The sequence below is a fragment of the Blastococcus carthaginiensis genome (genome assembly GCF_030731085.1).
GTDB classification, from domain to species: domain Bacteria; phylum Actinomycetota; class Actinomycetes; order Mycobacteriales; family Geodermatophilaceae; genus Blastococcus; species Blastococcus carthaginiensis.
Genome location: NZ_JASNFN010000013.1, coordinates 1 through 172,068, shown reverse-complemented (window position 1 = coordinate 172,068; position 172,068 = coordinate 1). Strand labels below are relative to the sequence as shown.

Below are 172,068 nucleotides of genomic sequence, written 5' to 3'. Positions count from 1 at the left end.
GATCACCACCACCGACCCCGGCGCCCCCTATCCCGACCACAGCATCGAGCACAGCTACCGGTCGGGCACCTACACCGCCTCCCTCACCGTCACCTGGGGCGCCACCTTCACCGTCGACGGCGGCGCCGCAGCCGACGTCCCCGGCACCACCACCACCGAGGGCCCCCCGGTCACCTTCGCAGTCCTGCAGGCCCGCACCGTCCTCACCAACCCCTACGACTGACCTGCAGAAACTGTCGGTGGCCGGTTCTACGGTGCAGGTGTGTTCATCGGCGAACCACCCCGCGCGCCAGAGGACGGCGTCCCGATCCCCTGGGTGCCCGACACCGACGCCCCCGGGCTGAGCGACCTCGAGCTGGTCGCCGACATCTGGGCCGCCGACGCCCGCGAAGCCCGGCACGCCGCCCAGCGCGCCGAGGCCATCGCCGCCCTCGCCCGCCGCCGCTCCATCGAACGCGACCGCGACTTCGGCCCGCTGGGTGGCCCCGGGCTGGACAGCCGGCTCCGCCGATCCGAGGTCCTGGCTCAGGTCAGCGAAACGTTCGTGTCCGAACTCGCGCTGATCCGCGGCTGCTCGGAGGTCGAGGCCGAAACCCTGGCCATCGAATCGATCCTGCTCACCACCCTGCTCACCGGCACCTGGGACGCCCTGTACGCCGGCCGCATCGACGTGCGGAAGATGCGCGCCCTGGTCGACCTGCTGTCCACCGCCAAGCCCGAGGTCATCGCCGAGGTGGAACGCCGCGTCCTGCCCCACGCCGGGCGGCTCACCGTCCCCCAGCTGCGGGCCCGGGTGCGCCGGGCCCTGGCCCGCCTGGACGCCGACGCCCTGGACAAACGCCGCAAAGAGGCAGCCAAACGGGCCGACGTCACCACCCGCCCCACCGGCGAGGGCATGAGCCAGCTCGTCGCCGACCTGCCCCTCCACGTCGCTGCGGCGTGCGCCGACGCCATCGACCAGTACGCCCAGCTGCTGCGCGCCGACGGCGACGCCCGTCCCATCGGCGTCATCCGGGCCGCCGTCGCCGCCGACCTGATCCTGCGCCCCTGGGACCAGACCCGGCCGGCGGTCACCGCCCAGCTCACCATCCACGCCCCGCTGCCCTCACTGCACGACCCCGACGGCGACGGCGGCACCCAGCCGGCCGCCGAGGTCGCCGGTGAGATCGTCACCGCCGCCCAGTGCCGGGAGAGCCTCGCCGAACTCGACCTGCTCGGCATTCGCGCCGCACCGCCCGGCGGATGCGTGCAGGTGGCCATCGGCAACCCGATCGACGGCCGGCTGATCGCCGTCGCCACCGGCAGCCAGCTCCGCCGCGCCGCCGGCCACCGCCGCCGAACTCGCAAACGAGGCAGACCAGGCACGGCAGGCACGGCAGGCACGGCAGCATCCAGCCGGGTCACCCCAGCCGACGACCGGCTCGACACCGGACCGGGCCTGGGTCCACCGGCACCCACGACCGCCTACGAACCCACCGCGACCCAACGCCGCTTCCTGCACGTGCGTGACCGGCACTGCCGGATGCCCGGCTGCCGACGACGCCCCGGCCGCTGCGACATCGACCACGCCATCGCCCACGCCGACGGCGGCCCCACCGACTGCTGGAACCTCTGCTGCCTGTGCCGCCGGCACCACCGCATCAAGACCTTCGCCCGCGGCTGGTCGTTCACCCTGCACCCCGACGGCCAGCTCATCGTCCGCACCCCCTCAGGCGTCTCCCGCACCACCCGACCACCCGGCTGGTGCCACGACCCCGAACCCGACCCACCCTGGCTCGACGAGGAAGCCCCACCCGACCCGCAGCGCCGCTGAACGCCGGAACCCACGCGTCCGGATCCGTTCCCAAGCAGCGCGACGGCGAGGACAGTGGGCGGCGCAGCCGCGTCGCCCGGGCCCCGCTCGCCAGAGGAGCCGTCGCATGTTCGCGCGTTCCACCACCATCGCCGGCAACCCCGAGCAGGTCGAGCGGGGCATCGTCTACATCCGCACCCGCGTCCTGCCGGCGGTCATGGGCATGGACGGCTTCATCGGCCTCTCCATGCTCGCCGACAGGCACTCCGGTCGCTGCATCATCACCAGCGCCTGGGAGGACACCGCCGCGCTCCGCCGCAGCGCCCCCCAGGTGAAGGCCTTGCGGGCCCGCGCCAGCGACATCCTCGGTGGGCCGGCGGTCGTCGAGGAGTGGTCGATCGCCGTCCTGCACCGCAGGCACCCAGCACCCGAGAACGCCTGCGCCCGCGTCACCTGGACCCGCGGCGACCCCGAACGGCTCGACCGGATGACCGACGTCTTCGGCATCAGCGTGGTTCCCCGGCTCGAGGAGCTCCCCGGCTTCTGCTCCGTCAGCGTGCTCGTCGACCCGGAGGGCGGCCGCGCCACCACCGCCGTCACCTACGACTCCCGCGACGAGATGCAGGCCGCGCTCGACCGGGCCACCGACTTGCGGGAGGAGTTCACCGCTCTGATGGGAGCCGAGGTGGTCGAGGTCGCCAGCTTCGACCTCGTGGTGGCCGAGCTGCGGGTACCCGAGACGGTCTGACCGGCGACGGTCAGCCCGGCCCCAGCGCCCGCACCGGCACCGTCACCGAGCGGGAGCCACCCGGCCACGTCGGCAGCAGCAGCATCTTCACCCCCGCCCCTCCGGTGACGACGACGTGCACGTCGGACGGGGACGCCGCCACCCGCAGGTCCTCCGTCGCGTACCGCGTCAGCCCCGCGTGGAAGGCGAGCACCGGCGCCGAGCCTTGCAGCAGCGCGCTCCCCTGCTCGAACAGGAACTCCGCCATCTGCTCGTGACCCCACCCGTGCATCGACAGCAGCTCCGCCGGCTCCGGCGGCAGCAGGAGGAACTGCTCCCCCAGGCCGGCACGCCGCGGATCACCTGACGCCAGCGCGACACCCGCCATCGCCGCCGCGGCCGGCCCCAGCACGGACGGCGGCTCCCGGTAGCCCTCCCCGGGCAGCGCCTCCACCACGCTGCCGACGCCGATGACCGTCACCGCGTCGACGTCCACCCCGAGCCCCCGGCGCTGCGCCAGCGACGGCAGCGGCCGCGCCGCCTCCGCCGTGCAGCAGGTGTACTTCGCCGGCTGCCCGATCGTCGACATGTCGGTCACCCCGGCCGCGGCACCCCCGATGCCCGCCAGCGCCATCGACACCGCCCGACCGATGCACGCGTTCGCCCGGTTCCCGGTGCCCAGCCCGCCCGCGGCCGACGTCATGCCCAGCCGCCGCGCCACCGGCCCGTGCACCAGCACCGCCACCGCCGGCGCCCCTGTCGTCGTCGACAGCCCCAGCAGGTTGAACGGTTCCTCGAGCGCCGCACGGCACGCGGCCACCACCACCGGCAGCTCTCCGGGCCGGCACCCCGCGAGCACCGCGTACCAGGCCACCGAGCCCACGGTCAACGAGCCGAACAGCGGCGGCACCAGCCCGAGCTCCTCGCCGGGCGCGGAGACGCCGTCCAGCATCGCGCCGAGCCGCGCCGCGGTCGGCGGCACCACCGGCAGCCCGTCCCCGTGCCCCGCCGACAGCAGGTCGACGAGCACCGCGGCGGCGTCGGCATCGGCCCCGACCAGCGGCAGCTCCGCCGGGCTCACGGCAGGTCTGGATTCGGGAGATCCGGGCTCACGGCCGCTCCGGCACTGCGCGCGTCACCGCCGCCGTCGCACCGAACGACGGGATCCACGCCGAGTGCTTGCCCGCCCCGCCCGCGACCAGGATGTGCAGCATGTCCGGGCCGGTGCTGACCGGGTAGAACTCCCCCTCGGGCTGCACGCCCCAGTCCTCGAACTGGCGCTGGTTCTCCTCCGACACCTTCGACACCGGCACCCGCGCCTGCTCCCACAACCGCTCGCGCAGCGACTCCGCGGTCCACCCATCGCGGTGCAGGGTCGCCGCGTGCTCCGGCCCCAGCACCAGGAAGTGCGGCCCCTTCACGTACAGGTTGTTCGACCCCGTCTGCGCCATCGTGCCGGCGATCGTCATCAGCAGACCCTCGCCGGTCGTGCTGCCGTGGTCGTTGATGTTGTGCGGCCCCTCGCACGCCGCCACCGTCACCGTCGACTCCCCCGGCGCGAACCCGCGGCGCACCGAGAACGGCTCGAACGGGCTCTCCTCCTCGTTCTCCCCGAAGCACCACGTGTACTTCGCCGGCCCGCCCTGAGTCGACCGGTCCATCGAACCGGGTCGCGCGCCGCCGACGTGCGTCGTCACCAGCTGCACCGCCCGGCCGATCACCGCATTGGCCCGGGTGCCCTGGCCGAAGCAGTTGGTGCCGCAGTTGATCCCCAGCGACGTCCGCACCGGGCCGTTCACGATCACCAGCGGCGCGCACGGGTGGGTCGTGGCCAGCACGCCGTGCAGGTTGTACTCCGGCGCCAGCAGCGCCCGCACCGCGGCGAGCACCACCGGCAGGTCGGCCGGCCGGCAGCCGGCCATCACCGCGTTCGCCGCAAAGCTCTCCCGCGTCGGCACCAGCCCGGACGGCGGCACCGGCCCGAGCTCCAGCTCGATGCCGTCGAGCGCCTCGAGCGCCGCCGCCACCCGCTCCGGGGTCGGCGGCACCGTCGGCAGCCCGTCACCCCAGCCGCGCTCCCACGCGACCTCGTGCCAGTTCTCCTCGGTCACACCGGGGAGCTCGATGACCTCCGTCTCGCTCACTGCCCCTCCCGCGCGGCGTCGGCCAGCGGCAGCAGCGCACCGGCCGCGGCCTCGATCCGCTCCGCCAGCTCCTGCTCGTTCAGCCCGCCGACCGGGTGCGGCACCACGATCACCCGCGGCGTCACCCGCCGGGCCTTCGCCTGCGCCTCGACCAGCGGCAGGAACGTCGAGGTCACCAGCAGCGGTGCCACGACGCCACGCTTCTCCAGTTCCACCGAGTCGTGGAGACTCCACGACGAGCACGAGCCCTAGTCGCCGACCGCGACCAGCACCATCTTGTAGCGCTGGGACAGCCAGTCGATGACGTCCTTGTCCGCCGCCGCCGAGGCATTGGGCTTGCTGGCGAACCCGAGCTCGGGCAGCGCCCAGTGCTCCTGCAGCCGGCCGCCCACCCCGCGCAGCAGCTCGGTGGCGTTCGGCTTCGAGTTGGAGAACAGCGCCACCTCGGTCCAGTCCGCGCCGCCGCCGACCGCCACCGCACCCTCGGCCTCGTCCGCCGGCACGCCGAAGGTCGGGTCGACGATCCGCAGCCCCGGCCCGGCCGCCGTCCGCAGCCCGGCCACCGGCGGCTCATCCGCCGGCGCCGAACCCGCCGCGGTCCGCAGCACGGCCACCGCCGCCCTCCCTGCCGCCGTCCCTTCGGCCACCGCAGCCGTCACCGACTGCACCGCACCCGACCGCGCGTCACCGGCCACCAGCACCGTGCCCGCGGCGGTGCGCACGCCGTCGGCCCGCAACCGCCCTGCGTCGTCGGCGGGCACCTCCTCCACCAATCCGCCCGGCCCCCGGCGTCCCACGTAGGGGAACAGGCCATCGACCGCCAGCTCCCGTGATCCACCAGGCGTGGCGACGACGACGCCCGCGAGCAGGCCCTCGCCGCGCAGGGTGGTCACGCTCGCCCCTGTCAGCACCTCGACCCGCTCCGCGGCGGCCAGCCGGCGGGCGCGGTCGGCGTTCCACCGCGGCTCCCCCGGCACCAGCACGGTGACCGCGGACGCGACCTCGGCCAGCTCCAGCGCCTCCTCGGCCGTCCACTCGTCGTCACCCACCACCGCCACCGGGCGGCCGCGGAACAGCGGCCCGTCGCACCCGGCGCAGGTGGAGATCCCGCGGCCGACGAGCTGCTCCTCCCCGGGCAGGCCCAGCCGCCCCGCACCCAGCCCGGTCGCCACGACGACGGCACCCGCGGTCACCGCGCCCTCGCCGGTCTCCAGCCGCGCCGGGGTACCGGACCGCACCCGGGTGACCTCGTCGAACGCCATCACCACCCCGGCCGCCTCGGCGTCGGCGACCAGCCGCGACACCAGCCCGGCCGACTCCGCGACCTCCCCCGGCCGCGGGTGGTCGTGCACCGAGGTCAGGTTGACCAGCTGCCCGCCCGGGGCCATCCGGTCGAAGGCCACCACCCGCAGCCCCGCCTCGGCGGCCACCCGCGCCGCGGCCAGCCCGGCGACGCCGGCGCCGACGACGGCGATGTCCCAGTCGGTGCTCATGCGTTCACCAGCCCTGTCGAGATCCGCGGCCAGAGCTCGCCGGCGCCGGCGCCGGCCAGCCGCCGCCCGAGTTCCCGGCCCCACGCCCGCTCGCTGCCGAACTCGTCGCGCCACGACCACAGCCGCCGGCTGAGCTGGCCGAGCTCGTACTCCTTCGTCATGCCGATCGCACCGTGCGCCTGGTGCGCGGCGCGGGCCGCCACGGTCGCCGCCTCGCCGGTCACGGAGGCGGCCGCCGCCACGTCGAAGAAGCCGGGGTCCGGCCGCGCGTTGCGCGCCGCCACCTCGACGGCCAGCCGGGCCAGCTCCGCCTCCTCGGTGATCGTCACCAGGTGCGCCTGCACCGCCTGGAACCGGGCGACCGGCCGGCCGAACTGCTGCCGCTCGCCGGTGTACCGGACGGTCAGCTCGGCCACCCGCTGCAGCGCTCCCGAGATCAGCGCCGCCCGGCCGAGCGCCCCGCGCAGCCGCAGCGCGTCGGGGTCCACGCCGGCCGGCGCCGCGGCGACCGCCTCGTCGGTCAGCGGGACGTCGTCCCAGGTGAGCGTGTCGCGGGGCTCCGCGGCGAGGTTGCGGCCCGGCTCGACCTGCGCCGCCGCCGTCGGCGCCGAGACGACGTGCCGCTCCCCGCCGACGGACGCCAGCAGCACCACCCGGGTGCTCCGGCCGCCCCAGGGCACCCGCTGCACCCGCGCCGTCAGCCGCCACCGCCCCGGCCCGCCGGAGAGCTCGACGACGTCCCCGGGTCGGCCCGCCGCCACCGACACCGGCCCCTCCGGCAGCTCCAGGCCGGCAGCCGCCAGCGCCCAGCCGGCCAGCAACCCGTTCTCGGCCAGCGGCACCGGCGCGGCGAACCGCCCGGCCACGGCCAGCAGCGCGCAGGCGTCGGCGACGTCCCCGCCCGAACCGCCCGCCTCCTCCGGCACCGACACGTACGGGAAGCCCGCCTCGGCCAGCGCGGACCACAGCCGGTCGCTCCAGCCGGTGGCCTCGGCCGCGACCACGTCCTCCGGGGTGCACAGGTCGCGCATCAGCCCCGCGGCCACCTCGGTCAGCATCGTGCTGTGCTCGCTCATGCCAGCCCCTTCGCGGCCACGGACCGCAGGATCTCGGTGGTGCCGCCGCGCAACGTGTAGGACGGCGAGGTCAGCACGGCCTCGGCCAGCAGCTGCTGGAGCAGCGTGCCCGTGCCCTGGTCGACCTCGGTCTCGGCCGCTCCCCGCAACGCCTCGACCAGGTCCTGCTCGAACCGGGTGCCGACCTCCTTGACGAGCGCCGCCTCGATCGCCGGCACCTCCCCGGCGTCCAGGGCGCGGGCCACCGACAGCGACAGCGCCCGGATCGCCCAGGCCCGCGCGGCGAGCCGCCCGATGACCGTCGCCTCGTCGTCGGCGACCGCTTTGCCGGCGCCCTCGCGCACGAACTCCCGCAGCACCGGGAACGTCGACAGCCACCGGTCGGGCCCGCTGCGCTCGTAGGCCAGCTCGCTGGTGACCTGCTGCCAGCCCGAGCCGATCTCGCCGAGGACCATGTCGTCGGGCACGAAGACGTCCTCGAGGGCGACCTCGTTGAAGTGGTGCGACCCGTCGAGGTACGGGATCGGCGAGATCGTCACGCCGTCGGCGTGCAGGTCGACGATCAGCTGCGACAGCCCGGCGTGCTTGCGGCCCTCCTCCATCGGGGAGGTCCGGCACAGCACGGCGAAGAAGTGGTTGCGGTGCGCCTCGCTGGTCCACACCTTGGTGCCGGTCACCGTCCAACCGCCGTCCACCCGGGTCGCCCGGGTGCGCACCGAGGCGAGGTCGGAGCCGGAGTCGGGCTCGCTCATCCCGAGCGAGAAGTAGATCTCCCCCGCCGCGATGCCCGGCAGGAAGCGGCGTCGCTGCTCCTCCGTGCCGAAGTGCAGCAGCGTCGGGCCGGTCTGGCGGTCGGCCACGAAGTGCGCCCCGATCGGGGCGCCGGCGGCGAGCAGCTCCTCGGCGACGACGAAGCGCTCCACCGCGCTGCGTCCGTGCCCGCCGTACTCCGGCGGGATCGCCATGCCCACCCACCCGCGGGCGGCGAGCCTCCGGGAGAAGTCCGGGTCGTAGCGACCGGCGAAGCCGAGCGCCGGCCGGTGGTCGGCGGGCAGTTCCGCGGCCAGGAAGTCGCGCACCTCGGCGCGCAGCGACTCCTCGGCGGGGGTGAGGGGGGTGGCGCCGAACTGCATGGCCGGTCTCCTCCGGTCGGGGATGCCCGCCGGGCCGCCGAGTGCGGCGGCCCGGCGGGGAGTGCTCAGGCGGTCTCGCGCCGCCGCTGGGACCACATCTGCGTGGCCCGCTCGAAGTGCAGGGCGGCCTCCCAGCCGATCCCGGGCGGGCCGGCCTCGGTGCGGAACGACCGGGCGGCCTCGCGGGCGAGCTCCGGGTCCTGGGCGGCACGACCGGCGAGCTCCATCGCCAGGTCCTCGACCTGCTCGTCGGGCACCGCCTTCCACGCCAGCCCGATCTCGGCGGCGCGGACGCCGTCGATCTGCTCGCTGAACAGCCCCATCGCGGCGGTGGCCTCGCGGCCCGCCGTCCGGGAGCTGATGGTGAAGTAGCCACCGCCCGGGTGCAGCCCGATGCGCAGGAAGCCGGCGAGCAGCCGCGCGCTCTCGGAGACGACGCGCAGGTCCGTGGCCAGGGCCAGGTTGAGCCCGGCGCCCACGGCCGCGCCGCGGACGGCGGCGATCGTCGGCACCTGCAGCACGCCCACCCGGCGGAACGCCTCGTAGACGGCGCCCAGCTCCTTGTAGGTCTTGTCCTCGGCCTGGTCGGAGCCGGCCGTCCAGCGGCGGCGGTCGGCACCCGAGCAGAACATGCCGTCCTTGCCGCGCACGACCGCGGCGCCGATGGCGGGGTCGCGGTCCACCTCGTCGCACAGCTCTGACAGCTGCATGCCCATCTCGGGCGTCAGGCCGTTCTTCACCTCGACGTTGTCGACGGTGAGGACGGCGACGCCGCCCTGCTTCTCCAGGTGTACCTGTCCCACGCGGGGGTCCTGCCTCTCTGTTGAGTGGTGCTACTCGCCGAGCGGGGCGCGGTGGCCGGTGGTGCGCACCAGCACGTCGACGGCGGTCGCCCCGCCGCCCTGCGCCCCGACGATCAGGGGGTTGACCTCGAACTCGGCCAGCTTGTCACCCCCGGCGACGGCGGCCTGCGACAACCGCACCACCGCGTCGACGGCGGCGGCGACGTCGGCCGGCGGCGCACCGCGGAAGCCGGCGAGCAGCGGCCAGGCGCGCAGGCCGCGCAGCATCGACCAGGCGCGTTCCGGGGTCACCGGCGCGAGGCCGCTGACGATGTCGCGGTAGAGCTCGGTGGTGATCCCGCCCAGGCCGACGGTGACGACCGGGGGGAAGCCGTCGCGGCCGGCGGTCGCGGCGAGGATCAGCTCGGTGCCGGGCGGGATGAGCTCCTGCACCTGCACGCCCTCGACGCCGGGTACGTGGTGCCGGCGGGCCGCCTCGACCAGCTCGGTGAAGACGGCGGCGGCCTCCTGGGCGGGCACGCCGACCCGCACGCCGCCGACCTCGCTCTTGTGCGCCAGGTCGCCGGCGGCCAGCTTGAGCACCCCCGGCCCGGGCAGCGCGGCGACGGCCTCGCGGGCCGCCTCCGGCGTGGTGACCAGCGTGGCGGAAGGCTGCGCGATGCCGATGGCGCGGAGCAGCTCGGGCCCGTCGACGACGTCGGCGTCCAGCAGTTCCCGGATCCGGGCGGCCGGCACCTCGGGGGCGGGCGGCAGCGCGGGCGCCGCCCCCCGGTGCGCCGGTGGCGCCATGCGGGCCGCGGCGCGAGCGACGTCCCCGACCGAGCCGAAGACCGGGATGCCCGCGTCGCGGAACACCCGCCGCCCCTCGGTGGTCAGCTCCTGGCCGGCGATCCAGCCGACCAGCAGCGGCACCGGCAGCTTGGCGGCCGTGAGCACCAGGTCCTCGGCCAGCCGGGCGCCGGCGTCGCCGACCACCATCGTCACGAAGACCGCGATCGCGTCCACCGACGGATCGTCGGCGACGATCCGGCAGACGTCGCCGAAGGCGTGCGCCCCCCGGTTGAACAGCTGGGCGGTGACGTCGACCGGGTTGGCCAGCGCGCCGAACGCCGGGATCAGCGGGCGCAGCCGGTCCTGGGTGCCGGCGGAGAGCTCGGGCATCTCCAGGCCGAGGTCCTCGCACTGGTCGGCCGCGAGGCTGCCGGCGCCGCCCGAGGTGGTGACGACGGCGACCCGCCGCCCCTCCGACCGCTTGCCGGTGGAGAGCAGCGCCGCCACCGACAGCAGCTCGTCGATGTCGTGGACGAGCACCACGCCGTGCTCCTCGGAGGTGAGCACGAAGGCGACGTCGTCCCCGAGCATGGAACCGGTGTGGCTGGCCACCGCGCGGCGCCCGGCGCTGGAGCGGCCCGACCGCAGCACCACCAGGTGCCGGCCCGTCTCGCGCGCCCGGCGGGCGAGCGCGGCGTAGGCCTGCCCGTCGTCGGTGGCCTCCACGTAGAGCATCAGGACCCGGATCGCCGGATCCTCCAGGAGCTCCCGGGAGACCTCCAGCAGGTCGAGGTCGGCCTGGTTGCCGGTGCTCGCCCAGAACGACAGGCCCAGCCCCATGTCGGTGGCGAGGTCGAGCACCGAGCCGCCGACCGCCCCGCTCTGCCCGACGTAGGCGACGCCGCTGTCGGAGGTGAGCGGCCGATCGGCCGCCGCGGTGAAGGTGGCCACCACGCCGGTCGGCGCGTAGAGGAAGCCCTGGCAGTTGGGTCCCAGCACCCGGACGCCGGTCTCCCGCGCCACCTCCGCCAGCCGCTGCTGCAGCGCCAGCCCCTCCGGACCCACCTCGGCGAAGCCGGAGGCGTAGACGACGGCGGCCGAGGCGCCGACCGCGGCCGCCTGCCGGATCGCGTCCTCCACCCGGTCGGCGGCGACGAGCACGAGCACCAGGTCGACCGGCCCCGGGACGTCGGCCAGCGTCGGGTAGCACTTCTGCCCGACCAGCTCCTCGTAGTTCGGGTTCACCGGGTACAGCGCGCCGGTGTACCCGTGCTCGACCAGGTAGCGCAGCGGCCGGGACATGAGGTTCTCGGTACGCCCGGAGATGCCCAGCAGCGCGATCCCGCGCGGCCGCAGCAGGGCGCCGAACCCACCGGGGCGGGCGTCGGTCGGCGATCCGGTCAACGGGATCCGCCTTTCGGGCGGGCGACGGGGTGGGCGCGACCAGCTAAGTTGACACCGACGTCAGTGTCAACCGTGCCCTGAGCGTTCCGGGAAGGAGGCCCCTGGTGCAGCTCCCCGATCCCGCCGACGGGCCGAGCGCGGCCCCGGCCGGCCGCGCCGCAGCCGTCCCCGCCCTCACCGCCACCGCGGCCGCGGACACCCCCGCCGCAGCCGCGGACGCCCCTGCCGCCGCCCCGGCGGCACCGGCCACCGAGCGCGGCCGCGCCATGCGCGTCCGGCTGCTCGCCGCCGCCCGGCAGGTCTTCGAGCGGGACGGTTTCCTCGACGCGCGCGTCACCGACATCTCCGCCGCGGCCGGTGTCGCGCACGGCAGCTTCTACACCTACTTCCGGTCCAAGACCGACGTGTTCCGGGCCCTGGTCGCGGCCACCATGGACGACCTCTACGCCTCCCTCGGCAGCGGCGCGGAGGCCGACCGCGGCGCCCGCGACCGCCCGGCGGACCCCATCGCCGCCATCGAGCGGGCCAACCGCCGGTTCGTCGCGATGTACCGGGAGAACACCGCCCTCATGGCGCTGTTCGAGCAGGTCACCACCTTCGACCCCGAGGTGCGCGCGGTGCGGCAGGCGGCCCGCGAGCGGATGGTCGGCCGGGTCCGGCACAGCATCGAGCGGTACCAGGCCGACGGCGTCGTCGCCGCCGACCTGGACGCGGAGTACAGCGCCCACGCGCTCGTCGCGATGGTGAACGGCCTGGTGCACTACTGGCTGGTGCTCGGCGGCGACTTCGAGCAGGAGCGCCTGGTGGAGACGCTGACCCGGCTGTGGGCGCAGTCCCTGGGGCTCCCCGCCCACCGGTGAGCGCCCGGCTCAGCCGGCGGCGGGTTCGGCAGCCCGGGTGAGCTCGGGTGGGGAACCACATCAAGCCCCGGACCCCGGGCGACCCCGAGTCCTGCGGTGTTCTCCACGCTCGCGCGGTCCCTGCGCGCAGGAAGGGCACGTTCAGCCGCTCCATCGGACGTTGCGCCGCGTGCAGACGCGGCTCGACGTCCGGCGGCCCGGCTCAACCCCGGGCGGGGACTTCTCCACCCGGCTCAACCCCGGGCGGGGACTCGCCCCCCGGCAGTCGGCCTGCTGCCGACCTCAGCCGGCGATGCGGGTGGCCAGCGTGCCGATGCCCTCGATGGTCACCGCGATGTCGTCCCCGCGTTGCAGCGACCCGACCCCGGCCGGCGTGCCGGTCAGCACCACGTCGCCGGGCAGCAGCGTCATCGCCTGGCTCACCCAGGAGATGCACTCGGCGACGTCGCGCAGCATGTCCGCGGTCGTCCCGTCCTGGCGGAGCTCCCCGTTGACGGTGGACCGCAGCGCGAGCGCGGAGGGGTCGACGTCGGTCTCCACCCACGGGCCCAGCGGGCAGGCACCGTCGAAGCCCTTGCCGCGGGTCCACTGGCCCTCGCGCTTCTGGACGTCGCGCATCGTGAGGTCGTTGGCCACGGTGTAGCCGAACACCACGGCGGCGACGTCCCCGGCCGCGACCGCCTTGCAGGGCCGGCCGATGACGACCGCGAGCTCGCCCTCGTAGTGCAGGTCGGAGGTGAGCGCCGGGTACTCGACCTCGGCATCCGGGCCGACGACCGAGGTGGACGGCTTGAGGAAGACGATCGGGATCTCGGGCACCTCGTTGCCGAGCTCCTTGGCGTGCTCGGCGTAGTTCCGCCCGAACGCGACGACCTTGCTCGGCTCCACCGGCGCGAGCAGTTGCGCCTCCGCCAGCCGCAGCTGCTCCCCGGTGCGGCGGAGGCCGTCGTAGGGCAGCCCCTCGAGGGCGTGGAGCACGGCGTCGTCGCCGTCGCCCTCGACGACGGCGTAGGCGGGCGCACCGCCGCTGGTGGCCTGGTAGCGGGCGATGCGCATCAGATGGCCTTGACCAGGCCGCCGTCGACGAGCAGGTTCTGCCCGGTCAGGTAGGTGTTCGCGCCGGAGACGAGGAACGCCGCTACCCGGCCGAACTCGTCGGCCTCCCCGTAGCGGCCCAGCGGGATGGCCTTCTCCGACTGCGCCCGCACCTCCTCGACCGACAGGCCGGTCTTCTCCGCCCGGTTGGCGTCCAGGGAGGCCACCCGGTCGGTCGCGATGCGGCCGGGGCCGACGGTGTTGACCAGCACGCCCTCGCCCGCGAATTCGATGGCCAGCGACTTGGCCAGGCCGACGACGGCGACCCGGTAGGTGTTGGACAGCAGCAGGTTCTCGATCGGCTGCTTGATCGACGACGACGTGACGACGGCGATGCGGCCCCAGCTCTGCTCGCGCATGTGCGGCAGCACGCCGCGGATCAGCCGCACCGTGCTCATGAGGTTCAGGTCGTGCGCCAGGTACCACTTCGCGTCGTCGACCGCGTCGAACCCGCCGGGCGGGGGGCCGCCGGCATTGGCGACGAGCACGTCCACGCCCCCGAGGCGGCTCCGCGTCTCCCCCAGCAGCCGCTCGACGTCGGCGGGGTCGGCGACGTCGGCCGGGCAGTGCTCGACCTGCGCCCCGGTGGCCTCGGCGATCTCGGCCGCCGTCTTCGCGAGCTGCTCCGCGCCGCGGCTGGAGATCATCACCTTCGCGCCCTCGGCGGCCAGCTGGGTGGCGGTCGCCCGCCCCAGCCCCTTGCTGGCCGCGGTCACGAGCGCGGTCCTACCGGTCAGCTGCAGGTCCATCGGTCACTCCACGGGGTTCGAGAGGTCACGGAAGCCGGCGATCGAGCAACCGGCGGTGTCGCCGGGCCGGATGTGCACGGCACCGGGGGTGCCGGTCGAGATGACGTCGCCGGGCAGCAGGGTCATGACCCGCGAGTGGAAGGCCACCAGCCACCACGGCCGGAACGTCATGTTGGAGACGACGTTGCGCCGGTGCACCTCGCCGTTGTGGATCGTCGCGACCTCGAGTGCGTCGACGTCGGGCACCTCGTCGACGGTGACCAGCTCCGGACCGAAGCTGAAGAACGTGTCGAAGCTCTTCGACCGGGTCAGGTACCGCGGGTTCTTCTCGAGGATGTCCTCGGCGGTCATGTCCACGATCGTGGTGAACCCGGCGACGACGCCCGGCGCGTCGGCCTCGTCGACGTCCTTGCACGCCCGGCCGATGACGACGCCGAGCTCGCCCTCGGCCGTGGTCCGCTGCGACTGCGGCGGGATCCGGATCGCGTCGCCCGGGCCGATGATCGCGGTGTCGGGCTTGAGGAAGCTCGCCGGCTCGGTCGACGGCGCCAACTCCTTCAGGTCGGCCGCGTGCTCGACGTAGTTCAGCCCGATCCCCCAGATCTTGCGGGGCCGCCGGTAGAGCGGCGCGTAGGCGAGCCGGTCCTGCGGGATGGCCAGCTCGTCGAGCACCCCGGCCGGGGCGCCGCCGACCCACTCCCGCAGCGGCTCGACCTGCCCCTGCTCCAGCAGCTCCTGCACCGTGCCCGGCCAGGTGGTGCCCAGGGCCTCGTTCACGGCGGTCAGCAGCACGGCGCCGGAGGGCCGGACCAGCGCCGCCGGTTCGGCGCCGTCGATCCGCAGGGAGGTCAGTCGCACAGGGGGATCCCGTCTCTCGGGGGCCGCCGGTCAGAGACCGACGGCCGCGATCAGGTCGTCGAGCTCGGCGAGGGTGACGTCGTCGACCGGCGGGGCCGGGAAGCGGGCGTGCGGCGAGCTGATCGCCCCGCGCCGGGCGAACACCTGCTTGCGGATGGTCACCCCGCCGACGCCCAGCTGGGCCTCGTAGCGGATGAGCGGCAGGTGCCGGAAGAAGTACTGCTGGGCCCCCATGCGGTCGCCGGCCACGAACTTCTCGTAGGTGCCCACCAGCACCTGCGGGAAGCCGAACCCGGTCATGATCCCGTCGGCGCCGCGCAGCAGCTCCTCGTACAGGTACACCCCGCCGAGGCCGCCGAAGATGCCCACCGGCGAGGTGACCGCCTTCCGCACCGCGGTGATCTTCGGCAGCGTCGGCGTCTCCTCGAGCTTGAGGTACCGGCACCCCTCGATCTCCTCGAGCAGCCGCACGAGGAAGGGCGCCGGCATGGTGACCCCGGTGTTCACCGGCTCGTCCTGCACGACCACCGGCACCGAGACCGCCTCGGCCACCCGGCGGAAGTGCTCGAAGACCAGGTCGAGGTTCTTCGTGTTCTCCGGCGGCGCGAGCATGACCGCCGCGGCGCCGGCGTCCTCGGCCCGGCGCGCGTAGTCCAGCGCCATGTGCGTCGCGCGCGCCGACACCCCGGCCACGACCGGCACCCGCCCGGCGGTCGTCCCGACGTAGCGCCGGAGCACCCGCTCCCGCTCCTCGTCGAGCAGCTTGGCGGCCTCGCCCATGATGCCGAGGATCGTCAGGCCGTGGGCCCCGGCGCCGAGGTAGTCCTCGACCAGGGTGTCGATGCTCCCCTCGTCGACCGCACCGTCCTCGGTGAACGGGGTGAGGGTGATGGGCAGGACCCCCCGCAGCGAGGTCACCGCCGAGCACCCTGTGCGAATGTGTCCTGCGACGGGCTGCGACACTCGGTGATCGACATCACAAGGTCACCGTAACGGTTCCTCGGGCGATGCTCAGGGCGGGTCCCACGGGTGGGCCCAGATCGGAGGATCCATGTCTTCGGCTCGCGTCGCCGTCGTCGGCGGCGGCATCATCGGGACGGCGGTGGCGCGGCGGCTGCTCCAGCTGCGGCCCGACGCGCAGGTGACCCTCCTGGAGAAGGAGGACCGCCTCGCGGCCCACCAGACCGGGCGCAACAGCGGCGTCGTGCACGCGGGCCTCTACTACGAGCCCGGCTCCCTCAAGGCGGTCCTCTGCCGCCGCGGCGTGGCACTGCTCAAGGAGTTCTGCGCCGAGCACGACCTGGGCTACGACGAGATCGGCAAGGTGCTCGTCGCCCTCGACGACGCCGAGGAGCACCGGCTCGGGGCCATCGCCGAGCGGGCCCGCGCCAACGGGGTCCCCGGCATCCGCATCATCGGCCGGGGCGAGCTGGCCGAGCTCGAGCCCCACGTCACCGGCGTCGGCGCCCTGCACTCCCCCAGCACGGCGATCGTCGACTACGCGGGCATCACGCGGCAGCTCGCCGCCGACGCTGAGGCCCGCGGGGCCACCATCCGCACCGGCTTCCCCGTCACCGACCTGCGGCACACCACGGGTGGGCCCGGCGAGGAGGTCGTCGTCCGCGGAGGCAGCGGCGAAGAGGTCGTGGTCGACCAGGTCGTCCTCTGCGCCGGGCTGCAGGTCGACCGGCTCGCGCAGCTGGCCGGCGACGTGGGGGCCCCGCGCATCGTCCCCTTCCGCGGGGAGTACTTCGCGCTCGTCCCCGGCAAGCGGGAGCTGGTCAACGGCCTCGTGTACCCGGTGCCCGACCCGCGGTACCCGTTCCTCGGGGTGCACCTGACCCCGCGGTTCGACGGCGAGGTGCTGGTCGGCCCGAACGCCGTCCTGGCGCTGGCGCGTGAGGGCTACCGCCGTCGCGACGTCGACCTCCGGGAGCTGGCCGAGACCGCCCGCTACGCCGGGTTCCGCCGGTTCGCCCGGCAGCACTGGCGCACCGGCGTCGCGGAGATGTACGGCTCGCTGAGCAAGCGCGCCTTCACCCGGGCCGCCCAGCGCTACGTGCCCGACCTGACCGTCGCCGACCTGCTGCCGGCCGACGCGGGGATCCGCGCCCAGGCCCTCGAGACCGACGGCAGCCTCGTCGACGACTTCCGCATCACCCGCACCGGCGCGGTCGTCGCCGTGCGCAACGCGCCCTCCCCGGCCGCCACGTCGTCCCTGGCCATCGCCGAGCACATCGTCGACGACCTGCTCGACCGCCGCCCCGACGCGTGAGCGCGGCACGGTGGGCCTGACCGCCGTGCGCGGGCGGCGGAGGGACCGCGGCCCGGCGAGCTCGCGCGCGGCCGCGGTCGCCGCGGTGACCGTCACGACGGTCGGGGTGCTGCCGATCTACATGGTCGGCGTGCTGTGGGTGCAGATCCGCGAGGAGCTCGACTTCGGGCCCTCGCTCCTGGGCGTCCTGGTCGCCTGCTTCTTCCTCGTCTCGGCGGTCTCCGCCCTCACCGCCGGCGCCGTGGTGCGCCGCTTCGGCACCTCGCCGGTGGTCCGGCTCTCCGCCCTCGTGGGCGGCCTGTCGATGCTCGCCGTCGCCCTGGCCGCGCAGCACACCGCCGTGCTGGTCGGCGCGCTGCTGGTCGCAGGCTGGGGCAACGGCATCGGCCAGCCGGCGAGCAACGACCTGATCGCCCGGGCGGTGACCCCGGGCCGCCACGGCCTCGCCTACGGCACCAAGCAGGCGGCGATCCCGCTGTCGACCATGCTCGCCGGCGTCGCCGTCCCGCTCGTCGCCATCCCGCTGGGCTGGCGCACCGCCTTCGTGATCGGCAGCGTGCTCGCCCTGCTCGTCCTGCTCGGCGTCCCCGGGGGCGCCCGGCTGCCGGCCCGCGACGCCGCCCAGACCTCGGAGGCGGCGGGCCCGTTCCACCGGGCGGCGCTGGTCGTGCTCGCCGCCGGGCTCATGCTCGGCGCGGCCACCGGCAACGCCCTCGGGTCCTTCTTCGTCGCCACCGCCGTCGACTCGGGCATCGCGCCCGCGACCGCCGGGGTGCTCGCCGCGGTGGCCAGCGGCGTGGGTGCGGCCGCGCGGGTGGCGTTCGGCTGGCTGGCCGACCGGGTGCGCACCCGGTGGCTGCTGGTCGTCGCCGCGCAGATGTCGATCGGCGGCCTCGCCTACGCCCTGCTGGGCACCGGCGTCGAGGTCCTGGTGGCCGCCGGCGCGGTGATCGGCTACTGCACCGGCTGGGCCTGGGCGGGGCTCTCCACCTACTCGGTGGCCCGCATGCACCCGGGCATGGCCGCCCGGGCCACCTCGATCACGCAGGGCGGGATGGGGGCCGGGGCGGCGCTCGGGCCCTTGGCGTTCGGCGTCGTCGTCGCCTCGAGCTCCTACGCGGTCGCCTGGTACGCCACCGCCGCCCTGTCGGCGGTGGCGGGCGCGGTGGTCGTGCAGGGCCGGCGGATGCTGATGCACGACCGGCCGGAGCTGGTGGCGGCCCAGCGGCTGCGCCGGCAGGCCCGTCACGGCTGACCGGGATCAGCCCGGCGGTTCGGCGGGCAGCCGCGCCAGGACGTCGAGGGCCTCGGCCAGCGACGCCGGTACCGACCCGGGTTCGTGCCCGGCCGCCGCCAGCCCCCGCGCGGTCAGCTCGTGGCGCGCCAGCAGCCCGCCGGACAGCAACGGCGGCACCCCGGTCCCGGCGACGGTGTCGCGGGCCATCCGCACCTCGACCTGCCGCCGCCCGGCGTGCCCGACGTGCGTGGTCACCAGCATCGTGGCGAAGTCGCGGGTCGGGTAGCGGTCCAGCGTCTCCTCGACCATGGCGATCAGCGGCTCGACGACGCCCAGCTCCCGCGCGGCCAGCAGCGCCTCCACCCAGAGCCCCTCCATGCCCTTGACGACGACGCTGCGCAGCATCTTCAGCGCCGCGGCGGCCCCGACCTCGCTGCCGACGACGGCGGCCTGCAGCCCCACCCCGCGCAGCAGCTCCGCCGCCCGGGCCGCCTCCGCGCCGGCGAGCGAGATGGGGATGGCCGCGCCGTCGAGCCGGATGCCCCCGCCGGTCATCACGCCGTCGACCACGCGGTGGCCGCCGAGGGCGTCGGCCACGGCGCGCTTGTCACCCGGCGCGGTGGAGTTGAGGTCGACGTAGAGGACGTCGTCCCGGGCGCGGACGGCGCACTCCACCGCCACCGCGACCGCGGTTCCCGGCGTGACCAGGGAGAGCACGACGTCCCGGTCGGCCAGGGCCGCCAGGTCCTCGGCCGCTCCGGCACCCGTGGCCTCGATCGCCGCGCGCACCGCCGGGCCCCGGGCGGGGTCCAGCAGGACGCGGTCGTGCACCAGCAGGTCCGCACCCGCGGCGGCGACGGCCCCGCCGATGACCCGGCCGGCCTCGCCGAACCCGATCAGCCCCCAGCGCGGGCTCACCGCGCGCTCCCCTCGCCGGCGGGGGTCTCGGCCAGCGCCGCGGTGACCCAGGAGCGGTCCAGGGTGCCGGCGGCGATCTGCCGGAACATCTCCTCCTCGGCGGCCAGCCGCTCCTCCCCGGCCGCCACCACCTCCGCGGCCCGCTCGTGCGGCACCACCACGACGCCGTCGGCGTCCCCCACGATCAGGTCGCCGTCGTGCACCACCGCGCCACCGGCCTGCACCGTGCCGCGCAGCTCCCCCGGGCCGTCCTTGTACGGCCCGAGGTGGTTGATGCCCCGGGCGAAGACCGGCACCGGCCCCTCGCCCAGGCCTTCGCGGTCGCGGACGGCGCCGTCCACGACCAGCGCGGCCAGACCCCGGGCGGCGGCGTAGCGCGCCATGATCTCGCCCAGCACGGCCCGGTCCAGGGCGCCGCCGCCGTCGACGACGAGCACGTCGCCCGGCCCGGCGAGGTCCAGGGCGCGGTGGACCACCAGGTTGTCCCCGGGCCGGGTGCGCACGGTGAACGCCGGCCCGGCGACGCGCGGCCAGGCGGCACCCGGCACCCAGTGCAGGCCCGTCGCACCCTGGGCGCGCTCCATGCTGTCGGACAGGATGCTGGTCGGCAGCGCGCGGGCCCGGGCGAGCAGCGCGGGATCGGGCCGGGGGCCCGGCGGGTGCAGCCGGCAGGTGCTCATCGGGGTGCTCCTCTCGTGGTGCGCCGCGGCGCCGGACGGGGTCCGGGCCGGGTGCGCCGATCAGGTCGGGGAGTGCAGGTCGGGCACGGCTCCCGGCCGCCACGGGTGCCGCAGCGACGTCACCGGCAGGCCGCGGGAGCGGCGGACGGTGCGGCGGGCCGAGCGCACCGTCAGCGCCGCAGCCAGGCTCAGCACCGCCGCGGTGGACCACGCCGCGCGGTAGGAGAAGGCCTGCGCCACCACGCCGAACAGCAGCGGCCCGCCGGCCGCACCGAGGGAGAGGCCGGTCTGCACGAAGCCGGTCACCGACGCCGCCGCCGTCCGGTTGTCGCGGATCACCGCGAAGTGGAACAGCCCCGTCCAGGCCCAGCCGAGCAGGTAGGCCCCGAACGACCCGGCCACGAACAGCGGCGCGGCACCGGTGGCCAGCAGCAGGTAGGCGACCGCCCCGCCGGCCAGGAGGTTGGCGATGAAGAGGTAGCGGCTGCGGTCGGGGTACCGGTCGGCGAGCCACCCGAACCACACCCGGGCACCGAGGCCGACCACGGAGCAGGCCGCGAACAGCAGGCCCGCGGCGCCCGGGCGCAGACCGGCGGCGACGGCGGAGTCGACCAGGAACACCCCGGTGGAGGTCGCCGCCGCCGCCCCGAGGAACCCGCCGACGGTGAGCACGACCAGCCCCCGGCGCGGGATCCCCTTGTCCGGCCCCCGGTCCGCGGCCGCGGGGGCCCGGGACCGGGCGTCCCGGCCGGTGAGGACGGCCCACAGCAGCAGCCCCAGCGCCAGGCCGATCGCGGCGAGCACCGCCCACCGCCAGCCCAGCACCAGGGCGATCCCCGGCACGGCCAGCCCCCCGAGCAGCGTCGCCGCGGGGATCGAGGACTGCTTGATGCCGAAGGCCAGCCCCAGCCGCGCCTCGGTGACCAGCTCGGAGATGCCGAGGTTGGCCGAGGGCTGGGCGACGGCGTTGCCGAGGCCGCCGACCGCCAGCCCGACCATCAGCCAGGCCGCCGACTGGGCGAGCGCGATCACGCTCAGCGAGGCGATGGACAGCAGCGCCGCCAGCGCGGTGCCCCGCCGGGAGCCCAGCCGCTGCACCAGCCGGCCACCCGGCCGGGCGAGGGACCCGGAGACGGCGAAGAGCGTGGCGGCGGCGAGGCCGAAGACGCCGAGGCCCACCCCCAGGTCCGCCCGGATCTGCACCGCGAGCGCGCCGACGAGGAAGGCCGGCAGCACGCCGAGCACCGAGACCGAGACGCCCTGCACCACGGCGCGGCCGGAGGCGACCGGGCCGGCGGCGGGGGCGGCAGTCCCCTCAGCCACGGGCGGCGGCCCCCAGCGGCCGGCCGAGCCGGTCGCCGAGGGCGACCAGCGCCGCGTGCGTCTCCCGGTCCAGCGGCACCCCGTCGGCCCGCCGGCGCGCGCGCTCGGCGGCGGCGCGCTGGCCGGGGGTGCGCACCGGCAGCTCCTCGTCGACGGGCAGGAGCCCCCGGAGCTCGGCGAGCATCCGCTGCATCTCGCCGCGCATGCGGGCGGCGTCCCCCAGCCGGGCCGGGTCGAGGACGACGACGAGGTGGCTGGTGCCCGGTGGCCGGGGCTCGGACCGGAACGTCAGGTTGCCGACCTGCGGGCCGAGGGGGCCGCCGGCGAGCACCCCGGTGAGCACCTCGACCAGGAGGCCCAGGCCGTACCCCTTGTGGCTGGAACGCTCGCGGTCGCTGCCCAGCGGGAGCAGCGCGCCCTTGCCCGGGAAGACCGCCGCGGGGTCGGTCGTCGGCTCGCCCTCGGCGGTCAGGCCCCAGCCGAGGGGCACGGGCAGCCCCTGCCGGAGCGCGATCTCGAACTTGCCGCCGGCCACCGCGGAGGTGGCCATGTCGAACACCATCGGCTCCTCGCCGGCCACCGGCACGCCCAGCGCCAGCGGGTTGGTGCCGAAGTACGGCCGCCCGGTCCCCGTCGGGGCGACGATGGGACCGGTGTTCGTGGCCACCAGCCCGACCAGGCCCTGCGTCGCGACGTCGTGCACGTAGGAGCCGCTCGCGCCGTGGTGGCTGCTGCGGCGCACGTTGACCCAGCCGACGCCGTACCGCCGCGCCCGCTCGACCGCCTCCTCCAGCGCCACGGTCGTGACCGGGTGGCCGAGCAGCCCCTGCCCGTCGACGAGGGCGACCGCCCCGCCGTCGGAGTGCACCACCGGGTCGCCGTCCGCGGCGATGGCCCCGTTGCCGATCATGGTCACGTACGCCGGCAGCCGGGCGATTCCGTGCGAGTCGATGCCCGAGAGGTCGGCGTAGCCCAGCACGTGCGCCACGTCCCGGGCGTGCGCCGGGCGCACGCCGACGGACTCCAGCACGTCGACCGTCCAGGACGCCAGTACCTCGGCCGGCACCCGCACGTCCGGCTCGGGCCGCACCTCCACCGGCCCGCGCGCGCCGCCGGGGGCCGTCGTGCCGAACGCGGCGAGCACGGCGTCGGCGACCTCGCCGGTGGAGGCCGGCGCGACGCCGGCCGGGGCGAGGTCGTAGGTCCAGGGGCCCTGCCGCAGCACGGTGTGCGTCGCCGCGCGCAGCCGGTCGCCCAGCGCCCGGGTCGCGTCGAAGTGCTGCAGCAGCGCGACCAGGGCGAGGAAGCCGCCGAGCGGGTCGACCTGGCGCAGGCCCGCCCGCCGCGGCGCCGAGCCGTGCGCCGGCTCGAACAGCCCCTGGCAGCGTCCCTGCGCCGGCGGGCCCGGGTGGATCGAGGCCGACCCGCAGAGCGCCGGCGAGCCGGCCCGCCCGGCGGCGAGATCGCTGAGGATGTCGCCGAGCAGCCCCTCGGTGACGATCACCGCGGGCACCTCGGCGCCCGACCCCAGCTCGAAGGCGGCGCGGTCGACGTAGCGGTGCTCGACGGGGACGCCGCGGCGGCCGGCGACGTCGGTGGCGACCTGCCGCCACAGGCGGCCGGTGGCGTAGAGGTTCGCCTTGTCCACCGACACCAGGCGGCCGGCCGCCGTGCCGCCACCCCGCTGCAGCAGCCGGTCGATGCCGAGCTCGACCACCTCGGTGATGCGCTCCGGGGTCAGCCGCAGCACGTCCGCGGCCTCGCCGCCGCCCGCCGAGTAGGTGCGGTCGGCCGGCCCGGTGCCGTAGGAGCCGCCGATGAGGTTGCGCACGACGGTGAGGTCGCCGTCCTCGCCGAGCGGGATGTCGCGCACCGAGAGGCGCAGGTCGTAGCGGGCCCGCAGCCGGTGCAGGGCGACCTCGGGCCGCGGGCAGACCTCGGGCGGGACGCCGGGGTCCTCCCCCACGGCGCCGAGCAGGATCGCGTCCGCGTCGTCGCAGGCGGCGAGCGTCTCCTCGGGGAGCACCTCGCCGGTGACGGCGGCGGCCCGCGCCCCGACCGGCCACGGCCCGGTGACCTCCACCAGGCCCTGCTCGGCCAGCCGCCGCAGCAGCCGGGTCGGCCCCTCCAGCACCTCCGCGCCGACACCGTCCCCCGGCAGCAGCGCGACCCGGATCACCGCCGCACCAGCCGTCGCCCGACCGTGGTCAGGATCAGCTCGGCGTCCGCCTCCCCCACCGACCGCTCGAGGCCGGCCAACCAGCCCGGCAGCGCCTGCTCCATGGTCGGGTGGTGCGCGTGCCCGAGGTCGCCGCCGAAGGCGAGCATGTCGTGGGGGTACACCTCGCCGAGCGTCGTCGACGGCGGGCCGTCGGTGGTCAGGATGTCGGGCAGGATGCCGAGCTCCAGCACCACGCCGAGCCGGGCGAGCTCCGGCGCCGCGTCGTCGTCCCACTCCAGGAACGGCATCCGCGGGTGGTTGAACAGCATCCGGGTCACCCCCGCCGCCTTCGCCGCCCGGAACAGCGCCAGGGTCTGCGCGCAGGTGAGGTGGCCCGAGGCCAGCACGAGGTCGTAGGCGGCGACGACGTCGAGCACGTCCTGCCACGCGGGCAGCAGCGCCCCCGCGTCGTCCACGACGTCGACCTGGCGGAACACCATGCCCCGGTGCACCGACCTGGCCGGGCTGGACGGCGAGTCGATGTGCGCCGGCGCCGACACCGTCGGCATCCACACCACCCGGCCCCCCAGCCGCGCCGCCACCTCGACCGCGTCCGGGTTGGCGCCCCCGACCGGCGAGTTGAGCACGATCCCGCCGTACACCTCGACGCCGGCCGCCTCGCCGCGCTGGGCGGCGAAGACCGCCCGCTCGACGGTCGAGCCCTCGTGCGCCTTGAGCACCGCCAGGTCGACGCCGACCGACCCGTGCGCGCCGACGACCTCGTGGTCGAAGCCGTGCCGCTCCACGAGGCTCGGCGCGCCGTGGACGTGCAGGTCGGCGACCCCGGAGATCACGACGCCCCCCGCAGGGTGCAACCGCCCACGTCAGCGCTCCCCGGGACGGTCGGTGCCCGGGCCGGTGGCGCCCGCCGTCGTCCCGGTCGGGGCCGCGGCGTCGTCGCCTGCTCCCCCACCGCGCCCGGGGACCATGCCCTTCACCGTGCCGGCGACGTCGTCCCCGGCTCTCCTGCGCATGACGAGGTGCACCACGGTGCCGAGCGCGCCGAACCCCAGGCCGATGGCGATCCACAGCGGCTCCATGACCAGCAGCGCCACGGCCGCACCCAGGAAGAGCAGCCGCTCGGGCCAGGCGGCCGGCCCGATGAGCCACTTGCCGGTGACCACCGCGAGCGCGCCGACCGCGAGCGACGCGGCGACGAAGGCGATGGCGACGGTCCCGGCACCGCCCTCGAACAGCAGCCCGATGCCGTTCTCCGAGAGCACGAAGATGAACGGCACGAGGAAGGCCGGCAACGTGTACTTCCAGGTGAGCCACATCGTGGGCACCGGTTTGCCGCCGGTGATCGCCGCGGCCGCGAAGGGCGACAGCGCCGTCGGCGGGGACACCTCGCTCAGCACGGCGTAGTAGAAGATGAACATCGCCGCGGCGAACGGCTCGACGCCGACCTGCTGCAGCGCCGGCGAGATGATCACGAACGAGATGATGAAGCTCGCCGTGACCGGCACGGCCAGGCCGAGCAGGATCACCACGACCGCCGAGAAGAGCGCGGTGAGCACGAGGCTGCCGCCGGCGAAGTCGACGATGATGCCGGCGAGCCGCAGCGCCAGACCGGTGAGGGTCATGACGCCGACGATGATGCCGGCGACGGCCATGACCGGGATGACCGAGAGGGCTCCGACCGCGCCCTGGCCGAGCGCGTGCCAGGTGCGCTTCGGCGTCATCCAGTGCTCGCGGTCCAGCCAGCTGAGCAGGAAGGCCAGCGCCGTGGCGTACACGACGGCGCGGAAGGGCGTGTAGCCCAGGGCCAGGAAGAAGACGATCGCGGCCAGCGAGCTGAAGTGGTACCCGAAGCGGAGGAGCAGCCGCCACGCCGACTTCTCCTCCACCTCGACCTGGTGCGTGCCGTGCCGGCGGGCGTCGAACTCGATCGCCAGCACGATGCCGAGGTAGTACAGGATCGTCGGGATCGTCGCCCAGATCAGCACCTCGAGGTAGGAGACGTTGAGCAGCTCGGCGATGATGAACGCCGCGGCGCCGAGGGTGGGCGGCGACATGATCGCACCGATGCCGGCGGCGGCGAGCACACCGCCACCCGCCTCCGACGCGTAGCCGGCCTTGCGCAGCAGCGGCCAGCCGAAGCCACCGAGGGTCACCGTCGTCGCCACGCCGGAGCCCGACACCGTGCCCAGCAGGAAGCCCGACAGCGTCACGGTGCGACCGGGCCCGGCCTTCGACTGGCCGAAGGCGGCGAACGACAGGTCGATGAAGAACTTCGTCGCGCCGGAGGCCGCGAGCACGGCCCCGTAGATGGTGAACAGGATGATGTAGGTCGCGGCGACGTCGAGCGGTACGCCGAAGATGCCCTGGGTGCCCATGACGTTGTGCCCGATGAGCCGCGTCCACTGGAAGTCCGCGGTGGTGAACGGGCTCGGCATGGAAGAACCGAAGTACGCCATGGCCAGGAACCCGAGCACCACGAGCGGGACGAGCAGCCCGACGGTGCGCCGGGCTGCTTCCAGGACCAGCAGGACGAGCAGGGTGCCGACGATGAGGTCGGTGTCGGTCGGGACGATCGCCCGGCGGAAGAAGCCCTGCCAGTCGTAGACCATGTAGAGGCCCGGCACCAGCGAGACCACGGCGAGGGCCCAGTCGAGGACGTTGGGGTGGTCGGCCTTGCCCTGCAGCTTGTCCTCGTCCGACCGGCCCCAGCCGCGGTAGGTCAGGAACGTCAGGAACAACCCGACGCTGAGGAACAGCGGGAGGTACACCTGCCGCGGCATGGGGTTGAACACCCAGTAGAGGGCGAAGAGGGCCAGCCCGACACCCACGACCGCGACGACGTGGCCGGGGATCCCGGTGAGGTGCCGGGCCGGCTTCTCGGCCTCGTACTCGGCGAGCAGCGCCTCCTCGTCGATCTCGTCGGGGTCCACCTCCCGCTCCCGGTCGAGGCTCTTGTCGATGGTGGAGGCGTCCTCGGTTCCGTCCCGCGCGCCCGGGCTGGCCGGTGGCGCCCCCGGGACGTCGCCCGCCCGGTCGTCGGCGACCCGGGTGGCGCCGCCGGTCGTCTCCGGCCCGGCCCGCCGGTGCGTGAGGCGTCGGAGATTCATCGGTTCTCCTCGATGTCGAGAATCACGGTCGGGTCGTCGGTGACGACGAGCTGCCAGATCGGTACCGGCTCGGCGCCGGGCACGTGGAGCGTCCGCTCGCCCAGGTCGGTGGCGGCGATGTTGAGCTCGTCGAACACCGCGGGCCGGGCCGGATCGGGTGGCACCACGTACGCCATCCGGTCGCCGGGCGGGGCCGGGCGGGGCGGGTCGGGCACGGCGTAGTACTCCTCGAGGACCGCGACCTGCTCCGCGGCGAGTTCGACGAGCTCGAACCTGCCGTCGGGGAGCACGCGGTAGCGCTCCTCGGCGAGGGTCCGGTAGATGCTGTTGCGGTAGCCGACGGCGAACGTGCTGCCGTCGAGCGGGACGCGGGCGACCACCGCGCCGTCCGGGGCGCGCACGGTGACCGCCCGCGCTCCCTCGCCCACCGCGACGGGCCCGCCCTCCGCCGTGGCGACCGCGACCGCGACCCCGGCCGCCGTTCCGGTGGCGAGCACCGCGACGACGGCGAGGAGGAGGTGACGTGCCACGAGCGGGCGTCGGGAGGGCCCGGGGCCGCCGGGGCCGGAGGTCGCTCCGGCACCCGGCAGCGCACGGGTCGGGCTGCCGGTCAGCCGACCGAGTCGAAGTAGGTCTGCGCGCCGGGGCAGGTCTCGATGAACCCGACCTCGTCGGCGGTCTCGGCGTTCAGCTCCTCGGCCGCCGGGTGCACGGTGAGCAGCTGCTCCTGGTTCTCGAAGATGGTGCGGGTGATGGCCTCCTGCAGGGCCTCGTCCATGTCGGTGCGCACCACGAGGATGTTCGGCGACACGACGTTCGACACCGCCTCCTCCTGGCCCTCGTAGGTCCCGGCCGGGATCTCCTCGGCGAAGTAGTAGTCGCCGTACTCCTCGGACAGCGGCTCGGCGTACTCACCGGTCGGGATCAGCACCAGGTCGTCGGTGCTCGCCAGGTCGACGATGGCACCCGTCGGCAGGCCGCCGGACCAGGCGCCGGCGTCCACCGTGCCGTCCTGGATCGCCGCCACCGTCTCGGCGACGCCCAGCTGGACGCGCTCGATGTCGGTCTGCGGGTCCAGGCCGGCGGCCTCCATGATCCGGTCCGCGGTGACCTCCGAGGCGGAGCCTACGGCGCCGGGCGAGACGCGCTTGCCCTGCAGGTCCTCGATGGAGGTGATGCCGGTGTCCGCCGTCGTGAAGAAGTGGACGAAGTTGTTGTACATGTTGCCCAGCGAGCAGATCTCCAGCGCCTCGCTGAAGGTGTTCTCACCGTTGGCGGCGTCGGAGACGACGTCGCCGAGCGCCAGCGCCAGCTGCGCCTGCTCGGTGTCGAGCAGCTGCATGTTGTCGACCGACGCGTTGGTCTCCTGGACCGTCACCGTGAGCCCCGGGATCTCGGAGCTCAGCACGTTGGCGATGCCACCGCCGTAGGGGAAGTACACGCCGCCGGTGCCGCCGGTGGCGAACGTCAGCTGTTCGTTGAACGACTGCGCGTCACCGTCGCCGCCGCTGGCCGTGTCGTCGGCCGAGTCGCCGCCGCAGGCCGTGAGCGCGAGCGTGGTGGCCACCCCCAGGGAGAGGAGGAGGCGCGACCGCGTGCCGGGGTGGGAGCCGGGAGTCGAGATCATCGTGGGCCTTCCTGTCGGTGCCGGCCCGGCGGCGGCCGGGGCACCGGATGCGGGCCCGCCCGCATGCCGGCCCACCCGCAGCCGGAGGGGGCGTCAGCAACATGCCGTTCATCAGATCACAGGAGTGAAGCAGCTCACATTCGGGACTGTCTACTGTTTACAGTGTCTCGGAACGATGACTTTTCCGAGCGTCGCGTGGAGGCCGGCCGATGTCCGACGCACTGCCCATCGCCGCCCTGCCCCTGCGCGAGCACGTGTACGAGCGCCTCCAGGAGCTGCTGATCAGCCGGTCCCTGGCGCCCGGCGACCACCTCGTCGAGGAGCGGCTGGCCGCGCAGCTCGGGGTCAGCCGCGGGCCGGTGCGCGAGGCGCTGCAGCGCCTGCACCGGGACGGCTGGATCACGCTGCGGCCCCGGTACGGCGCGTTCGTCAACAAGCCCACCCGGCAGCAGGTGCACGAGTTCTTCGAGGCCCGCCAGCTGGTCGAGCGCGAGGCGGCGCACCTGGCCGCCGTGCGTCGCACCCCCGAGGACGCCGCGGAGCTGCTGGAGATCTGCGACCGTGCGGACGCCGACTGGCGGCGCGGGGTGCCCTCCCAGGAGATGGCCGCGCACACGGCGCGCTTCCACCGCGCCGTCCTGGTGCACGCCCGCAACCACCTCCTGCTCCAGTTCGGCGAGCAGCTCTCCCTCCGCAGCCGCTGGTTCTTCGCCCCGCTGGTGTCCTCCATCGCGCCGCGCGCCTGGCACGAGCACCGCCAGGTGGCCGAGCTGATCGCCGCCGGCGAGGCCGCCCGCGCGGCCGAGGCGATGCACCGGCACGTCGCGCTGTCGCGGAACTCCTACCTGGAGATCCACCCCGACGGCGACGTGCACGAGACCGACCTGGTCCCGGTGCGGGGCACCGGGGCGCAGGCGACCGACCCCGGTCGGTGACGGTCGAGCCCTCCCACGGCAGTCCCCTCCCACGGAAGTAGGCCCCCATGGCAACCACCCCCGTCGTCCTCGTGACCGGCGCCTCCAGCGGCATCGGCCGCGCCTGCGTCGACGCCTTCCTCGCCCAGGGGGCCCGGGTGATCGCGGCGGCCCGGCGCACCGACCGGCTGGAGGACCTCCGGGCCGAGCACGGGGACGCCGTCCTGCCGGTGGCCCTCGACGTGCGCGACCGGGCGCAGGTCGACGAGGTGCTCGGCTCGCTGCCCGACGGCTGGCCGCCGATCGACGTCCTGGTGAACAACGCCGGGCTGGCCCGGGGGAAGACGCCGCTGCACGAGGACGACCCGGACGACTGGGACCAGATGCTCGACACCAACGTGCGCGGGCTGCTGAACGTCTCGGGCGCCGTGCTGCCCGGCATGGTCGAGCGCGGCTCGGGGCACGTGATCAACATCGGGTCGAACGCCGGGCGCGAGGTCTACCCGGGCGGCACCGTCTACTGCGCCACCAAGGCCGCGGTCGAGCGGATCACCCGGGGCATGCGCATGGACGTGCTCGGCAGCGGCGTCAAGATCAGCGAGGTCGACCCGGGCATGGTCGAGACCGAGTTCTCCGAGGTCCGCTTCCACGGCGACAAGGAGGCCGCCGCCGCGGTGTACGACGGCGTCACGCCGCTGGTGGCCGCCGACATCGCCAATGTGGTCACCTGGGTCGCCAACCAGCCGCCGCACGTGGTGATCGCCGACGTCCTGGTCTACCCGCTGGACCAGGCCGGCTCGGGCAAGATCGCCCGCCGCAAGTGAGCCCGCGCTGAGCCGGGGCGGGCGCACCCCACTGGTCACCCGCCGCCGGGACTTCCCCGGCTGGCGCATGGTGTGGGCGCTCGCCGTCACCGAGACGGTCTCCTACGGCGTCCTCTACTACTCCTTCGCCGTCTTCCTCGTGCCGATGCGCGAGGAGCTGGACGCCTCGACCGCCCAGCTCTCCGGGGCCCTGACGCTGTCGCTGGCGCTGAGCGGGCTGGGTGCCGTCGTGGTCGGGCGGTGGCTGGACCGGTGGGGTGCGCGGTGGGTGATGACCACCGGCAGCCTGCTGGGCGGTGCCTCGGTGCTCGCCTGGTCGCAGGCGGAGGACCTCGGGCAGCTGTACCTGGCGTTCGCCGGCATCGGCCTGGCGAGCGCGGCGGTGCTCTACGAACCGGCCTACGCGGTCATCAACACCTGGTTCCGCCGCGACCGCCCGCGCGCGTTGCTGACCCTGACGGTGGTCGCCGGGTTCGCCTCGACGATCTTCCTGCCCACGTCCCAGTTCCTCATCGACGGCGTGGGCTGGCGGCCGGCCCTGGTCGTCCTCGCCGCGGTCGTCGCGGCGTGCGCGCTGCCGCACGCGCTGGTGCTGCGTCGGTCCCCGGCCGACCTGGATCTGCTGCCCGACGGTCGTGCGGACGCCGACCCACCGCCCTCCGCCGCCGCGTCGGCCGCGCCCGACGTCGACCTGCAGCCGTACCGGGGCCCGGGCGGTGCCTACCGGCGGCCCGCGGTGCGCTGGCTGACGCTGGCCGCGGCGCTGCAGATGGTGGCCAACGCCGCCGTGGCGGTGTTCCTCGTCGCCTACCTGCTCGAGGCGGGCGCGCCGGCCGGGCTGGCCGCGGTGGCGGCCGGGGGGCTGGGGGCGCTGTCGGTGACCGGGCGTGTCGTCCTGACGGTCCTCGCCGCGCGGGTGGGGATCGGGCACGTGACGGCGGCGATGGTCCTCGGTCAGGCCGTCGGCGTCGCGGCGCTCTTCCTGCTCCCCCAGCCGGTGGCCACCGTGGCGTTCGTGCTGCTGTTCGGCGTCGGCTTCGGCGTCCTCAACATCGCCCGGCCCGCCCTGCTCGGGCACTTCGTCCCCGGGCCGGTGTTCGCGGCGGTGTCGGGCCAGCAGGCGCTGGCGGTCCAGTTCGGCCGCGTGGTGGCGCCCGTCGCCGTGGGGGCGCTGATCACGGCCGTGGGCTACGGCGCCGGGTTCACCGCGATCGCCGGCTGCGTGCTGGCCGCCGCCGTCCTGCTCGTGCTGTCCGACCGCGCGGCCGGCTCGTCGTAGGGATCGTGCGCCCGGCAGTCAGGCGGGTGGGCCGGCGTGCGGCTCGCCGGCGGGGTGGTGCGGACGGCCGCTCGCCGCCCGGATCGCGTCGTCGTCCAGCCCGACCGCGCGCAGCACCGGGCCGGAGTGCTCCCCGAGCGCGGGGGCGCCGGACAGGTGCGGCGCACCGCTGCGGGAGAAGGTCCACGGCAGACGGGCGTGCACGAGCGGCCCCTCGGTGGGGTGCTCGACGTCCTCGAACAGGCCCACCGCCGCGAGGTGCTCATCGGCGAAGAGGTCCTCGATGGAGTGCACCGGCATCGCGGGGACGGCGTGCGCGCGCAGCAGCTCGATCCACTCGCCGGTCGTCCGCTGCGCGAGCGCCTCCTCGACCACGGCGTACAGCTCGTCGATCCGCTTCGTCCGCCCCCGGATGCTGTGCAGCTCGGGGTCGTCGGCGAGGTCCGGGCGGTCGACGAGGCGGAAGAAGGTGCGCCACTGGCCGTCGGTGTAGAGCAGCACCGAGATCGTGCCGTCGGCGGTGCGGTAGGGCTTGCGGTACGGCGAGGCGGTGCGCGCGTACCCGGTGCCGCCGGTGCGGCCGGCGTAGACCCGCTGCCCCTGCTGCTCCATCAGCAGGAAGGTCGCCATCGACTCGAACATCGGCACCTCGACGGCCTGGCCCTCGCCCGAGACGTCGCGCTCGTGCAGGGCGGCGAGGATCGCGGCCAGCGCCATGACCCCGACGGTCTTGTCCACCACCTGCGTCCGCACGTACTGCGGCTCGGCGGTGCCGCCCTGCACCGCCGCGACTCCCGAGACGCCCTGCACGACGTCGTCGTAGGCGGGCTCGTCGCGGTACGGCCCGGCCGAGCCGTAGCCGACGGCGTGGCAGTAGACCAGCCGTGGGTTGCGCGCCCGCACCGCGCCCGGGTCGATGCGCAGCTTCCGCATCGCCCCCGGGCGCATGTTGTGCAGGAAGACGTCAGCGGTGTCGATCAGCCGGTCGAGGGCGTCCCGGCCGGCCGCCGTCGCGAGGTCGAGGACGACGGACTCCTTGCCCCGGTTGAAGGTGAGGAAGGCGGGGCCCAGGCCGGAGTGCCGGTCGTCGGCCACGTACCGGATGATGTCGCCCTCGGGCGGCTCCACCTTGATCACCCGGGCGCCCATCTGCGCCATCAGCTCGGCGCAGTAGGGGCCCAGGAAGGTCGAGGTCAGGTCCAGGACGGTGACGTCGGCCAGCGGCCCCCGCCCGGACGGCACCGGTCAGACCGCGCGGGTCAGCGCCGGCCAGAGCTCGTCCGGCCCACCGGCCAGCAACCCCGAGGCCAGCACCCGCGACCACACCAGCTCGCTGCCGGCCTCGTCCCGCCACGACCACAGCCGCCGCGTCAGGTGGTGCAGCTTGTGCTCCTGGGTGAACCCGATCGCGCCGTGCACCTGGTGCGCCAGCCGTGCCACCACCTCGACGGCGGCCCCGGCCCGCACCTTCGCCGCCGCGGCGGCCAGCACCACGTTCTCGCCCCGGTCCAGCGACTGGACGGCGGCGTCGGTCAGCGCCGTCACCGCGGTCACCTCGCCGGCCATCTCCGCGAGCTCCATCTGGATCGCCTGGAACTTGCCCAGCGGCCGGCCGAACTGGTGCCGCTCCCCCGCGTACTGCACCGTCCACGCCAGCACCTGCTCGAGCGCGGCGGCGAGCTGCACCGACCGCGCCAGCGCGTAGCGGGCCCGCACCTCGCTCGCCCCGGCCTCGGTCAGCAGCGCGCCGGAGGCACCGACCCGGTCGAGCACCAGCGACCCGCGCGGCTCACCGGCCAGGTTGAACGCGTCGCCCGCCGGCAGCGACGACGCGTCGACCAGCGCCAGCACCGACCTCTCCATCCCCGCCGGGGCGGGCGCGAGGACGACGACGTGCCGCGCCGCACCCGCCCACGCCACGTCGGCGACCGTCCCGGAGAGCGTGAACCGCCCCGGCCCGTCACCGTTGTCGACCGGGTGCACGGTCACCGCGTCGGCGACGGCGAACGTCGTCGGCTCCTCCGGCGAGGGCAGCGCCAGGTCCGCGGCCACCAGCGCCGGGCCCGCCACGAGCAGCTGCTCGGCCACCGGCACCGCCCCGGCACCGGCGGCGAGCGTCCGCACGATCGCCACCGCGTCGGCCAGCTCGCCACCCGAGCCGCCGGCCTCCTCGGGCAGGCCCACCCCGGTCAGCCCGGCGTCGGCCAGCGCCGACCACAGCCCGGCGTCCCAGCGGCGCTCGGCGGTGAGCACGAACGGCTCGAAGCCGCTCAGGATGTCCTTGACGGTCTCGACCACCAGGTCCTGGTCCGATGCCATCAGCGGAGGCCCAATCCACGAGCCACGATCCCGCGCAGGATCTCGTTGGTCCCGCCGCGCAGCGTGAAGCCCGGCTGGTGCAGCTGCGCCTCGGCCAGCGCCCGCGCCAGCGGGTCCGGCGAGTCCAGCGACGGCGTCACGTCGACCACCTTGCGGACCTCCTCGACGACGTCCGCCTCGAACGTCGTCCCCACGTCCTTGACCAGCGCCGCCGGGATGTTGGGCAGCTCCCCGCGGTCCAGCGCCGCGGCGATCCGCAGCGACATCTGCCGCAGCGCGAGCAGCCGCGCCGAGAGCCGGCCGAGCGCGGCCAGCTGCCCGGGATCGCCCGTCTCGGCCACCCGGCGCCCGAACTCGGCGACGAGCGGGTAGGTCGACAGGAACCGCTCCGGGCCGGAGCGCTCGAACGCGAGCTCGGCGGTCACCTGGTGCCAGCCGTTGCCCTCCTCGCCCAGCAGCATGTCGCCGGGGACGACGACGTCCTCGAACACCACCTCGTTGAAGTGGTGGCCGCCGTCGAGGATGCGGATCGGGTTGATCGAGATGCCGGGCAGCGAGAGGTCGACCAGCAGCTGCGACATGCCGGCGTGCCGGCTCGACGGGTCGGCCGGCGAGGTGCGCACCAGCACGATCCCGTAGTGGGAGTGGTGCGCGTTCGACGTCCACACCTTCGCGCCGTTGACCACCCAGTCGCCGTCGCCGTTCCGCGTGGCCCTCGTGCGGATCGAGGCGAGGTCGGAGCCCGAGTCCGGCTCGCTCATGCCGATGACGAAGAAGCACTCGCCCGCGACGATGCGCGGCAGGATCTCCTCCCGCTGCTTCTCCGTGCCGTAGGTGAGCAGGTTCGGCCCGGACTGCCGGTCGGCGATCCAGTGCGCGGCCACCGGGGCGCCGGCGGCGAGCAGCTCCTCCGTGACGGCGTAGCGCTCCATCGCCGAGCGCTCGTGGCCGCCGTACTTCTTCGGCCAGGTCATGCCGAGCCAGCCGCGCTCGCCCAGCTTCTTCGAGAACCCCGGGTCGACGCCGGACAGCCAGGTGTCGACGTGCGTCCGGAAGCTCCCGGCGGCGAGTTCGGCGGCGAGGAACTCGCGCACCTCCGCCCGCACCTGCTCGGCTGCCTCGGACCGCGGTGCGGGCGCCAGTGTCAACGAGTTGCTCATGCGACTCCCTCGGGGGTGGCCGTGCTCACGCCCGTTCTACAGGTCGCCCGCACCGCCCCGCCCGGCAGCCCCCCCGTTGCCCCCGTTCAGCCCGGCTGGACGTCGGTGGGTGCCTCCTCGTCCGGATCGCCGCGGGTCAGCTGGCGCAGCTCGGTGACGACGTCGGAGGCGACCGCGCCCAGCGAGACCAGCGCGCCCGAGACCAGCCGCCGCACGCCCTGCACGTCCAGGCCCAGCGCGGCGCCGACGCCCGCAGCGGTCTCCAGCCCGCCGAGCTCGCCGGTGGCCGGCGTCCGTTCAGCCAGCTCGGGCGACCAGCGCATCGCGTCCCCCGACAGCGTCCAGTCGCCGGTCGCGCCGTCGATGGCGTCGGTGACCGGGTTCCCACGAGCCGACGAGTCCATCACCGCCTCCTCCCGGGGTCGCGCTTCCCATGGTGACCCGAAACCACGGCGTCCGGAAGGTGGTCGGCGCCCCTCAGCTGCGGGTCAGCGCCAGCAGCGCGATGTCGTCGGCCCGGTGCTCACCGGTCAGCTCGGACAGCAGCCGGTCGCACAGCTGCTCGGGGTCCCCCGTCCACGCCCGCGCCGCCACCTCGACCAGCCGGGCGAGCCCTGCGTCGAGATCGGCCCCCGGGCTCTCCACCAGCCCGTCGGTGAACAGCAGCAGCGCCGCGCCCTCCGGCAGGGCACCGCTCCACTCCACCGCCGGCGCCGGCGGCGCTCCGAGCATGCGGGTCGGGCGCACCGGCAGCAGCTCCGCCCGGCCCTGGGTGCACAGCAGCGGCGGCAGGTGCCCGGCCGAGGCGAGCCGCAGCTCCCCCGACGCCGGGTCCAGTGTCGCGAACAGCGCGGTCGCCATCCGCTGCAGCTCGAACAGCTCCCAGTTGTGCTGCAGCCGGTCGACGAGCACGGCCGGCGAGGGCCGGTCGGCCGACATCGCGCGCGTCACGCTGCGCAGCTGCCCCATCGTCGCCGCCGCCGTGATGTCGTGGCCGACGACGTCCCCCACCGTGAGCCCCACCTGGTCCCCGGGCAGCCGGACGACGTCGTAGAAGTCGCCGCCGACGTCGACCCCCCGCGTCGCCGCCAGGTACCGCACCGCGGTCGTGAGCCCGGGGATGACCGGGGGCGACGGCGGCAGCAGGCTGGCCTGCAACGTGTGCGAGGTGCGCTCCTCGAACTCCAGCCGCAGCGCCTTGTCCACCACCTGCGACAGCTGCAGGGCCAGCTGCTCGGCCACCTCGACGTCGGCGGCGGTGAACGGCGCGCGGTGCCGGTCGGCCCCGAACGTGACGACGCCGAGCCGCCGGCCGTCCACGATCATCGGCACGCCCACCACGCCGACCAGCTCCAGGTGGCCGACGGCCTCGCGGAAGGCGTCGTCAGGGGCGACGGCGTCGAGCACCGCCCGCGCCTCCTCCAGGTCGCGGATCCACTGCGTCCGGCCCTCGCGCAGCGCGCGCACCGAGGGGTGCATCGGGGACCTCGCCGGCGGGTGGCTGCCGCGCAGCCGGTCGAGCACCGCCTGGCGGTCCGGGTCCCGGTGCCGCGCCACGGGCTGGTGCAGGCCGTGCTCGGTGACCATGTCGATCACGCAGACGTCGGCCAGCCGCGACACCACCAGCCCGGCCAGCCGGTGCACCGTCTCGGTCACGTCGCGGGCCTCGCTCATCAGCCGCGCCGCCTCGAGCAGGAACGCCGCCCGCTCGCCCTGCTGGCGGGTCTGCTCGTGCAGCCGCACGCGCTCCAGGGCCTGCCCCGCCTGCCGGCCGAGCGTCCACAGCAGGTCCACCTCGGCCGGGGTGAGCGGCCGGTGCTCCCCCGGCTCCTGCAGGCTGATCAGGTCGCCACGCGCCGGCGCGCCGCGCGCCAGCACCAGCACGCCCAGCCGCTTGGAGTCCGCCGACACGGGGACGACGACCAGGTCGGTCAGCCCGTCGGCGGCCATCGTCGCCGCCAGCTCCGGCTGGTCGGCCCGCAGCCGGGCGTCGAGCAGGATCGACCGCAGCCCCTGGGCGAGCTCCAGGGCCAGCCGGCTGCCGGCGGCATCCCGCAGCCGCCGCAGCAGTTCGCGCGACACCCCCTCCGACCGCACCGGCCGCAGCGCCGGCAGCTCCTGCGCGTCCGGCTCGCCCTCCACCAGCACCAGCGCGGCACCGGTGGCCCGCAGCGCCGCGCGCCCGCGCTGCACGATCACCGTCGCGACGTCCTCTGGAGTCGCCGCGGCGGCCAGGTCGAAGACGACCTTCTGCACCACCCGCGAGCGGGCCTCGGACTCCTCCGCCAGCCGCTGCGCCGCCAGCAGCTCCCGCTCGTACCGGCGTCGCGCCGTCGCCTCGAACAGGGTCGCCCGCACCAGCAGCGGGGCGCCGTCCTCGTCGCGCACCTCGACGGCGTTGAGCAGGCACGGCAGCAGCGAGCCGTCGATGCGGGTGATGTCGATGGCGATCTCGCGCACCATGCCCTGCAGGCGCAGCAGCGGCAGCAGGTGGGTGTTGTAGAAGACCCGGCCCCCGACGCTGAGCAGGTCCTGGAACCGGTGGTCGAGCAGGTCCTCCGGCGCCCGCCCGGTCCACGCGCAGAAGGTGCGGTTGGCCTTCACGACCCGCCCGTCGGGAAGCGTGGAGAGGTACCCCATCGGCGCGTTCTCGTAGAGGTCGGCGGGGTCCTCGTCGAGCAGGCGCTCCAGCCGGTTGCCCCCGTCCCCGGAACCGGTCACCGGACGCCGTCCGGGGCGGTCACGGCGTCAGGAACGCGCGGATGGCGGCCGTGGTCTCCTCCGGCGCGGACAGCTGGGGGACGTGGCCCGTGGCCCGCATGCGCACGAGCGCGCTGCCGGGGATCTGCCGGTGCACGTACTCGCCGACCGCGTCCGGCGCGATCGCGTCGGCGCTGCACTGCAGCACCAGCGTGGGCACCTCGATGCCCTGGAGGTCGGCGCGGTTGTCCGACAGGAAGGTGACCCGCGCGAACTGCCGGGCGATGTGCGGCGCGGTCCGGCAGAAGCTGTTGGTCAACTCCTCGGCCAGCTCCGGCCGGTCCGGGTTGCCCATGATCACCGGCGCCATCTGGGCCGACCAGCCCAGGTGGTTGCTGTCGAGGGCGTCGAGCAGCTCCACGATGTCGGCGCGGCTGAACCCGCCGACGTACCCCTCGTCGTCGACGTAGCGCGGGCTCGGCCCGACCATCACCATGGCGCCGAACAGCTCGGGCGCCCGGTGGTGGGCGAGCACGCCGATCATCGCGCTCACCGAGTGGCCGACGAAGACGACGTCGGTGAGCGCCAGCTCGCGGCAGATCTCGACGACGTCGCACGCGTACCCGTCGAGCGAGTCGTACTTCTCGGGGTCGTAGGCCGACAGGTCCGACTGCCCCGACCCGACGTGGTCGAACAGCACGACCCGGTGGTCGACGGCGAAGTCCGGGGCCACCAGCCGCCACAGCGTCTGGTCACAGCCGAAGCCGTGCGCGAACACCATCGGCCGTCCCTGGGGCAGGCCGCTGACGTTCACCCGGTTGCGAGTGACGACGCTGCCCACGGACCCGACCGTAGTGGAACGGACGCCGCGTGTGGTCGATCCGCGCGGTCGCAGCGGAACGGTTCCGGATCGTCGCAGGTCACGCTCGGTGAACCCGGGACGACGCACGGCTCCGCGCCGCCGGACGCCCTCCGCACCGCCCGGGCCGGTCCCGAAAACCGCTGCCCCCGGTGGGCGGCCGGCCCTACCCTCCCGGCATCCCGCGCTCCGGCCGATCCCGGAGCCCCGGCCCGAACCGCTGAACGAGGTGCGCGCCATGACCGCTACCGCGGTCCTTCCCCCCGCCGTCCCGCTCCCCCGGCGCCCGGCCGACCCGGCGCCGCCCGTCGCGACCCCCCGGGCCCCGGGCCGGGCGGCGACCTACCAGCGGGTGCTGCACCAGCTCGTGCGCCGGGAGCTGCGCACGCTGGCCGACGTCGCCACCTGGGCGCCCGACGGCGAGTGCGCCCGCACCGGGACGCTCACCCGCCACGCCGGGCTGGTGGCCCGGCTGCTGCTGCACCACCACGCCGTCGAGCGGGACGCGGTGTGGCCCGCGCTCCTGCACAGCGCACCGGAGGGCGCCCGCCCGGCCGTGGCCGCCGCCGTCGCCGGCTGGACCTCCTCCTGCGCCCGGATCGACGCCGCGCTGCGCGACCTGGACACCGCGGCCCGCCAGTGGGCCTGCTCCGGCAGCGGAAGGGCACGGGAGGCCTTCGCCCGCGCCTGCCGGCGGCTGGCCGACGACGTCGACGCCCAGACCGCCGAGGAGGAGGCCATCCTGCTCCCCCTGCTCGACGCCCACCTGACCGACGCCGGGTGGGCACCGGTCGTGCGCACCGCGCGCTGCGGGCTCTCCGGGCGCGAGCAGCTGCTCGTGCTGGGGCTGGCCCTGGAGGACTGCAGCGCCGCCGACCGCGCCCGCCTGCTCGGTGGCCTGCCGCGCGGCAGGCGGCTGGCCTGGCGGCTCTGGGGTGGCGGTCGCTACCGCGCCGCCGTCGTCCGGCTGCGCGGCGCCCCGCCCGCCGCCTGAGCCGTCCCGGCCCGGTACCGGGTCAGCAGCGGGACGTCCCGCAGTCGCGGCAGCGCTTGCGGGCGCTCATCTCGCGCCCGTGGCAGTTGTCGCAGACCCAGGTGGTCCGCTCCTTCGTCGCGGTGCTCATGGCCGGTCCTCCTCCTCGTCGTCGTGCCGACGACGCTAGGGAGCCGGTGTGTCGGGAAGGTGTCCGCAGAGTGGCGATGGAACGCGAATTGCTTCTCCGCCCGCGCCGGCCGGCTACCGGCGCGCCCCTGCGGCGAACGGGCCCTGCAGCGCCGCCCACTGCAGCAGCATGATCGTCTTCGCGTCGGCGATCCGGCCGTCGGCCACCATCCGCAGCGCCTCGTCGAACGGCAGCTCCACCACCTCGATGTCCTCGCCCTCCTCGGCCAGCCCGCCGCCGTCGGCCGTGCGGTCGGCCGCCGTGTAGGGGGCGGCGTAGAAGTGCAGCCGCTCGGTGACCGAGCCGGGGCTCATCCAGACGTCGAAGACGTGCTGGAGCTCGCCCACCGTCACCCCGAGCTCCTCCTCGGCCTCCCGGCGGATGGCGGTCTCGGCATCGTCCTCGTCGAGCAGCCCGGCGGCGGCCTCGAGGAGCATGCCGTCGGGGTGGCCGTTCACGTACACCGGGAAGCGGAACTGCCGGGAGAGCAGGACGGTCCCGCGGGCGACGTCGTGCAGCAGGATGGTCGCCCCGTTGCCGCGGTCGTAGGTCTCCCGCGCCTCGGTCACCCAGGTGCCGTCCGCGCGGCGGTACTCGAAGGTGGTCCGGCGCAGCACGTGCCAGGCGCTCGCCACGAGCTCCACGTCGGTGATGTGCACCCGCGGGTTGCCGCTGAGGTCCCGCCCCACCCGATCCAGGCCGGTGCGGCCGCGGGCGTCCGGGACGTCGATGCCGGGAATCTGCGTCACACGCAGGACGCTAGTGCGCGAGGCACGGCGCCCGGGCAGGGTCCGCGTGCGCAGAATGAGCAGCTGCCCGGAACGGCACGCAGCGTGCCGTCCGCACTCCCCTCACCACCAGAGAGCGAAGAGGTTGTGACGACAGTTCGTGCGACCGGGTCCCCCGACGACGGGATCGCGGCCGAGCAGGCCTACGTCAGCGTGTTGCACCGCCGGCTCGACGAGGTCCGCGCCCGCACCGTCGCCCGGCTCGACGAGGCCCTGACCACCGTGCCGCACAACCCGCAGGCCGTCGGGGAGCGCGAGGCCGCGGTCGAGCTGCACACCCAGCGGATCGTCGCGCTCGACGCCGCCGACAGCGGGCTGTGCTTCGGCCGGCTCGACCGGCACGACGTCGACGTCCCCCGGTACATCGGCCGCATCGGGCTCTTCGCGGAGGACGGCGGCGAGGAGCCGCTGCTCGTCGACTGGCGCGCCCCCGCGGCCCAGCCCTTCTACACCGCCACGCCCCTGCACGACCTCGGCGTGCGGCACCGCCGGCACATCCGCACCCGCGGCCGCACCGTCGTCGGCGTCACCGACGAGACCCTCGACCTCTCCGACCCCGACCTCGTGCAGCGGTCCGGGCTGGCCGGCGAGTCGGTGCTGCTGGCCGCGCTCAACGCGAACCGCACCGGCCGGATGAACGACATCGTCCGCACCATCCAGGCCGAGCAGGACCGGATCATCCGGGCCGACCACCGCGGCGTCCTGGTCGTCCAGGGCGGTCCCGGCACGGGCAAGACCGCCGTCGCCCTGCACCGCGCGGCCTACCTCCTCTACACCCACCGCGAGCGGCTGGCCCGCAGCGGGCTGCTCATCGTCGGGCCCTCCCCCACCTTCCTCGGCTACATCGCCGACGTGCTGCCCTCCCTCGGTGAGACCGGGGTGGTGCTCACCGACATGGGCGGCCTGCGGCCGGGGCTGCAGGCGCACGCGGCCGAGGCGCCGGAAGTCGCCGAGGTCAAGGGGCGGCTGGCGATGGTCGACGTCGTCGCCACCGCCGTCCGCAACCGGCAGGCCGTCCTCGACGCGCCGGCGAACCTCACCGTCGACGGGACGCCGCTGCGCTTCACCAAGGCCGACGCCGCCCGCGCGCGCAGCCGCGCCCGGGCGGTCTCCCGGCTGCACAACGAGGCCCGGCCGGCGTTCGTCCGCGCGGTCATCGACCTGCTCGCCGGCAAGTACGCCGACAAGCTCGGCGCGAACGTGCTCGACGGCGGCAACCTGCTCGGCCGGGGCGACCTCGCCGCGCTGCGGCAGGAGGTCGCCACCGAGCCCGCCGTGCACGCCCTGGTCGAGCGGCTGTGGCCCCGGCTGAGCGCCGAGCGCCTGCTGCGCGACCTCTTCGCCGACCCCCGCCGCCTGGCGGCCGCGACCCGCGGGTGGCCCGAGGCCGACCGCGAGCTGCTGCTGCGGCCGGCGTCCGCGCCGTGGACGCCGGCCGACGTGCCCCTCCTCGAGGAGGCCGACGAGCTGCTCGGCATCGACGACAGCGCCGAGCGGGCCGCCGCCCGCCGGGAGCGGCAGCGCCGGCTGCGCCACGCCCAGGAAACCCTCGACCTGCTGCACGGCTCCCGCTCGACCGACTGGGAGACCGAAGAGGAGTCCGAGGAGCTCTCCGCCGGCGACCTCCTCGACGCCGAGGGCCTGGCCGAGCGACAGGAGGTCGGCGACTCGCGGTCGACGGCGCAGCGCGCCGCCGCCGACCGCACCTGGACCTACGGGCACGTCATCGTCGACGAGGCGCAGGAGCTCTCGGCCATGGCCTGGCGGGTGCTGCTGCGCCGCTGCCCCACCCGGTCGATGACCCTGGTCGGCGACGTCGCGCAGACCGGCTCGGCCGCCGGTGCCAGCAGCTGGGCCGAGGTGCTCGAGCCGGCGCTGGGGCCCCGGGACATGCGCGGCTGGCGCCTGGAGGAGCTGACCGTCAACTACCGCACGCCCGCGGAGATCATGGACGTCGCCGCCGACGTGCTGGCCGCGGGCGGGGCCGTCACCTCGGCGGCCCGGTCGGTGCGCTCCACCGGTGAGCAGCCGTGGGCCCGCGCGGTCGCCGAGGAGCATCTGGTCACGGCCGTCGCCGAGGCCGCGGCCGAGCTGGACCGCGAGGAGGGCACCCTCGGCGTGATCGTGCCGCGCAGCCGGCTGGCCGCCGTCACCGACGCCGTCCGCGCCCGGGTGCCGGCCGCCTCGGCCGACGGCGACCTGACCGCCGGGCCCGTGGTGCTCACCCCGGAGGGCAGCAAGGGGCTGGAGTTCGACTCGGTGCTGGTCGCCGACCCGGTCGGGATCCTCACGGAAGGCGTGCGCGGGCACAACGACCTCTACGTGGCGCTCACCCGGGCCACCCAGCGGCTGGGCGTGGTGCACGCCGGCGAACTCCCGTCGGAGCTGAAGCGGCTCGACCCCCGCTGACCGCGCTGCTGCTCCGGCGTCGGGTGGGCGATCGACGACCGGCCAGCGTGTGCGCCGACGCCCCACTTTCGAGGGCTCGGAGGTGGACGTCAGCGCCCACGCTGACCGGTGAGAGCACACGCTGACCGGTGAGATCCGTGAGGGGGCCGGTGCGTCAGGGCCTCGACTTCCGTGGCGATGTCCCACAGGACCGTCCACGTGTGCCGTACCAGAGGGCACGTGGCGGGGCGCCCGCCTCAGGCCCCGCCGCGCACCCGCAGCCGCACGCCGCTCCTCGGCCTGGCCGGGATCCGGTGCAGCGCGATGGTGAGATCCTGCTCGGGCGCCTCCCACTCCAGCCGGGACAGCCGCACCGCGAGGGCCGAGATGAGCGCGACGGTGATCTGCTCCCCCGGGCAGCGGTGGTTGGTGCGCGGGTCGCCACCGCCCTGCGGCACCAGCTCCCACTCGCCGATCTTGCGGTCGAGGAACCGATCGGGGCGGAAGGCGTACGGGGTGTCCCAGAGCGCCGGGTCGTGGTTCTGGCCGTACAGGTCCAGCAGCACCATGGCGTTCTCGGGGATCTCCTCGCCGGCGAACTCGTTGCGTTGCGGGGAGCGGCCGCCGATGAACGGGGCGAACGGGTAGAACCGCCGCACCTCGTGCGCCCACGCCTCGGCGAATGCCGGGTCACCGCTCGCCAGCCGCTCCCGGTTGCCCGGCCAGCGGATCAGCGCGTGGCCCGAGAAGGCCATGAACCAGGCGACCGCCGTCGTCGGCCGGATGATGTTGACCAGCTCCACCCCGGCCACGTCCGCCGGTAGCTGGGCGCCGTCGGCGTCCCGGTGCTGCGACACCACCTCGACCGCCGAGCCCTCCTCCACCCGGGTCCGCCCGCTGCGCACGTCCCGGACCAGCTGCTGCAGCCACCGCTCCCGGCGGCCCCGGGCCCGGCGCGCCCGGAAGTGGCGGGGCCCACCGGTCGCGAAGCCGTCGACCATGGCCACCATGTCGCGGGCCAGGTCGGGCACCTCCTCGTCGCGCACCGGCACGCCCGTCCACCGGGCCACGGAACCGGCCAGCACCCGGCTCGCCTCGTCGAACAGCACGATCTCCGACCGGCGGGACCACTCGGGCACCGCGGCGTCCCAGGCCGCGGTCGTGCGCTCCACCAGCGAGGCGATGCCGTCCTCGCGCATCAGCAGCGCGACGAACATCGCCTTGCGCACCCGGTGCATCTCGCCGTCCAGCGTGTGCACCGCACCCTTGCCGAAGAGCGTGCCCTGCACCGGCTCCGGGATGGCGTGCGAGCGGCGCACGTGGTCCTCGTCGTAGAGGAAGCGGGCAGCCTCGGGGCCCTCGATGCCGACGGCCGGCTTCCCGCCCAGCCGGACCCCGACCGCGTCCCGGCCGGTCCGCCGGCGCTCGTCGGGCAGCCAGGCGTAGCCCTTGGACAGCAGTTTCAGGCTGTTCTCCAGACGTGGCATGAGCCGTGCCGTGCCCATCCGCGCAGGTGGGCAACCCCTCAGCCCGGCCGCTGCTCCTGCGTCCGGTCGTCGCGCGGCCGGGTGGCGACGCCGGCGGGCGGGTCTTCCCCGTCGGCCGCGCAGCTGCCGTGGCCCAGCCGGCGCAGCAGGCCGGCGACCTCCTGCCCGACCGTGGACGAGGCGTCCCCGGGCAGCGCCGCGGCCACCCCGGCCAGCGCCTCGGCGAGCACCCGCTCCTCCTCGTCGAGCAGCCCGCGGTAGGCGGGGTCCAGCAGGTAGCCGGTGGGCGGCGTGGACAGGCAGCCGATGAGGTCGAGCAGCACCTCCAGCCGGCGCGCGGCCTCGGCCGGCGAGGCGTCCGCGGGGCTCATCGCCACCGTCTCGACGTCCTGCTCCCACAGGCGGGCGCGGGCCGGGTCCTCCTGCAGCGCCAGCACGGTCCCGGTGCGCCGTGCCGTCCCCGCCCCCTGGGTCTGCAGCGCGATGCGCACCTGGTGGGCGATCCGGATCAGGTCGTCGTCCAGCATCGAGGTGCCCACGAACAGCACGTGCCGGGTGAGCAGCAGCGAGTGCAGCACCCCCGCCAGCGCCGCGCCGGTGTTGCCGAACTGCAGGTACTCCTCGCGGGTCAGCACCACGCTCTCCGGGTGCGCGGCGTCCCCGTGCAGCTTGAGCAGCCACGGCACCCCCGGCCGGGCCTCGTCGTGGGGTAGCACGGCCACCTGCCGGCCGATGTCACCGGCGGCGAGCTCCACCAGCGGGTCGTAGTTCGTGGTCACGAACTCCTGCACCGGCAGGTCGGCGATCAGCGCGTGCGCGAGGGCGTAGGGGCCGGGGCCGAACCGCTCCTCGACGAACGCCGCCAGCTCGTCGGCGCCCAGCTCGCGCGCCAGCAGCGCCGCCGCGTCCTGCGCCGGCAGCCGGGCGAGGCCGGCGCGCAGGGCATCGTCCAGGCCGGACCGGGTCGCCAGCTCGTGCACCAGCTGCTCCCACGTCGGCAACCCCGCGGCGGCGCTGACCCCTGCGCCGATGAAGACCGCCAGCTGACCCCGGCGGGCGCGCTCACCCAGGTCCCCGGCCAGGTCCCGCAGGTGCCCGGGCAGGTCCCAGCCGCCCTCCTCGCCGCGCCGCACCCGCTGGGCGGCGGCGAGGTCGCTGGGCCGGCGCAGCACCAGGGCGACGTCGAAGCCGTGCTCCTCGGCGGCCTCGCGCAGCACCGGCAGCAGCTGCTGCAGCAGGGCCCCGCGCTCGCCCGCGGCTCCGCCCCAGCCGGTGCCCAGCGCGGGCAGCCCGACCAGCCGCCGCGCGCGCCCGAGCACCGGTTCGCGCACCTCGCGCCGGGCGACGGCGGCCAGCGCCTCCCGGGCCCCGTCGAGCAGCCAGGACCGCCCCCGGCTCCCCGTCCCGTCGGCGCCCCCGTCGACGGTGTCGACCAGCCACGCGCGCCGCGCGCCGTCCCCGGGCACCTCGAGCACCCGCTCGTCCCCGGTCCACGACATCGCGACGCAGTCGCCCTCCGCCCGCCGGTCGGTGATCAGCTCGTCGGGCAGCAGGGCGCACCAGCCGCGGGCCACCCGCAGCGAGCGGTCGGTGGGCACCAGGACGTCGTCGCAGGACAGCCGCGTCAGGTCCGCCCCGACGACGAAGACGTGTCCGCTCACGGGCTGGGCCATACCCAGGGCCCGCTGGCCATGCGCGCCGGTCAGGCCCCGCAGCCGCCCGCGCCGCAGGCGCAGCCACCGCAGCCGGAGCCCACTGGCGCCGGGGCGGGCGCCGCCGCCACCGTGCGCAGGTTCGCCGCGCCGATCAGCAGCGGGACGCCGAGCACCGCGAGGACCAGCGCGGCCACCACGGTGGCGACGTCGGCGGCCCGGTCGGCGCCCTGCAGCACGCCGGTGACCACCAGCAGAGCGGTGACCAGCACCGACCAGACCAGCAGCGCCTGCCCCCCGCGCCTCGCCGCGCCGCCCCGGCCCAGCAGGCCGAGCGACGTGCCGAGGAGCAGCAGGGGGACGCCGACGAGGAGGACCGCCGCCGCGAGGGACGCCGAGGTGACTGCGACGACGAGGGCCGCGGCCCCGGCCACCACGGCCACCGTGCCCAGCGACCGCGCCCGCCCGGCCACCTCGCCGGGGACGACGCCGGCGCGGGCACCCCGGAGCAGGACCGTCCCCCGCGCGGCCAGGAACAGCCCCACGCCGCCGAGCAGCAGGCGGGCACCGGCGTCCCAGACGACGGCGACGACCGCGACCGCGATCATCGCCACACCCAGCGCCAGCCACCGCGGCCAGGTGCGCCGGGCGACCTCGGGGGTCGCCGCGCTGACCGTGCCGGCCGAGAGGATTCCGGTTCCGTTCGCCACGGACCCAGTGTCCCCCACGCCGCACGCCGGACGGGGAGGCACCGGGACGTGGGCCGTGCCACGCTGATCACCGCATGGCGCTCCGCCATCGCAGCCGGAGCAGGAGGCACCGCGATGAGCGTGCAGGACAGGGCCGGGTCGGCCGCGGGCCGGGCCGGGAACAGCGACGGCCTGGAGCACCTGGCCCGCGTGGGGCTGGTCGCCTACGGGCTGGTCCACGTGCTCATCGCCTGGCTGGCGCTGCAGCTCGCCTGGGGCCGGGCCGGCGAGCAGGCCGACCAGTCCCGGGCGCTGGCCACCCTGGCCGAGCAGCCGCTGGGCGAGCCGCTGCTGTGGGTGCTCGGCATCGGGCTCGTCGCGCTGGCGCTCTGGCAGGCCGCCGAGATCCTCCGCTGGCGGCACGGCTGGTCCGCGTCGGGCAAGGCCCGCACCACGGCGGTGGAGAAGACCGTGAAGGCGGCAGCCAAGGCGGTGGTCTACACCGCCCTGGCCGTGCTCGCGATCCGGTTCGCCACCGGGGGCGGGCAGTCCGGCGGCGGGTCCCAGCAGCAGGCCGCCGCCGGCGTCTTCGGCTGGCCCGCCGGCCGCTGGCTGGTTGGCGCCGCCGGGCTGGTCGTCGTGGGCGTCGCGGTCTACCTCGTCCACAAGGGCCTCACGAAGCGCTTCCTGGAGGAGATCGACCTCAGCGACTGCTCCGCCTCGGCCCGGCGGCTGGTCACCCGGCTCGGCCAGGTCGGCTTCCCCGCCAAGGGGGTCGCACTGGGGCTCGTCGGCGGGTTGCTCGTGTGGGCGGCGGTCACGTTCGACCCCGCCAAGGCGTCCGGCCTGGACGGCGCGCTGCAGGCGGTGCTGACCGCGCCCGCCGGGCCGGTGCTGCTGACGCTCATCGCCGTCGGGATCGCCGCCTTCGGCGCCTACTGCTTCGTCCGCGCGCGCTACCCCGAGCGCACGTGAGCCCGCCGGCGCCCTCGGTCCGGGCGCTGGCCCACCGCCTCCACGACGTCGTCGTCCGGATCCGCCGGGTCACCGACCACCCGGTGCTGGTCCACCTCGCCCGCGCCGGCCTCATCGCCTACGGGGCGATGCACCTGCTCATCGCCGCGCTCGCGGTGCGCATGGCAATGGGGCTGCGCGGCGCCGACCCCGACCAGACCGGCGCGCTGCTCACGGTCGCCGGTGGGCCCGGCGGGCGGCTGCTGCTGGTCGCGATCGGCCTGGGCATGCTGTCGCTGGCCGTCTGGCAGGCCGCAGAGGTGCTGCTCTGGTGGCACGGGCTGCTGGACGGCGAGCACCGGGTGCGCACCGCCGTCGTCTGCGCCAAGTGCCTGGCCAAGGGTGCGGTGTACGGCATCCTCGGGCTGACCGCGCTGTTGTTCGCCCTCGGGTTCGAGTACGAGGCCGACGAACGGCTGCGCGAGCTGACCGAGGAGACGCTGCTGATCCCCGGTGGGGCGGTCCTCATCAGCGCGGTCGCCGCCGGGGTGGTCGCCGTCGGGATCTACACGTTCGTGCGCGGCTGCACCGGCGGCTTCATGCGCGACATCGACCTTCCCGCGGCCCCCGACCGCTGGGAGCCGGCGATCGAGGTGCTGGGGCGGATCGGGTACCTGGCGAAGGGCGTCGCCTTCGCACTGGTCGGCGTCCTGCTGTGGCAGGCGGCCGCCTCGCACGACGTCTCGACCGCGACCGGCCTGGACGGCGCGATGACCGCGATCGCGGGAGTGGGCGCCGGGCCGTGGCTGCTCGGCGGTGTCGCGGCCGGGTTCGCGGCGTTCGGGGTCTACGCCCTCGCCCGCGCGCGGTACCCCGACCGCGATCCCTCGTCCTAGTACTGCGGCCGTCAACGTTCGCCTGCCTGGCGGCTGCCTTCCCGAGACCGCCGCTGATGGCGACGGAGTGCGCAGATGGTCAGTTTTCGGCACGGGAATGGCGCGTCTGCGCACACTGTCCTGACGCGAAGCGCTAGCCGGCCCAGCTTGACCCAGTCGAAGGTTGCGTGACGCGGTCCTAGGTGCGCGGACCGCCGGCGACGTAGACGACCTGCCCGGAGACGAACCCCGCGCCCTCGCTGACGAAGAAGGACACGGTGTGCGCGATGTCCTCCGGCACGCCGGCGCGCGCGACCGGGATCGCCGCCGCGCGCTTCTGCACGTAGGACTCCCAGTCCTCGCCGATGCGCTCCGCGGTGGCCTTGGTCATCTCGGTCTGGATGAAGCCCGGCGCGATCGCGTTGGCGGTGACGCCGAACTTGCCCAGCTCGATGGCGAGGGTCTTGGTGAAGCCCTGCAGGCCGGCCTTCGCCGTCGCGTAGTTGGCCTGGCCGCGGTTGCCCAGCGCGGAGGTGCTCGACAGGTTGACGATGCGCCCCCACTTCTGGTCGATCATGTGCTTCTGGGCGGCGCGGGTCATGAGGAACGAGCCGCGCAGGTGCACGTGCATGACCACGTCCCAGTCGGCATCGCTCATCTTGAACAGCATGTTGTCCCGGGTGACCCCGGCGTTGTTCACCAGCACCACCGGCGGGCCGAGCTCCGCGGCGATCCGGTCGACGGCCGCCTGCACCTGCTCGGCGTCACCGACGTCGGCCCCCACGGCCAGCGCCCGGCCGCCGGCGGCCTCGATCGCCTCGACGGTGCCGCGGGCGTCGTCCTCCTTCAGGTCGATCACCGCGATGGCGAAGCCGTCCTGGGCCAGCCGCAGCGCGGTGGCCGCACCGATGCCGCGGGCGGCTCCGGTGACGATCGCGACGCGGGCGGAACCGGTGGGGGACGTGGTCATGCGGCAGCGCTCCTCGGTTCGGTGGGACGGTCGGACGGAGTCTCGCTCAGACGCGCTCGAACAGCGCGGCGAGGCCCTGCCCGCCGCCGATGCACATCGTCTCGAGGCCGTAGCGGGCGCCGCGGCGGTCCATCTCGCGCAGCAGCGTGGCCAGGATCCGGCCCCCGGTCGCGCCCACCGGGTGGCCCAGCGAGATGCCCGAGCCGTTGACGTTGGTGCGCTCCCAGTCGGAGTCGGTGAAGCCCCACTCCTTGGCGACGGCGAGCACCTGGCTGGCGAACGCCTCGTTGAGCTCGATGAGGTCGACGTCGGAGAGCTTGAGGTCGGCCTGGGCGAGCGCCTTGGCGGTGGCCGGCACCGGGCCGATGCCCATGGTCTTCGGCGGCACCCCGCCCACCCCGAAGGACACCAGGCGGGCCAGCGGCCGCAGGCCGAGCTCGGCGGCCTTCTCCGGGTGGGTGACGATGGCGACGGCGGCGCCATCGTTCTGCCCGGAGGCGTTGCCCGCGGTGACGGTGGCGTCGGGGTCGTTCTTGCCGAGGATCGGGCGGAGCTTGGCGAGGGTCTCCACCGTGGAGTCAGGGCGGATGTGCTCGTCGCGGTCGACGACGGTCTCGCCCTTCCGGTGCTTGACGGTCACCGGCACGATCTCATCGGCGAACCGCCCCTCGGCGGTGGCGGCCGCGGCCCGCTGGTGGCTGCGGACGGCGTACTCGTCCTGCTCCTGGCGGCCGATGCCGTAGTCGCGCCGGACGTTCTCCGCGGTCTCCAGCATCCCGCCGGGCACGGGGTGGTTCTGCCCGCCGGCGGTGACCCGGCCGCGGGCCAGCCCGTCCTCCAGCAGCACGCCGGGCCCGGGCTTGACGCCCCAGCGCATGGCGGTCGAGTAGAACGGCGCGTTGCTCATCGACTCGGCGCCACCGGCGAGGACGACGTCGGAGGCGCCGGACCGCACCTGCAGCGCCGCGTAGACGACCGCCTGCAGCCCCGAGCCGCATCGGCGGTCGACCTGGAGGCCCGAGGCCGTCACCGGCAGGCCCGCGTCGAGGGCGGCGACCCGGCCGAGGGCCGGCGCGTCCATCGTCGGGTAGCAGTGGCCGAGCAGGACGTCGTCCACCGACTCGGGCGGCAGCCCGGTGCGCTCCAGGAGTGCACGGATCACCGTCGCCGCCAGCTCCTGGACGGGGACGTCGCGCAGCGAGCCCCCGAACCCGCCGACCGGCGTCCGCAGGGGCTCGCAGATGACCGCATCGCGCACGGTGGTCCTCCTCGTTCGTCCGCTCCCGGCACCCGGTCCGGCTCCGGGCGTCGCGCCCCGAGTCTGCCCCGCGGGCGGTCGCCGCGCCCCCCCGGCCCCCGGAAAGGGGTCCGGGCGGCGATCAGGTAGCGGCGCCGCCGACCCGTTCGCCGCCGAGGAGGTCCCAGAGCCCGGTGATCTGCAGCGGCCTGATGACCGCACGGGTGGCGGCCAGGACCCGCAGCCGCCCACCGCCGGCCAGCGCCTTGCGGTGCCCGGCGGCCAGGGTGCACAGACCGGCAGAGTCGAGGAACGTGACGGCGGTCAGGTCGACGAGGACCTCCTGCGGCGCGGCCGCGACCAGCTCGTCGAGGACGGCGGCGACCTGCGGGGCGGAGGTGCAGTCGACCTCGCCGGCGACGGTGAGGCGCGGCAGGGCAGCGGTACCGGCCACCTCCAGGGCGAGGGGCGCGACGGGCGGGAGGTCCAGCCCGGCCGGCGACTGGACGGATCCGGCGAGCGAACGGTCGAGCGAGGAAGCGGTCACGGGTTTGCCTCTCGGGGCCAGAACCGGACCAGTGAGCCTGCGGACGCGAACGACACGACGACCAGCACTGGGTTCGCGGCTGCTGCTTGAACCGCGCTGCCGACCGTAGGCATCGCCGGGGCGGGGCGCAAGGGTCGCCGCCGCACGTGGCCTACCCGGCACCGCCGACTGCAGGGACGCTCCGTCACCGGCCCCGCCCGGCGACGGATACTGGCCTCGTGACCGAGCCCCGCCCCTCGTCCCGCCGCCCGTCCCCGCTGCTGGTCGTGGGCGGCCTCGTCGCGCTGGCCGTCGCGGTGGGCGCGTTCACCGTGCTCGACCCGATCCTCGCCGCTGCGGTCGCCATCGCGGCGCTCACCCTGCTCGCCCTGGCCGCAGCCGCGCAGGGCTGGGAGTCGCACGCGACCTTCGAGGAGCGGGAGCTGGCCCGCGCCCGCCGCCGCAAGGAGAAGTGGGAGCGCAACGCCGACGCCCGGGCGCGCGACCGCGCCCGCTGGGAGGCCCACCAGGCGCGCAAGGCGGCGCGGGACACCTCTCGTTAATCCGGTCGACGCCGGGGCGGGCACGGCCTAGCGTCCCTCCCCATGCGGTACTCCGTGCGACTGCGCACCCCCTGAGCTGACGCGCCGCGGGCCGGTTCCCCCGCCCGCCGTCCGCGCCCGGTCCTCCCGGGCGCCCGCTCCCCTGCGCCCCCGCCCGGTCCCTGCCGTGCCCGCGGGGCGCCCCCCACCGCACCTCCCCGGAGGCACCCCGTGTCACGAAGCACCCCTGAACCGGTCGGCCCGGCCGCCGACGCCCGCACCGCGCTCCCCGAGAGCGAGACCGCCGCGTTCGACCGGCTCGCCCACGCCGTCCTCGCCTCGCCGTCGGCCCCGCTGGGCGCGCTCCTGAGAGCCCAGCTGCCGGGGACGGCCGGCGTCCGCTGGCTGCGGCAGGAGGGCCTCCCGCCCACCACCCGGCCGGCGGAGCTGACCGCCGAGCGGTGGCTGTCGCTGTTCCGCTGCTGGCAGTCGGTGTCCCCGGCGCCGGGAGCCGCCGGGGCGAGCACCCGGCGCAACGGCGGCCGACCGTCCACGCACGGCCATGCGCCCGGCGCGGCCGCCATCCCGCGCTGGGGCAGCTGACCTCCGGTCCCGTTCCCGCTCCGGACGCCCGCCCGGCCGGCGGGCAGCGGTCCCTGTCCCGGGAGCTCGCGCTCTGCCCACGCCGGCCGGGCAGAGCGGGAGCTCCCCGGGCGCCTGTGCCGTGCCCGCCCGCGGGGCACGGACGTGCCGCCGGACGGCGGCCCCCCACCGTTCCCGGCGGGCGCACGGGCGGGTGGTGACGATGCGCCCGGACGCCGGGCCCGGCCGTCCAGCTCCGGCCCCCTCTTCGGGGTGAGGTGAGGATTCGCGCCGCACCGGAACGGGCAGGGGGGCGCCACGACCGGTGAGCAGAGCCGGCGGGGAGAGGCGGTGACCGGTGGGGCTCTGGCAGGCCGCGCGACCACCGCGACCGTTCCCCGAGGTGTGGTGCCAGGAGCTGTCCTCCCTGGGCGAGCTGGCCGCGCTGCGCGCCCGGCTCCGGCTGTCCACGACCGGCAGCCGCACCGTCGCCCACCCCGAGCGCGACCACTGGTCGGAGCGGCTGGTGCTGATCGCCGACGAGCTCACCTCCAACGCGCTGCGCCACGGCGGGGCCCCGGTCGCGGCGGTCCTCGGCCGCGACGGCGACCGGTGGCTGATCGCGGTCCGCGACTCCGCCGTCGACGTCCCGCCCGCGCCGGCCCAGGGCCGCGACCCCGGGCTCGGCGGCTTCGGGCTGTACCTGGTGGCCGACCTGTCGGCGGCGCACGGCTGGTTCCCCGAAGCCGCCGCCAAGACCGCCTGGGCCGTGGTCGACGGCGGCGCCTGAGCGCGCCGACCCCGACCGGGCGAACCCCCGCCCCGGTGTCTGTGACCCGCGGGTAACGTGCGCCACATGTCGCTCGCCGAGCAGTTGGACACGGTCACCGGCGCCGCCGCGGGAACGGTCGACCGGCACGCCACCACCGAGACCTTCGAGTCGACCGCGCCGGCCAGCGGCGCCGTCGTCGGCGTCTTCCCCGTGCACGACGAGGCCGCGGTCGGCGAGACCGTCACCCGCGCCCGTGCCGCCGCGGAGCGCTGGGCGGCGCTGGGCTTCGACGGCCGCAAGCAGCGGCTCTCGGCCTACCGCGGCTACCTGGCCCGGCGCATGCACGAGCTCGCCGACCTGGTGCACCGCGAGAACGGCAAGCCGCACGCCGACGCGATCCTCGAGATCACCCTGGCCGTCGACCACCTCGCCTGGGCCGCCGGCCACGCGCGCAAGACCCTCGGGCCGCGCCGGGTCTCCCCCGGCCTGCTGGCGGCCAACCACGCCGCCTACCTGGAGTACCAGCCGCTGGGCGTCGTCGGCGTCATCGGCCCGTGGAACTACCCGGTGTTCACGCCGATGGGCTCGATCGCCTACGCGCTGGCCGCCGGCAACGCCGTCGTCTTCAAGCCCTCCGAGCACACCCCCGCCGTCGGCGCGTGGCTGGCCGCCGCGTGGCGGGCCGCCGTCCCCGACAGCGCGGACGCCTTCCAGGTCGTCACCGGCTACGGCGCCACCGGTGCGGCGTTGTGCCGCGTACCGGTCGACAAGCTGGCGTTCACCGGGTCGGCCGCCACCGGGAAGAAGGTCATGGCCGCCTGCGCCGAGACCCTCACCCCGGTGCTGATGGAGCTCGGCGGCAAGGACGCGATGATCGTCGACGACGACGCCGACGTGGCCGCCGCCGCCGACGCCGCCGTCTGGGGCGCGATGAGCAACGGCGGCCAGACCTGCATCGGGATCGAGCGGGTGTACGCCACCGAGGCGGTCTACGACCGCTTCGTCGACGCCGTCACCACCCAGGTGCGCAGCCTGCGGCCCGGTGCCGACGGCGAGGCGACCTACGGCCCGATGACCATGTCCTCGCAGATCGAGGTGGTCCGCCGGCACGTCGCCGACGCCGAGGCCGCGGGCGCCCGGGTGGTCACCGGCGGCACCGACGCCGACGCCTTCCCCGCCGAGGGGTACGTCGCGCCCACCGTGCTGCTCGACGTCCCCGAGACCTCGGCGGCGGTGCAGGAGGAGACCTTCGGCCCCACGCTCACCATCACGAGGGTGCGCGACGCCGAGGAGGCGCTGCAGCGGGCCAACGCCACGAGCTACGGCCTGGCCGGTGCGGTCTTCTCGGCGTCCAAGGACAAGGCGATGGACCTCGCCCGCCGGATGCACAGCGGCATGACGTCGATCAACTCGGTGCTGACCTTCGCTTCGGTACCCGCGCTGCCCTTCGGCGGCGTGGGCGACTCCGGCTTCGGCCGCATCCACGGCGAGGACGGGCTCAAGGAGTTCACCCGCGCCAAGGCCATCACCCGCCAGCGCGTGCCGCTGCCGGTGAACCTTATGAGCTTCGGCCGTCCGGCCAACGCCGCCGATGCGCTGGCCCGGGTCATGGGCATGGTCCACGGGCGGCACCGCTGATGGGCGCGCACGAGGAGTACGACATCGTCGTCGTCGGAGCCGGCTCGGCCGGCAGCGCGCTGGCCGGGCGCCTCACCGAGGACCCGACCGTGCGGGTGCTCGTGCTGGAGGCCGGTGGCCCCGACTCGGTGCTCGAGGTCAAGATCCCCGCGGGGCTCTACAAGGTGTGGCGCACCCGGCACGACTGGAACTACACGACCGACGCGCAGCCGGGCCTCGGCGGCCGGAAGCTGTTCTGGCCGCGGGGGAAGCTGCTCGGCGGGTCCTCGTCGATCAACGCGATGATCTACGTCCGCGGGGCACGCGCCGACTACGACGAGTGGGCGCAGCTGACCGGTGACCCGGCCTGGTCCTACGAGCAGGTGCTGCCGCTGTTCAAGCGCATGGAGGACAACGCCCGCGGCGCCGACGCGTGGCACGGGGTCGGCGGCCCGCTGCGCGTGGAGGACCTGCGCTCGCCCCACCCGTGGACGACGGCGGTGATCGAGTCGGCGGTGGCCGCCGGCCACCCGCGCAACCCCGACTTCAACGGCGCCGCGCAGGAGGGCGCCGGCCCGTACCAGGTGACCCAGAAGCGCGGCCGCCGCTGGTCGGCCGCCGACGCCTACCTGCACCCCGCCGCGGGCCGGCCCGACCTCACCGTGCGGACCGGGGCGCTGACCACCCGGGTGCTGGTCGAGAACGGCCGCGCCACCGGCGTCGAGTACCGCTGCGGTGGGGAGCTGCGCACGGTGCGCGCCACCCGCGAGGTGGTGCTCTCCGGCGGTGCGGTGAACTCCCCGCAGCTGCTCATGCTCTCGGGGATCGGCCCGGCCGACCACCTGCGCGAGGTCGGCGTCGACGTCGTGCACGACCTCCCGGGGGTGGGCGCCGGCCTGCAGGACCACCCGCTCGTGCCGGTGATCTGGAACGTGCGCTCCGGGAAGTCGCTGCGGCTGGCCGAGACGCCGCTCAACCTGGCGCGGTGGAAGGTGACCGGTCGCGGCCCGCTGACCTCCAACCTCGCCGAGGCCGGCCTGTTCACCCGCTCGAACCCCGACCTGGCCGAGCCGGACCTGCAGATGCACTTCCTGCCGGTGAAGTTCTGGAAGCAGGCGGAGATCGACCCCGACGCCGAGGCGTTCACCTCGGCCGTCGTGCTGGTGCACGTGCAGTCGCGGGGCTCGGTGCGGCTGCGCTCGGCCGACCCGACGTGGGCGCCCGCCATCGACGCCGGCTACCTCAGCGACGAGCGGGACCTCGACGCGCTGGTCTCCGGGGTGGAGCAGGCCCGGGAGATCGCCGCGACCGGCCCGCTCGCCCCGGTGCTCGCCGAGGAGTGGTCGCCGGGGCGCGGCGTGCACGGCCGCGAGGCCCTGCGGCAGGCGGTGCGCGACACCCTCGAGTCGCTGTATCACCCGGTCTCCTCCTGCCGGATGGGCACCGACGAGCAGGCCGTCGTCGACCCGCAGCTGCGGGTGCACGGCATCGAGGGCCTGCGGGTGGTCGACGCCTCGGTGATGCCGACGCTGGTGCGCGGCAACACCAACGCCCCGACGATCATGATCGCCGAGCGGGCGGCCGACCTGGTCCTGGGCCGTGCACCGGCCGCGCAGCTGACCGCCGGCTGACGACCGTCTGCGCTGGGATCAGGGAACCTGATCGTGGCGCGTCCTCCCTCACGGTCTGCGCTGAGGGAGGACGCAGCGCGGTGAGGGAGGAGCCCTCCGTCAGCCGTGGGCCTGCGCGGTCGCGGCCTCCCCGCGATCGGTCGGCAGCGCGGTCGCCCGCCGCGCCACGAGGTCGCCGTCCTGGCGATGCCCAAGACCATGGCCTACGAGGTCGGCCTCCCCCACCAGTTCTTCGGCAGTGCCGTGGACCGGGCGGCAACAGGCTCTACCGGGTGCGGGTGGCCAGCCTCGACGGCGGACCGGTGCGCACCTCGGCCGGCTACTCGCTGCTCCCCGAGCACGACGCCTCGATCCTGGAGACGGCGCACACCGTGGTCGTCCCGTCTACGGCACCTCGGCCATGGGCGAGGGCACCGTGCCGGACGAGCTGGCCCGGCTCCTCCGCCGGGCGGCCGGGCGCTCGCGCCTGGTCTCCATCTGCACCGGGGCCTTCGTGCTCGCCGCCGCCGGGCTGCTCGAGGAGCGGCGGGCGACCACCCACTGGGTGCACGCCCCGGCCTTCGCCCGGCTCTTCCCCCAGGTGCACCTCGACCCGGACGTGCTCTTCGTCGACGACGGCGACGTCCTCACCTCCGCAGGCAACGCCGTCGGGATCGACCTCCTCATCCACGTGATCCGCCGGGACCACGGCAGCGAGGTGGCCGGCCGGGTCGCCCGGCGCAGGATCTATCGCGGACCGGCACCTCACCCGATGTGACCTGTCACTCCCCCCGGGTGGGACCACGCGGGCGCCGGGTCTGGTTGAGTGGGGTGTACCGGCGCCGCCCTCGCTCATCCGGAGCGGCAGGAATCGACGTCGGGCCCAGGCTGCGCCACCGAGGTGCGCCAGGCTGACCGACGTCTCGCCGACGATGTGAGCCCGCCCTGCCTGCGTGCAGGGAGCGCCGCGCTCGTCCGTGCCGAGGTGCTCGTGCGGCCACTCGAGCGTCGAGGAACCGATGACTTCGCAGAACACCACCCCGTCCACCCCCGCCGCCGACGGGCGACCGCGCCGTCGCCGGGGCGGCCGCGGCCGCGGTGCGGGCACCCGCCCCGCCGGCGAGCAGCAGATCACCGCGCAGACCCCCGCCGCCGTCCCGGCGCCGCCCGTCGTCCCCGTCGGGGCCGACGCCACCGTCCTCCCCACCGACAGCACCTTCGAGGGGCTCGGCGTCCCCGCGCCGCTCGTCGAGGTGCTCACCGGCAGCGGAATCACCGCACCGTTCCCCATCCAGGTCGCCACGCTGCCCGACAGCCTCGGGGGCCGCGACGTCCTCGGCCGCGGGCGCACCGGGTCGGGCAAGACCCTGGCCTTCTCCATCCCGCTGGTGGCGCGGCTCGCCACCTCCGGCACCCGCCGGCAGGCCAAGCGGCCCCGCGCCCTGGTGCTGGTGCCGACCCGCGAGCTGGCCAACCAGGTGTTCGCCGTCGTCGACCCGCTGGCGCGCGCTCTCGGCATGAACGCCACCACCATCTTCGGTGGCGTCGGCCAGAACCCGCAGGTGCAGGCGCTCTCCCGCGGCGTCGACATCGTCATCGCCTGCCCCGGACGGCTCGAGGACCTCATCGGCCAGGGGCACTGCGACCTCGGCGCCATCGAGGTGACGATCCTCGACGAGGCCGACCACATGGCCGACCTGGGCTTCCTGCCCGGCGTCAAGCGGATCATGGACCGGACGCCGAAGGTCGGGCAGCGGATGCTGTTCTCGGCCACCCTCGACAACGGCGTCGACGTGCTGGTCAAGCGCTACCTGAGCAACCCGACCACCCACTCGGTCGACCCGGCCGTGGCGCCGGTCAGCACCATGACCCACCACGTCTTCCACGTGCCCAGCGCCGACAAGGGCGAGGTCGTGCGGCAGCTCGCTTCCGGCCTGGGCCGCAGCGTGCTGTTCACCCGCACCAAGCACCAGGCGAAGAAGCTCGCCAAGCAGCTCACCGCCCAGGGCATCCCCGCGGTGGACCTGCACGGCAACCTGAGTCAGAACGCCCGCGAGCGCAACCTCGAGGCGTTCAGCAACGGCTCGACCCGGGTGCTGTGCGCGACCGACATCGCCGCCCGCGGCATCCACGTCGACGACGTCGCGCTGGTCGTGCACGTCGACCCGCCGACCGAGCACAAGGCCTACCTGCACCGCTCGGGCCGCACCGCCCGCGCCGGTGCCGGCGGCATCGTCGTCACCGTCACCACGCCCGACATGGTCGGCGAGGTGCGCACCCTGACTCGTCAGGCCGGGATCAACCCGGTCGTCAGCCAGGTGCGTCCGGGCTCCGCGGAGATCGCGGAGCTCGCCGGTCCGGCGGCCCCCTACGTGGAGCCCGCGCCCGCGCCCGAGCCGCAGGCGCAGGGCTCCGGTGGTGGACGCCGCCGTCGCGGTGGCTCGGGTGCCGGCTCGGCCTCGGCCAAGCCCGCCGGCTCGTCCGGACGCAGCGGTGGCTCCGGCTCCGGCCGGCCCAGCGGCCCGGCCCGCACGCGCGCCGAGCTCGCCGCCCGGGCCGGCACGCACTCGGCCGCGTCGTTCTCGGGTCGGTCCCGCCGGGGCGGCTGACCCGACCCTGACGCCGGGCTGGTCGAAACCGTCGTCGCGCTCGGCCCGCATGACGTTCTCGTCACAGACGGTTGCGAACCGTCCGGCGGGGCACGGCCGAACCTCGGGCACAGCCACGTATCGCGGCGCGCATGCAGGTCGCGAGGCACATGACGACCGAGGAGATTCGCGTGACCAACAGCAGAACTCAGCACCGCCGGGCCGCGGCCGCACTCGCCTGCGCCGCCGCGCTGACGTTGAGCGCCTGCGGCGGCTCGGACGATGACGCCGGCACCGCGACCGGCGGCACCACCCCCACGGTGGAGGAGGATGCGCCGCCGACATCGGCCGAGACCACGGAGACCGAGACCACGGAGACCGAGACCGACGAGGCCGGCGCACAGGAGGTCACGATCGCCGCGGTCGACTTCGACTACGAACTGCCGACCACCGAGTTCAGCGCCGGGGAACTCACCATCGAGCTGGTCAACGAGGGCGAGGCCAGCCACAACATCGTCGTCGAGCAGGACGGCGAGGACATCGCCTCCACCGATGTCATCAACTCCGGTGAGACGGCCACGCTGACCGTCGACCTCGAACCCGGTGAGTACGTGTTCTACTGCTCCGTGGCCAACCATCGCGCCCTGGGCATGGAGGTCCAGGTCACGGTCATCTGATGGTCGCCGGCCCGACCGCCCGGCGGTCCTCCCCTACCGTGCTCGTGCTGCGCATCCTCGGCGTCGCGCTGCTGCTCGGGGTGGCGGTGATCCACGGCTACCTGTGGCAGCAGGGCTACCGCGACATCGACGTCATCGGCCCGGCGTTCGCTCTCGACACAGTGCTCGCTCTCGGCGGCGCACTGGCCGTGGCCGTCGCCCCCCGGCGGCTGCTGCCCTGGGCCGCCGCCGCCGGGGGCCTGCTGTGCCTCGGCACCCTGGCCGCGCTGCTGCTGTCGACCACGGTGGGGCTCTTCGGCTTCCAGGAGACGACCGCCGCCCAGCTGTGGTGGGAGTCGCTCTGGGTGGAGGCCGCGGGCACCGTCGTGCTCGGTGCGCTCGCCGTGCTGACTGCACACCGCCGCTGAGGAGGACCGCCGCGGGAGACGGTGGGCGTCGCCGGTGTCGCCACGCTCTCCCGGCTGGGCACCGGGGGCGACGCCGGGCGCACATCGTCTTCGGCGCGTTGACCGCCGGCTACCTGTTCTGGATCGACGTCGCCGGATCCGCACATGACGAACGGATGACGCCGGTGCCTCGCTCGCATCGGTGCCCCTCGTTGCTGGGCAGTCCCGGGCCGGGTGCCCGATGCTGGTGACGTCCTGCCTCCGGCACCTGGACCGCCACCGACCGAGAGGAAGCGCCCGTGCGCACCGTCGACGCCGTCGTCATCGGCTCCGGCCACAACGCCCTGATCACCGCCGTCTCGCTCGCCCGCGCCGGCTGGGACGTGCTCGTGGCCGAACGCAACGACGAGATCGGCGGCGCGACCCGCAGCGGCGAGGTCACGCAGCCGGGGCTGGTGCACGACCTCTACGCGACGAACATCAACCTCTTCCTCGCCAGCCCGGCGTTCCAGGAGTTCGGTGACGACCTCGCCCGGCACGGCTTCCGGCCGGCGGTGAGCGAGCGCTCCTACAGCAACGTCTTCCCCGACGGGCGCAGCCTGCGGGTCTACTCGGACGTCGAGCGCACCGAACGGCTGCTCGGCGAGCACAGCGCCCGCGACCTCGCCGGCTGGCGGGGGCTGCACGAGCGCTACGGCATGTTCATGAAAGCCCTGATGCCGCTGTACTCCACGTCGCTGCCGAGCCTGCGCGCGCTCGCCGGCCTCGCCAAGGGAGCACGGGCGGCCGGGGTGTTCGACACGCTGGAGCTGCTGCGGACCCTGTCGGCCTCGACCCGCGAGCTGGGCGACACCTGGTTCGAGACCCCGGAGGCCAAGGCGCTCATCGCCACGTGGGGCATGCACCTGGACTACGGCCCCGACGTTTCCGGCGGGGCCATGTTCCCCTTCCTCGAGACCTTCACCGACATGGAGCAGGGCATCGCCGTGGCCGAGGGCGGCATCTCCCGCCTGCCCGAGGCGCTGGCCGCCCTGGTGCGCGAGGCCGGTGGCGAGGTGCGCACCGGCAGCCCGGTCACCCGCGTGCTCACCGACGGCGACCGCGTCACCGGGGTGCGCCTCGGCGATGGCGAGGAGATCCGGGTGCGCCGCACCGTGGTCGCCGGCACCACGCCGACCCAGCTCTTCGGGGACCTGCTGCGCGACGATCCCGCGGTCAGCGACACCACCCGCACGCGGGCCGAGCGCTACCGGTACGGGCCGGGCACGATGGTCGTGCACCTCGCGCTGGACCGGCCGCTGCAGTGGCAGGCCGAGGAGGAGCTGTCCCGGTTCGCCTACGTGCACGTCGCGCCCTACGTCGACGACCTGGCACGCACCTACCAGCAGGCCCTGGCGGGGCAGCTGCCCGACAGCCCGCTGCTCATCGTCGGGCAGACCTCGCAGGTCGACCCGACCCGCTCCCCCGACGACCGGCAGGTGGTGTGGGTCCAGGTGCGGATGCTCCCGTCGGAGATCCGTGGCGACGCGGCCGGGGAGATCACCGCCACCCACTGGGACGAGGCCAGGGAGCCGGTGGCCGATCGGGTGCTGGCGAAGCTGGAGGAGTACGCGCCGGGTGCGCGGGACAGCGTGCTGGCGCGGACGGTGCTCTCTCCGCTGGACCTCGAACGGTCCAACCCGAACCTGGTGGGCGGCGACAGCGTCTCGGGCAGCCACCACCTGTGGCAGAACTTCTTCTTCCGCCCGTGGCCCGGCGCCTCCACCTACGAGATGCCGATCGAGGGCCTCTACCTCGTCGGTGCCGCCACCTGGCCCGGCGGCGGCACCAACGGCGTCTCCGGGTCGCTGTGCGCCCGCCGCATCCTGGAGCCCCACCCCTACCGCCGCTGGGTCGCCGGCGGCGCGGCGGCCGTCGCCGCCGGCGGGGCCGCGCTCGCACGCCGGAGTCGCTCACCCCCCGCCCCCCCCGGGGAGCGTCCTCCCCGACCGTCCGCGGTGAGGGAGGACGCTCCACGATCAGGTCACCTGATCGTGGAGCGGGCGGCCCGGCGGGATGTCGACTCGTCGCCATGTCAGCCGGACGACATGACGACGAGTCGGCACCGTGCCACCGGGGGCGCGGCCGGACGTCTCGGGCCGCCCCGGTGCGCTAGCTGCCGCTGGAGAAGGCGGCGTCGAACGCCGCGGACGGCGGGTCGAAGGCCAGCCGGCGCACGAACTCCAGGGCCTCGGGCGCGCCGAGCAGGCGGTCCATGCCGGCGTCCTCCCACTCGATCGAGATCGGCCCGTCGTAGCCGATCGTGTTGAGCATCCGGAAGCAGGCCTCCCACGGGACGTCCCCGTGCCCGGTGGAGACGAAGTCCCAGCCCCGCCGCGGGTCGGCCCAGGGCAGGTGCGAGCCCATCCGCCCGTTGCGGCCGTTGCCCACCTGCTTCTTCGCGTCCTTGCAGTCGACGTGGTAGATCCGGTCCTTGAAGTCCCAGATGAAGCTGACCGGGTCCAGGTCCTGCCACACGAAGTGCGACGGGTCCCAGTTCAGCCCGAAGGCCTCCCGGTGGCCGATGGCCTCCATCGCGCGGACCGTCGTCCAGTAGTCGTAGGCGATCTCCGACGGGTGCACCTCGTGGGCGAACCGCACGCCCACTTCGTCGAAGACGTCGAGGATCGGGTTCCAGCGGTCGGCGAAGTCCTGGTAGCCCTCCTCGATCATCGACTCGGGCACCGGCGGGAACATCGCCACGGTCTTCCAGATCTTGGAGCCGGTGAACCCGACGACGGTCTTCACGCCCAGCTTCGCCGCCGCGCGGGCGGTCAGCTTCATCTCCTCGGCGGCCCGCTGCCGCACGCCCTCAGGGTCACCGTCGCCCCAGACTCGCGGGTGCACCATGCCGCGGTGCCGCTCGTCGATCGGGTCGTCGCAGACGGCCTGGCCGTTGAGGTGGTTGGAGATGGCGAACACCTTCAGGCCGTGCTTCTCCAGCAGCCCGAGCCGGTCGGCCACGTAGGAGTCGTCCTCCGCCGCGCGCTCGACGTCGAGGTGGTCGCCCCAGCAGGCGATCTCCAGGCCGTCGTAGCCCCAGCCGGAGGCCAGCCGGCACATCTCCTCGAAGGGCAGGTCGGCCCACTGGCCGGTGAAGAGGGTGACGGGGCGCGGCATCAGTTCTCTCCTCGGATCGGGGTCCAGCGCGAGCTGTCGGCGGCGCTGCGTTCGACGGCGTCGAGCACCCGCTGCACCTGCAGGCCGTCGGCGAACGACGGCGTCGGGTCCTCGCCGGCGGCGATGGCGGTGACCAGGTCGACGACCTGGTGGGTGAACCCGTGCTCGTAGCCCAGGCCGTGACCGGCCGGCCACCAGGCACCGACGTAGGGGTGCTCGGGTTCGGTGACGATGATGCGGCGGAAGCCGGCGGTCTCCGCGGGCTCGCTGCCGTCGAAGAACTGCAGGACGTTCATGTCCTCGAAGTCGAAGGCCAGGCTGCCGGCCGAGCCGTTGATCTCGATCCGGATGCCGTTCTTGCGGCCGAGGGCGAAGCGGGTCGCCTCGAAGACGCCCAGCGCCCCGCCGGTGAACCGGCCGAGGAACACCGCGGCGTCATCGACGGTGACCTGCCCGGTCTCGGCGCCGCCGACCCCGCCGAGCTTCCCGGTCTCGGTCGGCAGCGGCCGCTCGGTCACGAAGGTCTCCAGGGTGGCGCTCACCCCGGTCAGCGTCTGCCCGGTGATGTGCTGGGTCAGGTCCACCACGTGCGCCCCGATGTCGCCCAGCGCCCCGGAGCCGGCCTTGTCCTTCTCCAGCCGCCACGACATCGGCGCGGCCGGGTCGGCGATCCAGTCCTGCAGGTACTGCGCCCGCACGTGCCGGATCTGGCCGAGCCGGCCGTCGGCGACCAGCTTGCGGGCCAGCCCGATGGCCGGCACCCGCCGGTAGGTGAACCCGACCATCGACCGCACGCCGCGGGTTGCCGCCTTCGCCGCGGCCTCGGCCATGGCCTCGGCCTCGGCCACGGTGTTGGCCAGCGGCTTCTCGCAGAGCACGTGCTTGCCGGCCTCCAGCGCGGCGATCGCGATCTCGGCGTGGGTGTTCCCGGGCGTGCAGACGTCGACCAGGTCGACATCCTCGCGCTCGATCACCCGGCGCCAGTCGGTCGCAGTCCCGCGCCAGCCGAGCTTGCCGGCGGCCTCGGTGACCTTGGCGGAGTCCCGCCCGGCCAGCACGGTCAGCTCCGGCCGCAGGGGGAGGTCGAAGAAGTGGGGGGCGGTGCGCCAGGCGTGCGAGTGCGCGGCACCCATGAAGGCGTAGCCGATCAGCCCGATGCCTAGGGTGGGGGTCATGTGCAACTCCGGAGCGGGGGTGGTTCGGCAGGGGAGCGCGAGCGCTCCCCTGCCGAACCGTGGACGGATCAGGACTCGAACGCGCGGTCGATGTAGTCCTCGACGTTCTCCGAGGTGACGACGGGGGCGTTGAGCACGATCTCCCGCGGGACCTCGGGCGAGACCAGGTCCGAGAGCGACTTCCCCTGCGCGATCAGGCGCGCCAGCGCGATGCCGTCGGCGGCCTGGGTGTGCGGGTAGATGACGGTCGCCTGGAGGACGGAGTTACCTTCCTGGATCTCGCGCATGGCGTTCGCCGACCCGGCGCCACCGACCATCACGAACTCGTCGCGGCCGGCGTTCTCGATGGCAGCCAGGACGCCGACGCCCTGGTCGTCGTCGTGGTTCCACAGGGCGTCGATCTGCGGCGCGGCCTGCAGCAGGTTGGCCGCGGCCTCCTCGCCGCCCTCGACCGTGAAGTTCGCCGCGACGCGGTTGTCGACGTCGAGACCGCAGTCGGCCAGCGCGTCGGCGAAGCCCTGGCTGCGGTCCTGGGTCAGGGGCAGCGAGTCGATGCCGGCGATCTCGGCGACGACGGCGTCGGGGTTGTCGCCGACCTGCTCGCAGATGTAGGTGCCGGCGGAGACGCCCATGCCGTAGTTGTCACCCAGGATGGTGGCGCGGGCGGCGAAGGGGCTGTTGAACTCGCGGTCGACGTTGATGACCGGGATGCCGGCCTCCATCGCCTGCAGCGCGACCGGGGTCATCGCGGCGCCGTCGAAGGGCAGCAGCACGATCGCGTCGACGCCCTCGTTGATGAAGGTCTCGACCTGGCTGATCTGCGTGCTGACGTCGTTGGTGCCCTCCGCCACGATCAGGTCGACGTCCTCGTAGTTCTCCGCCTCGGCCCGGGCGGCCTCGGTGATGCCCGCCATCCAGCCGTGGTCGGCGGCCGGGGCCGAGAAGCCGATCCGGACGGTCTCGCCGGTCTCGTCGTTCGAGCTGGCGACCGCGTCCCCGCCGCCGCCCTCCGACGCGGAGGTCTCCGGCTCGTTGCTGGTGCAGCCGGCGACGAGCACGCCGGCGCCGGCCAGGGCGACCGCGGTGGACATCAGGCGACGGTAGGGACGCTGCCTCGCTGCAGACATGGAATCTCTCCTCGGTGTGCCTTCTCCGGCGGGTCGCCGGCAGGTGTGGGTGGTGGGCGGGTGGACGGGTGGGTCGGATCAGGGGGTGGAGCCGCTGCCGGGGCGGTCGCCGGCGGGCCCGCCCCGGCCCGAGCGCAGGCGGGACAGCCGGCCCGAGCCGCCGCCGCGCCCCTCGGCCAGCCGCATCTGCAGCAGGACGGCGAGCACGATGATCACGCCCTGCGCGACGGCCTGGATGGAGCTGGACAGGTTGTTGAGCGTGAAGACGTTCTCCAGCGTGGTGAAGATCAGCACGCCCAGGACGGTGCCGACGATCGTGCCGCGGCCGCCGGTGAGCAGGGTGCCCCCGATGACGACGGCGGCGATCACCTCCAGCTCCAGCAGGGTGCCGTGGGTCGAGGTGCCGGTCGTCGTCCGCGCCATCAGCATCACCGCGGCGATGCCGCAGGTGATGCCGGACAGCACGTAGAGCTTCAGGGTGTGCCACTGCACGCGGATGCCGGCCAGCCGGGCGGCCTCGGCGTTGCCGCCGACGGCGAAGGTGTGCCGGCCGAAGGTGGTGCGGTTGAGCAGGACCCAGCCGCCGGCCGACACCAGGGCCCAGATGATCACGAGGGACGGCACGCCCAGGACATCGCCCCCGAAGAAGTCGAGGAAGCCCTCGTTCTGCACGATCTGGGTCCGGCGGTTGGCGATGATCTCGGCCAGACCCCGCGCCGCGGCGAGCATGGCGAGGGTCGCGATGAAGGCGACCAGGCGTCCGTAGGCGATGACGATCCCGTTGACCAGCCCCGCCCCGGCCCCCACCGCGATCGCCGTGAACACCATGACGATCCAGTGGAAGTCCTCGGCCATCTGCTGGGTGGCCAGCGTGGTCGCCCACACCGACGACAACGCGACCAGGGCGCCGACCGACAGGTCGATGCCGCCGCCGATGATCACGAAGGTCATGCCGACGCTGACCACGCCGATGACGGCGGCCAGCCGGAGGATCGTCAGGACGTTGTCGATGTCCACGAACCGTTCCGGTGCGGTGACCGCGCCGACGATGCAGAGCAGGCCGAAGGCCACGACCAGGCCGACCAGGGGCCCCGCCGACCCGGCCATGAAGCCGGGGCGCTTGCCGTTGCCCTCCTCGGGTGCGCGGTCCTTCGACGGCGCGGGTGCGCCCGCTCCCCCGGTCGTCGCGGTGCTGCCGGTCATGCCACGTCCCCTTCGTGCTGCTGTGCGGTGGCCTGGTGCCGGTCGCCGCGCGGGCGCGGGCCGACCGTCCCCTCCATGACGAGGTCGAGCACGGCGTGCTCGTCGAGCGCGTCGGCCGCCTGCTCGGCGACGACGGATCCGTCGGAGATCACCAGCACCCGGTCGGCGAGGCCGAGGACCTCCGGGATCTCGCTGGAGACCACGACGACGGCAACGCCGCGGTCGGCCAGGTCGCGGATCAGCGCGTAGATCTCCGAACGGGCACCGACGTCCACCCCGCGGGTCGGTTCGTCGAGGAGCAGCACCCGGCAGTCGCGCAGCAGCCAGCGGGCGAGCACGACCTTCTGCTGGTTGCCGCCCGAGAGCGTCCGCACCTCGCGGGTCACGTCGGCCGGGCGGACGTCGAGGGACTGGACCTGCTCCCGCGCGGCGTCCTTCTCGCTGCTGCCGGAGAGGAAGCCGCCGCGGGCGAAACGGGCCAGGCTGGCGATGCTGATGTTGCGGTAGACGGCGTCGCCCAGCAGCAGCGCCTGGCTCTTGCGCTCCTCGGGTGCCAGCCCCACCCCGGCCGACACGGCGGCGGCGACGCGGCCCGGGCGCAGCCGCTTCCCCGCCACGGTGACGGTGCCGCCGGTCGCCCTGCGCGCGCCGTAGATCGTCTCGAGGATCTCCGACCGCCCCGACCCGACGAGGCCGGCGAGACCGACCACCTCGCCCGGCCGCACGTCGAAGGACACCCCGCGGAAGGTGCCGTGCAGCTCGAGGTCGCGGACCGAGAGCAGCGGCTCCGCCGCGGTGACCGGGCGGCGGTCGGGGAAGACGTACTCGATGTCGCGGCCGGTCATCAGCTCGATCACCTGGCGGGTGGAGGTGTCGCGCACCGGCAGCCCGGTGGCCACGGTGCGCCCGTCCTTGAGCACGGTGATCCGGTCGCCGACCTCGCGGATCTCCTCCAGCCGGTGCGAGATGTAGACGACCGCGACGCCGTCGCGGGTCAGGTCGCGGATGACCTCGAACAGGTGCTGGACCTCTTCGTTGTCGAGGACGGCCGAGGGCTCGTCCATGACGATCAGCTTCGCGTCCTGGGACAGCGCCCGGGCGATGCTGACCATCTGCTGCGCAGCGGCGGGCAGCGAGCCGACCTCGGCGGTGGGCCGGATCTCCGGGTGGCCGAGTCGGGTCAGCAACTTCTCGGCGGCCTCGTTCGCCGGCGCCGGTCGGGCCAGGCCGAACCGCGAGCGCTCGCGCCCGAGGAAGATGTTGTCGGCCACGGTGAGGCCGGCGACCAGGTCGAGCTCCTGGTAGATGGTGGCGATCCCGTGCTTCATCGCCGTCTGGGGGTTGGTCAGCGCGACCGGCTCACCCCGCCACTCGATCCGCCCGCCGTCGGGCTGGTGCGCCCCGGCCAGCACCTTGATCAGGGTGGACTTCCCCGCGCCGTTCTGGCCGAGCAGGCAGTGCACCTCACCGGCGCGGACGTCGAGGTCGACGCCGTCGAGCGCCCGCACGCCCGGGAAGGTCTTGACGATCCCGTGCATCGCCAGCAGGGGCGCCCCCGCGCCGTCCCTGCTCCGCGCACCCGGTGCACCGGCCACGTCGCCACCTCCGGAGACTTTTGCTCACCACTGACCATTAGTCCGTTGAGGCAGCAACATATGTGCCGGGTCACAAGGGGTCAAGGCGCTGGGCCACGGGTTACCGAACCGAGACGTGCACTCCGTCGGCCTCCGGCCGACACCGCGGCCAACGGCCGCCCCCCACCTGCACGGAGCCGTTGCGTCGCGCCTGCGCGGGACCCTCCGGGCCCCACTCGGCGCGACCGGACGCCTCGATCGCTACGGGCGGGTGGGCGCTACCGCGCCAGGGCCTGGACCGACTCCTCGTCGAGGAACTCCTCGATGGCCATGAGCGCGGCCCCGACCCGGCCGGAGAGGTCGGGCGCCTCGCTCACGGTGATCTCCAGCGCCCGGGCGGCCAGCGGCATGGAGCGCCGGTACACGGCCTCGCGGATACCGGCGAGCAGCGGGACGCCGGCCTGCGCGACGCCGCCGGTCATGACGATGCGGTGCGGGTTGAAGAAGTTGACGAGCGAGGCGAGCACGGTGCCGATCGTGCGCCCGGCACCCCGCACCAGCTCCAGCGCGACACCGTTGCCCTCGGCGGCCAGCCGCACCACCTCACGCACCGTCCCGACGGGCAGGCCGGCCGCGATCGCGTCCCGCAGCAGCGCCCCGCCGCCGGCGATCGCCTCGAGGCAGTTCTCCTGCCCGCACCGGCAGACGACGGTGCGCCCGTCGGGCTGGGCGACGTGGATGTGCCCGATGTCCCCGGCGCTGCCCTGCGCACCCCGGTACACGCGGCCGTCGACGATCACGCCGCAGCCGATGCCGGTGCCGACCTTGACGACGAGCACGTCCTGCGAGGAGCCGGCGACACCGATCTCGCCCAGCGCCATGACGTTGACGTCGTTGTCGACGTAGACCGGGCACTCGTACCGGCCGAAGGCGCTCGGGACCGGGTAGTCGTGCCAGCCCGGCATGATCGGCGGGTGCGACGGCCGGCCGGTCGAGAACTCCACCGGCCCGGGCACGCCGACGCCGACCGCGCAGACGTCACCGGGGGTCAGCCCGACGTCGGCGAGGACCTGCTGGGCCAGCCGGTCCACCTCGGCGAACACGGCACCGGGCCCGTCGGCGATGTCGATCGGGTGCCCCACCGTGCCGAGGATCTGCGCCGAGAGGTCGGTCACGGCGACGTCGACGCTGGTGACCCCCAGGTCGACGGCGAGGACGCAGCCCGCGCGGCTGTTGAACTGCAGCAGCGTCGGGGGGCGGCCACCGGTGCTCCAGCCGCGGCCGCCCTCCTCCAGGAGGTTCGCCGCGATCAGCTGGTCGACGCGCGCGCTGATCGTGTTCCGCGACGCCCCGGTGAGCGCCACGAGGTCCGCGCGGCTGCGCGCACGACCCGTGCGCACGTGGCGCAGCAGCACGCCGGCCGAGGCAGAGGTGGACGCCACGCCGCCATAGTGGCACGTGAGGCGCCCCACCCCGTCGGACGTCGACCGAAGGGAGGAGGGCGCCGACGGCCTCCAGGGTTGACGCCCCGCACACGGGGGCACGCCGGTTGAGCACTGGACCAGCTCCCCGACCGAAGAGGTGTGCACCCATGGGCCTGCCCATCACGCTGTCCGAGATCGCTCCCCGGATCTCCGCCGGCGCCTTCATCCTCAACAGCGGCCTCGGCAAGCGCAGCGCCGACGAGGAGGCCGCAGCCGGAATGCACGGCTTCGCCAGCGGTACCTACCCGTTCCTGGGCAGCGTGCCGCCGCAGCAGTTCGCGAAGGCCTTGTCCACGGCGGAGATCGCCATCGGCGCCGCCCTGCTCACCCCGTTCGTCCCGACCGCCGTCGCGGGTGCCGCGCTCACCGCCTTCTCCGGCGGCCTGCTGGGCCTGTACCTGAAGACGCCGGGCATGCGGAAGGAGGGCAGCCTGGCCCCCACCGAGCAGGGGCTGACGATCGCCAAGGACAGCTGGCTGCTCGGCATCGGCATCGGCCTGCTGGTGCGCGGCACCGTCGACCGCGAGCCGCGGCGGGTGCGCAGGGCGGCGAAGGTCCTCGACAAGGCCAACAGGCGGGCCGCGAAGGCGCGCAAGCGCCTCGACGGCTGAGCCCGCGGGCGTCGACGCCGGGCCGGTTCAGCCGTCGTCGCCGGGCAGGTTCACCAGGCCGACCAGCCGGCGTCGGCGCCCGTCGCCGGGCCGGTTGGCCAGCCGCTGCTGCAGCACCGTGCGCAGGTCGGCCAGGAGCTCGCCGAACTCCTCGTCGGTCACCCAGAGCCCGACCTGGCGGTAGCCGACGCCGTCACGCGCCAGGTCGGGCTCGCCGCGGTCGAGGTAGCGGTCGAAGTCGGCCAGCAGCGAGGCGACGAACGCAGTGAACGCCCGCCGGTGGTCCTCGGCCGACACGGCCGCCAGGTCGTCGGCCGGCACGTTCGCCGCCTCGAGCACGAGGCGGTAGCTGCGCTCGGCCGCCCCCCGGACCTTCCGCTCCCCCACCACCTGCAGCACGCCGGCGTCGGCCAGCACGCCGACGTGCCGGTAGAGCGACGCGACCGGCACGTCGGGCAGCGCCGCCCGCAGCTCTCCGGTGGTGAGCGTGCGGTCCCCCAGGAACGCCTGCACCACGCGGAGCCGGACAGGGTGCAGCAGCAGGTCGACCGAGTTCACGCGCTCACCGTTCTCATTCTTGACTACAGTCTCACGGTTGAGAATAGTGAGGGCATGGCCACGCTGCAACTGACGCCCTCGACCCTGTCGGTCCACCTGACCCCCGGCGAGAAGATCGCCGGGCTCCTGCGCGACGTCGACGTGCCGCGCAGCGCCATCTCGGAGGTGGAAGTGGTGACCGACGCCGTGAGCGCGACCCGCGGGCTGCGCGCCCCCGGGCTGGCGCTCCCCGGCGTCCGGAAGATCGGCACCTGGCGGCGCCCCGGGGAGCGCATGCTGGTCTGCGTCCGGCGGGGGCAGCCCGCCGTGCGCATGCGCCTCGAGGGTCAGCGGTACGACACGCTGCTCGTCGGCGCGGACGACGCCACGGCCGTGGCCGCCTCCCTCCGACGGGCCGGCTGACGTGCGCGACGTCCCGGTCCAGGTGCCCGGCGCCGCCCCGCTCGCCGGCACGCTCACGCTCCCCGACGCCCCGCTGCCGGTACCCGCCGTGCTGCTGGCGTCCGGATCCGGTCCGATCGACCGCGACTCCAACCACCGCCGCGCCCGCTTCGACGTCGCCCGTCAGCTGGCCTCCGCGCTGGCCGGCGCCGGCATCGCCTCGCTGCGCTACGACAAGCGCGGGGTCGGCGGCAGCCCGGGCGACTGGCACGGCGACGGTGCGCGGGCAGGTGGAGACCCATCTCGTCCCCGACCTCACCCACACGCTGCGCCGCCAGCCGGGGGCGGCCGCGCTGGGCGCCTACCGGGAAGAACTCCGCTCCCCCGTCGACGAAGAGCTGTTGGCAACGGTCGTTGAGTGGTCCGCCAAAGCCGTCCAGCCGGACACGTCCCATCCGGACGAGCCACCGCTGACGAACACCTGACGTCCCGGGCGGTAGGAACAGGCGCCGGGACGAGTGGGCGCCGTGTGCAACCGAGCGCACGACGCCGCCGACCCGAGGAGCGCCCATGTCTCGTACGACCCGTTCCCGTCCCGTCGCACGGATGCGCTCGGCCGCCTCCGCCGTCGTACTGGCCGGAGTTCTCGTCGCCGCGTCGGCCTGCGGCGGGTCCACCGACGCCGAGTCGGCGGACCCCGCGGCGACGCAGTCGACTGCCTCGCAGACCCCGGCCCAATCCTCGAGTGAGCCGTCGACCGAGTCCTCGGCGCCGGCCGGTGAGCAGTCGGCGGAGACCGTCGAGGCGCAGCTCGTGGACTTCGCGATCGAGCTCGACGAGGACAGCTTCTCGGCCGGCACCCACGAGTTCGCCGTGTCGAACGAGGGGGACGCGAGCCACGACTTCATCGTCGAGCGCGATGGCGAGGACGTCACCGGGACGTCGATCCTGCAGCCGGGGCAGTCCGAGACCCTCACGGTGGAGCTGGAGCCCGGCACGTACGTCTTCTACTGCTCCGTCGGCAACCACCGGGCGATGGGCATGGAGATCACCATCGAGGTGACGTGATGACCACGGCGACCACCCCCGGCCGGCGCGCGGGGGTCCTGACGTGGGTGCTGCGGCTCGTCGGTGCGGTGCTGCTGGCCGTGATGGGCTGGCTGCACCTGGACCTGTGGCTCGACGGCTACCGCACCATCGACGTGATCGGGCCGGCGTTCGTGCTCAACGCGATCGCGGGGTTCGGGCTGGCGCTGCTGCTCCTGGTCGCGCCCCGGCGGTGGCTGTGGCTCGCGGCGGCGCTCGGCGCCCTGACGGCGCTCGGCACGCTCACCGCGCTGCTGCTGTCCACCACCGTGGGCCTGTTCGGTTTCGTCGAGAGCAGCGCGGCGCCGCTGTGGTGGGAGACGTTCTGGGTGGAGCTGGCGGCGGTCGTCGTCCTGGCGGTGCTCGCCGTCGACGCCCGGCGGCGACCGGCCTGACCGCGCGGGCGGGCGGGGACGTGCCCCGCCCGCCAGCGCGGGAGGTGCTCAGCGGACGCCGAGCAGGTGCTCCATCGCGAGCTGGTCCAGCCGCTCGAACTGCAGGCCGCGGGCACCGAGGGCCTCGGGGTCGTGCGCCTCGCTGCGCAGCGCGTCCAGCGACTCGCCCTCGCCCAGGGTCGGGACGGCGAGCTCGGCCACGCGCGCGGCCTCCAGCGCCTCGGCCACCTCCGGGTCGACCCGGAACGCCTGCACCTTGTCCCGCAGGATCAGGTAGTTGCGCATGCAGGCCCGGGCGGTCTCCCAGACGCCGTCCATGTCCTCGGTCCGCGGCGGCTTGTAGTCGAAGTGCAGGTAGCCGTCGTACGCCTTGCCGGTGCCGGCGCCGAGGAGGGCGTCGACGGTCCAGAAGGCGCCGCGCAGGTTCCCCGCGCCGAAGCGCAGGTCCTGGTCGAAGCGCGGGCCGTGCTGGCCGTTGAGGTCGACGTGGAAGAGCTTGTCGTGCCACAGCGCCTGGGCGATGCCCTGGGCGAAGTTCAGCCCGGCCATCTCCTCGTGCCCGACCTCGGGGTTCAGGCCGACGCGGGAGGGCTCCTCCAGCTCGTTGATGAAGGCGATGGCGTGGCCGATGGTCGGCAGCAGGATGTCGCCGCGCGGCTCGTTCGGCTTGGGCTCCAGGGCGAACCGGATGTCGTAGCCCTTCTCGCGCACGTAGGCGCAGAGGACGTCCAGCCCCTCCTTGTACCGGTCGAGCGCGGCGGCGACGTCCTTGGTGGCACCGGACTCGGCGCCCTCGCGCCCGCCCCAGAGCACGTAGGTCTTCGCGCCCAGCTCGGCGGCGAGGTCGATGTTGCGCAGCACCTTGGCCAGCGCGTAGCGGCGGACGGCGCGGTCGTTGGCGGTGAACCCGCCGTCCTTGAAGACCGGGGCGCCGAAGAGGTTGGTCGTGGCCATCTCCACGCCCACGCCGGTCTCGGCCAGCGCCTTCTTGAACCGCTCCAGCGTCGCCTCGCGGGTGGCGTCGTCGGGCACCAGGTCGTCGTCGTGGAAGGTGACGGCGGCCGCGCCGAGCTCGGCGAGCCGGTGCACGGCCTCGACCGGGTCCAGCGGGGGGCGGACGGCGCCGCCGAAGACGTCGACGCCCTGCCAGCCGACGGTCCACAGACCGAAGCTGAACCTGTCGTCCTTGCGGGGGGTGTAGTCGGTCATGCGGGGATCTCCGTCCGGGTCGATCGGTGGGCTGCGCTGCCCTCGGGAGCCTCCGGCACGCGCCGGCTCGCGCGGTCGTCGGCGGACGAGGAGGTGGGCTGCTCGCCGGTGGCGAGGCTGGTCGCCAGGTCGGGAACCTGGGTGTCGGGGGTGCGGTCGTGCGCCGGGCCGGGCCGCGGGGTCACGGGGCGCCTGCCCCGGCGGGCTCGAGCGAGGGCACCGGCACCAAGGTCGGGTCGTCGAACACCGACTCCAGCGCCACGTGCGCGCCGCCGCGGACGGCGGCGGAGAACCCGAGGGTGGAGAGGACGACGCGCGCGCCGGCCACGCCGGGCCCGAGCACGCGCACCTCCAGCTCGGCCATCAGCGGGTCCATGAGGAACCTGCCCAGCACCGCGAAGTAGCCGCCGAGGATGACCACCCGCGGGTTGAACAGGTTGATCAGCACGGCGGCGCCGGTGCCGAGGGAGGCGCCCACCTGGTGGAGCGCGGCGAGGGTGCGGGCATCGCCGTCCTCGGCCCGGGCGGCGACCTCCGACAGGCGGGCCTCCAGGTCGCGCGCCGGGTCGCCGACCGGGTCGCCGGGGTCGGCGGCCGCGCGGAGCAGGGCGGCCATGCCGACGACGGTCTCCCAGCACCCGCGCCGCCCGCAGCCGCAGACGAGGTCCGGGTCGCCCAGCGAGGTGTGGCCGACCTCGCCGGAGAGCCCGCCGGCACCGCGCAGCAGCCGGCCGGCGACGATCACGCCACCACCGACGCCGACCTCACCGGTCAGGTAGACCAGGTCGGGGGTGCGCGCCTCCGAGCCCATGGCCCACTCCGCGATGGCCGAGAGGTTGGCGTCGTTCTCGACGCGGATCGGGAAGTCGGTCCCCAGGCGGGCGTGCAACCCGTCCAGCACCGCCACGTCGTGCCAGCCGATGTTCGGCGCCAGCGTGACGACGCCGTCGACGCTGCGGACGAGGCCGGCGACCGCCACGGTCAGCCCGGCGGGGCGGGCGCCGGTGGCGGCGGCAGCGGCGACCGCGTCGGACACCAGCACAGCGACGGCGTCCAGGGTCCGCTCGGCGCCGAGCGCGGGCAGGTCGAGGGCGAGCCGCTTCTCGAACAGCACCTCGCCGCGCAGGTCGAGCACCAGCACGGCGGCGTAGTCGACGTTCAGCTCGACGCCGATGCCGCAGACGCAGCCGCCGTCCAGGTGCACCGTCAGCCCGGGGCGACCCACGGAGCCGGCCCGGTCCACCTCGCCGGTGGTGACCAGGCGGCGGTCGGCGAGCTCGGCCACGAGGCTGGAGACCGTCGCCTTGTTCAGGCCGGTCTCCTGGGCGATGCGGGCGCGCGAGCGCGGGCCGTGGTCGCGGAGGTGCCGCAGGACCAGCCCCAGGTTGGTGCGGCGCACCGTGGCCTGATCCGCCGGAGCCCGCCGCTCGGACGACCCGTCGTACAGCGACGGCGCCTCGCCCATGCCCACCCCCTCGAGATTCGTCGGTTGCGCAAACAAATTAGGGGGTCCCCGGTCGGGCGGTCAAGGCGGACCGCCGCCTCCCGCACCACCCTCCAGCGGGCGCCCCCGGGGCGGGCGGCCTAAGGTCCCGTTCCCATGACCCCCGTGCCCGCGCCGCTCCCCGCCGACCGCTCCGCCAGCCAGGGCCCGGAGCAGGTCCGATGACCCTCGTGGCGGGCGTCGACAGCTCGACGCAGGCGTGCAAGGTCGTCGTCCGGGACGCCGGCACCGGTGAGCTGGTCCGCTCGGGTCGGGCGCCGCACCCGGCCGGCACCGAGGTGGACCCCCGCGCGTGGGAGGAGGCGTTCCGCGCCGCGGCGGCCGAGGCGGGCGGGCTCGACGACGTCGCCGCCCTCGCCGTCGGCGGCCAGCAGCACGGGATGGTGTGCCTCGACGAGCAGGGCGAGGTGGTCCGCGACGCGCTGCTGTGGAACGACGTCCGCTCGGCGCCCGCCGCGGCCGAGCTGATCCGGGAACTCGGCGACGGCGACGAGGCCGCCGGCCGCCGCGCCTGGGCCGACGCCGTCGGGCTGGTGCCGGTCGCCTCGTTCACCGCGACGAAGCTGCGCTGGCTGGCCGACGCCGAACCCGCGAACGCCGACCGCACCGCCGCCGTCTGCCTGCCGCACGACTGGCTGACCTGGCGGCTGCAGGCCGACCGCGACCTCGGCACGCTGGTGACCGACCGCGGCGACGCCAGCGGCACCGCCTACTGGTCGGCGCGCACCGGCGAGTACCGCCTCGACCTGCTCGAGCGCGCGCTGCGCGGGCGGCGTCCCGCGGTGCCCCGCGTCGCGGGCCCGGCCGAGCGCGTCGGCAGCCTCGCCGGCGGCCGCGCCGCCCTCGGTCCCGGCACCGGCGACAACGCCGCGGCGGCGCTGGGGCTGACGGCGCGACCGGGCGACGTCGTCGTCTCCATCGGCACCTCCGGGGTCGTCTCCGCGGTGACCCCCACGGCCGTCGCCGACGTCACCGGCACCGTGGCCGGGTTCGCCGACGCCACCGGCAACCACCTCCCGCTGGTGGCCACGCTGAACGCCGCCCGCGTGCTCGACGCCGCCGCCGCGCTGCTCGGGGTCGACCACGCCACCCTCTCCGAGCTGGCGCTCTCCGCCCCCTCCGGCGCCGACGGCCTCGTGCTGGTGCCCTACCTGGAGGGCGAGCGGACGCCGAACCTGCCCGACGCGACCGGCTCGGTGCACGGCCTCACCCTGCGCACGTCCACTCCGGCGCACTGGGCCCGCGCCGCCGTCGAGGGGCTGCTGTGCGGGCTCGCCGACGGCATCGAGGCGGTCGTCGCCCAGGGGGTGGACGTCCAGCGGGTGATGCTCATCGGCGGGGCCGCCCGGTCGGCGGCCGTGCAGCAGCTGGCCCCCGGCATCTTCGGCCGGCCGGTGCTCGTCCCGCCGCCCGGCGAGTACGTCGCCGACGGCGCCGCGCGGCAGGCCGCCTGGGTGCTCTCCGGGGCCGACGCCCCGCCGGAGTGGGCGCAGCCGGGGCTGCAGGAGTTCGACGCCCCGGCGGCCGCGCACGTCCGCGAGCGCTACGCCGAGGTGCGCGGCAGGACGGACGGCCAGTAAGAGGGCCGGGCTCCCCCCACCCGCGACGGAAACCGTTCCGGCAGGTCACCTGGGTCGACCTCGCGGTGCGGCAGGGATGCGCGCGGTGTGCGGCGCGGTGGGCTGCCGCGCGGCGAGGTCGACGCCGGTCAGAGGGTGCGGAGGACCGCGGCGAGCTGGGCGGGGTGGGTCTGCACCGTCATGTGCGCCGCACCCGGCAGCTCGACCAGCCGGCCGTGCGGCGCCGCCCCGGCCACCCGCGCCGCCCAGTCGGCGGGGCAGAGCGCGTCCCGCTTCCCGCGCACCACCACGACCGGCACGGCGACCGCGGCCAGCCGCTCCTCGATGCCGTCGGGCGAGGCAGCCCGCCACAGCGCGCTCATCGCCCGCGGCCCGGTGCGCAGCCACTGCCGCAGGATGAGCGGCACCTGCCACCAGGGCTCGGCGAGGGCGGTGCGCACCCAGCGCGCGGCGAGCACCCGGAACGTGCGCATCCGCGGGTCGGTGGTGGGCCCGCACAGCACGATCCCCGCCACCCGGGCGTCGGTCGCGGCCGCGGCCACCACCTGGCAGCTCTGCGAGTGCCCGACCAGGACCACGGGCCCCTCGGGCAGGGCCGCGACGAGCTGCCGCGCCAGGTCGCCGACCGCCGGCACCGGTGACCGCCGTCCCATGCCGGGCAGGACGACGACGTCGGCCGCAACTTCTCGGCGCAACCTGCGCGAGGAACGTTCATCCAGCCCGAGACCGGGAACGAGAACGACGGACACCGATCGCGGCACCCCGGAGGGTCTACCGGTCCCGCGGCCGACCCGCGAGCCGACCGAGGTCGACGCGCTGTGACGTGCACCTCCCGGGGTGCTCCCGACCGGCACGGGGCCAAGTGGAAGGATGAAACATCATGACGACATCACCAGCGCAGTCGCCCGCCCCGACCGACTCCCCCGGCGGCCGGCCGCGCGTCGTCGTCATCGGCTCCGGTTTCGGCGGCCTGTTCGCCGCGCAGGCGCTGAGGAAGGCCCCGGTCGAGGTCACGCTGATCGGCAAGACCGCCCAGCACCTGTTCCAGCCGCTCCTCTACCAGGTGGCCACCGGCATCCTCTCCGAGGGCGAGATCGCGCCGGCCACCCGCGAGATCCTGCGCCGGCAGAAGAACGCGAGCGTCGTCCTCGGCGAGGTCACCGACATCGACGTCGCCGCCCGCACGGTCACCTCCGAGATCCTCGGCCGGACGCTGGTCCACCCCTACGACGAGCTGATCGTCGCGGCGGGCGCCGGGCAGTCCTACTTCGGCAACGACCAGTTCGCCGAGTTCGCGCCCGGGATGAAGAGCATCGACGACGCCCTCGAGCTCCGCGGCCGGATCTTCGGCGCCTTCGAGCTGGCCGAGATCGCCAAGGACCCGGCCGAGGTCGACCGGCTGCTCACCTTCGTCGTCGTCGGCGCCGGCCCCACCGGGGTGGAGATGGCCGGCCAGATCGCCGAGCTGGCCCGCCGCACCCTGCGCCGGGACTTCCGCAACATCAACCCCACCGGCGCCCGGATCATCCTGCTCGACGCCGCCCCGGCGGTGCTGCCCTCCTTCGGCGAGAAGCTCGGCGAGGCCGCCCGGCGGCAGCTCAACGAGATCGGCGTCGACGTCCAGCTCGGCGCGATGGTCACCGGCGTCGACGCCGACGGCCTCGAGGTCAAGGACTCCGACGGCCAGGTCCGCCGCATCCAGGCGGCGACGAAGATCTGGGCCGCGGGCGTGCAGGCCAGCGAGCTGGGCCGCATCCTCGGCGAGCAGACCGGCGCCGAGGTCGACCGGGCCGGCCGCATCTCGGTGCAGCCCGACCTCACGCTGCCGGGCCACCCGGAGATCCACGTCGTCGGCGACATGATGGCGCTGGGCAAGCTGCCCGGCGTCGCCCAGGTCGCCATCCAGGGCGGGCGCTACGCCGCCGAGGCGATCGAGCGGCGGGCCACCGGCAAGAAGTCGCAGGAGCCGTTCGAGTACTTCGACAAGGGGTCGATGGCCACCATCTCCCGGTTCTCGGCCGTCGCCGACATCTGGAAGTTCAAGTTCAGCGGTTTCACCGCCTGGGTGCTGTGGCTGGTCGTGCACCTGATGTACATCGTCGGCTTCAAGAGCCGCATCACCACGGTGCTGCACTGGATGGTCAGCTTCCTCGGCCGCGGCCGTTCCGAGCGGGTGGCCACCCAGCAGCAGGTCTACGGCCGGCTGGCGCTGGAGCAGCTCGGCCCCCGGTGGGAGGTCTCCAAGACCGGCGGCCCCAAGGATGTCGACCCGGCGGACGAGGACGTCACGCAGCGCGACTCCGCCTGAACCCTGCAGGGGGCACGGTCCACCGGAGGCTCAGGCCGGCCACCAGTCCAGGGCCGCGGCGACGCCGTCGGGCCGGACGACGTGCCCGCCGTCGAACTCGTCGTAGGTGACGTCGTAGCCCGACCGGTCGAACGCCGCCGCCAGCCGGCGGCCGCACCGGTCCACGGGCAGCACCCGGTCACCGGTGCCGTGGGTGATCCACAGCCGTGGCCGCCCGACGTGCCGCGGCGGGTGCGCGAACCCCGGGGAGAAGGCGAGGACCGCGTCGAACAGGTCGCCGTTGGCGAGGCCGAGGGAGAGCGCGTAGGAGGCGCCGTCGGAGAAGCCGGCCACGGCGCACGCCGACACCACGGCGTGCTCGGCGACCTGCTCCAGCGCCGCGTCGAGCACGGCGACGTCGCGGCCCAGCCGGCCGGTGATCAGGTCCCAGGTGGCCCCGCCGGACCGCGGCGCCAGCACCAGCACCCCGCGCTCGGCGGCGGGCGCCTGCACGGCGGCCAGGCTTTGCGCCGGGTTCCCGCCGGCGCCGTGGAAGAAGACCAGCAGGGGGCGCGGGACCGGCGTCCCCGGCGGGACGGCGAGCAGCACCTCCGCGCCCCCGCCGAGGTCGAGCGCGTGCACTCCCGCCGGCCACGCCTCCCCCGGCGGCACCCCCACCGGCCGGCTGCCGAGCCGGCCGGAGTCGTGCCGCGGCCCGGTCACGCGTCGAGAGCGCCGACGGGCACGTGCTCGTCGGCCCGCTCCAGGTGCAGCGGCTGCAGCGGCGTCGTGTCGTCCAGGTACAGGAAGGCGTCGTAGCGCTCCCCCAGGACGGTGGGCACGTAGTTGCCCCACCGCTCCCGCTCGGGCCGGTAGACGACACCGATCGCCCGGTGGTCCAGCCGCCGGTGCAGCCACCCCGGCCGGTCCCCGCGCGGGTGGACGAACAGCGCGTCGTCGCCCAGGGCATCGTGCAGCAGCGCCTCCAGGCTGCCGGCCCGCGCCGGGGGCACGGCCATCCGCTCCATCTGCGTCCCCCACTCCCGGCCCGCGACCACGCCGCCGCGGTACCCCCCGAACCCGACCAGGACGACGTCGTCGACGCCGTGCCGCTCCCGCAGCAGCTGCCCGACGTTGGCCATCCCGGCGTCGGCCATGTCGGTCGCCCGGGCGTCGCCGATGTGCGTGTTGTGCTCCCAGACGACCGCCTTGGGACCGGCATGGTCGAGCAGCCGGTCGAGCGTGTCGGCCATGTGCACGTCGCGGACGTTCCACGACTCCGCGGACCCGCGGACCATCGCCCGGTAGTACCGCTCGGCGCCCACCACCACCGCCGCGTTCTGCTCGGCGGCGAACCGGGCGTCGGCGCCGGTGGCGGCCTCGGCGTCCCCGCGCCGCTCGCACAGCGAGCGCAGCAGGTCCACGGCCGCCTGCTCGCAGGAGGTGGGCGCGAACCGGCTGGCGAAGGCGTACTCGGCGCCGTCCTCGCCGAACGGCTCGAAGCAGGCCAGCGCGCGCTTGGCCTGCTCGACGTGACCGGGCTCGTTCTCGGCCAGCCAGTCGACCAGCTCGTGCATCGAGTTCCAGAGGCTGTAGACGTCGATGCCGTAGAAGCCGACGCGGCTCTCCTCGGGGAGCCCGGCGTTGCGGGCACGCAGCCAGCGGCAGAAGTCGACGACGTCGTCGTTGGCCCACATCCACGTGGGCCAGCGGGCGAAGGCGTCGAGGGCGTCGCGCGGGTCCTCGTCGGCGTCCGGCCGCAGCCGCACGTTGCGATCGACCCGGTAGCAGTCGGGCCAGTCCCCCTCCACGGCCACCAGGCCGAACCCGAGCTCCTCGACCAGCCGCCGGGTCAGCTCCGCCCGCCAGGCGTAGTACTCGTGCGTGCCGTGGCTGGCCTCGCCGATGGCCACGACCCGGGCGTCGCCGATCCGCTCCAGGAGGGGGTCGAGGTCCGCCGGGGTGCGCAGCGGCCGGGCGAGGCCGCGGATCTGCTCGAGCACCGGATCAGTCACGTCCACGTCCCTCCCGGACGATCGAGGCGGCGACCTCCCGCAGGTCGCCGGTGCGCCGCCAGACCGCACGCTGGCGCACCGCGGAGGTACCCCGGGCGAGCAGCCGCTGCACCAGGTCCTGCACCTCGTCGAGCTCCCCGCGGTCGGCCAGGTCGTCGGCGAGCTCGGCCAGCAGCGCCTCCACCGCCGTGCGGGCGTCGACGAGCACCGCGGCGACCGGGTCGAACAACGCCCCGGAGACCCCGTCGCGGGCCGCCCGCCAGCGCGCCGCCCGCAGCAGCTCGGTGCGCGGCTGCTCGAAGGGCTCGTCGCGCTCCGCGCGCGCGGCGAGGACTCGGACCAGGGAGGCCGCGAGCGCGGCGTGCAGCACGGCGTCGTCCAGGTCGGTGCACACGTCGGCCAGCCGGAACTCCACGGTCGGCAGGTGCGACGAGGGCCGCAGGTCCCAGTACAGGTGGGAGGCGTCCTCCACGACGCCGGCGGTGACCAGGCCGTCGACGACCGCGCGGTACCGGTCCGCCGAGCCCAGCGGCTCGGGGATGCCGGTGTGCGGCCAGCGGCCCCACCACAGCGTCCGGTAGCTCTCGTAACCGGTGTCCCCGCCGTCGTGGAACGGTGAGCTGCCGGTGAGCGCGAGCAGCACCGGCAGGTGCACGCGGGCCCGGTCGAGCACCGCGACCGCCGTGTCCAGGTCGGGCACGCCGACGTGCACGTGGCAGCCGCAGATGTCCTGCCGCTGGGCGAGCCCGGCCCACCGCCGCACCATCGCCTCGTACCGCGGCTCCGGGGTGATCACCTGCTCGCGCCAGCCGGCCGACGGGTGCGTCGAGGCCATCAGGAGCTCCACCCCCGCGCCGGCCGCCGCGGCGTGCGCCTCCGCCCGGGTGCCCGCGAGCGCCGTCCGCATCTCCCCGAGCGTCCGGCAGATGCCGGTGGCCGTCTCCAGCTGGGTCGTGGTGATCTCGGCGTGCACCCGCTCGCCCAGCTCGTGCCGCGCCGCGGCGCCGACGAGCTCCGGGCTCGGGGCGAGCGCGAAGGTCCCGGGGTCGACGAGGTGGAACTCCTCCTCCACCCCGACGGTGGCGCCCGCGGCACCCGGACGACCGGCGGTGGACTGCACACGCCCTCCTGTCCCGGGCAGGACCTCTGCGCGCACCGTACGGCCCCGGCGGCGGCGCCGCACCCCGCCGGACGCGCGCGCCAGGACCACCCGGACGGGTCGTTCCCCCCTCCCACGAGGCGCGGTGTCACCCCCGACCCGCAGGATGGAGGGCATCGACCTCGGGGGGAGGACGAGGAGGAACTGGGTGCACACCGGACCACGCACGGCCGCGACCCTGCTGGCGGTGGTCTACGGGATCAGCGGTCTCCTCTGCTGGTTCGGCGCCGCGGCGCCGATGGACGACGCCACCCCCGTCGGGCTGCTGTGGGCGCTCGGTGCGCTCGGGCTGACCGCCGGCGCGGTGCTGCGGTCGACCGCCGGGCGGGTGCCCCCGTGGCTGCTGCACGCCGGCGTCGCCCTGCTCTCCGTGCTCATCGGCGTGCTGGCCTGGCGCTCGGCGACCGCCGTGGGCGTGGTCGGCCTCGGGCCCGCCCTGATCGCGGTGAGCCTGTACGCCGCGCACTTCCTGCCGCTGCCGGCCGCCCGCCTGCACGGCGCCCTCGCCGTGGTCTCCGGCAGCACCGGCGCGTGGGCCGCCGCGCCGTCGAACTTCCTCTCGGCCTGGATCGCCGTCGTCGTGTCCGTGGTCGTGCTGACCGAGGTGCAGGGGCGGCTGGCCCGGCAGCTGCGGCGGGCCGCGGGGACCGACCCGCTCACCGGCGTGGCCAACCGCCGCGCCTGGGAGGAGCAGGCCGCCGGGCATCTGTCGCGGGCGGCGCGCACCGGGGAGCCCCTGACCTTCGCGATCCTGGACCTCGACGACTTCAAGGAGGTCAACGACCGCGACGGGCACCGCGCGGGCGACGACCTCCTCCGCGAGCTGACCGCGGGCTGGCGGCGCCGGCTGCGGCGGGCCGACGTGCTCGGCCGGTACGGGGGCGACGAGTTCGTGCTCTGCCTGCCGGCGACCGACGAGGCCGCCGCGTGGCGGCTCATGCTGGCGCTGGAGGAGACCCACCCGTTCACCTGGACGGCCGGGGTCGCCGCGGCCGCACCCGGGGACGAGCTCGCGACCGTGCTGGCCCGCGCCGACGCGCAGCTCTACCGGCGCAAGCGCAACCGGCTCACCTGACCCACCACCCGGCTCAGCCGCGGCGCCAGTCGTCGCTCTCCAGGTGCGAGCCGGCCATCGGGCCCATCCGCAGCATCCCGCCGTCCACGGCCCAGGAGGCCCCGGTGACGTAGCCGGCGCCCGGCGAGGCGAGGAAGGCGACGACGGCGGCGACCTCGCGGGCGTCGCCGGGCCGGCGCAGCGGCACGCCGGGGCGCTCGTGCCCGGGCGCGGTCGGGTCCTCGTCCTCCTGGCCGGTCATGGGGGTGGCGATCTCCCCGGGGGCGACGGAGTTGACGGTGATCCCGTGCTCGGCCAGCTCCAGGGCGGCGACCTGGCTGAGCAGACCCAGCCCGCCCTTGGCGGCGCAGTAGCCGGCTGCGCCGACGCGGGGCGCGTGCTCGTGCACGCTGGTGATGTTGACGATCCGCCCCCCGTTCCCGGCGGCGACCATGCGCCGCGCGGCCCGCTGCAGGCACAGGAACGCACCGTCGAGGTCGGTGGTCAGCACCTCGCGCCAGGTGGCGAAGTCGAGGTCCAGCAGCGGGGTCGAGTGGCCGGTGCCGGCGTCGTTGACCAGCACGTCGACGCCGCCCAGCGCATCGGCCAGCTCGTCGACGACGTCGGCCGCGGCGGGGAGCCGGGTCAGGTCGAGGTGGCGGACCTCCGCCCGCCGGCCCAGCGCCCGCACCTGCTCCGCGGTCGCCTCGCCGGCGTCCCGGTCGCGGTACCAGGTGATCCCCACGTCGCAGCCTCGCTCGGCCAGGGCGAGCGCGATGGCCCGCCCGATGCCCGACTCCGACCCCGTGACGAGGGCGACCCGCCCACTGCCTTCCGCCATGCCGGCGACGCTAACGATCCCGGAACGGCCGCGCAGCGCGACGGGTTCCACCGCTCCGCCGGGTAGGGGACGGCCGTGCCCGCCACCCGATCCCTGCTCGCCCGGCTCCTGCTCGTGCTCGCCGCCGTCGCGCTGCCCACCACCGGGTGCGTCGTCGTCGACACCTCCTCCCCCGGCACCGGCGCCGGGCCCGCCTCCACGCCCGCGCCCGACCAACCCCCGTCGGCCGAGGACGGCGACGCGGCGGTCCGGATGGCCCGCGCCGTCTTCGAGCGGGTGAACGACGAGCGGGCGGCGCGGGACCTGGCGCCGCTGGAGTGGGACGAGTCGCTGGCGGGCGTGGCCCGCGACTGGAGCGAGCAGATGGCGGGCGAGGGCCGGCTCGAGCACCAGGACATCCGCGGGCTCCTCGGCCGCGAGGAGCTGAGCGGCTTCGCCGGCGTCGGGGAGAACATCTTCACCGCATCGGCGTCGGTCCCGGCCGGGACCGCGCACGTCGGCTGGATGCGGTCGGACGAGCACCGGGTGAACGTGCTGAACCCGGGGTGGAACCGCATCGGCATCGGCTTCCACTGCGCCCCGGACGGCTCGGTGTGGGCGACCCAGGAGTTCGGCCGCACGACCGGTGCCGACCGCCCGGAGCTCAGCCAGGAGACGCCCCCGCAGGAGCCGATCGCCCGCCCGGCCGAGGACGGCCCGTCCTGCTCCTGACGCCGGGACCGGTCAGCGGGCGGCAGCCGCCCGGTCGAACCGCCGCGCCCACTCGGCCAGGAGGGTCCGCAGCTCCGGGGGCGACTCGACGGTGAACCCGGCGCCGACCGTGCCGAGCGCGAACGCGGCCCAGCCCAGCTGGTCGGTCTCCATCCGCACCCGGCAGGCCGCGTCGCCGTCGTCCTCCACGGCGGCCCACGTGCCGATGCGCGACCGGACCACCGCGGCGGGAGCGGCCACGTGCGCCTCGACGGCGTACGACCCGGCCCGCACGTCGGTGCCGGCGCGGACGAACGCCTCGGGGCTCTCGGCCGGCAGCCGGCGCGGCGCGAAGCGGGCCCCGGTCGGGCGCGGGCCGGTCAGCCGGTCGAGGCGGAAACTGCGCCAGTCCCCCCGCCCCGTGTCGTGGGCGACCAGGTACCAGCGGCGGCCCAGCGCCACCAGGGCCGAGGGCTCGACCAGCCGCTCGGTGCGTGCACCGGAGGCGTCGGTGTAGCCGAAGGCGAGCCGCTCGGTGTCCCGGCAGGCCTCGGCGACCGTGGTCAGCACCTGCGGGTCGACCACCGGCCCGCTGCCCCACGTCCCCCGGGTGGTCACGCTGACGAGCGCCTCGGCCCGGCGCCGCAGCCGCGCCGGCAGCACCTGGACCACCTTGGTGAGGGCCCGTACCGACGCCTCACCCGTGCCCGCGACCGCGGTCTGCGCGGCCGCCTGCAGCCCGACGGTCAGCGCGACGGCTTCCTCGTCGTCGAGGACCAGCGGCGGCAGCACCGCACCGGGTGCCAGCCGGTATCCGCCGTCCACACCCGGCCGGGCCTCCACCGGGTAGCCGATCTCGCGCAACCGGTCCACGTCCCGCCGCAGGGTGCGCAACGAGACGCCGAGCCGGTCGGCGAGGTCGGCGCCGGACCACTGGCGCCGGGTCTGCAGCAGCGAGAGGAGGCGGAGCGTCCGGTTCCCGGTGTCGGCCACGGGAGCAGATGCTCCCCCATCGCGGCCAGGAGCTGGCACCGATACCTCCTAGCGTCGTCCGTGACGGCTCTCCCCCGACGGAAAGGCATCCCGATGACCGACAGCACCCTCAGCCCCGAGCGCGCCGACCTGCTCGAGACGCTGGCCGTGCACCGCTGGTTCCTGCGCCACACCGTGCAGGGGCTCACCGACGAGCAGGCCCGGCAGCGGACCACCGCCGGCGAGCTGACCCTCGGCGGGCTGGTCAAGCACGTGGCCGCCACCGAGGCGGGCTGGGTGCGCTTCATCCTCGAGGGCACCGAGGCGATGGCCCCGCCGAGCGACACCGCCGGGGCGGACCGGTGGACCGACGGCTTCCGGCTGCTCCCCGGCGAGACGCTCGCCGGCGTGCTCGCCGGCTACGACGACGTCGCCCGGCGCACCGACGACCTGGTGCGCACCCTGCCCGACCTCGACGTCGCGCACCCGCTGCCCGAGGCGCCGTGGTTCCCGCCGGGCGCCACCCGTTCGGCCCGGCGGGTGTTCCTCCACATCATCGCCGAGACCGCCCAGCACGCGGGCCACGCCGACATCCTGCGGGAGTCCCTCGACGGCCAGAAGACCATGGGGTGAGGCCAGGGGGGCGGTCAGTCCCCGCCGAGCTCGCGGAGCCGGGCCACGGCGCGGTCGTGGGCCTCGGCCGCCTCGGCGGCGTCCCGCTCGGCCCCGGCCCGCCGGCGCTCCTCGCGCCGGAGCGCCGCCGCCGCGTCCCCCGCCTGCCGCTCGGCCCCGGCCAGCTCGTCGGCCAGTTCGTCGACGCGGGCCCGGAGCTCCTGCTCACGGGTGGCCAGCTCCTCGGTGGCGCGGCGGTGCTCCTCCAGCACCTCCTCCGCGTCGCGGGCGGCCGCCTCCGCCCGGTCCGCCGCCTCCCGTGCGGCGGCCAGCGCCCGCTGCCGCTTCTCCTCGGCGGCCCGGCGGCGCTCCTCCTGCTCGCGCGCCCGCCGGTCGGCCGCCGACTCCCCGGTCTGCTCCCGCGTGCCGCGTGCCGGCGGCCGCGCGGGCCTCTCCGCGGGCTGCGGGCGCGGCGGGTGGACCAGCCGCAGGTCGGGCCGGGTGACCGTCGTCCCCATGCCGCTGTAGGACATCGGCGAGGTGAGCCGGCCGGTGAGCAGCTCCCGGCCCGCCTCGGGGTCGGACATCGCGGCCCGCAGCGTCTCCTCGACCTGCGTCGCCACCGCCGTGCTCACCGGGTGGCCCGAAGCGTGCGCCAGCGCCCGCGCCTGGCGGGTCAGGGCGGTGAGCAGCTGGCGCCGCTGCACGTCGAGCGCGCGCAGCTGGTCACCCGCGAGGCCCTCCTGCGCCTCCCGGAGCAGGTCGCCGAGCTCGACGAGGCCCTCGATCTCGGCGCGCTGCTCGCGCACCAGCAGGTTGCACGCCCAGGCGGCGGCCGACGCCTTGGGCAGCGCACCGATCTCCTTGGCCAGCGCCTTGTCACCGGCGGCCTTCGCCTCGTCCTGGCGGGTCTTCCGCAGGGCGACGAACTCCTCGGGCGGGACGGCGTACAGCTCGTCGGCCACCTCGTCGAGATCCACGCCCGGCATCCTGCCCTCCCCGCTGTTGATCAGGTCACCTGATCGACAAGGGTCCTGGCTCACGGTCGGTGCTGAGCCAGGACCCCGAGCGGTGAGCCAGGACCGGCGGGGAGTCCGCCCGGCCGGGCCGGGTCAGCAGCAGGCGGCGGCCGGCTGTGCATCCGTCCGGCAGCAGCTGCCGTCGCCGGCGACCTCCGCCAGCTCCGGCTCGGTGCGGCCCTCCAGGTCGGGGCGCGCGTCCGCCTTCACGGTGTAGACCTCCCACGGCTCGCCGCCCGGCCCGGTCACCCACACCTTGTCCTGCACGGCGTAGCAGCAGGTCGTGCCCTCCTCGGGCCGGGTGGCCAGCCCGGCGTCGGCGAGCCGCCCGGTCGCGGCGGCGACCTCCTCGGTCGAGGCGACCTCGACGCCGAGGTGGTCCAGGCGCGTGGGCTGCCCCGCGCCGCCCTCCAGCAGCACCAGCTTCAGCGGCGGCTCGGCGACGGCGAAGTTGGCGTACCCCGGCCGCCGCTTGGCGGGAACGGTGCCGAAGAGCCGTGAGTAGAAGTCGACGGCGGCGTCGAGGTCGGCGACGCGGAGGGCGAGCTGGACACGGGACACGGGGAACCTCCTGTGGGCAAGACATCGACAGACGTCGATGTATGAATCGAGAATGAACACCTCCATCGACACTTGTCAATACGATGCGCGTCGTTACGATGGCGGTCGACGTCCGATGGAGGAGCACCGATGAGCGAGCCCGCCCTGGCCTGCTGCACCCCGCTGTCCGGTACGGCGATGTCCGCCGACCAGGCCGAGCAGGTCGCTCCGCTGCTCAAGGCGCTGGCCGACCCCGTGCGGCTCCGGCTGGTCAGCCTGATCGCCTCCAGCGCGAGCGGCGAGGCCTGCGTGTGCGACCTGAACGACGCCTTCGACCTGACCCAGGCCACGATCAGCCACCACCTCAAGGTGCTGCACTCCGCCGGGCTCCTCGACCGGGAGAAGCGCGGGGTGTGGGTCTACTACGCCGTCCGCCCCGCCGCGCTGCGCGCCGTCGCCGGCCTCTTCGACACCGCGGTGCCCGCATGAGCGACGCCGTCCGGGAGACCGCGCGCACCGACGTCGCGGCCGACGCGCCCGTCCTGCAGAAGCTCTCGACCCTCGACCGGTTCCTGCCCGTCTGGATCATCGCGGCGATGGCGCTCGGGTTGGCGCTGGGCCGCTGGGTGCCCGGCCTGGACGACGCCCTGTCGGCGGTCGAGGTGGGCGACGTCAGCCTGCCCATCGCCGTCGGGCTGCTGCTGATGATGTACCCCGTGCTGGCCAAGGTCCGGTACTCCGAGCTGGACCGGGTCACCGGCGACCGGCGGCTCCTCGGCGCGAGCCTGGCGCTCAACTGGCTGCTCGGCCCGGCGCTCATGTTCGCCCTGGCCTGGCTGCTGCTGCCCGACCTCCCCGAGTACCGGACCGGCCTGATCATCGTGGGTCTGGCCCGCTGCATCGCGATGGTGCTGATCTGGAACGACCTGTCCTGCGGCGACCGCGAGGCGGCCGCCGTCCTCGTCGCGATCAACTCCGTGTTCCAGATCCTCGCCTTCGCCGCGCTGGGCTGGTTCTACCTCCAGGTGCTGCCCGGCTGGCTGGGGCTGTCGACGACGTCGGCGGAGTTCAGCGTCTGGGCGATCGTGCTGTCGGTGCTCGTGTTCCTCGGCATCCCGCTGCTGGCCGGCTTCCTCACCCGGACCGTCGGCGAGCGGCGCAAGGGGCGCGCCTGGTACGAGGCCGCGTTCCTGCCGCGCATCGGCCCGGTCGCCCTCTACGGACTGCTGTTCACGATCGTGATGCTGTTCGCGCTGCAGGGCGACGCGATCACCTCCCGGCCCTGGGACGTCGCGCGCATCGCCCTGCCGCTGCTGGCCTACTTCGTCCTCATGTTCGGCGGCTCGTTCATGCTGGGCATGCGGCTGGGCCTGGGCTACGCGAAAACGGCGACGCTCGCGTTCACCGCGGCCGGCAACAACTTCGAGCTCGCCATCGCCGTCGCCATCGGCACCTTCGGCGTCACCAGCGGGCAGGCGCTCGCCGGCGTCGTGGGCCCGCTCATCGAGGTGCCGGTGCTGGTGGCGCTGGTCTACGTCTCGCTGTGGGCCGCCCGCCGCTGGTTCCCCGGCGACCCGACCGTCCCCACGACCGCCAGGAGCACCCGGTGACCGCCACCGTCCTCTTCGTCTGCGTGCACAACGCCGGCCGCTCGCAGATGGCCGCCGGGTGGCTGCGCCACCTCGGCGGCGACGCCGTCGAGGTGCGCTCGGCCGGGTCCCTGCCCGGCGACCAGGTCAACCCGGCCGCGGTCCAGGCCATGGCCGAGGTCGGCATCGACATCTCCGACCAGCGCCCCAAGGTGCTCACTCCCGAGGCCGTCGAGGCCTCCGACGTGGTGATCACGATGGGCTGCGGCGACGCCTGCCCGGTCTTCCCCGGGAAGCGCTACCTCGACTGGCCGCTGGCGGACCCGGCCGGACAGGGCGTCGAGGCGGTGCGGCCGATCCGCGACGAGATCGAGCGGCGCATCCGCGAGCTCCTGGCCGAGCTCGAGGTCAGCCCTCGCGCCTGAGCACGAAGAAGAACGGGTCGGGCAGGCCGCGCAGGTCCATGAGCCCGAGGACGGTGCGGCCGTCCACCCGGCGGAAGACGTCGATGATCGGCAGCCGGTCGTAGACCATCGCCGCGGTGACGACGCCGCGGTGCTCGATCATCCGCAGCCGGGCCTTCGGTCGGGTGGTCGTCAGCAGCGGGCGGGCGGCGGCGAACGCGGCCAGGGCCGCCCGCGAGTGAGCCAGCCGGGGCGCGCGGCGCAGCACACCCACCGGCAGGAACGCCGGGTCGACCGGCCGCGGCCCGGACGCCGTCTCGAACAGCAGCGGGTGCACGGTCTCGGCGTCGAGGAACTCCTTGCCCCACCAGCCGTAGGACTCCAGCAGCCCGTCCAGCGGCGACCCGGTGGGCAGCTCGCTACCGCGCCACCGGCCGAGCATCTCCTCGACCGGCTGCGGCCGGAAGACGTCGAAGAAGGCGAACGCCTCGTCCGGTGGCACGAAGTGCCGGTGATCGGCCAGCCACTTGCCGCCGCTGATGAACTGCAGCGTCATGCCACCGGGCGCTCGAAGGTGACCAGGACGCCGTCGACGCCGCCGGGACCGATGCGGCCCTTCACCTCGACCGAGGTGATCGCCTTGAGCTGCCAGCCGGAGCGGGCGTGCTCGTTCAGGACCTTCTCCAGCTTGCCGCCGGACATCTTGCCGCCGATGAGACCCTCCCGGATCTCCTCGACCTTGTACTCGTAGCGCGCGGCAGCCATGGGTCGCCCGTCCTCTCGGCCTGCTCCGGTCGGTCACCCGCCAGCCTGCCGCGAGAGGGCACGCGCGTCGAGACGGACGCTCCCGGCTGGACCTGGTGCTGCCGTTCGCCCGGGAGACCTCCGCCCGGGGCGCCGCGGATCACCGGCCGGAGCCACCACCGTCGGCGCCGGCCAGCGCGCGCTCCAGCTCCGGGGTCAGCCGCGGGATGGGCCGCGTGTCGTCGTCCACCGGCGGCCGCGCGGCGGCCGGGGCGACGAACGGGCTGCGCACCGCGGCGGACACCGCGTCCGGGTGGAGCGAGGCGGCCGGCACCCGGCGGCCGGGGGCGACGGGCGCCTCCACCGCGACGGGGGTGATCTCGGCCGCCGCCCAGCGGGCGGCGCCGGCGCCGAACGCCGTCGCCGACAGCGCGGCCAGCTCCCGCCACTGCCGCCCGACGAACTGCAGGCGGTGGACGTCCCCGCTGCGGGACCGGACGACCGCGCGGAAGACGACGTGCGCGGCGCGGTCGGGCACGCGGACGGAGAGCTCCACCTCGGCGCCGACGGCGGCGCCGATCCCGCGGACGCGCGCCTGCGCGCCGCCGAGCGAGACGTCGGCCAGCCGGGCGGGGGCGCCCTCGACGACGGCGGGCAGCGCGGCCGGGAAGCGGTGCCCGTCCCGGCGCTCGGCCGAGAAGCGCGGATCGCGGATGCGGCGGATGCCGGCGACGACGAAGCCCAGGGTGGTCGCCACCCAGAAGACCGGCACCAGCGTGGTGCCGCCCAGCCCGTGCTCGACCGGCGTCCAGCCGGCCAGGCTCGCGGCGGTGAAGAGCAGGCTCCCGACGAGCACGGCGGCGAGCGCGAGCAGCAGCGCGGGCACCCGGGCGCGGGTGCGCTCCTCCCCCGTGCGGCCCTTCGCGGTGACCGCGAACCGGCCCGTGCCGCGCAGCACCAGCGAGAGCGTGGCCGCGAGGTTGGAGGGCAGCCGGACGACCTCGAACAGCAGCGAGAAGCGGGCCGGGGCGAACCCGCGCGACAGCAGGCCGAGCGCCACCTGCTGCAGGAGGAACGGGACGCCGGCCATCACCGCGAACAGCGCGGGCGGCGCGTCCACCGGGAACACCCCGGTGACCAGCACGCTCACCGGCACGAGGGCCAGGCCCAGCGTCCGCCACGAGTCGAACCACGCCGACAGGGAGTAGAGGTAGCCGAGCCGCTGCCGGGACGTCAGCCCGGTGGCGGTCAGCGGGTTGTCGTGCCGCAGCACCTGCATCGCGCCGCGGCCCCACCGCCGGCGCTGCGCGTAGAAGGCGTCGGGGCTGCCCGCCGCCAGGCCGCGGGCGAGCACCTCGTTGTGGTAGGCGCTCCGCCAGCCGGCGCGGTGCAACTTCATGGTGGTGTGGAAGTCCTCGGTGAGCGATTCGGTGGCCACGCCCCCGATCTCGCGCAGCGCCGCGGTCCGCAGGACGGCGTTGGTCCCGCACCAGAAGGCTGCCCCCGCGTGGTGCTTGCCGGCCTGGATCACCCGGTAGAACAGCGACTCCTCGTGCAGGTCGGCGCCCGGGCGCAGGTGCTCGAAGGAGCTCGTGTTGTAGAAGTGCTGCGGCGTCTGCACCAGCGCCAGCCGGTCGTCGGCGAAGTAGGGCAGCGTGCGGGTGAGGAAGTCCGGGTCGGGCACGTGGTCGGCGTCGAACACCGCGACGACGTCGGTGCGCACCAGCGCCAGCGCGTGGTTGAGGTTGCCCGCCTTGGCGTGGTCGTGCTCGGCGCGGGTGACGTAGCGGGCGCCCAGCGCGGTGACCATCTCCTCGACCTCGAGCCGGTCGCCGTCGTCGAGCACCCAGGTCTCGTGCTCGCCCTCCATGGCCAGGCAGGCGGCGACGGTGGGCAGCAGGACGTCGAGGTGCTCGTTGTAGGTGGCGACGAGCACGGTGACCGACGGCGGCGGCCCGGGGCGGGGCGCCGGCACGGTCGCCGGCGCGACGTCCCAGGTGGTCATCACGAACAGCACGAGGGCGAGTCCGCCGTAGAGCTCCAGCGCGAGGAACGGCACGCCCAGCCAGAGGGCGGCGCCCTCGGGCAGGGTCGCCAGCAGCCGCCAGGTCAGGTAACCGGCGGTGGCCAGGACGGCGGCGACGGCCACGGTGCGCACCACGAGCAGCCGCGCGGCGCTCTCCGGCGCCGGAACGGCGTCCCGGGTCCCGCTGGGGCGGCCCAGGGCCACCCGTTCCATGCTCACGCAGGAGGCATCGACACGCTGAGCGCGCCGGCACATCCCCCCGAGGGGTGAGGTCGCGCGCGCTCAGCCGGCGGTGACGCAGAACCGCTCGGCCGTCCGGTCGGCCATGTCCGCGAACTCCTCCCCCTCGTGCAGCAGCGTCCAGGCCATGACCAGCTCCACGCCCGTCGGCACGCCGTCGGCGTCGACCGCGCCCGGAGGTGCGACGAGATGGCGGACGCTCTCGACGAGCAGGCCCTCCCCCGGGCCGTCGGCCTGCCGCTCCACCCGCCGGACGCGCAGCGCCGGACCGGCCGGCAGCGCGACCAGGTCGACGGCAGGAGGGGCCAGCCCCCGCCCGGCGGTGGCGCGCTCCTGCGCGGCGAGCTCCGGCAGCCCGGTGGTGAGCCGGTACCGGTCGGCACGGAGGGTCGCGAGGACGCCGTGGGCGGGGTCGGGGACCCAGAGCGCGGCCAGGTCGGGCGCACCCTCGCGGAGGGCGTCGCCCAGCGAGCGCAGCTGCGCGCCCAGCCAGGCCGCCTCCGGCCCGTGGACGTAGAGGTCGGCGCAGATCTCCTGCGCCCACGCGGCGACGTCCCCGGTCCCGGGCAGCCACACCCAGCCCTCGTCGGACGGCGCGACGGAGTAGCCCCAGTGCTGCACGATGCCGGTCACGGGAGCCACCGGAAGGAGCCCGCGACGGCGTCGAACAGCGCGGTGAGCGGGTCGAGCAGCTCCAGCAGCGGCGTCGAGAAGCTCAGCAGCACGAAGCCGCCGCCGGGCAGCGGGTGCTGGTACTGCACCACCGCCGTCTCGACCCTCCGGCCGTCCGGCGCGGGTGCGGACGTCCGGCGGCGCAGGCGGGCCACCGGGCCGCAGGCAAGGTCGACCACCTCGGCCGTGGCCCCCGTCCCCGCCGCGGCGAGGAACGCGGCGTCCTCGCCGCCGGGCCGGTCGCCGTCCCGTGGAGGGACCACCCCGACAGCCAGGGCGCAGGCCACCGGCGGGGCGCCCTTCTGGAGCACCGGCAGGTGCACCTCGACGGTGCGGCTGTCGGTGCGCGCGGCGACTGCCTCGTGCAGCACGCGGGCCACCTGCGGCATCAGCCGGTCGCGGTCGGGCCGGCCCCGGGTGACCGCCTGGGCGATGCGGCGGACGTCCGCGTCGCGCTGCGCGTCGTCCAGGACCCGGATCCGCACCCAGTCGCCGGGCACCGCGAAGGTGAAGTCGCGGGGAGGCGCCACGGCCGTCACCGGTCCGCCCGGACCGGGGCGCGGGAACCGGCGGGGCCACCGCTGCCGGCGAAGGCGTTGGCGGCCGGGACGGTGCCGGCGGCGTTCGCGAGCAGGGACGCGCCGTCGGCCCGCGCGGCGCGGGAGAGGCCGGCCTGCACCTGGGGGGCGGCCGTCGCGGCCGGGTGGAGGAAGGGCGGCGGGCCGCCCGGATCGCGCAGCAGCCCCGACGGGCGGTAGGCCTCGGCCCACTCCCCGCGGGTGGGCAGCCAGCCGCGCGGGTCACGGGCCCGGGAGGTGAGCGCGGAGGCCGCCGCTCCGGGGGACGCGGCGACGCCCGAGGCCGCCGTCGCCTCCCGGCGGGTCATCCCCGAACCCCGCAGGTGCTGCACCAGCGAGGGGCGAGCCAGACCGCGGGTGCCCGTGGCCACCGCCCGGCCGGCCAGCGCGAAGGCGCGCCCGGCCCCGAAGGTCAGCACCCCCACCGCATCCCAGAGCACGGCGTCGAGCTCCGCCCGGCCGCTCGCCAGCAGCACCGTGTTGCCGACGAGCGAGACGGCACCGGCGACGAGGGCCGCCCCGGCGAGCGCCGCGGCGACGGGCTGCAGACCCGGGATCGTGCCGAGGAAGAACGCCGCCAGGCCGAGGGCGGCCGAGAGCAGCCCGGCCCAGCCCGTGACCACGGCGACCACGTCCAGCACGTCGTCCCAGAACCCGTCCGCGAGGTCGTCGGCACCGAGGACGTCGTCGATGGCGTCGGCGGCGGTGGTCCCCGCCGCCCGCCACTCGGCCTCGAGCGCGTCGAGTTCCTCGCCGGCCGCCCGGATGCCCCCGGTGGCCGCCGCGGCGTCGTCGTGCGCCCGGCGCTCGGCGACCGGATCGGGCTCCGCCTGGGCCGCGGCGCGCTCGCGGGCCCGCCAGGCGGCGTCCCGGGCCTCCTCGGCACGCTGGGCGCGGGCCAGGACGACGTCGGCGCGGGCCTGGACGTCCTCCAGCGTGCGCGCGTAGCCGGCCAGCGCCGCCGCCGTCCCCTCGTACCGGGCGTGCGCCTGCTCGATCGTGCCGGCCACCTCGACGGTCCGCTGCCGGAACGCCCGGCCCGCGTCGGAGTCCCACGCCGTCGCGCTGCCGTGGATCTCGCGGAGCGCCGTCGCCGCCGTGGTGATCGCCGCGGCGGTGTCCGCGTACCGCCGAGCGAGCCGCGCGATCGCCGCGGCGTCCCCGCCGACCGGGTCCGCCGGGCGCAGCGGCGACCAGTCCCGCGGGCGGCTCACCGCTCACCGGCCATGGCGGCGATCAGTTCCGTCTCGATCCGCTCGTAGACCTCCGCGGCGTCCTGCGCGGCCTGGCCGAGCCCCGCGATCAGCCCGGCCATCTCGGTCCGCCGGCGGTCCCAGTTGCTGCCGAACTCCCCCAGCCGCTCCCGCAGCCCGCCGTGCGCGATGACGTCGGCGCCGACGTCGGCGGTGTCCCGCGCACCGTCGAACTCACCGTGCACGACCAGCAGCGCACGCCCGGCGTCCCGCAGGACCGCCGTCTCCACCTCGAGGCCGTCACTCACACCGCGGACCCTAGGCAGGAACGGCCCTCCCCCGGACCCGTTGTCCACAGGCGCTCAGGCGGTGCGGGGGCCCTCCCACAGGTCGATGCCGGCGTCGACGGCGTGCTGGTCGATCGCCGCGAGCTCGTCGCCGGAGAACGCGAGGTGGTCCAGCGCCCCGACGTTCTGCTCCAGCTGCGCCACGCTGCTGGCCCCGACGAGCACGGTCGTCATACGCGGGTCGCGCAGCGCCCACGCCAGCGCCATCTGGGCCAGCGACTGCCCACGCTCCCGGGCCAGCCCGTCGAGGGCGCGGACGTGGGTGAGCGTCTGCTCGGTGAGCAGGTCGGGCGAGAGCGACTTGCCCTGGCTGGCCCGCGACCCCTCCGGCACCCCGCCGAGGTACTTGTCGGTGAGCATGCCCTGCGCCAGCGGCGAGAAGGCGATGCACCCGGCGCCGACGTCGGCGAGCACGCCCAGCAGGTCCTCCCGCTCGACCCAGCGGTTGAGCATCGAGTACGAGGGCTGGTGGATCAGCAGCGGCGTGCCCAGGTCGGCCAGGATCTCCGCCGCCCGGCGGGTCTGCTCGGGCGAGTACGACGAGATGCCGGCGTAGAGCGCCTTCCCGGAGCGGACGGCGGTGTCCAGCGCCCCCATCGTCTCCTCCAGCGGCGTCGTGGGGTCGGGCCGGTGGCTGTAGAAGATGTCGACGTGGTCCAGGCCCATCCGCCGCAGCGACTGGTCGAGGCTGCTCAGCAGGTACTTCCGCGAGCCCCCGCCCTGGCCGTACGGCCCGGGCCACATGTCGTAGCCGGCCTTGGTGGAGATGACCAGCTCGTCGCGGTAGGGCCGGAAGTCGTCGGCCAGGTGCCGCCCGAGGTTGCTCTCCGCGCTGCCGTAGGGCGGTCCGTAGTTGTTCGCCAGGTCGAAGTGCGTGATGCCCAGGTCGAAGGCCCGCCGCAGGATGTCGCGCTGGCGGTCGAAGGGCATGTCGTCGCCGAAGTTGTGCCACAGGCCCAGGCTCAGCACGGGGAGGTCCAGGCCGCTCCGCCCGGTGCGGCGGTAGGTCATGGAATCGTAGCGGTCGTCGGCTGCGGAGTAGGCCATGCGCCGATCCTGCGTCACCGCCGCCGCCCGCGCCGCACCGCCCAGCGGGTACGAGCTCTCCGCGGGCCGGGTACACCTAGGCTGGGTGCGCCCACCCCCTGGAGGTTGCCGTGCTGCTGCGCGTGGTCGGACTGCTGCTGGTCGTGTGGCTCGTGCTCTCGATCGTCGGCGCGGTGCTCGCGGTGGTCGAGGGCCTGTTCTGGCTGCTGGTCGTCGGCGTGCTCCTCTTCCTGGGCACCGCCGCCTACGGCCGGCTCAAACGCGACGACCGGGTCTGACCCCCGCCGCGGGGATCAGTCGCCGTCGGCGTCGCCGCCCGCTCCGCCGGCGAACGGGTGCGGTTCGCCGGCCGGGGCAGGGGGCGGTGCGCCGGGCGCCGGCTGCTCCGCGACCTGGTCGGCCGGCTCGACGCGGCTCCCGGCCTCAAGGGCGTCCAGGCCGATGGCGTAGCGGTTGTCGGTCACGGGCACACCTTCCCGCTGCGGGCGCCCGACGTCCAGACCCGCCGCCCCCCGGGGCTCCGGACCTCGCGCGGGAATGGCGGGGACAGGCCTTCCCCACCCCCTGGCCACGACCGCGTGGACGTGATTTCCGCGGGCCCGGCGAAGGCGCCGGAGCGGTCCGCGCATGCGAAGATCGACCGCGGCCGGAGAAATGGACGGGAATTCGTCGGAATGCCTCGGCACCACGTCCCCGATCCGGTCGCGGAAATGGTCGGCGCACACCGGGAGGACGACGATCGATGTCGGAGCTGGACCGTCTCGTGAACGGCTGCCTGATGCCCGGGTTCGCCGGGCCGGCCGTCCCCCGCTGGGTGGTCGACGCGCTCGGGGAAGGCCTGGCCGGCGTCTGCCTGTACGGGCAGAACCTGCGCGCCGACGACCCCGCGGAGGCCGCCGGGCGGGTGGCGTCGCTCAGCGGCGCCGTGCACACGGCACGGGCGGACGCCCTCGTCGCCGTCGACGAGGAGGGCGGCGACGTCACGCGCCTGGAGTACGGCTCGGGCAGCAGCTACCCGGGCAACCTCGCCCTCGGCGTGCTCGACGACGAGCAGGTGACCGCGGCGGTCGCGGCAGCCATCGGCGCCGACCTCCGCCGCGCCGGCGTGGACGTCGGCCTCGCGCCCTCGGTCGACGTGAACAGCGACAGCCGCAACCCGGTGATCGGCGTCCGGTCGTTCGGCGCCGACCCGGGGCTCGTCGCCCGCCACGGGGCGGCCTGGGTGCGCGGGCTGCAGTCGACCGGGGTGGCCGCGGCCGCCAAGCACTTCCCCGGCCACGGGGCCACCACCGTCGACTCCCACCTCGACCTGCCGGTGGTCGACGTCGACGAGGCGACGTTCCGCCGGCGCGAGCTGCCCCCGTTCATCGCGGCGATCGAGGCGGGCGTGCGGCTGGTGATGACCTCGCACGTGGTCTTCCCCGCCTTCGACGAGCAGCCGGCCACGCTGAGCCGCCGCCTGCTGGTCGACCTGCTCCGCACCGAGCTCGGCTTCCAGGGGGTGCTCGTCACCGACGCCCTCGACATGGCCGCGGTGCGGGCGGCGCACGGCATTCCCCGCGCCGCGGCGCTGTCGCTGGCCGCCGGCTCCGACCTGCTGCTGGTCGGGGCCGAGGACGGCGAGGAGCACTGCGCCGCCATCCGCGCGGCGGTCGCCGAGCACCTGCGCGACGGCACGCTGACCGAGGCCCGGCTGCACGAGGCCGCCGGCCGGGTGGCCCGCCTCCGCCGCGAGCCCACCGCCACCACCACCGACGAGGCGTCCGGCGGCGTCGGCCTGCGCGCGGCCCGGTCGGCCCGGCGGGTCCGCGACCTCCACCCGCTGGCGGCCCCCGCGGTGGTCGTCGAGCTGCGGGCGGCGGCGAACATGGCCGTCGGCGCCGCCCGGTGGAGCCTGGCCGACCCGCTGCGCGAGCTGGGCCGGCTGGACACCCTGGTCACCGTGGCGGACGACGATCCCACGCCCGACGCCGTCGTCGCGGACGCGGCGGGCCGGCCGCTGGTGGTGGCCGCCCGCGACGCCTACCGCAGCCCGTGGCAGGAGCGCTGGCTGCGCCGGCTGACCGAGCTGCGGCCCGACGCCGTCACCGTCGCCCTGGGGATGCCCGACGACCTGGGGCTCGTCCCCGGCCCGGCGCTCGCGGTGCACGGCGCGTCGCGGGCGTGCACCCGCGCGGCCGCCGAGGCGCTGGCCGGCCGGTGACGACGTTGCTGCGCGGGGGGCGCGCCGTCGACGCCGCCGGGCGCCGGGACGACACCTGGCTGCTGCTGGACGGCGGCACGATCACCGCCGCGGGCACCGGGGACGCCCCGGCCGCCGACGACGTCGTGGAGCTCGACGGCGCCTGGGTGACGCCGGGCTTCGTCGACCTGCACGTGCACGGCGGCGGCGGGCAGGCCGCCGAGGACGGCGCCGACGGGATCCGCGGCGCGCTCGAGGTGCACCGGTCGCACGGCACGACGCGCTCGCTGGTCAGCCTGGTCACCGCACCGGTGGAGCGGCTGGAGGCCTCGCTCGCGGCGGTCGCCGACCTCGCCGCGGCCGACGACCGGGTGCTGGGCGCCCACCTGGAGGGCCCGTTCCTCTCCCCCGAGCGCTGCGGCGCGCACGACCCGGAGCACCTGGTCGCGCCGACCCCCGCCGTCGTCGACCGGCTGCTGGCCGCCGCCCGCGGCACGCTGCGCCTGGTGACCGTCGCCCCCGAGCTGCCGGGCGCACTGGACGCGGTGACCCGGCTCGCCGACGCGGGGGTCACGGTGGCCGTGGGGCACACCGCGGCCGGCATGGCGCTGACCGAGCAGGCCTTCGGGGCCGGCGCGCGGGTGCTCACGCACGCCTTCAACGCGATGCCGGGGCTGGGGCACCGCGCGCCCGGGCCGGTCGGCGCCGCGCTCGCCGATCCCCGCGTCACCCTCGAGCTCGTGCTGGACGGGCACCACGTGCACCCCGTCGTCGCCGGCCTGCTGCTGGCCGGCGCCCCCGGCCGGGTCGCGCTGGTGAGCGACGCCATGGCCGCGGCGGGTGCGGACGACGGCCGCTACCGGCTGGGCCGCTCCGACGTCGTCGTCCGCGACGGGGTGGCCCGCATCGCCGGCACCGGCACCCTCGCCGGCTCCACGCTCACCCTCGACGACGCGCTGCGCCGGGCCGTCGACGTCGTCGGCCTCGACCCGGTCGCAGCGGTGACGGCGCTGACCGCCACGCCTGCCCGGGCGCTGGGCCTCGGCGATCGCCTCGGCCTGCTCGCCCCCGGGTACGCGGCCGACGCGGTGGTGCTCGACGAGGGCTGGTCGGTCCGGCAGGTGTGGGCGCGGGGCTGCCGGGTGCGCTGAGGTCAGGCCTTGCCCGGCCGGTGGGCGTAGGTGTGCCGGTAGTAGTCGGCCAGCCGCAGCCGCGCGGCGGCCGCCTCGTCCAGGTAGACCCCGGCCCGCGGGTGCAGCTGCAGCACCGAGGCGGGGCACATGCTGCTCAGCGGACCCTCCACCGCCGCCGCGACGGCGTCGGCCTTCGCCTCGCCCTGGGCGACGAGCACCAGCTCCCGCGCCTCCAGGATCGTGCCCAGCCCCTGGGTGAGGCAGTGCACCGGCACCTCCTCCGGGAAGGCGAAGAAGCGGGCGTTGTCCGCCCGGGTCCGGGGCGCGAGCGTCTTGATCCGGGTGCGCGACGACAGGGAGGACGTCGGCTCGTTGAAGCCGATGTGCCCGTTGGCGCCGATGCCGAGGATCTGCACGTCGATGCCACCGGCGGCACGGATGTCGCGCTCGTAGCCGGCCGCCGCCGCGTCCAGGTCGGCCGCGCACCCGTCGGGCACGTGCACCCGCCCCGGGTCCAGGCCCAGCGGCTCGGCGACGGTGCGCCGGAGGACCGACGCGTAGCTCTGCGGGTGCGCCGGCGGGAGGCCGACGTACTCGTCGAGCGCGAAGCCGCGGACACCGGAGACGTCCAGCTCCCCGGCGGCCACCTGCCGGGCGAGCTCGGCGTAGAGGCCCAGCGGCGAGGAGCCGGTCGCCAGCCCGACGACGGCGTCCCGGCGCCGGCGCACCGCCTCGGCGATCCGCCGCGCCGCGACCCGGGCGACCTCGCCGGCCCCGGGGAGGATGACCACCTTCACGGGCTCAGGATCCCACCGGCTGGGCGCGGCCGGGCACGGCCGGGCGGACGCACAACGCGGCCCCGACGGGACCCACCGGGACGTCGGCCGGCGCCAGCTGCACCCGGTCGGGGATGCCGAGGCTGCGCAGGAACGGCGAGCCGGCGGCCTGCCGCCGGGCCGCGGTGACGACGGCGTCCCGCAGCGGCGTCCCGACCTCGGCGACCCCGCCGCCGAGCACGACGTGCTCGACGTCGCAGGTGAGCACCAGGGTGCGGACGGCGGCGGCGACGGCGTCGGCGAACCCGTCGCGGATGCCGATCGCCCGCCGATCCCCGGCCGCCGCGGCGGCGAACAGGTCCGCGGCGGCCGGGATGCCGTTGCGGCTGGGCCAGGCGGCCTCCAGCGCCGCCCCGGAGGCGTAGAGCTCCAGGCAGCCCTGCTGGCCGCAGGGGCAGCGCGGCCCGGTGCGGTCGTAGGGCAGGTGGCCGATCTCCCCCGCCGCTCCCCACCGGCCCCGCCGCAGCTGGCCCCCGAGCAGCAGCCCGGCGGCGACGCCGGTGCCGAGGGCGAGCAGCGCCAGGTCGCCGGGCAGCCCGAGTGCACGGGCCGCACCCACGGCCGCCGCGTTCAGGTCGTTCTCCAGCACCACGGGGGTGCCGCCCAGCCGGGCCGACAGCATCGGCGCCAGGTCGACGGCGCGCTCGTGGATGCCGAGGTTCACCGCGTAGGACAGCCGCCCGGTGGCCGGGTCCACCAGCCCGGGCACCCCCGCGCCGACCCCGGTCAGCTCCTGCGGGGTCACGCCGGCCGCGGCGCAGAGCTCGCCCACCACCTGCTCGGCGGTGTCGAGCACGCCCTGCACCCCGGGCCGCGTGGGCACCCGGAGGCGGTGCCGCACGGTGGCGCCGGCGTCCAGCAGGACGCCGAGCACCTTCGTCCCCCCGATGTCGAGCCCGACCGACCAGCTCCGCGACCCGTGGCCGTTCGCGCTCACCCCTTCACCGCCCCGGCGACCAGGCCGGCGCTCATGCGCTTCTGCACGAACAGGAAGAAGACGATGACCGGCACGGAGATCAGCGTCGCCCCGGCCATGACCAGGCCCCAGTCGGTGGCCCGGTTGGCCTCCACTAGGCCCTGCAGCCACAGCGGGAGGGTGCGCTGGTCGGGGTCGGTCATGACCACCAGCGCCAGCGTGTACTCGTTCCAGGCCTGGAGGAACCCGTACACCCCGGAGGCGACCAGGCCCGGGGCCAGGAGCGGGAAGGTGATGCGGAAGAACGCCCCGGTGCGCGAGAGGCCGTCCATCATCGCGGCCTCCTCCAGCTCCAGCGGCACCCCGGCGACGAAGCCCCGCAGCATCCAGACGGTGAACGGCAGGATCGCCGCGACGTAGACGATCGTGAGCCCGAGGACCGCGTTGACCAGGCCCCAGTTGTCCAGCATCTGGTACTGCGAGATGAACAGGCCCTCGGCCGGGATCATCTGCACGACGAGGATGGTGAGGATGAACGACCGGCGCCCGCGGAAACGGAAACGGCTGATCGCGAGCGCCCCCAGGAATGCGAAGAGAATGGCGACGACGAGGGTCAGCCCGGTGACCGCCAGGGACACCTTGAAAGCGTCGTAGAACGCGGAGTCGGTGAGCACGTTGCGGAAGTTGGAGAACGTCCCGCCGAATGGCAGGAACGAGGGTTCTCCCGTACGCATCCGATTGGTCGGCAGGAATGCGCTGTTGACCATCCAGTAGATCGGGAAGACCCACACGAGCGCGACGAGCACGGCGAGCAGGCCGAGCAGGCGCCGCCCCGTGCCACCGCCGCGGGCACGCCGCCGGGCGGCGGCGGGGGCACCCGTGCGCGCCGCGGTCACACCTCCTCCTTCAGCATCCGGCGGATGTAGAAGACCGTGAGCACGAAGGTGATGACCAGCATGATCGTGGCCATGGCTCCGGCCATCGAGAACTCCTTCGCCAGCGAGTAGATGTAGGTGCCCAGCAGGTGGGTCTCCCGGGTCGGGGCCCCGGCCCGCTGCAGCACGTAGATCTGGGTGAAGACCCGCAGGTCCCAGATGACCTGGAGCAGCGCGACGACGAGCAGCACCGGCTTGACCATGGGCAGGGACAGGTGGCGCAGCCGCTGCCAGGCGTTGGCGCCGTCGAGCTGCGCGGCCTCCATGCACTCCTCGGGCACCTGCAGCAGGCCGGCGTAGACGGTGAACACCACGAAGGGCACCGACATCCAGACGACGATGACCGTCGCCACGAGGTAGAACGACGCCGGCTCGATGATCCAGGAGTGCTGGCGCATCCCGGTCAGGCCCAGCGGCTCGGCCAGCAGCCAGTTGACCACCCCGTACTGCGAGTCGAACAGCCACTGCCAGACCGTCATGGTGGCCAGCACCGGCGTCCCCCAGGCCAGCAGCAGCCCGACCTGCAGGGTGATCCGCGCGCCGCGCCCCACCCGCGTCATGAGGACGGCGACGGCGATCCCCACCGCCATCGTCAGCGCGGCGTTGACCAGGCAGAACAGGACCGACCGGCCGATGACGCCCCAGACGTAGGGGTCCGACAGCAGCGTCGTGTAGTTGCGCAGCCCCACCCACTCGGCCGGGCGGCCGAACTGCTGGGCCAGCCCGTACTCCTGGAACGACAGCACGAACTGGCGCGCCAGCGGGTACCCGAGCCCGACGGCGACGGGCACCAGTGCGGGCAGCAGGAGCAGGTAGGGCCCCAGCCGCGACCGCCGCGACCGGCGGCGGGGAGCGGGCCGGCGCTCGCCCGGCGGGACCGGGTGGACGGGCGGGGCGGCGGCGCGCGGCGGAGCCGGCGGGAGCACCGGCGCCGAGGACGTGCGGGGAGCGGACACGGTTCCTCCGGGACGTGGGGGGCGGGGGTGCGGCGCGGTCGGCCAGGGCACCCCCGCCCCGGATCACAGGATCAGGCCAGCGTGTCCGTGATCAGCTGGTCGGCCCGGGCCGAGGCCTCCGCCAGGTCGGCACCCGAGGCCACCTCCTGGAAGAAGTCCTCCAGGATGCGGGCGGCCTCCACGTCGGCCCACTTCTCCGCCGGCGGGGTGAGCTGGGCGTCGAGGGCCGCCGCAAGCGCGGCCTGGGCGTAGACGTCGTCGCCCAGCGCGTCGGCATACTCGCTGTTGCCGGGGATCAGCCCGTTCTCGGCGAGCATCGTCTGGTACTCCTCGCTGAAGATGATCCGCAGCAGGTCGCGGGCCGCCTCCTGGTTGCCCGACATCGCCGGGATCGCGATGTTCGAGCCACCGGCGAAGACCGTGGCCGGCTCCCCCGCCGTCGGGCCGGGCAGCGGGAAGATGCCGGTCCGCTCCTCGTTGCAGGCCTGCTGCTCGGCCAGCGCCGCCTGCGCGGCCTCCGACTCGTCGTCGGGGTCGACGCCCTGGTTGCACTCGGGCAGGTCGATGCTCCAGCGGGCCCAGGTCGGGGCGGAGAACATCGCCGCCTCACCGTTGTTGAACGGCACCCACGGCTCGGCCGAGTCGGCGTCGCGCGGGGCGGAGGTCGCGTTCGCGAACAGCTCCTGGACCTGCTGCAGGCCCTCCTGCGCCTCCGGGCTGGACAGCGCGCCCACCCACGCGTCGCCGTCCTGCTCGGCGAGGTTGCCGCCGTTGCTGTAGATCCAGGCGATGCCGTTGTACCAGTCCTGGCCGGGAAGCCAGAAGCCCGAGAAGTTCGGCTTCCCGGTCGGGTTGGCCTGCTGCAGGGCGACCGCCGCGTCGCCGAACTCGGCCAGGGTGGTGGGCACCTCGACGCCGGCCTGCTGGAAGAGGTCCTTGCGGTAGAACACCGCCCGGGCGCCGGAGTAGTAGGGCACCGCGTAGACGTCGCCGTCGACCGTGCCGGCCTCGACGAAGCCCTCGAGGAGGTCGTCACCGCCCAGCTCGTCGACCAGGTCGCTGATGTCGGAGAAGGCACCGGCGTGGGTGAAGGTCGGGCTCTGGGTGTTGCCGATCTCGACCACGTCGGGGGTCTGCGACTCCGAGGACAGCGCCGTCTGCAGGCGCGGCACCAGGCCGCTCCAGTCCTGCTCCTCGATGACCAGGCTCATGCCCTCGTGCTCGGCCTCGAAGGTCTCCACCAGGTAGTCGCGCAGCTCCTGGGGCGTGTCGGAGCCGGCCAGCCACAGCCGGATCTCCTCCGAGCCGCCCGCCTCCGCCTCATTCGCGCCACCGCAAGCGGAGAGCGCGAGCAGCAGCCCGACGCTCGCGGCAGCCAGCCCGCTCGTGCGTACCCTCGTCATGTTGGGGTTCCTTCCTGGTGCGCAGGCGGTGCCGGACAGCGCCGCCACAGGGATGTGGTTCTCCGACTTGCAACTGGCCGGCTCGGGGTCGTCACGTGACCCCGAGCTGGCCGGACAGCACGAGGACCGCGGCCCCGGACAGGGCCCCGTCCTCGCCGAGCGAGGTCATCCGCAGCTGCATGTGGCTGCTGACGACGGGCATGGTGCGTTCCTGCAGGGTGGCCAGCGCCGCCTCGCGGAGCGGGCCGTCGAGGAGCTCCCCGGGGCCGGTGAGCACGACCTCGGACAGGTTGAGCGAGCTGACCACCGGCGCGAGCACGATGCCGAGCCGCCGGCCCACCGCCGCCAGCGCGACCGCGGCGGCGGACGGGTCCAGCCCGTCGATCCGCCGGCGCAGGGCAGGCACCGACAGCACCGTCTCCAGGCAGCCCCGGCGCCCGCAGGCGCACGGCAGCGGACGGCCCAGCGGCGCGCCGTCGATGTCGTCGCGCTCGTCGACGGCGGTGACGTGGCCGATCTCGCCGGCCGCGTGCTCGTGCCCCTGCACCAGGCGACCGTCGAGCACGATCCCGGCGCCCACACCACCGCCGACGGTGAGCACCAGCAGTCCGCCGCCCGACGCGCCGCCGTAGGTGAACTCGCCCAGGGCCGCGGTGTTGGCGTCGTTGGCCACGTGCACGGGCAGGCCGAGCTCGGCGCCGAGCCGGTCGGCGAGCGGCAGGTCGAACCACTGCCGGTTGGGCGCCTGGAGCACCCGACCGGCGGGGTCGATCACGCCGGGGGACCCGACGCCGACGCCCAGCACCGGCCGGGTCGCCGCCGCCACGAGGTCGCGGCACAGCGCGGTGAGCGCCTCGATGGCCGCCGCGCCGGTCCGCCCGTCGACCCGCGTCGTGCGGCGCTGCAGCACGGTGCCGGAGAGGTCCAGCACCGCCCCGTGCATCCGCTCGTCGTCGGCCAGGTCCACCGCGACGATCTGGTGGGCGTCGGTGCGGACCCCCAGCAGGGTGCCGGGCTTTCCGGGGCGGCCTTCCGCGCGGGCGCCGAGCTCGGCCACCAGGCCCTCGGCCATGAGCGAGGCGACCAGGTCGGAGATGGTGACCCGGGTCAGGCCGGTGGCGCGGGCGAGGTCCGCCCGCGAACCGGGGCCCGCGTGGAACAGGTGCTGCAGGACCATCGAGCGGTTGTGCGCGCGGGCGTGCTCGGGCAGCACCTTCGCCGTCGGTCGGAGCAGGCGCCCCGGCCGGGCTGTGTCGCGGGTCACGGTCACGTTTGTTAGGCAACCGTCCTTACATTCCCCTGTCAAGAGGTGGCGAACTCGTGACCGGACCGTGACCTGCGGGAGCGGCGACGTCGGAGCCCCGCCGGCCCGAACGCGAGAACGGGGTCCCCGAGCCGAGGACGCTCGTGATCCAGCCGACCGGGAGCTGCACCGCCCGGGGCGGCGACGACCGCGCCGGCCTGCCGGAGCAGGCCCTCGACGTCTCCGACGTCCCGCTGGCGACGGCTGACCGGAGGGTGTCGGCCGAGCGTGACCTTCCGGGCGCGTGCTCGTTGGCTCGTCAACCGTCGCACCCCCGCTCGAACCGGAGAGGCGCCATGAACCCTCGTATCCTCCCCCGACGTGCCGGCCTGCTGGCCCTGGGCACCGCCGCGCTGGTCGGCTTCACCACGGTGGCCGGCCCACCTGCGCCCGCCACGGCGGACTCGGACGAGTTCCGCCCGCAACTGGTCACCGTCGACACCCCCACCCGCGAGGACAAGCGCCTCCTGCAGACCCTCGGCCTCGACCTGACCGAGCACGCCGGCCACGACTACGTCGAGGTGGTGCTGCACAGCCCGGCCGACGTGACGTCGCTGCTCACGGCCGGCCTCGGCTACGACGTCCGCATCCCCGACCTCCTGCTCCGCGAGGCGGAGAACAACCGGGCCAACGCGGCGTACGCGGCGGCCACCACGACGTCGCCGCTGCCGTCCGGCCGGGACGCCTACCGCACCCTCGCCGACTACGACGCCGACATGGCCGCGCTGGAGCGCGACCACCCGGAACTGGTCACGACCTTCACCCTGCCGCACCGTTCGCTGGACGGCCGGGAGATCCGCGGGGTCGAGATCGGCCGCGACGTGCACGGGCCCGACCGCGGCCTGCCGACGTTCCTCATGCTCGGTGTCCACCACGCCCGGGAGTGGCCGTCCGGCGAGCACGCGATGGAGTTCGCCGTCGACCTGGCGAAGAACTACGGGAAGGACCCGCGGATCACCGACCTGGTCGACCGTGCCCGCGTCGTCGTCGTCCCGGTGGTGAACGTCGACGGCTTCGAGCTGTCCCGGACCGACGGCGGCCTGGTCGATCTCCGCTCGCTCGACGACGGCGGCACCGCCAGCCTGCTGGCAACCCCCGGCAACGCCTACAAGCGGAAGAACTGCCGCCTGGTCGACGGGCAGGACACCCCCGACGGCACCTGCCGGGCCGGCAGCGCGACGAGCCCGGGCGGTTTCGGCACGGGCGTCGACCTCAACCGCAACTACGGCGGCTACTGGGGCGGCCCGGGCGCGTCGGACCTCTTCGCCGACCCGACCTACCGGGGTGCGACGGCGTTCTCCGAGCCCGAGACCCAGAACATCCGCGAGCTGATCAGCAGCCGGCACGTGACCACGCTGATCACCAACCACACCTTCTCCAACCTGGTGCTGCGCCCGAACGGCGCCGCGCCCGATCTGGTGCCACCCAGCGAGGGCGTGCCGCTGGGCGACCCGTTCGACGAGGCGGCGCTCAAGGCGCTCGGCGACGCGATGGCCGCGCAGAACGGCTACACCAGCCAGCACGCGTGGGAGCTCTACGACACCACCGGCTCCACCGAGGACTGGTCCTACAACGCCACCGGCGGGTTCGGCTACACCTTCGAGATCGGGCCGGACGAGTTCCACCCGCCGTTCCCCCAGGTCATCGACGAGTACCTGGGTGCGGGCGAGTACGCCGGCAAGGGCAACCGGGAGGCCTACCTGCTCGCGCTGGAGAACGCGGTGGACCCGGCGACGCACTCGGTGCTGACCGGCAAGGCACCGGCCGGTGCCACCCTGCGGCTGCGCAAGACCTTCGCCACCCCGACGTGGGAGGGGGCGATCCAGGACACCCTCGACACGGCCATGACGGTCGGTCCCGACGGCCGGTTCACTTGGCACGTCAACCCGTCCACCCGCCCGGTGGTCAAGGACCGGCAGGTCGAGACCGTCTCATCCGACCCGGTCGCGCAGCAGACGTACACCGGGACGACGCTGCCGCTGCAGTCGACCGACTCCGAGTTCACCGTCGCCCGGGACGCCGATCTGCTCGAGATCGTGCTGGACTGGCCCACGCCGGACGACATGGACCTCGAGGTGTACCGGAAGAACGCCGACGGCTCGCTGGAGCAGGTGGGCAGCTCCGGCAACTTCGTCGGGGAGAAGGAGCGGGTGCTGCTGCAGGACCCGGCCCAGGGCACCTACGTGCTCCGTGCGATCAACTTCGCCTCGGTGACGCCGACCTGGACGCTGACCGCGTCGCTGTTCGAGGCGGAGTCCTCGACCGTGCCGGGGCTGGTGGAGAACTGGACGCTGACCTGCGAGGTGGCCGGCCAGGTCCGGGAGACGGCCCCGGTGGTCGTCGACCGCGGGCAGCGGCTGCGCGTGGACCTCAGGGCCTGCGGCCGGCGCTGATGCGCGGGCGGGACGCCGGCTCACCGGTCCGGCGTTCCGCCCTGCCGTCGACCGGGGGCTACCGCCCTTCGACGCCGGGTACGGCGAGCCGGTCGCCGTCCCGGAGACGGCGGCGTTCTTCGCCCCGGGCGCCGGCGGGGCCGACGAGCCGGCCGTCAAGCAGGCCTGGTGGCAGCAGCTGTTCGATCCGGGGCTGGCCGAGCGCCTGCCAAGCCGGGCGATCATCGCCCGGCTCGAACGGGCCGAGGACGAGCCGGAGGTCGGCGGCCGGGTGGACTGGCGCGCGACCGGCTCCGCGCCGGTGCGCGACGCCTTCCGCGCCGACCTGCCGGAGTGGGGCCTCGACGCCGGCGCCGTCCCCCGCTGCGGCGGCTGAGCCGGCGACCGGCAGCACCGCCCGCCGGGCGCGCAGCATCCCGCAGACGACGAGCGCGCAGCACAGCCCGATCCCGGCCGAGAGCCAGACCATCGGCTGGTCCACGCACCAGCCGTAGCCGGTCCACGCGGCGCAGGACCCGGAGCCGAGCCACCACCGCGCCGGCGAGAGCCCCGAGAGATCCTGGGTGCGGTCGCGCAGCAGGCTGACCGGCTGCGGGAGCGCGGCCGCCGCACCGACCACGGAGGCGACCCCGCCGAGCAGCGCCGCGGCCGCCGCCGGGTCGGTGCCGAGCAGCCCGGTGGTGGCAGGACCCCCGGTGGCCAGCGCGGCGAGGACGACGGCGCCGGACGCCGTCCGCAGCAGCACGCGCGGAGCCCGCAGCCGCGGCTGGGTGAGCAGCAGGGCCACGAGGACGGCGGCGTTGCCGGCACCGACGACGGCGTTGGTGACGATCTGCACGGGGTCGCCGGAGAGCAGGCCGAAGGCGAGCCAGCAGAGGTTGAGCGCGACGGCGAGCCAGGCACTGGTGGGTGAGAGGCCGAGGGTGCGGCGGTGCCGGCAGGAGAGCCAGACCTGGGGCCAGACGACGGCGATGCTGAGGGTGGCCGCGAGGATGCCGAGAGCGGCGGACATGGTGGAGCGGGGATCCGTTCGGAGTCGGTGCGAGGGGTGGCCACCGGGAACGGGGGGCGCTCGTCGGGAAGCGGCGCCGGCGGGGGCCGGGCGGTGACCGGGGACGTCATCGGCGCTCCGCATCCGTGACCGGAACGTGATCTGCCGATCGCTTCCTGTGACGTCCACCGCACGCGGCGGAGCGGCTCCCTAGGCTGGGCGGCCATGACGACCCCCACCCAGACGATCCGCGCCGCCGGCGGCTACCTGCGGTCGTGGCTGGACGCCCAGGTGGCGCACCGCCGGGTGCCGGGTGCGCAGGTGGCCGTCCGCCACGGCGGCGAGCTGGTGCTCTCGGCCGCGTTCGGGGTCGCCGACGTCTCCACCGGCGCACCGCTGACCCTCGAGCACCTGTTCCGCGTCGCCTCGCACTCCAAGACGTTCACCGCGACCCTCGTGCTGCAGCTGGTCGAGGCGGGGCGGATGCGGCTGGACGACCCGATCGGCGTCCACGTGCCTGAACTGGAGGCGGCCGGCTCACCGGTGGCGCGGGTGACCGTCCGGGAGCTGCTCGGCCACCAGGCCGGCGTCACCCGGGACGGCGCCGACGCCGACTTCTGGCAGCTGGAGCAGCCCTTCCCGGACCGGGCCGGGGTGATCGCGGCGGCGCTGCGGGCGGGCCCCGTGCTGCGGCGCAACGAGCACTTCAAGTACTCCAACACCGGCTACGCGCTGGTCGGCCTGGCCGTCGAGGCCGTCACCGGGACGAGCTACGCCGAGGCGGTGCGCACCGGGATCCTCGAGCCGCTGGGCCTCACCCGGACCGGGGCAGACCACGATCCCGCGCGGGCCGGCGAGTACGTCAGCGGGCACACCGGGCTGCTCCTGGGCGAGGACGTGCGCGAGCCCCTCGGGTCGGTCGGCACCGGCGCCCTCGCGCCGGCGACCGGCTTCTTCTCCACCGCCGAGGAGCTCGCCGTCTACGGCTCGGCCCACGTGCTCGGCGACGACCGGCTGCTCGGCGACGACGCGAAGCGGCTCATGCAGCGCGTGGAGTCGGTGGTCACCGCCTACGGCACGGAGGTCGGCCGGTACGGGGTGGGCCTGGCACTGACCACCGTGGGCGAGCGGCACCTGGTCGGGCACAGCGGCGGGTGGCCAGGGCAGATCACGGTCACCGTCGTGGACCCCGCCGACGGGCTGGTCGTCAGCGTGCTCACCAACGCGATCGACGGCCCGGCCGAGGAGCTGGCGACCGGGCTGGTGAAGCTGGTCGACGTCGCGCTGCACCCGCGCACCGAGGTGCCCGCCGCCCCGCCCGGCAGCCCGCCGCCGTCCGCGTTCACCGGCCGGTTCGCCGGCCTCTAGGGCGTGGTGGACGTCGCCGAGCTGGCCGGGCGGCTGGTGCTCGTCCGGCCGACCTGGCCCGATCCCCTGCCGGGGGTCGAGGAGCTGCAGGTGGTCGACGCCGACACGCTGCGGGTCGCCGCGCAGCCGGGGTTCGGGCCGGCCGGTGAGCCGGTGCCGGTCGAGCGGGACGCCGGCGGGCACGTCGTGTCGCTGCGGTTGGGCGGGGTGACCTACCGGCCGGTCGAGGAGTTCCGCCGCCGGCGCTCCTCGACGACCGGCCGTCCGGCCGCCTCGTCGCGGCTCTGGGACTAGCTAGTACCGCGTCACGCAACCTTCGACTGGTTCAAGCTGGGCCGGCTAGCGCTTGGCGTCAGGACAGTGTGCGCAGACGCGCTACTCCCGTGCCGAGAACTGACCATCTGCGCACTCCGTCGCCATCAGCGGCGGTCTCGGGAAGGCAGCCGCCAGGCAGGCGAACGTTGACGGCCGCAGTACTAGGACCCGGCGGCGGGCACCCGGTCGGCGAGCGGCAGCGGGTCGGTGACCTCGGGTGCCTCGTAGGCCCGCAGGACCGTCCGGTCACCGGGCCGGCCGTACAGCTGCCCCTCCCGGGCCTTCACCCCCGCGACCAGGACGATGCTCACCACGACGAGCAGTGACCACGACCCCAGCTTGGCGGCGTGGACCAGCGTCCACACCGACTCCTGCGACGGGTACTGCCAGGCGCGCAGCAGGGTGGCGGCGTTCTCGGCGACCCAGAGGAAGAAGCCGATGAGGACGAAGGAGAGCGCGAGCGGCATCGCGTAGCGGCGCCGGCCGACCGTGAAGTGCACCCCCGTCCGCCAGGTGACGGCGAGCAGCAGCAGGGCCAGCGGCAGCCGGACGTCCCAGGTGACGTGGTGGGTGAAGAAGTTGAGGTAGATCAGCGCGGCGACGGCGGCGGTGCTGCGCGCCCGGTAGGTGGTGATCCGGAGGTCGAACCGGCGCCAGGCCTGGCAGACGTAGCTGCCGACCGCGGCGTACATGAAGCCGCTGTAGAGGGGCACCCCACCGACCGTGGCGAGCCCGGTGTCGGGGTAGGACCAGGAGCCCTGGGCGACCTTGAACAGCTCGAGCACCAGGCCGGCGAGGTGGAAGCCGACGATCACGGCGACCTCGCGGCCGGTCTCCCAGCGGACCAGCCACAGCACCAACGTCACGCCGAGCGACCACACCAGCAGCGCATCGGCGGGGTTGACCGGCAGCGGGACGACCCGGACGAGGGCCAGGCCGAGGAAGAACAGGACGGCGAACAGGCAGCACTGCGCCTCGATCCAGGCGAACCGCAGCAGCTGCCTCACCGGGTGGAGGCTAGGTCGTGGCGGCGGCTGGTGGCGTCTCCGCCACCCGTGCGTGTCTCCTGGTCCCGTGGTCAGCGGACCGTCGCGGGGCCGGGCCGGAACGGTGCGCCGTGGGCGCAGACCACGAGGGTGGCCAGGTCGAGCACCCGTTCGCGCTGCCGGCGCAGCTCGTCGCGGTCGTGGCTGTAGGGGTCGTCTGCCGGGCCCTCCTCGGTCCACCACAGGTGCGTGAGGGCGACGACGTCGTCGGGGGTGCCGACGAGCGTGGTGATGTCCTGCGGGGTGTGCCCCGGCGTGGCGAGCAGCCGGATGCCGGGGGTGAGCTGGGTCCCCTCGGCGGCCCGGCGGGTGAAGATGTCCCCCTCGATGACGGACTGGAAGTCGTGCACCGGCACCACCGGGAAGAGTGCGATGTTGAGCGTGTGGTCCAGGTGGTGGTGGCTGACGACGACGTCGGTGACGTCCTCGGGGCGGACGCCGAGCTCGCGCATCGGGGCGAGGATGAGGTCCCGGTCGGACACCATGCCGGGATCCACGATGACGACCCGGTCGGCGTCCCGGACGAGGCTCACCGTGCCCGCCACGTGCGGCATGCGCACGTAGCCCTCGACGAGGACGTCCAGGCGGGCGGTGCGCGACAGCTCCGGCATGCGCGGACCGTAGCAACCGCGGCGGCCCGGTGCCGGGCCACCGGCCGCCCCTGGGTCCCGGCGGGCCCTGGGTGCCGGCCGGCCCTGGGTGCCAGCGGGCCATGGGTGCCGGCCGGCCATGGGTGCCGGCCGGCCCTGGGTGCCCGGCCGGCCCTGGGTGCCCGGCCGGCCCTGGGTGCCGGCGGGCACGAGTGGCGATGCGATACCGGTCACCCGCAGGAGTGCGTCGACCCCGCCGGCGCGCGCGGTCGACGAAGGCCGCTGCATGATCGCGTCCGTGACCTCGCCGGACGTCGTCCTCGACCTGCGCCCGCCGCGCTTCTCCACCGCCCTCTACGGCGCCTCGGTCGTGGTCGCCGTCGTGCTGGTGGTGTTCGTCCTGACGACCCCCGGTCCGCCGCTGTTCACGGCTGTCTTCGCAGCGTTCGCCGTGGGCATCACCGGCTACAACACGGCGACGGTGCTCAGCCGCGTCCGGGCGCACGCCGACGGGTCGCTCGAGGTCCGGAACCGGCTGCAGACCCGCCGGCTCCAGCGCCCCGACATCGACCGGGTGATGGTGGGTCGCCAGGGTGGTGCGGGAAGCATGCGGCGTGTGGAACTGCTCCTCACCGACGGGACCGTCCTGCACCTCGTGGCGACGGAGACGTTGCCGTTCCCCGGCCAGCGGCAGGTGGAGGAGCAGGCCGCGGAGCTCCGCCGGTGGATCGAAGGGCCTCGCCCGCCGTCCCCCTGATGGCCGCGTCCCCTGATGCGTCGGCCACGCGCCCCTGCACCCGCGGCGATCGGCGGGCTCGGCACCGGGCACCCACCCGCCCGAACACCCCTCGACGCACGTGTCCCCCCGGAGCGGTGTGCTCCGGGGGGACACGTGCGTCTGTCGAGAACGCCCGACCGAGGTGCGATCGAGGCCCTGACCTCAGCCCCTGCTGCGGGACGCGGTCAGGACGACCGTGCTCAGCTGCAGCCGCTGGTGGAGCCGCAGCCCTCGCAGACGTAGCAGCTGCCGGCCGGACGCATCTTCGTGCCGCAGGTCATGCACAGCGGCGCGTCGGTGGCGGTGCCGGTGACCAGCTCGAGCAGCTCGGCCGAGGAGTGCGCCTCCTTGACCGACTTCGGCCCCTCGGGGGTGACCTTCTCGTCCGTCTTGGCGGTCTCGATCGGCGCGGAGCCGCGCAGCTGCTCCAGGTCGACCTCATCCTCCTGCACGGTGGCCGTCGACGCCGAGGCCCCGTAGCCGGAGACCTGCGCCGCGCGCTCCTCGGCGGTGAAGATGCCGAGGTTGGCCCGCTTCTCCACCGGCAGGTGGTCGAGCGCCAGGCGACGGAAGATGTAGTCCATCACCGACTGGGCGATCCGGATGTCCGGGTCATCGGTCATGCCGGCCGGCTCGAAGCGCATGTTGGTGAACTTCTGGATGTAGGTCTCCAGCGGCACGCCGTGCTGCAGCGCCAGCGAGATGCCGATCGAGAAGGCGTCCATGACACCGGCGAGGGTCGAGCCCTGCTTGCCGAGCTTGAGGAACACCTCACCGAGGCTGCCGTCCTCGTACATCCCGGCGGTCATGTAGCCCTCGGCGCCGGCGACGCTGAACGAGGTGGTGACGCTCGTCCGCTTCTTCGGCAGCCGCTTGCGCACCGGGTGCGACAGGGCGCTGGGCGCGGCCGCCTCGACCTTCTCCTCGGCCTTGGTGCCGTCGTTCTTGCCCTTCCCGCCCGACAGGGGCTGGCCGACCTTGCAGTTGTCGCGGTAGATCGCCAGCGCCTTGAGACCCATCTTCCAGCCCTGGAAGTAGATCGTCTCGACGTCCTCGACGGTCGCCGTCTCCGGCATGTTGACCGTCTTGCTGATCGCGCCGGAGATGAAGGGCTGAACCGCGGCCATCATGCGGACGTGGCCCATCGGGGAGATGGCCCGCTCCCCCATGGCGCAGTCGAACACCTCGTAGTGCTCGGGGCGCAGGCTCGGCGCGTCGACGACGTGGCCGTGCTCGGCGATGTACTCGACGATCGCCTCGATCTGCTCCTCCTGGTAGCCCAGGCTGCGCAGCGCTCGCGGCACCGTCTGGTTGACGATCTGCATGGAGCCGCCGCCGACCAGCTTCTTGAACTTGACCAGCGAGAAGTCCGGCTCGATGCCGGTCGTGTCGCAGTCCATCATGAAGCCGATCGTGCCGGTGGGGGCCAGCACCGAGGCCTGGGCGTTCCGCCAGCCGTTGTCGGCGCCGATCTCCAGGCACTCCTGCCACTGCTGCGTGGCGACCTTCAGCACATCGGCGTCGTCGGCGCCGACGGGACGGACGGCGTCGTTGGCGGCGGCGTGCTTGCGCATGACGCGGGCGTGGGCGTCGGCGTTGCGGGCGAAGCCCTCGTAGGGGCCCACGATGCCGGCGAGCTCGGCCGAGCGCCGGTAGGCGGTGCCGGTCATCAGCGAGGTGATGGCCGCGGCCAGCGTCTGGCCACCGCGCGAGTCGTAGGCGTGGCCGGTCGCCATGAGCAGGGCGCCGAGGTTGGCGTAGCCGATGCCCAGCTGGCGGTAGGCCCGGGTGGTCTCACCGATCGGCTCGGTCGGGAAGTCGGCGAAGCAGATCGAGATGTCCATCGCGGTGATGACCAGCTCGACGGCCTTCACGAAGTTCCTGGCGTCGAACGTGCCGTCGTCCTTGAGGAACTTCATGAGGTTCAGCGACGCCAGGTTGCACGAGCTGTTGTCCAGGCTCATGTACTCCGAGCACGGGTTGGACGCGTTGATGCGACCGGTCTCGGGGTTGGTGTGCCAGTCGTTGATCGTGTCGTCGTACTGGATGCCGGGGTCGGCGCACTCCCACGCGGCCTGCGTGACCTTGCGGAACAGCGACTTGGCGTCGACGGTCTCGATGACCGAGCCGTCGAGGCGGGCCCGGAGGCCGAACTCGTCGCCTTCCTCCACCGCGCGCATGAACTCGTCCGAGACGCGGACCGAGTTGTTGGCGTTCTGGTACTGGACGCTGGTGATGTCCTTGCCGCCGAGGTCCATGTCGTACCCGGCGTCGCGCAGCGCACGGATCTTGTCCTCCTCGCGCGCCTTGGTCTCGATGAACTCCTCGATGTCGGGGTGGTCGATGTCGAGGACGACCATCTTCGCCGCGCGGCGGGTGGCACCACCGGACTTGATGGTGCCGGCGGAGGCGTCGGCGCCGCGCATGAAGGAGACCGGCCCGGAGGCGGTGCCCCCGGAGGAGAGCAGCTCCTTGGAGGAGCGGATCCGGGAGAGGTTCAGGCCGGCACCGGAGCCGCCCTTGAAGATCAGGCCCTCCTCGCGGTACCAGTTCAGGATCGAGTCCATCTCGTCGTCGACGGCGAGGATGAAGCAGGCGCTGACCTGCTGAGGCGCGCTCGTGCCGACGTTGAACCAGACGGGCGAGTTGAAGCTGAAGTACTGGTGCAGCAGCATCCAGGTCAGCTCGTGCTCGAAGATCTCGGCGTCGCCCTCGGTGGCGAAGTAGCCGTGCTCGCGGCCGGCCTCGGTGTAGGTGAGCACCACCCGGTCGATGAGCTGCCGCAGGCTGGTCTCGCGCTGCGCGGTGCCGACAGCGCCGCGGAAGTACTTCGTGGTGACGATGTTGGTGGCGTTGATGCTCCACTCGGCCGGGAACTCGACACCGCGCTGCTCGAAGTTGATCGAGCCGTCCCGCCAGTTGGTCATGACGACGTCGCGGCGCTCCCAGGTCACCTCGTCGTACGGGTGCACACCAGCGGTGGTGAAGACGCGCTTGATCTTGAGGCCCTTGGCCCGGCCGGGCGTCTTGGCGCTGCGTCGGGTGCGGGCGCCGGCCACGCGGTCGTCGGTCTCGGTCATGGTGTGGAGCTCTCCCTGGTCGTGTGTCGCGTGGTGCTTCGCGGGGCTGCGCGGTGGTGCTGCGCGGTGGCGGATCGGGGGCTGGGGAAGAGCCGCGATCGGTAACTGCTCGAACTGCTGTCTATCGGGTGGCACCGACAGTTCTCAGGTGCCGGCGGAGCTGCCGGACGGGACCGGCTGCCGGGGCGCGGGCGGGCCCGTCTCCCCCGGCGGCGCGCCGGACTGCCGGGCCTTGAGCTCGGCGATCTCCCGCTCGAAATCGGCCACCGAGGTGAAGGAGCGGTAGACGCTGGCGAACCGGAGGTAGGCGACCTCGTCGAGCTCGCGCAGCGGACCGAGGATGGCCAGGCCGACCTCGTTGCTCGGCACCTCCGCGGCACCGCTGGCGCGGATGGCGTCCTCGACCTGCTGGGCGAGGAGCTTGAGCTGGTCCTCGTCGACCGGCCGGCCCTGGCAGGCCCGCCGGACGCCGGCGACGACCTTGCTGCGGTTGAACGGCTCGCTGACGCCGTTGCGCTTGACGACGGCGAGCACCGCCTCCTCGACGGTGGTGAACCGCCGACCGCACGCCGGACACGAGCGACGGCGCCGGGTGGTGGCGCCCTCGTCGGCCTCGCGCGAGTCGATGACCCGGCTGTCGGCGTTGTGGCAGAACGGGCAACGCACGGTGGTTCACCTCCTTCGCCGACGAGCCCCTCACCGGCTGCCTGTGGAGCTCCCTGGGGACATCCGGTGGACGCGACGGGGAGAACCTGAGGACGGGCCTGTGGACGGGCTTACAGCTCTGTAACTACTAGATGTAGGGGAACCCTAGGACGGCGCCCACAAGATGTGCAAGTGATCGTTTGCTCGGCGTGTTCCACCCCGACACTGCGGTACGCAGGCGGAACAGCGGCCCCCAGCCGTCACAGGAGCACCGCGACGACACGCCGGGAGTCGACCCGACCGGGCCCCGAGGAACTGCCCGCGGCGACACCGAAGAAGCGCGCGATGACACCGCTGCACCTCTCCCCCCACCGACCCCGGCGCGAGTTCCACGCTCGCCACGGCCGCCGCCACCCACGGGCGTCGGCGGCGGAGAGCACCGCGGGAGGTGCGGCACCACCGAGGGCCGCGCTGATCCGTCAGGCGCGGACGGAGCCGCCCACCCGAGGGCGCCGTGCGTGCGGCACCTGGTCGCTCAGGCGCATCGGCCGGGTGAGCAGCTCGGGCTCGAGGTCTGCGGGAGGCGTCCAGCCGTGCCTGACCGCACGCCTCTCGACCGGATGGGCGGAATGCGCGGCGGGCACCCCTCTGCCGCCCGGCCGGCTGCTTCGGGCGGTCGCCGGCACACCCGCGTCGACGGGGCGGAGGTGATCGGTGTCGGCAGCACGGTGCCGACCGACCACGGGACTCGGCGCGGTCGCCGGAGCCCGGTGGCGACCGGCCGGGGCCGCCGGCGCGGACGAGGCCGTCACCCCCTGAACCGCGTCGCTCTCGGGCGCGCGTCGACGGCCGCCCGTGCGAGAGGCGGCCGACTGGGCCCCACGACTGTCCCGCACCAGCGGGAGGCTGGCCGTCGCGTCAGGGTCCGTCGACGGAGCAGCTCCCGGCATGGCGGCCGCTTGCGCAGGCACCGCCTGCGTCGCGGGGGGCGGGGCCGAGGACGCGGGCTCCGGCAGCCGTACCGCGGCCAGTTCGGTCCACGTCATCTGCTCGACACCGTCCGACACGACCCGGACCCACATCTGGCACGCACCCGCGTCATCGTGCCGCCACCCCAGCAGCTCCCCCGCCCGCCAGGCCCCTGCCTGGTGGACCTCGACGACCTGGGGCTGACGGGTGAACACCGCGGCGCGGTTCTCCATGACGCTGAACACCCAGTGACCGTAAGCGGGCGGCGAGCACGGACCGTGAACACACCCACACGGAGGGTTGACGAAGTCGGCGACCGAGCTTGTAAACCTCTCGTTGCGGCCCACCGGAGTGCGCACGCCGGGGTGGATCAGGGCAGCACCAGCACCTGGCCGGGCCTGATCGCAGCGCTCTGGAGCCGGTTCAGCTGCCGGATGTCGACGACGACGTCGCGCACGTCCCGCCCCCCGGCCGCCGCACCCGCGATGGACCACAGCGTGTCACCCGGCTCCACGATGACCTTGGTCGTCCCCATGAGCTCGAGCGCGTCACCGTCCTCGCCGAGGACGGCGCCGCCCAGCGCGACGACACCCAGGCCGAGGAGCAGCACGACCACCGCGACCACGCGCCGCCCCCGTGCCGTCAACCGGAGCGGGGGCAGCGACTCCGCCGCCGGACCGGTCGCCGGACGACCGGTCGCCGACTGCCGGACCCGCGCCACCCCGTCGCCCGGCAGCCCCGGATCGGCGCGAGGTGCGACGGCATCTGCGTAGGCGCGGGGCGGCGGCAGCACCCTGAGGTGCCGGGCGGGCGCGGTCGCGGACCGCCCCCCGCACACATCGGCCGACATCTCTCCGCGGACCCGCAGCGCAGCACCGCTGTTCATGCTTCCTGCCCTCCCGACCGACACCTCGCCGGCCCGAACACTTGTTCGATTCGAACGCCTGTCCGATGTCTACCGGAAGCGACCGACAGAAGCGATGCGACACGGAGAACTTTCGAACGTGTGTTTGAACTGGTCGGCGATCAGCGCTACCGTTCACGCGACGACGACGGGCGAGCGCTGCACGGGCAGCCGGCGAGGAGGAGACGTGGCGGACTCGAACGGGACCTCCGGCGGCGGGCGAGGCACCCGGGCGGCAGCCCCCGATGCGAGCGGTACCGCCTCGGTGCGGGCGTTCCCCGATCGCACGGCCGACGGTGACGGCCTCACCCAGCGCCAGCGGCGCGTCCTCGAGGTGATCCGCGACTCGATCGACCGCCGGGGCTACCCGCCCTCGGTCCGCGAGATCGGCGAGGCCGTGGGGCTGTCGTCGGCGTCCTCGGTCGCCCACCAGCTCTCGGTCCTGCAGAAGAAGGGGTGGCTGCGGCGCGACCCCAACCGCCCGCGCGCACTCGACGTCCGGCTGCCGGGGGATGCCGGCCGCAGCACGGCCGCCCACGTCGAGCCGCCCGTGGTCGGCGACGGCGAGCGGGCCTCCGCCCCGACCTACGTCCCGCTCGTCGGCCGGATCGCCGCCGGTGGGCCGGTGCTGGCCGAGCAGGCGGTGGAGGACGTCTTCCCGCTGCCCCGCGAGCTCGTCGGCGAGGGAACGGTCTTCATGCTCAAGGTGGCCGGCGACTCGATGGTCGAGGCCGCGATCTGCGACGGCGACTGGGTCGTCGTCCGCCAGCAGCCCACTGCCGAGAACGGCGAGATCGTCGCCGCGATGATCGACGGCGAGGCGACGGTCAAGACCTACAAGCGGCGCGACGGCCACGTGTGGCTGCTGCCGCACAACCCGGCGTACGAGCCCATCCCGGGCGACGAGGCGACGATCCTCGGCCGGGTCGTCAGCGTTCTGCGCCGGGTCTGACCCTCAGGGCCGGCGGCGCAGCCGTCCGGTCAGCCAGACCACGACGGTCGCCACGGTCGCCGCGATCAGGGCCGCGGCGATGGGCGACCGATCCGAGCCGGTGGTCAGCTCGGCGAAGGATGGGAGCGGCACCTCCGCGGGCGCCGGGCCCGACGCGGCAGCCCGGGCCGGCACGGGCACCACGGTGACGGCGCTGGGCAGACCTTCGCTGGCGACCACCAGCGCCTGGTTGTCGGCCGTGAAGCTGATGGCCTCGCCCTGGGGTGACTCCGGCAGCGCCACCCGCACCGGCTCCCCGGCCAGCGCGCCGACGACGTCGGATCCGGTCAGGGGCCAGACGTAGGCGTCGGTGTAGGTGCGGAGCGCCAGGGCGCTTCCGTCCGCCGCGACCGCACCGCCGGTGATCAGAAGCTGCCCGGCCCGGCCCACCGGGCCGCCCGGGGTCCCGGTCAGCGTGACGTTCACCGACCCCACCCGCTCCATCGGCACCGTGCCGCCGTCCACCAGCGCTGCGGCGGGACGGTAGACGCCGCTGGCCCCGAGGACCTCCTTGGTGACGACGTACGGCGTCCCGTCCGGCGCCAGGAGCAGCGCCTCGGCGTCGTGCGCGCCGTCGGGGTAGGTCAGCCGGTGCAGCGCCGTCGTGCCGTCGGGTCGCAGGACGTGCAGCGCCACGGTCGGGCGGACGGAGCCGTTGTCCCCGATGTCGGCCACCCAGACGCTCCCGTCGGGCGCCACGCCGAGGTCCTCGGGGTCGAAGGGGTCGACCTCCCCGGTCTGGACGTCGACGACCGCGCACGAGGAGTCCAGCCCGTGGACGGTGACCTGCTCGCCGCCGTCGTTGAGCGCGAGCATCTGCTCCCCCACGACCACCAGCCCCGAGAGCTCGGCGAGCCGTGGGTCGGTGATCGCGCACCGGACCTCCGGCGCCGGCGCGGGGGGCGGCGCCTCCGCGAGAGCCGGAGCGGGAGCGAGCACGACCGCGCCGCCGACCAGGGTGCTCGCGACGACGAGCCGGCACCTCCGGGCGCGGTCAGGAACGGGGACGGCCTGCTCGGGCACGTACCCAGCGTGACAGAACCATCTCGTCCAGTGCATGAACCACGCCCAACAGGACGATCCCGACGGCTGCGCCCACGACCGCGTCGGTGATCCAGTGGAAGTCCAGCGACACCATGGCCACGCCGGTGGCGACCGGCCCGACCACGCTCAGCCACCAGAAGGTCCGCTGCACCGCGGCCGGCAGGCCGTACTCGACCGCCTGCCATCGGGCGACACCCCACATGAGCACCGCGTTGGCGACATGACCCGAGGGGAACGAGACGCCGTCGGAGTGGAAGAAGTAGGACCCGGGAAACGCCGGGGCCGTGCGGCCGAGGCCGTGCTTGATCGCGTAGACCCCGGCGGTCAGCAGCCCCAGGGCGAGGAGCACCCGGGCGGCCGGCAGCCAGGCCCCCCGCCGCCAGAAGAGGTAGCCGATCAGGATGGCGAGCACGACGAGGATCGTCACGCGCCCGCCGATCTGGGTGACCACCCAGACCGCCGGGTAGCCGGTGGTGTCCCGCAGCCCCCAGTCGCTGACGATCTCGGACACCCGCAGGTCCAGCCGCTCGGACGGGCCGTGGGCGAGCAGGTCGGCCGAGAGCAGCACACCGACCAGCAGCGCCGCGACGACCAGCCACCACGGCGGACGGCCGACCGGGACGACGGGGGCGGCGCGCGGTGCATCGATCACCCGCACCGCGCCTCTGGTCACGCCGCCACGGTACCGGCCCGTGACCGGATCGTGATCCGCGACGGTCGACGCGTCGCGCTCAGCCCACCGGGACCGCGAACTCCTCGAGCAGCGCTGCCAGAGCGCCGTCGACCCGGGCCGTGAGCCGTGTCCCGCCGGCCTCGTGGAGCTCGCCGAGCACCTCGCCGTCGCGGTGCACCCGGGCCACCAGGTCACCGCGCCCGTAGGGCACGAGCACGTCGACGTCGACGTCGGGGTGCGGGAGCCGCTCGGCCACCAGCCGGCGCAGGGTGTCGATGCCGATCCCCGTGCGCGCGGACACCCAGACGGCACCCGGCAGGGCCTGGCGGAGCATGAGGACGTCCTCCTCGCTCATCGCGTCGACCTTGTTGACGACGATCAGCTCGGGCACCGCGGCCGCGTCGATCTCGCCCAGCACCACGCGCACGGCATCGATCTGGCCGAGCGGGTCGGGGTCGGAGCCGTCGACGACGTGCAGGAGCAGGTCGGCCGCGGCCACCTCCTCCAGCGTGGAGCGGAACGCGTCGACGAGCTGGTGCGGCAGGTGGCGCACGAAGCCGACGGTGTCGGTGAGCGTGTACTCCCGGCCGTCGGGGGACTGCGCGCGGCGGACCGTCGGGTCGAGGGTGGCGAACAGCGCGTTCTCCACCAGCACGCCTGCACCGGTCAGCTGGTTGAGCAGGCTGGACTTCCCGGCGTTGGTGTAGCCCGCGATCGCCACGCTCGGCACGGCGTTGCGGCCGCGGCTGGCCCGCTGGGTCGCCCGGGCGGTCGCCATGCCGGCGATCTCGCGCCGCAGCTTGCTCACCCGGGCACGGATGCGCCGGCGGTCGGTCTCGATCTTCGTCTCACCCGGCCCGCGGGTACCGATGCCGCCACCGCCGGCGACGCGACCACCGGCCTGCCGGGACATGGACTCACCCCAGCCGCGCAGCCGCGGCAGCATGTACTGCATCTGGGCCAGCTCGACCTGGGCCTTGCCCTCCCGGCTGGTCGCGTGCTGGGCGAAGATGTCGAGGATCAGCGCGGTCCGGTCGACCACCTTGACCTTGAGCACCTTCTCCAGCTGGTTGAGCTGGCCGGGCGTGAGCTCGCCGTCGCAGATCACGGTGTCGGCGCCGGTCGCGGCCACGATGTCGCGGATCTCGGCCGCCTTGCCCGAGCCGACGTAGGTGGCGGCGTCGGGCTTGTCGCGGCGCTGGCTGACGGCCTCGAGCACCTGCGAGCCGGCCGTCTCGGCGAGGGCGGCGAGCTCGGCCAGCGAACGGTCGGCGTCGGCCTGGGTGCCCTCGGTCCACACCCCGACGAGCACGACCCGCTCGAGCCGCAGCTGCCGGTACTCGACCTCGGTGACGTCGGCGAGCTCGGTGGAGAGGCCGGCCACCCGGCGCAGCGCGCCGCGCGCCTCGAGCGCGTAGGAGCCGGTCGTTTCGTCGGCCTCGCCCCACCGCCCGGCAGGGGCAGGGCGGGTCTCGAGCTCGGCATGCTCGTCGACGGGCAGGGCATCGGGGGCGGTCGTCATCGTCTCCAGCGTGGCACGGTCCTTCGGCGAAAGCACCTGAGTTGTCATCGCCTTGTGCAACGCACGAGCCGTCCGCATGCATCCCGACCGACGGCGGGTGGCGGCACGGGGGTGGCGGACGGCCGTGCCCGGACGCTCCTGGGCCGGCCGGCGCCGGCCCCGGTGACCGGGGTCAGCCCTGCAGCCACTCCGGGCACAGGACGCCGGCCGAGACCAGGACGGCCGGGCCGCTGAGCACCGTCGTCGCGGACGTCACGCGCACCGACAGGCGGCCGCCGGGGACGTCGACGACGACCGTGCCCTCGGTCGCGCCCTCGGCCCGCAGCGCCGCGTAGGCCGCGGCGCACGCGCCGGTCCCGCACGACCGCGTCTCCCCCACCCCGCGCTCGGAGACCCGCAGCCGCACGTGGGCGCCCGCCTCGAGGACGTTGACGATCTCGACGTTGACCCCCTCGGGGAACAGCGCCGGGTCGAACGCGGGCGTGCCGGTCAGGTCGAGCTGCTCGACGGGCACGTCGGTGAGGCAGGCCAGGTGGGGGTTGCCCATGCTGACCGCGACGCCGTCGAAGGTCCGGCCGTCGAGCTCCGCCGAGCCCTCGCCGAAGGGGCGGGCGGGGCCCATGTCCACCCAGTAGCCGCCGTCGGCGCCGGCGCCGACCCGCCGGGCGCCCCCGCGAGTGCCCACCAGCAGACCGTCGGTGCAGGTCTGGCGGTCGACGAGTCCCTCGGCGACCAGCGCGTGCAGGAACAGCCGGATGCCGTTGCCGCACATCTCGGCGTAGGAGCCGTCGGCGTTGCGGTGGTCCATGAACCACTCGCAGCGGCCGAGGTCGTCGCCCAGCGCGTCCGCCGCATCGGGCACGTGCACGCTGCGCACCAGCCGCAGCACGCCGTCCCCGCCCAGGCCGGCCCGGCGCTCGCACAGCCGCTGGACCATCGCGGCGTCCAGGCGGTCGCCGGCCCACACGTCGCCCTCGGGGTCGGGCAGGACGACGAAGTCGTTCTCGGTGCCGTGGCCGACGAGCACGCGGGGCGGGGAGGTCACCGGTCGATCGTAGGCGCGGTGATCAGCGCGGCCGCGGCGTCGGCCAGGTCGGTCCGCGCCGCGTCGAACCACGTCGTGGTGGCGTCCCGGCGGAACCAGGAGCGCTGCCGGCGGACGAACCGGCGGGTCGTGGTGACGGTGCGCTCGCGCGCCTCCTCGGCGGACAGGACGCCGTCGAACTGCGCCAGCACCTGGGCGTAGCCGAGCGCGCGCGAGGCCGTCGGCCCCTCGCGGAGCCCGTCGGCGGCCAGCGCCGCGACCTCGTCGACGAAGCCCGCGGCCCACATGCGCTCGACCCGTGCGGCGACCCGGGCGTCGAGCTCCGCGGGTTCGCGGTCCAGCCCCAGCACCACGGCCGGGTAGTGCGGGCGCGGCTCGGGCAGTTCGGCGCGGAACGGGCCGCCGGTCAGCTCGATGACCTCCAGGGCGCGCACGATCCGCCGTCCGTTGCTCGGCAGGACGGCCGCGGCGGCCGCGGGGTCGAGCGCGGCGAGCCGGGCGTGCAGCGCGGCCGGCCCCTCGGCGGCGAGTTCGGCCTCCAGCCGGGCGCGCACCGCCGGGTCGGTGCCCGGGAAGTCCAGCTCGTCGAGGACGGCGCGCACGTACAGCCCCGAGCCGCCGACCAGCAGCGGCACCCGGCCGGCCGCCCGCAGCCGGTCGATCTCGGTCCGCGCGCGGCGGCGGTACCCGGCCACCGACGCGGGCTCGCGCACGTGCCAGAGGTCGAGCAGGTGGTGTGGCACCCCGCCGCGCTCGGCCAGGTCGGGCTTGGCGGTGCCGATGTCCATGCCGCGGTAGAGCTGCATCGAGTCGGCGTTGACCACCTCGCCGCCCAGCCGCCGAGCCAGCTCGACGGCGAGCGCGGTCTTGCCGGTGGCCGTCGGACCGACGACCGCGACGACCGGCGGCGCGGTCGGTGCCACAGGTTCGCTGCCGCGGGACGCTCCGCTCACGCCACCACCCAGTCGGCGACCGGGTAACCCACCCCGAACGGTGCGGCGTCGTGGCGCAGCCGGGCGGTGACGTGCCGGCCGGCGAGCGCGGCTCCCACCGCGCGCCAGACCGGCACCCCGGCGGCGAGCAGGCGTTCCCCGTCCCCCGGGTCCAGCGCCGCCAGCGCGGCGGCGTCCCCCGTGGCGAGGGCGGTCGCGACGGCGGCGTCGAACGGCTCGGCGGCCGGGTCGAGGTAGCCGGGGGCCTTGACCGTGCGCCGCGCCGAACCGTCGCCCATCGCCAGCACGCCGACCGTGGGCGGCAGGTCGCGCAGCAGCTGCCCCACGTCGGCCGGGCCGACGCCGAGGCGGGTGCCGGCGAACGCCATCTGGTCGAGCAACCAGGCGCCCACCGCGTGCGCCGTCGGCAGCCGGTGCCCGCCCGGCCGCGGCCGGCCGTCGAAGGGCAGCTCGAGGTCGACGCCGAAGCCGCGGAGGTCGCCGCTGTCCCCGGCGCCGAACCGCTCCCCCGGCACCGGGCCCGGACCGACGACCACGACCACCTCCGTCCGGGCGCCGAGCAGCGCGGTGACCGCCTCGACGCAGGCCGCCCGCAGGGCCGCGGTCTCCGGCGAGGGCCGCCCCTCCACCGCCGGGACCAGCAGCGGCGGGCACGGGCAGAACGCGACGGCGGCCGACGGACGATGCGCCCGGGCCGGGACACCGCCGGGGAGAGAGGTCACGGCAACAGTGTCGCCGATGCGACGTGGGACACTGCCGGACGTGTCGAGCACGGACGACCCCGGCAACGGGGTGCAACAGGCCGCTCCGCCGATTGCGGAGATCACCGAGACCCCCGCCCCCGAGGTGGCGACGCCGACCGGCGGCTCCGACGCGGTGACCCCCGCGGCCGGTACGCCGGCGGCGCCGGCGCCCGCGGACGCGGCGCTCCCCGACCCCGCCGGGGAGCCGGAACCGCCGGCGGTCCCCTCACCGGCGCCCGCTCCGGCGCCGCCCGCCGCCCCGGTGGAGACCGTGGTCAGCGACCCGGCGCAGTGGGGCCGCGTGGACGAGCAGGGCACCGTCTTCGTCCGCACCGCCGACGGCGAGCGCGAGGTCGGCTCCTGGCAGGCCGGGGACGCCGCGGCGGGACTGGCCCACTACGGCCGCCGCTACGACGACCTCGCCACCGAGGTGGCCCTGCTCGAGGCGCGGCTCAAGGCGCACACCGGCAACCCGGCGGAGATCAAGGCCAAGGCGGAGGGGCTGGCCGGGTCGATCCCGGCCGCCGCCGCCGTCGGTGACCTGGAGGGCCTCGCCGCCCGGGCCCGCGCCATGGTGGCGACCGCCGAGGCCGCCGCCGTGGAGTACCGGGCCGAGAAGGCCGCCGCCCGTGCGGCGCAGGTGGCGCGCAAGGAGGCGCTGGCGGCCGAGGCCGAGCAGATCGCCGCCGAGTCGACGTCCTGGAAGGCCGCCGGCGACCGCCTCAAGGCGATCGTCGAGGAGTGGAAGACCATCCGCGGCATCGACCGGAAGACCGACGACGCGCTGTGGCAGCGCTTCGCCGCCGCCCGGGACGCCTTCGGCCGCCGCCGCGGCGCCCACTTCGCGCAGCTCGACGCCCAGCGCGGCGAGGCCCGCGCGGCCAAGCAGGAGCTGATCACCGAGGCGCAGCGGCTGTCGACGTCGACCGAGTGGGGCCCCACCAGCGCTGCGATGCGCTCGCTGATGGACCGCTGGAAGGCCGTGCCGCGCACCGGCCGGGACGGCGACGACGACCTGTGGAAGCAGTTCCGGGCCGCGCAGGACGTCTTCTTCAGCGCCCGCGCCGAGCAGGACAAGGCGCGCGACGCCGAGCAGGTCGCCAACCAGCAGGCGAAGGAGGAGCTGCTGGCCGAGGCCGAGCAGCTCGACCCGGGCAAGGACCTGCGGGGGGCGCAGAACGCGCTGCGGAAGATCCAGGAGCGCTACGACGCCATCGGGCACGTGCCGCGCGCGGTCATGCGCCAGCTCGAGGACCGCATGACGGCCGTGGAGCAGAAGGTCCGCGGCGCCGCCGACGCCGGCCGGGTGCGCACGGCCCCGGAGAACCCGATGGTCGCCTCGATGCGGGCCGCCGTCACCAAGGCCGAGGAGCAGCTGGCCAAGGCCGAGGCCGCGGGCGACGAGCGCCGGATCGACGAGGCGCAGGCCAACCTGGCGACCCGCCGAGAGTGGCTCGCCGAGGCGGAGAAGTCCGCCCGCCGGTAGGCACCCAGGCATAGGAAGCTTTACCTGCGCTTCTGCCCGCGATCCCGTAGGTAAAGCTTCCTATGCCCCCGGTTCAGCAGCCGGACGTGAGCACCGGCAGCGGGGCGGGGACGCCGATCTGCGGCATGCCGAGCGAGACGCCCGGCGTCGTGGGCTTCCGCCCTACCTCCGAAGCGTCCCCGGCCCGGGTGCGCCGGTGGGACAGCAGCGGGCCGTCGGCCACGAGGTGGTGCGGCGCGGCCTGGGTGACGACGGTCTCGACGACGTCGCCCGGCCGCACCCCGTCGGCGGCCGTGAAGTGCACGAGGCGCCCGTCGCGGGCCCGGCCGGAGAGCCGGCCGCGCGCGGCGTCCTTGCTCCCCTCCCCCGCCGCGACGAGCAGCTCGACCTGCCGGCCGACCAGCTTCCGGTTCTCGTCCCAGCTGATCTCGTCCTGCAGCGCGGTGAGCCGGAGGTAGCGCTCCTGCACGACCTCCTTGGGCAGCTGCCCGTCCATCTCCGCGGCCGGCGTCCCCGGGCGCTTGGAGTACTGGAAGGTGAAGGCGCTGGCGAACCGGGCGCGCCGGACCACCTCCAGCGTCTGCTGGAAGTCCTCCTCGGTCTCGCCCGGGAAGCCCACGATGATGTCGGTGGTGATCGCGGCGTCGGGCATGGCGGCGCGGACCCGGTCGATGATCCCGAGGTAGCGCTCCTGCCGGTAGGCGCGGCGCATCCGCTTGAGCACGTCGTCCGACCCCGACTGCAGCGGCATGTGCAGCTGGTGGCAGACCGCCGGTGTCTCGGCCATCGCGGCGATGACGTCGTCGGTGAACATCGCCGGGTGCGGGCTGGTGAACCGGATCCGCTCGAGCCCCTGGATGCGCCCGGTCGCCCGCAGCAGGTCGGCGAACGCGCCGCGGTCGCCGAAGTCGCTGCCGTAGCTGTTGACGTTCTGGCCGAGAAGGGTCACCTCGAGCACGCCCTGGTCGACCAGCGCCTGCACCTCGGCCAGGATCTCGCCGGGGCGGCGGTCCTTCTCCTTGCCGCGCAGCGCCGGGACGATGCAGAACGTGCAGGTGTTGTTGCAGCCGACGCTGATCGACACCCACCCGGAGTGGGCCGAGTCCCGCTTCGCGGGCAGCGTGGACGGGAAGACCTCGAGCGCCTCGACGATCTCCACCTGCGCCTCGGCGTTGTGCCGCGCGCGGTCGAGCAGGGCGGGCAGCGAGCCGACGTTGTGCGTCCCGAAGACGACGTCGACCCAGGGCGCGCGCCGCACGATCTCGCCGCGGTCCTTCTGCGCCAGGCAGCCCCCGACGGCGATCTGCATGCCGGGGCGGGCGTCCTTGACCGGGCGCAGGTGCCCGAGGTTGCCGTACAGCCGGTTGTCGGCGTTCTCCCGCACCGCGCAGGTGTTGAGGACGACGACGTCGGCGTCGTCCCCGTCCGCGGCGGCGGTGTAGCCGGCCGCCTCCAGGAGGCCGGAGAGCCGCTCGGAGTCGTGCACGTTCATCTGGCACCCGTAGGTGCGCACCCGGTAGGTGCGGGCGGGGCTGTCGGCTGCGGTGCTCATATCAGGAGGAAGGGTACGTCGCGGCGAGCACAACGACTGCCGATGGTATCGACAGTCGTTATGGTCCACACATGACGACGAGCCGCCCCTTCCTCGGCCGCACCGGCACGAACCTGGGCGCCGCCGTCCTGTTCGTCGTCGCCGCCGTCGCGCTCCTCACCGCGGTGGTCCTGCCGATCAACCAGCTCACCCAGCCGGGCGGGAGCGTCACCGTGAACGCGGCGGATCCGGACGAGGACCGGTCGCTCGGCCTGGCCGGCCTCCCCGAGGGCGTGTGGATCGTCGACTCGACGCTCGAGTCGCAACTCTTCGCCTCCGACCTCCCGGCCGGGCTGCGGGCACTCACGGAATTGCCGGCCTCGCTGAGCGCGATCGCCGTCACCGTCGGGGCGTGGTTGCTCGCCCGGGTGCTCTGGGCCATCCACGATGGGCGCCCCTTCGACCGGCGCAACCCCGGGCGGCTGGCCGGCCTCGCCGCTGCCGTCGTCCTCGGCGGCCTGGTCGTGTCGATGGTCGAGGGGGTGGTCGCCACGGCCGTGCTCGAACACCTCGACCTGGCCGGGCCCGACTCCCCGCTGGTCCTGTTCGACATCACGATCCCGCTGACGCCGATCGGGCTGGCGCTCGCCCTCCTGGCCGCCGCCGAGGCCTTCCGCCGCGGCCGGGCGCTGGAGGACGAGGTCGAGGGGATGGTGTGAGCCCGCGCCGCGACGGGCCGGCATCCGACGACGCCACCCACCGGGTGGTGTGCCACCTCGACCGGCTGCTGGCGGAGCGGAGCATGACGCTCGTCGAGCTCTCCGAGCGGGTCGGCGTCTCGGTGGTCAACCTGTCGGTGCTCAAGAACGGGCGGGCGCGCGCGGTCCGCTTCTCCACCCTCACCGCGGTGTGCGACGCCCTGGGCTGCCAGCCGGGCGAACTCTTCTCCGTCGCGCCGCACCGGTCACCCGAACGGGCGGACTCCGGCCGCTGACGCCCTCGTCGGCCGTGTTCGTTACGCCTTCGTGATCCCACGGTGCGGGAACCGCGACCTCCCGCCCTTAGGGTCCCCAGGGTGACCAGCCGTCCGAACGGAGAGCCTCTCGTCCGCCTGTCCGGCGTGAACAAGTGGTTCGGCGAACTGCACGTCCTGCAGGACATCGACCTCGACATCGCCCGCGGCGAGGTGGTCGTCGTCATCGGCCCGTCGGGGTCGGGGAAGTCCACGCTGTGCCGTGCGATCAACCGGCTCGAGCCCATCGAGAAGGGCGAGATCACCATCGACGGCGAGCGCCTGCCCGAGGAGGGCAAGGAACTCGCCCGCCTGCGCGCCGACGTCGGCATGGTGTTCCAGAGCTTCAACCTCTTCGCCCACAAGACCGTCCTGGAGAACGTCACCCTCGGGCCGGTCAAGGTGCGGAAGAAGTCGAAGGCCGACGCCGAGAAGCGGGCCCGCGAGCTGCTCGAGCGGGTCGGGGTCTCCAGCCAGGCGGACAAGTACCCGGCCCAGCTCTCGGGGGGCCAGCAGCAGCGCGTCGCGATCGCCCGGGCCCTGGCCATGGAGCCGAAGGTCATGCTCTTCGACGAGCCGACCTCCGCCCTCGACCCCGAGATGATCAACGAGGTCCTCGACGTCATGGTCGGCCTGGCGAAGGACGGCATGACGATGGTCGTCGTCACCCACGAGATGGGCTTCGCCCGCAAGGCGGCCAACCGGGTCGTGTTCATGGACGGCGGCCGGATCGTCGAGGCGGCGGAGCCGGAGTCGTTCTTCACCAACCCGCGGTCGGACCGCGCCAAGGACTTCCTGTCCAAGATCCTCACCCACTGATCGCACGAGACCGTCCAAGCGAGAGGACCCCACCCATGACCTTCCGGCGCACCGCCCTGGTAGCCACCCTGTCCGTCGTCGCCCTGACCGCCGCCGCCTGCGGTGGTGGCGACGACGCCGCCGCCCCCGAGCCCGAGGTGGCCGAGGCCACCGACTTCGAGGAGGGCACGACGATGGCCGAGCTCGCCGAGGCGGGCTCGATCACCATCGGCACCAAGTACGACCAGCCCGGCTTCGGCCTGGAGACCCTCGACGGCGAGCTCGAGGGCTTCGACGTCGAGATCGCCAAGATCATCGCCGCCGAGCTCGGCATCGCGCCCGAGGACATCCAGTGGGAGCAGACCCCCTCGGCGGTGCGCGAGGAGGTCATCGAGGGCGGCGAGGTCGACATGGTCGTCGCCACGTACACGATCAACGCCGAGCGGGCCGAGCGGATCACCTTCGCCGGGCCGTACTACGAGGCCGGCCAGCAGATCATGGTCGCGGCCGACGACGACACGATCACCGGTCCCGAGTCGTTCACCGAGAACCCGGAGCTGACCGTCTGCTCGGTGACCGGCTCGACGCCGTCGGAGCAGATCCGCGAGTACCTGGCGGACGACTCGCAGCTGGTGCTGTTCGACGAGTACTCGCAGTGCGCCGACGCTCTGGCCAACGGCCAGGTGGACGCCGTCACGACCGACAACGTGATCCTCCTGGGCTTCGTCTCCGAGTCCGACGGCGAGTTCAAGCTCGTCGGCGAGCAGTTCACCGAGGAGCCGTACGGCATCGGCATCGAGAAGGGCGACGTCGCCTTCTGCGAGTTCATCAACGAGACCCTGGCCGCGAACGAGGAGGCCTACGTGGCCGCCTGGGAGGCCACCGCGGGTCAGATTGAGGGCACGCAGACGCCGGAGCTCCCCGAGCCCGCCGAGTGCGTCTGATCGTCCGTCCCACCAGCGACCGGCCGGCCACGACGGCCGGCCGGTCGCTGACGGCCGCAGCGCGGCACCGTCACCGTTGGCACTGAGGGGGGTACGTGAGCCCGGTCATCGAGAACCTCGACCTGTACGTCGACGGCTTCCTGACGTCGCTGAGCATCATCGTGGTGGCCATGATCGGCTCGCTGCTTCTCGGCACGCTGATCGCGGCCTTCCGGGTCTCCCCCGTCCCGCCGCTGCGCGCCTTCGGCACCTTCTGGGTGTCGACCTTCCGCAACACCCCGCTGTCGGTGGTGCTGTTCTTCTGCGCCTTCGGCCTGCCCGAACTGGGCATCAACCGGACGTTCTACTTCTTCGGTGTCCTGGGTCTGGTCCTCTATACGTCCGCGTTCGTCTGCGAGGCCATCCGCTCGGGCATCAACTCGGTGTCCGCCGGCCAGGCGGAGGCGGCCCGCTCGATCGGCCTGAACTTCTCCCAGAGCCTGCGCTTCGTCGTCCTGCCCCAGGCCCTGCGCACGGTGGTGCCGCCGCTGGGCAGCGTGATCATCGCGATGTTCAAGAACTCCGCCGTGGTGGGCGCCTTCGGCGTCGGCGGTGACCTGTGGAGCACCGGGCAGACCCTGACCAGCGCCCGGGGCTTCGAGACGCTGCCGATCTTCCTCGGCGTGGCCATCGGCTTCCTGCTCATCACCCTCCCGGCCGGCGCGGTCCTGCAGATCATCGAGCGGAAGGTGGCGATCGCGCGATGAGCCAGCAGGAGACCGTGCTCTTCGACGCGCAGGGCCCGAAGGCCCGCCGCCGGACGGCGATCGGCACGGTCGTCGGGGGCCTTTTCCTGATCGCCCTCGCCGTCGTGGTGGTGCTGCGCCTGGCCGGCCGGGACCAGTTCTCCATGGAGCTCTGGGGGCCGTTGATCAACCCCGGCAACGAGAACTTCGAGCTGGTCTGGGGAGTCATCGGCGAGGGCGTGCTCAACACCATCAAGGCCGCCCTCGTCGCGATGACGCTGTCGGTGGTGATCGGCACGCTCATCGCCGTCGCGCGCCTCTCCCTGGGCCGGTACGCCCGCATCCCGCTCATCGGGGTCGTCGAGGTGTTCCGCGGCCTGCCGGTCGTCGTCCTCGTGTACCTGAGCGTCCGGGCACTGCCCGACGTGGGCGTGGACCTGAGCGGATGGCCGGGTGGCCAGGTGTTCTGGGGCCTGATCATCGGGCTGACGGCATACAACATGGTCATCTTCGCGGAGGTCGTCCGCGCGGGGGTTGCCTCGCTGCCCCGCGGGCAGCGCGAAGCCGCCCTGGCCACCGGCCTCACCAACGGGCAGGCCATGCGGTTGATTCTGCTGCCGCAGGCGTTCCGCGTCATGCTGCCGGCGATCATCAGCCAGCTGGTGGTCGTGCTGAAGGACACCTCGCTGGTGGTCTTCGTGGCCAACTTCGACGAGCTGCTGAGCCAGGGCGAGAGCATCATCCGGAACCTGGACAACCCGATCCAGACCTTCACCGTCGTCGCGCTGCTCTACATCGCCATCAACTACACGCTCGGGCGGCTAGCCCAGTGGGTGCAGGCCCGCCAGTCCCGCGGGTCGACGGCCAAGGCCACCGGCGGCGACGACCTGGTGCCTGTCCGCGACGGCGCCTGAACGACCGCTGCCAGGCGTCGCCGCCCTGACCAGGCCGTTCTCGTCCGACTCACTCGTCCCAGCCGGGCGCGCCGGACGGCCACCGAGCGGAACGGTCGCGAGACTTCTCCTCAGGATGGAGACGATGCACGCGGCGGGTCGCCGCAACCTGCCCCCGGTCCCCCGGACCTCTGCCGAGACGATCCCGACCGCTGACGAGGCGTCCGCCGAGCAGGCGGCCGCCCCGGCCGTCCTCGACGCGACCGCCCGGCTCGACGCCGGCCAGGAGTTCGTGGCCCGGCTGCGCGCCGCCGCGGCTGCGTTCACCGACGCGGCCGGGGCGGAGAGCGCCGTCGTGCGGGAGGTCGTGCCGCCGGCCCGGCACCGGCGTTCCCGCTGCCGGGTGGTGTTCCGTTACGCCGACGGCGCCGAGTCCGACCTGACCTTCGTCGGGGAACGGCGGCGGCCGGGCGCTCCGGAGACCGACGAGCTCGACGCCGAGATCACCCGGTGGCTCGCCGACGGCCAGCACCGGGACCCGGCCTGGCTGGTGGACGACGAGGAGGCCCCCGACGGGCTGGCCGTCGACGTGACCGCCTGGCTCGCCACCGGCTGAGCGGGAAGAGACGACACGAGGCGGCCCGGAGCATCCGGGCCGCCTCGTGGCACGTCGGGCCAGGTGCGGCCGCTCAGGGGAGCGCGCTCTCCTCGTCGAACTCGGCGAGCGGGTCGTCGGCATCCTCTGCAGCGCCGAGCTCGTCGAGGACCTCGCGGACCACGGCAGCCGCCAGGCCGCCGTTGTAGCCCTTGCGGGCCAGCATGCCCATCAGCCGGCGGGTGGCCGTCTGGCGGTCCAGCCGGCGCATCCCCGGCGCCCGGCGCTCCACCAGTCGGCGGGCCGCCTCCCGCTCGTCGTCGTCGTCGACCAGCTGGACTGCCTCCGCGGCGGTCTCGGGGTCGACACCCTTGGCGCGCAGCTCGGCGGAGAGCGCCCGCCGGGCGAGCCCCCGGCCGGCCTGCCGGCTGCTGACCCACGCCCGGGCGAAGGACGCGTCGTCGATGAGCCCCACCTCGGTGAACCGGTCGAGCACGGCCTCGGCGGCGTCGTCGGGCACCCCGCGCTCGGCGAGGAGGTCCGCGAGCTGCCGCCGGGTCTTCGGTGCCCCTGTCAGAGCGCGCAGGCAGATGTTCCGCGCGACCTGTTCGGGGTCACCGGACTCGTCCTCCGGGGAACCGGGGGCGACGTCCGGGGTCAGGGGCTCGTCGCCGCCCGGCGTCCGCGACCGCCGGGCGGCCCGGGTGTCCCCGAAGCCGCGCCGGCGGGTCGGTGGCCGTTCGTCCACCGGCAGGTCAGAAGTCGGGGGCGTCGACCGGCGCCGGGGCGTCGAGCTTCGGGCCGATGCCGAGCTTCTCCTTGACCTTCTTCTCGATCTCGTCGGCCAGGTCGGGGTTGTCCCGCAGGAAGTTGCGGACGTTCTCCTTGCCCTGGCCCAGCTGATCGCCCTCGTAGGTGTACCAAGCGCCGGACTTCTTCACGAAGCCCTGCTCGACACCGGCGTCGACGATGCCGCCCTCGCGGCTGAAGCCCTGACCCCAGAGGATGTCGAGCTCGGCCTGCTTGAAGGGTGCGGCCACCTTGTTCTTGACGACCTTGATGCGCGTGCGGCTGCCGATCGCGTCGGTGCCCTGCTTGAGGGTCTCGATACGGCGGACGTCGAGCCGGACCGACGAGTAGAACTTCAGCGCGCGACCACCGGTGGTGACCTCGGGCGAGCCGTAGACCACGCCGACCTTCTCGCGCAGCTGGTTGATGAAGATCGCAGTCGTCCCGGAGTTGCTGAGCGCGCCGGTGATCTTCCGCAGCGCCTGGCTCATCAGGCGGGCCTGCAGACCCACGTGGCTGTCACCCATCTCGCCCTCGATCTCGGCGCGGGGCACCAGGGCGGCCACGGAGTCGATGACGATGATGTCGAGCGCGCCGGAGCGGATCAGCATGTCGGCGATCTCGAGGGCCTGCTCACCGGTGTCGGGCTGGCTGACCAGGAGGGCGTCGGTGTCCACGCCGATGGCGCGGGCGTACTCCGGGTCGAGCGCGTGCTCGGCGTCGATGAAGGCGGCGATACCGCCGTTGGCCTGCGCGTTGGCCACCGCGTGCAGGGCGACCGTGGTCTTGCCGGAGGACTCCGGCCCGTAGACCTCGACGACCCGGCCGCGCGGGAGACCGCCGATGCCGAGGGCGATGTCGAGGGCGATCGAACCGGTCGGGATGACCTTGATCGCCTGGGCGGCCTCGTCGCCCAGCCGCATGACCGAGCCCTTGCCGAACTGCTTGTCGATCTGGGCGAGGGCCATGTCGAGGGCCTTGTCGCGGTCGAGCGTTGCTGCCATGGTGCGTCACCTTCGGTTCGCGAGAAGCGGGTCGGGACCGACGCTAGGGCGAGGCACCGACAGTTTTCGGGTTCCGGGGCGGGCTGGGGAGAACCGGCCGCCCTGTGGACGCCACAGTAGGCCGAACACTTGTTCGATCGCCAGGCCGACACGCCGGGCCTGGAACCCGGTCGGTGCTCAGCGATCCTTGGCCGGCACGTCGAAGGCCTCGCAGACGGCCAGCCACACCTTGCGCACGGGCAGGCCGGCCTCGATGGCGTCCAGCGCCGTGCGCCCGCCGAGGTCGGAGAACACGTGGTCGCGAGCGACGCTCTGGGCGCGCATCGGCCCGAACTGACCGTCCAGCCGGGACCAGAACTCCTGCAGGCGCACACCCCGACGCTAACCCGTCCGCACCCGCGCGCGCCGCTGCCGTCCTACGCTCGGCGCATGATCCCGGGCACCGGCTCCGCGACGCTCGACACCGTCCTCGAGATCGGCATCGTGGTCGCGCTCGTCACGCTGATCGTGCTGCTGATCAGGAACTACCGCGGGCGCTGACCCGCGCGCCCAGCCACACCACGACCAGCGGCAGCACCAGCGCCGCGGAGACGCCGGACACCAGGCCGAACCCGCCCCAGGCCAGCAGCGGGCCGCCGACCACCCCGGCCAGCGCCGCCCCGAGGCCCATGAGCATGTCGGTGCCGCCCTGCGCGGTCGGCCGCAGCTCCGGCCCCACCGATGACGTGACGAGCGCGGATCCCGCGATCAGACCGCACGACCAGCCCAGGCCGAGCAGCAGCAGCCCGGCGCCGAGCTGCACCGAGTCCGCGGGCGCCGCCGTCCCCGCCACCGCCGCGGCGGCCAGCAGCAGCCCGGCCCCCAGGGCCACGACCGACGGCGCGCCCACCCGGTCGGCGAGCATCCCGACCAGCGGGGAGAACAGGTACATCCCGGCGACGTGCACGCTGATGACCAGACCGACCAGGCGCAGCACCGTCCCCTCGGGGCCGCCGGCGTGCCCCATGTGCACCGGCGTCATCACCATCACGCCGACCATCACGGAGTGGGCGACCACGACCGAGGTGATCCCGAGCCGCCCGGCCTGGGTCGCCCACACCGCGCGCAGGGCCGTACCGGTGGCCCGCCGCGGCCGGGGACCGTCGCCGCCCCCGCCGAGCGACCGGGCCAGCAGCAGCGGGTCGGGGCGCAGCAGCAGGAGGAAACCGGCCGCCACCAGCCCGAACACGATCGCCGACACCACGAAGACGCCGCCGAGCGCGGGCAGCCCCAGCGCCTCGCCGAGCTCGGCACCGGGCGCGGCCAGGTTGGGGCCGACGACGGAGCCCACCGTCGTGGCCCACACGACCAGGGAGAGCGACCTGCCGCGGCGCTCGGGCTCGGCCAGGTCGGCGGCGGCGTAGCGCGACTGCAGGCCGCACGCCGTGGCGGCACCGAACAGGAAGAGCCCGCAGAGCAGCAGGAGCAGGGACGACGCCGCCGCCGCGACGACGGTCAGCACCGCGCCGACCACGCTGATGCCGTAGCCGACGGCCAGCCCCGTCCGCCGGCCGGCACCGTCGCTGATCCGGGCCAGCGGTACCGCCAGGACCGCCGCACCCAGGACGCCGGCGGTCTGCCCGAGGCCGGCCGCGGAGTCGGTCCCGGCGACGTCGCGGGCCAGCAGCCCGCCGGCCGTGATCCCGACGGTGACGCCGAGCCCCGCCAGCGCCACGCCGCCGCTGAGGACGCCCAGCGTGCGGCGCTGCACGCGGGCGACGTCGACCGTGACCTCGGGCTGCTGCAGCGGTCCCACGTGCGCTCCCTCCCCGGGCGGGTGGTTCCCGCCCGCCGGCGTCCCCGCCGACCAGCGAAGTGTCGTACACGGCGGGGACACTGAGCGCGTGCCCGCCCGCCCGACCTCCGGCCCCTCCTCGGGTCCCGGCGCCCTGGCCCGCTTCTCGGAGCCGACCCGCGCCTGGTTCACCGGCGCCTTCGAGCGGCCGACGAGCGCCCAGGAGGGTGCCTGGCAGGCGATCAGCAGCGGCGAGCACGCCCTCGTGGTGGCGCCCACCGGCTCGGGCAAGACGCTGGCCGCGTTCCTCTGGTCGCTCGACCGGCTGGCCGCCACGCCGCCGGCCGACGAGCGGACGCGGTGCCGGGTGCTCTACGTCTCGCCGCTCAAGGCCCTGGCCGTCGACGTCGAGCGCAACCTGCGCGCCCCGCTGACGGGGATCGGCCAGGCCGCCGCGCGGCTCGGGCTGCCCCGGCCGGAGATCACGGTCGGCATCCGCTCCGGTGACACCCCGGCCGACGAGCGGCGCACCTTCGCGCGACGGCCGCCCGACATCCTCATCACCACGCCGGAGTCGCTGTTCCTCCTGCTCACCAGCCAGGCGCGGGAGGCGCTGCGCGGGGTCGAGACGGTGATCGTCGACGAGGTGCACGCCGTCACCGACTCCAAGCGCGGCGCGCACCTGGCCGTCTCGCTGGACCGGCTCGACGAGCTGCTCGAGCGGCCGGCGCAGCGGATCGGGTTGTCGGCCACCGTGCGGCCGATCGAGGAGGTCGCGACCTTCCTCGCGGGCGGGCGCCCGGTGCAGATCGTCTCCCCCGGCTCGACGAAGCGGTGGGATCTCTCGGTCGTCGTCCCGGTCGAGGACATGGGCGAGCTCGGTCAGCCGACCGGTGAGCTGGAGGGCTCGGCGGCCGGGAACCAGCCGCGCACCTCCATCTGGCCCGCGGTCGAGGAGCGGGTGCTGGACCTGGTGCAGGCGCACCGCAGCACGATCGTCTTCGCCAACTCGCGCCGGCTCGCCGAGCGGCTGACCAGCCGGCTCAACGAGCTGGCCTACGAGCGGCAGACCGGCGAGCCGGTACCGCCCGGCACCAACGCCGCGGCGCTCATGGCGCAGGCGGGCTCGGGCGGTGGCCTGCCGGAGGCGTTCCAGCCGGTGGCGGCCGCCCACCACGGCTCGGTCTCCCGCGAGCAGCGGGCGATCGTGGAGGAGGCGCTGAAGTCCGGCCGGCTGCCCGCCGTCGTCGCGACCTCCAGCCTCGAGCTCGGCATCGACATGGGCGCGGTCGACCTGGTCGTCCAGGTCGAGGCGCCACCCACGGTCGCCAGCGGCCTGCAGCGGGTGGGGCGCGCCGGCCACCAGGTCGGGGCGGTCAGCCGCGGGGTGCTGTTCCCCAAGTACCGCGGCGACCTGGTGCAGTGCGCGCTGGTCGCCGAGCGGATGCAGGCCGGCGCCATCGAGTCCATCCGCTACCTGCGCAACCCGCTCGACGTGCTCGCCCAGCAGATCGTCGCGATCGTCTCCGAGCGACCGCGCACCGTCGACGAGGTCGGGGCGCTGGTCCGCCGGTCCGCGGCGTTCTCCTCGCTGCCGGAGTCGGCGCTGCACGCCGTCCTCGACATGCTCGCCGGGCGCTACCCCTCCGACGCCTTCGCCGAGCTGCGCCCGCGGCTCACCTGGGACCGCGTCACCGACACCCTCACCGCGCGCGCCGGCGCCCAGCGGCTGGCCGTCACCAGCGGCGGCACCATCCCCGACCGCGGCCTGTTCGGCGTCTTCCTCGTCGGGGGCGAGGGCACCGGCGGCCGCCGCGTCGGCGAGTTGGACGAGGAGATGGTCTACGAGTCGCGGACCGGCGACGTCTTCCTCCTGGGCTCCTCGTCCTGGCGGATCGAGGAGATCACCCACGACCGCGTGCTGGTCACCCCCGCGCCCGGCCAGCCGGGGAAGATGCCGTTCTGGCACGGCGACGCCCCCGGCCGGCCGCTGGAGCTCGGTCGCGCGCTCGGCGCCTTCCTGCGCGAGGTCGGGTCGGCGACGCCGGAGGCCGGCCTGGAGCGGGCGCGCGCCGCCGGCCTCGACGAGTGGGGCGCGGCGAACCTGGCCGCGTACCTCGCCGAGCAGAAGGCGGCGACCGGCCACCTCCCCGACGACCGGACGCTGCTGGTCGAGCGCTTCCGCGACGAGCTGGGCGACTGGCGGCTGGTCGTCCACTCCCCCTTCGGCGCCCAGGTCAACGCCCCGTGGGCGCTGGTGCTCGCCGCCCGGCTGCGGGAACGCTACGGCGTCGACGTCGCCTCCATGCACTCCGACGACGGCATCGTGCTGCGGCTGCCCGACACGACCGGCGAGCCGCCGGAGGGCGATCTGGCCGTCCTCGACCCCGACGACGTCGAACGCGAGGTCACCGCCGAGGTCGGCAGCTCGGCCCTGTTCGCCAGCCGGTTCCGCGAGTGCGCCGCCCGAGCGTTGCTCCTCCCCCGGCGTGATCCCCGCCGCCGCACCCCGCTGTGGCAGCAGCGCCAGCGCGCCGCCCAGCTGCTGGGCGTGGCCAGCGAGTTCTCCTCGTTCCCGATCACGCTCGAGGCGGCCCGCGAGGTGCTGCAGGACGTCTACGACGTGCCCGGGCTGATCGAGCTGATGCGCGACGTGCGGGCCCGCCGGGTGCGGGTCGTCGACGTGCAGACGCAAGCCGCCTCACCCTTCGCCCAGTCGCTGCTGTTCGGCTACGTCGGCCAGTTCCTCTACGAGGGCGACGCCCCGCTGGCCGAGCGCCGCGCCCAGGCGCTCGCGCTCGACACCGGCCTGCTCGCCGAGCTGCTCGGCCGCTCGGAGCTGCGCGAGCTGCTCGACGCCGAGGCGATCACCGAGATCGAGGCGGAGCTGCAGCGACTCCCCCAGCCACGGCACCCGCGCGACGTCGACGGCGCCGGCGACCTGCTCCGGGTGGTCGGTGACCTCACCGCGGTCGAGGCCGCGCGCCGCGGGGTGCCGCAGGAGTGGCTCGACGAGCTGGTCGCCGCCCGGCGCGCGCTGGTGGTCCGCATCGCCGGCGAGGAGCGCTTCGTCGCCATCGAGGACGCCGGCCGGCTCCGCGACGCGCTGGGCACGGCGCTGCCCGTCGGGGTGCCCGAGGTCTTCACCGAGCCCGTCGCCGACCCGCTGGGCGACCTCGTCGGCCGCTACGCGCGCACCCACGGCCCCTTCCAGCCGGCCGAGGCCGCCACCCGGCTCGGGCTGGGTGTCGCCGTGGTCACCGCGACGGTCCAGCGGCTCACCGCCACCGGCCGCCTCGTCTCCGGCGAGTTCCGCCCCGGCGGCACCGGCCAGGAGTGGTGCGACGCCGAGGTGCTGCGCTCCGTCCGCCGGCGCAGCCTGGCCAGGCTGCGCCAGGAGGTCGAGCCGGTGCCCACGGGCACGCTCGCCCGCTTCACCCCGTCCTGGCAGGCGGTGGGCAGCCGGCTCCGCGGTGCCGACGGCGTTCTCGCGGTCGTCGAGCAGCTCGCCGGGGCCCTCGTGCCCGCCAGCGCCCTGGAGTCGCTGGTGCTGCCGGCCCGGGTCCGCGACTACTCCCCCGCGATGCTCGACGAGCTGACCAGCGCCGGTGAGGTGCTGTGGGCCGGCGCCGGCGGCCTGCCCGGCGGGGACGGCTGGATCAGCCTGGTGCCCGCGGATCTCGCGCCGCTGCTGCTGCCCGAGCAGCTGGAGGTCGCCGGGGAGGGGCAGCCCGTGCTCGACCTGCTCGCGGGCGGCCAGGCGATGTTCTTCCGCGGCCTCTCCGACGCCCTCGGCGCCACCGACGACGCCGCCCTGGCCGACCTGGTCTGGGACCTGGTGTGGTCCGGCGCGCTGACCAACGACACCCTGGCCCCGCTGCGCACCCGGCTCGGTGGCGGCGGCACCCACAAGCGGGCGGCCGCCCCGCGGGTCACCCGCAGCCGGTACGGGCGCCCGCGGCTGAGCCGCGCCGCCATGCCCACGCGCAGCGGGCCGCCCACGGTGGCCGGGCGCTGGTCGCGGCTCCCCGGCCGGGAGGCCAACGCCACCCGGCGCACCACCGCGCGCGCCGAGGCGCTGCTGGAGCGGCACGGCGTGCTGACCCGGGGCGCGGTCATGGCCGAGCAGGTGGCCGGTGGCTTCTCCGCCGTCTACCCGGTGCTGCGCGCGTTCGAGGAGAACGGCCGTGCCCGCCGCGGCTACTTCGTCGAGACCCTCGGCGCGGCCCAGTTCGGCACCCCGGGCTCGGTCGACCGGCTGCGCAGCTTCGCCTCGCCCGACCGGGTGCCGGCGGGCGCCGTCGTGCTGGCCGCGACCGACCCGGCCAACGTCTACGGGGCCGCGCTGCCGTGGCCGGAGCGGCCCGGGAGCGAGGACGCCGCCGTCGACCTCGGCGAGGGCACCGGCGGCGGCCGGAAGTCGGGGCACCGGGCCGGGCGCAAGGCGGGCGCGCTGGTCGTCCTGGTCGACGGCGACCTGGTGCTCTACGTCGAGCGCGGCGGCAAGACGCTGCTGTCGTGGACCGAGGACGAGCAGGTGCTCAAGGAAGCGGCGACGGCGCTGTCCGGGGCGGTGTCGGCCGGCGCGCTCGGCCGCATGGTGGTGCAGAAGGCCGACGGCGCCTCGGTGCACGAGTCGACGCCGCTCAGCAACGCGCTGCAGGCGGCCGGGTTCGCCGCCACCCCCCGGGGCCTGCGCCTGCGGGGCTGATCAGCCCAGGGTCAGCGGCGCCGGGAGCCCTGCAGCCACGGGGCGCACCAGCGGCTCAGCCGGGGCATGAGCAGGCGCAGCGCGGTGACGACGTAGACGGCCGAGAGCAGCAGCCGCAGCGGCCAGGGCCAGCCCTCGACGAGGGGCAGCGCGAGCAGCTGGAAGCTCGAGGTGAACGCCAGGACGACGGCGACGGTGAGCAGCCAGCTGCGCCAGGCCGGCCCCGGCCGGGGCGGGACGGCGAAGAAGCTCTCCAGCCCCACCGCCCGCGCGACCCGCTCGTCCTCGACCATCTCCGGCAGCCGCGCGAGGAACGCCTGCCGCTCCGGCGAGCGCTCCCACGCGGCGAGCGCATCGGCGTCGGCGAAGCGGTAGACCAGGTGGTACTCGGAGCTGCCCTCGCCCGGGTGGAGCAGCGATGCCCCCAGGTTTCCCGGGTAGTTCGCCGCCTCGGCCAGCACCGCGCCGGCCGCCCGCTCGAACGCCGCCCGCCGGTCGGGCCGCACCACGCGGGCGACGGTGACGGTGACCGGCTGGTGGTCGGGGGCGGTGGGGGCGCTCCCGAGCCGGGTGCGCAGTCGCAGGGGCACGCTCACGGACGGAGCAGCGCGCCGGGCGGCGGGCGCCTTCCCGGTTGTCGGACCTCTCACACCCAGGGGGCAGGTCGGCGCGCCGCCGGGGATCATGGTCGGCGTGCCCGAGGGAGACACCGTCTGGCTGGCGGCGAAGCGGATGAACACCGCGCTCGCCGGCGGCACGCTGCGCCGCGGCGAGTTCCGGCTTCCCCAGCTGGCCGCCCTGGACCTCGCCGGCGCCGCGGTCACCGAGGTGGTCCCCCGCGGCAAGCACCTGCTGGTCCGGCTCGCCGACGGGCGCACGCTGCGCACCCACTTCCGGATGGACGGCAGCTGGCACATCTACCGGCCCGGCGCCCGCTGGCGGGGCGGCCCCGGCTACGACGTCCGGGTCGTCCTGGCCACCGACGAGTGGGAGTGCGTCGGCTACCGGTTGCACGACGTCGACCTCGTCCCGACGGCCGAGGAGGACCGGCTCGTCGGCCACCTCGGCCCCGATATCCTGGGCCCCGACTGGGACCTCGACGAGGCGCTGCGCCGGATCCGCGCCCTCCCCGGCGAGCAGGTGGGCGTCGCGATCCTCGACCAGCGCAACGTGGCCGGGATCGGCAACCTCTACAAGGTCGAGTCGCTGTTCCTGCTCGGCCTGCACCCCTGGGCGCGGGTGGCCGACGCCGACGGCCGGCTGGCGCCGCTGCTGGAACGGGCCCAGCGGCTCATGCGCGCGAACCTCGAGCACCCCGAGCAGAGCACCACCGGCGACCTGCGCCGCGGCCAGGACCACTGGGTCTACGGGCGGAAGGGCAAGCCGTGCCGGCGCTGCGGGACGCCGATCCTCATGGGCGACCAGGGGCCGCACCTGCAGGAGCGGGTCACCTACTGGTGCCCGCGGTGCCAGGTGGCGGACTCCCCCATCGCCCCGACGGCGCGCACCGGCGAACCGGGCCGGCCGCGACCGATCGCCACGCCCGGCTGAACGCCCTCCGCCCCGCCGCCCGGGCAGGGGCGGCGGGGCAGAGGAGTCGCCGCGTCAGGCGGGTCCGAGGGGGGTCGACCCGGTCAGGCCGGGTCGGGCCGCTCCGCGGGCTGGGCCTGGGGCTGGGTGGCCTGCTCCGGTGCCGGCGTCCCCTGCTCGATCGCGCCCGCCGCACCGCTGCCCTCGACGGCCGGCGTGCCCGCCCCGCCCATCGATGCGCGGATCTGGTCCAGCCGCGAGGCGCCGGCCACGTCGAGCGTCGCCTTCTGCACCTCGAGCATGCGGCCCTCGACCGAGGACTGCGCCAGCTCGGCCTGGCCGAGCGCGTTGGCGTAGCGCGCCTCGATCTTGTCGCGCACCTCGCCCAGGCTCGGGGTGTTGCCCGGCGCGGAGAGCTCGTTGACCTGCTTCATGGAGGCGGCGACGTGCTCCTGCATCTTCGCCTGCTCCAGCTGGCTCATCAGCTTGGTGCGCTCGGCCAGCGTCGTCTGCAGCCGCATGCGGGACTGCTCCACCGCGCCGCGCGCCTGCTCGGCGGCCTGCAGCGCCTCGTCGTGGCTGCGCTTGAGGTCCTCCATCGACTGCTCGGCGGCCACCAGCTGGGTGGCGAACGCCTGCGCGGCCTGCTCGTACTCGGACGCCTTCGCCGCGTCCCCCTTGGCCCGCGTCTGGTCGGCCAGCACGAGCGCCTGGCGGGCGGAGGACTGCAGCTTCTCGACCTCGCTCAGCTGCCGGTTCAGCCGCATCTCCAGCTGCCGCTGGTTGCCCAGCACGGCGGCGGCCTGGTTCGCCAGCGACTGGTGCCGCTGCTGCTCGGCCTCGATCGCCTGCGCGATCTGGATCTTCGGGTCGGCCCGCTGGTCGATCTGGGCGTTGGCCGAAGCGGTGAGGTACTTCCACAGCTTCACGAACGGGTTGGGCATGGGGTCCTCCTGCTCCGGCGCGGTCGCCGGCCCGGCGATGCTCGTCCCCAGCATCGTCCCAGGTGATCACCCTCGGCAACCGACGCGGGCCGTCCGCGCCGCGGCTAGTGTGCCGGGCGTGCCGCCTGCCACGCCCGTCCTCTGCGTCCTCGGCGAGCTCGTGGTCGACCTGCTGCCCGTCCCCGGGGCCACCGACGGCAGCACCGCGCCGCACTACGTGGCCCGCCCCGGCGGCAACGCGCTCAACGTCGCCGTCGCCGCCGCCCGCCTCGGGGCCCCGGTGCGGCTGCTCGCCCGGCTGGGCACCGGCCCGCTGGCCGCCGACCTGCGCCGGCACGCCGAGCTGGCCGGCGTCGACACGGCCGGTTTCGTCGACGCCGCCGAGCCGGTCAGCCTGGCCGTGGTCGGCGTCGGCGCCGACGGCTCCCCCGACTACGGCTTCCACGTGCTCGGCGCCGCCGACTGGCAGTGGACCGACGAGGAGCTGGACGAGGTGCTGCCCGAGGCAGTGGGCGTGCTCCACGTCGGCTCCATCTCCAGCTGGACCGAGCCGGGGAGCGGGGCGATCGCCCGGCTGGTCCACCGGCTGGCGGGCCGGGCCCTGATCAGCGTCGACCCGAACATCCGCCCGATGCTGGCCGAGGGCCCCGTCGGCGCCTCGCTCGGCAACGACCGGGCCGCCGTGACCGGCCGCCTGGACGAGCTCGTCCGGCAGGCCGACGTCGTGAAGGTCAGCGCCGAGGACCTGGCCTGGCTGGAACCCGGCACCACCGACCTGGACGAGGCGGCACGCCGCTGGGCGGAGCGCGGGCCGGCGCTGGTGGTCCTCACCGACGGCGGCGCGCCGCTGCGCATCGCCCGTCCCGGCCGGCCCGTGCTGCGCCGGGAGATCCCCCGCGTGCCGGTGGTCGACACCGTCGGGGCCGGTGACTCCCTGGCCGCCGGGCTGCTGACCGGCCTGCTGGGTGCGGGGCTCGCCACGAGGACCGCCCTGGGCGCCGCCGCGGACTACCAGCTGCTGCCGCTGGTGGAGGACGCCGCCCTCGTGGCCGCGGTCAACTGCGCCCGGGTCGGCGCCGATCCCCCCACCCGGGCCGAGCTGGCGGCGGCGCGGGGCGACCGGTGACCGCCGGCGCCCTCCGGTTGGTCGGCTTCGAGGAGCTCTCCGCCGGTGCCCTGCGCGGCCGGCTGCTCGCCCGGCGCACCGAGTTCTGGGCTGGCTCGCCGCTCGACGACGACGCCGTCGCGGCGCTGCACGACCCGGTGTTCTTCCACCAGCTCGGCGGCTTCGGCGCGGTCGCCCTCACCCCGGACGAGGAGGACGCCGGCTACCTGCTCGGCGTGGTGAGCGCCGACCGGCTCGCCGTCGTCCAGGCCGTCGCGGTCCACCCGGCCTGGCGCGGCCGCGGGGTCGCGACCCGGCTGCTGGAGCGCTTCGCGGCCCTCGCGGCCGGGGTGGGGGCCCGGGCCGCGCAGGCGGTCGCCCTGCCCGGGGACACCGGCGCCGCCGCGCTCGCCGCCCATCTCGGAGCCTCCCCGGCCCCCTCCCCCGGCCACGCCGGACCCGGAGCCGACCGGGTGGTGCTCACCCGCCGCCTGCCGCTGGCGCCCCCGGTTCAGCCGGCGGATCCCAGGAGCTGAGCCAGCAGCGCCGCCTGCCGGCGCCGCTGCGTGGTGAGCCCCGGCTGCAGCACCACGCCGAGGAGCCACCGCCCGGCCAGCTGCGCCCCGTCGTCGTCGGTGCCGAGCACCGCAGCCAGCCGCCCGGTGAGCTCGGCCCACGCCTCGGCGTCCGGCGCCAGCAGCCCGAGCAGCCGGTCCGGCTCGGTGCCGGCGAGCCGGCGCAGCACCGGATGGGTGCCGAGCTCGTCGGCGAGCGCGGCGAGCCCCTCGGCGGGAGGCAGGGCCGCGGTGAGGCCGGTGAGCCGCTGCAGCTCCGCCGCCAGCAGGGCCCGCGCCACCTCGTCCTTGGTGCGGAAGTAGTTGTAGAGCGTGGCCTTGGCGACCCCGGCCGCGGCCGCGACCGATTGCATGGTGGTGCGCCGGAGCCCCTCGGCCGCGAAGGCCCGGGCAGCGCCCGCGAGGAGCTCCGCCCGGGTGCGGTTCACGCCGCGAAGGGCCTCAGGCGGCGAGCGACACCGCGTCGCGCCGTCGGGCGGTGCGCCCCTGCGCGGCACCGACGAGGGCCAGCGCGGGCTCGGCCGCCGCGTCGGACGGCTGCGGCGCCGCCGCGGTCTCGGCGGTGGCCGCGGCCTCGCCGGAGCTCGCCAGCGGGCGGACGTCCGCACCGGCTCCGGCACCACGCAGCTCGAGGCTCACCTCGGCGAGCAGGTCGGCCAGCTCCACCTCGAGGGCGTCGCAGATGGAGGCGAGCAGCTCCGAGGAGGCCTCCTTCTGCCCCCGCTCCACCTCGGAGAGGTAGCCGAGGCTGACGCGGGCGGCACCGGAGACGTCGCGCAACGTGCGGTGCTGACGCAGCCGGTGGCCGCGCAGGGTGTTCCCGAGCTGGGTGCGCAGCAGCGTCATGGCCGTCTCCTGTCCTGCGAGCGGGGAAGCGGCGGTGCCATCGGGCACCGTGCGCTCACGGTACGCGGCGCGCGCGCTGTCAGCTCAGCGACGGGGCCGAGTCCGCTCATGGCGTAACGCCGTCACCCGGGTGGGCGTTCCCGTCGAGGCGGTCCCGGAGCGCGGCGAACGCGCTGGCCACCGCGCCGGAGCGCACGGCGGCGCGGTCACCCGGGAGGTCCAGCCGGACGACGTCGGTGCGCTGCCCGTCGCTGAGGCCGAGGTAGACCGTGCCGGGGCCGTGCCCGTCGACGGGGTCGGGGCCGGCGACACCGGTGAGCCCCACGCCGAAGGACGCCGAGCACCGGGTGCGGATCCCCTCGGCCAGCGCCGCCGCCGTCTGCGGGCTCACCGGCCCGTGGGCGGCGAGCAGGTCGGCGGGCACCCCGGCGAGCGCGGTCTTCAGGTCGGTGGCGTAGACGACGGCACCCCCGCGCAGCGTGGCGCTGGCGCCGGGCACCGAGGCGAGCGTGGCGCAGAGGAGTCCCGCGGTGAGCGACTCGGCGGCCGCCACGGTCGCGCCGCGGGCCAGCAGCGCCCGGTGCACCTCACCGGCGAGCGCCTCGAGCGCCGGCCCGGCGACCGGGTCCGCCATCAGGCCGCGGTGTCGCGGCGGGTTCCGGGGCCGGCGCCCGCCGCCCGGCGCGCAGCGGCCGCGCGCATGGCGCGGGCGCTGGTCTGCCGCAGCGTGATGGCGCGGTAGACGTAGTCCAGACCGGTCAGCACGGTCAGCAGCACGGCCGCGGCCATGACCCACCAGCGGGTCGTCGCGAGTGCGCCGCTCAGCGGCAGGATGTACAGGCCGATCGCGAGCGACTGGAGCACGGTCTTGGCCTTGCCCCCGCGGCTGGCGGCGATGACGCCGTCCCGGATGACCCAGAAGCGCAGCAGGGTGACCCCCACCTCGCGCACCAGGATGACCGCGGTGACCCACCAGGGCAGCAGGGCGAGCACGGAGAGCCCGATCAGCGCGGTGCCGGTCAGCGCCTTGTCGGCGATCGGGTCGGCGAGCTTGCCGAACTCGGTGACCTGACCGGTCCGCCGGGCGATGAGCCCGTCGTAGCGGTCGGTGAGGATCGCCAGGCCGAAGACGAGCGTGGCCCAGTAGCGGCTGCTGTCGTCGAGGCTCTCGTCCTGCAGCAGGAGGACGGCGAAGACGGGGACCACGGCCAGCCGCAGCACGGTGAGCGCGTTGGGCAGGTTGACCAGCCGCACCGACTGGGGTGGCGTCGCTGCCGGGTCGGGGGCCACGTCGCTCACCTGGGTCACCGCCCGGCCGGGGTGGCGGCCGGCACGCGGGCGGCGGCGACCAGGTCGATGCCCTCGGTGCCGACGACCTCGGCCGGCACCACCTGCCCGGCGGCAGCGCCGGCCGGGACACCGCTGACCGTGGTGGTGCCGTCGGCGTCCGGGTCCTGGTGGGCAGCGTGCCCGAGCCAGACCCCGGGGTCCTCCTCCGCGGAGAGGTCCTCGGTGAGCAGCACCTCGACCTGCTCCCCGATCCGCTCCTCGGCGCGCTGCGCGGTCAGCTCCTCGACGAGGTCGGTGATCCGGCGGACGCGCGCGTCGATCTCGGCCTGCTCGAGCTTGCCGGGCAGCCGCATGGCCTCGGTGCCGTCCTCGTCGGAGTACCCGAACACACCGACCGCGTCCAGGCGGCCCTCGGTGAGGAAGCGCTCCAGTTCGGCGACGTCGTCCTCGGTCTCCCCGGGGAAGCCGAGGATGACGTTGGTGCGGAAGCCGGCGCCGGGTGCCAGGCTGCGGGCCCGGTCGATGGTGCGGAGGAAGTCCTCGGTGCCACCGAACCGGCGCATGCGGCGCAGCAGCGTCGGCGAGGAGTGCTGGAAGGACAGGTCGAAGTACGGGGCGACACCTTCCGTGCCGGCGATGACCTCCAGCAGCCCGGGGCGCAGCTCCGCCGGCTGCAGGTAGGCCACCCGCACCCGCACGATCCCCTCGACGGCGGCCAGCTGCGGCAGCAGCTTCTCCAGCGAGCGCAGGTCGCCGAGGTCCTTGCCGTAGGAGGTGGAGTTCTCGCTGACCAGCACCAGCTCGGTGACGCCCTGGGAAGCCAGCCACTGCGCCTCGGAGAGCACCTCGGCCGGCGGGCGCGAGACGAAGGCGCCGCGGAAGGTCGGGATCGCGCAGAACGCGCAGCGCCGGTCGCAGCCCGACGCCAGCTTGACCGCGGCGGACGGCCCGGCGGCCAGCCGGCGGCGACGCAGCCAGTCGTGGCCGGGGATGGCCGGCCCGGCGTCCTCGACCCGGCCACCGGCGCCGGCGAGGACCGCCGAGCGCTCCACCGGGCTGATCGGCAGCAGCGTGCGCCGGTCCCGCGGGGTGTGCGGCACGAGGGGGCGGCCGGCGAGGACGTCGTCGAGACGCCCGCCGATCTGCGCGTAGTCGTCGAAGCCCAGGACGGTGGCCTCGGGCAGCGCGTCGGCGAGCTCGGCGCCGTAGCGCTCGGCCATGCAGCCGACGGCGACGACGGAGGCGCCGGAGTCGGTCGCGGCGAGGATCGCGTCGACCGAGTCCTTCTTGGCGGTCTCGATGAACCCGCAGGTGTTGACGAGCACCGCGTCGGCACCCTCGGCGTCCTCGACGAGCTCGTACCCCTCCGCGGCGAGCCGGCCGGCGAGCTCCTCGGAGTCGACCTCGTTGCGTGCGCACCCGAGGGTCACCACGGCCACGGTCCGGGCAGGGCTGGGCGTGGCTGTCACCCGCCCATCGTAGGTGAAGGACCCCCGTGCGCCCCGTCACTCACGAGCCCGCGACGGGACCCTGCACGGGGGCCGCCTCCGGTGGCGGTCCGGAACTCGGCCACCGCCCTGATCATTCGCCGCCGCGGAGGGTGAACAGCGTCGCCTCGAGCTCGTCCGGCTTGACCAGCACGTCGCGGGCCTTGGAGCCCTCCGACGGCCCGACGATGCCGCGGCTCTCCATGAGGTCCATGAGCCGGCCGGCCTTGGCGAACCCGACCCGCAGCTTGCGCTGCAGCATCGACGTCGACCCGAACTGGCTGGTGACGATCAGCTCCACGGCCTGCAGCAGCAGGTCGAGGTCACCGCCGATGTCCTCGTCGATCTCCTTCTTCTCGCCGGTGGATCCGGCGGAGAAGACCTCCTCGCGGTACTCCGGCTCGGCCTGCCGCTTGCTGAACTCGACGACCGCCTCGATCTCGGCGTCGGACACGAAGGCGCCCTGGACGCGCATCGGCTTGCCCGCACCGATGGGCATGAAGAGCGCGTCGCCCATGCCGATGAGCTTCTCGGCACCGGGCTGGTCGAGGATGACCCGGCTGTCGGTGAGGCTCGAGGTCGAGAAGGCCAGCCGCGACGGCACGTTGGCCTTGATCAGCCCGGTGACGACGTCGACCGAGGGGCGCTGCGTCGCCAGGATCAGGTGGATGCCGGCGGCGCGGGCCTTCTGGGTGATCCGGACGATGTGCTCCTCCACGTCGCGCGGGGCCACCATCATCAGGTCGGCGAGCTCGTCGACGATCGCCAGGATGTACGGGTAGCGGCGGTAGACCCGCTCGCTACCGGGCGGCACCGCGATCTCGCCCTTGTCGACCTTGCGGTTGAAGTCGTCGATGTGCCGCACCCCGGTGGACTTCATGTCCTGGTAGCGCTGCTCCATCTCCTCGACCAGCCAGGCCAGCGCGGTCGCGGCCTTCTTGGGGTCGGTGATGATCGGCGTGATCAGGTGCGGGATGCCGTCGTAGGGCGTCAGCTCGACCATCTTCGGGTCGACCAGGATCATCCGCAGCTGGTCGGGCGTCGCGCGCAGCAGCAGCGAGGTCAGGATCGAGTTGACGCAGCTCGACTTACCGGCACCGGTGGCGCCGGCGACCAGGAGGTGCGGCATCTTCGCCAGGTTCGCGCAGACGAACCCGCCCTCGATGTCCTTGCCGAGGCCGACCAGCATCGGGTGCGGGTCCTGCTTGGCCGCCTGCGAGCGCAACACGTCGCCCAGGCTGACCTTCTCGCGGTCGGTGTTCGGCACCTCGATGCCGACGGCGGACTTGCCGGGGATCGGCGCCAGGATGCGGATGTTGTCGTTGGCCACCGCGTAGGCCATGTTCCGGGTCAGGGCGGTGATCTTCTCGACCTTCACGCCCTGGCCGAGCTCGACCTCGTAGCGCGTGACCGTCGGGCCGCGGGTGAACCCGGTGACGGCGGCGTCGATGTTGAACTGGTCGAGCACGCCGCTGATCGCCTCGATGGCGACGTCGTTGGCCTTCGACCGCGCCCGCGGCGGGTCCCCGGGCCGCAGCGTGGACAGCGCCGGCAGCACGTAGTCGCCCTCGACCGGCTGGATGGAGAGCTGCTCGGGCTCGGTGATCGGCGGCAGCTCCTCCGGAGGGGAGGTGCGATCGACGACCGGGACCGACGGGCGCGCAGCCGGCACCGGTGGCGGGGCGGCGAGGACCGTGTGCTCCGGGTCGGTGGTGCGGGTGGCCTCGGGCGCCTCGGCGTAGGCACCGTGGTCGATCGGGCCGGTGGTGAGCAGGTCCTCGGACAGGGAGGTGCGGCGCCGGCGGCTCTTCGGCGCGGGCTCCTCGTCCTCCTCGTCGTCGTAGTCGTCCTCGTCGTACTCGTCGTGGTCGTCGCGGCCGAGCAGGCGGTCGGTGAACTCGCGCGTGCGCTCGGGGATCTGGTGCACCGGCGTCGCGGTGATCACGAGCAGGCCGAAGAAGGCCAGCAGGCCGAGCAGCACGACGGTGACGACCGCCCCGACGCCGGCGACGAGCGGCGTGCCGACGGCCCAGCCGACCAGCCCGCCCGAGCCCGGCTCACCGCTCTCGGGGACGGCGGGGGTGCCGACGACGTGGGCGATGCCGAGGACCGAGGCGACGGTGCACAGCCAGCCGATGGCCAGCCGGCCGCGCGCCTCCGGGCGGGGGCCGCGCCGGAGGAGCCGCAGGGCGGCGAAGAGGAGGACGACGGGCAGCACCATCACCAGCGAGCCGATGATCCAGCGCACGCCGTCGGTGAGCGCGGCACCGACCGGGCCGATGCCGTTGCTCCAGGCGGCCGCGCCGAGCACGATCGCCAGCCCGAGGACGGCGAGGCCGACCCCGTCGCGGCGGTGCTCGGGGGCCAGCGGCTCGGCCTCCTCGGGCCGGGCGACCGACCGGGCCAGCCCGCCGGCCCCGCGGGCGAGCAGGTTCCAGCCCCCGCTGGCGATGCGCCAGACCGAGCCGCCGGACGACGGCTTCTTGCGGGTCGGCTGCCGCCGGTTGGGCGCCCGCTTGGCGGCGGGGCGCTTCTTGCTCGCCGCCGTCGATCCCGATCGGCTGCGGGTGGCGGCCGGCCGGCGGTTCGGCGTGGTGCGGGCAGGCATGCGTCAGACCGTAAGCCCGGGAGGGGTCCCCGGCAGGCAGGCCGGACGTCGTGTCCCGCGCACCGCCGTCCCATAACGTCACACGCATGAGCACCCCGCTCCCCCACGGCAGCTGGCCGACCCCCGTCACCTCCGAGCTCGTCGTCCGGGCGGCGGCCCGCCTCGGCGAGGTGGTCGTGGACGGCGCGGACGTCTGGTGGGCCGAGTCCCGCCCCGCCGAGGGCGGCCGCACCACGCTCGTGCGGCGCACCGCCGACGGCGAGGTCACCGACGCGCTCCCGGCGCCGTGGAACGCCCGCACCCGGGTGCACGAGTACGGCGGTGCCGCCTGGACGGTGTCCGACGGCGTCCTCTGGTTCACGGACTTCTCGGACCAGCGGCTGTACCGACTGCCACCCGGCGACGGCTCCCCCGTCGCGGTGACCGCCGAACCGGGGATCCCGTCGGGCGTCCGGTACGCCGACCTGACCGTCGTCCCGGGCGGGGTGCTCGCCGTGCGGGAGACGCACGCCGCGTCCGGGGCAGCGGCCGACGTGGTGAACGAGATCGTGCGCGTGGGCCACGACGGCGCCATCGAGGTGCTGGTCTCCGGTCCCGACTTCGTCTCCGACCCGCGGCCGGCTCCGGACGGCGTCACGCTCGCGTGGCTGCAGTGGAACCACCCGCACATGCCGTGGGACAGCGCGCAGCTCGTCGTCCGCGCGGCCGACGGCACCGACCACGTCCTCGCGGGCGGCCCCGGCGAGTCCGTCGTCCAGCCCATCTGGGGCGGGGACCTCGCGCTGTGGTGGCTGGACGACCGCACGGATGTCTGGTCGCTGTACCGGAAGCGGCCGCACGAGCAGCCGGAGCTCGTCGTCGACGTCGGGAGCGACATCGCCGGCCCGCAGTGGGTCTTCGGCCAGTCCCGCTACGCCCACCTCGCCGACGGGCGCGTCGTGGTGGCCTACGGCCGGGACGGCCGCGACCGCCTGGCCGTGCTGACCCCGGGCGGCGAGCCGCGCGAGCTGGACCTGCCCTACGGCACCTTCCGGTACGTCACGGCGCAGGGCACCGGCGTCGTCTGCGTCGCCGGCGGCCCGGCGAGCGAGCCGGTGGTGCTGCGCGTGGACGTCGACAGCGGCGCGGCGGAGGTGCTGCGGCCGGCGCGGGAGCTGGGGCTGGACCCGGCCTGGTTCTCCCGGCCCGAGCACGTCACCTTCCCCACCGAGGACCGCGGCACCGGGATCGGCGTCGCGCACGCGCTGGTTTACCCGCCCACGAACCCGGAGGCGGCGGCCCCGGCGGGGAGCCTCCCGCCGCTGGTGGTCGTGGTCCACGGCGGCCCCACCGCCGCCGCCGTCCCAGTGCTGAACCCGGAGGTCCAGTACTGGACCTCCCGCGGGTTCTGCGTCGCGGACGTCGACTACCGCGGCTCCGTGGGATACGGCCGCCGCTACCGCGACGCGCTGCAGGGCCGGTGGGGCGTGATCGACCTCGACGACGTCGTGGCCTGCGCGCGCTGGCTCGCGGACGCCGGGCGGGTGGACCCGGCGCGCATGGCCATCCGCGGCGGCTCGGCCGGCGGCTACACGACCCTGGCCGCGCTCTCCATGCGCCCGGGGGTCTTCACCGCCGGGGCCAGCCACTACGGCGTCGCGGACCTGGGCGCGCTCGCCGCCGAGACGCACAAGTTCGAGTCGCGCTACCTCGACGGGCTGGTCGCACCGTGGCCCTCGGGCCGGGCGGTCTACGACGAGCGGTCACCGATCAACCACGTCGACGCCCTCGACACCCCGCTGGCGGTGTTCCAGGGCGACGAGGACGCCGTCGTCCCGCCGTCGCAGGCCGAGGCGATCGTCGCCGCGCTGCGCGCCAAGGGCGTGCCGCACGCCTACCTGCTCTTCCCCGGCGAGCAGCACGGCTTCCGCAAGGCCGGGAACATCCGCGCCGCCCTCGACGGCGAGCTCAGCTTCTACGCGCAGGTGTGGGGCTTCGATCTGCCGGCCGGGGAGGGCATCGAGCCGATCGAGGTGGTCCGCGGCCGCTGAACCGATCAGGCTCACCGTGCGTATGCCCGCGGAGGACGGTCCCAGGGAAGGAATGCCGATGAGGCCAGGCCGGGGCCGTGCCCGCACGGGGCAGCTCGACGTGGGAGCGGCGTACGCCGCGCACGGGCCGGAGCTGTACCGCTTCGCGCTGCGCCAGCTCGGGGACGGCGGAGCAGCCCAGGACGTCGTCCAGGAGGTCTTCCTGCGGGCCTGGCGCGCCGCCGCCTCCTTCGACCCGCAGCTGGCCAGCCTGCGCACCTGGTTGTTCGCGATCGCCCGCAACGTGGTGGTCGACGAGTTCCGGCGGCTGTCCGTCCGCCCGTGGCAGGCTCAGCTGACCGAGCCGCGGGCCGACCAGCACCCCGCCCGCGACGGCATCGACGAGCAGCTCGTGGACGCCTGGGTGGTCGAGGAGGCGCTCCGCCGGATCGCGCCCGACCACCGGACCGCGATCGTCCAGACCCACCTGCGCGGCCGCCCGCACGACGAGGTGGCTGCCGAGCTGGGCATCCCGGTGGGCACACTGCGTAGCCGGGTGTTCTACGGGCTGAGGTCGCTGCGCCTCGCGATGGAGGAGATGGGGGTGGAACCGTGACCGGGCCGAGTTCTCCGGAGCACCGCGAACTGCGTGAGCAGCTGGGGGTCTACGCCCTGGGGCACGGCTCGGCCGCCGAGCGCGCGGCCGTGCGCGCCCACCTGGACGGTTGCGCCGCGTGCCGTGCCGAGCTGGCGGAGCTGACCCCGCTCGTCCCCCGGCTGGCGAGCATCGACCCCGACCGCCTGGACGAGGCACCCGCTCCGCCGGCCGGGCTGCGGGAGGCCGTGCTGGCACGGATCGCCGCCGAGGAGGCACCACCGGGAGGCCGCCGCCGGACGGCCCTGCTCGCCGCGGCGGCCGCCGTCGGGGTCGCCGCCGCCGGCTTCGGGGCGGGCTGGCTGGCGCGGCCGGTGCCCGCGGCGGTGCCGCAGGAGGAGGTGGCCGTCGAGGTGACCGAGCCCGGCATCGACGCCTCCGCCGCACTGGTGGCGCACACCTGGGGCGTCGAGGTGAAGCTGACCGGCGAGGGGTTCACCGCCGGGGAGGTCTACCGGGTGACGGTGACCGAGGAGGACGGCGCCGTCGTCCCGGCGGGGCAGTTCCTCGGGGTCGGGCCGGCGGAGCTGCTCTGCAACCTCAACTCCTCGGTGCTCCGCGAGGACGCCGCGGGGTTCGTGGTGACCGACGCCGACGGCGAGGTCGTGCTCCTCTCGCGGTTCTGACCGACCGGGCACACGCGACCGCGCCGGGGAGCAGCAGCCTGCTCCCCGGCGCGGTCGTGGTCGTGCTGGGGTCAGCTGCCGTCGGTGGGTGCCACGGTCTCGCCGTCGATCGTGAAGCCGGTGCCGGCGCCGTCCTGGTACACGTTCGGGCCGACGGGCGCATAGTTGCGCCGGATGTCGGTCCGGGTGACGGTCATCGTGCCCGTCGCGGAGTTCCAGAGCCCACCGCCCTCGTTGGCCGCCGCGTTGCCGGTCACCCGGCTGCGCTCGATCGTCACGGTGCCCGCGCCGGTGAGGTGCAGCCCGCCGCCGTTGCCGGGAACGGCGCCGGTGGTGTTGTCGTTGAGCTCGGTCCGCGACAGCTTGGTGGTCCCGACGTTGGCCTCGATGCCGCCACCGGCCCGCTGCGAGGAGTTGCCGCTGATGATGCTGCGCTCGACGACCACGGTGCCCTGGTCGTTGAGGATGCCGCCGCCCGATCCGGCCGCCCCGTCGGCCACGTTATGCCGGATCTCCGACCGCGTGACGGTCAGCGTGCCGCTGCCCGCGTCCTGGAACAGCCCGCCGCCGCCCATGGTGGCGTCGTCCCCGGAGGCGGTGTTGCCGACGACCTTGGTCCGCTCGACCGTCATGGTGCCCGCCCCGGAGTTCCAGAGCCCGCCGCCCTCGGCAGCGGCGGTGTTGCCGCTGACGACGCTGCGGGTGACGTGCACGGTGCCCGCGCCGGTCAGGTGCAGCCCGCCGCCGTTGCCCGGGCCCGCACCGGTGCTGTTGTGCGACAGCGTCGAGCGGTTGATGGTCGTGGTGGAGCCGGGGCTCGCCTCGATGCCGCCACCGGCCCGGGTCGCCGTGTTGCCGGTGATCGTGCTGCGCTCGACCTCCAGCACGCCGGCGTTGCGCACACCGCCACCGGAGGCGGGCAGCCCCTCGCCCAGCGCGGCGCCGCCGGTCACGGTGAGGTGGTTCAGCTTCAGCCACCCGCCCGCGAGCACGTCGAAGACCCGGTGCTCGCCCCGGGCGTCGACGGTCGCGCCGTTGCCCTCGATGGTCACCGCCGAGCTCACGTCCAGGTCACCGGCCGCGCCGGTGTCGTCCTCCCCGTGCAGCGTGAGGGCGTAGGTCGCCTTCTTGGCCAACACGACCGTCCCGCCACCGGAGGCGTCGGCCTGCTGCACCGCGGCACGCAGCGAGCACTGCCCCCAGGCGTCGGCGCACTCCCCGTCGCCGAGGTCGTGGTCGGCGGTGTCCTTCGTCGTCGTGACCCGGAGGTCCTGGCTGCCCTGGCCGTGCCGGGACCGGTCGTCGGCCTGGGCCGGAGCGGTGGCCAGCAGGGACAGTGCCAATCCGGTCACGCCGGCGCCCGCGAGCGTCCTCGTGCGCATGAGTCGTCTCCCTCGTCGTTGAGGTCCGGCGCTGGCGCGCCGGCCGATGGTGCTTACGCACCACCGGCACCGGCGTTCGACGCCTGACGAGGGAATCCGCCGACGCGGCGCGCGCTCACCCGCGCGACCCGCACCGTCACCATCTGTCGCTAGCGGCTCAGGACCTGTTCCCGCAGGATGTCGGCGTGCCCGCAGTGCTGGGCGAGCTCGCGCAGCACGTGGAGGTAGACCCAGCCCAGCGGCAGGGGCCCACGGCGGTTGCCGTGCACCAGGTCGTCGAGGGCCAGCGGCGCCGTCGCCCGGCGGGAGGCCGCACGCCTCCCGGTGCGCTCGCGTCACCGAGGCGACGGTGTCGTCGTCCAGCAGCACGAACGACTCGTCCGGCGTGGCCGGGATGCCGATCTCGGCGCGGGAGCGCCCGGTGAGCGCCTCGTCGAACCACACCTGCTCGACGAAGGTCGCGTGCTTGACCAGGCCCAGCAGCGTGGTGCGGGAGGGGACGAGCGAGCGAGCGACGCGATGACGCTGTCGCCCTCCGGGCGACCCCGCGACCAGGTGCCGTCCCCCTGGACCGCTGAGCCGCTGCGCCGCGCCTGCGCGGACCCCTCCTGGGCCCACTCGGCCCGGCAGCTCCCCGTTGCCTAGACCTCCAGGACCGTCGGGATGATCATCGGGCGTCGGCGGTGCTTGTCCGACACCCACTTGCCGACCGTGCGCCGGATGATCTGCGAGAGCCGGTGCGCGTCGACGCCCTCGTCGGCCAGCGCCCGCTTGAGGTTGTCCTCGACCAGCCGCAGCACCTCGTCGAAGGCCGACGGGTCGTCGGAGAACCCCTTCGTCGAGAGGTGCACCGGGCGCACGATCGTCCCGGTGGACGGCTCGATGACCACGGTGAGCGCGACGAACCCCTCGTCACCCAGGATGCGCCGCGCCTGCAGCGCCTCCTCGCCCACATCACCGACGTTGAGCCCGTCCACGTACACGTTGCCGATGGGCACGGAGCCGACGATCGTCGCCTTGCCGTCGACGAGGTCGACGACGACGCCGTCCTCGGCCAGCAGGATCCGGTCGGTCGGCATCCCTGTCTCCTCGGCGAGCTTGGCGTGCGCCCGCAGGTGCCGCCACTCCCCGTGCACCGGCATCAGGTAGCGCGGCTTGGCCACGTTGAGCAGCGTGCGCAGCTCGCCGGCCGGAGCGTGGCCGGAGACGTGCACCCGCGCCGTCTCCTTGTGCACGACCGTGGCACCGAGCCGGGCCAGGCCGTTGATCACCTTGTAGACGGCGGTCTCGTTGCCGGGCACCAGCGACGAGGCGAGGACGACGGTGTCGCCGGCCTCGATGGTCACCTGGTGGTGGTCACCGCGGGCCATGCGGCCGAGCGCCGACAGCGGCTCACCCTGCGAGCCGGTGCTCACCAGCACGACCTGCTCGGGCGGCATCTTCGCGGCGTCGTCCAGGGAGACCATCAGCCCCGGCGCGACCCGCAGCAGCCCCAGGTCGCGGGCCACGCCCATGTTGCGGACCATCGAACGGCCCACGAGCGCCACCTTGCGGCCGTGCTTGTCGGCGCAGTCGAGGACCTGCTGGATGCGGTGCACGTGGCTGGCGAAGCTGGAGACGATCAACCGCTGCGAGGCGCGGGCGAACACGTCGTCGAGCACCGGGCCGATCGACCGCTCGGGGGTGACGAAGCCGGGCACCTCGGCGTTCGTGGAGTCCGCCAGCAGCAGGTCGATGCCCTCGACCCCGAGCCGGGCGAACGCGCCCAGGTCGGTGAGGACGCCGTCCAAGGGCAGCTGGTCCATCTTGAAGTCGCCGGTGTGCACGAGCACACCCGCCGGCGTGTGCACCGCCACCGCGAGGGCGTCGGGGATCGAGTGGTTCACCGAGATGAACTCGCAGTGGAACGGCCCGGCCAGGTGGTCGTCACCGGCGGCCACCTCGACCAGCGTCGCGTCCAGCCGGTGCTCCCGCAGCTTGGCCGCGACCAGCGCGAGGGTGAACCGCGAGCCGACGAGCGGGATGTCCTCGCGCAGCCGGAGCAGGTACGGGATCGCGCCGATGTGGTCCTCGTGCCCGTGGGTGAGGACGACGGCGGCGACGTCGTCGAGCCGGTGCTCGATGACCCCGAAGTCCGGCAGGATCAGGTCGACGCCGGGTTGCTCGGCCTCCGGGAAGAGGACGCCGCAGTCGATGATCAGCAGCTTCCCGTCGAACTCCAGCACGGCCATGTTGCGGCCGATCTCGCCGAGCCCGCCGAGGGCCATGACCCGCAGGCCACCCTCGGGCAGCGGCGGGGGCGCCTTGAGATCGAGGTGCGGTTGGGTGACCTGACCACTCACGAGGTCTCCTCGCCGGCGCTCGTCGAACACGTTCGTTGCACTGCTCTGCTCCTTGGTGAGCTCGCACGCTCGTTCACAGGGTGACGCCTCCAGCGGCGAGGTCGTCACGCAACTGCGCGAGCTGTTCGGGGGTGGCGTCGACCAGCGGCGGCCGGACCGGTCCGGCCGGCAGGCCGAGCGCGTTGAGCGCGGCCTTCACCGTGATGACGCCCTGGGTGCGGAAGATCCCGGTGTACACCGGGAGCAGGCTGTCGTTGATCTCCCTGGCCTTGACCAGGTCGCCGGCCTCGACGGCGGCGATCAGCTCGACCAGCCGGGGGCCGACGAGGTGGCTCACGACGCTGACCATGCCGACGCCGCCCATCGCGAGGATCGGCAGGTTCAGCATGTCCTCGCCGCTGTAGTAGGCGAGATCGGTGCGCGCGAGCGTCCAGGCCATCGCGCCGAGGTCGCCCTTGGCGTCCTTCACCGCGACGATCCGCGGGTGCTCGGCGGCGCGCACGAGCGTCTCGACCTCGATGGGCGTGGCGGTGCGGATCGGGATGTCGTAGAGCATCACCGGCAGGTCGGTGCCGTCGGCGATCGAGGTGAAGTGGCGGAGCAGGCCGGCCTGGGGCGGGCGGTTGTAGTACGGCGTGACGACCAGCAGCCCGTGGACGCCGAGCTCCGCCGCCGTCCGCGCCTTCTCGATCGAGTGCGCGGTGTCGTAGGTGCCGACGCCGGCGACGACCGTGGCGCGGTCACCGACGGCGTCCAGCACCACCTCCAGGACGGCGCGCTGCTCGGCGTCGCTGGTCGTCGGCGACTCCCCCGTCGTCCCGAGGACGACCAGCCCGTCGCTCCCGCCCCGGTCGACCAGGTGCGCCGCCAGCTCCTGGGCCCCGGCGAGGTCGATCGACCCGTCCTCGGCCAGCGGGGTGACCATCGCCGTGAGGAGGCGCCCGAACGGCCGGGCGGGGTCGGAGGTCATGGGGAGAATCTACCCAGCGGAGGCGACGGGTTCCCGCACGTACTCCGACACCGCGAACCGCAGCCCCTCCGACGCCGACACCGACCAGCCCTCCGCCGGCGTGCGGGCGGCGCGCACCCAGCCGTCGTCCAGGGACGGCGCGAAGGTGTCCCCGGCGACGTCGGTGTCGACGTCGGTGACCACGACCCGGCCGGCGTGCGGCAGGAACGCGGCGTAGACGGACCCCCCGCCGATCACCCAGGCCGACGGGTGCTCGGCGAGCACCTGGTCGACCGAGCGCGCGACCAGCGCCCCCCCGGACGACCAGCCCGGGTCGGACGTCAGCACGACGTTGACCCGCTGCGGGAGGGGACGGAAGCGTGCGGGCAGCGACTCCCAGGTGCGCCGCCCCATCACCACCGTCGACCCGGTGGTCAGCCGGCGGAACAGCGCGAGGTCCTCGGGCAGGTGCCAGGGCAGGCCGCCGTCGACGCCGATGACACCACCGCGGGCCTGCGCCCAGATCATCGCGACACCGGTCCGGCCGGCTCGCGGGCTCGCCGGGCCGGTCACACCGCCACGGCTGCCTTGATGGCGGGGTGGTGCCGGTAGTCGCGCACGGTGAGGTGCTCGTAGGTGTAGTCGAACAGCGACGACGCGGGCGCCAGCTCCAGCGCCGGGAACGGGTAGGGCTCCCGGGACAGCTGCTCGCGCACCTGGTCGACGTGGTTGCTGTAGACGTGGCAGTCGCCGCCGACCCAGATGAACTCGCCCGGCTCCAGCCCCACCTGGGCGGCGATCATGCGGGTGAGCAGCGCGTAGCTGGCGATGTTGAACGGCACGCCGAGGAACATGTCGGCGCTGCGCTGGTAGAGCTGGCAGGAGAGCTTCCCGTCGGCCACGTAGAACTGGAAGAACGCGTGGCAGGGGGCCAGTGCCATCTCGGGCAGCGCGGCCACGTTCCAGGCCGAGACGATCATGCGGCGCGAGTCGGGGTCGGTGCGCAGGGTGTCCAGCAGCTGGGCGATCTGGTCGACGTGCCCGCCGTCGGGCCTGGGCCACGACCGCCACTGGACGCCGTAGACGGGGCCGAGCTCACCGTCGGCGGACGCCCACTCGTCCCAGATGGTGACGCCGTTCTCCCGCAGCCAGCCGACGTTGCTCTCCCCGCGCAGGAACCACAGCAGCTCGACGGCGATCGACTTGAAGTGCACCTTCTTCGTCGTCACCAGCGGGAAGGTCTCGGCCAGGTCGTAGCGGAGCCGCTCGCCGAACAGGCTCAGCGTGCCCGTCCCGGTCCGGTCGTCCTTGGGCGTGCCTTGCGCCAGGATGCGCCGCAGGAGGTCCTCGTACTGGGTGTCGATCGGGGCTGCCACGGGCCCGAGCCTACGACCGGCCGTGCGCCCGCCGGGAACCGCGCGGCAGCGGTGACCGGAGGGGCCGGTGGTGCTCAGCCCTCGGTGACGAAGGGGCTCGCGGCGACCTCGGTGTCATCGGTCAGCCGGCTGATCCGGAAGTCGCCGAAGACGTTGCCGGCCACCCGCTGCAGCTCGCGGAGGCAGGCGATCGCCAGCTCGCGGAGCTCGACGTCGGCGTGCTCGCTGGCCCGCATGGCCACGAAGTGCCGCCACGCCCGGTAGTTGCCGGTGACGACGATGCGCGACTCGGTGGCGTGGGGCAGCACCGACCGGGCGGCCTGCCGGGCCTGCTTGCGGCGCAGCGTGGCGTTGGGCACGTCGGCGAAGCGCCGCTCCAGCCCTTCGAGCAGCTCGGCGTAGGCGGCCGCCGCCGCGTCGGTGGCAGCGACGAAGCGCGCGTGCAGCTCCGGGTCCTCGGCGATGACCGCGGGCTCCACGACGGCGGCGTCCGGCTCCGGCACGTAGCGCTGGGACAGCTGGCTGCAGGAGAACTGCCGGTGCCGCACCAGCTCGTGGGTGAGCGACCGGGAGACGCCGGTGAGGTACATGCTCACCGTCCCGTGCTCGAGGACGGCGAGGTGCCCGACCTCGAGGATGTGCCGCAGGTAGCCCGCGTTCGTCGCGGTGGCGGGGTTGGGTTTGTCCCACGACTGGTAGCAGGCCCGGCCGGCGAACTCGGCGAGCGCCTGCCCTCCGTCGGCGTCGGTCTCCCAGGACACGTCCGCGGGTGCGGTGAACTGCGTCTGCGCGACGACCTGGACGCGGAGCGGCGCGATCTCTGGCACCCGTCGAGCCTACGGCGGGCGGCCGGGCAGACTGGGTGCGTGGAGTGGTGGCGTCTCCTGCTCGCCGTGGCCGGCGGCCTGCTGCTCGTCTGGCTGCTGCTCCTGGCCGCCCTGTGGCGCGGCCGGCCCGACGGGCTGACGGTGCGCGACGGGCTGCGCCTGCTGCCCGACGTCGTCCGGCTGGTGCGCCGGCTCGCCGCCGACCGCGCCCTCCCGGCGGGCCTGCGGGTGCGGCTGTGGCTGCTGCTGGCCTACCTGCTGTCCCCCGTCGACCTGGTGCCCGACGTGGTGCCGGTGCTCGGCTACGCCGACGACGTCGTCGTCGTCGCCTGGGCGCTGCGGTCGGTGGTGCGCCGGGCGGGCGACGACGCCCTGGTCCGGCACTGGCCCGGGGAGCCGGCCGGTCTCGCCGTGGTGCGCCGGCTCGCCGGGTTCACGCCGGGACGGCCAGCGCGCGGCTGAGCTCGGGCCACAGGTCCCCCCGCTCGGCGACGGCGACGTGGTCCAGCCCCATCCACCCGGCCATGAGCCAGAGCTCGGCACCCAGCTCGGCGGCGACCAGCGACCGGTCCACGCCCTCCTCGGTGTGTGCGGCCTGCACCCTGAGGATGCCGGCCTTCCGGTCGGCCTTGAGGTCCACGCGGCCGACCAGGCGGTCGCCGAGCAGGAAGGGCAGCACGTAGTAGCCGTGCACCCGCTGGTGCGCCGGCGTGTAGATCTCCAGCCGGTAGCGGAAGCCGAAGATCCGCTCGACCCGCGGCCGTTCCCACACCAGCGAGTCGAAGGGGCTGAGCAGTGCCCGCGCCCGGATCCAGCGCGGCCGTCGCGCTGCGGGGTCGAGCCACGCCGGACGTCCCCAGCCCTCCACCTCGACCGGCAGCAGTTCGACGGTGTCGGCCAGCTCGGCGATCGCCGTCCGGGCGTCGGCGGGGGTGAGCCGGAAGTAGTCGCGCAGATCGGTCTCGGTGGCCACGCCGAGTGCCCGGGACGCCGTGCGGACCAGCTCCCGCACCGCGTCGGGACGCTCCGGCGTGGGAGCGTCCAGCACGCCGGCCGGCAGCACCCGTTCCGGCAGGTCGTAGACGCGCTCGAACCCCGCCGTCCGGCGCGTCGCCGTGAGCGCGCCGGTGAAGAAGAGGTACTCCAGTGCCGCCTTGCCCGCGTGCCAGTTCCACATGCTGCCCGGCCGGTTCGGCCGCTCCTCCTGCAGCTCCCCGGCCCGGAGCGGGCCATCCCGGCGCACCCGTTCCAGGAGCGACGCCACGTACTCCGGCCGCTCCCGGTGCACCCTCGTCATGCTGCCCCAGGCCTCCTGCTGCACGGCCGCCATGCGCCAGCGCAGGAACGGGTGCAGCCGGACGGGCAGGAACGATGCCTCGTGCGCCCAGTACTCGAACACGTCGTGCCGCCGGTTCGCCAGTGCGTCCAGCACCTCGCGCGGATAGGGCCCCAGCCGGCTGAAGGCGGGCAGGTAGTGGGACCGGGACAGCACGTTGACCGAGTCGATCTGCACGACGGCGAGGCGTTCGGTGAGCCGGCGCAGCTGGCGGGTCCCCACCCCGGTCACCGGGCGTGGATCGGCGAAGCCCTGCGCGGCCAGGGCGATGCGCCGGGCCTGCGCGGCCGGCATCCGTTCGACGGGCGTCACGACCGGAGATCCTGCCCGCCCGGTACGACACCCGCCGCGCCGGCCGGCACCCCTACGCTGCCCGGGTGACGTCGAACCCGTTCCCCCGCCTCACGGGCTCCGCCGACGTCTCTGTGCGTCCGGCTCGGGCCGGGGACGCCGCCGCCATCGCACGGGTACAGGGCGTCACCTGGCGGACGGCGTACCGGACGCTCCTCCCCGCGGCAGTGCTCGACGAGTGGGACGAGGCCGCCGTCGCGGACTCCTGGCTGGCCGCCGTCACGGCACCGCCGTCGGCGGGCCACCGCGTCCTGGTCGCCGTCGAGCGGGAGGCGGTGGTGGGTTTCGCGGCCGTGGCGACCGGACCGGAGGCCGCGGAGATCAGCACGCTGCTGGTCGAGCCCCGCTGGGGCCGGCGCGGCCACGGCAGCCGGTTGCTCGCCGCGGTCACCGACCTCGCCTCCGCCGACGGGACGACCCGGCTCGAGGTCTGGCTCGCGGAATCGGACCAGGCGTCCGCCGACTTCTACGAGTCGGCCGGCTGGGCCCCGGACGGCTGGGCACGCACCCTGGACACAGGGTCGGCACCGCTGCGGGAGCTGCGGTGGCACGTCGAGCTGGGCGAGGAGGACACGGATCGATGACCTTCGACGGGTTCCCGGACGAGGGACTGGTCTTCTACGAGGGGCTGGAGGCGGACAACAGCAAGGCTTACTGGACCGCACACCGCGCCGGGTACGAGGCCCACGTCCGCGCGCCGATGACCGCGCTGCTCGAGGAGCTCGCCCACGAGTTCGGCACCGCCAAGGTCTTCCGGCCGTACCGCGACGTCCGCTTCAGCCACGACAAGACCCCGTACAAGACGCACCAGGGCGCCGTCGTGAACCCGGAGGGTCGCGGTGCGGGCGCCTGGTACGTCCAGATCTCCGCGGACGGGCTCACCGTCTCGGGTGGCTGCTGGCGGCTGGAGTCCGACCAGGTGGCCCGGTACCGCCGCGCGGTGGCCGATCCGCTGCAGGGCCCGCGCCTCGAGCAGGAGGTGGCCCGCCTGCGCGGTGCCGGCTGGGAGATCGAGGGCGACCGGCTGGTGCGCGTGCCCGCGGGGTTCTCTGCCGACGACCCACGCCTCGACCTGCTGAAGCACAAGGCGCTGCACGCCACGCAGCGCTGGACGCCGGAGGACTGGCTGCACACGCGTGCGGCCGTCGACCGGGTGCGGGACGCATGGCGCGACCTGCAGCCCCTCAACGAATGGTTCGCCGCCAACGTCGGAGCCACGACGAAGGAACCGCGCCGGCGCTGATCGCGTCCACGGCACCCACTGTCGTCCGCGCCTCTCCTGAGCCTGCACCGAGCGCTGCCCAGAGACCGCCGGTATCCGCCCGCCCGAGAACGATGGGCATGTTTCTCGAGGACGACGAGGGCGCCCGTCGAACCGGCCGGGGACGCATTCTCCCCGGGGACGACGAAGGGCCCCAGCCTGGTGGCTGGGGCCCTTCGTGAATGGTTGTCCGGCGGCGTCCTACTCTCCCACCCCGTCTCCAGGGCAGTACCATCGGCGCTGAGAGGCTTAGCTTCCGGGTTCGGAATGTTGCCGGGCGTTTCCCTCTCGCCATGGCCGCCGTAACTCTGTGAACTTCGAACTTCCCCGGCGGGGGGGCTGGTTCGTGCGTTCAGAACCGCACAGTGGACGCGACAATCTTCGTTGATGACTTGGTACACAGGGCCCTCGTGGAGGAGGTGTGTGTGGTCAAGCCCTCGGCCTGTTAGTACCGGTCAGCTCCACACCTTGCGGTGCTTCCACTTCCGGCCTATCAACCCGCTGGTCTGGGCGGGGGCCTTACCCGGTTGACCCGGTGAGAGACCTCATCTTGAAGCGAGCTTCCCGCTTAGATGCTTTCAGCGGTTATCCCTGCCGAACGTAGCCAACCAGCAGTGCACCTGGCGGTACAACTGGCACACCAGAGGTTCGTCCGTCCCGGTCCTCTCGTACTAGGGACAGCTCTTCTCAAGTCTCTTACGCGCACGGCGGATAGGGACCGAACTGTCTCACGACGTTCTAAACCCAGCTCGCGTACCGCTTTAATGGGCGAACAGCCCAACCCTTGGGACCTACTCCAGCCCCAGGATGCGACGAGCCGACATCGAGGTGCCAAACCATCCCGTCGATATGGACTCTTGGGGAAGATCAGCCTGTTATCCCCGGGGTACCTTTTATCCGTTGAGCGACACCGCTTCCACATGCCGGTGCCGGGTCACTAGTCCCAGCTTTCGCTCCTGCTCGACCCGTCGGTCTCGCAGTCAAGCTCCCTTGTGCACTTGCACTCGACACCTGATTGCCAACCAGGCTGAGGGAACCTTTGGGCGCCTCCGTTACATTTTGGGAGGCAACCGCCCCAGTTAAACTACCCACCTGACACTGTCCCTGATCCGGATCACGGACCGAGGTTAGACATCCAATTCGACCAGAGTGGTATTTCAACGGCGACTCCACGAACACTGGCGTGCCCGCTTCGCAGTCTCCCACCTATCCTACACAAGCCGAACCGAACACCAATATCAAGCTATAGTAAAGGTCCCGGGGTCTTTCCGTCCTGCCGCGCGTAACGAGCATCTTTACTCGTAGTGCAATTTCGCCGAGCCTGTGGTTGAGACAGCTGAGAAGTCGTTACGCCATTCGTGCAGGTCGGAACTTACCCGACAAGGAATTTCGCTACCTTAGGATGGTTATAGTTACCACCGCCGTTTACTGGCGCTTGAGTTCTGAGCTTCGCCTTGCGGCTAACCCGTCCCCTTAACGTTCCAGCACCGGGCAGGCGTCAGTCCGTATACATCGTCTTACGACTTCGCACGGACCTGTGTTTTTAGTAAACAGTCGCTTCTCACTGGTCTCTGCGACCCCCTCCCGCTGCCCCACGCTAGGTGGTTCACGGGCTGGGGCCCCCCTTCTCCCGAAGTTACGGGGGCATTTTGCCGAGTTCCTTAACCACAGTTCGCTCGATCGCCTCGGTATTCTCTACCTGACCACCTGAGTTGGTTTGGGGTACGGGCCGCTCGGAACTCGCTAGAGGCTTTTCTCGGCAGCATAGGATCATCCAATTCGCCTCAATCGGCTATGCGTCGGGCCTCACCCTCATGTCCGACGGATTTACCTATCGGACGGGCCACACCCTTGCACCGGTACTACCACTCACCGGTAGGACTACCTTCCTGCGTCACCCCATCGCTTGCCTACTACCAGTCCGGGTCCCCAGCTTCCCCGGTTCACCTCACAAGGAGGCTCCCCGGCGTCGGTGGGTCAGCATCGCTGGGTTCAGCATGGGCGTTCCTTCGCGGGTACGGGAATATCAACCCGTTGTCCATCGACTACGCCTGTCGGCCTCGCCTTAGGTCCCGACTCACCCTGGGCGGATTAGCCTGGCCCAGGAACCCTTGGTCTTCCGGCGGGGGAGGTTCTCACTCCCCTCTCGCTACTCATGCCTGCATTCTCACTCGTGTGGCGTCCACGGCTGGATCACTCCGCCGCTTCCACCGCCACACGACGCTCCCCTACCCATCCACACACCTGGCCGGCACCCACGAAAGATGCCGGCGGGTTGTTGTGTGAATGCCACGGCTTCGGCGGTGTGCTTGAGCCCCGCTACATTGTCGGCGCGGAACCACTTGACCAGTGAGCTATTACGCACTCTTTCAAGGGTGGCTGCTTCTAAGCCAACCTCCTGGTTGTCTCTGCGATCCCACATCCTTTTCCACTTAGCACACGCTTAGGGGCCTTAGCCGATGATCTGGGCTGTTTCCCTCTCGACTACGAACCTTATCGCCCGCAGTCTCACTGCCACGCTCTCACTTACCGGCATTCGGAGTTTGGTTGACGTCAGTAACCTTGTGGGGCCCATCGGCCATCCAGTGCTCTACCTCCGGCAAGAAACACGTGACGCTGCACCTAAATGCATTTCGGGGAGAACCAGCTATCACCGAGTTTGATTGGCCTTTCACCCCTACCCACAGCTCATCCCCCAGGTTTTCAACCCTGGTGGGTTCGGTCCTCCACGCGGTCTTACCCGCGCTTCAACCTGGCCATGGGTAGATCACTCGGCTTCGGGTCTAGAGCACGCGACTGGAGATCGCCCTGTTCGGACTCGCTTTCGCTACGGCTACCCCACACGGGTTAACCTCGCCACGTACCGCTAACTCGCAGGCTCATTCTTCAAAAGGCACGCAATCACCCCCGCCACACGAAGTGGCATAAGGCTCTCACGGCTTGTAGGCACACGGTTTCAGGTACTATTTCACTCCCCTCCCGGGGTACTTTTCACCTTTCCCTCACGGTACTTGTCCGCTATCGGTCACCAGGGAGTATTCAGGCTTAGCGGGTGGTCCCGCCGGATTCACACCGAATTTCACGGGCTCGGTGCTACTTGGGAAACAAGTTCGGGAGGGACCGTGTTTTCGTGTACGGGGCTCTCACCCTCTACGGCGACCCTTTCCAGAGGCCTTCCACTAACACAGATCCTTTATGACTCCCCGCACCCCCGGCAGAGGATGCAGAACTGTCCCACGACCCCGACCACACAACGCCTGCCGGCTATCACATGCGATCGGTTTAGCCTCTTCCGCTTTCGCTCGCCACTACTCACGGAATCACTGTTGTTTTCTCTTCCTGTGGGTACTGAGATGTTTCACTTCCCCACGTTCCCTCCACACGCCCTATGTGTTCAGGCGCGGGTCACACCACATGACTGGTGCGGGGTTCCCCCATTCGGAAATCCTCGGATCAACGCTCGGTTGACAGCTCCCCGAGGCTTATCGCAGCCTCCTACGTCCTTCATCGGCTCCTGGTGCCCAGGCATCCACCGTGTGCCCTTAACAACTTGGCCACACAAAAATCCCGCCCCACACCCCCGGAAGGAAGCGTGCAGCGGGCCTACAACACTTGAAACTCTGCTACCAGAGTCAGAAGATGCTCGCGTCCACTGTGCAGTTCTCAACGTACGACCAGCCACCGCCTGCACCGACCCCGCCAGACCCGACCCCACCCACAGGCGGCGATCAGCGGTACGAGACCCAGACGGCCCTGACACGAGAAACCAGAACCAGAACCCCCCTTCACGGGGACCCCGGGTCCGCTCCCTCAGGACCCAACAGCGTGCCTACCACCAGCCACCCGACCCCACCCCGCTCCACGCACACACCAGATGTGTGCAGTACTAGGGGCAGCACCAGGCTGCCGGTGCGAACTGGTCAGCGTTCCACCCTCGAGCACCACCCCAGACACGACGCGACCCCCCGAGACTGAGGGGCCGTCACGGCCTGGGCGCGGCTCTGCACCACCCCCGCGAAGCGGAGGTAGTGAGATGCTCCTTAGAAAGGAGGTGATCCAGCCGCACCTTCCGGTACGGCTACCTTGTTACGACTTCGTCCCAATCGCCGATCCCGCCTTCGACGGCTCCCTCCACAGGGGTTGGGCCACCGGCTTCGGGCGTTACCGACTTTCGTGACGTGACGGGCGGTGTGTACAAGGCCCGGGAACGTATTCACCGCAGCGTTGCTGATCTGCGATTACTAGCGACTCCAACTTCATGGGGTCGAGTTGCAGACCCCAATCCGAACTGAGACCGGCTTTTTGGGATTCGCTCCACCTCGCGGTATCGCAGCCCTTTGTACCGGCCATTGTAGCATGTTTGCAGCCCTAGACATAAGGGGCATGATGATTTGACGTCATCCCCACCTTCCTCCGAGTTGACCCCGGCAGTCTCCTATGAGTCCCCACCATCACGTGCTGGCAACATAGAACGAGGGTTGCGCTCGTTGCGGGACTTAACCCAACATCTCACGACACGAGCTGACGACAACCATGCACCACCTGTGCACGGCCCTTACGGACCCCCCATCTCTGGAGGATTTCCGTGCATGTCAAGCCTAGGTAAGGTTCTTCGCGTTGCATCGAATTAAGCAACATGCTCCGCCGCTTGTGCGGGCCCCCGTCAATTCCTTTGAGTTTTAGCCTTGCGGCCGTACTCCCCAGGCGGGGCGCTTAATGCGTTAGCTGCGGCACGGAGACCGTGGAATGGCCCCCACACCTAGCGCCCAACGTTTACGGCGTGGACTACCAGGGTATCTAATCCTGTTCGCTCCCCACGCTTTCGCTCCTCAGCGTCAGTTTCGGCCCAGAGACCCGCCTTCGCCACCGGTGTTCCTCCTGATATCTGCGCATTTCACCGCTACACCAGGAATTCCAGTCTCCCCTGCCGAACTCAAGTCCGCCCGTATCGACTGCAGGCCTGAGGTTGAGCCTCAGGTTTTCACAGCCGACGCGACGAACCGCCTACGAGCTCTTTACGCCCAATAATTCCGGACAACGCTTGCACCCTACGTATTACCGCGGCTGCTGGCACGTAGTTGGCCGGTGCTTCTTCTGCAGGTACCGTCACTCTCGCTTCGTCCCTGCTGAAAGAGGTTTACAACCCGAAGGCCGTCATCCCCCACGCGGCGTCGCTGCGTCAGGCTTCCGCCCATTGCGCAATATTCCCCACTGCTGCCTCCCGTAGGAGTCTGGGCCGTGTCTCAGTCCCAGTGTGGCCGGTCACCCTCTCAGGCCGGCTACCCGTCGTCGCCTTGGTAGGCCACTACCCCACCAACAAGCTGATAGGCCGCGGGCCCATCCCCAGCCGATAAATCTTTCCACCACCAGACCATGCGGTCAGCGGTCATATCCGGTATTAGCCCCAATTTCTTGGAGTTATCCCAGAGCCAGGGGCAGGTTGCCCACGTGTTACTCACCCGTTCGCCACTGATCCCCACCGAAGCGGTTCACCGTTCGACTTGCATGTGTTAAGCACGCCGCCAGCGTTCGTCCTGAGCCAGGATCAAACTCTCCGTAGATGATTTGATACCGGCTGAGAACCGAGAGCTGACACTCTCGATATCAATCAACCAAAGGAATCCCAGCCGATCCGAAGACCGGCACGGGGTATTACTTGGCACTGACTTTCGGCACGCTGTTGAGTTCTCAAGGAGCGGACGCGCA

Annotated in this window: 156 protein-coding genes, 3 rRNA genes and 4 pseudogenes; 62 read left to right on the top strand and 101 right to left on the bottom strand. The window is 74.3% G+C overall.

What is annotated here, in order from left to right; all coding sequences use genetic code 11:
• From QOZ88_RS13155 to QOZ88_RS13145, 3 genes and pseudogenes are all read left to right on the top strand, one after another.
• Window positions 1-223 (top strand): annotated as a pseudogene (locus QOZ88_RS13155) (hypothetical protein); the annotation flags it as partial.
• A gap of 39 nt (window positions 224-262) precedes the next feature.
• On the top strand, window positions 263-1,813 hold the full coding sequence (locus tag QOZ88_RS13150) for an HNH endonuclease signature motif containing protein (protein ID WP_306000208.1): 1,551 nt from the start codon (window positions 263-265) through the stop codon (window positions 1,811-1,813).
• 106 nt (window positions 1,814-1,919) lie between these two features.
• On the top strand, window positions 1,920-2,540 hold the full coding sequence (locus QOZ88_RS13145) for a hypothetical protein (protein WP_306000207.1): 621 nt from the start codon (window positions 1,920-1,922) through the stop codon (window positions 2,538-2,540).
• Window positions 2,541-2,550: 10 nt separating this feature from the next.
• On the opposite strand, the gene QOZ88_RS13140 is transcribed toward QOZ88_RS13145, so the two are convergent.
• From QOZ88_RS13140 to QOZ88_RS13105, 7 genes and pseudogenes are all read right to left on the bottom strand, one after another.
• Complete coding sequence (locus QOZ88_RS13140; protein WP_306000206.1) at window positions 2,551-3,600, bottom strand: hypothetical protein; 1,050 nt, start codon at window positions 3,598-3,600, stop codon at window positions 2,551-2,553.
• A gap of 28 nt (window positions 3,601-3,628) precedes the next feature.
• Window positions 3,629-4,663, bottom strand: coding sequence for a hypothetical protein (locus tag QOZ88_RS13135; protein ID WP_306000205.1), 1,035 nt, complete (start codon window positions 4,661-4,663; stop codon window positions 3,629-3,631).
• Window positions 4,660-6,156: pseudogene (locus QOZ88_RS13125) on the bottom strand (UGSC family (seleno)protein). Before QOZ88_RS13125 ends, QOZ88_RS13135 begins: the two are co-directional and overlap by 4 nt.
• Window positions 6,153-7,232: an acyl-CoA dehydrogenase family protein gene (locus QOZ88_RS13120; protein WP_306000202.1), complete on the bottom strand. Its 1,080-nt coding sequence runs from the start codon at window positions 7,230-7,232 to the stop codon at window positions 6,153-6,155. The pseudogene QOZ88_RS13125 and the gene QOZ88_RS13120 overlap by 4 nt, the downstream one beginning before the upstream one ends.
• Window positions 7,229-8,365 (bottom strand): acyl-CoA dehydrogenase family protein, encoded by a 1,137-nt coding sequence (locus QOZ88_RS13115; RefSeq protein ID WP_306000201.1) that lies wholly within the window; start codon window positions 8,363-8,365, stop codon window positions 7,229-7,231. The genes QOZ88_RS13120 and QOZ88_RS13115 overlap by 4 nt, the downstream gene beginning before the upstream one ends.
• 65 nt (window positions 8,366-8,430) lie before the next feature.
• The gene (locus QOZ88_RS13110; protein WP_306000200.1) at window positions 8,431-9,168 is read right to left on the bottom strand and encodes an enoyl-CoA hydratase-related protein; all 738 of its coding nucleotides are present in this window, start codon (window positions 9,166-9,168) and stop codon (window positions 8,431-8,433) included.
• A 30-nt stretch (window positions 9,169-9,198) separates the two neighbouring features.
• Window positions 9,199-11,343 (bottom strand): acetate--CoA ligase family protein, encoded by a 2,145-nt coding sequence (locus QOZ88_RS13105; protein WP_306000199.1) that lies wholly within the window; start codon window positions 11,341-11,343, stop codon window positions 9,199-9,201.
• A 104-nt stretch (window positions 11,344-11,447) separates the two neighbouring features.
• On the opposite strand from QOZ88_RS13105, the gene QOZ88_RS13100 reads away from it, so the two are divergent.
• Window positions 11,448-12,203 carry a TetR/AcrR family transcriptional regulator gene (locus tag QOZ88_RS13100; protein ID WP_306000198.1) on the top strand — a complete coding sequence of 252 codons (756 nt, stop codon included), beginning with the start codon at window positions 11,448-11,450 and terminating at the stop codon, window positions 12,201-12,203.
• A gap of 282 nt (window positions 12,204-12,485) precedes the next feature.
• On the opposite strand, the gene QOZ88_RS13095 is transcribed toward QOZ88_RS13100, so the two are convergent.
• Genes QOZ88_RS13095 through QOZ88_RS13080 form a run of 4 tightly spaced genes read right to left on the bottom strand, consistent with a single transcriptional unit; the run spans window position 12,486 to window position 15,823 of the window.
• Window positions 12,486-13,259 carry a fumarylacetoacetate hydrolase family protein gene (locus QOZ88_RS13095; protein WP_306000197.1) on the bottom strand — a complete coding sequence of 258 codons (774 nt, stop codon included), beginning with the start codon at window positions 13,257-13,259 and terminating at the stop codon, window positions 12,486-12,488.
• Window positions 13,259-14,047 (bottom strand): SDR family oxidoreductase, encoded by a 789-nt coding sequence (locus QOZ88_RS13090; protein ID WP_306000196.1) that lies wholly within the window; start codon window positions 14,045-14,047, stop codon window positions 13,259-13,261. The genes QOZ88_RS13095 and QOZ88_RS13090 overlap by 1 nt, the downstream gene beginning before the upstream one ends.
• A gap of 3 nt (window positions 14,048-14,050) precedes the next feature.
• Complete coding sequence (locus tag QOZ88_RS13085) at window positions 14,051-14,905, bottom strand: fumarylacetoacetate hydrolase family protein (protein ID WP_306000195.1); 855 nt, start codon at window positions 14,903-14,905, stop codon at window positions 14,051-14,053.
• A 30-nt stretch (window positions 14,906-14,935) separates the two neighbouring features.
• Window positions 14,936-15,823: a dihydrodipicolinate synthase family protein gene (locus QOZ88_RS13080; protein ID WP_306000194.1), complete on the bottom strand. Its 888-nt coding sequence runs from the start codon at window positions 15,821-15,823 to the stop codon at window positions 14,936-14,938.
• A gap of 133 nt (window positions 15,824-15,956) precedes the next feature.
• Between QOZ88_RS13080 and lhgO the strand changes: the two genes are divergently transcribed.
• Together lhgO and QOZ88_RS13070 are read left to right on the top strand one after the other, a co-directional pair.
• Window positions 15,957-17,180, top strand: coding sequence for an L-2-hydroxyglutarate oxidase (gene lhgO, locus QOZ88_RS13075; protein ID WP_306000193.1), 1,224 nt, complete (start codon window positions 15,957-15,959; stop codon window positions 17,178-17,180).
• An 85-nt stretch (window positions 17,181-17,265) separates the two neighbouring features.
• On the top strand, window positions 17,266-18,435 hold the full coding sequence (locus QOZ88_RS13070) for an MFS transporter (RefSeq protein WP_306000192.1): 1,170 nt from the start codon (window positions 17,266-17,268) through the stop codon (window positions 18,433-18,435).
• A 6-nt stretch (window positions 18,436-18,441) separates the two neighbouring features.
• Here QOZ88_RS13070 and QOZ88_RS13065 read toward each other — a convergent pair whose 3' ends face one another.
• The 8 genes from QOZ88_RS13065 to QOZ88_RS13030 all read right to left on the bottom strand — a co-directional run bounded on the left by QOZ88_RS13065 (window position 18,442) and on the right by QOZ88_RS13030 (window position 28,254).
• Complete coding sequence (locus QOZ88_RS13065; RefSeq protein WP_306000191.1) at window positions 18,442-19,335, bottom strand: DUF1932 domain-containing protein; 894 nt, start codon at window positions 19,333-19,335, stop codon at window positions 18,442-18,444.
• Window positions 19,332-20,015: an RraA family protein gene (locus tag QOZ88_RS13060; protein ID WP_306000190.1), complete on the bottom strand. Its 684-nt coding sequence runs from the start codon at window positions 20,013-20,015 to the stop codon at window positions 19,332-19,334. The genes QOZ88_RS13065 and QOZ88_RS13060 overlap by 4 nt, the downstream gene beginning before the upstream one ends.
• A gap of 60 nt (window positions 20,016-20,075) precedes the next feature.
• Window positions 20,076-21,338 (bottom strand): MFS transporter, encoded by a 1,263-nt coding sequence (locus QOZ88_RS13055; protein WP_306000189.1) that lies wholly within the window; start codon window positions 21,336-21,338, stop codon window positions 20,076-20,078.
• Window positions 21,331-23,517 (bottom strand): Ldh family oxidoreductase, encoded by a 2,187-nt coding sequence (locus QOZ88_RS13050; protein ID WP_306000188.1) that lies wholly within the window; start codon window positions 23,515-23,517, stop codon window positions 21,331-21,333. The genes QOZ88_RS13055 and QOZ88_RS13050 overlap by 8 nt, the downstream gene beginning before the upstream one ends.
• Complete coding sequence (locus QOZ88_RS13045; protein WP_306000187.1) at window positions 23,514-24,353, bottom strand: DUF6282 family protein; 840 nt, start codon at window positions 24,351-24,353, stop codon at window positions 23,514-23,516. Before QOZ88_RS13045 ends, QOZ88_RS13050 begins: the two co-directional genes overlap by 4 nt.
• 30 nt (window positions 24,354-24,383) lie before the next feature.
• Window positions 24,384-26,627 (bottom strand): TRAP transporter permease, encoded by a 2,244-nt coding sequence (locus QOZ88_RS13040; RefSeq protein ID WP_306000186.1) that lies wholly within the window; start codon window positions 26,625-26,627, stop codon window positions 24,384-24,386.
• A complete protein-coding gene (locus QOZ88_RS13035; RefSeq protein WP_306000185.1) occupies window positions 26,624-27,157 on the bottom strand; it encodes a hypothetical protein in 534 nt (177 codons plus the stop codon). Before QOZ88_RS13035 ends, QOZ88_RS13040 begins: the two co-directional genes overlap by 4 nt.
• Window positions 27,158-27,237: 80 nt before the next feature.
• Complete coding sequence (locus QOZ88_RS13030) at window positions 27,238-28,254, bottom strand: TAXI family TRAP transporter solute-binding subunit (protein ID WP_306000184.1); 1,017 nt, start codon at window positions 28,252-28,254, stop codon at window positions 27,238-27,240.
• A gap of 209 nt (window positions 28,255-28,463) precedes the next feature.
• Between QOZ88_RS13030 and QOZ88_RS13025 the strand changes: the two genes are divergently transcribed.
• From QOZ88_RS13025 to QOZ88_RS13015, 3 genes are all read left to right on the top strand, one after another.
• A complete protein-coding gene (locus QOZ88_RS13025) occupies window positions 28,464-29,189 on the top strand; it encodes a GntR family transcriptional regulator (protein ID WP_306000183.1) in 726 nt (241 codons plus the stop codon).
• A gap of 47 nt (window positions 29,190-29,236) precedes the next feature.
• Window positions 29,237-29,992, top strand: a complete 756-nt coding sequence (locus QOZ88_RS13020) for an SDR family NAD(P)-dependent oxidoreductase (protein ID WP_306000182.1) — start codon at window positions 29,237-29,239, stop codon at window positions 29,990-29,992.
• Between the two features lie 67 nt (window positions 29,993-30,059).
• On the top strand, window positions 30,060-31,271 hold the full coding sequence (locus QOZ88_RS13015; protein WP_306000181.1) for an MFS transporter: 1,212 nt from the start codon (window positions 30,060-30,062) through the stop codon (window positions 31,269-31,271).
• Between the two features lie 18 nt (window positions 31,272-31,289).
• Here the strand turns inward: QOZ88_RS13015 and QOZ88_RS13010 are convergent, their stop codons facing one another.
• The 6 genes from QOZ88_RS13010 to QOZ88_RS12985 all read right to left on the bottom strand — a co-directional run bounded on the left by QOZ88_RS13010 (window position 31,290) and on the right by QOZ88_RS12985 (window position 38,291).
• Window positions 31,290-32,513 carry a CaiB/BaiF CoA transferase family protein gene (locus tag QOZ88_RS13010; RefSeq protein ID WP_306000180.1) on the bottom strand — a complete coding sequence of 408 codons (1,224 nt, stop codon included), beginning with the start codon at window positions 32,511-32,513 and terminating at the stop codon, window positions 31,290-31,292.
• Window positions 32,514-32,516: 3 nt separating this feature from the next.
• Complete coding sequence (locus tag QOZ88_RS13005) at window positions 32,517-33,590, bottom strand: acyl-CoA dehydrogenase family protein (RefSeq protein ID WP_306000179.1); 1,074 nt, start codon at window positions 33,588-33,590, stop codon at window positions 32,517-32,519.
• On the bottom strand, window positions 33,590-34,750 hold the full coding sequence (locus tag QOZ88_RS13000) for an acyl-CoA dehydrogenase family protein (protein ID WP_306000178.1): 1,161 nt from the start codon (window positions 34,748-34,750) through the stop codon (window positions 33,590-33,592). The genes QOZ88_RS13005 and QOZ88_RS13000 overlap by 1 nt, the downstream gene beginning before the upstream one ends.
• An 86-nt stretch (window positions 34,751-34,836) precedes the next feature.
• Window positions 34,837-35,154, bottom strand: coding sequence for a hypothetical protein (locus QOZ88_RS12995; protein WP_306000177.1), 318 nt, complete (start codon window positions 35,152-35,154; stop codon window positions 34,837-34,839).
• A gap of 73 nt (window positions 35,155-35,227) precedes the next feature.
• Window positions 35,228-37,471 carry a SpoIIE family protein phosphatase gene (locus QOZ88_RS12990; protein WP_306000176.1) on the bottom strand — a complete coding sequence of 748 codons (2,244 nt, stop codon included), beginning with the start codon at window positions 37,469-37,471 and terminating at the stop codon, window positions 35,228-35,230.
• 19 nt (window positions 37,472-37,490) lie between these two features.
• Window positions 37,491-38,291, bottom strand: coding sequence for an alpha/beta fold hydrolase (locus QOZ88_RS12985; protein ID WP_306000175.1), 801 nt, complete (start codon window positions 38,289-38,291; stop codon window positions 37,491-37,493).
• A gap of 256 nt (window positions 38,292-38,547) precedes the next feature.
• Here QOZ88_RS12985 and QOZ88_RS12980 point away from each other — a divergent pair, with 256 nt between their 5' ends.
• Window positions 38,548-39,303, top strand: coding sequence for a hemerythrin domain-containing protein (locus QOZ88_RS12980; RefSeq protein ID WP_306000174.1), 756 nt, complete (start codon window positions 38,548-38,550; stop codon window positions 39,301-39,303).
• Between the two features lie 243 nt (window positions 39,304-39,546).
• Here the strand turns inward: QOZ88_RS12980 and QOZ88_RS12975 are convergent, their stop codons facing one another.
• Entirely contained in the window at window positions 39,547-40,221 is a 675-nt protein-coding gene (locus QOZ88_RS12975; protein ID WP_306000173.1) for an NUDIX domain-containing protein, read from the bottom strand.
• Between the two features lie 126 nt (window positions 40,222-40,347).
• On the opposite strand from QOZ88_RS12975, the gene QOZ88_RS12970 reads away from it, so the two are divergent.
• On the top strand, window positions 40,348-42,669 hold the full coding sequence (locus QOZ88_RS12970) for a HelD family protein (protein WP_306000172.1): 2,322 nt from the start codon (window positions 40,348-40,350) through the stop codon (window positions 42,667-42,669).
• 236 nt (window positions 42,670-42,905) lie between these two features.
• Here the strand turns inward: QOZ88_RS12970 and QOZ88_RS12965 are convergent, their stop codons facing one another.
• Genes QOZ88_RS12965 through QOZ88_RS12955 form a run of 3 tightly spaced genes read right to left on the bottom strand, consistent with a single transcriptional unit; the run spans window position 42,906 to window position 46,497 of the window.
• The gene (locus tag QOZ88_RS12965) at window positions 42,906-44,135 is read right to left on the bottom strand and encodes a cytochrome P450 (protein WP_306000171.1); all 1,230 of its coding nucleotides are present in this window, start codon (window positions 44,133-44,135) and stop codon (window positions 42,906-42,908) included.
• A 38-nt stretch (window positions 44,136-44,173) separates the two neighbouring features.
• Window positions 44,174-45,796: an SIR2 family protein gene (locus tag QOZ88_RS12960; protein WP_306000170.1), complete on the bottom strand. Its 1,623-nt coding sequence runs from the start codon at window positions 45,794-45,796 to the stop codon at window positions 44,174-44,176.
• 41 nt (window positions 45,797-45,837) lie between these two features.
• Window positions 45,838-46,497: a hypothetical protein gene (locus tag QOZ88_RS12955; RefSeq protein WP_306000169.1), complete on the bottom strand. Its 660-nt coding sequence runs from the start codon at window positions 46,495-46,497 to the stop codon at window positions 45,838-45,840.
• 114 nt (window positions 46,498-46,611) lie between these two features.
• Here QOZ88_RS12955 and QOZ88_RS12950 point away from each other — a divergent pair, with 114 nt between their 5' ends.
• Both QOZ88_RS12950 and QOZ88_RS12945 read left to right on the top strand, forming a co-directional pair.
• A complete protein-coding gene (locus QOZ88_RS12950; RefSeq protein WP_306000168.1) occupies window positions 46,612-47,451 on the top strand; it encodes a DUF1206 domain-containing protein in 840 nt (279 codons plus the stop codon).
• The gene (locus QOZ88_RS12945) at window positions 47,448-48,326 is read left to right on the top strand and encodes a DUF1206 domain-containing protein (RefSeq protein ID WP_306000167.1); all 879 of its coding nucleotides are present in this window, start codon (window positions 47,448-47,450) and stop codon (window positions 48,324-48,326) included. The genes QOZ88_RS12950 and QOZ88_RS12945 overlap by 4 nt, the downstream gene beginning before the upstream one ends.
• 178 nt (window positions 48,327-48,504) lie before the next feature.
• Here the strand turns inward: QOZ88_RS12945 and fabG are convergent, their stop codons facing one another.
• From fabG to QOZ88_RS12930, 3 genes are all read right to left on the bottom strand, one after another.
• A complete protein-coding gene (gene fabG, locus QOZ88_RS12940; protein WP_306000166.1) occupies window positions 48,505-49,275 on the bottom strand; it encodes a 3-oxoacyl-ACP reductase FabG in 771 nt (256 codons plus the stop codon).
• 46 nt (window positions 49,276-49,321) lie between these two features.
• A complete protein-coding gene (locus QOZ88_RS12935) occupies window positions 49,322-50,533 on the bottom strand; it encodes an acetyl-CoA C-acetyltransferase (RefSeq protein WP_306000165.1) in 1,212 nt (403 codons plus the stop codon).
• 121 nt (window positions 50,534-50,654) lie between these two features.
• The gene (locus QOZ88_RS12930; RefSeq protein ID WP_306000164.1) at window positions 50,655-51,059 is read right to left on the bottom strand and encodes an STAS domain-containing protein; all 405 of its coding nucleotides are present in this window, start codon (window positions 51,057-51,059) and stop codon (window positions 50,655-50,657) included.
• A 218-nt stretch (window positions 51,060-51,277) separates the two neighbouring features.
• On the opposite strand from QOZ88_RS12930, the gene QOZ88_RS12925 reads away from it, so the two are divergent.
• The 10 genes and pseudogenes from QOZ88_RS12925 to QOZ88_RS12880 form a co-directional block, all read left to right on the top strand.
• Entirely contained in the window at window positions 51,278-51,601 is a 324-nt protein-coding gene (locus QOZ88_RS12925) for a hypothetical protein (RefSeq protein WP_306000163.1), read from the top strand.
• Between the two features lie 210 nt (window positions 51,602-51,811).
• A complete protein-coding gene (locus QOZ88_RS12920; protein WP_306000162.1) occupies window positions 51,812-52,183 on the top strand; it encodes a hypothetical protein in 372 nt (123 codons plus the stop codon).
• A gap of 337 nt (window positions 52,184-52,520) precedes the next feature.
• Window positions 52,521-52,952 (top strand): ATP-binding protein, encoded by a 432-nt coding sequence (locus tag QOZ88_RS12915; protein ID WP_306000161.1) that lies wholly within the window; start codon window positions 52,521-52,523, stop codon window positions 52,950-52,952.
• A 66-nt stretch (window positions 52,953-53,018) separates the two neighbouring features.
• The gene (locus QOZ88_RS12910) at window positions 53,019-54,572 is read left to right on the top strand and encodes an aldehyde dehydrogenase family protein (protein WP_306000160.1); all 1,554 of its coding nucleotides are present in this window, start codon (window positions 53,019-53,021) and stop codon (window positions 54,570-54,572) included.
• Window positions 54,572-56,182 (top strand): GMC family oxidoreductase, encoded by a 1,611-nt coding sequence (locus QOZ88_RS12905; protein WP_306000159.1) that lies wholly within the window; start codon window positions 54,572-54,574, stop codon window positions 56,180-56,182. The genes QOZ88_RS12910 and QOZ88_RS12905 overlap by 1 nt, the downstream gene beginning before the upstream one ends.
• Window positions 56,183-56,582: 400 nt before the next feature.
• Window positions 56,583-56,939, top strand: a complete 357-nt coding sequence (locus QOZ88_RS12900) for a DJ-1/PfpI family protein (protein ID WP_306000158.1) — start codon at window positions 56,583-56,585, stop codon at window positions 56,937-56,939.
• Between the two features lie 241 nt (window positions 56,940-57,180).
• On the top strand, window positions 57,181-58,770 hold the full coding sequence (locus tag QOZ88_RS12895; RefSeq protein ID WP_306000157.1) for a DEAD/DEAH box helicase: 1,590 nt from the start codon (window positions 57,181-57,183) through the stop codon (window positions 58,768-58,770).
• A gap of 170 nt (window positions 58,771-58,940) precedes the next feature.
• Entirely contained in the window at window positions 58,941-59,426 is a 486-nt protein-coding gene (locus QOZ88_RS12890) for a cupredoxin domain-containing protein (RefSeq protein WP_306000156.1), read from the top strand.
• Window positions 59,426-59,833: a hypothetical protein gene (locus QOZ88_RS12885; RefSeq protein WP_306000155.1), complete on the top strand. Its 408-nt coding sequence runs from the start codon at window positions 59,426-59,428 to the stop codon at window positions 59,831-59,833. Before QOZ88_RS12890 ends, QOZ88_RS12885 begins: the two co-directional genes overlap by 1 nt.
• Window positions 59,834-60,111: 278 nt before the next feature.
• Window positions 60,112-61,659, top strand: a pseudogene (locus QOZ88_RS12880) (phytoene desaturase family protein); the annotation flags it as partial.
• A gap of 304 nt (window positions 61,660-61,963) precedes the next feature.
• On the opposite strand, the gene QOZ88_RS12875 reads toward QOZ88_RS12880, so the two are convergent.
• The 6 genes from QOZ88_RS12875 to QOZ88_RS12850 all read right to left on the bottom strand — a co-directional run bounded on the left by QOZ88_RS12875 (window position 61,964) and on the right by QOZ88_RS12850 (window position 69,492).
• Window positions 61,964-62,971 (bottom strand): sugar phosphate isomerase/epimerase family protein, encoded by a 1,008-nt coding sequence (locus QOZ88_RS12875; RefSeq protein ID WP_306000154.1) that lies wholly within the window; start codon window positions 62,969-62,971, stop codon window positions 61,964-61,966.
• A complete protein-coding gene (locus tag QOZ88_RS12870; RefSeq protein ID WP_306000153.1) occupies window positions 62,971-64,146 on the bottom strand; it encodes a Gfo/Idh/MocA family protein in 1,176 nt (391 codons plus the stop codon). The genes QOZ88_RS12875 and QOZ88_RS12870 overlap by 1 nt, the downstream gene beginning before the upstream one ends.
• A gap of 68 nt (window positions 64,147-64,214) precedes the next feature.
• Entirely contained in the window at window positions 64,215-65,237 is a 1,023-nt protein-coding gene (locus tag QOZ88_RS12865; RefSeq protein ID WP_306000152.1) for a substrate-binding domain-containing protein, read from the bottom strand.
• A gap of 114 nt (window positions 65,238-65,351) precedes the next feature.
• Window positions 65,352-66,476 carry an ABC transporter permease gene (locus QOZ88_RS12860; RefSeq protein WP_306000151.1) on the bottom strand — a complete coding sequence of 375 codons (1,125 nt, stop codon included), beginning with the start codon at window positions 66,474-66,476 and terminating at the stop codon, window positions 65,352-65,354.
• Complete coding sequence (locus QOZ88_RS12855) at window positions 66,473-68,071, bottom strand: sugar ABC transporter ATP-binding protein (RefSeq protein WP_306000150.1); 1,599 nt, start codon at window positions 68,069-68,071, stop codon at window positions 66,473-66,475. Before QOZ88_RS12855 ends, QOZ88_RS12860 begins: the two co-directional genes overlap by 4 nt.
• A gap of 257 nt (window positions 68,072-68,328) precedes the next feature.
• Window positions 68,329-69,492 (bottom strand): ROK family protein, encoded by a 1,164-nt coding sequence (locus tag QOZ88_RS12850; protein ID WP_306000149.1) that lies wholly within the window; start codon window positions 69,490-69,492, stop codon window positions 68,329-68,331.
• Window positions 69,493-69,641: 149 nt separating this feature from the next.
• Between QOZ88_RS12850 and QOZ88_RS12845 the strand changes: the two genes are divergently transcribed.
• On the top strand, window positions 69,642-70,145 hold the full coding sequence (locus QOZ88_RS12845; protein WP_306000148.1) for a hypothetical protein: 504 nt from the start codon (window positions 69,642-69,644) through the stop codon (window positions 70,143-70,145).
• A 27-nt stretch (window positions 70,146-70,172) separates the two neighbouring features.
• On the opposite strand, the gene QOZ88_RS12840 is transcribed toward QOZ88_RS12845, so the two are convergent.
• Complete coding sequence (locus QOZ88_RS12840) at window positions 70,173-70,703, bottom strand: helix-turn-helix domain-containing protein (protein ID WP_306000147.1); 531 nt, start codon at window positions 70,701-70,703, stop codon at window positions 70,173-70,175.
• 54 nt (window positions 70,704-70,757) lie between these two features.
• Between QOZ88_RS12840 and QOZ88_RS12835 the strand changes: the two genes are divergently transcribed.
• The 4 genes from QOZ88_RS12835 to QOZ88_RS12820 all read left to right on the top strand — a co-directional run bounded on the left by QOZ88_RS12835 (window position 70,758) and on the right by QOZ88_RS12820 (window position 72,565).
• Window positions 70,758-71,105 carry a hypothetical protein gene (locus tag QOZ88_RS12835; RefSeq protein WP_306000146.1) on the top strand — a complete coding sequence of 116 codons (348 nt, stop codon included), beginning with the start codon at window positions 70,758-70,760 and terminating at the stop codon, window positions 71,103-71,105.
• A gap of 269 nt (window positions 71,106-71,374) precedes the next feature.
• Window positions 71,375-71,569: a hypothetical protein gene (locus tag QOZ88_RS12830; RefSeq protein ID WP_306000145.1), complete on the top strand. Its 195-nt coding sequence runs from the start codon at window positions 71,375-71,377 to the stop codon at window positions 71,567-71,569.
• 85 nt (window positions 71,570-71,654) lie between these two features.
• Window positions 71,655-72,152, top strand: coding sequence for a plastocyanin/azurin family copper-binding protein (locus tag QOZ88_RS12825; protein WP_306000144.1), 498 nt, complete (start codon window positions 71,655-71,657; stop codon window positions 72,150-72,152).
• Window positions 72,152-72,565, top strand: a complete 414-nt coding sequence (locus QOZ88_RS12820; protein WP_306000143.1) for a hypothetical protein — start codon at window positions 72,152-72,154, stop codon at window positions 72,563-72,565. Before QOZ88_RS12825 ends, QOZ88_RS12820 begins: the two co-directional genes overlap by 1 nt.
• Before the next feature lie 48 nt (window positions 72,566-72,613).
• On the opposite strand, the gene xylA is transcribed toward QOZ88_RS12820, so the two are convergent.
• From xylA to QOZ88_RS12805, 3 genes are read right to left on the bottom strand one after another with little or no spacing between them, the layout of a single operon-like run.
• On the bottom strand, window positions 72,614-73,774 hold the full coding sequence (gene xylA / locus QOZ88_RS12815; protein WP_306000142.1) for a xylose isomerase: 1,161 nt from the start codon (window positions 73,772-73,774) through the stop codon (window positions 72,614-72,616).
• Window positions 73,771-73,959: a hypothetical protein gene (locus QOZ88_RS12810; protein WP_306000141.1), complete on the bottom strand. Its 189-nt coding sequence runs from the start codon at window positions 73,957-73,959 to the stop codon at window positions 73,771-73,773. Before QOZ88_RS12810 ends, xylA begins: the two co-directional genes overlap by 4 nt.
• A complete protein-coding gene (locus QOZ88_RS12805; protein WP_306000140.1) occupies window positions 73,956-75,239 on the bottom strand; it encodes an ROK family transcriptional regulator in 1,284 nt (427 codons plus the stop codon). The genes QOZ88_RS12810 and QOZ88_RS12805 overlap by 4 nt, the downstream gene beginning before the upstream one ends.
• 200 nt (window positions 75,240-75,439) lie before the next feature.
• Between QOZ88_RS12805 and QOZ88_RS12800 the strand changes: the two genes are divergently transcribed.
• Complete coding sequence (locus QOZ88_RS12800; protein ID WP_306000139.1) at window positions 75,440-76,858, top strand: xylulokinase; 1,419 nt, start codon at window positions 75,440-75,442, stop codon at window positions 76,856-76,858.
• Window positions 76,859-76,986: 128 nt separating this feature from the next.
• Here the strand turns inward: QOZ88_RS12800 and QOZ88_RS12795 are convergent, their stop codons facing one another.
• Entirely contained in the window at window positions 76,987-77,607 is a 621-nt protein-coding gene (locus tag QOZ88_RS12795; RefSeq protein WP_306000138.1) for an alpha/beta fold hydrolase, read from the bottom strand.
• Between the two features lie 131 nt (window positions 77,608-77,738).
• Between QOZ88_RS12795 and QOZ88_RS12790 the strand changes: the two genes are divergently transcribed.
• Entirely contained in the window at window positions 77,739-79,166 is a 1,428-nt protein-coding gene (locus QOZ88_RS12790; RefSeq protein WP_306000137.1) for an NAD(P)/FAD-dependent oxidoreductase, read from the top strand.
• A gap of 30 nt (window positions 79,167-79,196) precedes the next feature.
• Here QOZ88_RS12790 and QOZ88_RS12785 read toward each other — a convergent pair whose 3' ends face one another.
• From QOZ88_RS12785 to QOZ88_RS12775, 3 genes are read right to left on the bottom strand one after another with little or no spacing between them, the layout of a single operon-like run.
• Window positions 79,197-79,868 (bottom strand): alpha/beta hydrolase, encoded by a 672-nt coding sequence (locus QOZ88_RS12785; RefSeq protein ID WP_306000136.1) that lies wholly within the window; start codon window positions 79,866-79,868, stop codon window positions 79,197-79,199.
• The gene (locus QOZ88_RS12780) at window positions 79,865-81,160 is read right to left on the bottom strand and encodes an erythromycin esterase family protein (protein WP_306000135.1); all 1,296 of its coding nucleotides are present in this window, start codon (window positions 81,158-81,160) and stop codon (window positions 79,865-79,867) included. Before QOZ88_RS12780 ends, QOZ88_RS12785 begins: the two co-directional genes overlap by 4 nt.
• Window positions 81,153-82,280 (bottom strand): carboxylate-amine ligase, encoded by a 1,128-nt coding sequence (locus QOZ88_RS12775; protein ID WP_306000134.1) that lies wholly within the window; start codon window positions 82,278-82,280, stop codon window positions 81,153-81,155. The genes QOZ88_RS12780 and QOZ88_RS12775 overlap by 8 nt, the downstream gene beginning before the upstream one ends.
• A 187-nt stretch (window positions 82,281-82,467) precedes the next feature.
• Between QOZ88_RS12775 and QOZ88_RS12770 the strand changes: the two genes are divergently transcribed.
• Entirely contained in the window at window positions 82,468-83,394 is a 927-nt protein-coding gene (locus tag QOZ88_RS12770; protein WP_306000133.1) for a GGDEF domain-containing protein, read from the top strand.
• A gap of 13 nt (window positions 83,395-83,407) precedes the next feature.
• On the opposite strand, the gene QOZ88_RS12765 is transcribed toward QOZ88_RS12770, so the two are convergent.
• The gene (locus QOZ88_RS12765) at window positions 83,408-84,214 is read right to left on the bottom strand and encodes an SDR family oxidoreductase (protein WP_306000132.1); all 807 of its coding nucleotides are present in this window, start codon (window positions 84,212-84,214) and stop codon (window positions 83,408-83,410) included.
• A gap of 75 nt (window positions 84,215-84,289) precedes the next feature.
• Between QOZ88_RS12765 and QOZ88_RS12760 the strand changes: the two genes are divergently transcribed.
• Entirely contained in the window at window positions 84,290-84,925 is a 636-nt protein-coding gene (locus QOZ88_RS12760; RefSeq protein ID WP_306000131.1) for a CAP domain-containing protein, read from the top strand.
• Between the two features lie 12 nt (window positions 84,926-84,937).
• Here QOZ88_RS12760 and QOZ88_RS12755 read toward each other — a convergent pair whose 3' ends face one another.
• Window positions 84,938-85,897, bottom strand: a complete 960-nt coding sequence (locus QOZ88_RS12755) for a helix-turn-helix transcriptional regulator (RefSeq protein ID WP_306000130.1) — start codon at window positions 85,895-85,897, stop codon at window positions 84,938-84,940.
• A gap of 93 nt (window positions 85,898-85,990) precedes the next feature.
• Between QOZ88_RS12755 and QOZ88_RS12750 the strand changes: the two genes are divergently transcribed.
• The gene (locus QOZ88_RS12750; RefSeq protein ID WP_306000129.1) at window positions 85,991-86,509 is read left to right on the top strand and encodes a DinB family protein; all 519 of its coding nucleotides are present in this window, start codon (window positions 85,991-85,993) and stop codon (window positions 86,507-86,509) included.
• Window positions 86,510-86,523: 14 nt separating this feature from the next.
• Here QOZ88_RS12750 and QOZ88_RS12745 read toward each other — a convergent pair whose 3' ends face one another.
• Together QOZ88_RS12745 and QOZ88_RS12740 are read right to left on the bottom strand one after the other, a co-directional pair.
• Window positions 86,524-87,468, bottom strand: coding sequence for a hypothetical protein (locus QOZ88_RS12745; protein WP_306000128.1), 945 nt, complete (start codon window positions 87,466-87,468; stop codon window positions 86,524-86,526).
• A 132-nt stretch (window positions 87,469-87,600) separates the two neighbouring features.
• Complete coding sequence (locus tag QOZ88_RS12740; RefSeq protein ID WP_306000127.1) at window positions 87,601-88,068, bottom strand: ArsI/CadI family heavy metal resistance metalloenzyme; 468 nt, start codon at window positions 88,066-88,068, stop codon at window positions 87,601-87,603.
• A 129-nt stretch (window positions 88,069-88,197) separates the two neighbouring features.
• On the opposite strand from QOZ88_RS12740, the gene QOZ88_RS12735 reads away from it, so the two are divergent.
• From QOZ88_RS12735 to QOZ88_RS12725, 3 genes are read left to right on the top strand one after another with little or no spacing between them, the layout of a single operon-like run.
• Complete coding sequence (locus tag QOZ88_RS12735) at window positions 88,198-88,536, top strand: metalloregulator ArsR/SmtB family transcription factor (protein WP_306000126.1); 339 nt, start codon at window positions 88,198-88,200, stop codon at window positions 88,534-88,536.
• The gene (gene arsB, locus QOZ88_RS12730; protein ID WP_306000125.1) at window positions 88,533-89,657 is read left to right on the top strand and encodes an ACR3 family arsenite efflux transporter; all 1,125 of its coding nucleotides are present in this window, start codon (window positions 88,533-88,535) and stop codon (window positions 89,655-89,657) included. The genes QOZ88_RS12735 and arsB overlap by 4 nt, the downstream gene beginning before the upstream one ends.
• Window positions 89,654-90,061 carry an arsenate reductase ArsC gene (locus QOZ88_RS12725; RefSeq protein WP_306000124.1) on the top strand — a complete coding sequence of 136 codons (408 nt, stop codon included), beginning with the start codon at window positions 89,654-89,656 and terminating at the stop codon, window positions 90,059-90,061. The genes arsB and QOZ88_RS12725 overlap by 4 nt, the downstream gene beginning before the upstream one ends.
• Here QOZ88_RS12725 and QOZ88_RS12720 read toward each other — a convergent pair.
• The 8 genes from QOZ88_RS12720 to mgrA form a co-directional block, all read right to left on the bottom strand.
• Window positions 90,045-90,596, bottom strand: coding sequence for a DUF4334 domain-containing protein (locus tag QOZ88_RS12720; protein ID WP_306000123.1), 552 nt, complete (start codon window positions 90,594-90,596; stop codon window positions 90,045-90,047). The genes QOZ88_RS12725 and QOZ88_RS12720 overlap by 17 nt on opposite strands.
• Complete coding sequence (locus tag QOZ88_RS12715; RefSeq protein ID WP_091930363.1) at window positions 90,593-90,805, bottom strand: DUF4177 domain-containing protein; 213 nt, start codon at window positions 90,803-90,805, stop codon at window positions 90,593-90,595. Before QOZ88_RS12715 ends, QOZ88_RS12720 begins: the two co-directional genes overlap by 4 nt.
• A gap of 139 nt (window positions 90,806-90,944) precedes the next feature.
• Window positions 90,945-93,023, bottom strand: a complete 2,079-nt coding sequence (locus tag QOZ88_RS12710; protein WP_306000210.1) for a glycosyltransferase — start codon at window positions 93,021-93,023, stop codon at window positions 90,945-90,947.
• A gap of 69 nt (window positions 93,024-93,092) precedes the next feature.
• Entirely contained in the window at window positions 93,093-93,683 is a 591-nt protein-coding gene (locus QOZ88_RS12705; protein WP_306000122.1) for a hypothetical protein, read from the bottom strand.
• Complete coding sequence (locus QOZ88_RS12700) at window positions 93,680-94,252, bottom strand: hypothetical protein (RefSeq protein WP_306000121.1); 573 nt, start codon at window positions 94,250-94,252, stop codon at window positions 93,680-93,682. Before QOZ88_RS12700 ends, QOZ88_RS12705 begins: the two co-directional genes overlap by 4 nt.
• Before the next feature lie 5 nt (window positions 94,253-94,257).
• Window positions 94,258-95,514, bottom strand: a complete 1,257-nt coding sequence (locus QOZ88_RS12695; protein WP_306000120.1) for a hypothetical protein — start codon at window positions 95,512-95,514, stop codon at window positions 94,258-94,260.
• Window positions 95,511-95,801, bottom strand: coding sequence for a hypothetical protein (locus QOZ88_RS12690; protein ID WP_306000119.1), 291 nt, complete (start codon window positions 95,799-95,801; stop codon window positions 95,511-95,513). Before QOZ88_RS12690 ends, QOZ88_RS12695 begins: the two co-directional genes overlap by 4 nt.
• 54 nt (window positions 95,802-95,855) lie before the next feature.
• Window positions 95,856-96,887, bottom strand: coding sequence for an L-glyceraldehyde 3-phosphate reductase (gene mgrA / locus QOZ88_RS12685; protein WP_306000118.1), 1,032 nt, complete (start codon window positions 96,885-96,887; stop codon window positions 95,856-95,858).
• Window positions 96,888-96,997: 110 nt separating this feature from the next.
• On the opposite strand from mgrA, the gene QOZ88_RS12680 reads away from it, so the two are divergent.
• A complete protein-coding gene (locus QOZ88_RS12680; RefSeq protein WP_306000117.1) occupies window positions 96,998-97,165 on the top strand; it encodes a hypothetical protein in 168 nt (55 codons plus the stop codon).
• 15 nt (window positions 97,166-97,180) lie between these two features.
• On the opposite strand, the gene QOZ88_RS12675 is transcribed toward QOZ88_RS12680, so the two are convergent.
• Window positions 97,181-97,351 (bottom strand): hypothetical protein, encoded by a 171-nt coding sequence (locus QOZ88_RS12675; RefSeq protein WP_306000116.1) that lies wholly within the window; start codon window positions 97,349-97,351, stop codon window positions 97,181-97,183.
• A 278-nt stretch (window positions 97,352-97,629) separates the two neighbouring features.
• On the opposite strand from QOZ88_RS12675, the gene QOZ88_RS12670 reads away from it, so the two are divergent.
• Complete coding sequence (locus QOZ88_RS12670) at window positions 97,630-99,090, top strand: glycoside hydrolase family 3 protein (protein WP_306000115.1); 1,461 nt, start codon at window positions 97,630-97,632, stop codon at window positions 99,088-99,090.
• Complete coding sequence (gene nagA / locus QOZ88_RS12665) at window positions 99,087-100,220, top strand: N-acetylglucosamine-6-phosphate deacetylase (RefSeq protein WP_306000114.1); 1,134 nt, start codon at window positions 99,087-99,089, stop codon at window positions 100,218-100,220. Before QOZ88_RS12670 ends, nagA begins: the two co-directional genes overlap by 4 nt.
• 2 nt (window positions 100,221-100,222) lie before the next feature.
• Here nagA and nagB read toward each other — a convergent pair whose 3' ends face one another.
• The 6 genes from nagB to QOZ88_RS12635 all read right to left on the bottom strand — a co-directional run bounded on the left by nagB (window position 100,223) and on the right by QOZ88_RS12635 (window position 106,512).
• Window positions 100,223-100,999, bottom strand: coding sequence for a glucosamine-6-phosphate deaminase (gene nagB / locus QOZ88_RS12660; RefSeq protein ID WP_306000113.1), 777 nt, complete (start codon window positions 100,997-100,999; stop codon window positions 100,223-100,225).
• 4 nt (window positions 101,000-101,003) lie between these two features.
• Window positions 101,004-101,975 carry an ROK family protein gene (locus QOZ88_RS12655; RefSeq protein ID WP_306000112.1) on the bottom strand — a complete coding sequence of 324 codons (972 nt, stop codon included), beginning with the start codon at window positions 101,973-101,975 and terminating at the stop codon, window positions 101,004-101,006.
• Window positions 101,972-102,850, bottom strand: a complete 879-nt coding sequence (locus tag QOZ88_RS12650) for a carbohydrate ABC transporter permease (protein ID WP_306000111.1) — start codon at window positions 102,848-102,850, stop codon at window positions 101,972-101,974. The genes QOZ88_RS12655 and QOZ88_RS12650 overlap by 4 nt, the downstream gene beginning before the upstream one ends.
• Entirely contained in the window at window positions 102,847-103,845 is a 999-nt protein-coding gene (locus QOZ88_RS12645) for a carbohydrate ABC transporter permease (RefSeq protein ID WP_306000110.1), read from the bottom strand. The genes QOZ88_RS12650 and QOZ88_RS12645 overlap by 4 nt, the downstream gene beginning before the upstream one ends.
• Before the next feature lie 71 nt (window positions 103,846-103,916).
• The gene (locus QOZ88_RS12640) at window positions 103,917-105,248 is read right to left on the bottom strand and encodes an extracellular solute-binding protein (RefSeq protein ID WP_306000109.1); all 1,332 of its coding nucleotides are present in this window, start codon (window positions 105,246-105,248) and stop codon (window positions 103,917-103,919) included.
• Between the two features lie 91 nt (window positions 105,249-105,339).
• Window positions 105,340-106,512, bottom strand: coding sequence for an ROK family transcriptional regulator (locus tag QOZ88_RS12635; RefSeq protein WP_306000108.1), 1,173 nt, complete (start codon window positions 106,510-106,512; stop codon window positions 105,340-105,342).
• A gap of 335 nt (window positions 106,513-106,847) precedes the next feature.
• On the opposite strand from QOZ88_RS12635, the gene QOZ88_RS12630 reads away from it, so the two are divergent.
• Window positions 106,848-108,944, top strand: a complete 2,097-nt coding sequence (locus QOZ88_RS12630; protein WP_306000107.1) for a M14 family zinc carboxypeptidase — start codon at window positions 106,848-106,850, stop codon at window positions 108,942-108,944.
• 58 nt (window positions 108,945-109,002) lie between these two features.
• Here QOZ88_RS12630 and QOZ88_RS12625 read toward each other — a convergent pair whose 3' ends face one another.
• A complete protein-coding gene (locus QOZ88_RS12625) occupies window positions 109,003-109,956 on the bottom strand; it encodes a SemiSWEET transporter (protein ID WP_306000106.1) in 954 nt (317 codons plus the stop codon).
• 204 nt (window positions 109,957-110,160) lie between these two features.
• Here QOZ88_RS12625 and QOZ88_RS12620 point away from each other — a divergent pair, with 204 nt between their 5' ends.
• A complete protein-coding gene (locus tag QOZ88_RS12620) occupies window positions 110,161-111,303 on the top strand; it encodes a serine hydrolase domain-containing protein (protein ID WP_306000105.1) in 1,143 nt (380 codons plus the stop codon).
• Between the two features lie 3 nt (window positions 111,304-111,306).
• Window positions 111,307-111,597, top strand: a complete 291-nt coding sequence (locus tag QOZ88_RS12615) for a hypothetical protein (protein ID WP_306000104.1) — start codon at window positions 111,307-111,309, stop codon at window positions 111,595-111,597.
• A gap of 182 nt (window positions 111,598-111,779) precedes the next feature.
• On the opposite strand, the gene QOZ88_RS12610 is transcribed toward QOZ88_RS12615, so the two are convergent.
• Window positions 111,780-112,625, bottom strand: a complete 846-nt coding sequence (locus QOZ88_RS12610; protein WP_306000103.1) for a DUF817 domain-containing protein — start codon at window positions 112,623-112,625, stop codon at window positions 111,780-111,782.
• Between the two features lie 71 nt (window positions 112,626-112,696).
• Window positions 112,697-113,275, bottom strand: coding sequence for an MBL fold metallo-hydrolase (locus QOZ88_RS12605; RefSeq protein ID WP_306000102.1), 579 nt, complete (start codon window positions 113,273-113,275; stop codon window positions 112,697-112,699).
• 277 nt (window positions 113,276-113,552) lie between these two features.
• Between QOZ88_RS12605 and QOZ88_RS12600 the strand changes: the two genes are divergently transcribed.
• Window positions 113,553-114,011, top strand: coding sequence for a PH domain-containing protein (locus tag QOZ88_RS12600; RefSeq protein WP_306000101.1), 459 nt, complete (start codon window positions 113,553-113,555; stop codon window positions 114,009-114,011).
• Between the two features lie 221 nt (window positions 114,012-114,232).
• On the opposite strand, the gene QOZ88_RS12595 is transcribed toward QOZ88_RS12600, so the two are convergent.
• The 3 genes from QOZ88_RS12595 to QOZ88_RS12585 form a co-directional block, all read right to left on the bottom strand.
• Window positions 114,233-117,112 (bottom strand): vitamin B12-dependent ribonucleotide reductase, encoded by a 2,880-nt coding sequence (locus tag QOZ88_RS12595; protein ID WP_306000100.1) that lies wholly within the window; start codon window positions 117,110-117,112, stop codon window positions 114,233-114,235.
• A gap of 144 nt (window positions 117,113-117,256) precedes the next feature.
• Window positions 117,257-117,778 (bottom strand): transcriptional regulator NrdR, encoded by a 522-nt coding sequence (gene nrdR, locus QOZ88_RS12590; RefSeq protein WP_306000099.1) that lies wholly within the window; start codon window positions 117,776-117,778, stop codon window positions 117,257-117,259.
• A 1,318-nt stretch (window positions 117,779-119,096) separates the two neighbouring features.
• Window positions 119,097-119,612 (bottom strand): LysM peptidoglycan-binding domain-containing protein, encoded by a 516-nt coding sequence (locus QOZ88_RS12585; RefSeq protein ID WP_306000098.1) that lies wholly within the window; start codon window positions 119,610-119,612, stop codon window positions 119,097-119,099.
• Between the two features lie 205 nt (window positions 119,613-119,817).
• Between QOZ88_RS12585 and lexA the strand changes: the two genes are divergently transcribed.
• A complete protein-coding gene (gene lexA / locus QOZ88_RS12580; protein WP_306000097.1) occupies window positions 119,818-120,582 on the top strand; it encodes a transcriptional repressor LexA in 765 nt (254 codons plus the stop codon).
• A 3-nt stretch (window positions 120,583-120,585) separates the two neighbouring features.
• On the opposite strand, the gene QOZ88_RS12575 is transcribed toward lexA, so the two are convergent.
• The 6 genes from QOZ88_RS12575 to QOZ88_RS12550 all read right to left on the bottom strand — a co-directional run bounded on the left by QOZ88_RS12575 (window position 120,586) and on the right by QOZ88_RS12550 (window position 126,580).
• Window positions 120,586-121,644: an SMP-30/gluconolactonase/LRE family protein gene (locus QOZ88_RS12575; RefSeq protein ID WP_306000096.1), complete on the bottom strand. Its 1,059-nt coding sequence runs from the start codon at window positions 121,642-121,644 to the stop codon at window positions 120,586-120,588.
• Window positions 121,616-122,338 (bottom strand): phosphatase PAP2 family protein, encoded by a 723-nt coding sequence (locus QOZ88_RS12570; RefSeq protein WP_306000095.1) that lies wholly within the window; start codon window positions 122,336-122,338, stop codon window positions 121,616-121,618. Before QOZ88_RS12570 ends, QOZ88_RS12575 begins: the two co-directional genes overlap by 29 nt.
• A 58-nt stretch (window positions 122,339-122,396) precedes the next feature.
• Complete coding sequence (gene hflX, locus QOZ88_RS12565) at window positions 122,397-123,860, bottom strand: GTPase HflX (protein ID WP_306000094.1); 1,464 nt, start codon at window positions 123,858-123,860, stop codon at window positions 122,397-122,399.
• A 172-nt stretch (window positions 123,861-124,032) separates the two neighbouring features.
• A complete protein-coding gene (gene dapF / locus QOZ88_RS12560) occupies window positions 124,033-124,905 on the bottom strand; it encodes a diaminopimelate epimerase (RefSeq protein ID WP_306000093.1) in 873 nt (290 codons plus the stop codon).
• Window positions 124,902-125,858 (bottom strand): tRNA (adenosine(37)-N6)-dimethylallyltransferase MiaA, encoded by a 957-nt coding sequence (miaA, locus tag QOZ88_RS12555; RefSeq protein WP_306000092.1) that lies wholly within the window; start codon window positions 125,856-125,858, stop codon window positions 124,902-124,904. The genes dapF and miaA overlap by 4 nt, the downstream gene beginning before the upstream one ends.
• Window positions 125,855-126,580 carry a class III extradiol ring-cleavage dioxygenase family protein gene (locus QOZ88_RS12550; protein ID WP_306000091.1) on the bottom strand — a complete coding sequence of 242 codons (726 nt, stop codon included), beginning with the start codon at window positions 126,578-126,580 and terminating at the stop codon, window positions 125,855-125,857. Before QOZ88_RS12550 ends, miaA begins: the two co-directional genes overlap by 4 nt.
• A gap of 40 nt (window positions 126,581-126,620) precedes the next feature.
• Here QOZ88_RS12550 and QOZ88_RS12545 point away from each other — a divergent pair, with 40 nt between their 5' ends.
• On the top strand, window positions 126,621-128,087 hold the full coding sequence (locus QOZ88_RS12545) for a DUF349 domain-containing protein (protein ID WP_306000090.1): 1,467 nt from the start codon (window positions 126,621-126,623) through the stop codon (window positions 128,085-128,087).
• A gap of 73 nt (window positions 128,088-128,160) precedes the next feature.
• On the opposite strand, the gene miaB is transcribed toward QOZ88_RS12545, so the two are convergent.
• The gene (gene miaB, locus QOZ88_RS12540; protein ID WP_306000089.1) at window positions 128,161-129,639 is read right to left on the bottom strand and encodes a tRNA (N6-isopentenyl adenosine(37)-C2)-methylthiotransferase MiaB; all 1,479 of its coding nucleotides are present in this window, start codon (window positions 129,637-129,639) and stop codon (window positions 128,161-128,163) included.
• Between the two features lie 71 nt (window positions 129,640-129,710).
• Between miaB and QOZ88_RS12535 the strand changes: the two genes are divergently transcribed.
• From QOZ88_RS12535 to QOZ88_RS12505, 7 genes are all read left to right on the top strand, one after another.
• Window positions 129,711-130,337, top strand: coding sequence for a DUF2975 domain-containing protein (locus QOZ88_RS12535; RefSeq protein WP_306000088.1), 627 nt, complete (start codon window positions 129,711-129,713; stop codon window positions 130,335-130,337).
• The gene (locus QOZ88_RS12530) at window positions 130,334-130,612 is read left to right on the top strand and encodes a helix-turn-helix domain-containing protein (RefSeq protein ID WP_319946890.1); all 279 of its coding nucleotides are present in this window, start codon (window positions 130,334-130,336) and stop codon (window positions 130,610-130,612) included. The genes QOZ88_RS12535 and QOZ88_RS12530 overlap by 4 nt, the downstream gene beginning before the upstream one ends.
• Window positions 130,613-130,693: 81 nt before the next feature.
• Window positions 130,694-131,449, top strand: a complete 756-nt coding sequence (locus QOZ88_RS12525) for an amino acid ABC transporter ATP-binding protein (protein ID WP_306000087.1) — start codon at window positions 130,694-130,696, stop codon at window positions 131,447-131,449.
• 35 nt (window positions 131,450-131,484) lie between these two features.
• On the top strand, window positions 131,485-132,372 hold the full coding sequence (locus QOZ88_RS12520) for a glutamate ABC transporter substrate-binding protein (protein ID WP_306000086.1): 888 nt from the start codon (window positions 131,485-131,487) through the stop codon (window positions 132,370-132,372).
• Between the two features lie 95 nt (window positions 132,373-132,467).
• Window positions 132,468-133,118 carry an amino acid ABC transporter permease gene (locus QOZ88_RS12515; RefSeq protein WP_306000085.1) on the top strand — a complete coding sequence of 217 codons (651 nt, stop codon included), beginning with the start codon at window positions 132,468-132,470 and terminating at the stop codon, window positions 133,116-133,118.
• Complete coding sequence (locus QOZ88_RS12510; protein WP_306000084.1) at window positions 133,115-134,011, top strand: amino acid ABC transporter permease; 897 nt, start codon at window positions 133,115-133,117, stop codon at window positions 134,009-134,011. Before QOZ88_RS12515 ends, QOZ88_RS12510 begins: the two co-directional genes overlap by 4 nt.
• A gap of 115 nt (window positions 134,012-134,126) precedes the next feature.
• The gene (locus QOZ88_RS12505; RefSeq protein WP_306000083.1) at window positions 134,127-134,606 is read left to right on the top strand and encodes a hypothetical protein; all 480 of its coding nucleotides are present in this window, start codon (window positions 134,127-134,129) and stop codon (window positions 134,604-134,606) included.
• A 73-nt stretch (window positions 134,607-134,679) separates the two neighbouring features.
• Here QOZ88_RS12505 and QOZ88_RS12500 read toward each other — a convergent pair whose 3' ends face one another.
• The 4 genes from QOZ88_RS12500 to QOZ88_RS12485 all read right to left on the bottom strand — a co-directional run bounded on the left by QOZ88_RS12500 (window position 134,680) and on the right by QOZ88_RS12485 (window position 138,173).
• Complete coding sequence (locus tag QOZ88_RS12500) at window positions 134,680-135,333, bottom strand: regulatory protein RecX (RefSeq protein WP_306000082.1); 654 nt, start codon at window positions 135,331-135,333, stop codon at window positions 134,680-134,682.
• A 7-nt stretch (window positions 135,334-135,340) separates the two neighbouring features.
• The gene (gene recA / locus QOZ88_RS12495; protein WP_091930323.1) at window positions 135,341-136,378 is read right to left on the bottom strand and encodes a recombinase RecA; all 1,038 of its coding nucleotides are present in this window, start codon (window positions 136,376-136,378) and stop codon (window positions 135,341-135,343) included.
• Window positions 136,379-136,555: 177 nt separating this feature from the next.
• Complete coding sequence (locus QOZ88_RS12490; protein ID WP_306000081.1) at window positions 136,556-136,750, bottom strand: DUF3046 domain-containing protein; 195 nt, start codon at window positions 136,748-136,750, stop codon at window positions 136,556-136,558.
• A 145-nt stretch (window positions 136,751-136,895) separates the two neighbouring features.
• Window positions 136,896-138,173, bottom strand: coding sequence for an MFS transporter (locus QOZ88_RS12485; protein WP_306000080.1), 1,278 nt, complete (start codon window positions 138,171-138,173; stop codon window positions 136,896-136,898).
• Between the two features lie 88 nt (window positions 138,174-138,261).
• Here QOZ88_RS12485 and QOZ88_RS12480 point away from each other — a divergent pair, with 88 nt between their 5' ends.
• Window positions 138,262-142,863, top strand: a complete 4,602-nt coding sequence (locus QOZ88_RS12480) for an ATP-dependent helicase (RefSeq protein WP_306000079.1) — start codon at window positions 138,262-138,264, stop codon at window positions 142,861-142,863.
• An 11-nt stretch (window positions 142,864-142,874) separates the two neighbouring features.
• On the opposite strand, the gene QOZ88_RS12475 is transcribed toward QOZ88_RS12480, so the two are convergent.
• Window positions 142,875-143,459 (bottom strand): antibiotic biosynthesis monooxygenase, encoded by a 585-nt coding sequence (locus QOZ88_RS12475; RefSeq protein ID WP_306000078.1) that lies wholly within the window; start codon window positions 143,457-143,459, stop codon window positions 142,875-142,877.
• Window positions 143,460-143,556: 97 nt separating this feature from the next.
• Here QOZ88_RS12475 and QOZ88_RS12470 point away from each other — a divergent pair, with 97 nt between their 5' ends.
• Window positions 143,557-144,414 (top strand): DNA-formamidopyrimidine glycosylase family protein, encoded by an 858-nt coding sequence (locus QOZ88_RS12470; RefSeq protein ID WP_306000077.1) that lies wholly within the window; start codon window positions 143,557-143,559, stop codon window positions 144,412-144,414.
• An 83-nt stretch (window positions 144,415-144,497) separates the two neighbouring features.
• Here the strand turns inward: QOZ88_RS12470 and QOZ88_RS12465 are convergent, their stop codons facing one another.
• Window positions 144,498-145,391, bottom strand: a complete 894-nt coding sequence (locus tag QOZ88_RS12465; protein WP_306000076.1) for a PspA/IM30 family protein — start codon at window positions 145,389-145,391, stop codon at window positions 144,498-144,500.
• A 64-nt stretch (window positions 145,392-145,455) separates the two neighbouring features.
• Between QOZ88_RS12465 and QOZ88_RS12460 the strand changes: the two genes are divergently transcribed.
• Together QOZ88_RS12460 and QOZ88_RS12455 are read left to right on the top strand one after the other, a co-directional pair.
• On the top strand, window positions 145,456-146,463 hold the full coding sequence (locus QOZ88_RS12460) for a PfkB family carbohydrate kinase (protein WP_306000075.1): 1,008 nt from the start codon (window positions 145,456-145,458) through the stop codon (window positions 146,461-146,463).
• A complete protein-coding gene (locus QOZ88_RS12455) occupies window positions 146,460-146,978 on the top strand; it encodes a GNAT family N-acetyltransferase (RefSeq protein WP_306000074.1) in 519 nt (172 codons plus the stop codon). Before QOZ88_RS12460 ends, QOZ88_RS12455 begins: the two co-directional genes overlap by 4 nt.
• Here the strand turns inward: QOZ88_RS12455 and QOZ88_RS12450 are convergent.
• From QOZ88_RS12450 to QOZ88_RS12425, 6 genes are all read right to left on the bottom strand, one after another.
• Window positions 146,954-147,445 carry a TetR family transcriptional regulator gene (locus tag QOZ88_RS12450; RefSeq protein ID WP_306000073.1) on the bottom strand — a complete coding sequence of 164 codons (492 nt, stop codon included), beginning with the start codon at window positions 147,443-147,445 and terminating at the stop codon, window positions 146,954-146,956. The two genes, QOZ88_RS12455 and QOZ88_RS12450, sit on opposite strands and share 25 nt — an antisense overlap.
• Before the next feature lie 13 nt (window positions 147,446-147,458).
• Window positions 147,459-147,863: a helix-turn-helix domain-containing protein gene (locus QOZ88_RS12445; protein ID WP_306000072.1), complete on the bottom strand. Its 405-nt coding sequence runs from the start codon at window positions 147,861-147,863 to the stop codon at window positions 147,459-147,461.
• Between the two features lie 106 nt (window positions 147,864-147,969).
• On the bottom strand, window positions 147,970-148,497 hold the full coding sequence (locus tag QOZ88_RS12440; RefSeq protein ID WP_306000071.1) for a CinA family protein: 528 nt from the start codon (window positions 148,495-148,497) through the stop codon (window positions 147,970-147,972).
• Window positions 148,497-149,162, bottom strand: a complete 666-nt coding sequence (gene pgsA / locus QOZ88_RS12435; protein ID WP_306000070.1) for a CDP-diacylglycerol--glycerol-3-phosphate 3-phosphatidyltransferase — start codon at window positions 149,160-149,162, stop codon at window positions 148,497-148,499. The genes QOZ88_RS12440 and pgsA overlap by 1 nt, the downstream gene beginning before the upstream one ends.
• Before the next feature lie 5 nt (window positions 149,163-149,167).
• The gene (gene rimO, locus QOZ88_RS12430) at window positions 149,168-150,622 is read right to left on the bottom strand and encodes a 30S ribosomal protein S12 methylthiotransferase RimO (RefSeq protein WP_306000069.1); all 1,455 of its coding nucleotides are present in this window, start codon (window positions 150,620-150,622) and stop codon (window positions 149,168-149,170) included.
• Window positions 150,623-150,734: 112 nt separating this feature from the next.
• Window positions 150,735-153,248, bottom strand: a complete 2,514-nt coding sequence (locus tag QOZ88_RS12425; protein WP_306000068.1) for a DNA translocase FtsK — start codon at window positions 153,246-153,248, stop codon at window positions 150,735-150,737.
• A gap of 86 nt (window positions 153,249-153,334) precedes the next feature.
• Here QOZ88_RS12425 and QOZ88_RS12420 point away from each other — a divergent pair, with 86 nt between their 5' ends.
• The 3 genes from QOZ88_RS12420 to QOZ88_RS12410 are packed head-to-tail and all read left to right on the top strand — an operon-like array spanning window position 153,335 to window position 156,538.
• A complete protein-coding gene (locus QOZ88_RS12420) occupies window positions 153,335-155,278 on the top strand; it encodes a S9 family peptidase (RefSeq protein WP_306000067.1) in 1,944 nt (647 codons plus the stop codon).
• Between the two features lie 58 nt (window positions 155,279-155,336).
• Window positions 155,337-155,873, top strand: coding sequence for a sigma-70 family RNA polymerase sigma factor (locus QOZ88_RS12415; protein WP_306000066.1), 537 nt, complete (start codon window positions 155,337-155,339; stop codon window positions 155,871-155,873).
• Entirely contained in the window at window positions 155,870-156,538 is a 669-nt protein-coding gene (locus QOZ88_RS12410; RefSeq protein ID WP_306000065.1) for an anti-sigma factor family protein, read from the top strand. Before QOZ88_RS12415 ends, QOZ88_RS12410 begins: the two co-directional genes overlap by 4 nt.
• A gap of 71 nt (window positions 156,539-156,609) precedes the next feature.
• Here QOZ88_RS12410 and QOZ88_RS12405 read toward each other — a convergent pair whose 3' ends face one another.
• The 7 genes and pseudogenes from QOZ88_RS12405 to thyX form a co-directional block, all read right to left on the bottom strand.
• Window positions 156,610-157,920: a right-handed parallel beta-helix repeat-containing protein gene (locus tag QOZ88_RS12405; RefSeq protein WP_306000064.1), complete on the bottom strand. Its 1,311-nt coding sequence runs from the start codon at window positions 157,918-157,920 to the stop codon at window positions 156,610-156,612.
• 149 nt (window positions 157,921-158,069) lie between these two features.
• Window positions 158,070-158,538 (bottom strand): annotated as a pseudogene (locus QOZ88_RS12400) (mycothiol transferase).
• A gap of 23 nt (window positions 158,539-158,561) precedes the next feature.
• Window positions 158,562-160,262: a ribonuclease J gene (locus tag QOZ88_RS12395; protein ID WP_306000063.1), complete on the bottom strand. Its 1,701-nt coding sequence runs from the start codon at window positions 160,260-160,262 to the stop codon at window positions 158,562-158,564.
• A gap of 73 nt (window positions 160,263-160,335) precedes the next feature.
• The gene (gene dapA, locus QOZ88_RS12390) at window positions 160,336-161,232 is read right to left on the bottom strand and encodes a 4-hydroxy-tetrahydrodipicolinate synthase (RefSeq protein ID WP_091930303.1); all 897 of its coding nucleotides are present in this window, start codon (window positions 161,230-161,232) and stop codon (window positions 160,336-160,338) included.
• 9 nt (window positions 161,233-161,241) lie between these two features.
• Complete coding sequence (locus QOZ88_RS12385; protein ID WP_306000062.1) at window positions 161,242-161,739, bottom strand: dihydrofolate reductase; 498 nt, start codon at window positions 161,737-161,739, stop codon at window positions 161,242-161,244.
• A gap of 41 nt (window positions 161,740-161,780) precedes the next feature.
• A complete protein-coding gene (locus QOZ88_RS12380) occupies window positions 161,781-162,587 on the bottom strand; it encodes a thymidylate synthase (protein WP_306000061.1) in 807 nt (268 codons plus the stop codon).
• A 74-nt stretch (window positions 162,588-162,661) separates the two neighbouring features.
• A complete protein-coding gene (gene thyX, locus QOZ88_RS12375; protein WP_306000060.1) occupies window positions 162,662-163,414 on the bottom strand; it encodes an FAD-dependent thymidylate synthase in 753 nt (250 codons plus the stop codon).
• A 39-nt stretch (window positions 163,415-163,453) separates the two neighbouring features.
• Here thyX and QOZ88_RS12370 point away from each other — a divergent pair, with 39 nt between their 5' ends.
• Window positions 163,454-163,876, top strand: coding sequence for a DUF1232 domain-containing protein (locus tag QOZ88_RS12370; RefSeq protein ID WP_306000059.1), 423 nt, complete (start codon window positions 163,454-163,456; stop codon window positions 163,874-163,876).
• On the opposite strand, the gene QOZ88_RS12365 is transcribed toward QOZ88_RS12370, so the two are convergent.
• A complete protein-coding gene (locus QOZ88_RS12365) occupies window positions 163,848-165,062 on the bottom strand; it encodes a winged helix-turn-helix domain-containing protein (RefSeq protein WP_306000058.1) in 1,215 nt (404 codons plus the stop codon). The genes QOZ88_RS12370 and QOZ88_RS12365 overlap by 29 nt on opposite strands.
• 65 nt (window positions 165,063-165,127) lie before the next feature.
• On the opposite strand from QOZ88_RS12365, the gene QOZ88_RS12360 reads away from it, so the two are divergent.
• Together QOZ88_RS12360 and QOZ88_RS12355 are read left to right on the top strand one after the other, a co-directional pair.
• Window positions 165,128-165,685, top strand: a complete 558-nt coding sequence (locus QOZ88_RS12360; protein WP_306000057.1) for a GNAT family N-acetyltransferase — start codon at window positions 165,128-165,130, stop codon at window positions 165,683-165,685.
• On the top strand, window positions 165,682-166,344 hold the full coding sequence (locus QOZ88_RS12355; RefSeq protein WP_306000056.1) for a DUF2461 domain-containing protein: 663 nt from the start codon (window positions 165,682-165,684) through the stop codon (window positions 166,342-166,344). The genes QOZ88_RS12360 and QOZ88_RS12355 overlap by 4 nt, the downstream gene beginning before the upstream one ends.
• 206 nt (window positions 166,345-166,550) lie before the next feature.
• Here the strand turns inward: QOZ88_RS12355 and rrf are convergent.
• The 3 genes from rrf to QOZ88_RS12340 all read right to left on the bottom strand — a co-directional run bounded on the left by rrf (window position 166,551) and on the right by QOZ88_RS12340 (window position 171,923).
• Window positions 166,551-166,667, bottom strand: a 5S ribosomal RNA gene (rrf, locus tag QOZ88_RS12350).
• Window positions 166,668-166,787: 120 nt separating this feature from the next.
• Window positions 166,788-169,918 (bottom strand): 23S ribosomal RNA (locus tag QOZ88_RS12345).
• Between the two features lie 488 nt (window positions 169,919-170,406).
• Window positions 170,407-171,923: ribosomal RNA gene (locus QOZ88_RS12340) — 16S ribosomal RNA — on the bottom strand.
• The 16S, 23S and 5S rRNA genes sit together here, the layout of an rRNA operon.
• Window positions 171,924-172,068 lie beyond the last annotated feature (145 nt).

Excerpts from the sequence above, each read along its gene's own strand:
- QOZ88_RS13145 (WP_306000207.1), top strand. The coding sequence starts at position 1,920 with ATGTTCGCGCGTTCCACCACCATCGCCGGCAACCCCGAGCAGGTCGAG.
- QOZ88_RS13120 (WP_306000202.1), bottom strand. The coding sequence starts at position 7,232 with ATGAGCGAGCACAGCACGATGCTGACCGAGGTGGCCGCGGGGCTGATG.
- QOZ88_RS13115 (WP_306000201.1), bottom strand. The coding sequence starts at position 8,365 with ATGCAGTTCGGCGCCACCCCCCTCACCCCCGCCGAGGAGTCGCTGCGC.
- QOZ88_RS13095 (WP_306000197.1), bottom strand. The coding sequence starts at position 13,259 with ATGCGCATCGCCCGCTACCAGGCCACCAGCGGCGGTGCGCCCGCCTAC.
- QOZ88_RS13090 (WP_306000196.1), bottom strand. The coding sequence starts at position 14,047 with ATGGACCTGCAGCTGACCGGTAGGACCGCGCTCGTGACCGCGGCCAGC.
- lhgO (WP_306000193.1), top strand. The coding sequence starts at position 15,957 with ATGTCTTCGGCTCGCGTCGCCGTCGTCGGCGGCGGCATCATCGGGACG.
- QOZ88_RS13060 (WP_306000190.1), bottom strand. The coding sequence starts at position 20,015 with ATGAGCACCTGCCGGCTGCACCCGCCGGGCCCCCGGCCCGATCCCGCG.
- QOZ88_RS13040 (WP_306000186.1), bottom strand. The coding sequence starts at position 26,627 with ATGAATCTCCGACGCCTCACGCACCGGCGGGCCGGGCCGGAGACGACC.
- QOZ88_RS13030 (WP_306000184.1), bottom strand. The coding sequence starts at position 28,254 with ATGATCTCGACTCCCGGCTCCCACCCCGGCACGCGGTCGCGCCTCCTC.
- QOZ88_RS13025 (WP_306000183.1), top strand. The coding sequence starts at position 28,464 with ATGTCCGACGCACTGCCCATCGCCGCCCTGCCCCTGCGCGAGCACGTG.
- QOZ88_RS13020 (WP_306000182.1), top strand. The coding sequence starts at position 29,237 with ATGGCAACCACCCCCGTCGTCCTCGTGACCGGCGCCTCCAGCGGCATC.
- QOZ88_RS13015 (WP_306000181.1), top strand. The coding sequence starts at position 30,060 with ATGGTGTGGGCGCTCGCCGTCACCGAGACGGTCTCCTACGGCGTCCTC.
- QOZ88_RS13005 (WP_306000179.1), bottom strand. The coding sequence starts at position 33,590 with ATGGCATCGGACCAGGACCTGGTGGTCGAGACCGTCAAGGACATCCTG.
- QOZ88_RS13000 (WP_306000178.1), bottom strand. The coding sequence starts at position 34,750 with ATGAGCAACTCGTTGACACTGGCGCCCGCACCGCGGTCCGAGGCAGCC.
- QOZ88_RS12995 (WP_306000177.1), bottom strand. The coding sequence starts at position 35,154 with ATGGACTCGTCGGCTCGTGGGAACCCGGTCACCGACGCCATCGACGGC.
- QOZ88_RS12980 (WP_306000174.1), top strand. The coding sequence starts at position 38,548 with ATGACCGCTACCGCGGTCCTTCCCCCCGCCGTCCCGCTCCCCCGGCGC.
- QOZ88_RS12965 (WP_306000171.1), bottom strand. The coding sequence starts at position 44,135 with ATGCCACGTCTGGAGAACAGCCTGAAACTGCTGTCCAAGGGCTACGCC.
- QOZ88_RS12950 (WP_306000168.1), top strand. The coding sequence starts at position 46,612 with ATGAGCGTGCAGGACAGGGCCGGGTCGGCCGCGGGCCGGGCCGGGAAC.
- fabG (WP_306000166.1), bottom strand. The coding sequence starts at position 49,275 with ATGACCACGTCCCCCACCGGTTCCGCCCGCGTCGCGATCGTCACCGGA.
- QOZ88_RS12910 (WP_306000160.1), top strand. The coding sequence starts at position 53,019 with ATGTCGCTCGCCGAGCAGTTGGACACGGTCACCGGCGCCGCCGCGGGA.
- QOZ88_RS12905 (WP_306000159.1), top strand. The coding sequence starts at position 54,572 with ATGGGCGCGCACGAGGAGTACGACATCGTCGTCGTCGGAGCCGGCTCG.
- QOZ88_RS12900 (WP_306000158.1), top strand. The coding sequence starts at position 56,583 with ATGGGCGAGGGCACCGTGCCGGACGAGCTGGCCCGGCTCCTCCGCCGG.
- QOZ88_RS12895 (WP_306000157.1), top strand. The coding sequence starts at position 57,181 with ATGACTTCGCAGAACACCACCCCGTCCACCCCCGCCGCCGACGGGCGA.
- QOZ88_RS12885 (WP_306000155.1), top strand. The coding sequence starts at position 59,426 with ATGGTCGCCGGCCCGACCGCCCGGCGGTCCTCCCCTACCGTGCTCGTG.
- QOZ88_RS12875 (WP_306000154.1), bottom strand. The coding sequence starts at position 62,971 with ATGCCGCGCCCCGTCACCCTCTTCACCGGCCAGTGGGCCGACCTGCCC.
- QOZ88_RS12870 (WP_306000153.1), bottom strand. The coding sequence starts at position 64,146 with ATGACCCCCACCCTAGGCATCGGGCTGATCGGCTACGCCTTCATGGGT.
- QOZ88_RS12865 (WP_306000152.1), bottom strand. The coding sequence starts at position 65,237 with ATGTCCACCGCGGTCGCCCTGGCCGGCGCCGGCGTGCTCGTCGCCGGC.
- QOZ88_RS12860 (WP_306000151.1), bottom strand. The coding sequence starts at position 66,476 with ATGACCGGCAGCACCGCGACGACCGGGGGAGCGGGCGCACCCGCGCCG.
- QOZ88_RS12845 (WP_306000148.1), top strand. The coding sequence starts at position 69,642 with ATGGGCCTGCCCATCACGCTGTCCGAGATCGCTCCCCGGATCTCCGCC.
- QOZ88_RS12835 (WP_306000146.1), top strand. The coding sequence starts at position 70,758 with ATGGCCACGCTGCAACTGACGCCCTCGACCCTGTCGGTCCACCTGACC.
- QOZ88_RS12825 (WP_306000144.1), top strand. The coding sequence starts at position 71,655 with ATGTCTCGTACGACCCGTTCCCGTCCCGTCGCACGGATGCGCTCGGCC.
- QOZ88_RS12820 (WP_306000143.1), top strand. The coding sequence starts at position 72,152 with ATGACCACGGCGACCACCCCCGGCCGGCGCGCGGGGGTCCTGACGTGG.
- xylA (WP_306000142.1), bottom strand. The coding sequence starts at position 73,774 with ATGACCGACTACACCCCCCGCAAGGACGACAGGTTCAGCTTCGGTCTG.
- QOZ88_RS12805 (WP_306000140.1), bottom strand. The coding sequence starts at position 75,239 with ATGGGCGAGGCGCCGTCGCTGTACGACGGGTCGTCCGAGCGGCGGGCT.
- QOZ88_RS12800 (WP_306000139.1), top strand. The coding sequence starts at position 75,440 with ATGACCCTCGTGGCGGGCGTCGACAGCTCGACGCAGGCGTGCAAGGTC.
- QOZ88_RS12790 (WP_306000137.1), top strand. The coding sequence starts at position 77,739 with ATGACGACATCACCAGCGCAGTCGCCCGCCCCGACCGACTCCCCCGGC.
- QOZ88_RS12765 (WP_306000132.1), bottom strand. The coding sequence starts at position 84,214 with ATGGCGGAAGGCAGTGGGCGGGTCGCCCTCGTCACGGGGTCGGAGTCG.
- QOZ88_RS12750 (WP_306000129.1), top strand. The coding sequence starts at position 85,991 with ATGACCGACAGCACCCTCAGCCCCGAGCGCGCCGACCTGCTCGAGACG.
- QOZ88_RS12735 (WP_306000126.1), top strand. The coding sequence starts at position 88,198 with ATGAGCGAGCCCGCCCTGGCCTGCTGCACCCCGCTGTCCGGTACGGCG.
- arsB (WP_306000125.1), top strand. The coding sequence starts at position 88,533 with ATGAGCGACGCCGTCCGGGAGACCGCGCGCACCGACGTCGCGGCCGAC.
- QOZ88_RS12720 (WP_306000123.1), bottom strand. The coding sequence starts at position 90,596 with ATGACGCTGCAGTTCATCAGCGGCGGCAAGTGGCTGGCCGATCACCGG.
- QOZ88_RS12715 (WP_091930363.1), bottom strand. The coding sequence starts at position 90,805 with ATGGCTGCCGCGCGCTACGAGTACAAGGTCGAGGAGATCCGGGAGGGT.
- QOZ88_RS12710 (WP_306000210.1), bottom strand. The coding sequence starts at position 93,023 with ATGGAACGGGTGGCCCTGGGCCGCCCCAGCGGGACCCGGGACGCCGTT.
- mgrA (WP_306000118.1), bottom strand. The coding sequence starts at position 96,887 with ATGGCCTACTCCGCAGCCGACGACCGCTACGATTCCATGACCTACCGC.
- QOZ88_RS12670 (WP_306000115.1), top strand. The coding sequence starts at position 97,630 with ATGTCGGAGCTGGACCGTCTCGTGAACGGCTGCCTGATGCCCGGGTTC.
- QOZ88_RS12640 (WP_306000109.1), bottom strand. The coding sequence starts at position 105,248 with ATGACGAGGGTACGCACGAGCGGGCTGGCTGCCGCGAGCGTCGGGCTG.
- QOZ88_RS12630 (WP_306000107.1), top strand. The coding sequence starts at position 106,848 with ATGAACCCTCGTATCCTCCCCCGACGTGCCGGCCTGCTGGCCCTGGGC.
- QOZ88_RS12625 (WP_306000106.1), bottom strand. The coding sequence starts at position 109,956 with ATGTCCGCCGCTCTCGGCATCCTCGCGGCCACCCTCAGCATCGCCGTC.
- QOZ88_RS12620 (WP_306000105.1), top strand. The coding sequence starts at position 110,161 with ATGACGACCCCCACCCAGACGATCCGCGCCGCCGGCGGCTACCTGCGG.
- QOZ88_RS12605 (WP_306000102.1), bottom strand. The coding sequence starts at position 113,275 with ATGCCGGAGCTGTCGCGCACCGCCCGCCTGGACGTCCTCGTCGAGGGC.
- QOZ88_RS12595 (WP_306000100.1), bottom strand. The coding sequence starts at position 117,112 with ATGACCGAGACCGACGACCGCGTGGCCGGCGCCCGCACCCGACGCAGC.
- QOZ88_RS12585 (WP_306000098.1), bottom strand. The coding sequence starts at position 119,612 with ATGAACAGCGGTGCTGCGCTGCGGGTCCGCGGAGAGATGTCGGCCGAT.
- hflX (WP_306000094.1), bottom strand. The coding sequence starts at position 123,860 with ATGACGACCGCCCCCGATGCCCTGCCCGTCGACGAGCATGCCGAGCTC.
- miaB (WP_306000089.1), bottom strand. The coding sequence starts at position 129,639 with ATGAGCACCGCAGCCGACAGCCCCGCCCGCACCTACCGGGTGCGCACC.
- QOZ88_RS12535 (WP_306000088.1), top strand. The coding sequence starts at position 129,711 with ATGACGACGAGCCGCCCCTTCCTCGGCCGCACCGGCACGAACCTGGGC.
- QOZ88_RS12520 (WP_306000086.1), top strand. The coding sequence starts at position 131,485 with ATGACCTTCCGGCGCACCGCCCTGGTAGCCACCCTGTCCGTCGTCGCC.
- QOZ88_RS12510 (WP_306000084.1), top strand. The coding sequence starts at position 133,115 with ATGAGCCAGCAGGAGACCGTGCTCTTCGACGCGCAGGGCCCGAAGGCC.
- QOZ88_RS12505 (WP_306000083.1), top strand. The coding sequence starts at position 134,127 with ATGGAGACGATGCACGCGGCGGGTCGCCGCAACCTGCCCCCGGTCCCC.
- recA (WP_091930323.1), bottom strand. The coding sequence starts at position 136,378 with ATGGCAGCAACGCTCGACCGCGACAAGGCCCTCGACATGGCCCTCGCC.
- QOZ88_RS12465 (WP_306000076.1), bottom strand. The coding sequence starts at position 145,391 with ATGCTGGGGACGAGCATCGCCGGGCCGGCGACCGCGCCGGAGCAGGAG.
- QOZ88_RS12445 (WP_306000072.1), bottom strand. The coding sequence starts at position 147,863 with ATGACGCTGCTGCGCACCCAGCTCGGGAACACCCTGCGCGGCCACCGG.
- QOZ88_RS12440 (WP_306000071.1), bottom strand. The coding sequence starts at position 148,497 with ATGGCGGACCCGGTCGCCGGGCCGGCGCTCGAGGCGCTCGCCGGTGAG.
- QOZ88_RS12425 (WP_306000068.1), bottom strand. The coding sequence starts at position 153,248 with ATGCCTGCCCGCACCACGCCGAACCGCCGGCCGGCCGCCACCCGCAGC.
- QOZ88_RS12420 (WP_306000067.1), top strand. The coding sequence starts at position 153,335 with ATGAGCACCCCGCTCCCCCACGGCAGCTGGCCGACCCCCGTCACCTCC.
- QOZ88_RS12415 (WP_306000066.1), top strand. The coding sequence starts at position 155,337 with ATGAGGCCAGGCCGGGGCCGTGCCCGCACGGGGCAGCTCGACGTGGGA.
- QOZ88_RS12405 (WP_306000064.1), bottom strand. The coding sequence starts at position 157,920 with ATGCGCACGAGGACGCTCGCGGGCGCCGGCGTGACCGGATTGGCACTG.
- dapA (WP_091930303.1), bottom strand. The coding sequence starts at position 161,232 with ATGACCTCCGACCCCGCCCGGCCGTTCGGGCGCCTCCTCACGGCGATG.
- QOZ88_RS12385 (WP_306000062.1), bottom strand. The coding sequence starts at position 161,739 with ATGATCTGGGCGCAGGCCCGCGGTGGTGTCATCGGCGTCGACGGCGGC.
- QOZ88_RS12355 (WP_306000056.1), top strand. The coding sequence starts at position 165,682 with ATGACCTTCGACGGGTTCCCGGACGAGGGACTGGTCTTCTACGAGGGG.